This is a genomic window from Nautilia sp. PV-1, assembly GCF_004006315.1.
Lineage (GTDB): Bacteria > Campylobacterota > Campylobacteria > Campylobacterales > Nautiliaceae > Nautilia > Nautilia profundicola_A.
In genome coordinates, this window is the sequence record NZ_CP026530.1 from 260,357 (window position 1) to 488,586 (window position 228,230).

Consider the following 228,230-nt stretch of genomic DNA (forward strand, 5'->3'; position numbering starts at 1 on the left):
CCGACACAGGGATTTTCAGTCCCTTGCTCTACCGACTGAGCTACCTGGGCAAGGACTGAAATTATACTTAACTACTCTTAAAGTTCGCTTAAAATTAATAATATAAATGCTGTTCGTTGTAAACATCCGTAAAAGACAGATCAGATTGTATATATTGTTTGCAGATTTTCTGTTCTGTCTCGTTTTCAAATACGTTGCAGTTTATTCTAAATGTGATTTCTTTATTTGTTTTGTCAAGTACTATATATGCGTATGAGGCTGTAACGGCGCTGTTGGGATAATAATAATCCCCGTCCCGGTAAGCGGCGTTGTATTTCCAGCCTTTTCCCTGCAGGTGGATAAGGTCTTTTAATTTGAAACTGTCGTTATTTTCCATATATGCAAGGTTTGCCGCAGTTTCTACGGCTTCTTTGGCCCCGCTGACCGTAGTGTTGATGATTGTGATTACGAAGCTTCTTTGTTTTAGGTGGACAAATTTAGGTACCGCAACGGCTGCCAGCAGTCCTAAGATAACAATTACGAATATCAGTTCTATTAATGTGAACGCTTTTGCAGGTTTTTTATATAAAATTTGAATTTCTCCCCTCTTTCTTTATAGCCGCTGAACTGATCAAAACTTGCACAAGCAGGACTCAAAAGAGCGACCGATTTTTTATTGTGCAGTCTGTCTATCTGTCTGACGGCATTTTCTAAAGTATCGGATTTAAAACAGTTTATTTTATATTTTTTTGCAAGATTTGTGAAAATTTCCGTATTTTTGCCAATAATGAACAGTTCAATATTTAGGTTTTGCATATATTTAAAAAGAGGCGTAAAATCCTGACCTTTGTCGTCCCCTCCTAGTATCAGATAAATTTTTTTGTTTTTGTATCTTATAAGTGCATTAAGAGCCGCGTCAACGTTTGTGGCTTTTGAGTCGTCTATCCAGGTTCTGCCTTTTTTATCTGTAATTTTTTCAAGTTTATGGGGATCTATTTTGAAATTTTCAAGTTTTTTTTCTTTTAAAAACAGTATTTTATATACTGCTTTTGCCAGGATTTCGTCCAGTAAAAACGGAACTTCGAACTCAAGGTTTTCCAGTCCGAAATAGCTAACGAGGTCTTTTTCGTTTTCATATGTTATTTTAAATGCGGCTGTTTCCCTGTCCAGATTTTTAGGCATTATGACGATGTCTCTTTCGGTCATTCTTTCAAGAGGTGAAAGCTTGGCGTTTATATATTCTTCAAAACTGCCGTGCCATGAGGTATGGTCTTCATTAAGTGGCAGTATGATAAAAATATTCGGTTTTGCGTATTTTGTATAATGAAGCTGAAAACTGCTGGCTTCCACAACCCAAAAATTGGCGTTTTTTTTCATTTCAGCCAGGGGTATGCCTATGTTTCCTCCAATGTCAGCGCCTTTTTCTTTTAAAAGATGGTAGGTCATCTGTGTAGTTGTGGTTTTGCCGTTTGTGCCGGTTATCCATATCTGAAAGGGCGAATCTTCATAAAAATAATCAAATTCGCTTATTAAATTTTTAGCTTTTGTGATTAAAGGATGTGAAGGGGGAATGCCGGGAGATGTTATTTCAAGTGTTGATTTTTCCGGATTAAATTCGGAAGAAGGTAAAAGTTTGTTTCCGTATTTGTCATAAGTGATTTCTTTAAACGAATCGTCGAATATATGCCATCCGCCGCTTTTGGCAATGGCTTTTGCGGTTATTCCGTATCCGAAAAGAGATTTCATTGCTGAAGGTATCCTTTTAGCAACTGGCCTAAATCGGAATCGAGTTTAATGTTGAGATACGGAAATTTCTTTTTATCCAGGGAAATATTTACAAATACAATCTCTTTGCCCAATCTTTTTTTTATTTCGTTTTTAAGTTGTGTAAGAGTTGAAATTTTGTCAACCAGTATACCTTTTACTTTTGTAGCTATGAATATTTTTCCGTCGGCGTATTTTTTAAGTTTGTCAACAGGTATGTTTCTGTCTTCGGCGACCGTTTTTAGGAAGTTTTCATATGTCGGAAGGAGCAGGTTGTCCATAAGGTATTTTCTTTCTTCAGGCGTAGCTTTTTTAAAAAGCGAAATAGGTTTTTTGTATTTTCCGACTGTAATGTCGTCTTCTTCAACGCCTATTTTTTTAGCGAGTTTTCCTATTACGTAATGAGGCATTATAACCCCGATACTTCCCACTACCGCATTTTTATTCGCCACGATTGGTCTGATGGCGCTTATTATGTAATAACCGCCGCTTGCGGCCATGCTTTCTACGTATACGTTTACTTTTTTTGTTTTGTTCAGGAATTTAAGATATGCGTTAAATTCGTCGCTTGCGCTCGGGCTTCCTCCCGGAGTGTTAAACACAAGCAGGTATTCTTTGCAGTTTTTGTCTTTTTTCAGTCTGTTCATTTTATCCATCAGTTTGTTTATGTAATCAACGGTAATTGTTTTATTGATGTTAATTACCGCCACATAGGGTTTACCTATAGGAGTGGAAGGCGAGAGGGTTTTTTTCAAAAATACACCCAGGGCTATAAGTTCCGCCAGTATTAATATAAGAACTCCGAAAAGTACCGCTTTTTCTTTTAGCGCTCTTATTTTGAATATTTTAAGTTCCGCTTTTAATTTTTGGTTTTCGTCATACATTTATAACCTTTATCTGATTTTGATCGAAAGTATTGCTATTAAGTTCGTAATTAACGCTATTATCCAGAATCTTATCGTAATTTTGTTTTCTTTCCATCCCACTTTTTCAAAATGGTGGTGAATAGGGGCCATTTTAAAGACTCTTTTTCCTCTTGTTTTGTAACTTCCAACCTGTAATATTACCGAAAGTGTTTCCATAATAAATACAAAAGCTATAAATATAAGCAGTATTTCGCTTTTTGCCAAAATTGCCAGAAACCCTATTACGGCTCCTAACGGCAGACTTCCGCTGTCTCCCATGAACACTTCCGCCGGATTTGCGTTGTACCAAAGAAATCCTAAAAGAGATCCGATAAGGGCAAATACGATAATAGTAAGCTCTCCGACTCCAAGTTCGAACGGATAAAAAAGATATGTGCTGAATTTATAGTTTCCGACTATATATAAAAGAATTCCGAGTGTAAACAGGGAAAAAATGGAAGGAACGGTAGCCAGACCGTCAAGGCCGTCCGTCAGATTTACGGCGTTGCTCATGGCCACTATTACAAACGCCCAGAAAAGGATTGCAAAATATCCCATGTCAAAAAGCGGATGTTTGTAAAAAGGAACGTAAAGTTTGGTATCAAAACCTATTTTGATTAAAATATATGAAATTACTAATGCTCCTAGCCACTGTAGGGCGAATTTGGTTTTGGCGCTCAGTCCCGCCTGGTTTGACGAGCCTTTTATTTTGCCGTAATCGTCTATAAATCCCAAAAACGTAAAATAGACCAAAAGCAAAACGGTTAAAATTACGTATCTGTTAAGCTCCGTGGTAATTAAAATTGAAATTACGGCGCTTGACATATATATCAGTCCGCCCATTGTCGGAGTTGAGCTTTTTGCTTTGTGATTATCGGGTGCCAGGTCGAAAATAGGCTGAGTCGCTTTGGCTTTTGCCCATTTTATAAATTTAGGCATTAAAAAAATTGTCATAAGAAATGCCAGGAAAAATGCGAGAATTGCTCTAACTGTAATATAATGGAATAAATTAATATGATAATGTTCATACAGGTAATATAACATTATTTGCCTTTTTTAGATAAAATTTTAACATAATAACTGTAAATGAAATGTTAATAAAGGAGAGTATATGAATTTTAAAGGTAAAAACGTTTTAATAACGGGTGCAAGCAGGGGAATAGGCGCCGAAATCGCAAAAGTGCTTGCAGGATACGGGCTTAAGGTATGGATAAACTACAGAAGCGGAGCAGAAGCCGCCGACAAAGTAAAAGAGGAAATAGAAGCAAACGGAGGAGAAGCTGCGGTAATAGGATTTGACGTAAGCGACGAAAAAGCGTTTGTAGAAGCGGTAAAAACAATTGTAGACAGTGACGGAGAACTTAGCTATCTTGTAAACAATGCGGGTATCACAAACGATAAACTTGCAATGAGAATGAGTGTGGAAGATTTCAAAAAAGTAATTGACGCAAACCTGACTTCTACATTTGTAGGCTGCAGGGAAGCCGTAAAAGTTATGAGTAAAAAAAGATTCGGCGCAGTTGTAAACGTGGCAAGCGTAGTTGCGGAAGCCGGAAACATCGGCCAGGCAAACTATGTTGCAAGCAAAGGCGGGGTAATAGCTATGACTAAAACATTCGCACTTGAAGGCGCCGCCAGAAATATCAGATTTAACAGTGTTACTCCGGGATTTATAGATACGGATATGACAAAAGACCTTCCTGAAAAAGTGAAAGAAGAGATGCTTGGAAGAATTCCTCTTAAAAGATTTGCCTCTCCTAGGGAAGTGGCGAACGTGGTTGCGTTTTTATTAAGCGACGAGGCAAGTTACATTACGGGAGAAACGCTTAAAGTTAACGGCGGAATGTATATGTAAAGATTTTAAAAAGATGTTAAAAATCTTTGCATGCACAGCGGAATGAAAAATTATATTAATTTGCAAGTGCAACCAAAATTTTGATAAAATGCTGAAATAAAAAATTAAAGGAGACAGAATGGCACTATTTGATGAAGTAAAAGAAGTTATAGTTGAGCAGCTAAACGTTGCACCTGAAGAAGTAAAACCGGAAGCTAAATTCGTAGAAGATCTTGGAGCTGACAGTCTTGACGTAGTTGAAATGATTATGGCGCTTGAAGAAAAATTCGAAATCGAAATTCCTGACAGCGAAGCGGAAAAAATCCAGACTGTTCAAGACGTTATCGATTTTATCGAAAAAGCTAAGTCTTAATAATTTTTCCCTTCCGGGGATAATATTAACGGATATTTTATAAATATCTATTAATATTAACCTCAAATAAAGGAAATATATGAGAGTTGTTGTAACCGGAATAGGTATGATAAACGCTGTAGGTCTTAATAAAGACGAAGCTTTTGAAAATATAATTGCTGGAAAAACGGGAATTGATCGAATTTCTCATTTCGATCCTGAAGGATTCGGATCTCAAATAGCCGGAGAAGTTAAGGGGTTTGATCCTAAGACGGTTATGGATCCTAAAGAAGTAAAAAAAGCGGACAGATTTATTCATTTAGGAATTGCGGCTGCTAAAGAAGCAATGGCTGACAGCGGTCTTAAAGAAAACGACTATGACGGAAACAGATTCGGTATTTCTGCTGCTAGCGGAATAGGCGGACTTCCGAATATCCAAAAAAACTCAGTAATCTGTGAAACAAGAGGACCCAGAAGAATATCTCCGTTTTTTATCCCGAGCGCTCTTGTTAATATGCTTGGAGGATTTGTGTCTATTACTTACGGACTTAAAGGCCCTAACCTTTCAAGCGTAACTGCATGTGCGGCGGGAACCCACGCTATTACCGAAGCGTTCAAAACCATTAAAATGGGCATGGCGGATAAAATGATGGTAGTTGCCGGAGAAGCTGCGATTTGTGAAATCGGTGTAGGAGGGTTTGCGGCAATGAAAGCTCTTTCAACAAGAAATGACGACCCTGCTCACGCTTCAAGACCGTTTGACGCTAAAAGAGACGGGTTCGTAATGGGTGAAGGCGGAGCGTGCCTGATTTTAGAAAAATATGAAGACGCGGTAGCCAGAGGAGTAAAAATTTACGGAGAAATTATCGGAATAGGCGAAAGCGGAGACGCTAACCATATTACTACTCCGGCTCCGGGCGGAGAAGGTGCGTATAGAGCTATGAAAATGGCTTATGAGATGGCCGGAGAGCCAAAAATAGACTATGTAAACGCCCACGGAACATCAACAAAATATAACGATATGTATGAAACGATGGCGCTTAAAACTCTTTTCGGAAGCAAAGAAAACACTCCTCCTGTAAGCTCTACCAAAGGTGCTACAGGACACTGTTTAGGTGCTGCGGGAACCATCGAAGCGGTTATTACGTTAATGGCAATGGATAAAAACATTATGCCTCCTACTATTAACTATGAAGAGCCGGATCCTGATTGTGATTTGGATTATATTCCAAATAAAGCAAGAGAAGCGGAAATTAATATAGCTATGAGCAATTCATTTGGATTTGGCGGAACAAACGGAGTGGTTATATTTAAAAAAGTAAAATAAAAGGCTAACTTTGGCAGTACTTGATTTTGAAAAAAGAATAGAAGAATTAAAAGAGCAGATAGACGTCGCTAAGATAAAAGGCGACTCTCATGCCGCTTCTACCTTACAAAAAGAACTTGAAAAAGAGATTGAAAAAACATTTAAAAATTTAACTCCTTATCAAAAACTTCTTTTGGCGCGTCATCCAGACAGGCCTCACGCAATTGATATCATTAATTTAATTATGGATGAAAAAGTAGAAATCCACGGAGACAGAGAATTTCGCGACGACGCTTCTATAGTATGTTACATCGGTATGATAGGCGATACTAAATGTGTGGTAATCGGTGAGGAAAAAGGCAGAAACACTAAAGAAAAACTTGCGAGAAATTTCGGTATGCCGCATCCCGAAGGCTACAGAAAAGCGCTTAGAGTGGCAAAGCTAGCCGAAAAATTTGATTTGCCTATTCTTTTCCTTGTGGATACTCCGGGCGCGTTTCCGGGTATAGGAGCGGAAGAGAGAGGACAGAGCGAGGCTATTGCTAGAAATCTGTTTGAATTATCGAGAATTAAAACACCTACGGTTTCAATCGTAATAGGTGAAGGCGGAAGCGGTGGAGCACTTGCCATAGGTGTCGCCGATAAATTCGCAATGCTTAAATATTCGGTTTTCAGTGTTATTTCTCCGGAAGGCTGCGCGGCTATTTTATGGGGTGACAACACAAAAGCCGAAACGGCGACAAAAGCGCTTAAAATTTCAGCCGAAGAGCTTAAAGAATTAGGTCTTATCGATGATATTATTGACGAACCTTTAGAAGGTGCACACAGAGATTATGAAACTACGGCGAAAAATATTAAAGACTATTTTCTAAAACAGGTAAAAGAACTAAAAGAACTTTCAAAAGACGATCTGCTTCAAAAAAGATTCGAAAAATATTTAAACTACGGCAGTTTTAACGAAAAATAAATTATATTAGTAAACATAGGGAGTTTAATCCCCACTTTTAGAATTTATAATTATATTTAAATGCCGCTGCGTTTTCTTTTAACCCGTCGAAATTTGTTTTAAAGTAATAACCTAATGATAAAGAAGACTGTTCATTTAACATACTTTTGAAACCTGCATTTAATTTATACATTACCCTTTTTCTTTCAAGTCCGTCTGTTTGGAAATTAATATCGTCCGCACCAGCAAGAGCCGAAGTAATTGCAGGGGTTTTGTTTATGAAATTGTAACTTGCGAATATACCCACAAAAATCGAATTTTTTGTATTTAAGGTAACTTTTGAATTTGCTCCAGCACTTAATACCATATCATTTTCATTATAAGAGTTTACTTTTAAATCAAGCGCACCGGCACCGGTTTCGGTATAAGACGGTTGATAATAATATCTGTAAGTAAGTGCAATTGAAGGTATAATGTCCATATTGTCACTGAATTTCAAAGCGTTGCTTAAAGCGACGTTTGCGTTAAGCGCCCTGGAAGTATAGCTGCCGTTTGCCGTAATGTTTGTTGCGTAAATATTTCTTGAAGTAGTGTTTTTTTGAAGTGCGAATGTCAAATAATAACTTAAAGAGCTTTTATAATCTATAACCCGTCTTCCACCGTAAAACGTTAACGAATAGCTTTTAATGTCACTGCTGTCGTTTGTATTGTTTATATTTGTTGTTCCGTCAGCATAGAAAAAGGCCATTCCGCAGTAAGCGTCGTCCGCATCGTATTTTTTGTCCATTCCTATTCCGATTCCCCTGATATTTGCCGAATATCCGTTTACCCCGTTTTTGTCCGATTGTGAAATATGTTTGTAAAACGGTTTAAACCATATGTTTTTATCGAGCATAATATCACCGGAATTGAGTCCGTTTTGTCTGGAACTTATTACATTTCCTAGTGAAGACATTAAGATTGAATTTACGTTTGCGCCTTCGGCTGTACTTTGGGGTGTTAATGACTGAATTGTGAGTGTTTTGCCTTCATTGTTTTGTACTGCTAAAGTATTGAAAAGCGTAGCTTCTTCATTGCTTATTTTGTTTGAACTGAAAATATTGTCTAATATATGCAATAAAGAGGAACTTACTGATGAAACGGCCGGAATGGTTCTGCTTACCTCATTTGCCGGTTTGTAAACGGTTAAATAAAAGCTGTCTGTCACAGTGTCATGTTTAAGTGTAAAATTGAAGTATGAATTGCTTGTAAGGTTTTGTTCGGAAAGTCCTGTTACGTTTTGATAATAAATTACGGTGCCTAAAATTTTTTCATTGTCGGTGTTAGTTGTTAAACTGTTATACCATTGAACAATGTTTTTCTGGTTGGAAAACCCGATTTTGATTTTATTGTTGTATATCGCCAGATTGTTCGCTTTCAAAAATCCGTTAAACTGTTTTTGCGTGTCTATACTGAAATTAAGCGAACCTGTTACCTGCTCAAAAGAGTTTACTTTATCGTTTGTGTCGTTTTTAATGTATACGGTTCCATTGTTTAAAAATGTTAAATTTCCGGATTCGTCTTTAACGGAACCTGTTATGGTTCCAGTATTGTATAACTGAGCAGTATTCGTATTGTAATATTCCACTGCCGTTGATGCGTTGATTGTCCCCGTGTTGTTGATGTTAACCATTGAATTCGTATCAGAATCGGAAACGTAAATACCGGTTTTTGCATAAATGTTTCCGGAATTGTCTATATTTCCGCCGGCGGTGTATATACCGGTGTTTTCAGAAATGATGGTTCCTTTATTGATTACGGAATATGAAGTGTTTTGTATGTTTATACCTTTGTCGATTGCACTTAAGATTCCGTCGTTTTCTACGGTGCCGTTGTTGTCCGTAATGAAAATTGCGTTTTTAAATCCGGAAATAACGCCTTTGTTTTGTATTTTCATAGAGTTGGTGTTTAAATAGATTCCGTATGAATCTACCTGTGAGGTGTTCAAATCCGAATTAAAATAAATTTTACCGTTATTTAATATAAGTCCTTTGTTCGTATTTACGTAAATTCCGGTGCTTGAAGCGTTCATCGATTTATCTGTTGTTTCGTTTTCACTGATAAGAATGTTTCTGTCGTTTTGCAACATGTAACTGCTGCCGTTTACATCTATAGCGGTTATACGGTTGATGTAGTTTGAGTTTATCGCGATTGTGCCTTTATTTAATAAATAGTTGTTGTTTTTTAAATTTAATCCCGTTATGTTTATTATGTCAGAAGAGTATTTATCGGGGTTGTAATCGTATGTGTTTATTGAAATGTCACCTTTATTGACTATATTTCCGTTATTGTCCGCACCGACATTGATACCCGTTACGTTTTCTTCAAAATTATATGTTTGTTTGTAAGAAATGTTGATTTTTCCGTTATTGCTTAAATTTCCGTCATTGTCTCCGTTGATTAAAATGCCGTTAATATTTCCTTTATACGTAGTTTTCACAGGTGATATGGTTTTATTCGGGGACATGTTTAGGTTTATAAAACCGCTGTTGTTTACATCTCCGAAATTGTTGGCAAGGGAAATACCGTTTAATGTTTTTATTATTCCGGTCGTTGAAGCGGAAATCGAACCTTTATTGATAATTGTACCGTTGTTGTCAAAGTAATTATCGACATATCTTATTGCGATGCCTTCCATCGTTACGTCTTTAAAAAATATTCCTGCATCGTAGTTACTTGTGTAACTGAATGCTATGTTACCGTCGTTTATTATGTAATTATTCGGATTTGTGCGGCCGGTGGCAATACCTGCGAGTAACAGATTGTCCGATAAAAGTTCATAATTATTGAAATAAGATATGTTTATGTTTCCTTTGTTTTCAATCGTACCGTTCATATCCCATGTGAATATTCCGAAGAAATTAGTATAATGCTCATTTTTATTAATGTTGTATTTGTGTGTGATGTTTATGTTTATATCCCCGTAATTTCCGATATATCCGTCATTTTCGGTAGCGATTATCAAACAGGATGTACTATCTGATATTATATAAGAAAGATCCGCGTTTACTTCAATCAGTTTATTGTTTATTATTTTTCCGTTTTTGGTGTTGGTATCTACACCCATAGCCGCTATACCGTTTTTTGGCGTGATATTAAACGTCAACTTTCCGTTATTGATTAAAGAAGCGTTGTTGTCTCCGTTTACTATCATCGATATTCCCGAAACCGGGTTTTCGTAAGAGGTTGTAAGGTCTATTAGTCCGTTATTGACGATGTTTGTGTTTGAAGCGTTATTTGCGAGCATACCTACAAATATCCCTGAATCGGAAGTTCCCTCGATTGTGCCATAGTTGGTAAAGATGCCGTTGTTTGTGCCTACCGAAATGCCCGTGTTGTTCGTATAAATTTTTCCGTAATTTATAACCGTTCCGTTATTTTCTCCTATATAAATGTTTTCAAAATCTTGAAAATCCAAATCCGAAGGCTGCACATGATTTATCAGAGTGCCGTTATTGATAACGGTGCCGGTGTTTGTTTGTACCGAAATGTTTTTTATATATTCTCCTCCGACGGCGTTATTGGAAATAGTACCGGTATTTGATATCGTACCGTTGTTTGTGTTTACCAAAATGCCGTTTTGTATTTTGGAAACGTTCAAGTCGTTTATCGTTATTGTCCCGGTATTAGATATCGTTCCGTTGTTTTCTACAGCTCCTATACCGGCCGTCATATATAAGTTTTCATCCGATATTAAAATAGTTCCGCTGTTTGTAACGGAGGCGTTTTTCGCATTGCCGCCTGTATATATTCCTACTAACGGTCCGGTTGAATTTTCGTCATATTTCGTAAGTTTTATACTTCCGCTGTTTATCACATTGGAAAAGTTAGTTTTTCTTATGCTTATACCTTTGCCGTTTGTGTCGATGGTTCCGCTGTTTTGCACGCTTGCATTACTGTCGAAAAACACGCTTATACCGTTTAGTTCAAATTCCCCCGCATTATAAATATTATCTTCGTTTTCGTCAGAAGGGGGTGTGATGTCTGCATTGATATTTATGGTTCCGGTGTTGGATAATAAGCCGTCATTGTGAAGAACTACGATACCGTCGGATCTTTGCGTTTCTGAGGTGTTCACGGTTATCGTTCCGTTATTGACGATACTGCCTTTATTTAGGAACCCGTATATACCAAGTTCCAAAAAATATACTGGTGAATTAAATTCGATAATACCGTTATTTATTATATCTCCGTATACCGATACGTTATGCTCAGGATTGCCGAGTACTATTCCGACCGCTGTGTCAGGTTTGTAATTTATACTTTTAAATATGATAGATCCGTCGTTTTTAATGTAGTTTTGTTTCGGAAGATCTGTTTTATAAAGTAACATTACCGGTTGTGAAATTTTACTTTCGTTCATATCCGTTACGAATATACTTCCCTCCGGAGTGACATATACGTTTTGGGTTGTATTTATTTCCACAGGTGTATTTACTAAAGAGTTTATTTCCATTGAGCTTAATACTGATATGAGGGCTGCCGAGAGTATAAATCTTTTCATAAATACTCCTTTTATTAATTTATTATTAATTATAAATTTCAAAAAGCGGATTAGTCAATGACATTTCGGCTCATTTTTTAATGATAATTAAATAAAAATATTTCTATTAACCTTTCATTTACTTTTGTTGTTTATCTTTATAAAGCGTTGTTTACGCAAAATTTAAGCGTTAAAAGGAGGGAGGTATATGCAAGTTTCAAACAGTATGCAAATGCAACAGATGCATCAGATGAGAATGCAGGGCCAAGCCCAAGGCGGAGGCCATGGTAAAGGCATGGGCAGAATAATGCAAAGCCTTACACCTGATCAAAGACAGGATATTTCTTCACAATTGCAAAGTCTTTCTCAGGATGACAGAAAAAACATAGTTGATCAGATTAAATCACTTGATACTTCAAGTATGTCTCAGGATCAGCTATATCAATCAATTCTTGATATTCTAAATCCAGAAACTCAAACTAATACGATAACTGCAACCAGTATAGACACTTACGCCTGATGTTGCAGCTCTTGGGCTAAATATTTTGCGGTATATGAAATATCCGCATAGTTTTTAGCTATTTCTTTTACATTTCCGGTAGCAATGACTTTTCCACCGCCGCTACCGCCTTCAGGACCCATATCGATTATGTAATCGGCATTTTTTATGAAATCTAAATTATGTTCGATAACGATTACGCTGTTTCCAAGATCCACAAGATGCTGAAGTACCTGAACGAGCCTGTCTATATCAGCAAAATGAAGCCCCGTTGTAGGTTCGTCGAGAATATAAAGCGTGTTACCGGTGTCGCGGCGGCTAAGTTCTTTAGAAAGTTTGATTCTCTGTGCTTCCCCTCCGCTTAGGGTCGTGGCGTTTTGTCCGAGCGTGATGTATCCGAGTCCCACGTCTTTTAGGGTTTTTAGTTTCTGTTTTATTTTCGGTATTTTTTCAAAAAACTCATACGCTTCATCCACGCTCATTTCAAGCACGTCGGCGATTGATTTGCCTTTGTATTTAATTTCCAAGGTCTGTTCGTTGTATCTTTTTCCTCCGCACGCTTCGCATGTTACCATTACATCCGGCAGGAAGTGCATTTCGATTTTTATCTGTCCTTCACCCTTACACACCTCACATCTTCCGCCTTTTACATTGAAGCTGAATCTCCCTGGCGTATAGCCTCTAAGCTGTGCTTCGGGAGTCTGGGCGAATAGGTTTCTTATATCGTCGAACACTCCCGTGTAAGTTGCCGGGTTGGAGCGTGGTGTTCTTCCGATAGGGCTCTGGTCGAGATAAATTACTTTATCGAGCTGTTTTAGCCCCGTAATTTCCACGCCTTTTACTTTTTGTATTTTGTGTGCGTGGTTAAGGATTTCCCTTGCGGTAGGCAGCAGGGTTTGAAGAATCAGTGAGCTTTTACCGCTTCCGCTGACTCCCGTTACACATACGAGGTTTCTTAGCGGGATTTTTACGTTTAAATCTTTTATGTTGTGGATATTTACGTTTTTGATTTCTATCCATTCGTTTTGAGGTCTGACTTTTGCATAGTTTATGTCTTTTTCGCGTTTTATGTATTTTGCGGTTTCGGTGTCGCTTTTTAGAAGTGCGTCAACGTCTCCGCTAAATATCACCTCTCCTCCGAATTTCCCGGCACCAGGACCGATATCCACAATATGATCTGCATTAAGGATCGTTTCCCTGTCGTGTTCCACGACTATTACTGTGTTTCCTTTGTCTCTCAGGTTTTTGAGTGTGTTGATAAGTTTTAGCGTATCCCTTTCATGCAGTCCGATACTCGGCTCGTCAAGTACGTACATAACGCCCGTAAGCCCGCTTCCTATCTGGCTTGCGATTCTGATTCTCTGGCTCTCACCACCGCTTATAGTTCTTGCGTCCCTGTGAAGGGTGAGGTATCCGAGCCCCACGTCCACAAGGAAAAAGAGTCTTTCACGTATTTCTTTCAAAATAGGCTCGGCAATTCTTTTTTCCTGTTCGTTTAGGTGTGAGAAGTTTTCTTCGTTTTTGAAAAACTCATACGCATCGCTTATAGGCATCGATATTATTTCGCTGATTGTTTTACCCGCCACTTTTACGGCAAGGCTTTCGGGGCGCAGTCTGAAGCCTTTACACGAAGGACACACGCTCTCGCTCATTATTTCGCTCATATCTTCGTCTTTATACAAATCCAGTGCGATTTGTCTGAGTCCCGGCCATCTTTTTGAGATTTTGTGTTTTGCGTATTCGAATTCAATGTCATATGCCGTGCCGTTTAGGATGATTCTTTTTTGCAGGTCGTCAAGCTCGAAAAAGCTCTTGTTCATATCTATATCAAGCTCGCGGCAAAGAGCCTTGAAAAACTCCTGGTAATATTTTTTATTAAATCCCCAGATAAGCGGTATTGCGCCTTTATTCAGGGGTTTGTCTTTTATAACCTTTTCGATATCAAGTGTATAAGTTACGCCAAGCCCGTCACATTTCGGACAAGCGCCTTTTGGGGAGTTGAATGAAAAACTCACGGGTTCAAGCTCTTCAAAACTTATCTTACAGTCAAAACACGCAAGATGTTCGCTGTAATGGATAAAGTCCCTCTCAAGCCCCAAATCTTTTGCGTTTAATATTTCTATTTCAACCTCGCCGAAACTTTTATTAAGAGCTTTTTCAACAGCTTCTGCTATACGGGATTTGTTTTCTTCTTTTACGATAACCCTGTCGATTACGGCTTTAATGGTGTGTTTTTTAGTTTTTTTAAGTTCAATCTCCTCATCAAGCCTTACTATTACGCCGTCTATGTAGGCTCTTATGATTCCTTCTTTTCTTAGTTTTTCGATTAAATCGTGAAATTCACCCTTTTTCTCTTTTACAATCGGAGCATAAATGATAATTTTCGCGCCTTCAGGCAGTTTAAGAACCTCATTGATAATATCCTGAGGAGTCATCTGGGTAATCTGTTTGCCGCACAGGTGGCAGTGCTGGATACCGATTCTTGCGTACAGGAGTCTTAGATAATCGTATATTTCGGTAACCGTCCCCACGGTTGAACGAGGGTTTTTGGATGTTGTTTTCTGGTCAATCGCAATAGCCGGGGTAAGCCCGTCTATTTTATCCACTTCGGGCTTTCCGGTTTTTTGTAAAAACTGTCTTGCGTATGAACTGAGGCTTTCAATATATCTTCTCTGCCCCTCCGCATACAGCGTATCGAACGCAAGCGTGCTTTTGCCGCTTCCGGAAAGTCCCGTAAACACTATCAGTTTGTTTTTCGGTATTTCAAGGTTTATGTTTTTAAGATTGTTTTCCCTGGCTCCTATGATTTTTATTTTATCCATTTATGCTCCTGTTGTTTTTATAAAACACCTAAATGTGTTCAACAATAGTGCAAATTTCTTAACACTGCAAAAAACTAAAAAGTGCAAGCCGCTTTGCTTAAGAGCACTTTTTTTAACGCTTTTTTACATTAAAATTTGCAGTTGTTTCTATTTATTTAGGTTTATTTATTTAATAATATGCCGCTTTTTTATAAAAATTAATCGCGAATTATACCATAAATTTAAGGAAAGTTTAAGGAAAGAGTTTTTAGTGATAGTTATTTTTTATTTTAATCAGTTGTTTTAATTCTTGAGGAGTATATGCGGGTTTTTTTCTATGTAACATAGCATGACAATTTGGACATACCGGTATCATGTCTTTTATTGGATCAATTTTGTAATTTTTACCAATAGTAGCTAAATCTACAATATGATGAACATGAATAAAATTTTTACCAATTTCACCATATGTTTTTTTAAAATTAAAACCGCAAATTTGACACTCATATCCATAATGATCTATACAAATTTGTCTAGCTTTTGGATTTCTTTCATAAGAATTAACAATTATTTGTTTTTTTGTCCCTTCATATAAATTATTGCTTTCTTCAATTTCATCTGGAAAAATATTATTGTTTAAATGAGTTGAATTACGGTAATCAAGTAAAAATTCTATATATCTATCAAATGCACTACTATACATATAGTTACCACGTTTGTTTTTATCAAAATATTGATTGAATTTGAAGTAATTGTTTTTTATTTTTTTTGCTATTGTTGGATCAGTAATAGAATATAAGTCATAATCTTTATAATTTACTTTTTGTAAGTCATTAGAAATTGTTGTAATTGTATTGGCATATCTGTTTGGTTTATTGTTTTTAATAAGCCAATTTTTAAATAATTCTTTCAAATTTTTACTTTACTGAAATTCAATAGCCCATATAGCGAAGAAAAACACAAGCATTTCAGTGATGTACAGTTTCCATTTAGGCTGGATTTTATACAGTTCTCCCTTTATCTGCTGGTATTCGCTGTATGTAAGAGTACTAAACATTCTTTTGATAACTGTATCGATGTAGTCGTCTCTGTCGTCGGTTTTGAGAGCGATAAAAAGGTGTCTGTAAATCATAAAAAGCTCTATCATTGCTATAATAATCAGTGTTATATCTACAATTTTAAGAGCAATCATTTCGATAATTATTATTTCAAATATGTAAAAAATAATAGTGTAGCCTATAAGGGGATAGTGGTTTTTCAGGTAATAAAGTGCAAAAAGTTTATCAGCCGCGGAGCGGATACCGAACTTTTCAAGAGTGTATATTCTGAAACCTATCAGCATTATTATAATAAGTTCGGTTATTAGTTTTATATCCATTAATTTCCTTGAAAGTACAGTTTGTATGTTGTTGCGCAAAATACGAAAATATACCATACAAGCAGAAATTTTTTATGATGTTTTGGATGCATTGCGTGATAAAGTTTTATACCGAAATACGTTCCTATAAGAGAAGCCAGCCCGATTGTAAAGCCTTTGGAATAATCGATATGTCCGGCCAGGCTTTGTGAAATAAATCCGGAAATTGAAGAAAAAACGACAAAAAACAGGCTGAGGCTTACCGTTGTTTTAAGCCTGTAATGCAGGAATCCTACAAGGATCGGCGTTATTAAAATGGCTCCTCCCACACCGACGCTTATAGCAATCATTCCGACAAAAAGACCAATAAAAAAAAGTTTTTTATTATCGATAGGAGGTTCTTCTTTAGGTTCGGGCACTGTTATAAAAAATCTTACAATAGCTACAAAAACAAGTGTCAGGAATACGGCACCGAGTATTTCTTTTGAAGTGTGTTTTACGATATATCCGCTAAGAGCGGCACCGATGGCGCCACCTATGGCAAGGGAGAGACCGTTTTGGATTTTTAGCAGACCTTTTTTAAAATTAAGATAAGACCCGTACATTGAGCTTAACATCATCTGGGTGACGCTTATGCCTACCGCATCTTTGAATTCGAATCCGAGAAACAGAAGTATAGGCACTAATACGGTTCCTCCTCCTATTCCGAAAAAGCCGGAAGCGAAACCTACAAATATCCCAATAATTATGGCACTTATCAAATTAAGCCTTTTTTGATAAAATTATATCATAGTAAAATTTAGTAAATCTAAAGGATATGGATGTTTAATATTATAAAAGAGGCGGTAAAGAATTTTATGGACTCTATTGAAGCTAAAGCCGATGAATGTAACGAAGAGGTAAAAGAGGGGTTTGTAAGTAAAATATCAATAAGCGGTGATGAAAATTATGATATTTATATCGTAGTGCCTCATGAAAAACTTTCATATATAGCGAATTATTATTTTGGCGACGACAGCTACGATACTGAAGATTTAACTAAAGAAATAGCCAATCAGATAATCGGAAATGCTAAAATAGTGGCGCAAAAAAGAAACGTTTCTTTTGATATTGGTGTGCCTGAGTATCTCGGAGAATTTGATAAAAACATTGAATATGACGATATACTGTCGTTTAAATTTAACGGAGATAAATGCTTTTATATCCTGTTTAAGGGGAAATAATGGAAGAAAAAAATGTAATTGACGAAGAAATCGAAGAGTATATTCCCGATTATTCGAATCTGTTAGATACGGAAGTGCTGTTTGAAAGTGATCTTGGAAGGATTGATATTACTTTAAGGGAGATTCTCGCTCTTCAAAAAGGCAGCGTAATCGACCTTCAAAAGCCGGAAGGCGAGAGTGCCGAAGTTTATATAAACGGAAGGATTATAGGAAAAGGTGAGGTAATGGTGTATGAAAAAAACCTTGCAATCAGACTTAATGAAGTTCTTGATGCAAATCAGCTTATATATTATCTGACAAAAGAACATTAGGCAAGTTGTAAAGTAGATAAGTTATGAAGTTGTGAAGGGAATTTTAAAAGATAAAATACGATAACATTGCATATATGCCTTTCACAACTTACCTACTTAACAACTTATCTACTTAAAAAAGAAGGAGTATTTGTGAAAAAAATAATTTTAATTTGTCTCGGGGTATTACTGTTTGGAGCCAATCTTATAAACGTTAATTTTTTTGAGAGTAAAAACAAACTTGACATACTCTTTTCATTGGACGGCGTATTTAAAGGAAAAGTAAAACAGGTGTCAAAAAACTCTTATATTCTAACGGATATAAGCACGGATAAGGTAATTCAAAAAGAATTTACTAAAAATTTTATAAATTCTATTATAATTTCGCCTGATAAAAACGGAGTAAGAATTGATATTACGGCTAATAAGCCTATAAAAACGTCTGTTGCCCTAACGCCTGACGGATACGGTGTCAGATTTAGGATAATAAACGAAAAGCCTATAAAAGTCCAGAATGTGCAAAACAGTCTGCAAAATTTAAATGCAAATAAAGAAGGGCTCGATGCCGTTTCTTATATAGTCGGTATATCTATTCTTATTATACTTGCGTTGATTTTATGGTTTTTGAAAAGAAAAACGGCTTCGCTTCCGAGTCTTAGAGAAAACATGAAAGTTCTTGCGCAAAAACCGATAGACGCTAAGAATAAAATAGTTCTTTTTGAATATCAGGACAGAAAGTATCTAATGCTGATAGGAAATACAAACGTACTGCTTGATGTGTTTGCGGATGATGTAGCCGTTCCTAAAAATGAAGTGGAATTTGACGAGATGCTGAAACTGTCTAAGAAATATAACAATATAGACAAATATATACAAAATGCCGAAAAACTAAAGGAGTTTGATGAAAGAATTTGACGTAATTGTTGTCGGCGGAGGGCATGCGGGAATAGAAGCCGCTCTTGCGCCGGCGAGAATGGGTAAAAAAGTACTTCTGCTTACCATGCTTGTAGAACAGATAGGAGCAGCCAGCTGTAACCCTGCAATCGGGGGTCTTGCAAAAGGACATCTGGTTAAGGAAATAGACGCGCTCGGCGGTGAAATGGCGCTGGCGACCGACCATGCCGGTATTCAGTTCAGGGTTCTTAACGAAAACAGAGGTCCTGCTGTTAGAGGAAGCAGGGCTCAGATAGATATGGACAGATACAGAATATATATGAGAACGGTTTGTCTTAATACTCCGAACCTTACTGTAGCTCAGGAAATTGTTGATGAAATAATCGTAAAAAACGGCAGAATTGCAGGAGTTAAAACAAACCTTTTAAACGAATACAAAACAAAAGCCCTGATTCTGACAACCGGAACGTTTATGAGAGGAATTATGCATTTTGGGCCGGTTAAACTTGAAGGCGGAAGATTTCACGAGCTTCCGGCTAAAAAAATCAGCAAATCGCTTGAAGATTTAGGATTTAAACTTGAAAGACTCAAAACCGGAACGACTGCGAGGATTGACGCTAGAACGATTGATTTTTCAAAAATGGAAATTCAGCCGGGTGATGAAAACCCTAAACCTTTTTCTTTCAGAACAGATAAAAAAACATTTAACCCTACACAGCTTCCTTGTTACATAACATATACAAACGAAAATACGCATGATATTATTAAAAGCAACTTCCACAGAGCGCCGCTCTTTACGGGTCAGATTGAGGGTGTTGGGCCGAGATATTGTCCGAGTATCGAGGATAAACTTAATAAATTCCCTGATAAAGAACGCCATCACGTATTTGTTGAACCTCAGACGCTTGAAGCTACGGAATATTATCTAAACGGACTTTCGACTTCTCTTCCTATGGACGTTCAGGAAGACTTTATCCATTCTATTCCGGGGCTTGAAAATGCTAAAATAGTCAGATTCGGATATGCGATTGAGTATGATTTCATACAGCCTACGAATCTTAAGCATTCGCTTGAAACCAAAGAAATCGAAGGACTTTTCTTTGCCGGGCAGATTAACGGAACAACCGGATACGAAGAAGCGGCGGCGCAGGGTATAATGGCCGGAATTAATGCAGCTCTTAAGATTGACGGTAAAGAGCCAATTATTTTCAGAAGGGATGAAGCGTATATAGGGGTTCTTATTGACGATCTGGTTACAAAAGGAACGAATGAGCCGTACAGAATGTTTACAAGCAGAAGCGAATACAGACTGTTGCTTAGAGAAGATAACGCAATTTTAAGACTTGCTGATTACGGGCATGAACTTGGAATTTTGGATGATAAAACGTATGAGAAGGTGCAGAAGTTAAGGGAAGAGATAAATAAGGGAATGAAAATCCTCAATGAAACGTTTGTAACGCCAAACAAACAGATAAACGCAATGCTTGAAGAGATGGGCGAAGAAAAAATTCAAAGCAAAATGGAAATAAGAAAAATAGCCGGGAGACATACGTTCAACAGGGAAAAACTTTTAAAGCTCGCTCCCGAATTTAAAGATTTCAGCGAAGACGCGCTTGAGCAGATACTTATTGACGCAAGATATCACCACTATATTGAAAGACAAAAAGCACAGATTGACAAAATGAAAGAGATGCTGAATGTCAAAATTCCTGAAGATTTCGAATACAAAGGAATTCCGGGACTTAGCCGAGAAATCGTTGAAAAACTTGAAAAATTTAGACCGCCTACACTATTTGCGGCAAGTGAAATAAGCGGTGTAACGCCTGCGGCGATTGACATTATACATATGTATATCAATATGAGAAAAAAGAAAAGTTGACAAATTTTCTCTTTTTTTATATAAATGCCAAAAAAGGAATTTAATGACATATATTTATGTATACACCGCCGATAAAGAGAAATTTGAGAGAATTAAAAAAGCCGTTGAGGTAGCAAAGACTCTGGATGAAACTCCGGTCTTTTGCGTAAACGATCTTGAAGCGATAGATGAAGTCAGAAAAAACGGGTTTAAAGCCATGAACGTGGATGCCCTGCAGGATCTTTTTAACTTAAGCGACGGAAGCGATACGTTTTATATATCTACACCGGAAGATACGACGTATCTAAAAGCCGCATTTGCAAACGTAAAAGAAATTTAAAAAACGGAGAATTGAAAATGGAAAATAAAGAGTTAAATACTGAAAACAACAATCAGGAAGAAAAACCATTTAATTTCGGTAAATTTATATTAGGTATATTTTTAGGTCTTTTGATTTTAACGAGTATTATTATTCTTGTGCCTTACTTTTTAATGAAGTGATATCAAAATAAAATCTGCTTCCTTTTCCTTTTTGGCTCTCAATCTGAAGTTTGGTTTTGTGAATTTTGAGTATTTTTTCAACAATTGCCAGTCCTAATCCCAAAGAGTTGTCCCAGTCGTTTTTTGCTATACGGTAGAATTTTTGTTTAATGAGTTCTATTTCTTTTTCGTCTATACCTTTGCCTTTGTCTATAACTTCCAAATAAGTATCTGTAATATTCAGTGTTATTTTATCGTCAGAATATTTTATTGCATTTGAAAGCAGATTGTATATTACCGTTTCTATCAGGGTTTTATCACCGTAAACAGGTGTTTTTTGACAGTTTAGTTCAATTCTGTCGGTATTAAAACTTTCAATTATGTTTTTTGTGGCTGCACACAGATCGAATTTGGTAAATTTAATTTTTACTTTTTCGTTTTCTAGTCTTGTAATAAGATAAAGTCTGTCGATAAGTTCGCTGAGTCTAAGGGAGTTTCTCTGTATTTTGTTTAAAAACTTTCTGTTCATTTCATCCGGCAGTTCGTTGGTAAGTATCGTTTCAATATAGCCGTTTATAATGGATATAGGATTTTTGAATTCATGTGAAACGGCGGAAATTAGTTCGTCTTTTGAAGAGTTTAAAATATGAAGCTTTTTATTTTCTTTTTTGAGCTTTCTGTTTTCTTCTTTTAGTTTTTCAATCTCTTTTAACTCTTGTGAAAAAAAGATTTTTTTTAAAATATTCTTAACTCTCAATTCCCAGTTCTCCATTTCTATTTTAACTTTTCATTTTACACTTTTCACTTTAATTTGTATCCCACGCCTCTGACGCTTTGTATAATACCGTTAATTTTGTGGTTAAGCCTGTTTATGGCGACATTAACGCTTTTTTCATTGCTTATATCCAAAACTTCCATAATTTCTTCCCGGCTGAGTGTTCTTTTTTGATTTTTGAAAAATAGTTCTAATAGTCTGAATTCGGAAGGGGTCAGTGTTATATTTACGCTGTCGTGTGAGAGTGTTCTGTTTTGCAAATCGAGATGATAGTCTTTATACGAAATAACTTTAGCCGTAATATTGTGTCTTTTAAGCACCGCTTTGATTCTGGCAAGAAGTTCTTTCATATTAAACGGTTTGGTTATATAATCGTCGGCGCCTCTTTCAAAACCTTCAATAATGTCGTCTTCATCCGCTTTGGCGGTTAGAAATATTACAGGTATGTCGTAGCCTTCCTGTTTCAGCTCTTTTACAAACATGCTGCCTTCAACACCCGGAAGGTTTCTGTCTACTATAAGCAGGTCGGGATTTTCTTCTATTATGAAGTCTTTTACTTTTTTGGTATTGGTAAAGCCCACGGCGTCGTAGCCGTTTTGCTGAAGAGTAAATTCAAGGAGTTCTAAAAGATCCTCCTCGTCTTCAATAATCGCGATTGTTATCATTCTAAATTCTCCGTTCTCAGTTACAGTTCAAGTCCCTCTTTTGCAAAGAGCAGGTATGATGCGATTGTTTTTGCGCTGTCGCTGATTCTTTCAAGTTTTTTTGCTATGTTTAAAATTTTCAGGATTTCATCTACGTTTTCTTTCTGTTTTACTTCAAGCACAAGGTCTTTGTATATCTCATCAGCGATTTTTTCGTAACTTATAATAGTTGAATATGCGTCTTCTATGGTGTCGCCTTTTACGGCAAGTTTAAGCGTATCGATGGTTGAAAGGGCGTTTTGGTATAAAGCGTCGATTTTTTCGTCTTCGAAATCGTATTTTTTAATAAACGATTTTGTTGATTTTTTTATTTTTGCTAAAAAAGAGCTTATTTTAAGATACGCCACCACTTCTCTTAAATATTCTCCCTGCGGATGAAAAAGTGCAAGAAATTTAATTACTTCGTTGTCAAATTCTTTTAAATCAATAAGAAAAAACTCTTCAGTAAATTCTTTTTTTTGAAGTGATTCTTCAATAGCCGTAATATAATTTACAAATTTATTGTTAATCTGCTGGAGTGACTGCTCAAAAGTACTAAGCATTTGAATCCTTTTTTTGTGTTATTATACATTAAATATATATTTAGTTTGTTATCGTTGTGTTATTCAAAACTCTATTTTGTTACCAAAATGTTATTTTGTTTTTTTACAATTTTGAAAATCAAAAAAGGAGAACGAATGAAAAAATTAGTATTAGGTGCGTTAATCGCAGCAAGTTCATTTGCATATACTATAAACGGAACAGGTGCAAGTTTTCCATATCCTGTATATAAACAGTGGATTAAAAGTTATTATGATAAAACCGGCAACAGAGTAAACTATACCGCAACGGGAAGCGGAACGGGAATTAAAGAAGTTGCTTACAGACACGTAAATTTCGGAGGAAGCGACAAACCTTTGACTCCCAACATTTTAAGAAAAGCGAGACTTTATCAATTTCCTACAGTAGTCGGAGGTATTGTTTTCGGTTATAACGTACCCGGTATAAACAAACTTAAATTAAGTGAAGCGGCAATTAAAGGCATAGTTCTTGGCACTATTAAATACTGGGACAATCCTTTAATAGTAAAATATAATCCTGGAGAAAAATTTCCTCACAAAAAAATTATTTTCGTTCACAGAAGCGACAAATCGGGAACTACTTTTAACTTTACATATTATTTAAGCAAAATGTGCAATACATGGAGAACGCATTTCGGTGCAAGAAAACTTATCAACTGGCCTACAGACGCACAGGGCAGAGGTATCGCTGGTAAAGGAAACTTCGGTGTCAGCGCTGCTATTAAAACAAACAAATACTCTATCGGATATGTTGATTATGCGGATGCTAAGAAAAACGGTCTTAAAATGGCTATCGTTCAGGCGGCTGACGGAAAATTCGTAGCGCCTACCCCTGCAAACTTTGCCGAGGGTGCAAAATATGCGGGATTTGATCCTAAAAAAGATTTTTATAAAATAATCGCTTATCCGAGAAAAGGTTATCCGATTATCGCGTCTACATTTATTTTGATACCTCAGGAAAAAGTAAATACAGATAAAGAAGTGACAGCGTTTTTCAATTACGCATATAAACACGGAGACGCCGCTGCAAGCAGACTGGGATATATCCCTCTGCCTCAGAGCGTTAAAGACCAGATTATGAAATACTGGGCCGAAAAAGGTATTTCTCCTGCAAAATAAAAAAGGGCTTTAAATCCTTTTTTATTTTTTATACAATTACAAAAATTAAAGGCGGTGTATGGAAGCTCTTTTTAGAAAGTTATCCTCTCTCAGTGCTACGATTATCTTAATATTGCTTTCTGCTATATTTGTTGTGTTATTTATGTATGCAAAACCTGCTATTAAAGAATACGGACTGCATTTTATTATTGATCCGAGATGGGACGTAACCGTTCAGCTTCCGGCTAAAAACAAACCGGCAGACAATGCCTCGGCTCAGAGCGTTCAAAATAATACAACAAATAGTACAGCCTCAAACGCTGCAATTCCTCAGGACAGCGACGATATAGGAAATATTCCGACAGACAGCGATGATATAGGAAACATTCCTCAGGATAATGACAATATTGCAATTCCGGAAGATAATGATCTGGGAGGAATGGGCTCTTCAAATACGAAAACAATTTACGGCGGGCTTATTCCGATAGTCGGAACTATTCTTTCCACTGTGCTTGCGATGGTTTTTGCTGTTCCTATCGCAATGGGGATTTCAATATTTTTAGCCGAAATTGCACCGCCTTTTATATCAAAACCGGTCGGTATCGCAATAGAGCTGCTTGCCGCGATTCCGAGTATTATTTACGGTATGTGGGGACTTTTTTATTTCGGTCCGTTAATAGCGGACATATTCGGAGGACAGAGTGTTTCGTTGCTGGTAGCCGGAATGGTGCTGGCCGTTATGATTATTCCTTTTATGGCGTCTCTAACCAGAGACAGTATGAATACTACTCCAAATGTTCTTAAAGAATCCGCATATGCAATGGGGGCGACTAAATTTGAAGTAATTAAAGACGTTATTTTCCCTTATGCGAAAAAGGGAATAATCGGAAGTATCATTTTGGCGCTGGGAAGAGCTTTGGGTGAGACAATGGCTGTTGCTTTCGTAATCGGAGGGGTTTTCAGTTTCCCTCACAAACTGACTGATCCTACCGTTTCGATTCCGGTAGTTCTAGCCAACAACTTTGCGGAAAGCAGCGGAATGAGTTTAAGCGCTCTGTTTTATCTGGCGCTGATACTGTTTATTATTTCATTCGCTGTTATTTCATTTGCGAAGTTCTATTTTTTAAGGGATAAAAAATGAGACTTATAATAAATAAAATTGTTTTGCTTCTTTCTACGTTAAGTGCGTTAATAGGGCTCGGATTTCTGTTTTGGATACTGATAACTCTGACTATAAAAGGCATTGGTGCTATAGATCTTCACATATTTACGCACGATTTGGTAAACAACGGTCTTAGAAACCTGCTTGTAGGGCAGTTTATACTTGCTCTGATAGCTGTGATTATCGGTGTTCCTATAGGAATGGTGGCCGGTATATATCTTCAGGAATATTCGTTCGGAAACAAATACGCGCAGTTTATAAGAAACCTGAGCGACGTTATGATGTCGGCTCCGTCAATCGTAATAGGTACTTTCGTTTATGCTGTTGTAGTCAACCCTGTAGGACATCAAAGCGGATGGGCGGGAGCCATTGCGCTTGCCATTATGATGATTCCGATAGTCGTAAGAACTACGGACGATATGCTGGGACTCGTTCCGAAAGAGCTAAGAGAAGCCGGAGTCGCGATTGGCGCTCCTAAATATAAAGTGATTTTAAATATAATTATAAAAGCTGCAAAAGTGGGTATAATGACGGGAATTCTGCTGGCTTTCGCTAGAATAGTGGGAGAAACTGCTCCGCTGTTATTTACAAGCGGAAACAGCGAATATTTTACCGTTAACCTAAACCAGGTATTTCCTAGCTTAACTGTCGCCATTTATAACCTTGCTACAATGCCGGATGCGAATCTGGTAAGAATAGCATGGGCCGGAGCGTTTATATTAACGCTTTTCGTTTTGATTATAAACCTTCTCGGAAGATATTTAATAAAAGATAAAAAATAAAGGTTTGATATGAAAGTAATGGATATTAAAAATTTCAGTTTTACATATGCGGGTGCTCCAAAACCTTCTTTAAACAATATAAACTTGCCTATTTACGAAGGTAAAGTTACGGCATTAATAGGGCCTAGCGGATGCGGAAAATCAACGCTTTTAAGAAGTTTAAACAGAATACACGACCTGTATCCGGGAAATAAGTATGAAGGGGAAATCCTTCTCAAAAATTTTGATACGGGAGAGATGGAAAATATTCTTGAATTTAAAAAAGAAAACGAACTTATTAATCTCCGTCAGAGAGTAGGAATGATATTTCAAAAACCGACACCGTTTCCAATGAGTATATACGACAATATCGCATACGGACTTAGACTAAAAGGTATAAAAAGCAAAAGCGAACTTGACGGCAGGGTCGAAGATGCACTTAAAGGCGGAGCGCTGTGGAACGAAGTTAAAGACAGGCTTAAAGACGATGCAAGGGGTCTCAGCGGCGGTCAGCAGCAAAGACTGTGCATAGCAAGGGCCATTGCGGTAGAGCCGGAAGTGCTTTTAATGGACGAACCTACAAGTGCGCTTGACCCTATTTCAACTTTAGCGATTGAAGAGCTTGTAACCCAGCTGAAAGATAAAGTCACTATAGCAATAGTTACGCACAATATGCAGCAGGCAAGCCGTGTGAGCGACTATACGGCTTATATGTATTTAGGAGAGCTTATAGAATTCGGTGAAACAACTCAGATATTCCTTAATCCAAAAGAAAAACACACTGCAGATTATATTGCGGGTAAATTCGGCTAATTTTTAAAAATTTTTTAAGATAATATTAATCTTCATTTACAACTTCTTTTTCTTTTTGTAAAATTCCTATAAAAAAGAGGATGTAATGGAGCTGCAAACTGTCTCTAAAATTGAAAAAAAAGCAAGAAAATCCGCCGGTATAGATTTAATGCGCCTTGGTATTGCGCTTATTTTTATTGCCGTTGTGGTTATTTATACATATGCAAAAACAGGAAGCGTGCCAAACAGTCTGTTTTTGGTGATAGCTACGGTTTTCGGTGCTTATATGGCTATGAACATAGGTGCGAACGACGTTGCTAACAATGTAGGTCCGGCAGTCGGAAGCAGGGCTTTGAGTCTTGCGGGCGCTATCGTTATTGCCGCTATTTTCGAAGCTGCCGGGGCTTTGATTGCCGGTGCCGATGTTACGAACACCATCAGAAAAGGTATTATTGATTTAGGTGCTTTTCACGGAGATGTTAATGTGTTTATATGGGCGATGATGTCGGCTTTGCTGGCGGCTGCTCTCTGGCTTAATCTTGCTACTGCGTTTAAAGCGCCCGTTTCTACGACACACTCTATCGTAGGCGGTGTAATGGGAGCCGGAATAGCAGCTGCGGGATTTGGCATCGTTCACTGGGCTACAATGGGGAAAATTGCAGCTTCATGGGTTATATCTCCCGTTCTTGGAGGTATTATAGCCGCAGGATTTTTATATGCCATTAAAAAAACGGTCGTTTTTAAAGAAGATATGGCTTCAGCCGCGAAAAAATGGGTTCCGATATATGTATCAATTATGACGTGGGCTTTTGTAACATATCTGACAATGAAAGGTTTAAAGCACGTATGGGTTAATATTACGGATGTTTTAAGCTTTTTGCCTCATACTAAAAAACCTACATTCGGTGTTGCTGCCGTTTTCGGTCTGATTGCCGGTATTATCGTATATTTTGTAATGGCGGTTAAATTAAAAAAAGAAGCTATTTTAAATACCAGGGAAGGAATAAACAGATATTTTACCGTTCCTCTTATTTTTTCAGCAGCACTTCTTAGTTTTGCTCACGGTGCAAATGACGTTGCGAATGCGGTAGGTCCTCTGGCGGCTATCAGCGATGCCGTTTTAAACGGAGGAATCGCAAGCAAATCGGCGATACCTTTCTGGGTTATGGCTATCGGTGCACTGGGTATTTCTATAGGTCTTGCACTTTACGGTCCTAGACTGATTAAAACGGTTGGCGACGAAATCACAAAAATAGACCCGATAAGAGGTTTCTGTGTGGCTTTAGCAGCGGCTATTACCGTTATTGTGGCATCTCAGCTGGGACTTCCGGTAAGTTCTACACATATTGCGGTAGGAGCTATATTCGGAGTAGGGTTTTTAAGAGAATGGCTTCACCTGATTGAACAGAAAGAAGAAGAAATAGTAAAAGAAATAGATGACGCGGAAAAAAAATTAAAAGCATACGAGCTTGAACTTGAAGACCTGCAGCAAAGAACCGACAAAACTAAAGAAGATTATAAGAAAATAGTCGAACTTATAGAAATGATTGAAGATTTGGAAAAAACAGTTAAAAGATTCAAAAAAATTCTTAAAAAAGAAGAAAAAGTAAAATATGTCAAAAGGGATCTGTTTAATAAAATTATTTTGGCCTGGGTTATTACAGTTCCTGTAGCAGCGGTGCTTGCGGCAATGATTTTCTTTATGATTAAAGGAATGATGCTGTAATTAAAATGGAAAGTAGGCCGTTGGCCATTTTCCATATGTTTTTAATAAAACGTGCCAGACACCTAATATAAGAGTTTGATATAATTCCATAAATAAATATTTAAAGGATTCTAATGAGAATAGTTTTTATGGGAAGTCCCGATTATGCAGTGAAAATATTGGACGAACTAAATAAAAGATATGAAATCGCCGCTGTTTATACACAGCCAGACAAGCCGGTAGGCAGAAAAAAGGTTTTGACTCCGACGCCTGTAAAAAAATATGCTCTTGAAAAAAACCTGGAGGTGTATACGCCTGTAACATTAAAAGACGATAACACTATAGAAAATTTAAAACCTGATTTTATTGTAGTGGCGGCATACGGGCTTTTGCTTCCGGAGAAAATATTAAATATCGCTCCGTGTATAAATCTTCATGCGTCACTGCTGCCGAAATACAGAGGAGCAAGCCCTATTCAGAGTGCGATATTAAACGGGGACGAGTATACTGGTGTTACAGCCATGCTAATGGACAAAGGGCTTGATACGGGGGATATACTCTCATGGGATTACACAGAAGTGGGAAGAAAAACAAGTATCGATCTTTTTAATGAACTGGCTGTTATAGCAGCAAAGCAGACTCCTTTTGTTATAGATAATTTCAGTAAGATAAAACCGCTTAAACAGATTGACGCATTGGCTTCTTATTCTCCTAAAATAAAAAAAAGCGACGGATATGTGACTTTTGAAAGCGCTTTAATTATAGACAGAAAATACAGAGCGTTTCAGCCTTGGCCGGGAATATACTGCGAGCGGTTTAAAATTAACGAAATGGAGCTGATAGATACGGACTCTTCCAATAATGAAGGTGAAATTCTGGAAATAGGCGACGGTGTTGTTATTGGCTGCAAAAAAGGAAAAATCAGACTTATCAAAATCCAGGTGCCGGGTAAAAAGGAAATAAATGCCGTTGATTACGCAAACGGCAAACGTTTGAAAGTGGGAGATAATATTATAAGTAGTTAAGTTGTTAAGTAGGTAAGTAGTGAAGTAGGTATGTTGTGAAGGGTGGAAGAATAAAAAGTTAAAAGTGAAAAAGAAAGATAGGAAATGAAAAAAAAACAATTTAAAATCAATATAAACCAAAGAACTGTAAATTGTAAACTGAATATCGAAAACTACACACTACATACTACTTACTCTCCACTTAAATATATATATTTGGAAAAAATAGATTCAACTCAAAAATATCTGATTGAAAAAATAAAAAAACAAGAGCTTTTCCCTCCCGTATGCGTATGGACGGAACTGCAGACTGACGGCATAGGCAGCAGAGGAAATGTCTGGAAAGGTAAAAAAGGAAATCTCTTTTTTTCATTTGCGTTTGAAAAGGAAAAGTTTAAAGATGTGCCTTTACAGAGTCTGTCAATATATTTCGGCTGGATATTTAAAAAAACTTTAAATGAACTCGGAAGCAAAGCGGTAATGAAATGGCCAAACGATATTTATTTAATACGGAACGAACCGAAAAAAATAGGCGGAGTGATTACAAATATAATAAATAATTATATTATCTGCGGAATAGGGTTAAATACGCGCTTTGCTCCTGAAGATGAATTCGGAAGTTTGGATATTGAATTAAAAAATGATAAAATTCTTAAAAGATTTTTTTCTAACTTTGAAAAAATAAGAGGTTGGGATACTGTATTTATAGAATTCAAAAATGAGTTTGAAGAATATAAAAATATTTTTTCAATAGAAGGCGTTTTAGCCGAGGACGGAAGCATACAAAATAATAAAAAAAGGATATATTCAAAGCGATGATAGAAATAATATCTGTAGCTAATCAAAAGGGAGGGGTAGGTAAGACTACTACGGCTGTAAACTTAGCCGCTTCAATTGCGATTACCGAAAAAAAAGTTTTATTAATTGATGCAGATCCGCAGGCGAATGCGACTTCTTCACTAGGTTTTTTAAGAAGTGATTATGAATACAGTCTTTATCATGTCTTAATCGGAAGCAAAGATATAAACGACACTATATTAAACACGCTTATTCCGACTCTTGATCTGGTGCCTTCTAATATAGGTTTGGCCGGTATTGAGAAAGAGAGCGAATATCTTGATAAAAAAGAACTTACTCTTAAAGAAAGAATAAAAGAGCTTAAAGAAGATTACGATTACATAATAATAGACACTCCGCCGATGCTGGGGACTATAACGATTAACGCTTTAAGTGCCAGTGACAGCGTTATTATTCCTATACAGACGGAATTTTTTGCACTCGAAGGGCTTGCACAGCTGTTAAATACCATTAAACTCGTGCAAAGAACCAAAAATCCAAGACTAAAAATAAAAGGTCTGCTTCCTACAATGTTTAGCAAAAGCAACAACCTCTCAAAACAGGTTTTTCAGGATCTTATCAATCATTACTCAAGCAAACTTTTCAAAAATAAAAAAAGCGGAAAATATATTTATATACCAAGAAACGTCAGACTTGCCGAGGCGCCTAGTTTCGGAAAACCGGTTATTTTATACGATATTAAAAGCTCAGGCGCATTAGCTTACGAACTGCTTGCAAAAACCATAATAGAGGAATCCGAACAATGAAAAGATTAGGAAGAGGCTTAAGCTCGATTTTAGAAGATGCCGAAGCTGGTTATTTAAAAGAGCTGCCCGGCGGAGGCGTTCAAGAAATAGAAATTTCAAAAATCAAAACAAACCCTTATCAGCCGAGACGCGAATTTAATCAAGAGGCGATTGAGGAACTAGCCGATTCAATCAAAAAATACGGTCTTTTACAGCCGATAGTTCTCATAAAAGACGGAGACGGCTATATTCTGGTTGCCGGTGAAAGAAGACTCAGAGCCACTAAACTTCTAGGCGGAGAGCTTATTAAAGCAATAGTTGTAGATTATTCAAAAGATGATTTAAGGGAATATGCTCTTATAGAAAATATTCAAAGAGAAGATTTAAATCCTATTGAAGTGGCATATTCGCTGCAAAGCCTTATAGAAGAGCACGGCTATACTCATGAAGAGCTTGCTAACGCAATTTCTAAAAGCAGAAGTTATGTTACAAATTTACTCAGAATTTTAAATTTACCTGAATTTGTGCATGACAAGATTAAAAGAGGCGTTTTAAGCGTAGGGCACGCTAAAGTTTTATTAGGGCTTGATGACGAATTATTAAAAAAAGTTATAGATGAAATTGAAAAAAAATCATTAAACGTGCGCGATACCGAGAAACTTATTCAGAGACTTAAAAATCCTGCAAAAGAAAAAGAAGATTTCGAGCTGGATAAAAGAGTTGTCGTACTTGCGGAGAAATTTAAAAAAATCGGATTAAAAGTTGAAATTAACAAAGATTCGCTGAAAATTAGATTTAAAAATAACAAAGATTTGAAAAAATTAGAAAAACTTTTAAATCTAATCGGTTAAATTTATGTTAAAATTCCAAAAAAAGGAGAATTAATGCTTGACCTTAATATAGGTGTGATGCTTATTGAAGCCGGTATTTTCCTGGTAACGCTGATTTTACTGAAAATTTGGCTGTTTGAACCGTTGGTTAAATTTATGGATGAAAGAGAAGAAAAATTAAGAAAATCTCTTGAAATGATAAACGCCAATACTGAAGACACTAAAGAACTTGAAGAAGAGATTCAAAAAGTTCTTGCCAAAGCAAAAAAAGAGGCTAAAGAGATCAGAGATGAAGCAAGAGCCAAAGCTCAGGCTGAAGCGGCAGAAATGAAAGCAAAAAGATTAGCTGAAATTGAAGCTGCCAAAGAAGAGCTTGCAAAAGAAATTCAGGCTGAAAAAGAAAGAATTCTTTCAGAACTTGCTGGTTCTAAAGAAGAAATCAAAACATTGGTTGAAAACAAAATAAGGAATGCAGCATGAAAAAAGCGTTGTTTTTAGTTGCACTGTTAAGCAGTATGCTTTTTGCAAATGAAGCTGCTGCAGGAGGTACTGATATAGTTGCCAGAACGATTAACTTTTTAATCTTCGTTGCAATATTATGGTACTTGGTTGGAAACAAAGTTATTGCGTTTTTTAGAAACAGAAAAGAAGAAATCGCAAATAAATTCCAAGAAGTTGAAAACAAATTAAAAGAAGCTAAACAGAGAAAAGAAGAGCTTAAAGCAAAACTTGAAGAAGCAAAAATTAAAGCTACAGAAATAGTTGAAGATGCTAAAAAAGAAGCAGAATTAATTTACAGCAAAATTATTGAAGACACTAAAACTGAACTTGAAATAATGGAAAAACATTTTGAAGAAGCTAAGCTTGCCGAAATCAGAAAAGCTAAAAGAGAAGCAATTAAAGCTTTCCTTGAAGATGTTCTTAAAGACGTACATCTTTCAAGCGAAGACGCAGCTAAACTTGTATTAAAGGTAGCATAATGGTAGTTGAAAAATATACAAAGGCGTTTTTGGCATCTTTAAATGAAGACGAAATAGCACCCGCTTATGAAGCTGTTGCTAGAATCGCATCAGTTGCTAAAGATCCAAAATTTATTTTAATCGTTAAATCTCCTCTTTTAAGCATATATGAAAAAATTAATACTTTGGCAAAAATCGCCGAGTATGACAATCCGAAATTTTTAAATTTTTTAAGAATTATTCTTGAAAACAAAAGAGAAGACCTTTTTAAAGAGATACATACTTCTTTATATGAAAAAGTTTCCAGACATTTTAATACTTATGCAGGTGTAGTTGAGGGTAAAGTGAGCGAAAACACGTTAAAAGAAATTGAAGCTAAATTGTCTCAAAAATTCAATGCGACAATTAAACTTCAATTGGACGAAAAAGATATAAACGGAATAAAAGTTTTCGTAGATATCTTAAACGTTGAAGTTGCACTCAGTGAAGATAAAATCAAATCTGATTTAATAAACAATATTTTAAAAGCAATCTAAAAGAAAGGAGTATAAGTGGTACAAGAAATCACTTCGATAATCAAGGAAAGAATTGAAAACTACGACTTAAAAGTAGACGTAGAAGAAGTTGGTAAAGTAATTTACTCAGCTGACGGTATCGCTAAGGTATACGGTCTTACAAACGTAATGGCCGGTGAAATGGTTGAATTTGAAACTGGTGAAAAAGGTTTGGTATTTAACCTTGAAGCTGACAACGTTGGTGTGGTTGTACTTGGAAAAGGTACAGACATTACAGAAGGAAGTTCAGTTAAAAGACTTGGTAAACTAATCTCAGTACCTGTTGGTGAAGCGTTAATAGGAAGAGTTGTAAACGCGCTTGGTGAACCGATTGACGGTAAAGGACCTATTGAAGCTACTGAATACAGATATGTAGAAGAAAAAGCGCCTGGAATTATGGCAAGAAAATCTGTTCATGAACCTCTTCAAACTGGTCTTAAAGCAATCGATGCGCTTGTTCCTATCGGTAGAGGGCAAAGAGAGCTTATTATTGGGGACAGACAAACTGGTAAAACTACAGTTGCGCTTGATACTATTCTTAATCAGAAAAATGAAGATGTTATTTGTATTTATGTTGCAGTAGGTCAAAAACAGTCAACTGTTGCTAATATCGTTAGAATTCTTGAAGAGCACGGTGCAATGGATTACACAATCGTTGTAAACGCTTCTGCATCTGAAGCTGCTTCACTTAAATTCTTAGCGCCGTATGCCGGTGTTACAATGGGTGAATATTTCAGAGATAACGGAAGACATGCTCTTATCGTTTACGATGATTTATCTAAACACGCAGATGCGTACAGAGAAATGTCATTACTTCTAAGAAGACCTCCGGGAAGGGAAGCATATCCAGGTGACGTATTCTACCTACACAGTAGATTACTTGAAAGAGCAGCTAAACTTAACGATGAGCTTGGTGCGGGAAGTTTAACAGCTTTACCAATTATTGAAACTAAAGGTGGTGACGTTGCTGCTTATATTCCGACAAACGTAATTTCAATTACTGACGGTCAGATTTTCCTTGAAACTAACCTTTTCAACAAAGGTATCAGACCTGCGATTAACGTTGGTCTTTCAGTATCAAGGGTTGGTGGTGCCGCTCAGATTAAAGCAATGAAACAAGTTGCCGGAAACTTAAGACTTGACCTTGCGCAGTTCAGAGAACTTGAAGCGTTCTCACAATTCGCAAGTGACCTTGACGAAGCAAGTAGAAAACAGCTTGAAAGAGGTGAAAGACTTGTTGAAATTCTAAAACAGCCGGCATATTCGCCGCTGCCAGTTGAAAAACAAGTTGTAATTATTTATGCTGGTACAAGAGGATATTTAGATGATATCGAAACTAAATCAATCAGAAGATTTGAAGATGAGTTATATCCGTTCATTGAAACTAAATATCCACAGATTTTTGAAAGTATCAGAACTAAGAAAAAACTAGACGACGAAACTGAAGAACTACTTAAAAAAGCATTAGAAGAGTTTAAGGCTGGGTTCGAAGGATAATAAATGGCAACTTTAAAAGAGCTAAAACAAAAAATAAGCAGTGTTAAAAACACTCAAAAAACAACAAGGGCGATGAAACTTGTTTCTACCGCTAAACTTAAAAGAGCGGAAGAAGCAATTCTTCGCTCTAGAGAATATGCTAAAAAAATTGATGAAGTTATGCATGAGATCTCAGCAAAACTTGCAAGCGTTAAAGACTCTATTGAGTTAAGAGCGTTCGCTAAAATAGATAATGTTGAAAAAGTAGACGTACTTGTAATTACAGCTGACAAAGGTCTGTGCGGCGGATTTAATATACACACAATCAAAAAAACGATTGCGCTAATTGAAGAGCTTAAAGAAAAAAAAGTTAAAATAAGACTTAAAGTAATCGGTAAAAAAGCGATAGAATATTTCAAATTCGTCGGTATTGAAATGTATGAAGAAATTGTTGGACTAAGCGCTCAGCCTAATTACGAAAAAGCAGCTGAGCTGATTGAACAGAGTTATCAAGATTTCGTAAACGAAGAAATCGATAATATTATTACAATACACAACGGTTATGTAAATAAACTTACACAGCAGGTTTATGTAAAAGAACTTTTACCGATTGAAGTGGATGTTAATGATTCTCAAGACTTTTTAGAAGTTGAACCTGATAACGATTATGAAACAATTTTGGAAACTTTAGTTAAAAAATATATTGAGTATTCACTTTATTATGCGCTTTTAGATTCATTAGCAGCAGAGCACAGTGCGAGAATGCAGGCAATGGATGCTGCGACTAACAACGCAAAAGAAATGGTACATCAGTTGACACTGGAATTTAACAAAGCAAGACAAGAAGCTGTAACAAGAGAACTTATCGAAATCGTTACTGCAATAGAAGCAATGAAAAAGTAAAGGAGTAAAATGGAAGGTAAAGTATTACAAATTTTAGGTCCTGTAGTTGACGTAGAATTTGAAGGAGATATTCCGGCGATAAACGAAGCGCTTTATGTGGAATTTGAAGCAAATGGTGAGAAGAAAAAAGTTGTATTAGAGGTTGCTGCACAAATCGGTGATCATATCGTTAGAACAATTGCAATGGATTTGACTGACGGTCTTACAAGAGGAGAAAAAGTAGTAGCTACTGGAGCTCCTATTAAAGTACCTGTCGGTGAAGCTGTTCTTGGTAGAATTTTCAACGTAACAGGTGACGTAATCGATGGCGGTGAAGAAGTTCCTGCTGATACACCGAGATGGTCAATCCATAGAGACGCTCCTCCGTTTGAAGAGCAGTCAACTAAAATGGAAGTTTTCGAAACCGGTATTAAAGTTGTAGACCTTCTATGTCCTTACATGAAAGGTGGTAAAACTGGTCTATTCGGTGGTGCCGGAGTTGGTAAAACGGTTATTATTATGGAGCTAATCCACAACGTTGCGTATAAACACAGCGGTTACTCTGTATTTGCAGGGGTTGGTGAAAGAACAAGAGAAGGTAACGACCTTTACCATGAAATGAAAGAAAGTGGAGTTCTTGATAAAGTTGCACTGTGCTACGGTCAGATGAACGAACCTCCAGGATGTAGAAACAGAGTTGCGATGACAGGTCTTACAATGGCTGAATACTTCAGGGACGAAGAAGGAAGAGACGTACTTATGTTCATCGACAACATATTCAGATTTGCTCAGGCGGGTGCTGAAATGTCAGCGCTTCTCGGAAGAATTCCAAGTGCGGTTGGTTATCAGCCTACACTTGCTACTGAAATGGGTAAATTACAAGAAAGAATTACTTCTACTAAAAAAGGAAGTATTACGTCTATCCAGGCTGTTTACGTACCGGCTGACGACTTAACTGACCCAGCACCGGCAAGCGTATTCGCACACTTGGATTCAACAACAGTACTTAACAGAAAAATTGCTGAAAAAGGTATTTACCCGGCAGTTGACCCGCTTGATTCAACAAGTAGAATTCTTGATCCTCAAATCGTAGGTGAAGAGCACTACAAAGTAGCAAGGGGTGTTCAGGAAGTATTACAAAAATATAAAGATTTACAAGATATTATTGCGATCCTTGGTATGGACGAACTTAGCGAAGAAGATAAGTTAACTGTTGCAAGAGCAAGAAAAATCGAAAAATTCTTATCACAACCGTTCTTCGTTGCAAAAGTGTTTACCGGAGCAGACGGAAGATATGTAGAACTTAATAAAACAATTGCAGGATTTAAAGAAATTCTTGAAGGTAAAGTTGACGACTTACCGGAAAATGCATTCTACATGGTAGGTGATTTAGACGAAGCTAAAGAAAAAGCTGAAAAAATGAAGGCTCAAAGCTAAAGGAAGCAAATGAAACTTGATATTGTTACACCTCTTGGAAGAATATACGAGGGTGAAATAAAAGAAGCATATTTTCCGGGAATTGAAGGTGAATTTGGTGTCCTTGAAGGACACGCACCTTTAATGACTACTTTACAGCCGGGAGTAATTACTGTTAAAAAAGAAGACGGCAGTGAAGAAATTATTGCTATTAATACAGGTTACGTAGAAGTTACGCCTGATCACGTAAACGTATTAGTAGACGGCGCCCAGCCTGTTTCAGGTGAAAAAGCCGGAGATATTGCAGAAGCGATAGAGAAAGCTAAAAAACTTATTCGTGATGCGGCAAACAGCGATGTTCTTGTTGCATCTGTTGAGGCAAAGATAGAAAGTGCTGCCAGAAATATCTAAAATCTTAAGCAACCCTATAAACGTTGTTGTTTTAGGGTGGCTTGGGATTTATCTATTTTTTGTATTCTTCATATTTTTCTACAAATTTATAGGATTGTCTTCTTGGATAAAAAAAGAAAAAGAATCATTAAATGCTTTACTAATGAGCGGAAACATTTCCGGTGTTTCATCACTTAAAAGATGTATAGATAAAACTGAAAACATAAACTCACTTACATTTGATGCATGTATACAAGCTGCAAAAAGCAGTGCTGAGAGCGGAATAACGTTTTTAGGTATAGTTGCATCCACAGCACCGTTTATAGGTCTGTTCGGAACAGTTATAGGAATACTAACTGCGTTTTCTTCTATGCAGAGTGTGACCACTATTAATATGATTGCTCCTGCAATAGCGGATGCTTTAGTAGCAACTGCTGTAGGTATTATAGTAGCGGTGCCCGCATATTCGTTTCATCAGATACTAAGCAAAAAAGTTGAAGATTTGATAAGTGTATTAACAATGCAAAAGGATTTTTATTTAAGCAAATGAAAAAGCCAGAATTAAATATTACTCCTTTTGTAGATATTATGCTAGTACTGCTTGCTATACTTATGGTATCGGTGACGGTTAGCACTTATCAGGAAAAAACAGTTAATCTGCCAAAAGGCAGCGAAACAACACCTGCTGCAAAAAAACCGACAATTACAATTACCATAAATGCAAAAGGTATAGTAAAGGTAAATAAAGAAGAAATTCCACTTAAAAATTTTTTAGAGGAATTCAATCTTAAATACGGCAATTTCAATAAAAATTCTCTTGTTTATATAGCAGCGGACAAAAACATTAAATATAAAACTTTTATGAAAGTTTACGCTGCCGTTGTAAAAACAGGATTTACTCAAATAGGGCTGTTAACTAGATGAAAATAGCTGTTTCATTTATTCTGACCGTAATAATTTACGGACTGATAGTCGTTTTTTTTCTCTTTTTTCTTTTTCCAAAACCTAAGCCGGAAAAAAAAGTTTATATACATACTGCAATAATTGCCAAAAAGGCAAAAATTAACTCCAACGCTAAAAAACAGTCAAAAAAAATAAAGAAAAAAATTGTTTCTAAAATAAAGAAAACATCTAAAAAAGTTAAAAAATCAGGCTCTAAAACTAACATGACCCACGGGGGGCAGGACATAGGATTTAATGATATATTTAAAAATGTGGATTATAATGTTGAAACTAAAAAAATAGTTCAGAAAAAGCAGCTTGATATGAGCAGATTTAGAGGAATAGAAAGAAATCTTAAAAAAATTAAAAAAATTAGTGTTGAAGTTAATTTTGTGCAGAACAGTGGTAAAAAATTGACTAAAGACGAAATAAACGACATTATTTCACAAAAGCTTTATTCAATATGGTATGATATTTCTACAATTCCCAGCGAATATGCTAAAATTAACATACAGTCTATGAACGGGAATGTAGAAGTTAATATATTAGACAGCAATCTGCCTGTTTCAAAACAGACAATGCTTATAAATGAAATAAAAAAAGTAAAATTTGATAAAAGTTTTAATATAACGGTATTATTCCAGTCAAAGGTAAGCAATGATTAAAAAAATTATACTAAGTATTTTGTTGACAATTAGTGTTTTTGCGAACGAATTAGTAATAACAAAGTATTTTAACGAAAAACCGAAAATAGAAATTACATATACGGGCGATAAAAACGTTTTAAAAATTTTAAAAATGGATTTAACGGTTCTTGATCATTTTAATTATGTGATCAATCAAGACAATAACGCTACATACAGATTTGATTTCACTTATCAAAACAAGACGTTAAAAGTAAAATATTATGAAAAAAATGTTCTTAAAGTAGAAAAAATATATAAATCAAACAGTTACGCCTATTTTCCGTTTTTAGTTCATAAAGCTGTTTATGATATTAATGAATATTTTGGACTGCCTCACGCTAAGTTTTTAATCAGAAAAGTTATTTATTCTATGCTTGTGGCACCTAAACAGGCAAATATTTATCTTGCGGATTATACTCTTTCATATAAAAAGAGAATAATCAGCGGAGGGCTTAATATTTTCCCTAAATGGGCCGACGAAAAACAAAATATAATTTATTATACAAAACTCGGTAGACTTCCGACTTTATACAGACTTAATTTAAGAACGGGAAAAAGAGAAAAAATACTGACTTCCCAGGGAATGCTCATTGTTTCTGATGTAAAGGGAGATAAGCTGCTGCTGACTCTTGCGCCTGAAGGGCAGCCTGATGTATATGAATATGATATCGCCACAAAAAAACTTACGAAGCTAACTAATTATAACGGAATAGACGTAAACGGAAAGTTTTGGGGCAAAGATAAAATAGTATTTGTTTCCGACAGATACGGAATGCCTATGGTGTTTAGCAAAAACCTTGATAACGGAATAGTACAAAGGGTGCTTTATCACGGTAAAAACCAGGTAGGTGTAGATGCATATAAAAATTATCTTGTAATAAGTACAAGAGAAACCAGCAATGCGTTTTCAAAAAATACGTTTAACCTGTTTTTGATTAATAAACAGGATGATTCTTTAAAAAGACTTACTTTTAAAGGACAAAACAGTTTTCCTAATTTTTCTGTAGATGGAAATTCTATAATGTTTATAAAAAGAGAAAATTTTTATTCAAAAATTGGTATAATACGATTAAATGAAAACAAAGTTTTTTATTATCCACTGCCAAAAATATTACAATCGTTTGATTGGTAAAATAAAGGAGAAGAAATGAAGAAAAAATTACTAATCGCAACAGGAGTAGCAGCGTTACTCATGATCACAGGATGTTCAAAGCAGCCGAATCTTGAAAATGCAACTCAAACTGAACAGACTGCGCAAACAGCTAACACTCAGAATGCAAACCAAAACAGTGCAACTGCAACCGGCAATGAAACTGTAAATACTCAAAATGCAAACGTTGAAGAACAGACTATAGGCGAAGGTACTAAAATAACAGTAACAGCAAATCAAAAATTTGCTAAAAAACTTGCTAATATTGTTGTTTATTTTGACTTTGACAAATACAATATCAGACCTGACCAATGGCCGAAAGTTGAAGAACTTGCAAAACTTATTAAAAGCAATCCTGCAAATTACACTGTAAGAATTGAAGGTAACTGTGACGAGTGGGGTACAGAAGAATACAACTATGCTTTAGGTTTAAAAAGAGCCAACTCTGTTAAAAACGCTTTAATCAAATTAGGTGTAGACCCTAAAAAACTTACAATTATCAGTTATGGGGAATTAAATCCTGTATGTACCGCACATGCTAAATGGTGCTGGAGAAAAAACAGAAGAGATAATTTTACATATCTTCCATAAATAGTGTACAATTCCTTAAAAAAGGAATTGTATGAAAAAACTTTTTTTTCTTATCCCGGTATTGTTATTAGCCGATGTCAATCCATTTGGCGCAGGTAATTTAAACTCTCCAAATCCTTACGGGCTTACACCTCAGGAAAAAGCAATACTTCAAAATAAAAAGAACATTCAAAAAAACAGCAAATTAATCAGCAGTTTAAAAACTGAACTTGAAAATTTTAAATCTAAGCTTGCACAGAAATTTGTGGAATACGATCAGACTATTTCAGATTTGAGCAATAAACTTTCATCTTTTAATACCATACTAAGTGAAATAGATGCAGCTAAACTTTCTATAGAAAATATTAAAAAAGAATTGAACGATACCAATTTAACAGATATGAAAAATAAAATTTCAGATTTAGAACAGAGAGTTTCTAATCTGGAAGAGCAGAATAAAGCTATAAAAAAAACGATTGAAGAAATTACAAAAATACAAAATGAAAATTTTCAAAATTTAAGCAATTCCATACAGGTTATTCTAGACCAGCTGAAAAAATTAAATCAGCAGACTAAACAGCTGAATCCTAAAGAAGCTTTCGAAAAAGCAAAAAAACTTTACTTTAAAGGTGAACTGAATAAAGCAAAAGATCTGTTTTTATATTCTCTTCAAAAAAGACATCTGCCTGCCACTTCGTCTTATTATTTAGGTGAAATAGCCTATAAACAGGGACATTATAAAGAAGCTTTGGCATATTATAAAAAAAGCATTTCACTTTATCCGAAGAAAACATCATTTACTGACAGACTGTTATATCATACGGGAATATCATTCTTAAAACTTAAACAGACCAAAAACGCCAAACTTACATTTAAAAAGCTTGTTTTGGATTTTCCTAAATCAAAATATGCGGCTTTAGCCAAAAAAGAGTTGGAAAAATTATAAGATTATGTTATACTGCGTAAAATTTTAAAGGATTACAATGGCAAAAGTATACGGAATTGAATATACGGTTAAGAACTCAAAAGGTGAAGTAGTTGACTCTAATAAAGGACAGGCTCCTCTTGAATTTATAGCTGGACAAAATCAAATTATCCCGGGACTTGAAAAAGAAGTTGAAGGTATGGAAGTAGGAGAAGAAAAAACTGTAACTGTAAAAGCAGACGAAGCTTACGGTCAGAGAAATGAAGAGTGGGTTGAGACTCTTCCTAAAGAACAGTTCGAAGGGATTGATTTACAAAAAGGAATGACTCTTTACGGACAATCTCCTGACGGACAGACTATTGCAGTAACTGTTGTAGATTTTGACGATAAAAACGTAACTATCGATTATAATCATCCTCTAGCAGGTGAAGATTTAACATTTGATGTTAAAGTTGTCAGCAAAAGAGATGCAACATTAGAAGAGCTTGCAGGCGGAGAGCAAGGTCAGGGATGCGGATGCGGTACAGGATGCGGATGCCACTAATCCCTCTCTTTTTTCTTTTTTTGTTTTATATTGGTGTCTGGCGCTAAGTATCTTATTCTTCCATTATCTTAATTTTTATAATCTGTTTATTTAGTTTGATATCGGCACTTAATTATGATTTTATGTTTATATATTTTAAAATTAAAACCATTTCTATCCTATATGATATAATTTTAGTAAAAAAGGGTGATAATGAAAATAGGTTTATTGTTTCCGGGACAGGGAAGCCAGTTTGTCGGAATGGGTAAAGATTTTTATGAAAATTCGGCAGTTGCAAAAGAGATGTTTGAACTTGCAAGCGATTCGGTAAAAATTGATTTTAAAAAACTCATGTTTGAAGAAAACGAAGATTTAAATAAAACCGAATATACTCAGCCTGCAATTTTATTGTATTCAGCAATAGCATACGAATTGTTTAAAAACAGCGCAGATTTTGAGTATGCGTTTTCTTTAGGGCACTCTTTAGGGGAATTTAGCGCGCTTTATTCTGCCGGTGCGATTGATTTAGCAGATGCTGTAAAGCTTGTACATGAAAGAGGCAAACTTATGAACGCGGCTTTCAGGGATAAAGTCGGTTCTATGATGGTTGTATTGGGTCTGGATGACGAAACAATAGAAAATATATGTAAAGAATCCAATCTTCAAGTCTGGCCTGCAAATTACAACAGTGACGGTCAGCTAGTATTAGCCGGAATCAGAGAAGATTTGGAAAAACTTGAACCTGTACTAAAAGAAAAAGGCGCAAAAAGAGCAATGCTTTTAAATATGAGCGTGGCGAGTCACTGTCCTTTACTTGAGAGTGCGAGTGCTCCTTTAAAAGAGCTTTTGGCGGAAGCGCTGAAAGATGAATTTAAAGACGTAGTAAGCAATGTAACGGCTAAAGCGTATAATACAAAAGCTGAAGCTCTTGAAGTACTTCCTGTACAGCTTACAAAACCGGTATTGTATAAACAGTCAATTAAAAATTATGAAAATGACGCCGACGTGTTTGTAGAATTCGGAGGTAAAGTGTTAATGGGTATAAACAGAAAAATCACAAAGAAAAAGACTCTTCCGATAACTGACATGGCGAGTTTGGAAAAAGTAATTGGTTCATTAAGTAATTAAATTAACACTCAGGGAAAAAATATGAAAATAGCTCTTGCACAGATAGCTCCAAAGCTGTCTCCGAAAAATCTGGAAAAACATCTGGAGTATATCTCCGGAACAGATGCCGATCTTGTCGTTTTTCCGGAACTTTCAATGAACGGATATAAAATAAAAGACGCTTTATTGGAAGATTCTTTCAGTTTGGAATATTTTAAAAATTTAAAGTTTGATAAAGATGTGGTTTTAGGCGCGGCTATAAAAAAAGACGGAAAAATATTCAACAGCGCTTTATATTTAGGCAAAAATTTACATATTCACAATAAAGTGCATCTTCCTACTTACGGAGTTTTTGAAGAAGGGAGATTCTTTTTTTCCGGGGAAAGTTTTAGCGTATTTGACTCTAAAGCCGGTAAAACTGCTATGTTTGTTTGTGAAGATGTATTTAGCGGAGACGCTATGGATTTCGTATCGGAACACAAGCCTGATTTGATTATCGTAATAGCCGCTTCTCCCGCAAGAGAATTTAGTGAGGGTAAGCTGTTGATAGAAGAGCAGTGGGACGCTCTTTTAAAGTCAATGGCTATACTAAGCGGCGCTTATGTTGTTTTTTGCAACAGGGTAGGTTTTGAAGACGGTTTGGGATTCTGGGGAGGAAGCAGGATTGTCAATCCTAAAGGAGAGGTTGAAATAAAAGCTGATTATTTTGAAGAACAGATAATAGAATGTGAGCTTAACCATAGCCTGACAGTTACGCAAAAATATTTTTTAAGGAAAAGCTGATGATTGGAATAATGTGCGCAATGGTTGAGGAGCTTGAGCCTATTTTGGAGTATATGCATATTAAAGAAAAAAAAGAGCACGCAAACAATACTTATTATATTGCGGAATTTAACGGTAAAAATATTGTATTGGCATACAGTAAAATAGGTAAAGTGAACGCTTCGATTACGGCAACTGTGATGATAGAAAAATTCGGAGTAGACGTTTTGCTTTTCAGCGGCGTCGCCGGAGGTATAGACGAGGATTTGAAAATAGGAGATCTTATAACCGCAACGCATGTGTGTCAGCATGACGTTGATCTTACGGTATTCGGATATAAGCACGGATTTATACCTGAGAGTGAAATATATTTTGACTGTAATGCAAACCTGATAAATCTTGCTAAAAAAGTTGCGGATGAGATGGGTATAAAACTCAAAACGGGAATTATCGCAAGCGGCGATCAGTTTATCCATTCAAAAGAAAAAAAAGAGTGGATAAAAGAAGTATTCGGGGCAAGTGCAATTGAAATGGAAGGCGGTGCCGTAGGGTGTGTATGCTGGAACGAACAGGTGCCGTTTTTTATGCTAAGAGCCATCAGCGATACCGCTGAAGAAGGTGCGGGTGTGGATTTTGATGAATTTTTGGAAGAATCGAGCAAAGTCAGTGCAAAATTTTTAGTAAATATGTTAAAGGAAATTAAATGAATAAAAATAAATTAATAGTAATGTTCATAACGTTTGCCGTATTGATAGCGGCGACTCCGTTTATATTCGGCAAACTTATGAATTCAAGATACAACCAGATGCTTAATGATTTAAGATCGAAGGGCATAAGCATTAATGTGGTAAAAGACAAAAGTACTTATCTTCAAACAGACAAAGTTCTAGAAGTAAGCATACCTTCAAAACTTTTAAACGACAACGGAGTAATAAAAGAGATAAAACTGCATATCGAAACAAAATTCAAAAACCTGCCGGTAACGAATGTACTGTTTTTTGGAAAACTGGATCAGGTCGTTTTAAGCGACCAGTATAAAAATCTTGAAAGCAAAATAAACCCTTTCTTGCAAAAATATATTAAATTTGTCGTCACAACGCCTAATTTCAGGGATTATGCATATAAATTCGACGATATCGTCATAAAAGACAAAGCGGATATAGGTATCAAAAATATAAAAGGAACGTTTAAAAACGGAAAACTGATTAAAAACAGTCTGAATATAAAAGAAATATATATAAAAGACAAAAAAGGATATTTTGAAATTAAAAATTTCAAAAACCATTTCGAAGGCAATGAAAAAAGCACTTATTCAAAAACGAATTTTGATGTCGATGTGAATATAAACAGATTTAAACTTCAGGTTCAGAACGTTTATTCAACAACCAAAACGCTGCTTTCAAAAGAAGTTACCTTACATTCTTCATTAGGATTTGACAGTCTGGATGTTCCGAATATGGCAAATGCCCAGAATTTTGATGTAAAAGCCCAGATTAACGGTATTGAAACAAAAATTCTTGAGCAGCTGGCAAAAGCTCCTAAAGACGAACAGGAACAATATCTGGATAAAATTTTTGAAAAAGGTTTCAATATAAATGTTAACAGCAGACTAAAAGACGCAAAAGTTATGCAAAGAGACTTGGGCGGATACAATTTAGGGCTTAATATTAAATTTTTACCAACTAAAAACTTTAGAGCGAAAGTTAACAGTAAAAATATTGATTTTGTAGATATAAAACTTGATTTGACTACAACTCCTCAAATAGCGAATCTGATTATGAATATGGTTCCAAGAAGCGCATTTTTATTTGCTTTGGCTAAGAAAAAGAACGGAAAGGTTGTGTTAAATCTTGAATATAAAAAAGGACAGCTTTACAGTGACGGACAGCTTATAAAATAAATTAAAAAGATTAAAGAGTAATTGTTGGAAAAGGAAAAAAATAAAGAGAAAATGAAAAACCCTATAAAAGATATATATTTTTCAAAAAAAGTCACTAAATTTGCCGGGCGTGCGAATGGAGAGTTTGATCTGATAAAAGAAGGCGACCGTGTAATGGTCGCTTTCAGTGGCGGTAAAGACAGTTTCGTTTTACTTCATGTTCTTAAAAGAATGCAGTTAATCGCTCCTTTTAAATTTGATCTATTAGCCGTTACTATAGATTCGGGAACCGGAATAGATTATTCTCCTTTGGTTAAACACTGTAAAGAGTTCGGAATAGAATATATTATATATCAAACACCGATACTTGAAATTTTGGAAGAAAAGAAACGTCCCGGAAGCAGTGCGTGCGGATTTTGCGCCAGAATGAGAAGAGGCGCTCTTTATACCAAAGCGTTGGAACTCGGATACAATAAAATAGCGCTCGGGCATCATTTCGACGATGCGGTGGAAACTTTCTTTATGAGTATGTTTTATAACGGAATGATGCGCTCTATGCCTCCTAAATACAAAGCCTACAACGAAATAGAAGTTATAAGGCCTTTAATAAAGGTTAGGGAAAAATGGATACAGTATATGAGTGATCGAAACGATTTTCCTATAATAGACGGAGAATCAAGCTGTCTTGCATTTAACGAAGCCGATCAGGCTAAAACGCCTTATGTAAGAAATGAAATCAAACAGTGGCTTAAAGATATGGAAGAAAAAGAGCCTAAACTGTTTCAAAGACTTGACAGCGCTTTTGGAAATATAGACTGTTCTACGTTTTTTATGAAGGAGTTTTTTAAATAATGAAGAATGAGAAATTAAAAAATAAAAAAGTATTGGTGGGTGTCAGCGGGGGTGTTGACAGCGCAATGAGCGTATATCTTTTAAAACAGCAGGGATATGATGTTTTAGGTATATACATGAAAATGCACGAAGGTGTTAATCATTCCGAAAATCTTGCAAAAATAGAAAAACTTTCAAAAAAGCTGAATTTTGAATATGTCATTGAAGACGTGCAGGATGAATTTAAAAAAGAGGTATACGAATATTTTATTGAAAGTTACAAAAACGGTATTACGCCAAACCCGTGTGCAATGTGCAATATTAAAATAAAATTCGGTATTTTTATGAATTTTTTAGAAAAATACGGGTGTGATCTGGCGGCTACCGGCCATTATGTCAGAAACGACGGAGAGTTTTTATACCAGGCAAAAGACGAAAGCAAAGACCAGAGCTATTTTCTTTTCGGAATAAAAAAAGAGGTTCTTCCTAAAATCCTGTTTCCTTTAGGAGAATATACAAAAGATGAAATCAAAAAGCTGGCTTCGGAAATTGGGCTTGACGAATTTGCAAGCCAGAAAGAATCCCAGGATATATGTTTTATAGATACGAATTATACGGATGTACTCAAACTTCATTTTAATCCGGAGAGAAAAGGAAAAGTTGTAAACAAAAGAGGCCATAAAATAGGTCTCCACAAAGGGTATCCGTATTATACCGTGGGTCAGAGAAAAGGATTTACACTTTTTAAATCACATAAACCTCAGTATGTAATAGGCATAGACGCCAAAAGCAATACCCTTATTGTCGGAGATAAAAAGGATCTTGAAAAAAAACAGGTGTTTTTAAAAGGCGTAAATCTTTTTATTGATGAAAAAACATTTGAATGTGAAGCCAAAATAAGATACAGAGCACCGAAAATGCCGGCTGTTGTGAAAATGGAAAGCAAAAGTAAAGCTGTTGTGAACTTTTATGAACCGGTTTTAGGTGTTGCAAAAGGGCAAGCGTGTGTGTTTTACGATGGTGAAAGACTTCTCGGAGGCGGATGGATAAGAGGCGGAAGATAATATTTATAGTGAAAAATGAAAAAAATTAAAGAGAAAAACCAAAAGTTGGCAATGTAAAATTAAGGTAAATTTGTTACTATTTCATTAACAAAACAAAGGAGCGTGAAAAATGAAATTTAAACTATTCAGCGGTACGGCGAACCCTAAAGTGGCGGCGGATATTGCGGAGTATCTTGACAGACCTTTAAGTAAAATTACTGTTAACAGATTCAGCGACGGTGAGATTAACGTACAGATAGGCGAAAGTATCAGGGGAATTGACTGTTTTATTATTCAGCCTACCTGTGCACCGGCAAATGATAATTTAATGGAGCTTTTAATTATTACGGACGCAATGAGAAGAGCGAGTGCGAAAAGCATTACTGCAATCGTGCCTTATTTCGGATACGCAAGACAGGACAGAAAAGCGGCTCCGAGAGTTCCGATTACTGCAAAACTTGTAGCGAATATGATGGAAAAAGCCGGAATCGACAGGGTTGTGACAATCGACCTGCATGCGGGACAGATTCAGGGATTTTTTGATATTCCTGTTGACAATCTTTACGGAAGCATTCTATTTTTTGATTATTTTAAAGAATTAAATCTTAAAAATCCTATTATTGCAAGTCCTGATATCGGAGGGGTTGCAAGAGCCAGATATTTTGCCAGCAAACTCGGGCTTGATATGGTAATCGTTGATAAAAGAAGAGAAAAAGCAAATGTAAGCGAAGTTATGAATATAATAGGCGATGTTAAAGGCAAAGACGTTATTTTAATCGATGATATGGTTGATACTGCAGGCACTATGGTTAAAGCTGCCGCGGCGCTTAAAGCTAAAGGAGCCAATTCTGTAATGGCATACGCTACGCACGGTGTTTTAAGCGGACCGGCAATTGACAGAATTAAAGATTCGGTACTTGACGAGCTTGTTATAAGCGATACTATTCCTTTTAAAGGCAACTGTAAAAAAATAAAAGTGCTTTCAACTGCAAAGCTTTTTGCAGAAGTTATCAGAAGAATTATGTATAACGAAAGTATTAATAAACTTTTTGATTAATGAAAACCGTTAAAGCTCTTTCAGCGGCTACACTGGAAGTTAAAAAATCAAAATTTCACTCTTTTCTTGTTCCTTTTTCCTCTTTTGAAGAAAAACTGGAAGAACTTAAAAAACTTCATCCTAAAGCAAACCACCACGTTACCGCATTCAGATATCTTAACGAATACAATCAGATAGTAGAAGGTTCTTCCGACGACGGCGAGCCGAGAGGCAGCAGCGGACGGCCGACTCTTAAAGTATTGCAGGGAAATGATCTGATAAATGTGGGTATTATAACCGTCAGATATTTCGGAGGTATTCTTTTAGGTGTGGGAGGGCTTGTAAAAGCATACAGTGATACAGCGAATTTAGCTGTAAAAAATGCACAATTACTTGAATATAAAGATATTTTTGAGTATTCTTTTAGTGTTGATTATGAAAAAACGAGAGAAATCGAGTATATTCTCAAACAAAACTCAATATTCGTCGAAAACAGGGAATTCGGTATTGACGGTATCGAATATACCGTAAGAGACGATATTGAAAAAATAAATCTAATAAAAGGTGTGTTATGAAAAAGATCTTGTTGGCGTTAATGTTTCCTTTAATGCTTCTTGCGGTATCAAATGAAAATATTCTTGCTGTAAGCTGGCTGAACGGATATTGTAAAGCTTATCCGAACAAACCGGTATGTATTAACAGAAAACCGGGTGATTATTCTCTTACTCATTTTACTCTGCACGGGTTATGGCCTAAAAATAAAGAATACTGTTCTTATAAACCGATGAAACTTTCTAAAAGGTTTATGAAAATTCTTGAAAAATATATGCCTGGAGCAAAATACGGCTTGGCAAAACATGAGTGGAAAAAACACGGTACATGTTTCGGTACGGATGCGGAAACTTATTTTATTACAGCAATAAAATTTACACAGCAGTTTAACGAAACTCTTCTTTTACAGTTTTTTAGAATGCATATGGGTCAGACTGTAAGTCTTAAAAGAATGAGATGGACGTTCGGTCAGATATTCGGAAAAGGAAATGTAAGAAAATTCCAGATGGTTTGTAAAAAAGGTTATGTTACGGAAATCAGAATTAATTTAAAAGGTAATCCTGTAACGGGGGATTTTTATCAGCTTATAGACAATGCTGACGAAATGAAAGGTGTTAAACAATGCCCGATGGGCATTATAGCCACTCCTTAATTTCTTTTTTTCCCTAATTCTTCAGTAATACTTTTAATTTGTTTTTTAATAGTTCTTTTTGTGAACAATCTTAGCAGAAGTTCTAATATAAAGCTTATAATAAACGCCGCTATCATATAATATACGATTCTGATATCCTGTTTACAGTTGTAAATAATAGTTGTAACTGCAATTCCGAACATTGACAGGCACGCCAGTAAAACTAGTATTTTGTTTGCCTGAGTCTTTTTTATTATAAAAAGATGCCCCAAATGAACAAGCCCCTGTATAATTAAAACGCTAAGTGCGGCTATGGTGGTTATTTGAGAAAGATTGAAAAACAGAATTAAAGGCATTACAATAGCGGTACTTATAATAAGACCTTCAGTGGAATTAAAAACATTGTATTCATATATTTTAGGCAAATCACCTTTTTTTGCAAGCGTATAGCTGATTTCAGTTACCGAGTAAAGGGTGGCGTTAATAGCGCTTGCAGTGGCGATAAGGGCTGTAACAGCCATAATTTTAAATCCTACTGAACCAAAAATAGGCTCTGCAGCTTTTGCCAGAGCGTAATCTTTTGCCTTAATAACTTCACTTAAAGGAAGATTTCCAAGAACGGCTATGCTTGTGGCCACATATAAAACCATAACTACTGCGATAGCCAAAATCATGGCTTTTAACATTGTTTTTTTAGGGTTTTCCATATCTTCCACCGTATTTGTAATAACGCTGAAACCCTGATATGCAAAAAACGTAAGTCCTATTGCAAAGAACATATTTGAAATAGGCGGCATATCTTTTAAACTCAGATATTCTGGTTTAATAGTAAAAAGCGCGGCAATAGTAAAAAGTACTAAAACGGTAAGTTTGATTGATACGATCAGATTTTCAGATTTTGCCACCAGACTGGCTCCTATCAGATTAATAAACATAAATATCAATACAATTGAAAGTGCAAACGTATTTATGACAAACAGAGAAGAAAATCCGAACAGTCTTGCTCCGTATTCTCCGAAGCTTTTGGCAACCGCCGCAATGGCTATAAGCTGTGCGAGATAAAACATAATGCTTAATCCGCCGGAAAAAAAGCTTTCTTTGTATTCCTGTATAAGATATTCTATTATACCTCCCCGGCTGGGATATCTTAAAGCAAGTTTGGCAAGAGAATACCCGCTAAGAAGGGCTGCAATTCCTCCGAGCACGAAAGAGAGCCAGACTATATTTCCGGCTATACTCCCAGCTTGTCCTATAACAATGAATATTCCGGCCCCCACCATTGAACCTATTCCGAGCATTGCTGCGCTTAGCGTATTGAAAGCTTTCATTTTTCGGCCTTTTTATTTATTATACATCAAAAAGTTTAAATTAATTTCAAATATCCCATATAAACTATGCCTGCCAGTACGCCTCCGAATATTCCAGCCAGGATGTCGTCTCCCATAACGCCTATTCCTCCCGGAGCTTTTTTATCTATTTTTCCTATTATCGAAGGTTTCCAAATGTCTAAAAGTCTGAAAGCCAGAAAAGCCAGTAAAACTTTAATTAAAGTATCTTCTTTTAAATTGCCAAACAGACCTACCGCTATAAACATACCCGCAAATTCGTCTATTACTATTCTTTTGTCGTCGTGAATACCGCCTTTGCTTTCGTAATCGTTTACAAGTTTTATTCCGACTACGGAAAAAAATACGGCCAAAAGCCATATCGTTAAAACGGGATTCGGAAAATAAACTATTATTACGTAAGCCAGAACAGCTGCAACTATACTGCCCCATGTTCCAGGTGCTTTTGGTAATAGCCCGCTGAAAAATCCGGTTAATAAAAACCAGTTGAATTTACTGTAATTTTCCATTTTCAATACTCCGTTTTTTATTTTTTTCTCTAAACCTTAACTATCAACCATCAACAATTAACTATTAATCATCAACTATCAATCCAACTACGTAAGCGAACTTGTCTGATACAGTTTCATAAGAGAAATATAAAAGTCTTCTTCTTTGTTTTTTTCTATCAGGCCTTTATTAGGCGATATGTCGTAATAAAGTTTTTGAAGATTGGCAAATCTGTCAGGATACATTTTTGCCAGAAATTTAGCGCTTATCTCTTTTCTCATTAAAATGGTAGGAGGCATAAGGCCTGTTTTTAACAGTTCAAATATAGAATCACTGTGATAACTTATATGATGATGGCTCCCGTGAGGACATGAATTTACGCTTACAATGGTTTTGCACTGGTCACAGTATACATATTCGTTGATTGTTTCAATTTCGATATCTAAATCCATAGAGTCGAATATGCTTTTTAAATGATTGGCTTCATAATGAATTCCTAAGCCTTTATGCGTCTGTCCCATAATGAATTTGTTGCAACCGAAGTTTTTAGCGATCATTGCATCCAATATCGCTTCGTTTACGCCTGAGAAAATATATGTGTTTAAAAGCGGTACAATTATTATTTTGTCTTTTGGAAAATAGTTGTCCACTACATGGGAAAGAGCTTCATATCTGAGTTCGTAAGGCACTTCTTCGTTTTGCATGTTTTTTATAAGAAAAACGATTAAAAGGTCGTTTTTTTCAATAGCGCTTCGCATGATTTTTTCATGCACCCTGTGAATCGGTTTGGCGTGCATGGTCATTCCGACTACGTTATCGAGATTTTTCACTTTTTCTTTTATAAAATCTATTTTTTTCTTAATACCTGTGTCTTCAACCCAAAATTCACCGGCTATTGCATATTTTCCAAGTCTTTTTAATGTTTTTGCAACCTGAGGATAATTTTTTGCGTCTTTTGTTCCGTATATCGTTTCTACTCTTTTTAGGGGGTCTATTTTATATATTTCTTCTACTTCTACTTCGCCGATTTTGTGTTTTTCACAGTAAAGTTCTATTTTTTTGGGATTTGTTTTTAGTATTTCTTCATTTTTTCTGCCCGAAGGAGCCAATATAAATGAAAACGGCACAGCCTGGTTTTTATATCTTTTTTGGGTGTCTGCTATTTTTGCCTCTTCCTGGTTCATTAGTTTGTCTATAGGGTTTAACAGCCCGGCCTGAACCATAGCCAGGGTTATATATGCTTCTTTGTCTATGAATATTCTATTTTTGTTTAAAGATGCCATATTTTTTCCTTTTTTCCCATAAACTTTTTCTGCTGATTCCAAGTCTTTTGCTAAGTTCAGTATCAGGCAGTTTGTGCTGATGGTTTAATATTATGAATTTTATGTAGTCTTCTATTGAGAGTATTTCGTCATTTAAGAAACTTTTTTTGGAAATTTCTATTTCAAGCATATTAAAATGAGGATAGCTGTTTTCAAAATCTTTAGGCACTACTATTACGGAGTTGTATTTTGAGAGAGTATTGATAATTTCCGGATTGTCATAAAATTTTTTAGCATAGTAAATGGTGTCTTTATTTTTTAATTCTTTAACGTTTAAGTTTTGAATGTCAATAAGCTTTATGTCACACATGTTTTCTTTAGCGTAGTCAAATATTATTTTATCAACGGCTTTCGGATAATTTGTTTTTATAAAAAGAGGAAATTTTAAATCGTATGTATCGTCCAGTTCTATATCTTCAAGAATGTGCTCTATAAAATTTTCCATCTTCATAGTGCGTTTTTTTAAAGAATAATATTCTCTTAGATGAACGATTTTTCTTATCAGCTCTTCTATGGAAAAAGGCTTTTGTAGATAATCGTCAGCACCCATCTGGATAGGCTGTGTAACGCTTGTATAGGTCACGTAAGGAGCTAAAAGAATAATTATATTTTCTTTTTTTGCATCAATTAGTTTTTCTATATTGCCTTTTAAATTTGTATTAACTATATATACGTCTCCGTCCGTTTCAATCGCTTCGTCGTAAGAAGCGAATATTTCACATTTAGCATTCAGTTTTTCACTTAAATTGTTTTGAATGCTCTGTGCGAGATACAGTTCGTTTTCAACTATTATAATCTTCATGCCAATCCTTATATTTTAATGTTGCCGTAGAAATTACGGCTATTCCTTCGCCCCTCCCCACAAATCCCATTTTTTCGTTTGTTGTGGCTTTAACGTTTACCTGTGAGTTTAATATACGGCTTAAATTTCTCTGTATGGCCGTTTTATAAATTTTAAGTTTGGGTTTTTCGGCTATAATCGTAATGTCGGCATTTATAATTTCATATCCGGTGTATGTTAGAGTGTCGATAGTATGCTCTAGAAGTTTGATACTTGATATTCCTTTGTATTTTTCGTCCGTGTCAGGGAAAAACTCTCCTATGTCTCCGAATCCGGCAGCTCCTAGAAGAGCATCGATTAGGGAGTGTATTACAACGTCGCCGTCGCTGTGAGCTTTTAATCCGTAATCCGCTTCGATTTCAACACCGCCTAAGATCATTTTTTTGTTTTTCGTAAATGAATGTGTGTCGTAACCGTTTCCGAGTAGTATGTTTTGTGAAGGAGATTTAAGGCAAGGCAGGTTTAAATCCTTAAAATACGTTATTTTCCGGCTTTCTTCGCTGCCTTCGATGTATTTTATTTTGCCGCCCAAAGCTTCAACGGCCGCTCTTTCATCCGTAAAAAGTCTGTCTGTGTCAAGGGCTTTTTTTAAAATTTCTGTTCGGCTTAGCTGAGGAGTCTGTATCAGTTTAACTTCATCTCTGTTTATTGTTGAGTCTGCGTAAACAACTGTATCTACGGGTTTCAGATAAGGAACGGTGCAGTCAGCCGGATTTTGTATCAATTTTTCAATTATTTTTTTAGGAATGCAGGCTCTGGCGACATCCGTAACCATTACATATTCCGTAGAGACTTTGGCAAGAGCGTTTTTGAGGGAATACTGTCTTTCTTCTGCTCCTTCGACAATAGTGTAATCACAAAGTTTTTCGTAAAGTCTTACATCGTTTTTGTTTGCGGTTATTATCGTGTTTTTAAAACTGTAGAAGCCGTTTAGCCTGTTTGCGACATACAGCCATAAAGGTTTGTCTTTTATTCTCAGCCACTGTTTTTTTACCGGATAATTAAATCTTGTTGAATTTCCGGCGCTTAAAACTATCAATGTAACATCCAAACTGTTTCCTTTGGTAAAAGTGTTACAAAATTATACATAAAAATGTTACAATTTGTAAAATCTTTGTAAGGTGAATAATGAAGAAGTTTTTATTATCGGTTATTTTAATATTTTTTATTGGTTGCGGCGGCGGCAGTATTACAGAAGAATATACCCCTTCCGAAAATAACGTAACGGCAGTAGAGTCTTGCAGTGAAGTGTTAAGTTATCTTAATTATTTAAGAGAAGGTGCGGGTATGATTGATTTGTCTTGTAACGATGCATTAAAGATTGCCGCATATAATCATGCATATTATTTATATGTAAATAATGCAACCGGTCATGAAGAAGATGCGGATAAAGAAGGATATACCGGCGAATGGCCTTCTGACAGGGCTGTTTATGCAGGTTATCTCAGCAGATATATTTTGGAAAATGTTTCTGTTGGTCAGAAAGACTACAATGCTTCTATTGACGGGCTTTTTTCAGCAATATACCATAGGTTTGGATTTTTAAATACTACAATTGACAATATAGGTATAGGTATTAAAAATGTCGACTATGTATATGATATGGGAAATTCCGATTTAAATTCTTTATGCGGAGGAGAAAGTTATGACGGCAGCGGTTCATATTATATAGATGTATGTGCAGATGAAGATTTAAAAATCTATGAAGACGATTATAATAATGCTATAAATGATATAAAAAAGAAAAATCCTGATTTAATAATTTGGCCGTATAAAAATGCAATAGATATTCCTCCTGTTTTTTATAATGAAACTCCGGATCCTTTGCCGGATTATAATGTAAGCGGATATCCTGTAAGCATACAATTTAATGATTATTATTTTACAAGTGAGATTAATGTAACTTCTTTTAAGCTTTATGATGAAAACGGCAATGAAATAACAAATGTAAGACTTATGGATCAAGACAGTGATCCTAATGATGAATTTAATGCATATGAATTTGCTTTGTTTCCTTTAGACAGACTTGAATGGAATGAAACTTATAAAGCTGAAGTAAAATATACATATGAAGGTAATGATTATAATATTTCATGGCAGTTTACAACGAGAGCTTTACCATATCCGTATTACAGAATTGATACATCTGATGAAACAATATATATTGATAATAATAAAACATATGCTTATTATTTTGTACCTACTGATGGGAATGACTTGATTCATTCATATAAATATACTTATCCATCCGGAGACAGTGTAGAAACTGGAATGATAGATTATAATACCATTTGGGTTAAAGTTGAAGGGAACAGCGGAGACGAATTTGATTTTGAAATGGATAACGGTGATAAACTTACGTTAATTATTAAATAATTAAGCTAATTTTAAGCTTTTTTAGGTAAATTCCGAGCAAATATATCTTAAAGGACATAGATGAGGACTGAATGGATTAAAAAAAGAATGAAAGATACGACCAGAACTCAGATGTACTATGCCAAAAAAGGCATTATTACTGAAGAGATGGAATATGTCGCAAAAGAAGAAAACCTGGATCCAGAGCTTGTCAGAAGCGAGGTTGCCAGAGGAAGGCTGATAATCCCCGCAAATATAAATCATAAACATTTAAAGCCGATGGCAATCGGAAGGGTCAGCAGAACAAAAGTAAACTCAAACATAGGAGCAAGCGCTCTTGCGAGTGATATCGAAGAAGAAGTCAGAAAACTTGAAACTTCCGTAAAATACGGAGCCGATACGGTAATGGATCTGAGTGCCGGAGCCAAAAACATGGATGAAATAAGAGAGGCTATTATTGCTGCAAGTCCGGTTCCTATCGGAACTGTTCCCATGTATCAGATAATTGATGAAATAGGAGATGTTCTTGAACTTACATACGATGATATTTTAAGAGTTCTTGAAAAACAGGCTAAACAGGGCGTCAGCTATTTTACAATCCATGCTGGGCTTTTATTAAGACATATGCCGGAAATCGCAAAAAGAAAAATGGGAATAGTGAGCCGCGGGGGAAGTCTTACGGCAAGCTGGATGCTTAAACACCATAAAGAAAATCCTTTTTATACTATATTTGATGATATTTTGGATATATGCAAGGAATATGATGTATCGCTTTCACTAGGAGACAGCCTTAGACCTGGATGTTTGTATGACGCAAGCGACAAAGCGCAGCTTGATGAGCTAAAAACATTAGGAGAGCTGACTCTAAAAGCCTGGGATAAAGACGTTCAGGTAATGATAGAAGGCCCTGGACACGTTCCTATTAATGAAATAGAAAGAAACGTCAGGTTAGAGCAGATATACTGTCATGAAGCGCCGTTTTACGTATTGGGTCCTCTTGTACTTGATATCGGTGCGGGGTATGATCATATAGGAAGTGCTATCGGTGCTGCAATGGCCGCATGGTACGGAGTTAGTATGCTCTGCTACGTAACACCGAAAGAACACCTCGGACTTCCGAACGAAGAGGACGTAAGGGAAGGTATGCTTGCATATAAAATTGCAGCCCATTCTGCGGATATCGCAAGGAAAATCCCTGGTGCAAGAGATAAAGACGATGAAATGAGCGACGCAAGATACAGATTTGACTGGAAAAAACAGTTTGAACTGGCACTTGACCCCGAAAGGGCAAAAGAATACCATGACGAAACGCTTCCGCAGGAAGTTTTTAAAGAAGCGGAATTTTGCTCTATGTGCGGACCGAAGTTCTGCAGTTACAAGGTAACTCAGGATGCTATGGAGAACTTTGACTGGGATGAATTTAAAAAAGAAGCGGAAGCAAAAATGAAAGCTGAAGCAAATAATTGATATCGGTTATTGACAAAAGCAAAAAAAAGTATTATAAAGCAAAAAAACTTAAGGAGTTAGAGTGAAAGAAAAAATTAAAGAGATGCTCAAAAACGTAATTTATCCCGGATTTAAAAAATCTGTGGTGGATTTCGGTTTTTTAAAAGACGTAGAAGTCAGCGAAGACGGCAAACAGGCAATTATTACATATCAAATCCCTTCAACGGATGATGAGGTCGCTCAAAAACTAAACGATACAACAATCGACACATTAAAAGCCGAAGGCATTGAAGCAAGTGTAAACATTATAAGACCTAAAAAACCAAGGGAAACAAGCTCAAGAGGCGTAAATAAAATGCCTGGAGTAAAATCTTTCGTAATGGTTTCATCAGGTAAAGGGGGAGTGGGTAAAACTACTACTGCTGTAAACCTTGCTCTTGCACTTGCAAAAGAAGGTAAAAAAGTAGGTATCCTTGACGGTGATATTTACGGACCTAATGTAGCCAGAATGCTTGGAATGCAGGACAGAAAACCTGAAGTTGTAGGTAATAAAGTAAAACCTTTTGAAAATTACGGTGTTAAATTTATATCAATGGCAAATCTGCTTCCTGAAGGTAAAGCCCTTATGTGGAGAGGCGCTATGCTTGTAAAAGCGCTTCAGCAGTTTATGGAAGACGTAGAGTGGGGCGAACTTGATATATTGGTTATAGATATGCCTCCGGGAACGGGTGATGCGCAGATGACTATGGCTCAGCAGGTTCCAGTAACTGCAGGAGTTGCTGTCACTACTCCTCAGACTGTTGCGGTGGACGATGCAAAAAGAAGTTTTGATATGTTTAAACAACTGCATATTCCGATTGCGGGAGTAATTGAAAATATGAGCGGGTTTATATGTCCTAACTGCGGTGTCGAATATGATATTTTCGGAAAAGGCGCAGCTGCAACTTTGGCAAAAGAATATGATACTAAAGTACTTGCCCAGATTCCGATTGAGCCTGAAATCAGAGAAGGCGGAGATGCCGGAAGACCTATTCTTGTAAACAGACCTGATAGTGAAAGCGCTAAAAGATTTGCAAAAGCGGCAAAAGAGGTTATAGAATTTATCGATTACGTATTGGCTGAAGATCTTTCTGGAAATGAAATGATCCAGCCTGTATACGGAGTAAACGGAACGCCGAGTGCATGCAGTATGCAGTAATTAAGAACAGCTGGCCGGAACTTTTCCGGCAAGCACACCTTTTAAAAACACTTTTAAATCGTCTAATTTTCCTTTTTTAATTATTTTTTTAAGTCCTTCAACGGCATATTTTTGGTCAAGTTCGTTTAATGAGTTAATTAATAATTCGGCATTGTTTTTAAAATATCTGTCTAAATCTTCGGCTGTTTTTATATTAAGCATTTTTAAAAAATCCGTAACTTTAATTTTGCTGGTTTTAAAAATGTATTTTGTGTAATATTTATATCCTAGCGTATAATCGCCTTTTTTATGAAGTATAATTAAATATTCTCCTTTTTTTACAGGTTTTGTAACTGTAATTTTCAACTGTGTGCCTTTTGAAAGGTCATAATGTAAAGTTATGGTATAAGAAGAATTATTTTTAAGATTTTTAATAATTTGAGGCGCTATTACCGAATTAAACTGGTCTTTTACGGCTTTTTCTACAGTAATCTGAGAAGCGAATATTAACGGTGTTAAAGTGCCTAATATCAGAAGTTTTTTCATAAATCCCCCTTTTTTATCTATTATATGTTAAAAGGGGGAGAAAAATCAAATTTGGTATAAGTTTTTATTATTCGTAATGGGTAATTACTCTCTCCACCTCAGGAATAGCCTGTTTGATTTTTTCTTCCAATTGATGCACATATGCATGGGCTTCTTTAATTGAGTCTGTTTTTACGTCTATATCAAGATAGATAAATTTATAGCTTCCCGCGTTTCTTCCCCTGATATCGTTTATTTTCTCTATCATATCTTCTTTTTCAAGTATTTTTCTGATTTCATCAAGCGTTTCATGGTCGACTGATGCGTCTAAAAGCACTTTAATGGCATCAACTAAAATTTCCCATCCGCTGTGGAAAATAAAGTAAACGACTACCGCTACCGCTATTTTTTCTATAACCGGGTGGCCCATATACTGGCCTATAACACCTACTAAAACAACAAGAGCGGTAAAAAAGTCGCTTTTTACGTGTTCGGCATCCGCCATTAATGAAGGCGAATTAAGTTCAATCGCTTTTTTCTTTTCCCATCTTGAATACAAAAATGTTATCACAACCGTAAGACCTATTGCTATAACCGCTACAGGCAGGTTGGTTATTTTCATAGGTTCACCGAAAAACACGTCTCTGGCTATTTCATAACCTGCGAAAAATATTGCAAAAGCCGAAATCAACGCAACAAGATTTTCCACTTTGTAAAGTCCCATAGGAAAATCTTTTGCTTTTTTATTTGCAATTATAATTCCGGCCAATACGCTGAACGATGCCGCTAGGTCTGAAAGTGAATGTATACCGTCGGCCGTCAATGCAGCAGATCCAGATATCATACCACCTATAATTTTAATTAAAGCAAGGGTGGCATTAACCGTAACAGAAAACAGAGCTATTTTTTTCTTTTCTTTATAGATTTGAGTTCTATCCAATTTAGTTCCTTTTATTAATTTTAGAGTGGAATTATAACTATTTTATGAGCATATGTCAAATAAAGTATGTTTTTTTCATTAAATATGGTATGATAAACAAAACTTACTTAACGGTAAGTAAAAGGAGAGAAAGATGAATTATCCAAAATTTTTTGACGAAGTGGAAAAAATAATTACCTATGACGAACTGGCTCAGTTTTTAGGTGTAAATGATGACGGAATAATAGATTTTTCTTACGCAGACGTAGTTAAAACCGCCGGGCACAGCTGTGCAACCGTGGCAGGTGCGTATTTAACGGCTTTATACGGATTAAAAGCCCTGTATCCGAAAGGCTATCCAAAAAGAGGCGAAATAAAAGTTGAAATACAGAAAACTCCCACTCAAAACAATGCCGGAGTGGTCGGATGTGTGCTTTCGAATATAACGGGAGCTACTACGGATTACGGATTCGGAGGTATCCCTACCGGTAAATTTAATAGACGTGATCTTCTGTTTTACGGTGCCGATATTGAATGCGACGTAAAATTTACCAGGCTTGATACCAAAAGAAGCGTAGGCGTAAATTACAGACCCGGCAAAATAGTAAATCCTATGGCGATTTTAAAAAGTGCTATTTTTCCTGATGCAACCGAGGAAGATAAAAGATCTTTTCCGAAAAGATTTCAGGAAATGGTAAAAACGGTTCTTGAAAACGGAGATAAGGTAATAGAAGTTATTGAATACTAAACACTAGGCTTTTTAGAGTTGAATTTGTGTATTCTTCCGGGTTTTTAATCCGGTTTTGAAATTTAAAGGAGGTGTTGGATTCTATCATTTCGATAAGCTCCTCTTTTGAAAACTTGGGCGAATTGATACATGCCAAGAGGATAGTGTTTTTATGTGAAAGTCCGGGCAGTTTTTTTATGATTTTGATGTAATCTTTAGAAGCTATGAAACTTCCTTTTTGATGTGTAGGCGGGTCTATTATGATTATGTCGTAAGGGGCCTGTCTTTTCAGTTTCGGAAATGCTTTTAGGATATTATACGGCCAAAACGATATGTTTTTAATATCAAGTCCGTTTATCTGATGATTTGCCATTCCCGTGGCAAGGACCGATTTGCTCATATCCACGTTTGCTACGTATTCGGCGCCTCCTCTTCTGGCAAATAGCGAAAAGCCGCACGTATAGGCAAACAGATTGAGAATTTTTTTATCTTTGGCGATTGTTTCAATAAATCTGCGTGAATTTTTCATATCTCCGAAATAGCCTATATTTTGATTAAAAAAATTGAGTTTGAATTTTATACCGTTTTCAATTGCGAAATATTCTTCCGGTATCTCGCCTAAAACAGCAAAAGTTTCGTTGTTATAGCGTTTTTTTATGATTATTGTATGATGTCCGGTGTTTTGGATGAAGTTTTTAAGGGTGTCTGTTATATTTTTTTCCAAATCCGAACGCTCATAAAACTGAACAAAAAGAATTTCGTCTATGCTGTCTATTGTGAGAAATTTATATTCGTTTTCTCCCCGCCCGTGGTAAAGCCGTTTGAATTCACAGGTATCAGTATAATTTTCCGATATTTTTTTTAACCACAATTCCAAACCGTTTCCTTATTTTATACCTAATGAAATTATTTTACCAAGAGCCTCTTTTACGTTCGTATCGACTCTTTTCCATTCTCCCAGAGCCGTTATTTCGCCTTTGACTTCTTTGTCTTTGTCAAGCAGTATGACATATCCCGAAGTCGGGTTCGGAGCGGTTGGGACGAACGCTATGAATCTTTCTTTTTCCTCTTTTGTCAAAAACGCATAGGTTTTGTAGTTTGCAAACATAATCTCAACTACGCCTAAATAATTTTTATCGTTTGTAAACATATGAATAAGCTCTTTGAAAAAATTGTATATGCTTTTGATAACGGGCACTTTGGAAAAAATGTTTTCCGTGATGTAGAGAATTATACTTTTTTGTTTTTTGGTGATTATATACCCTATGTATGTGATAAGCAGAACCGTAGCGATTATAAGGATAATGCTGTATAAAGGATTGTTGATTTTTGAATAGAAAATTTTTATAAACTGGATTAATATCCCCGCTATGTAAGTAACCACCCAGATTGTAAAAACAACGGGCAATATGGCAAAAACACCTTTTATAAAATAACGCACAAACACTTTCATATGCTGCCTTTTTGAAATTGTAACATTTTAGGTAAAATTATATAAAAAAGGTATTTTATGCAAAGACTTCTCTCTCTTAAAGCCTCAGCCGGAAGCGGTAAGACGTTTTCGCTGGCTCTCAGGTATCTTGCGCTTCTTTTCAGGGGTGTAAACCCAAGCTCGATTCTGGCGGTTACGTTTACGAATAAAGCGGCGAATGAAATGAAAGAGAGAGTTATTAAATTTTTAAATTCTATACAAAACGATGAAGATTTGCTGGAAATTTTAAGCGAAACGTCAGGGATAGACAAAAAAGAGATTTTAAACAAAAAAGATTTTATTCTAAAAGAGTTTCTTACAAGCGATATACATATAACCACAATAGACGCGTTTATTCAGAAAATTATCAGAAAATTCGGTTATTACGCGGGAGTGGATGCGGATTTTGATATAAAAAGCGATAATTTGGAGAATATTTTTGAGCTTTTTATTGAAAAACTGGATAATAAAGAATTTAATTCACTTATAGAATTTGCCAAAATCGAAAATAAAAAATCAAAAAGCATAGTCGAGCTTTTTGAAATGCTGTATGAAAAAGAAAAAGAGCTCTCTGAATGGAGAATGGAGAATGGAGAATGGAGAATTAAAGATCTTTTAAAAGAGATTGAAGATATAAAATCTAAATTTATTATGGCGACCGAAGGGTGTACACAGATAAACAATTTCTTTAAAAAAGACCCTTTTGATATGCTCAAAGTTAAAACAATACCGAGCTTTTTGGAAAATGGGACTCTTGCCAAAGTCAGAGGTTTTAAAAAATGCTACGAAGAATGGATGGACGGTGAGTTTGAAAGGCTTATTTCACTTATAAAAGAGCTTTTGATTTCAAAAGAAAGGTATGTTCTAAATTCTCTTTTTTCACTGTATAAAAAATATCTGGAAATAAAAAACAGCGTTAAATCAAAAGAAAACTATCTTGATTTTAAAGATATTGAGCATAAGGTTTACGAACTTTTGGTTGAAGACGAACTTAACCGCGATTTTTTGTATTTCAGACTTGATTCGAAGATAGAGCATATTTTGATTGACGAATTTCAGGATACTTCTATAACGCAGTGGAAAATATTCGAGCCTCTTGTGGATGAGATTAAATCGGGTGAGGGCGTTAAGAATTTTAAAAGTTTCTTTTATGTGGGAGACACAAAGCAGGCTATTTACAGATTCAGAGGTGGCAGCAGCGATCTTTTCGATTATGTTTACGAACAGCTTAAACCTTTCGGAATGCAGCAGGTGGAACTTCCTAAAAATTACCGTTCGAAAGAAGTGATTGTAGAATTTGTAAACAGACTGTTTAATTTAAACCAGCAGGCGGAAAAAAAAGGCGGATATGTGGAAGTTAAAGAGGGAGATCTGTTTGAGGGGCTTGAAGATACTTTGAAGTTTTTATTTGAAAACGGCGTAAGGGAAAGGGATATTGCCGTTTTGGTATACACCAACGACGATATACTAAAAGTGGCCGATTTTATAAAGGAAAAATTTAATAAAGAAGTGGTCACCGCCACAAGGGCGAAAGTTTCTTCCCAGCCGTTTGCCAAAGCGCTGATAGATATACTTAAATACACTTTTTATACACTTGAAAACAAAAAGGCCGAAATATACAAACTTAATTTTTTAACGCTCATAGGCAGACCTTATACGTCCGAGCCTTTTTACGTTCCTGTAAAAAAACCTTCGGAAATGATCAGGGATCTGATGTTTGAATATAATCTGATAGACGAATCGAGCCTTAAACTTCTTGAACATTCACTAAAATACAAAGATCTGTATGATTTCGTATACGGAATAGACGAATACGATGAAGAGCTTCCTTTAAGCGAATTTGACGGTATTACGGTTATGACGGTGCATAAAAGCAAAGGTCTGGAATTTGAAAACGTAATCGTAATGGAAAAAATCGGCAGGGACAATAACAGAAGCAGCAATCTGCTGTTTGATTATGAAGGTATAGATTTAAAAGATATAAAATACAATATAGCCGGAAGGGAAATTCTTGATTATGAATACGCAAAAATTAAGGAAAAAGAAAAAACTCTGGAATTCAGGGATAAAAAAAACGTCGAATATGTAGCTTTCACCAGAGCCGTTAATTCCCTTTTTATATTAAAAAAAGAAAAATCTTCTTTTGTAAGTCCGCTGAGCGCTCAAAAAATCGGTAAATTCGAAACGGAAAGTGTGCCGGAAACCAAAAAAGAAAAAAGCAGATTCAGTCTGCACCTCAGACATCACGGTCTTCAGGATGTTAAAAAAGAGACGGAATACAAACCGAACGATTTTGGAGCCATATATTTCGGGCTTGCTCTGCATTACGCTTTTGAAATGGAAGATTACGATGCGGTCTTAAACAAATACGGAATTTATACCGATGTAGAAAAAGCATATGCCCTGTATGAGATGAGTAAAAAAGAATTGGAAATATTCGAAGGCAGAAAATACAAAGAAATTCCTTTTGTGTTTGAAAACGAAGAGGGAATTATGGATCTGATGATTGAAAACGAAGAGGAAGTAGTTATTATAGATTACAAATCAGCAAGGCCTGAAGACGAAAGCGGTTATATTTCACAGGTTGAAAAATATAAAACCGCGGCTGAGAAACTGACTGATAAAAAAGTAAGAGGTTTTATACTTTATGCAGATGAAAAGAGATTAAGGGAGGTTTAGGATGTGTATGCAGACAAATTTCGGATGCTGTTTAATAGACGGAAAAATCGTTGAAAGCAAAAGCGCAAAGTTAAAAGTGAAAAATGAGAAATTAAAATCTCAAAAAAGAAATGCCGGAAAATCAAAAAAAGTAATTAACCAGTCAAAGGTTGAATTTGAATAAACTGCTTGTAAGCGCTTTGGAGCCGAGCGCAAACCTGCATTTAAAAGAAATTTTGAATGAGTGTAAAGTAAAAGGTGAAAAGTGTGAAATTACGGGAGTGTTTGATAAAAGTCTTGGAAATCCTATAATAGACGGTAACGAGTTTAACGTGATGGGATTTTTGGATGTAATTCCTAAAATCAGACTTGCCAAAAAGGCTATAGAAAAATTAAGCGATATGGCCGGCGAAGCGGATAAAGTGCTTTTGATTGACGCGCCGAGTTTTAATTTAAGACTTGCCAAAAAAATAAAGCAAAAACATCCCGATAAAGAAATAATTTATTATATTTTGCCTAAAGTCTGGGCATGGAAAAAAGGCAGAATAAAAGACGTAAACAGATACGTGGACGTTAAGGCGTATATTTTTCCGTTCGAAAGAGAAATATGGAAAGACGGCGTATATGTGGGCAATCCTCTGCTTGATGAAATAAAATTTTACAGGGACAGTGAAAAATACGGAAATATAGCTTTTTTACCCGGCAGCAGAAAAAGTGAAATAAAATCTTTAATGCCGGTATTCAGAGAGCTTATCAAGCATCTGCCTGGCGGCAAACTTTTGGCCGTGCCTGAAATTTATAAAAATAATATAAATGAGATTTACGGGGATGTCAGCGGTTTTGAGATTGTTTATGATGCGCATAAGGCTTTGTTGAAAAGCGATTTTGCGTATATATGCAGCGGAACGGCTACGCTTGAAGCAGCGATTATAGGCACTCCTTTCGTTCTTATGTATAAAGCCCGTGAAATAGAATATATTATCGCCAAAACGTTTGTTAAGCTTAATTACGTAGGGCTGGCGAATATAATTTTTGAATGCGAAGGCCTTGGAGAGTTTCACAGTGAATATCTGCAGGATTTTGATATTGAGGATTTAATTAATGATTTTCAAAATAGCGATTTTGCGGAATTTCAAAGAAAATCAAAAAAACTTAGAGAAATATTGAAATACGGAAGTGCCGAAAACATGGTGAAATTATTAATAAAGTAAATACGGCTTTAAACCTACACAACTTAACGACTTTATAACTTTTTAGATATAATTATTAAAAAATATACGGTATAAAGGATAATAATGCATAAAGAACCGATGACTAAATACGGATATGAAAAATTAAGCAAAGAGCTTGAGTATTTGAAAACAAAAGCAAGACCCGAAGTGGCTAAAGAAATAGACAGCGCAAGAGAACTCGGGGATTTAAAAGAAAACGCGGAATATCACGCGGCGAAAGAAAAGCAGTCTCATATTGAAAGAAGAATAGCGGAGCTCAGCGATATATTAAGTAGAGCCGTTGTAGTGGATCCTAGTGAGCACGCCCATAACAGGGTGGCGTTCGGGAGCACCGTTTATCTTATAGACGTTGATACGGATGAAGAAGAAAAATACACTATAGTGGGAGCTCCGGAAGCAAACCCTGAAAAAGGGCTGATTTCTTATCATTCTCCTTTGGCGAAAGCGTTAATCGGAAAAGAAGTTGGAGATGAGGTGGAAGTAAATCTTCCGGGGGGCGTTAAAGTATATGAAATAGATAAAATCTGTTTTGAAAATATCTGTTTTAGCTAATAAAGGTTTTAGATGAAACTTAAAATTAAAAAATTAAATAAAAATGCGGTTATTCCCGCATATCAGACTAAAGAAGCAGCGGGGTTTGATCTGCATTCGATAGAAGACGTAATTATCAATCCCGGAGAGAGAAAACTTATCGGCACTGGTCTGGCTTTTGAGATCGAGTTCGGATACGAGGTGCAGATAAGACCGAGAAGCGGTTTGGCATACAAACACGGTATAACGGTATTAAACACTCCTGGCACAATTGACAGCGATTACAGGGGAGAGATAAAAGTGCTTTTAATCAATCACGGAAATGAGGCTTTTGAGATAAAAGAGGGAGAAAGAATAGCTCAGGCCGTAATAGCTCCTGTGGTACAGGCGGAAATAACAGAGGTTGAAGAATTAAGCGATACCGACAGAGGTGCCGGAGGATTCGGGAGCACAGGGAAATAATTTAGAATGGAGAATTGAGAATGAAAAAAATCAGTGTGGCAATAGTTGGGGCGAGCGGTTATACGGGGCTGGAACTTATAAAAATACTGTTAAACCATCCCCATTTTGAAATATCAGGGCTTTTCGGAAGCGAAGGAGGAGAGAGAATAGAAGAAATTTATCCTTCGCTTAAAAGTGTGTTTGAATGTGAAATACAAAAATCCGATACCGAAAAACTGGCAAAATATGATTTGGTTTTTCTTGCCGTTCCTCACAAAACAGCCATGGCGCTGGTAAAAGAGCTTTACGGCAAAACTAAAATAGTCGATTTTTCAGCGGATTACAGGCTTAATCAGAAAAATTACGAAGATTATTACTGTCCTCATACCGATCCTGCAAATCTTGAAAATTCGGCATACGGACTGCCTGAAATTTTCAGGGAGTATATTAAAAAAGCAAGTTTAATTGCAAATCCGGGATGTTATCCTACAGCCAGCATACTGGCTATTTATCCTTTTATAGAGTATATTGAAGACGGTGTTTTCGTAGATGCCAAAAGCGGAGTAAGCGGAGCAGGCAAGAAGCTCAGCTCGACTACTCATTTTGTAAAAGACAATGAGAATTTCTTTGCCTATAACCCTGTAAAACACCGCCATTCTGTTGAAATAAAAGAAAAAACAGGATTAAACGTCACTTTTGTTCCGCAGCTTCTGCCGATTACGAGGGGAATGCAGGTTAGCGTATATGCAAAACTGAAAAAAGAGATAGACCCGTTAGAAATTTTACAAGAAACCTACAAAAATGAAGAATTTATAAGAATAAGCGGCAAGCCGGTGGAAATTAAAAACGTTGCGGGTACGCACTACTGCGATATTTTTGCCGTTAAAAACGGCAATATGCTTTTTATTAACAGCGTAATCGACAATCTTTTAAGAGGGGCTTCCAGCCAGGCGGTTGCAAACGCAAATCTTATGTTCGGATTTGAAGAAGGGCTCGCACTGCCTAAAATAGCCTATGTTCCGTAAAAGTGAAAAGTGAAAAGTGAAAAGTGAAAAATTAAAAGTTAAAAAAATTGAACTGAAAGACAAAGCGGCCGTAATTGCCGACGTGCATTATAAAAAAGGGGATAAAAAGTTTTTAAATCTTTTAAAAAAATGGATTGAAAACCCGCCTCCTCAGGTGTTTTTTCTGGGGGATGTTTTTCATCTTCTTCTGCCTTTTGCCTATTTGAAAAATTATAATAAAGAAGCCGTAAACCTTATAAATGAACTCTCTAAAAAAACGGAAGTGTTTTATACTCCGGGAAACCATGATTTTAATATAGAAAAAATTTTTCCAAACGCGGTTTTTGCCGATGCTTTTTTTGACGATAAAAAAAATATTTTTTTAACGCACGGCGATTTAACCGATACCGATTCTTTGTACAGGATGTATGTAAAAATTATAAGAAACGAAACAGTTGAAAAAATATTGAATGTGATTTCCCTGAACTTCATAAACAACTGGATGTTTAAAAAAATTCTTTCTAAAAAAATAAGCTGTAAAAAGCTTGAAAATTTTGAAAAAAAAATTAAAGAAAAGTTAAAATTATACGATTATGGTATAATTATTGAAGGTCATTACCATCAAAACAGAATATTACATTTTCAAGACAGAGAGTATATAAATTTGCCGGCATTTATTTGCACTAAAAGCTATATTTTAATACAATTAGACAATAATCCGATAATAAAGGAAATAGGATATGATGGACGATAAAACGCTAAAAGTAGGCTCTAACGAATTAGAACTTGTCGATTTCAGACTTTATAAAAAAGAACCGAACGGCGGTATTTATGAAGGTGTTTACGGTATTAACGTTGCTAAAGTAAGAGAAATTATAAAAATGCCTGAACTCACTGAGCTGCCTGGAAGCGAAGATTATATTGAAGGGATTTTCGATTTAAGGGGAGTGGTTGTCCCTGTCGTTGATCTGGCAAAATGGATGGGAATTACGGTGCCGAGCGAAGATGAGGCTCCTATTAAAAAAAGAGTGATTATTACGGAATTTAATAATATCCTTATAGGTTTTATCGTTCATGACGCTAAAAGAATCAGAAGAATCAGCTGGGCGGATATCGAACCGGCTCAGTTCGGTGTCGGCCAGGGAAAACTGGACAGAAGTAAAATCACCGGTATTACAAGAATAGAAAACGGCGAAATTCTTTTAATACTTGATTTGGAAAGTATTGTTGAAGAAATGGGTCTTTTTGAAGCAAATCTTGAAGACGTTGATTTGGATTCTATTCAAAAATTCAGCGGTATGGTGTTGCTTGTGGACGACTCTGCTACGGCCAGAAGAATAGAAAGAGACGCGCTTGAAAAAATGGGATTTGAAGTTATTGAGGCAACAAACGGAGAGGAAGGCCTTCAAAAGCTTGAAGAGTTATATGCAGTATACAGGGATAATTTGAAAGACAAATTAAAACTTATCCTTAGCGACGTTGAAATGCCTAAAATGGACGGATATCATATGGCGGCTAAAATACATGCGGATGAAAGATTTAAAGATATTCCTCTTGTGTTCAGTTCGTCTATTTCCGACGCATTCAGCGATATAAGAGGTAAGGCCGTAGGTGCTGAAGGATATCTTGTTAAATTCGATTCAAATAAATTTTATCAGCAGATTGCGGATATTTTACAAAACCATAAAGAAAATAATTCTTAAGAAAGGTAGGCTATGGATGAAATTCAAGAATTATTAGAAGACTTCCTTGTAGAAGCTTTTGAAATGATAGAGGAGATGGACCAGGATCTTGTTGAGCTGGAGAACTCTCCCGATGATCTGGATCTTCTTAATAAAATATTCAGAGTCGCGCATACGATTAAAGGAAGCGGAAGTTTTTTAAATTTTGATAAGTTAACCAGACTTACGCATCACATGGAAGCAGTGCTGGATAAAGCAAGAAAAGGCGAGCTTACCATTACTCCTGAAATAATGGACGTCATTCTTGAGTCCGTAGACGCCATGAAAGGTATTTTGGAATACATAAGAGACAACGGCGATGATTCGGCTCCGGATATAGATATTGAGCCTATCGTAGTCAAACTTGACGCTATTGTAAACGGAGAAAATAAAAAAGAAGCCGAATCTGAAAGTCAGGAATCTTCTAATAAACCTAAAATTGTCGGAAACATTAATTTAGATGAAATCACTCTGGAAAACGCAGATGAAATAGATCTTGATTCTTTAGAGCCTGAAGAGCTTGATGCGGTGCTTGAGCATTTAGTTGAGCTTAGAAACAAAAAAGAAAAACCTAAAAAAATAGGCAATATCAATTTAGAAGACATAACTCTTGAAAATGCCGATGAAATAGATCTTGATTCGCTTTCTCCCGAAGAAGCCGATGCGGTGCTTGAACATTTAGTTGAGCTTAGAAACAAAGGCGGCAAAACCGAACCTAAAGAAGATAAAAAAGAACAAAGCCAAGAAGAAAAGAAATCTGAAGAGACAAAAGAAGAAAAAAAAGAAGAAAAAAAAGAAATAGCGCCTGCTAAAAAACAGGAACTTACACAAGAACAAAAGAAAAAAGAAGTTAGAAAAGCGATTTCATCCGTGGCCGAACAGACTATCAGGGTTGATGTAAAAAGACTTGACCAGTTAATGAACCTGATAGGTGAGCTTGTTCTTGCCAAAAACAGGCTTATTAAAATTTATAACGACGTAGAAGAAAGATATGAAGGCGAAAAATTCCTTGAAGAACTTAATCAGGTTGTGTCAAGTATCTCTATAGTGACTACAGACCTTCAAATTGCCGTTATGAAAACAAGAATGCTTCCTATCGGTAAAGTATTTAACAAATTCCCTCGTTTAGTCAGAGACCTTTCACGCGAATTAGGTAAAAAAGTTAAACTGATTATCGAAGGTGAAGATACTGAACTTGATAAATCAATTATCGAAGAAATAGGCGATCCTCTTGTGCATATGATCAGAAACTCCGTTGACCACGGTATTGAACCGCCGGAAGAGAGAAAAAAACTCGGAAAGCCGGAAGAAGGTACTGTATGGCTTAGGGCTTATAACGAAGGTAATATGATCGTTATCGAAATTAAAGACGACGGTAAAGGTATGGATCCTGAGGTCTTAAAAAGAAAAGCTATAGAAAAAGGAATCATTACCGAAAGCGAAGCAGCTAATATGAGCGATAAAGAAGCGTTTATGCTTATCTTTAAGCCGGGATTCTCAACAGCTGCTAAAGTTACAAGCGTATCAGGACGCGGAGTCGGAATGGACGTTGTTAAAACGAATATTGAAAAACTTAACGGTATTATTGAAGTTGACTCGGCTCCGGGTAAAGGAAGTACGTTCAAACTAAAAATCCCTCTAACACTTGCAATTATTCAGGCTCTGCTTGTGGCAAGTCAGGAAGATCTTTTTGCCGTGCCTCTTTCAAACGTTATAGAAACTGTAAGAATCGTAGAAGAAGATATCTATACAATTGAAGGAAAAAGCGTACTTAAACTCCGTGAGGAAGTGCTTCCTCTTGTAAATATGGCGGATATTTTTGAAATCGAAAAAGTACTCGAACCTGAAAAATATCTGTATGTCGTTATTTTAGGACTCGGTGCCACTAAAATAGGTCTTATTGTAGACAGATTTATAGGTCAGGAAGAGATTGTCATTAAATCACTGGGCGAATTTTTAAAAGGTATTCCTGGAATTGCCGGTGCTACTATCAGAGGCGACGGTAGGGTTACGCTTATTATAGACGTGGGTACTTTAATGAAACTGGCTAAAGAAACCCATAACAAAAAAATAGTAACCGAATCTCTAAACGAAGCTAAAAAGAAAAAAGAAAAACCTAGCGATTATACCGTTATGCTTGTAGATGACAGCGCAATGGACAGAAAAATCATGAGAAACGCGCTTGAAGAACTCGGAGTAAATCTTATAGAGGCAAAAGACGGCGTAGAAGCCCTTCAGATGCTTAAAAACAATGAAGTCGACGCAATGCTTATAGATATTGAAATGCCTAGAATGGACGGTTATACGTTAGCGCAGGAAATAAGAAAATATAACAAATACAGAAAACTGCCTTTAATAGCGGTTACGAGCAGAACTACAAAATCAGACAGGGTAAGAGGTGTTGAAGTGGGAATGAACGAATATATTACAAAACCGTATACTCCTGAATATTTACAAAACGTAGTTAGAAGAAATCTTGGATTATAAGGGTAAAAAATGGGAAGTTTAAACGAAATCGTAAAACAGCAGCAACAGTCTCTTACGCAGCCGGAAGAAAACGTTTCTGAAGAGATTGTACAGTTAGTGGGATTTATAGTGGGTGAAGAAGAATTTGCCGTTCCTATTTTATCCATTCAGGAAATTATTAAACCTATAGAATGGACAAGGGTTCCGTTTACTCCTGATTACGTATTAGGCGTGTTTAACTTAAGGGGTAACGTGCTTCCACTTATAGATTTAAGAATAAAATTCGGAGTTTCCGCAAACGATATTGATGAAAATACAAGATTTATCGTTATGAAAATAAAAGACGAGGATGTGGCGTTTATTATTGACAGACTTACTTCCGCCCTTAGAATCAAGAAAAAAAACATACTTCCTCCTCCGGATACTTATTCAAATGAAGATGATATAATTGAAGGCGTGGGAAGAATGGATGACGGAAGAATTATTACTATTTTAAAAGTGGATAATTTAATAAAAAGAGAAGACATAGTGCCTTCTCAGGAAAATAATCTTTAATCTTTCAGATAAACCATATCGTTAAGGAGTAGTAAAAGCTCTCCGAAAATCTCTTTTTGTTTTTCTTCGTTTTTAATGTTGTTTTCTATATTGTCTTTTAATCTCCATTCAAGTTCGTTTATATCATAATCAAGATCGATTAATATTTCCCTTATTTTTTGGGTCGGTTCAAGAAATTCTATTTGGTGGTTTCCTTCTTCGTCAAAACTTACGATAGCTTCATTTGTGAAGCTGAAAAGGTTGTGTTTCATACCCAAAATTTCCTGATAGGCTCCTACAAGGAAAAATCCTAAATAATATTTTTCTTTGTTCAGGTCAACGTCATGTAAATATATAGGGTTTTCTTTGTTAAAAGGTATTTCTCCGTCGCTGTCGCAGGTGATATCCCATATAGTCGCACTTCTGTTTGGGCTAATATTCAGTTTTGTTATAGGCATAACAGGAAATCTCTGTCCGAGTCCCCAAAAATCAGGCAGACTCTGAAAAATAGAAAAGTTTGCAAGGTATTTTTCCTGTATTTTTTCGTTAATTGATTTAAGCTCTTTATTTTTAAATCCTCTGGAAGTTGCGAATTTGAGAGCTTTTTTAATTATAAGATGTACAAGTATTTCGCTGTTGCTTCTGTCTATAAGGTCTATATATCCCAAATCAAAAAGTGTAAGCAGACTTTCAAAATGATCCAGAGCGTCATGAAAATATTCAATATAGTTGCTTTCGTTAAGTGTATCATAAAGATCAAACAGTTCTTCCACCAGATCGGGGTTTTTGTTTTTTAACCTTAAGGATTTTTCGGTATATTCCTGAGAAAAAAGTTCGATTACCGGTGCTATTAATATAGTGGAAGGCGATGCGATAAATCGTCCGCTTTCAGTGAAAATATCAGGCATAGGAACCTGTTTTTTGTTTGAAATTTCTTTTAAAAGATACACAACGTCGTTGCTGAATTCCTCAATTGAATAGTTTTTGTCACGTTTTTCCTCCCACTGTGAATACTCTACCGCAAGTCCTCCGCCAATATTGATGGCGCTCAGGTTTTTGGCTCCGAGCTTTCTTAAATCCGCATATATGTTACCGCTTTCACGGATAGCTTTTTTAAGCGGCGATATATCGTTTATCTGACTGCCGATATGGAAATGGATCATTTTAAGTTTGTCCAGTATGCCGTTTTGTTTGAGTATTTCAATGGCTTCTATAATTTCGGTAGAGCTTAGTCCGAATTTGCTCTCAATCCCCCCGCTTTTAGCCCATATCCCGACGCCGCTTGTATGAAGACGAATACGGATACCGATATTTACCGGCATTTTGTGGTATTCGGTACTGACTTCTATAATGGATTTGAGCTCATTTAGTCCTTCAATAGTAATAGTTACGTCAAATCCCATAAAACCGGCTATGAATGCCAGGCGTATCATGTCTTTGTCTTTAAATCCGTTAATAGTGATAGGGGCGTTTTTGTTGTTATAAGCCATTGCCAGGATAAGTTCCGCCTTGCTTCCGGCTTCCAGTCCGTAATTGTATTTATGCGCTATTTTAATGAGAGGTTTTAAAAAAGTAGGAAACTGGTTTACTTTAAGCGGGAATACCGCCTGGAATTTTCCTTTGTAATCAAACTCTTTAATAGCTTTATTGAATGATATGTATAATGAATTGATCTGTTTTCTGATGAGATGGGGAAATCTGAGAAGAATAGGCCCTTTTATTCCTTTTTCTTCTATTTCTTCTATTATGTCTATAAGAGCCGGCTGGTTTCCGTAGTTTATTTTCAGTTTGCCGTTTTCTATAAAGAAATTGTTGGCACCCCAGATATCTATTCCGTAGTTCATGTTAAGCCTTTGTTTAACTTAATTTAATTATAGCTCTTTTTCGAAAAATTTTCCTTCTTTTAGCTCTTCTTCACCTACTATAAGAGCTTTTTTGTATCCGCCTTTGTCTGCGGCTTTAAGATGCGCTTTTAAAGATTTTGTTTTTGTTTCTACGAACACTTTTTGGTTGTGTCTTAGTTTTTTTGCTTCTTTTTGTATAAAAGGCAAAGCTTCGTCAAGCATTGCACCCATATATATACCGTCTCTGATTTCGTCTGTTTTAACAAGTTCCAGAATTCTTTCCACTCCTATTGCGAATCCGACTCCCGGTGTGGATTTCCCTCCTAAAAACTCAACCAGCCTGTCATATCTTCCGCCTCCGCATATTGCGCTTTGGGCTCCGATTTCGGTTGATACGAATTCAAAAGTCGTTTTTGTGTAATAATCAAGACCTCTTACGAGGTTTTTGTCCACTTCGTAACTGATGCCGAGATTTTCAAGACCTTTTTTCAGTGTTTCGAAGTCTTTTTGGCAGTTTTCGCAGAGGTTGTCCGTAATTTTTGGGGCGTCTTTTAGAATCTCCTGACAGCTTTGCTGTTTACAGTCAAGTGTTCTTATAGGGTTTTGGGTGATTCTTCTTTGACAGTCTTCGCAGAGTTCTTCTTTGTGCGAATTTAAAAATTCAACCAGTTTGTTTCTGTATTCAGGCATGCATACGCTGCATCCCAAAGAGTTGATTTTAAGAGTGTAATCAATTCCTAAAGAATCGAAAATATCCGCCGCAAGGGCAATGATGTTTATATCTTCGTATATGCTAGGTTCTCCGAAGCTTTCAATTCCGAACTGGTGGAATTCCCTCAGTCTTCCTTTTTGCGGTCTTTCATATCTGAACATAGGTCCGAAATACCAAAATCTCTTAGGAGTCTGCTGTCTGTCGTATTTGTGCTCTATAAAGCTTCTGACAACTCCCGCCGTCCCTTCGGGTCTTAGGCAGACGTCGTTGCCCCCTTTGTCTATAAACTGATACATCTCTTTATTTACTATGTCGCTGCTTTCTCCCACGCTTCTTTTAAACAAAGACGTTTCTTCTAAAATAGGGGTTTCTATGTATGAATATCCGTAATTTTCGGCAATTTCCCTGGCGGTATCGAATATTTTTAAAAAACGAGGGTCCTCAATGTCTTTCATTCCTCTTAACGCTTTAATCATTAAAATACCTTTTTTTATGAAATTTTATCTAAAATTTGTAATTTAAACTTATATTTACCGCTTCTTTTAAGTGATAATCGTATGTTTTGGAATATAGAAGATAAGGCTCGAATTCTATATATATTCTTTTGGATCTGATAATATGCCTGAAAACAAGGTTCAGTTTATGAGAATAGCAAAAAGGAGCCCTGTCTGTATAGCCCGTAAAAGAGTATCCTAAAACATAAAGCCTTTTATTGTAAATAAACGATTTATAAATTCCAGAAGTGTATGTAAAAAACGAATCGTTTTTTGTTCTTGATACGGTGGTATTGAATGTGTAAGGTTTTTTTTTGATAATTACTATTGAATATTCTTCCCAGTAGTTATCAAAAGGATAATAATAAAACTGCTGGTTAAACGCATAAGTAAGATAATAAGTTTTTTGAATCAAAAAGCTGTTTTTTATAAAAAACTTGAGTTTGGAATCTCTTATTCTTAAATAGGGTCTTATTGTCAATGAGGTATATAAACTTTTGGTCTGCGGATTCTGCTTTTTTAAATTTTTTTGTTTTGTCGTTTTATTTTTAACAATAATGTGGGAAAATTTTAAACCCGGAAGTTTTAAATGCAGTGACAGAGAGGTTGAGACCTTGCTGTTTAGCGAATCATAGCTTATTTTAAAATGAAAAAACGACTCTTTAGGGTTTATTTTCAAATAATCGGGTATAAAAAAATTAACGTTGCTGATAAGCCCTTTTTTTATAGAAATAAGGGTTTCATATAAGGTGTTTTGTTCTGTTTTTGTTTTTTTGTATACAATGTTGTCCGTAGCAAACGATAAATTAATTATAATTATAAATAAAATAAACTTTTTCATTTTAGTATTTTACCAAAGGATTTTAATGAATATACTTTTTATAGGCGATATTGTAGGCAAACCGGGAAGAAAAATGGTTAAGAAATTTCTTCCCTCTTTAAAAAAAGAGTATCAGATTAATTACGTAATTGCTAATTACGAAAACGCGGCGCACGGTTTTGGTGTGACGGAAAAAGTGTATAAAGAATTGAAAACTGCGGGAGTGGATATTTTTACGGGAGGAAATCATACTTTTGATAAGAAAAAAGACGCTTTTACGCTGCTTGAAGAAAAAAAAATATTAAGACCGCTGAATTATTTTGAAGCTCCGGGAGAATGGTATTATGAAGACGATAATATTATCGTAATAAGTGCAATGGGGATATTTGCGATGCCTTACGGCAAAAACCCGTTTATAGAGCTCAATCAATTTGTAGAAGGAAAAGATAAGTTTATTTTTGTGGATTTCCACGCGGAAGCCACAGCAGAAAAAAGAGCCATGTATCTTATGCTAAAAGGCAGGGTGGGAGCCGTGGTAGGTACGCATACGCATATCGGTACCGATGATCTGGAAATAGAGGACGGAACCTGTTATCTGACGGATATAGGTCTTACGGGCTGCAGGGATAACGTAATTGGCATGGAAGCGAAAGCGCCTATTGCCCATATGCTGACAGGTCTTAAGCATAATTTTGACGTAAAAGAGAAATGCGAGGCTATTTTTCAGGCGCTGCTTATTAAAACCGACGAAAATAAGAGCGTATCGGCTAAAAAGTTTAAAGCCGTTGGTGAGGGCGAGTTGTATGTTTCCCAGGAGGTTGAAGTTGGAGTTTAGCAATTCTTACGAGCTTCTAAAAGAACTAAGAAGCAAAAATCTTTTAATAAACAAACCTAAATACTGGTGGCCGAATTACGGCACGTTTGAAGTGGTGGTCGGAGCCGTTTTGACACAAAACACAAAATGGGAAAACGTCGAAAAAGCCCTTAATAAATGGAAAATGGAAAATGGTGAATGGAGAATTGAAGATGTTGCAAGTTTAGACCCGGTATTTTTGTCTGAAATTATAAAACCGGCGGGTTTTTACAATCAAAAGTCAAAGCGCCTTATAGCTTTGAGCCGGAATATTCTAAGGGATTTCGGCAGTTTTGAAAGTTTCAGGGAAAATGTAAACAGAGAGTGGCTGCTTGAACAAAAAGGCATAGGGTTTGAGACGGCCGATTCTATTCTTTGCTATGCATGCGGACGTGATATAATGGTAGTAGACGCATATACCAGAAGGCTTCTTAAGAAAAAAGGATATGAATTTGAAACGTATGATGAAATGAGAGAGTGGTGCGAAAGAGGAATTGAAGAAAACTGGGATAAACTCTCTGATGTTTACGAGAATGATTTGAATTTGTGCTATGCAAGATTTCATGGTAAAATCGTTGAATTTATGAAGAAAAAATAAATGGACAGACTTTTTTTCAACGGGGCTGAAATAAGATATAAAATAGTTAAAAAACCTATTAAAAATCTGTATCTGGAAGTAAAAGAAGGATTTGTGGAAATAAGGTGCAACGGATTCGTGCCTAAAAGACATATAGAAAAATTTATTCTAAAACATGCAGAGCATATTATTCATAAACTTTCCGAAAAAGAGTTTTTTTATCTTTTCGGTAAAAAATATGATAAAAACGGAGCTGATGTAAAAGAGCTGTTTAAAGAAAAACTGCCTCCTGTCGTTTTGAAATATGTAAAAACATATTCGGAAAAAATGAATCTGTATCCAAGCAGGGTTTCTTTCAGATTTAATAAAACAAGATGGGGCAGCTGCAGCCCTAAAAACAGTATAAGTTTCAATTATTATCTCGCGCAGCTTCCGGAAGAGCTGATAGAGTATGTGGTAGTACACGAACTAGCTCACATAAAGCATAAAAACCATTCGAATAAATTCTGGGATGAGGTGGCGAGGTATCTTCCGGACGTAAAAAAAAGAAGAAAACTTCTAAAAGAATTTGAAAAGAAAATATAAAGGGGAGCAATGGAAAATATTTATTTAATAATCGGTATTTTAGGGGCTTTGGTTCTGTCTGTGGGATTTACGGCATTTGTTTTGAGAAAAAAAGCCGAAAAACTTTTGGAAGAGCTTTCAAAGAAAGAAGATGAACTGAATGAGATTAATGCAGCCCTGCAGTATGAAAAAACGCAAAATGCAATCTGTGAAGAACAGATTAAAAATTTAAACGAATACAAAAGCAGACATGAACTGCTTGAAAGCGAATATATAAAAAATAAAGAAATTTTAAAAGAAATTCAGACTAAATATGAAGAAGCGAAGAGTCAGTTAACGGAAAAAGAATTAAAAAATAGAAGTTTTGAAGAAGAAATAGAAAATTTAAGAAAAGAAAACTCCAACCTTAACATTCAGCTTCAGGAATTAAAAACCAAATATGAAGAAGCTCAAAAACAGCTCTTTGAAAAAACCGGAGAACTTGAAAATGTTTATGAGGAACTAAAGCGGTTAAGGGAGTTAAGCTCCAAACTTTCCGTAGAAAACCAGGAGTTGAAAACAAAACTTGAAGAGAGTGAAAAATCTTTTGAAGAAAAACTGGAGCTTCTCAAAAAAAGCGAGGAAAAATTGAAAGAATCGTTTGAAAACCTCGCAAACGAAATCTTGGAAAAAACAAATGAAAAAATGACAAAAACCTCAAAAGAAAGCCTCTCTCAAATATTGAACCCTTTACAAAACCAGATGAAAGAGTTTAAAGAAAAAATAGAATTTTTAAGTAAAGACGAAGCAGAAAAAATCAGCGCTCTGCAAAACGAACTGAAAAACTTAAAAGAACTAAGCCATAAACTCTCAACCGATGCGGAAAACCTGACAAAAGCGCTTAAGGGCGAGAGTAAAACACAGGGTAACTGGGGTGAGCTTGTTCTTGAGAGGGTGCTTGAGCTAAGCGGTCTGGAAGAGGGCAGAGAATTTGAAAGGGAAGTGAGTTTAAACGACGAGGACAATAAAAGATACCGTCCGGACGTAATCGTTCATCTTCCGAATAACAGAGATGTGATAATCGATGCCAAAACTTCTCTTAACGCATATCAGGAATATATAAAAACGGAAGATAAAGCGTATATCAAAGCACATATTCAGGCGCTTAAAAACCATATAGACTCGCTTGCCGAAAAAAAATACGAAAATCTTAAAGGCGTAAATTCCCTTGATTTTATTTTTATGTTCGTTCCTATCGAAAATGCGCTAATGCTGGCGCTTGAAAACGATTCTGGGCTTTTTGAGTATGCGTTTAAAAAAAGAGTGGTGCTCGTTTCTCCTACGACTCTTTTGGTATCGTTAAGAGCTATTGAGAGCAGCTGGAGATTTGAAAGACAGGCCAAAAATATTGATGAAGTGGTAAAAGCCGCCGAAAATCTTTATGATAAAGTAAGAGGCTTTACGGAAGATTTCGAAAAAGTCGGAAAGTCTCTTGAAAGCGCCCAAAAGTCATTTGACAATGCCAAAAACAGACTCACTTCCGGAAGAGGCAACGTAATAAGACAAATTGAAATACTTAAAGAAAAAGCCGGAATCAAACCTAAAAAGGAAATATCGAAAGATTTAAGCGACAGCGCTATGTTAGAATAAAAAACCTTCGCTTATTTTGCGAAGGCTTTGATGTAGTTGATTACCATTGCAAATGTGAACAGCCAGAATCCGCAAACCATTACTACGTCAATACATGTATGATATTCAGGTAATTGGCACATTTTCTCTCCTTTTTTTCTTTATTATAACAATTTTAACAAAATATATGAATATTTGTTCAAATATAAGATAATTTTATAGAAATATATTTAATAAACTATTAACTATGTATTAATATTGATTTAATATTTAATAAGAGCTATAATTAAAAAAAAGGCTCTGCAATGAAAACTATCGGCAAAATATTTATCTGTTTATCAATCGGAAGTTTGGGTTTGTCTGCTTTTAATCTGCCTCAAAGTATAGATAATTATGCAAATATTTCATCTCCAAAGACAAAGAGCGTTAAAAGGATAGAATTTAAAAATTATAAATTCGGCGATGTGATAAAAAGTAAAGAAATTTTATATCTTCCTTTTGCTCTAAAAGATGCGAATGCCACATTTACCGCTGATTTCGGTAGAAACGATAATGTTTTGTTTTTAGGTGAAAATTATCCAGAATTGGTAAAAAACTACAAAATAAGAAAAGAAAAACTGCTGATTTATAATCTCTTTAAAAATTATCAGCTGTTTGCTGAAAACAGCTATATTTCAGTGAACGGTTTAAAATATATTAGCAATAAATGGCTGGCAGTGATTTCTAGAGACGGTTCTTTTTATAATCTCCGTTTTGTTAACATTCAAAATCTATACAAACCGGAATTTAAAAACATTGTGAAAATAAGAAAGGTGGAATGTGCTTTAAGCGATGACGGAGTCGGTTATTTTTTTACTTATAATGTAATTAACGTTTTTAAAGACAATAAATTATATTACAAAAAAACGTTAAAAGGATATTCTGTTTCTAAATGCGAAGTTAAAATCAGTAGAAATAAAAAATATTTTTATGTTTTAACGCCTCAAAAATTCTATGTAATAGATAAAAAGTATCCAAATCATGAAAAAGTAACGGGAAGCTTGCCTTTAGGAGTGGCTTTAAGTATGTTAGTAGATGAAAACAGAAAAAGGGTTTATATTTCTGCAAAAGACATGTTTTATAACGTGGATATATCTGACCCTTCCGAACCAGATATTTCTTACGGGCTTGAATTTAAAGACAAAAGACTCAAAGGTACGGATTTATTAAGTTTAAGTAAAAACGGAAAATATTTTTATGCCTTGGATAAAAATAAAAAAATTCTTTATAAAGTGAGTATAGAAAAACGGAAAATCATACAGACTAAAAAACTCTTTGATAAAAAAATAAAAAAAGGAATTAACAGTTATTCAGAAGGTGAAATTGTTTATTTTAAAGTTTTTAATAAAAAACCGGAAGTGCTGTTTATAATAAAAAGAGATGTGAAATCTTTAAGTTTAAAAGGAAAAAACGGGAAAGTGTATGAAATAGATGAGGTAATGCTGCCTTGATTATTTCAGTTCTCCCCATCTTTTTCCGAAGCTGATTCCGACTTTTAGCGGAACTTCTAGTTTAAATACGTTTTGCATAATTTCTTTGTATTCGTATGCTTCATCGTGTGAGTCTATTTCGAAAATAAGTTCATCGTGTATTTGAAGAAGCATTTTGGATGACGGAAATTTTGTTTTTATTTCAAGCATCGCTTTTTTGATTATATCGGCCGCACTTCCTTGGAATATCGTATTGACCGCTTCTCTTTCAAAGTTTGCTATTGTTCTTGCGTTGGCGGCTGCAAAATCGAAAAATCTTCTTCTTTTTAGAAGCGTTTCAACGTATCCTTTTTCCCTTGCCTCGGTTTTGGTGTTTTCCAAAAACGTTTTAACGGTAGGGAATGAAGCAAAATATTTTTCTATGAATTCTTTAGCTTCTTTTGTGGAAACGTTTATTGTTTCACTGAGTTTTTTAGGGCCCATTCCGTATATAAGTCCGAAGTTGATTGATTTAGCCACCGGACGGTATTCTTTTGCTTTGTCTTCTCCAAATATTTTTACGGCGGTTTCAAGGTGAATATCTTTATCCTGTAAAAAGGCGTTTATGAGATGTTCGTCTTTAGAAAAATGAGCAAGAAGTCTAAGCTCTATCTGGGAATAATCCAGACTTACGAATTTTTTTTCGGCTATAAAAGCGTCGCGGATATTTATTTCCGTGGAAGTGGGAATGTTTTGAAGGTTCGGGTTTTTACTTGAAAGTCTCCCGGTGGCAGTTCCCGTCTGTAAAAAGTTGGTATATATTTTATGGTTTTCGTCTTTTTTTGCGTATTCCTGCAAAGGAATGATATATGTGCTTAAAAGTTTGTCCAGTTTTCTGTATTCGAGGAGTTTTTCCATAATAGGATGGGCGTGTTTAAGGGAATTTAGCACTTTTTCATCGGTTGAATAGCCTGTTTTGGTTTTTTTCTTTGCAGGAAGTTTTAATACTTCAAATAGAATATGTCCCAGCTGTTTGGGTGATTTGATGTTAAACTCGTGACCGGCTAGGGCGTATATTTCTTCTGTGAGGTTTTTTAATTTTTCGGTGATTTCTATTTGGAGTTTATGCATATATTCAATATCGAGTTTAATACCCTGCGATTCTATATCTATTAAAAGATTTACAAAAGGCATTTCTATATTTTCGAAATCCCATTTTACTTCTTCCCATAGTTTGTCTTTTAGGGTTTTATACAGTTTAAGTGAAATTATTGCGTCTTCAGCCGCGTATTTTGCGGCTTCTTTAATGTCCACTTCCGAGAAATTTTTTCGTTTTCCTATTATTTCTTTGAATTTTATATTTGTATGGTCAAGATATCTTTTTGCCGCGCTGTCGAGTCCTACCGAAGAATCCGGGTCTAAAATCCAGGCCATTATCATAGTATCGGCAAACGGAACCGGAATATCTAATCCGTATTTTTTAAGCATTTTGAAATCAAATTTCAGATTGTGTCCTATTACCTTTTTATTTAGTATTTTTTGTATGGCTTCAAGTGCTTTGTTTTGCGGTATCTGATCCGTAACTCCCAAATAGAAGTGGTTTATAGGTACATAATAAGCTTTTGATTCTTCAAAAGCGAAGCTGAAGCCTACGATATTAGGATTTTCCAGACCGTCGGTTTCAGTATCGAAAGCTACGATTCTGTCTCCTATTTTATCGATAATTTCAAAAAGCTCTTTTTCGTTTTCTATAAGTATTGCGTCGAACTTTACCTGATTGTCGGGCATTTTGGTTTTTACGTAAAGGCCTTCTTTTTTGACTCTCTCCAATATCGAGGTGATGTCTAAGTCTATAAGTCTGTCCGCTACTTTTAAAATAGGGTTTATTTCAGGATATTTGAATTCTTCAAGGTTTATACTGTCAAAAAGATCCGTTTTTAAAGTAACGAGTTTACGGCTTAAAAATGCGTTTTCTTTGTCTGCTATAAGTTTTTTTTGAAGCGCTCCTTTTATTTCGTCTATATGGTCGTAAAGGTTTTCAAGTGTTTTATACTGGTTGATAAGTTTTGCGGCGGTTTTTACTCCCACTCCTTTAACTCCCGGGATATTGTCGCTGGAATCTCCGACAAGAGCCTGAAAGTTTATAAAATCTTTAGGATGGACGCCGAATTTTTCTATGCATTTTGCTTCGTTTATTTCTACTTTTTTAATGGGGTCGAATATTACTATTTTGTCATCGTCTATTAGTTGATACATGTCTTTATCATGACTTACTATTTTAACTTTAATGCCTTTGCTTGCGGCAAGTTTGGCAAGGGACGCGATGATATCGTCGCTTTCGAATCCCGGGATTTCTATCATTTTAAATCCCATTTCGTTAATTAAATCTATTGCTACAGGAAGCTGCGCCTTTAAATCTTCCGGTGCTTCAGGACGGTTGGCCTTGTAATCTTTGAATATCTCTTTTCTGAAGGTTTCTTTTTCTTTTGAATCAATAGTAAATACAATATAATCCGTTTCAAAATCTTTTCCCAAAGAAGATACGAAGTTTAAAAATCCCGTAATCATACCTGTAGGAAACCCTTTTTTGCTTTTAAGAGGAGGAAGTGCGTAAAAGTTGCGAAATAAAAATCCGAAAGTGTCGATTATAGTTAAAGTCATAAAAAAAACCTTTTTTGATAAAATGTTAACATATTTTTAAAAGGAGAATTTTTGCAGCCTGTTAAAATAATAAATATAAGAGCGGCGGTAAGTAAAATTAAATATATAGGAAATAACCAGTTATGCATTATAGACGAAAACAATACGGTTAGAATATATGATACCGCAACTTATAAGCTGTTGGACGGTTTTAAAATAAAACTTCCAAAAAACAATCCTCATGAAAACAGTGTCGATATTTCCCAAAACGGAAAGTTTTTGGCTATTGCCGTAAGAAACAAGCATAAAACAACAGTATGGTCCCTTAAAGATAAAAAACTGATATACACACTTGGCTGGCATAAAGGAGATGTGCTTAGTGTCAGCTTTGACAGGGAAGAAAAATATCTCATGACCGGTGGAGAGGACGGAAGGGCATATATATGGTCTATGATGACGGGGAAAATGGTTTCTTCTCTTCCTCCTCATGCAGATTATATTACAGCTGTGGCATTTTCAAAAAACTGTCTTTGGGGAGCTACAGGAAGCTATGATAAATCCATAACGATTACAAACATATCTTCCATGGATATAAGCTATAGGAAAAAAGCACATAAAGGAGCGGTTACCGCACTAAGGTTTATGGACAAGCAGCAGCTTGTAAGCGGTGATAAAATAGGAGAGCTTATCGTATGGAATTATGCAAAAGGCAAGGTTCAAAAGCGTCTTGCCAATATGGTTGACAGAGTGTTTGATATAGTGTTTAACGGTGATGAAAGTTTTATGTTTGTTATATCGGACAATAATAAAAAAGTGTCTCTTTATTCTATGGACGACTATGAGCTCATAAGCGATGAATTTATAAAAATGTTGGAACTGCCCAGTTCTTTGGAATTTATAGATGATAAAAATATACTGATAGTCGGAACTGTAGACGGAGGTGTTTATTTTTATGATCTTTTTGAAGATGAAAGAAAACTTTCTGCAATTATTGATAAAAACGAATTTGAAAAAGCATATGAACTTATATCTAAAAATCCTTTTTTAAAAAGAACAAAAACATATGAAAATCTTGAAGATAAATGGAATAAACTTCTTGTTTTGGCACAGAAAAAGTTCGAAAAAGGCGAAACGGAACTTGCAAAGCAGATACTTGCCCCGTTTTTAAAAATACCTTCAAAAAGAAGCCTGGTTCAGTCTCTTTTTAATGATTTCAGTGAATTTGAAAAATTTAAAAAAGCCGTGCTCAGTTTAAAATACCCTCTTGCATATTCGCTTGTAACGAAATACCCATATTTGAAAAACACTGTTTATTACAAAAAAATGGAGGATGACTGGAAAAAGGTATTCAAAAAAGCAAAAGAGATTATCTTTCAAAAAGGAAAAGAAGACGAAGTCAGAGAGCTTTTAAAACCTTTTAGAGGGGTTACGGAAAAAACTCCTTTAATCCAGGCTCTGTTTAACGAAAAACAGCTGTTTCATCTGCTGCATCAGAAACTTCTGAAAAAAGAATTTTCCGAATTCTTTGCTATGATTAACAGGTTTCCGTTTTTAAGCGATTCGGAAGAATATGACAAAGCTCTCAGATACGGGGAAAGTCTTATTGAAAAAGCAAGGGATCTTTTAAAAAGAGGGGAATACAAAAAAGTTATCAATATAGTGGATCTTCTTGAACAGTTTCCTATGTTTAAAGAAGAAGCTGAAGAGTTGAAACAAAAAGCAAATATTTTACTGGAATTTCACAGAATTTTAGCTACTAACGATTTGAATCTTATTGAAAAATTTGTAAAAGAACATCCGTTTTTAGAAGATGTGATAGATTATAGAAATATAGAGAAACAATGGAGGGATAAATTTCAAAAATCAGAAATTTACGCGGCAAAAGGCCAGGTTTTGGATATTTTAGAAGAATTACAAGATTATATGAGTGTAAAAGACAAAAGAAACAAAATCGGTCAGATAGTAAAAAGCGCATATCTGCAGCAGATAATATCTCTTCTTTCAAAAGCGTTAAAAGGTCAGAATGTTTCAAGGTATTTTGAAAACGCAGTTAAAAACTATATAAGAATTTTCGGGTTTGATATGGAAATAAGCGATTTAATAGAAAAAGCCAAAAAACTGAAAATAAATGCAGATTTAAGCGGAATAGAAGAGGGCGATATTTCCAAGTGGCATTTATATAAACTTCCCGATAAAATATGGGAAGACCTCGGATAATGTATCTAACAGGAGAGTCTGTTTAGATCATCCAGAGTATTGATATTTACAAGTTCTTTTTTATTTATAACCGTTTTTCTTTTGTTTATATCGAATATTCTCATTTTGCCTTTCAGGTTTTCTCTTATTTTCGGAAGCATTGTGTAGTCGTAATATCCTATCAGAGGATTGTCGGAAGCCACTGATTTTTTTCTTAGCAGTTTTATTATGCTTTTTTCATTTATATTCGGAGTGTCAACGCTTAAAATAAATATTTTTTTATATTTTTTTACTATTTCTTCCAAAGCCGGAAGAGGCGCGTAAATATCTGATTTTTCTATAAAAAAAGGATAATTTCTGAATTTTTTGTATTTTGCTGCAAAATATACATTTTTGAAGATTTTTTTGCATTTATCGTATTGGAGTTTATAAAAAAGTAAGGCTTTGTCGTCTTTTTCGCTTCCGAATCTGCTGGATCTGCCTCCCACGAGAATAAAGCAGGGAACATCGAAGTGAAAGGTGTAAAGTGGAGAGTGAAAAGTGTTAAATTTCTTATATTTTAATTTTGCATTTTTCATTTTTAACTTTTAATTTCTTTCTCCATTCTTTTGAAAGTTCCGCTTTTCCCGCCGGATTTATATTCGAGTTTGATATCGCTTATCACCATTTCACGGTCAATTGCCTTTGCCATGTCGTAAATGGTAAGAAGACCGACGCTTACAGCTGTAAGAGCTTCCATTTCTATTCCGGTTTTTGAGGTTGTTTTAGCCGTTGCGGTTATTTTAAATCCGTCTTCGGTTTCTTCCACGTCTACGTCAACGCCGTCAATTAAAATATTATGACACATAGGAATCAGCTCGCTTGTTTTTTTGCTTCCCATAATAGCTGCTATTATTGCCGTTTGTAAAACGGCGCCTTTTTTTGTTTTTTCTTTTAAAATTGCTTCTTTTGTTTCTTTTTTCATATGAATGGTGCCGCTTGCCGTTGCTATTCTTTTTGTGATTTCTTTATCTCCGACGTCTACCATTTTAGGATTGTGTTTTTCGTTAATATGCGTTAGATCCATACCAGGCCTTTTTTTCATAATAATATCAAAAAGGAGAGAGAAAAAGGAGTAAATTAGAATTTATAATTAATCTGTGTTTTAATAGCGGTAGAATCGTCAGTGCTTATATCGCTGCTGTATTTATCCAGGCATAATTCTGCTGAAAAATTATCATTAAACGCATAATCCGTATAAAAATCTATTTCGTTTGCTTTTTTGTCCTGGAATTTTATGTGTCCCAGATTAATGGTAAAAGAGAGTTTGTCATTCACATTTAGGGTTGAACTTGCATATACGGTTTTAGCGTCTTTTTCGAATATATGGTTACCTTCTTCCAGAGGATTCATATTGTCATAAACGTTTCTTGCTATAGTCATTGAGCTGAGTCCGCCGTTTTTATCTGTCTGGATATATCCTAATGTCAAAGAAGCAGGATCGGCGCTGTAAGAGCCTTCAATATTAAAATAGCTTCCGTTTGGTTTATTTGTAAGCTCGTTGCTTTTTGAATAAACCGCTTTTAAAGAACAGCTGTTTTGCTGTATATTTATTGTGGTACCGTACCAGTTTGCCAGATCAGGGGCGTTGTAAAAATACACCTGTCCTTTTATGTTTCCTGATTTTGCTTCTAATGTAATTACGTTTAAACCGTCGTTTCCGTTGATTTGTTTAAACTGTTTTAACGGAGCATGGTTATTTGCCCTTGCGTGTCTGTATGTATGTAATACTTCCAGATTTGTATTTGCCGTCGGTTTCATATTAAGTTTGATTTCTTCCTGATATCCGTGTATCCACTGCAGAACTTCTTTTTTTCTTCCGAGTACTATATTGAAATTGTTTCCGAAAAACGTAAGGTTAGCCGTACTCAGAATGGCTTTTGTAGTATTGTCGTAATCGCCGTTGTAGAGCTCATAAAACCTGTCATTCGCTCTGAAACCTAAATTCAGCTGAATATTGTTTTCTTTTTTGCTTTTAAAGTTTAAACCCACTGAATACATTCCAAATCCGCTGTCTTGTGCGTTTTTGAAATTGTATCTTTCATAATGAATTGCAAAACTTCCTTTATACGTACCCTGTTTGAAGGCGGTATCTATAGGATTTGCAAAAAGAAATGATGAAATTAAAGCAATGCTTAAGTATTTGTTCATTGTGTCTCCTTCGTTATATATTTTCTTATATAGCGAATGGTATATATTTATTTTTAATAATAAATTAAGAAAAAAAGTTCTTGTATAAATTCAGAATAGGAAGTTGAGTTTTATTATAAAATCTTTTTTAAATTGAAGTGTAAAACGCTCCAGAGAATGGAGCCTACAATAAAACCTACAAGAGGAGGGAACTTGACAATGTTCAGCACTATCATTGTTATAAGAAGCGATATTATTAATGCAAGTATGTCTTTTTTCAAAGCTCGCCTTCTAAAAATTTATTTATATAATGAACAGACAGATACCATACTGCAGTGCCTGCGATAATATTCCAAACGATATTTTTAATCCATGCCGTGGCAAAATACGAAATAACCCCGGCAATTATCCATACGGATAATGTTTTCATTTTATTAAACTCCATATCATTTTAAATGCTATTATATATAAAAGTATACCGATTATTTTTTTAATCTGCTGCTGGTTCAGTTTAAAATGCATAAAATAATTGCCTATGTATCCTCCAAGAACGGCTCCTAATGCCGCTACAGTTAATATACCCCAATCGAATTTGACGAAACTCATATATGTTAAAAATGCCGCAAACGTTGAAAAAGGAATTACAAAGCTCATAGTGACGGCCAGTTTTTTGGCGTCAAATCCTAAAAGTATCATAATAGGCATCAGTAAAGCGCCGCCTCCTATACCTAAAAGTCCGCTTATAAAGCCTACTACGGCTCCTATCAGCACCATTACCCACTGTTTGTCGTATTGAAATTTCTGCTCTTTTTTCCCAAATAAAATCATACTGCCGCTGAATAGCAAAAAAACAGCAAACAGCCATTTTACCTCATGTACGGGTATATGTTTTGAATACATTGCTCCAAGAGGGGCGAAAGCTGCAAGAGACACTGCCAAAGGAAGAGCGAATTTAATGTCAAGTACTTTTCTTTTTATATTCATAATTGTGGCGGTAATGGTGGTGGAGGTGTTTACGAAAAGACCTATTGCTTTTGCAAAATTAAATTCAATTCCCATCCAGTGCATTACAGGCACCATCGCCGTTGCGCTTCCGACTCCGCCGAGTGCAAAAAAAGCGCTTAAAACGGTTGAAATCAGAAAAATTTCTAAATAAAACATTTTAAACCTTTTGATTAATTTATGGAAAATAAAAGAAAAGACAACCGGAAAATTTTAATTTTCCAGAAATTTTTTGGCTTCACCGCCTTTTAACTTAGCCATAAGCTCAAGCAGACCTTCTTCTAAAAATTTTGCATTAAAACCATTTTCTTTAAGAAAGGCTGCTGCAAAAGGTGAACGCCCTTTGCCGGGGCATGCCGTTACTATCAGTTTGTCTTTTGGAAGTTTGTCAAGGTTTGATTCCAATTCTTCCGGCGTCATTTCCGTTGTAAATTTAAGACCCCAAACTTTTTTTTCAAAAGGCATTCTTATATCTATCAATACAGCTTTATTTTCTTTATAAAGCTTTAAAAATTCTTCTATATTAGTTCTTAATTCATTATATCCGGCAGGTGTTGCGTATTTGAGCATATATTCTCCTTTAATTATTTATTTTTTATCTTCAATTTTTTCAAAAACATTTGTTTTTTTATTTTTAGGATCTGTTGAATAAGCTATCATTGGAACATATACAAGTGTTAATAATGTACCGATTAATAATCCACCTACGGCTACATCTGCAATAGGTGAAAGTCTTTCAAGCCCTATGGCTTGTTCAAGGGCAATAGGAATCATTCCGGCTATTGTTCCGAAAGCAGTCATCATTACAGGTCTGAATCTTACTTTGATAGCCGTAATAGCGCTTTCAAACGGAGTTTTACCTTCTTTTTCGAATTCTTTATAAAAGTCTATTAAAAGTACTGCGTTTTTGATAATAATACCGAAAAGCAGCAGCAAACCTACCATACTAGGCATACAGGAAGGTTTGTGTGCAATTAACAGTGCCCAGCTTCCCCCAATCATTGAAAGCGGAAGCACTATTATCATAATAAGCGATAATCTCAATGACTGATATACGACCATCAGTGTCATTATAAGGATAATTACACCGATAGCAACTGCTTTTATCAGTCTTGAAAATGCGTCGTTAAGCTCTTTCATATCACCCTGCTGAGAATAGTGGGTAATACCGTGTTTATGCAGTAATTTATCGGCATCGGTGGTAATTTTACTGATAGGTCTTTTAACCCTGTAAGCCTGTGCTTCAATTGCGTACTGTAAATCAAATCTGTCGATTTTATTGTATGTGAAATGAGTTTTTATTTTCGCTACGGCGCTAAGAGGAATTACTCCTTTTGGCGTATCAATAGGAAGGAGTTTAAGCGTTTGTATGTTTTTGCCGAAATCTCCCGCAAATCTTACCCTTACAAACTGTACGTTCATAGAGCTTAATTTACTTGAAATTGCCGCCGGCTGATCTTTAAGGGCTATTTGGTAAACAATTGCTCCAGGAGTCAGACCGTAGCTTAAGGCTTTGTTTTTATCAATTTCTATAACTGCTTCTTTATAGTCTTTATCCCAACTTATCTGGGTTGTTGTAAGCCCCTTAATGTTTTGTATGATTTTTTCTGCTTCATGTGCAAGTTTAGGCAGATCTTGATAATTGTCGCTTCTAAATTGTACGGCTAAAGGAGCTGAAATTGTAGAAAGCGCAGTTGCACCGAAATCGAATACGTTTAGGTATTTGATTCCTTCGATTTTGGCAAGCTGATTTCTTACTTCGTTTTCAAGCTGCCATATAGTTTTTTTTCTGTGAAATCTGTCTACGGCTATAATTGTCATCATTACACTGTTTCCGCTTCCGCCTCCCCCTATTGAAAGGACTCCTTTTTCTGTACCGATGGCAACAGAACTTTGTACCAGCCAAGGCTGTTTATTAAGCCATTTGAAAAACGGTTTAAGTCTGTTTTCACTTTCGTTTGCGTTTAAATTACTTGAAAATTCCACTTTTGCTTTCATAATACCTGTATCCATAGGAGGCATTACATCTCTTCCGATAAGAGGCATAACAGTTTTCATACTGATCATTAAAACTATCATTGCTCCGGCGATTAATACCATTCTTCTTAATACGTAGAATTTTCCGTTAGTCCATTTAATGATTCCTACGTATGGGATAATAAGTTTACCTATTGTGTTTTGATACATTCTTTCAAAGAATTTTTCTATTTTGCTTTTTTCGAATCCGTTTTTATACAGATAATTTGACAGTATAGGAATAAACGTTACGGATAAAAACCAGCTTATAAGAAGTGAAACTATAAGTGTTTCGATTAGCGGACGGAATATTTTTTGAGGATATCCTCCTACGAACATTAACGGGAACACGATTGCGATGGTTGAGATTGTCCCTGCGAAAATAGGAAGAAGAACTTCTTTGGTTCCGTTATAAATGGCGTTTTTAAGCTCATCTCCCTCTTCGAGATGCCTTTCAATGTTTTCAAGTACGACCACGGCGTCGTCTGTAAGCATTCCGAGTGCCAGGATAATGGCGGTGTAAATAACGATATTTAGACCTTGTCCGGTTAGATATAAAAACGCCAATACTCCGAAAAATACCATTGGAATGGATAAAGAAGCCGCAATCAAAGCTCTGAAGTTTCCTAAGAAAATCATAAGTACAAGCAGTGTATAAAAGATTGCATCCCTGAGAGCTTCAAGCATGTTTGTATTCGAAGTTTCTACAAGTGTTCTTTGAGTATCAGAAATGCTTACTTTAATATTAGGATAATTTTTTTCTATTTTTTTCATAATTTCCCTGGCGGCGTCACTGGTTCCCAGAACACTTCCCCCCGGGGCTCTTTCTACGGAAATTGCTATAGCGGGAGTATCGTTTCCTATATATGTACTGTTGTTTGTTTTATAATTCCATGAAATATTTGCTACGTCGCTTAATTTAACGTTAGGTTTTATAAACATGTTTTTTAGTTTTTTAACATCGCTTTCGTCTCCGTAAAATGAAAGCGTAATAAAGTTGTTTTTGTTTTTTATAAACCCTATAGGGAAATCTCTGTCAGTAGTCTGCAGAACTTTTAAAAGATTATCAAAGGAAATTTTATATTTCTGCAGTTTAAGCGGGTCTATTTTGATCATTATTGCGCTTTGATAACCGCCGAAAACTTCCACGTTTCCGATATCTTTACTGTTAAGAAGTCTAGGTTTTATAAAACTGTCGGCTATTTTTCGTATTTCCGGCAGTGTAATTGAGCTGTTTTTAGGACTCAGTGCAAAAACGTCCACAGGAGCGGTGAAGTCTCCCACAAGATACAGTGCGGGGGTAGAGCCCTGAGGCAGTTTGTCTTTTATACGGTTTAGCGCGTTGCTGACGTCAACCGCAGATGCCTGAAGTGTTTTGGTGTAGTCGAATACTACGTGTACTATAGAAAAGTTGGCCACGTTAGTGGATTTTATTTCATACACATGACTTAATGTGGCCATTTCTTCTTCAATAGGTTTTGAAACAGTAGTGGCAACAACGTTTGCGGGTGCTCCCGGAACCTGGGTAAATATAACCACTTCCGGTCTGTTTGCGTCCGGAAAGAGGTTTTTAGGCATTTTAAAAAGACCTATAAGTCCGAAAACGAACATAACCGCAATGATTGCAAAGAGGAAATGTCTTCGTTTATAAAAATATTCAAACATTTTTATCCTTTAAATTGATGGATTCGTTTATTGACATATATATTTTCATTTTTAATTCTCTATTTTTATCGTATGTCCGGCTTTTATTTTTAAAAGCAGATCAGGCTCTGCAAGAATCACCGGCGTATTTATTTTTTCTTTTATCGCAACTACTTTTTTGCCCTGGGCGATAATATGAACCGGTTTTACCTCGGCTTTGTTGCCGTCAGGTATAAATACATAATTTTTATTTCCTATTGTCAATACCGCTTTATAAGGAAGCGCAGTGGCTTTTCCTTTGAATTCCACTACATCTATATCAACTCTTTCTCCAGGTAAAAGAGTGTTGTCTTTAACTTCGGCTTTGAATGTTTTAAGTCCTTCAAACGTTGAATTTAGAGGAATTAAAGAATATTCTTTGTTTTTGTAAATTATCTCTTTTCTGTCTTGAGGGAGAGCTATGAACAGATAGTTTCCTTTATTTGACGTAATTTTAAGAATAGGTTTTCCAGGAAACGCATTATCGTCTTTATTTAGAAATTTTGCGCTTATTACACCGTTAATAGGCGATTTTAACGTTGTGTATGTCAGGTTTTGCAAAATAGCGTTTTTATTGGCTTTGGCAGCTTTCAAAGAGTTTTTAGTAGCATTTATAGATGCTTTTAGCTCAGCTATTTTATTTTCTTCGCTTTGATACTGCTCAATTGAAGCCATTTTTACAGCAAGCAGTTTTTTTGTTCTTTCATGCGTTAAAAGAAGATTGTCAAGTGATATTTTCTGGGCTCTTAGTTTGTCTTTTAACGATTTGATGTTTTCATCTATTTCTTTTAGTTTTGCTTTTAAGTCGCTGCTGTCTATTCTGGCAACTATATCGCCTTTTTTTACTTTGTCACCGAGATTTTTAACATAAGTGATTCTTCCCGCAAATTTCGAATTTACGATAACTTCGTTTGAATTCTTCACCGTAGCAAGATACGGCAGCGAAAGTGTCAGGTTTTTTTCCTGAGGCTGGTATGTTTTAACAATTATAGGATATACCAGAGCTTTGTGCATTTTGGCTTCTTCGGCCTTTCTTACTTTTACAAGTTTAACGGCTCCTCCTATAAGAACCGCCGCTATTACGATTGGTACGATTATTTTTAATGCTTTCATTTGAACACCTTTTTAAGATTTTTTCCGTATATAAACGCTTTTTGAGCTATTAATGAATTTTTTAATGCGATTAGGCTTGCATAATCGGCTCTGGCTTTTGCCAGATCGTTTTCATATCCTAAATATTCGTCTACAGTCATTCTGTTTAATTTAAACGCCACTTTTGCTCCTTTTAACAGTTCTTCTTTCAGAGAAATAGACTCTTTTGTTAAAAGAAGCTGTTTTTTTATCTGTTTTAGGTTTTTGTTTATGTTTATAATCTGGGAAGTCAGTTCGTTTAAGGTTTTTTGTATCTGAAGCTGTGTTTTTGTCTGTGAAATTTTTGCTTTTTGAACTTCCGAATTGTTTTTTCTATTGAATATATCCCAGCTTACATATATTCCGGCACTGGCATAATTTAAAGCTAAATTGTCGTCATTGTTGTATGCTTTGGCAAACGCACGGTTTCCCTGTATTTTAAGAGATACTTTAGGAAGGTATGCGTCTTTTTTTGATTTTATTTCGTAATATGTGGCTTTTAAATTTTCTTTAAGAGGTTTAAGAGCAAAAAATTCGCCTTTTTTTACTTTAAAACTTATGAAATTTACAGGTTTGTTTACATATATGTCGGTCAGTACGTATATTTTGGCTTTTATGTCTTCTATTTTCGTATCGACTTCGCTTATTTTTGTTTTTATCTGATTTAAAGAATCTTTAAGTCTAAGCAGTTTAAATTCCGGTATTCTTCCCACGTTTACGCCTACTTTTATTGCGTTGTATGTGGTTTGTATTGAATTTTGCTGTATTTTCAGCGCTTTTTTTAGATCAAACAGATAATTAAGGTTGCTGATTAAAGTTATAAGAGATGCTTCCCTTTTTAAAAGATTCAGTTTGGCCTGATATTTTGTGGCTTTTAATAAGAAGTCCATTCTTTTTTTATTATCGTATATTTCTTTGATAAAAATCGGCATTGAAATATTAAAACCGATGCGGTAAATGTTTTTTGAAAACGGCAAAGTTCCGTTTGTTTTGAGAAGCATTGCGCTTTCAGTAGGAGGCAGAGGCCTCATGCTTGTAGGTACGTTGAAATGTTCGGCACTGGCGAAAAGAGAAACTTTCGGGTATAAAGAGTTTATAAGCTCTTTTTTGTTCGTTTTCATTTCTTTAATCATAATATTGTCCAGTTTAGTATCCGGCGTTTTTTGTATCGCATCCAGAAGTTTGGTGATTTCTGATGCGTTTAACGTCAGTATCAGTGATGTTAACAGTAGCGTTTTTTTCATTTATGCGCCTTTATGTATTGGATTAGTGTCTGATATATCTCTTCCGTTATATCAAAATCTTTGATTAAATTTTCGGCTTTTACAATACCGGTCATTTTTTCTCTTAGTTTCAGCGTATTGGCGTATGTCGTAAACGTTGAAACTATAACGGTTTGGACGTAAAACGGATTTAAGTCCGTTTCTTTGAGTATTACCGTTAAATGTTTAAGAGTTTTTGAGATGATTTTTAAGGTTTCGTCTTCAAGATGTACGGCTTCGCTTGTAATTTCTTTTGCGAAAAGTTTTGCCATACAAGGATTTTTGATAAAAAACTCACCCAGCGTATAGATATAGTTTTTTATATTCTCTTCCAATGTCGACTTAAATTCAAAAGATAGTTTTTTGAATTTTTCTACAAAAATTTCATTGTATAGCTTTTTTTTGTTTTTAAAATGATAATAAATAGCCGGTTTGGTAATTCCGGCTTCTTTGGCTATCTCTTCCAAAGAAGTGTTTTCATAGCCGTTGTTTGCGAACAGTTTAATGGATACTTTTAAAATTTCGTCTTTTGTGGCCATTTTTTTCCTTACTTACTAGTCAGTAAATACAATTATAATACTTTTTTGATAAAATAGCAAGAAAAAAAGGGTAAGAATGAAAAAGTTACTGTTAATAGGGTTAAGCGCGGCTGTTTTGTTTGCGGCTTCTAATGAAGATATTAATAAAAAACTGGACCTACTGCTTCAAAAAATTGAACAGCTTGAGAAAAAAGTTGATAAAAAAGACGCTGAAATAAATCAGTTAAAACAAGAAATCCAGACACAGCAAAAAGAGATTAAAAAAAGCAATGAAGAAGTGAAAAAAGAGGTTAAAACCCAGCTTGCCACAAAAAGCTGCAAAAAAATCAAAGTTGTAAACCTAAAATATAAATATCATGACGAAGTGTTGCCTTATTATGATTTAACTGTAACATTAAAAAACACATATCCTAAAAAGATAGTATATCTTTCAGGGAATCTTTTCGTTGAAGATAAAGACGGTGTAAAAATTTTGCAGGATTACATAAAAAGAAAAGTAGATCTTCCTGTCGGAGCGGAAATTACCATACATAAAACACATCAGTTAAATTCTGATTTGGAAAAATATTTGGCAACTGAAAATCCTAAAAATCTGAAAATATATTTTGAAGTAATAAAAGCCAAATTTGCAGACGGAACAAACGTAGAGTGCGGAATATTCTAGCACTCTGTTTTTTCATTTAATATTTTAAGCTCTTTGCATGTAAAGCCGGCTTTGAGTCTGGCCGCTACATTTAAATCTTTTTTCTTCCAGTCTTTAAAAAAACTGTCGACTATTTTAAAATACGTTTCTACCGGTTCGAGATTTTGGCGTTTGCACTCGAATTTAAACCATTTGTCTCCTTTTTTGACATGAGGGATTTCTTCTTTAAGTATTACAAGCAGAGCTTCGATTAGCTCATTTGCAAACGGATCGTTTGTTTTTTGAAGTTTTTTTATTATTTTTTCATTGGCGTCAAGTCCTCCGGCTTCGTACCATCTCGGTATTATTGCCATTCTGCTTAAAAGGTCCTGTGTTTTTTGACTGGCTTCGAATAAAGAGTTATGAACGGGGAAATCTCCGTATTTATAACCGGTTTTTTGTAAAAGTGAATTTATCATCTGAAAATGTCTAATTTCATCTTCCGCCACTTCGAGCCAGTCGAAGTAAAATTCTTCCGGCAGATTTCTGAATCTGTAGCAGGCGTCAAGCGCCAGATCGATTGCGCTGTATTCTATATGAACAATTGCATGTAAAAGCACGGCTTTTTTTTCATTTGTTTCAAATCCTCTTCTTCTAGGCACTCTTGAGGGATGGACTATTTCGCAAAAATCCGCATAGCTCGGTTTTGTAAATGTTTCAGGCTGTTTGTCTGATGTGAAATTTAAATTTTCTTTATTATTCCAAAGCTCGTAAAACATTTCGAATTTTTTATTTATATCGCTGCACTTTATAATTTTTTCTAAATTTTCATAAAAAAACATTCATTTATCCTTTTTTGTGCTACAATTTTCAAAAGCGTTATATTTTGTTATATATAACCAAAAACGTTATTTTATTATAACATTAAAGGCAGGGAATGTTAATTGATAAATTCGACAGAAAAATAGACTATATCAGGGTTTCGGTTACAAGCAGATGTAATTTCAGGTGTCTTTACTGTATGCCTAACACTCCGTTTGAATGGGAACCTCACGAAAACATACTCAGATACGAAGAGATGTTTGAATTTCTGAAACTCGCGATTGACGAAGGAATCAAAAAAATAAGAATTACAGGCGGAGAACCGCTTCTAAGAAAAGATTTGGACGTATTCGTAAAAATGCTTCACGATTATAAACCTGATCTGGATCTGGCTCTTACAACAAACGGCTATTATCTTAAAGAATACGCAAAGGTGTTAAAAGACGCAGGGCTTAAAAGGGTCAATATGTCCCTTGATTCCCTAAAGCCGGAAGTAGCGGCTAGAATAGCTCAGAAAGATATGTTAAAAAGAGTTATGGAAGGGCTGGACGAAGCTTTGGACGCGGGGCTTAAAGTAAAGCTCAATACGGTTGTAATGAACGGAATAAACGACGGTGAAATTGTTGATTTGTTAGATTTTGCCAAAAGTAAGAACGTAATAATCAGATTTATTGAATTTATGGAAAACGAAAGAGCTTATCCCGGAATCAAAAGAGTGGATTCAAAAATAATTCTAGATAAAATAAAAGAAAAGTATTCATTTAAAGAACTGCCTAAAGATAACAGCGCAAGCAGATATTTCGAAATGGAAGACGGTTATGTTTTCGGTATAATCGAACCGCACAACGAAGATTTTTGTAAAAGCTGCAACAGAATCCGTCTGACTGCCGAAGGGTATCTGATTCCGTGTCTTTTCTTTACGGAAAGCTACAATATAAAAGAAGCGTTAAGAGCGGGGGATATTAATAAAGCGGCGCATATATTAAAAGAAGTTGTTGCAAACAAACCCGAAAAAAACGACTGGCAGGATGAAGAAGTGTCAACACGAGCGTTTTGGGAAACCGGAGGATAATTATTCAATGGAAAATGTAAAATGGAAAGTTAAAAATGTAAAATGTAGGTAATATTGAAAATAAATTAGAAGACTACAATCATATAAATCCAAATAACTAGTATACTAATACACTGATAACAAATAACTAATACACCAATATTTAAAAGGAGGGGAATGGAAGAGATTAAAAAAGCGGCAAGAGCCATCAGGGAAGCTAAATATATGCTTATAACCGCGGGAGCCGGAATGGGCGTTGACAGCGGGCTTCCTGATTTCAGGGGGAATGAAGGCTTTTGGAAAGCATATCCTATTGCCGAAAAACTAGGTCTTAGTTTTCAGGCCCTAGCGAATCCCAGATGGTTTGATATAAACCCGCGCCTTGCCTGGGCTTTTTACGGACACAGGCTTAATATGTATAGAAATACCGAACCTCATGAAGGTTTTAAAATACTTTTAACCATGCCTCACAGTAAATTTGTTTTTACTTCCAATGTTGACGGACATTTTCAAAAAGCGGGTTTCAGCGAGCTTAAAGTGGTTGAAATACATGGAAGTATACATTATCTGCAGTGCAGCGAGCCGTGCAGCGATTCAATATGGGAAAACAGGGAGAATATTGAGATTGACGAAGAAAAGTTCGAAGCGCTTAATTTCCCTCTTTGTAAAAACTGTAAAAATATCGCTAGACCTAATATTCTGATGTTCAGCGATTTAAGGTTTGTAGATAAAAGAGTGGATTTGCAGCTTGCAAGATTTGAATACTGGCTTTCTCAAATTGACGATAAACTTGTTATAATTGAAATCGGTGCAGGCAAAGCAGTGCCTACAGTCAGAATGATGAGTGAAAAAGTTAAAAGAAATTTTGACGCCACGCTCATAAGAATAAATCCTTTAGAAGCCGAAGGCGCCGATATACAGATAAAAAAAGGCGCATTGGACGCTTTGAGGGAAATCAGAAAGTATATGTAAAGGACAAGAATGAAAAAAATCGCATTAATCGGTCTGGTATCTTTGGCTTTTGCGTTTAACCTTAATCAGGTATATAAATGCGAAACTTTAGGAATCAGTTTTAAAGACAATAACAAAACATACAACGTGCCAAACAACGAAAAAACCAAAAAACAGCTTCAAAACAGTCTAAAAGAACTATACAGTGTTCAAATTAAACCGGAAAAAAGTTCTTTGGTTGTTTACGTAGGTAAAAAAAGCGATACTTTGAGTTATGTTAAAACAATAGATAAAAAAGTAAAACTGTATAAAACAAAAGCTTCAGATCTTTTTATTTTGACTGATCCCAAATCTTCACAGATAGGTTTAAGCATACCTTCTCAAAAAATGATTATTTACTATCAGTGTAAATGACAGTTTTTGTTTACGGCAGTTTAAAACAAAATAAAAAACTTCACGACTTTCTCAAAAACGCCGAGTTTTTGGGAAAAGCCGTAACATGTAAAAAATATCCTCTTATTTTAAGCCCTTCCGGATGGTATCCATATCTGCTTAATATTCCTAATACCGGTTTTAATATCAAAGGCGAAGTGTATAAAATAAATTATAATCTGTTAAAAAAACTGGACAGGCTTGAAGAAGTGCCTTTTTATTACAAAAGAAAACGTATTTGTGTTAAAATTAACAGTAAAAGCATATCGGCATGGGTGTATTTTTATGCCGGTAATAAAAAGTTTCTTGTTAAAGACCTTATTGAAGAGTTTTAGTTTAAGTACGGTTGAGGTTGTAGTTTTACAATAAAAGAAAAAAAGGCCGTTATGAAAAGAAGAATATTAATAGTGGAAGACGATATCACGTTAAATGAAACGCTTAAAGAGTTTTTAGAATATAACAACTTTAAAACAATCAGCGTATATGACGGAGACAGTGCAGTAAGCGAAGCGTATGAGAACCTTTACGATTTGATTTTGCTTGATATTAAACTTCCAGGAATGAACGGTTTTGACGCGGCTAAAGAGATTAGAAAATTTTCTGACGCTCCCATTATTTTTATAACATCCCTTGACAGTGAAAAAGACGTTGAAAAAGGCTTCATAAGCGGAGGAGACGATTATATAAGAAAACCTTTTTCGTTAAAAGAGCTGAAACTCAGGATAGACGCCGTGTTTAGAAGAATCTACGGCAACAGCGAGAAAGTTGATTTAGGAGACAGGTTTGAGTTTGATGTTATAAATATGGAACTTTTAAAAAATTCCGAACCCGTACATCTCAAAACCAAAGTCGTCAAATTATTAAATCTATTTATAAAACACAAGGGTGAGGTGTTGAGCAAAGAGCAGATATTCAACGAAATATACGATTACAACGAAACTCCTAACGAAGCGTCTTTAAGAACTTTTGTTAAAACTTTAAGATCCGTTTTGGGCAATGATAAAATACAAACGGTAAAAGAAGTGGGGTATAAATTTGTCGGCTGAGAAAAAAAGTTTAAGAAGGTTTTTGTTTATATATATTATATCTACACTGCTGCTTGCCGGGATAGGCGAGTGGTTTTATTTCAAATCCAAATACCATGCGCAGATAGATTCCCAGATTTTACAGCTTAGTAATGAACTTAAGCTTTTTTTGGCGGAAAACAAGGGAATGCTTAGAAAATTAAGATTTTCTAATTTAAAAAAAATTCCTGAAATAAAAAATTTAGATATTGCGGTATATAAAGACGGCAGTTATATGTTCGGTAATTTTAAACCGTCAAAAATACATTGGAATAAAGAATACTGGATGGATAGCAACAAAATTTATTATCTTTATACAATGCCTAAAAGATGGGGGAAAGTGGATATTCTGGTTTCCAAGCCTGTCGATAAAAGGCAGATAAAGGAGCTGAAAAATCAGATTATTGTTTTTAACGCTTTTTTACTTATATTTGTGATTTTCGTTGCTTATATGCTTGGAAAGATATTTTTAAAACCTCTTAAAAGCAGCGTTGAAATGCTTGAAGACTTCATACGCGACGCCACACATGAGATGAATACGCCGATAAGCGTTATTCTGACCAATATAGAAATGCTTAAAATGAAAGATATCGAGTCCAAAGAGCTTAGCAGGATAGAGTTTTCGGCTAAAAGACTTGAAAAGATATTTAAAGATCTCGCTTTTGTGAGGCTTAATCACAGACAAAAAAAAGATATCGGCAAAATGAATTTAAAAGAGCTGTTGCAAAACAGAATTACAATATTTAACACCCTTCTTGAAAATAAAAACATAAGACTTCAGAAAAACTGCGAAGACGTGTATGTGGAAGCGGACAGGGAAGATATTATCAGGCTTGTAGACAATCTGCTTTCAAATGCGATTAAATATTCTCCTTCCAATGAAATAGTGATTATCTCCTTAAAAGACGGTGTTTTACAGATGTTCAATAAAGGGAAAATACAAAATATTTCAAAAATTACCAGAAAATTTTACAGGGAAAATAATAATGAAGGCGGTTTTGGGCTGGGACTTTATATTATTAAAAAAATTTGCGACTACTACGGTTTTGAGTTCAGTATCAAAAATGAAAACGGTTTTGTAAAAACACAAGTTTCTTTTAAAACCGGATGAGTTTATATTCAGTTCATTTCATCCTTTTATAATTAGTTAAAACCTATAAGGAGGATGGAATGAAAAAACTAATTATTCCAGTTATTGCAGCGGTTTTCGGAATGCCTCTTATTGCTTCTACATCTTTTTCGCCTATAGAAAAAACTGTTCTTAATATTAAAAAATCGGCTTTAAGTATCAGAGAGAAAAAAGATCTTATTCATATGAGAGAAGAAGAAAAACTGACACACGATGTATATCTGACACTGTATAAAAAATGGAAACTTCCTGTATTTAAAAACATAGCAAAAGCCGAGCAGTGGCATATGCATATGATTAAACTTCTGCTTGATAAATATAACCACCTTCCGGATCCTGTATTTAAAACAGGAGACAGAATAGGAGTATTTAAAAACAGAAAACTTCAAAGACTTTACGACAAACTGGTTGCCAAAGGGTCAAAGAGCCTTATTGACGCTTTAAAAGTCGGAGCCACTATAGAGGATGTGGATATTTATGACCTTAAAAAAGCTATTGAAGATACGGACAATAAAGACATAGCTGTTGTATATAGAAATCTTGAAAAAGGAAGCCGTAACCATATGAGGGCTTTTGTAGGTATTTTAAGAAAATACGGAAGCGATTATACTCCTCAGTATATTTCGTCAAAAGAATTCAGACGTATTTTAAATATGAAACACGAAGCCGGTATGATCGGAAGCGTTCAATACGGTTCGGGAGAGATTTACGGAAAAGTATTGAAAGTATATAAAACTCCCGGAATTAAAAACAGAAAAATAAACTGGTGGATTGTTGAGGTTAAAACCCCAAAAGGTATTTTAAAAGCGGCGGTTACTACGGATTTCGTTTATAAAAAACTGAACGTTAAACCGGGTGATAGAGTTGAATTGAAAGGTTATAACGGAATATACGGTTTCGTAACATGCGAAATAGAGGATAAAACAAGCGGATTTGAGCATAAAAACAGCTTTAAAAGGTGTAGAAAATGAAAAGAAAATGGATAGACCTGCTGCTGTTTTACGTAATGGTTATGATTATTGTAAGCGGTATAGTTTTATATATTATGCCGCACGGCCGGGTGGCTTATTTTACCGGCTGGAAATTTTTGGGTGTTGACAAGGACGGATGGGATAATATTCACGTTATTTTCGGCTTTTTAATGGTTGTAGTTGCCGTATGGCATATTATTGTAAACTGGAAAGTTATGAAAAAATACCTTTTGCAAAAAGAGTCTGTTTTTGCCCTGCTTATTACTGCGGTTATTACAATAGGCACCGTTGCGAATATTCAGCTGTTTAAGAGCGTGAGCGATTTGGAAGAAACGATTAAAAATTCATGGGATGTGAATAAAAAAGCGATTCCAATTTCGCACGGTGAACTGCTTAGTCTTAAAGATTTTTGCGAAAGACTTAATATTAATCTGAATAAAGCCGTGCAGAAACTTAAATCTAAAAGATACAGTTTTAATATAAACGATACGTTAAAAACCATTGCCAAAAACAACAATACAACACCGGCAGACATTTATGAAGTTATTAAAAACGCAAAAACCGTTTCACTTCTGCAGGGAAGCGGTTTTGGAAGAATGACTTTAAAAGAAGTGTGTCAAAAAGAGGGTGTCGATGTTAACGTATGTGTTAAAAAACTAGAATCCAAAGGCATAAAAGCTTCAGCTGACAAAACACTTAGAGAAATTGCTTTTCCTAACGTAATTACACCTATGGATATTATAGATATGATTAAAAATTAGAGTTTATATACAGTTTACGTTATGTAAATAAAATTGCGAAAAACAATATCTATAAAAGGGTTGATATGAAAATAAAAATACTTGCTTTTTTGATGCTGGCGGTGAATCTTTTTGCTCTTACGCCTAAAGAAAAACACGCTTTGAATTATATGTATCAGGAAGAAAAACTTGCACGCGACGTATATTTTGAACTTGGAAAAATGTATCCGGATTTGAGGGTGTTTAATATATACCGTTCTGAGATTATGCATGAAAACAGTGTCGCTAACGTAATGAAACATTACGGGCTGCCTCTTCCTGTAAGAGGAGACAAAGTCGGTAAATTTGTAAATCCTGAGCTTCAGAAACTTTATGACGAACTGATTGCAAAAGGGAAAAAATCTCTCAAAGACGCACTTGAAGTGGGAATTATGGTTGAGGTTACGGATGTTAACGATTTAAACAAATATTTATATAATGCCGTGTCTCCGGATGTGATAGCTCTATTTAAATTTTTAAGAGCCGGAAGCTATAATCATTATAATGCATTTAACAGGACTCTTATTTCTGTAACAGGCAAAAGCGCATGTCAGTTAATGAGTAAAGAATGGTGTAAACATTATCCGTTTCAAAGAGGTGTCGGAAGAAAATATATCAATTATTACTGGTTTGCTGGCAAAGGTATGATGAGAAGATAAGGGCTGAATTATATAGCCCTTTTGAATTCAGGATAACTTTCAATCCCGCATTCACTGACGTCTAATCCTTCAACCTCATCTTCTTCATTTGCCCTGAAGGCAACTATTTTATTTATAATATAAATAACTACAAAAGAAGCAACAAAAGCAAAAACTCCGACTACAACAATACCTTTTATCTGAGCTGCAAGACTTACGCCTTTACCCCAGATACCTGTACCGATTGTTCCCCAGATACCGTTTACAAGGTGAACGGAAAGCGCACCGACCGGATCGTCTATTCTTAATTTGTCAAAGAAAGGAACTGCGTAAAATACAAGTGCTCCACCGATTGCTCCGATTGCCAAAGCGGCATAAGGACTGACTACGTCTGCTCCCGCAGTAATGGCTACCAGTCCTCCCAGTGCGCCGTTTAAGATCATAGTAATATCAAGCTTTTTATATGTTAAATAACCCAAAATCATTACCACAAGACCGCCTATTAAACCGGCGTTGTTTGTATTCATTACAACCAATGCCACTGTATCCGCAGCTTCTTTGCTTGAAATGCTTCCAACGCTTCCGCCGTTGAATCCGAACCATCCGATCCAAAGCAGCAGCGCACCAAGCACGACTAACGGAATGTTGCTGGCAGGAATAACTCTTACTTTACCGTCTTTTGAATATCTGCCTTTTCTCGGCCCTATAATTAAAATCGCCGCTAAAAGCGCCCATGCGCCTGTTGAGTGAATTACCGTACTTCCCGCTAAATCATGCATAGCGGAAATATCAAGAAGAGTGCCTTTTAACATGTCCGCACCCCATGTCCAGTTAACGATAAGCGGATAAATAAGCCCGGCCATAAACAGTGTGAATATCGCAAGAGGAACTATTTTAGTTCTTTCACTTACACCGCCGCTCATAATATTGACCGTTTTACCGACGAATGCCATCTGGAATAAAAATGCGGCGTACATACTCATACTTTCTCCGCTCCATCCTCCAAAAGCCAGCGTATATCCCCATAGGAAGAACACAAGGCTTGCCACTATGTAAATCATGGTGTTTACCGTTAAAACGGCAGTTACGTTTTTAGTTCTTACAAGTCCAGCTTCAAGCATTGCGAAGCCGGGAACCATTAAAATAATCAGCGTAAACGCAAACAGCGCAAAAAAGGTATCAATTACCATGCTAAATCCATTTTTTCTCCTTTATATTTTTCTTATCAGCTTTACAACTTAACCTCTTCTCAACTTCACAACTTAACTACTTACTATATCGCTTCTTCGTCTTCTTCGCCCGTTCTGATTCTGATAACTTTTTCCACAGGGCTTACGAATATTTTACCGTCGCCTATTTTGCCGGTTCTTGCAGATTCGCTTATAGTTTCTATTACTTTTTCTACGTCTTCGTCCGCAACAACCAGTTCAAGTTTTACTTTCGGCAGGAAATCTACAATGTATTCCGCACCTCTATAGAGTTCAGCATGTCCCTGCTGTCTTCCGTGACCTTTTACTTCACTTATTGTCATACCGTGAATACCGATATCAAGCAAAGCCTCTTTAACATCATCAAGTTTAAACGGCTTGATAATTGCTTCGATTTTTTTCATAAACACTCCTTTTTTTGGTATATTGTAATTGTATTAAACAACGTTCATTAAAAAAATATTAAAAGTGATTAAATTTTATACAAAAGAGCGGAAATGGATAAAAAAGAATTTTTTTTAGCGGTAAAAAATATAATTGATAAGACCGATCCCTCCAGACTTCTTCAGTATAGTGAAGATGAATATTTCGGCGAGGCCGCAATGATATGCGACAGTATATACCGGAAAAATTTAAATGAAAAAGAGATAACGGAGGTGATTTTGGATACGTTTTATTATATGTTCGGCGATAAAAGCTACTGCAGTAAAAAAGACGCCGAAAAAATGGCGAAAGAGATCAGAGAGAAACTTTTTGAATAAGAAGCTGTGCCTGTTTTAAAGCCTCTTTTGCCTCTTTGTCGCTTACAAGCAGCACTCCCATCCTTCTTCCCGGATGGGCTTCCGGCTTTCCGAATACCACGAATCTTGAATTGATTCTGAAAATAGAAGGGTCGATTTTAAATTCAGGGGTATATGTGTCTTTATCGGCTTTAAACGCCGCGCTGGCTCCCGGAGTTAAAAATTCAAATCCCAAAGGCAGATTTAATACCGCTCTTACGTGAAGGGCAAATTCGCTTTGAGACTGTGTTATAAGCGTAACAAGTCCCGTATCGTGAGGTCTTGGAGAAACTTCTGAAAAATACACTTCATCGCCCTCAACGAACAGTTCAACTCCGAATATACCTCTTCCTCCCAGACCTTCAACGATTTTTCGGGCGATATCTTTTGCTTTGTTTAAAGCCGTTTCGCTCATTTCCATTTCCTGCCATGAGAAAATATAATCCCCTCCGCTTTGAATATGTCCTATAGGCGGACAGAAAACTATTTCACTGTCGTTTTTGGCTGTTAAAAGCGTAATTTCATAATCAAAATGAATAAATTCCTCCACTATAAGCTCATCCGCGCTTCCTCTTGCGTCTTCTTTTGCAAACTCCCATGCTTCTATTACTTCTTCGGGGCTTTTTACTATGCTCTGTCCGTGTCCGGATGAACTCATAATCGGTTTTACGACTACGGGATATCCTAAAGCGTCGCATGCTTTTTGCAGATCTTCCAGGGTTGATACGAATTCGTATTTGGAAGTTTTGAGCCCGAGCGTTTCCGCTGCGAAAACCCTTATATTTTTTCTGTTCATTGTCTTGTTTACGGCTTCTGCGTTGGGAATAACGTGAAACCCTTCTTTTTCGGCTTCAAAAAGAGCTTCTATATTGATAGCTTCAATTTCGGGAAGAATATATGTAGGTTTTTCCCTTTTTATTACATCAAGAACCTGCTCTTTGTTTTTCATATCTATTACATACGATTTTTGGGCAACTAAACTTGCCGGCGCATTCGGATATCTGTCAACGGCTATTACTTCGCATCCGAGCCTGTTTGCTTCTATCGCGACTTCTTTCCCCAGCTCGCCGCTTCCTAAAAGCATTATTTTGACTGAGTTAGACTTAAGAGGAGTAGTGAGTTTCATAAACGTCCTTTTTTAAAGCGATTATAACATTTTTGATATTTATCAAGAAATAAATTATAAAGTATTGATATGATACGGAAAAATATTTACATGCCAAAGGACGGATATGAGATTAAACGAATTAACTATAGGAGATGAGGCTACAGTTAAAAAAGTACATGCCAAAGAACCTTTAAAAAGCCGTCTTTTTGCCTTTGGAATAGCTAAAGGACAGAAAGTTAAAGTCCTCAAACACACACTTGCAAAAAATACTTTTGAAATAGAAATAGGAAACACCAAAGTGGCCCTTCGCGATGAAGAGGCCGCCGATGTGGAAGTGGAAAAAGATGTTAAGTGAAAAATTAAAAATTAAAAATGAAAAGTTATGGAGTTGATATGAAAGAAATAGTTGTAGCGTTAGTCGGGCAGCCGAATGTCGGAAAGAGCCATCTTATCAATTCGATTTCGGGTGCGCAGCTTCATGTCGGGAATTTCAGCGGCGTAACCGTTGAAAAAAAAGAAGTTGTTTTTGAAAGAAACGGATATAAAATAAAACTTATAGACCTTCCGGGAACATATTCCCTTCATACGTACACTCCCGAAGAGCAGGTAACTAAAGACTTTTTGTTTAAAGAAGAGTATGATCTGATTTTAAATGTTTTGGATTCCAACCAGCTTGAAAAAAACCTGACTCTTACATGGCAGCTAAGCGACCTTCAAAGACCTATGGCCCTTGCGTTTAACATGTATGACGAATTTGCCAGGGAAGGCGGGGAGATTGATACGGATAAATTTTACAGACTTACCAATATAAAAGCGCAAAACGTTTCCGCAAAAGAAAATTTCGGACTTGAGGAGCTGTTTGAAAAGGTAATTCAGACATATGAAGAACAAAATATTCCGAAAGTATATTACAGCGAAATCGTTGAAGAAGAAATAGAAAATCTTAAAAGAAAAATAAAATCATGCAGATTTTCAAAAAGATTCGTAGCCGTCAGACTTCTTGAAGACGATGAGGATATGTATAAAGCCGTTCACGAAAAGCCTTGGTTTGTGGATATTATGAATACGCTAAAAAGCGCTAAAGAGAGACTTAGAATCGAATTCGACGAAGATGACACCAAAACGGTGCTTTTTGAAGAGAGGCTGGCACTTGCAAAAGGTATAGTGACACAGGTGGCCAAAAAGGCCAAAAAAGAAACATTAACGGAAAAAGTGGATAAAATTCTGATTCATCCTATTTTGGGACTGCCTCTGTTTTTGCTGATTATGTGGGCGATATTTCAGGCGACGTTTTCACTCGGCGCCGTTCCTATGGAATATATAGACAAGGCGTTTAGCGCATTTGGAGCGAATCTTGCGCATTTTCTTCCTAAAGGAATCGTAAGCGAAGCGATAATCAACGGAGTTATTCCGGCAGTGGGCGCTGTTGTGATGTTTTTGCCTAATATCCTTATTCTGTTTTTGGGAATAAACCTGCTCGAACAGACCGGATATATGGCAAGGGCGGCGTATATTATGGACGGTGTTCTTAAAAGGTTCGGACTGCAGGGAAGGGCGTTTATTCCGCTTGTTTCCGGGTTCGGATGTTCTGTACCCGCTTATATGGCGGCAAGAACGCTTAAAAATCCTAAAGACAGACTTATAACAATGCTGGTAATTGGGTTTATGAGCTGTGGGGCGAGGCTTCCTGTTTATGTTCTTTTGGTGAGTGCGTTTTTCAGACCTGAAATTCAGGGTAACGTACTTTTTGCCATTTATATCGGAGGAGCATTGACAGGCCTGATAGTAGCCAAAATTTTAAGGCATGTATTGTTCAAAGGAGAGCCTGAGCCGTTTGTTATGGAGCTTCCGAAATACAGATTTCCGAAACTTAAAGGTATTTTGTTTGATTTGTGGATAAAAAGCAAGCTTTACCTTAAAAAAGCCGGGACTTTTATCGCTACGGCGAGTCTGATAGTGTGGGTTTTAAGTTCATTCCCGAGAGCCGGAATAGAACAAAAATACCAACATCTGATTGCTCAGAATCCAGCTAAAAAAGCTGAGCTTGTTCAGCAGATGAACAGAGAAATTCTGCAAAATTCATATCTGGCCGATATAGGCAAATTTATAGCACCCGTGTTTAAACCGCTCGGTCTTACCTGGAGGGAGGACGTTTCTTTAATAGCCGGGCTTGCGGCTAAAGAGGTTGTCGTTTCAACCCTTACGGTGCTTTACGGCGGCAATAACAAATCAAAAGAAACGGTAAACGTTATTAAAAACAATATGACGTTTACAGCGGCGGTGGCCATGATAATTATCATAATGTTTTATTCGCCTTGTCTTGCCGCGATGGGTACTTTCTGGGCTGAGGTGCCTCAGTGGCAGTGGAGAATATTTTATACGGTATATCCTAACGTATTCGCCTATATTGCGGCTTTTATAGGAGTGAGTCTCATTAAACTTTTCTCCTGATTTTCTTTTCGTATTATTTTTAATTATAGCTTTTATCAAACTTTAAATTTATTGTGTTATTATTACGATTATTTAAAATTTCAATAGACTTGCGTCTTAAAATCACTAACAATATTTTGTTTTAACAAAAAGGAGAATAATGTATCCGGGGATTACAGTTATTAAAAGAAACGGCAGAAGAGAACCGCTAGATATTTCCAAAATCAGAAAATATACAAAAGCGGCCTGCGAAGGTTTAGAGGGGGTGGATTATACGGAACTTGAACTTGATGCGAAACTTCAGTTCAGAGACGGTATTACAACTGCTGAAATTCAAGATACTCTTATTAAAACGGCGGTTGATAAAATAGACATAGATAGACCGAACTGGAATTATGTTGCGGCAAGGCTGTTTTTGTATGATTTGTATCACAGGGTGACAGGGTTTACCGGATATAATCATTTAAAAGATTATTTCCAAAAAGGAGAGGAAGCCGGGAGAATTCTGCTCGGTCTAAAAGAAAAATTCGATCTTGAAGACTTAAACGCATACATTAAGCCTGAAAGAGATCTTCAGTTTACGTATCTCGGAATTAAAACTCTTTATGACAGATATATTATTAAAAACAGAAACGGCGAGCCGATTGAGCTTCCGCAGCAGCTTTTTATGGGTGTTGCGATGTTTTTGGCACAGAATGAGACAAATTACGAATCTATTCCGGAATATGAAAGAGCCGGTATTCCGAACGATCCGAAAGCCGTAAGAGGATACTGGGCTAAAAAATTTTACGATGTGATAAGCAAATTCGAAGTAATGGTGGCGACTCCTACGCTCAGCAACGCCAGAACCACAAGACATCAGCTCAGCAGCTGCTATGTCGGAAGCATGAACGACAATATCGAAGGTATTTTCGACGATTTTAAAGAGATGGCTCTTTTAAGCAAATTCGGCGGCGGTATCGGATGGGACGTAAGCAGAATCAGGGCTCTGGGAAGCTTTATCGATAACCACAAAAATGCGGCCGGAGGAGTTATTCCTTGGCTTAAAATTACAAACGACATCGCTATTGCGGTTGACCAGCTGGGAACCCGTAAAGGTGCGATTGCCGTATATCTCGAGCCTTGGCATATGGATATATTGGACTTTCTTGATCTTAAGAAAAACAGCGGAGAAGAAAGAAGAAGAGCGCATGACCTTTTCCCTGCTTTATGGATAAGCGATCTGTTTATGAAAAGAGTTGAAAAAGATGAACTCTGGACGCTTTTTGACCCTTATGAAGTAAAAGATCTGACGGATCTTTACGGTGAAGAGTTTGAAAAAAAATATATAGAATACGAAAACGATCCTAATATTTCAAAAGAAACGATAAAAGCCAAAGAACTTTGGAAAAAAATACTTCTTGAATATTACGAAACGGGAAATCCTTTCCTTTGTTTTAAAGACAATGCCAACAGAAGAAACCAAAACGACCACGCAGGAATTATCAGAAGCTCAAATCTTTGTACGGAAATTTTCCAAAACACGGAGCCTAACCATTATAAAGTGAAAGTTACGTTTGAAGACGGAAGTTTTAATATGTATGACGAGGAAGAAGACGTAACAGTAGAACACGGGGACGTAAAACTTACTAAAAAAGCTAAAAAAATTACGTCAATCGACGCAATCAACGGCAAACAGGTATATATTGTAGAAAAAGTGCCGGTAGAAGGCAAAACGGCTGTTTGTAACCTTGCAAGCGTAAATTTGAGCAAAGTAAACACGCCTGAAAAAATCAAAGAGGTCGTTCCTATTGCTATAAGAATGCTTGATAACGTAATAGACCTTAACTATTATCCTGTAAGAAAAACGAAAGATACGAACCTTAAAAACAGAGCAATAGGGCTCGGTGCCATGGGTGAAGCGCAGATGCTGGCGGAAAAACAGATTTTCTGGGGAAGCGACGAACATCTCAAACTGATTGACGAAGTGTTTGAAGGCATCAGCTACTGGGCTATTAAAACCAGCGCGGAGCTTTCCGAAGAAAAAGGCATTTATCCTGAATTTGAAGGAAGCAGATGGTCAAAAGGGCTTCTTCCGATAGACAGTGCCAGCGAAGAGGCTAAAAGACTTGTCGAAAGAGATCTGTTCAGCGCAATGCAGTATGACTGGGAAGGGTTGAGAGAACAGGTTAAAAAAGGAATGAGAAACGGATACCTGATGGCTATTGCGCCTACAAGTTCTATTTCAATTTTAACCGGAACGACTCAGACGATAGAGCCTGTATATAAAAGAAAATGGTACGAAGAAAACTTGAGCGGTCTTATTCCGGTGGTTGTGCCGAATTTATCTGCAGAGACGTATATGTTCTATACGCCGGCGTATGAACTTGAACAGACGGTATTGGTTAAAGCAGCGGCTATCAGACAGAAATGGATAGACCAGGGGCAGAGTCTTAATATATTCATTACAACGGATAGGGCGAGCGGAAGATATCTCAATGAAATCTATACGCTGGGATGGAAACTGGGTCTAAAGAGTTTTTATTATTTAAGAAGCCAGTCTCCTGAAGTTAAAGAGGAGGTTATGGACAGAAGTATAGAATGCTTCGGCTGTCAGTAATCTTATTTTTTTTATTTTCTTTTTCCTTTTCTTATTCTCCTAAAGATTATCAAAAAAAGCTCGGTGTCGGAATTAACGTAAACTGGGCGCTTTTTAAAAAAATAGAAAAACGTTTTTGTTTAAGCGATATAGACTCTTTTAAAAAAAGAGGGTTTAACAGTGTCAGAATCAGATTTGACGATAACGTCGATTTGAAAAGACTTGATAAAATCATAAACAGATGTTTAAAAGACGGGCTTATTCCCGTTTTGTCATACAGCGGCAGAAATTTCAGATTAAATCCTCAAAAATACGAAAATCAGGCTGTTCATATCTGGGAGATAATAGCCAAAAGATATAAAAACGAGCCTTATGAATTGAGCTACGATCTGCTGATAGAACCGAATAAAAAAATAAAAAAACATAATAATATACTTAACGGTTTTTATAAAAAAGCAGTAAAAAACATCAGAAGAATAGATAAAAAAAGGATTCTGTTTTTAGCACCCAACCATATCAGCAATCCTTACTGGCTCAACAGACTTTATATTCCGAAAAATGACGGATATATAATGATCGAATGGCATTTTTATGCGGCGGGCCCTAAAAGGGCTTTGGACGATGCCATGAAAAGAGATATTTTAAATAAAATAAAATATGCAAAAAACTGGTGTGAATCCCACGGACTGTATTCATGGGTCGGAGCATGGATGCCGGGCAATTACAACCACGGCAATACGGTTGAGATAAAGGAACAGATAAAATTTGCCGAATTTCTCAGCTGTGCTCTTAGAAAAAACTCTATTCCTTATGCCGTTAATGCCGGAGCTAAATTTTATGATTATAAAACACATATGTGGATTAAGAAATATCAAAAAGTGCTAAACGCATTCTTGTTTCCTGAGTGTAAATAGAATATAATACAAAAAAAATGTAAAGGAAAGATATGCAAATTAAAAAGCTTTTCAATTACGACTGCCCTTTACATAAAGGTTCTACTACATCGATAATTAACGGATGTACGGAAGGGATAATTAATCTTAATAAACTTAGTTATCCGTGGGCGTATAATTTATGGGAAATGATGCTTGCAAACACATGGTTTCCGAGAGAAGTGGATTTAACCGAAGACGCAAGACAGTACAGACAGCTTTTGCCGGCTGAGAAAAGAATGTATGATAAGGCTTTAAGCCAGCTTATTTTTATGGATTCTATCCAGACAAATAATACTCCGGACCACGTAAATCCATGGATTACGGCGCCGGAAGTAAATATGTGCATAGTAAGACAGGCGTATGAAGAGGCTCTTCATTCACAAAGCTACGCAGTTATGGTTGACAGTATTTCTCTTAATACGGATGAAATTTATGAAATGTGGAGAGTCGACAATAATCTAAGAAAGAAAAACGAATTTATCGGAAATGTTTATGAAGAGTGGGGCACAAAAGCGCTTAACGGAGATGATGAAGCTAAAGTTTATATGATTGTGGCTAACCAGTGCCTTGAAGGTGTTTATTTTTATAACGGTTTTGCGGCGTTTTACGTGCTTGCAAGAGCCGGTAAAATGCTTGGAAGCGCACAGATGATCAGATTTATTCAAAGAGATGAAGTGACTCATACGCTTTTATTTGCAAACATCTTTAAAGAAATTAAAAAAGAATTTCCGGATCTTTTCACTCCTGAAGTTATAAAAAACATTAAAGATATGCTTTTTGCAGCGTACGAACTTGAAAGAGACTGGGGATGGTATATCACAAATGACGAGATTTTGGGTATGAGCAAAGAACTTATTGACAGATTTACACAATATCTGGCAAATAAAAGGGCACAGGCTATGGGGCTTGATCTGCTGTTCCCTGAAGTGGGACTTAAAAATCCTATCAGCTGGTTTGACGGATTCTCAAGTTTTAACGAGCAAAAAACAAACTTCTTCGAAGGAAATGTGGTTAACTACTCCAAAGGAAGCCTTAACCTTGATGATTTTTAAGCAAAAAGAGATTACTGTAAAAGCTCCGAAAAGGGGCTTTTTCGTAATTACAGACAAAATTCTCTCTTCAATCAATATTTCGGATATAAATGTCGGAATGATGAATCTTTTTTTAAAACACACTTCAGCTTCCCTTACAATAAATGAAAATGTTTCACCCGATGTCAGGGTGGATATGGAAAATATATCCAATAATTTAATTCCCGACGGATATCATTACGAACACTCCCTTGAAGGGAAAGACGATATGCCGGCACATTTTAAATCTTCAATGTTCGGAGTCAGTCTGAACATTCCGATTACAGACGGAAAACTTAATCTAGGGACCTGGCAGGGAATATATCTTAACGAACACAGGGACTATCCAAGCAGCAGAAAAATAGTAATTACGGTATACGGTCAGTAACACTCTATTTTATAATCTGCTTTTATTGATATTTTTTTGTTCTGTTTAGGTACCGGAAGTGCGGAATAGGCTTTCATGGTATAAAATCCGGCTGACTTTTGATAAGGTGTGAATATTTTTACATCCGTTACAAAACATTTTTGATTCAGTTTTTTTGAAAGATTTTTTGTTTCTTTTTGAATATCCGTATAAGCTTTTGTTTTTAAAGTATTGATTATAGATTTTCTTTCATTGTCGGTCACTGTGAAATTCAGAGATGTAAGTTTTACTTTTGCTTTTTGCAGATTGTTCATGAGTGCTGAGAATTTTTTAATTTCGGATGTTTTGAACAGACACTCGGCATTTATATAGGCTTTATAATCTACGAAGACTTCTTTTTTATTAATGTATTTATACACCGGATTAAAAGAATATACAGTATTTTGACATAAGGTTTTAAGTCTGTTAACGTTTTTATGAAGTAGGTTTATTAAACCGTTTAAGCTTTTGTGTGTGATTATCACTTCCAGATTTGCTTTCAGTGTTGAAGGTTGTATGTTCTGATAATATGTTTTGGTGTTTGTAATTGTGTATGCGAACAATATACCGCTTAAGAAAATAATCAGCTTTTTCATAATAAGCCTTTTTTTCTTAATTATAATATAATTTCAAAAAAAGGTCAGAGATGATTTTGGATTTTACTAAAACCGACAGCAAAGAAATATACAAACTTATGGCCGGAAATATCATCCCAAGACCGGTTGCCTGGATTGTGACTGAGAATAAAGGTAAAATAAACGTAGCTCCTTTTAGCTATTTTACGGGTATTTCAAGCAAACCTCCTCTTTTGATGGTAAGTATTGGAAGAAAAAAGCCTGATATTGACGAGCCGAAAGATACATACAAAAACATAAGAGAAACAAAAAAAGCGACTGTTTGTCTTGTGCCTGTCGAACTGTATGAAAAAATGGACAAAACCGGAGAAGTTCTGCCGTTCGGTGTAAATGAAGCGGAGAAATTCGAAATTATGCTTGAAAGAATAGATGAAAACTTTCCTCCTATTGTGAAGGGCTGTAAGAGGGCATTTTTGACAGAACTTTACGGAACTTTTGAAAATGAAGAAATGGCTACAGTTCCTTTCTTTTTAAAAATTCACAAAATGTACATAGACGGAGATTTTGAACCGGTTGCGAGAGTCGGAAGAGGATATGCGAAACTAACAGAAATTAAAAATTAAAAATGAAAAGTGTAAAGTTAAATGGAGTATATTATGAATAATAAAATCGTATGTGTGGGAAGAAATTACGTAGAACATGTGAAAGAGCTTAATAACGAAATGCCGAGTGAGCCTGTATATTTTATGAAACCTTTTAGCAGTATCAGTAATGAAATTAAACTTCCTGAATATTCTTCTATGCATTATGAGGGTGAAATATGTTTTTTAATTGGCGATACGCTTAAAGTCGGATTCGGGTTTGATTTCACTCTTCGTGAAGTGCAGAGTGAACTCAAGAAAAAAGGACTGCCTTGGGAGAGAGCTAAAGCTTTTAAAGGCGCGGCTGTTTTCAGCGATTTTGTAGAATTTGAAAATATAGATGATTTAGGGCTTGAAGTTTATAAAAACGGAGAACTTATACAAAAAGCAGGTGTGGAGCTTATGATGTACAAGCCGGAATTTTTGTTTGAGGATATTGAGAGGATTTTTGGATTAAACGAGGGAGATATCGTAATGACAGGAACTCCTAAAGGTGTAGGAATTGTAAATGCAGGGGATGAGTTTGAAGGTAAGATATTGGAAGACGGCAAAGTGCTTGTTTCTAAAAAATGGACAGTTAAATAATGGAGAATTGAGAATTGAGAATTGAGAACGAAACAAAAAAAAATCAAGGGGTCCCCACAAAATCGTCAGATTTTATGGGGCATATACCCATAAGCGAAATCTTCTATTCCATTCAGGGAGAAGGTAAATACGCAGGGCATCCGAGTGTTTTTGTAAGAGTCGGGGGATGTAACCTCAAATGTCCCGGATTTGGAGAAAAAGGGTGTGACAGTTACTATGCCGTTGATAAATCGTACAAAAGCGAATGGAAACTTATGAATGTGGAAGAAATAAAATCCGAAGTTTCCAAATATCTTAATAAAAATACTCATCTTGTAATAACCGGAGGCGAGCCTACACTTTTTTATAAACAGCTGTATCCGCTGGTAGAATGGTTTAAAGGGCAGATTACGATAGAAACAAACACTACGGTTGATATAAATTTTGAAAAATATCCGGCATATAAAAAAGCGGCGTTTGCCATGAGCGTAAAACTCTCAAACAGCGGTGAAGAATATACTAAAAGAGTGAAAAAGGGAATAATTGCGTCATATGTCAAAAACGCTCCGAAAAGTTTTTTTAAATTTGTAATTGACAGAGATTTGAACGATGAAATAAAAGAAATTACCGGTGAGACAAATGCAGCGGTTTACTGTATGCCTCTTGGTGCTGACAGGGAAGAACTTGAAAAAAACGCTCCATTTGTATTTGGGTTTTGCTTAAAACACGGGTATTGTTACAGCGACAGAATACATATAAGGCTTTTTGGCAAAAAAAAGGGTGTTTAAAATTAAATATAGATAAAAACATATCGCGCTAGTTATAGTGACAGACACTTATAGAAAGCTAAAAATGTGATAAAATTAAATAAAAATAACTATGTAAAGTATAATTTTATATTAATAATAAAAAGGAAATAAGTGATAATAAGGAAACTTTTTAAATTCGAAAATGCCCATATAGTCAGAAACTGCACAAGCAGAAGATGCAGCCGTTCAATTCACGGGCACAGTTACAAAGTAGAGGTAAAGCTAAGTTCAAATTATCTCGATAATGGTGAAATGGTATACGATTTCGGGCTTATGAAGGTTACGATAAAAGATCTTATCGACAGTTTTGACCATGCGATTACATTATGGGCTAAAGATGATGATGAATATATAAAGTATGCCAAGAAGTTTAGCGAAAGATGGATTGTACTGCCTGTAAACCCGTCTGCCGAGCAGTTTAGCAGGGTGTTTTTTATAATAATTGACAGGGTTTTAAATTTGATGGAGTTTAATAACGGGGAAAAGGAAGTAAAACTTCACTCAATTACAGTGCATGAAACAGATACGGGATATGCCGAATGTTTCAGGGAAGATGCGTATAATTTTAAAGGAATGGGCGAAATAAAATTTGAAGATATTATTTTTAGTGATAGAATTAAACAAGAGTGGAACGATTCAAGGTTATGGGATAAACTTCTAAAACAAGAAAAACTTACTCCTCCAAAAGAAATTTAATCAAAATTTTCTTTTGTTTTTTTTAATTGAATAAAAAAAAGGTGTTTTGTATTTAAACTTGACATAAAATGACTAAAGTATTATAATTATAAAAAACTAAAGGAGATTAAATTGATTACTGAACTTAGAGTGATCCAGCTTCTAAATACATTAGTGTTTGAAACATTGGGACAGCCTGAAAAAGAGAGGGAATTTAAGATTAAATCACTTAAAAAATGGGGATTTGATTTGCTTTTTGGAAAAAAAGACGGAGAAGAAACCTTTTTTGCCGCAGCCGATAAAAAAGAAGGTGACAAATATACCGAAAACGATATAGAACATGAAGTAATTGAAGTGCTAAAAGAACTTCCTAAAAACAAGAAACTGTTTGCAAAAATAGAAATGATTGAAGGCAGGGCATATTTATACGTATATTTAAGAGAAGATGATATTGATACGCCTGTACTTCACGTGCCGGCCGGAGAGCTTTTAATTACGTTTTTGAAAAAACACAAATTTGTACATATTATTGAAGCGTTAAGAAATATAGGAAGCGCCGCAAGTCTTGTAAAAAAACACGGTGATGAAGGTAAACCGCTTCCGTTTGAAGAACTGCCGCCGGTTCCGAGAAGATTTTTGAGAGATGCTAAAAAAATAGAAAAAGAGATGGGGTTCGGAAGAATCGCTCTTGCGTATTTCGGTGAGAATAAAAGCGGTGATGCGAGATACTGGATGGAATGGATGGTTCCGACAATTGCATTGTTTGATGAGAAAATCAGCGAAAAAATAGATAAAGCCCTGGCTGAATTCAAATAAGGAGTCGGTATGCTAATATTCTGGAGCGGTACGTCTTTTGAAAAAAACGGATTTTTAGAAGATGAGAAGGGTAAGTTTTTACCAAGAAACGCAATACTTGAAGCACTTGAGAGTGCCGTGGTGTTTTATTACATTAAAAAAGACAAAGAAATTGAAAACCTTGTTAAAAAATATTTGACAACAAAGCCTAAAATAAAAGAAATAAGCAGGGAAATTAAAAAAATAGTATTTAAAAAATACCCTGTAATGGAAGGAATTGAAATACCTGAAAAGATCTATCTTCCAAAAGAGAATATCTCAAAAGAGCTTGTAAAAGTTTATGATTTAGAAAAGAAAGAATTTACTAACAGCTTTAAAATGGAAATATTCAAAGGTGTTTTGGAAAATGTGCATGTAAAAAGCGAAAATATTGAAAAAATAAAAACGGCATGCAAATCGTACGCAAGGGCACTGGCAGAATATGAACATAAAGAGCTTAAAAATACGGAATTTGAAGATTTAATTGTAGATATTCAAAACAGCATCGCAAATGAATGGGAAATACCAATCAGGGTAGGGTATTGGACGAATACTCCTTATAAAGGAGACTTGCTGTTTTTCTGGAGAATTAAAGAGGTTAGGGAATATTTAATTAAAGAACTTGATATTGACATAAGACCGAAAGATGTGCTATATTTACCGCGTACAAATGAATTCCTCGGTTGGGGAGAAATAAAGGATTAATATGTCTATAAAAATAGCAGTGCCTGTAGAAGGTGAAAATTTGGTAATAGTGACAAGAACAGGGAGAGCTCCGTATTTCGCAATATATGAATTTGACGGAAATGAATTTAAACTTGTAGGACTTAATGAAAACACTCATGCCGGTGAACACGAGCATGAGCACGAACACGGACACGATCACAAAGAAGAACATACGGCAGATGAGGTTGAACATCATCATCAGCATGTAAAAGCCAGTAAAGTGGACGGTTGTGATTACATCGTAGTAAGAGCACTCGGTCCAAATATGAAAGATGCTCTTGAAATGGCTGGTGTAAAAACTATAAAAGTCAGTAAAAAAGACGGAAATACAGCACCGGAAGTGCTTGAAAAAATCAAAGAGGAGTTAAAATGAGAGTAGTGATTCCTACTTCAACTCCTGACGGACTTCTTGCAAAAAGAGGAGCGCATTTCGGGAAGGCTCCTTTTTATATTATTGTAGATATTGAAGACGGAGAAATAAAAGAAGTAAGCGCTGTGGAAAATCCGGGACATGCGGGAGGTGCCTGCGGTAACGCTGTAACTAATATTCAAAGTCTCGGAACAGACGCATTAATCGTAGCCGGAATAGGCGGCAGACCTCTTGAAGGATTTAAACAGGTTGGTATTAAAGTCTATTTTGACAATATGTCTCCTACCGTAGAAGAAGCGGTAGATAAATTTATAAAAGGCGAAATTGAAGAGATCAGACCTGAAAATGCGTGTGGAGCGCACTAAAAAGTCTTTTTTTTATCTCTTCTTTTGTTTTTAAAAACTCTTCATAATCTTTTCCGTCAGGGTCTTCAAACGGGATATGTATTGTTTTTGTCCCTGGAATCACAGGACATTCTTTTGCGGCATTGTCGCATACTGTTATTGCCAGATCAAAGGGTGACTTATTCATAATTTCCTGAATGCTTTTTGAATGATATTCGTCTTTCCATGCGTTTTCTTCAATTAATACTTTTTTTGCGTTCGGGTTTACCCTGCCGCTTGGCTTGCTGCCCGCACTGTATGCTTTAATATTTGGAAAATATTTGTTTATTAATCCTTCCGCCATAATAGAACGGCAGCTGTTGCCGGTACATAATATTAAAACTTTTTTCATTTTTTTCCTTAGATTATAAAATATATGTGAATATTAATAAAATTTTTGGAAAATTAAAAATTAGTCTTGTGTTTTGGTTGAAATTAAAATTTTTTTTGATATAATTTCAATCCACACACATGGAGAGGTGGGTGAGTGGCTGAAACCGGCGCCCTGCTAAGGCGTTGTACCCACATCGGGTACCGCGGGTTCGAATCCCGCCCTCTCCGCCATTACTTCAAAAACTCCGTAAATTCGGTATCTTTCAAAAATCAAAGAGGTAAGTGTCAGTCGTTTTTGGCGGATTTTTACTGACAATTTAACTGACAGTTTATATATCATCTATTTTTACCAAATAATAATTTTTCTTTAGTTTCTTCATCTATCTCGATATCCCACCTATCAGATAAAAAGTCTAATAATTTCATTCCTCTTTCATAAATTTCTTTAGGTGTCCATTTTTCATATCGAGCAACTTCTATTTCTGAATAACTACCGTTTTTATATCTTTCTTTTTTATCTTCAAAACATTTTTTTCCTAAACTTGCATTTTTAGAAATACTCAAGAGTAATAAATTTCCTAATGAATGTAAATATTTTCTGTTTTTACCTTTAAAAATCTTTTTCCAACACTCTAAATTTGAAGTTTCAGGATAAATATGTTCTATACTATCTTTATTAATATCATCCCATTTAACTTTTTGAGTTTCTTCTTTAAATTTTTCCTTTTGAAGATATATTTCATACTCATAAAGAAAATAATTCAAATATTTCCAACTATACCATCCATCATAATTTTTAAATAAATTATCAATTTCATCTATAAAATTATTTATAGCTACCCACCTATAAGTATTTTCATCTTCATATAATTCATTTTTAATTTTCTCAATAAGTTTATCTACATCTTTATTCTTATGAAAGTCATTAGCGTATCTATAAAATCTGCTATTTCCAGTATATCCCCTTCTCTTTGAAATAATAAAAACTAAAAAAATATACAATTCTGCTAATTTTAAAACTTCTAAAATTTTATCTTTTTCTAAATTATCATACTTCATTAAAACTGCCATTATCAATGGCTTAAATGCTCTAAAACCTATTATATTTAGTTTTTTTAACCATTCTTTTATTTCATTTGAATAATTAGACTTTTCTGGATTTAGCATATAAAAATATACTTTTACCGCTTTTTTTATATTTTTGACATTATAAAATCCCCAAACATAGCCTCTTTGGTAATCTGAAATTCTAAAAATTTTAAATAAAGTTTTGAGATTATTATTTTCCATTATTCATCCTTCTCTTTATTTATATTTTATAAAACATCTGCAAATCCGTTTTTATTTCACTCCATACATTTAATTTTGCTTCTACTATCCTTATTCCGAATTTATCAATCAGTCCCCACAATAATCTGCTTATTTCAACATTTATTCCCCAAAATTTCAAATCATATATTTGCCTTTCAAAAGTAACCTCTGAACATGTGTTAAAATGAATATCATTTCCGGCAATATCGAAAAAAGTGATTATAATTTCAATGTTTTTGTCGCATATATTCATAGATTTCAAAAACTCTTTAGTTTTAAAATATTTTTTTATACTGTCCTTTTGAACTGCTCTGTAAATTTTATCTTTCTTTTTTATTAGAGGAATTAAACTTTTCTTATATTCCTCTTCTAATTGAAACACATCATTTGTGGTAATTTCGGTATTGTTTTTTATGATTTTATAATCCTCAGTAATCCATATATCTAAATAACTGATATAAAACGGAAATAGTTTAGGTTGTCTATAAAAAACTTCCCTACCTTGCTCGATAGCTTTAAAATCCAAAATAAAATGCTTTGCAAACTTATCCTGAAATAAAAAATGCTCATCCAAATCTCTCAAATATCTAAAACAAAAATCTTCTCCTAAGGTTTTTAAAGCTCTTTTAGAAATTTTATAATTTAAAGCAAAACACAAATTATAAATATAATCTCTTTTTTCAACGTTACTTAAATTCTTCCAAAAACTAAAATATTTCTCAAACACCTCTTTTTTTGGTGTTTCAAATTCTGCTACTTTACCGTTTTCAAATCTGAATGTGTTTATAAATACTCCATATCTATCATCTAAATTTAGCAGGTAATAAATGTTTTCTTTATCAACGAATACAAATGTTTCATTCATTGCTTCCTCCATTTATATTACAAAGATTTCTATTTCCATCTTTTGTAAGTTTTGCAGTTTGTTTATAAATTTCTCTTTTGAAATTATTTCACTGTTACCGTTTGGTTTTAAATGCCATATTTCAATATAGTCTTCTCCAATAAAAATTTCAAAATTTTCATCTTTTCCGCTTATAAAAATATAATCCTCCCAATAAATAAATAGAAACAAATTTTTTAACAAAGTCTGCTTTATCGTTAAAATGCTTTCTTAAAAATTTTTTTAAATTGCTTTTCAAAAATTTCCTTCATTTCATTTTTATTTCAATATTTTTCCCATTTATTTTAAGAAAAGCTTTTGAAGGATTAAATTCATCCATTTGATTTATCACATTACCGTCTTTATCGATTACCAAATATTTATCAAACCACTCGCTTTTATAGATGTAGTTTTGAATATTACCCCAAAGTTCCAATTTGCCATTATTTTCTTTATAATGTTTTTTCACATATTTTCTAATATACGCCAGTTCCTCTTCTTTATTTTCAAAACTTGCCCTGTCAATTAAAATATTTCTAAGTCCTTCCATAAACGCCAAAACAAATATCGGCTGAGAAACTCTTTTAAAATTTGTATTCACAAATAAATGTCCGGATTTTCTGCTTAATTTTTCTCTTGTTTTTTCAAAAATTTTCATATCCTCATCATTTCCGTACAATTCAATAACTTTTTTCAAAAACAACTCACTGCCTAATACAAAATCATATTTGAAATTAGTCTTTAAAAACGCTTCGATTCCGTTTTTCTCCAAAAATTTAAGTTTTTCCAGACATGGTTTTAAATTGTTATAGCCGAGTTTTTTACATAGAGAGTTTTTATCTTTAAAACTAATCATAGGAAGCCTTTGAAGTTTTAAGGAATTATAAAAGATTGAGTAGTTATATTGTGTCGTCTTTTAAGATATTAAATTCAACTAAATCTTTATCGAGTTCAAACTGTCTGATAATTCTATATTTTAATAAATCACTTTTTAAAATATTCTCGTTTGCATTAATAATATAACTTCCGGTTTTTTCGTTATAAACCACTTCACCTCTTGGAAGTTCATAATATTCAAAACAATCAAACAGATAATTTTCATTTTTTAATTTTTCCCACGATCCTTTAAAGGAAGAGTTTAATTTATATACATCGTTTATTTTTACGGCTTTTTCAATTTCATCTTTTATTACATAAACTTTATTTTCATAAATCCAAAAATGCCCCACAAATTTTTGCATATACTCCCATAAAATTCGTTTTCTTCCGTTTATTTCATAAATCTCCGTTTTTTCGTAACTGTTTTCAACTATTCCGTTTTTTACTTCCAAAATAAGGACTTTTCTTTTTCTTTGTGGGAAAATATAAGGCTCTTTTGAAATAAAAAGTTTCAAATCTTCATTTACCCAATCTGCAAATAACTCATTTTGGATAATGTCTTTTGTGATGTCTCTGTTTTCAAGTATCAAATAAATTTTGCATAAATAAAGTTTATTGTTTTTTACCGTCCATACGAAATCCCTTGCAATCCAAGGTGCCGAACAGGAACCTTTCTTTACTTGATTATATTTTTTCATTATCTCATCATTTACAGGATTGTTAAACATCCTGTAAATTTTGTTTTGATATTTTATACTCGCCCGAGTCGTTTCGTTATCTGGAAAGCTCATTTTGCTTTCCTAACAATTTATCTTTTAATGTATTTAATTCATTAGCTAATTTTCTAATTTTACTATTAAATTCTCTATCATTAAAAAGTTCAAAAGACAAACTATTGTTTGGATAAAATCTTAATTCTATATCACTAAACATCCAATAACTTTCAGTATCTTTATCAAATTTAAAATTATTCAATTTTTCATTAAACCCTTTATACCATAGACAACAATTTTTATAATTATTGCCATATTCAACCCCTATATATATACATTTTTTATTTATTATTTTTTTCAAACATATTCCTCTTACTTTTGCTTTTTTTAACTCCTCCAAAGATTTTTCATATGGAATTCTATTTTCATTTTCGTCATACCAAATATTATAAATATCTTTATCTCCATTTTCCCAACCATCTTCTTTTTTAAAATAATTATCCACTAAAAAATTAAATAAATTCATCCAAAGTTCATGCTCTTTTTCATACCAAACATCAGGATAGTTTCTGACAATTTCATCTGCAGCTTTTACACTTTCAACATCTTTTCCGATTATTTCTTTCACTTCTACCTCCTTTTGGGTATTTTTATTTGTCAGTTTTTCAAGCAACAATTTATATTGATAAAGTCCTTCCCTGATAATTGGAACATCACTCACTTCTTTTATACACTCGTTCAGCCAATTATAAATTTCGTTTTCAAAAGACAGTAAAAACACTTCTTCATCAATTTTTAAATCCTGTAAGCTTTTATCATCCGGCAAGTGTCTATCCAATGTAAGATAATATAATTTAAATTCTTTTTTATTTTTGTTCTTTAGGAACTCAAAATAATCTTTTAATTGTTTATTTCCATCATTCGCATAAACTTTTGCTTCAATTCCGATTATAAAATCCTCATCTTCAATTAAAATATCAATTCTTCTGTTGTTATCAATTACAAATTCCGCATAACTTTTAGGATTAATTAATTTCAAATTTTTTAATCCAATTGTTTCTAAAAATAATCTTAAGAATTTATCTTTTTGATTGTGACTCCCATCTGGTGAAAGCAACTCTGCAATTAACTGAGTGTGAAAAGTTTCAAGATGCCCTATATTCCCTGCTTCAAAAACATTAAAGTTTCTACCTGTGATTTTATCTATTTCATCATATTTTTTGTTAATTGTTTCTACTTGTTTTAATAAAGATTCAATTTTTATTTTTTCCATAATATCCCCTTTGTGTTATTATATACTTTTTACACCTCAATCCCAATAAAGGAAAAATTATCTATCTTTTCACTCAAACAGCTTTTAAAAATGATTTCGTATCTGTTTTTTTTACTAAAAATATCAGATAAATTCACGCTTTCATATACCCCGTCCGTGCATACAAAAAACACATCGTTTTTTTGAACTTTTATTGTTTTTGTTTCAAGTAAAAAATCACTTTTTTCCACAATATCGCAGACAAAATACCCTTCAAGCATATTGTAAATGGATGAAAGGTTTTCTCTTCCTTCAAAAAAACAGTTTTTAACATTGTGGTCTTTGGTTAGTAAGATTAATTTATTATCTCTAAACAAATAAACCCTGCTGTCGCCTAAATGAAATATTTTCGCATAATCTTCAAAAAAATACACACCGGCTAACGTTGAAGCCGCTCCGGTTAGTTCCCGGTTATGCAGTCTTAAAATTTCAAGTTCTTCCTGAATTGAGTAAAATCTGAAATTGTTTATATTTTTATTTTTCAATAACTCTAAAACTTTACATGAAATTATTCCGCTGTCTTTATGAATGCTCAAACCGTCGGCAACAGCAAACAAGTTTTTATCTGTATTTTCACTTTTCACTTCATTAAACGAAATATTGCAAAATGTTTTATCTCCGATTAAAACTGAATCCTGATTTGAAGAAAATTTTTCGTTTCCTATATTGGTCGTATAAAATACTTTCATTATTTCATTCCACCCCATAAATAGCCGTAAAATTTATCGCTTTTAAGTTTTCTTACTTTTGTTTTGTCAATATTTAGTAACTTAAACATTTTATTCAAAATATTAAAATAATCATTATTTATATTACCAAGATAAAACATTTTATCTTTCATTCCCATTGCTGCCCATACGCCGGGAAAAGGATAAATATACGAAATTTCTTTGTTAAAAGGTTTCAATATTTGAATTTTAAATAACTCTTTGTGAAAAAAATGAGTTGCCTTTCCTTCATTGTAAAACAGTAATAGTTCATAATTTTCCTTTTCATAAACAAATATTATTCTTGCTCTTTTCATGGAAACTCTTAAATATATCCTTCATCTAAAAACACTTCACTCACATTCAAAATTGCATCAAAAACAAACATCCTTATATCATAAGAGAATATTTCATTTTTCTTTATTTCAATCATGTCAGAATATTTGGTTAAATTTTTATCTTTTGTAAAGTTAGCCATTTTTCTTAAAACCGATTTGTCTTTATCAACAAACACTTTTAGCGCTTTTAAACTTTGATTTTTCAATTCTACTACTATTCCGATAAAACCATTGTTTTTTACTTTTGTATTTTTCATATACAACCAAAGGATTTCGTTTTCAATGAAAGCAGTGTTGTATAATTCAACATAATTGATAAATCTTTTTATGATTTTAAAAATCATAGTTTGAGTTTTATTTTCTATTGATTTATTAATATTGACGGTTATTTTCCAGTTTTTATATTTTTTTGTAATTACCATATTTGAAGATAAAGTTTTCATTTACTTTCCTTTTTAGAAATTATATAATTCACCATATTCATATTGTGTCGTTTTTGATACAATTATCAAAAAGGCTTTAAATGAAAGCGAAAGAATACACAAAGACCCTCTCAATATTGCTTGATTTGATAAACAGGTTTTATGCGGGTGAAAATCTCAGCACGACAGATATTGAGAACATATACGGAATTTCAAAACGCTCCGCCCAAAGATACATAAATTATCTCAAAGACGCAGGGTTTAACATAAAAAGCAAAAGCAGAAAATATTATCTTGAAAATATTATTGACGAAGAAAAAGAGATGATATTTGAAGCAATAGAATCTATTGCCAAAAATGCAGGTATTGAAAAAGAACTTTTGCCTCTTCTTAAACAGCTTAAACTGATAAGCGAAGAAAACGTTTTTTATTCAAAGCTTGATATCGAAAAAATAGAACCTTTTACTTTTAGAAAAATTGAAGAAGCCATAAAAAATAAAAAAATTCTTAAAATCAAATACTTAATGGATGGGGAAATTTACGATTTTGAAATAAAACCCCTTAAAATTTCAAATTTTGATGGCTATTGGTATGTAAATGCACTGAATCACAAAGATGAATACAGAACTTATCATATCAAAAGTATCAAACACCTTGAAATTACGGATGAATCTTTTGAAGTTGAAAAAGATATTTTAAAAAATCTCGATAAAGCCGTAAACATTTGGTTCGACCCGACTGCCGAGCCTTTTACGGTGGAGCTATTCGCCGATGAATACGCTACGAAATATCTTAAAAGAATCCCAATTTCCAAAACTCAGAAAATTATTAAAAACAGTGATGAAACTTCAACGATTTACCTGGAAATAACTCATGAAAACGAAATTATCCGTAAACTCCTCATGTGGATTCCAAATCTGAGGGTTATAAGTCCTAAATGGTTGAAAGAAGAGGTTGATGATTATATTAAAACTTATCTTGCTTAATATTGAATTGATTTGTTTTCTTTATTTTTGTATTAGATTTGTTTTTATTAGAAGGTTGATTACCAATGCTTTCAGGTTCATTTTCAATTTCCTCATAACCCCTTTCAATTTTAAGTTTAGCATTTTCATCTTCTAACTCTTTGATTTGTTCTTTTAAGGATTTATTTTTCTCTTTTTCTTCTTTTAGTTCTTTTTGAAGCTGTTTGACTCTGAAAACGGCTTCGATGAATTCTTTTCCGTAGTCTTTTGTAGGGGAAGTAGTAGATTTGATTATCGTTTTAGCCGTATCTGTTTTAACAACTTTTTCTTTATTGAGAATACCCGTTTCTGTTGAGTGTTTCTCGATAAGTTTAAGCTGTCTTTTTTGGATTTTCTCTTTGATTGAATTTTCAAACTCGTTTAGCATATGGTTTATGTCTTTAAGGCTTGAAACTTTTAAAAGTTTTTTGATTTGGGATAAGGTCTGGTAATCTTCTTTGGTGAAAATTTTGTATTGTTTGTTTTCTTCTTGAAGTTTGTTATAGTCTTTCATCTGGTTTCTTAATTTTTGAATTCTTTTTTCAAGTCCTTTTTTGGTAAGTTCAAGTTTTCTGATTTCTGCGTCTTTAAGCAATAAATCTTTTTTAAGTTTTTTGTTTTCCTCTTCAGTTTGTTTTCTTAAATTTTTTTCTTTTTCAAGCTCTTTTTTTAATTTTAAAACTTCATCGTTTTTAATTTTCATGGCTCTTTTGTATTCGTAGGTATTAAGTCTTTTTGGTCTTTTTTTCTTTTCTTGCGTATAGTTTATACCTCTTGGCATGTTTAAGAGTTTTGCGATTTCATCCTGAAGGGTTATTAAATCTTTTCTGTCCATTTTTCTTCTGACACTCACTCCCTCGTTGTCTATTCCCATAAAGAGTATATGAGCGTGATAATTGATTATGGGATTTTCGTTTTCGTCTATGTGTCCTTCGTCTTTGTGGATTGAGTATTGGATTACTTTGGTGTTGTATCTTTTTTCTATAAATCTTACAACTTTTTCCAAATCCTCTTTTGTGTGTTTTTCGTTAAGGTTGATTATGGCACTGAAAAGAGTTATCGTTTTTTTATGAAGTTTTTTACCCGTTCTTCTTTGGTAAAGCTCCGTTCTTTTTTTAAGTTCATTGAAATATAATTCCATGGCTTCGTTTGCTTTTATATTGCAGTAATTATCATCTTTACTGAATATTGAATTGTTTGTATCCTTTTCCCTGCTGTTGTGATAGAATTCACCGATATTCGCTTTTTCAATATGGATTGAGGATTTTCTAATCATTACGTAACTCCTTTACGCACTTGCGATTGTGAGCTTGCCGAACAATTGCGTAGTGCGTACGCACTACACGTTTTCGTAAACTCAAACGCTTGTGCTTTTTAATCTATTTATATGAGTTTGAATTTTTTTAATGGGTTACAAGAAAAAAGAAGAAGAAATTAGGAAAGATAAAATTGTGAGTCAGTTATTAGTTTATTGTAGAAGATGTTTGAGGTTGTTGAATGTTATTGTTTGGAAGTGAGAGAAGTCTGTTTAATTCAGATTGAGTGATATTAATCTGTTCTTTTATCTTTTTTATTTTAGATTCAAGCAGGGCTTCTTCTTTTTGCAGTTTTTCTAATTTGTTGATTAGCTGTTTTATTTTTCTGTAATCCATGGGATAACTCCTTTTCTGATTAATTATAATAAAGAAGTGATATTTGAATCGTTTTAGTGAAAAAAATAAAAAAATTTAAGAAATTTTCAAAAATTTTTTCAATTTCGAGTTTTTTTGAAATTCTTTATTATAATTAAGTAACAAAAAGGATAAGCCTATGAAGCCTTTTTGTTACTCTACCTCTAAAATGGCAAATTATCTCGGTGTAAGCAAAGACTTTCTTTTAAAAAACAAAAACAGACTTTTCAAAAAAGGAATCCACTATTACGAACCATACGGAATAAAGAAAACGTTATGGAACGTTACCCAGATGGAAAAATGGATAACGGGTAAAGAGGAAAATCCTTTTAAAGAGATTTTAAATGAGCTATAATTGTATTACGATTGACACTTACCTCATAGGAGGTAAGAGATGATAGAAAATCCAAAAGTCAGTTTGTTTAATAGAAAAGGGAAATTATACGTTCAGTATTACATAAACGGCAGATGTGTTCAAAAATCACTCAAAAGGGAATACACCAAAGAAAATATTAAACTTGCTAAAAAATACGTTATCCCCGAAATCGAGAGGAAAATACTTTTAGGTGAGATTCAGAATAAGAAGGTTAAACCAAAAGAGTTTGAATATTACGCCACTATTTACTTAAGACAAAAAGAAAACTTAAAAAGCTACTATGAATACGAAAACATTGTGGTAAACCAACTTTTTCCGCTTTTTAAACACAAAAAGGTAAACGAAATCACCAAAGGTGAAATAAAAGAGTGGATAGATAAAAGACTTAACGAGGTAACGTCTAAAAGGTTAAGGAATATCCTTAATATATTAATCGCCGTTTTAGATATAGCCGTAGAGTATGAGCATATACAAATCAATCACGCTAAAAACATTAAACTGCCTTCACACGTTAAAGTAAGGGAAATGAAACCTTTTAACGAAGAAGAGGTTAAACTCTTAATAAACAATGCGGAAGGTCAGTTTAAGTGTTATTTGGCAATAGCTTTTTACACGGGAATGCGTCCCGGTGAGATTATAGCTCTAACCATAAGCGATATTAATCTTAAAGAGATGTATATAAACGTAAACAAAAGAATAAGAAAAGGCGAAATCGATACACCCAAAACAAAAAACTCTATAAGAAAAGTTCCTGTATTTCAAAACCTTAAACCTTACCTTGAAGAGCTGATTAAAAAAGCCAAAGAAAATAAAACTTTTAATCTTTTCACAACCAAAACGGGTAAAAGGTATTATTCATCGGATAAACTTCATCCTCAATGGTATGCTTTACTTGAAAAGTGTAATATAGAAAAAAGGGTGATGTATAACACAAGACACACGTTTGCCACACTTGCCATTAAAAGAGGTGTTCCGATTTTCAACGTATCACAGATACTCGAACACAGAAACACTCAGGAAACGCTTGAGACTTACGCCAAATTTATCAACAACGAACACCTGCAGCTTGACAGAAACTTGGAACTTTTCACTGACAATTCCACTGACAGTATGTCGAAAAAGGCGTAATTTCGGTATTGTCAACATGTCCCGCCCTCTCCGCCATTTAAATTCTTTATATTGGTGTCTGTCACTTTATTTTATCAAAAACAAAAAAAGAGAAAATTAATAAATATAGATTATTGCTGATTATAAACTTCTTTGTTTTTATTAAGATATTTTTTAAATATTTTTAATGTTTTTATGATTGACGTTTTGGCTTCAATACGGTAGTCTTTAATCAGTTTTTGCTCTGTTTTCGGATTGAAGTTTTTTAACAGAGGAACATTTAAGTGATTTATATTGTTTACATAGGTGTTAAACAAAAGATTAAAATTATTAATAATTTCTTTTACATTGTTTTTATTGATGTTATTTAGTAATTGTTCTGTTTTTTTTGCTATAGAAATGAAATCTGAAGAATTTATGGAGTTTAAAATATTGTTTTTAGCTTTTTGAGGCAGATTAAAAAGTTGAGAGTCAATATAGTCTTTTAAAATTCCTTTAATTCCGGCAATATTGCCGGAATTGTCAAATTCAGTATTTGAATATGCTTTTTCTCCTTCTAAAAAATTTAAAAGTTTCTCTAACAAAAGAGATGTGTTTGCCTGTACTTTTGCGGTTTCCATAAGATTGCTGAGGCGAATAAATTTTTGATTGTTTAACATTTTTCTTATTAAATGTATTAATGTTTCCGTTTGGATATATGCATTTTCAAGATTGTAATATTTATCAGCAGTTTTTGTATTAATGTATATTCCGTTTTGAGGTACGAATTTCGTATTTGCGAATAATGAAATTACGATAAAAGTAATAAAAATCATTTTTTTCATTTTGCTGCCTTTTTAAAGTGTTTTTCTTAATTATAATAAATCATTTTGATTAATTAAAGATTTAATTAATATGTTATAGTTACATAAAAAAGGCGAAAAATGTTCAGGGAAATTTTATTTGACACCATATCGATACTTACTATATTAAATCCTGTTGCTGCAGCTGCTATTATGCTGTCGTTAGTTAAATATTCGGAAATTAAACACGTGTCTGCCAAAGCTTCGTTTGCCGTATTTGTAGCCTCGGTGGTAACAATGCTGGCAGGAGGTATGATTTTGAAATTTTTTGGGATAAATATCCCTTCTATTAAAGCGATAGGCGGTGTTGTTCTTTTGATTATAGCTTTAAACATGATTCAGGGTAAGGAAATAGCTCCGACCAATACTACAAAAGACGAGCACAACGCTGCTGAAGAAAAAGAAGATGTGGCTATTATTCCTATGGCCATTCCTATTCTGTTCGGTCCAGGAGTTATTACTACGATAATAGTATTAAGTGAAAAACATTCTTCCCTGCAGGGGAAAATACTGCTGTTTGTAGCAATAACGTTTTCATCGCTGTTGACGTATTTAATTTTGAGGAACGGGGCTTTTATTTCAAGGTTTTTGGGTGTAAACGGTTTAAAAATAGTTACCAGGATTATGGGTCTTATAATAGGAGCAATTTCGTTTTTGTTTTTGGTCGGAGGAATTAAAGCTCTTTGGTACTCTTAAATCATTTATATGTCATTTTGGACAAGTATAATTTTGCTCAGGGGGGAAGTGGCCATGCCGGCCACTTTGAATTAAAAAAGGAGATCGAATGAAAAAAATAATAGTGGGAATGTCAATGACTGCTGCTGTTCTTTTAGCTTCCAATCAATATGAAGTAGGTGTTGGAGCCGGAAGAAACTATGTAAGCAATTCACCTATAGAGAATTATAATTTTTTAAATATAAGAGTAGGGAAATATCTTCAAAAAAACCATATTTTAAGATTTGAATTGGAAAGAAGCGAAAAAATACTTGGAAATAAAGAAAACTTAACAAGAGCTTTATTAAATGTCGAACATTATTTTCCTTTGGAAAACTGTAAATTAACGCCTTATGCGTTTGTAGGTGCCGGTTATCAGTGGGTAAGCGGCAATTATGAAGACAATATCGTAGCTGATTTGGGATTAGGAGCTAAATATCCTATCAATGATAAATTTGATGCATTTGCAGAACTTAGGGGATTAAGAGATTTTGGAAACAATGATAATCATTACGGTTTGATTTTCGGAATAGTCTATAATTTCGGTGCAGAGCAGAAAGTTGTAAAACAAGAACCTGTTAAAAAAGTTTTAGACAGTGACGGTGACGGAGTAGTTGATTCAATGGATAAATGTCCAAATACGCCTAAAGGAGTTGAGGTTGATAAAAACGGATGCCAAATTGACAGTGATAACGACGGTGTTTATGATAATGTTGATAAATGTCCAAACACTCCTGCAGGTGTTGAAGTTGACGTAAACGGCTGTCCGATTGACAGCGATCATGACGGAGTTCCTAATTATCTTGATAAATGTTCGTATACTCCTAAAGGCGTTGTAGTAGACAAAAACGGATGTCCTATGACATATAATTTTGATATAACGTTTGATAACAACAGCGCAGTAATTAAACCTCAGTTTATGGACAGAATAAATAAATTTGCTGAATTTTTAAAGAAAAACCCTGCATATAAAGCTGAAATTCAGGGATATACAGATTCTAAAGGTTCAGCGGCTTATAACAAAAAACTTTCTGAAAAAAGAGCAAAAGCCGTTTATGAAGCATTAATAAATGAAGGTATAAGCAAAGACAGACTGACATATAAAGGATATGGTGAAGAAAATCCTGTTGCTTCGAACGATACTGCTGAAGGAAGAGCTAAAAACAGAAGAGTAGTGGCAAAATTATATTTTTAATCTCTTCCTCTTCTTTATTCAATCTAATCAATAATTTCACACTAAATTCATAAGTAATGATATAATAATATAAAAGCATTTTGTTAAAGGCTTGGATATTATGAAAAAAATTATTTTTCTTTTAATGGTTATAATGTTTTCTTTTGCAAAAGATAGCAGTGTGGATACTCAGATTAACCAGATAATAAGTAAGGTTGCTAAAAATTCGCCTAATTATTCTTTAGATGTGGCGTTGGCAAATAAAATAAAAGAACTGAAATTTAATAAATCCGTAATTAATCTTGATTTCAAAAATCAATATGATTATCTGAAATCATTTTATAATTTAATCGAACTGCAGATAGAATTAAACGATTTACCTCGTAAGATTAATGAAATTAACGATAAACTGTCTATTTTACAAAATCTAACTGATCCAACTTCTAAACTTCAATATCTTTATTATGAGAAGCTTTTACAAATTTATAATAAAACTTTTAAATATTTAACGGAAAATATGGGGAAAATGGAAAAATCTCTTCAAAAAAGAATTTTTTCCGTAAAATTTGATACTAAACAGGCCAAAGTGAATATTCAGTATTGGCGTAAATTTTTGCTGCAAAAACAAAAAGAGTTCGAAAAACTTAATATTGACTTGCAAAAATGGCAGGTTTTAAACAATGAAGAAAATATACAGAATGTAAAAAGACTGATAAAAATTAATTTAGAAAAGCAAAGAGAGATTTATAAACATCTGTTTGATAATCAGCTGATAATTTGGTTTTCCGATTTGAAAAATAAAAATAAAAACGCATTTAAAGACGATGATGACCTTTTAAAATATTCTAAACATAGCGGAAAAGAATTTTATAATGCGGTTAACCAGATTATAACCGATTTTGAGAATTATACATTTGGAACAAAAGCGCTTGTATACGGAGCGAAAAAAGAAGCGGAACTTACTTTGCATAAAATAATTTCACTGTTTAATTATCCGCTTTTTAATGTCGGAAACAGGATTATTACTCCTTTGAATTTTGCACTTTTTGTTTTAATTTTAATTTTTGGATGGTTTATCGGTAAATATTATAAACACATCATTTATAAATTAAGACACAGTAAAAATATTTCTTATGCAACAGCCACCCTGCTGGCTAATATGGGATATTATACTATTTTAACGCTTTCATTTTTAATTGCACTGAAAGTAGTGGGGCTTGATTTAAGCTCTCTTGCAATAATCGCAGGTGCTTTGTCTGTCGGTATAGGTTTTGGTTTGCAAAATGTCGTCAGCAACTTTGTAAGCGGTATTATCCTTATGTTTGAAAGAAGTATAAAAGTAGGAGATTATATTCAGATTGATCAGGATACCAGAGGTGAAGTTGTTGATATATCTATGCGTTCAACCGTGATAAGAACCAATGATAATATCAACCTTATTATTCCGAATCAAAGTTTTATTCAAAACAATGTGATAAACTGGACTTTGGGAGATGATATTGTCAGATTTAGGGTTCCTTTTGGCGTTGCTTACGGCAGTGATGTTGATGAAGTTGAAAAAGTGGTTCTTAATGCTTTGAAAAATTCCAATCTTCATTATATTAAAAAATATAAAGACAGAAATGTCGAACCTCATATAGTGTTTTTGGAGCTTGGAGACAGCAGTTTGAATTTTGAACTGTTTATATGGGTAAGAGGGGAATATGCCAGAAGACCGAGAAGAACGAGAAGCGAGTTTTTGAAAATGATTTATAAAGCGTTAAACGAAGCCGGAATTAGCATTCCATTCCCTCAGCAGGATCTGCATATTAAAGAATCGGTACCGTTTGAAATTAAAATTAAAAAGGATTAATATGGAATTTTTATATTCATTGTCTCTTGCGTTTAAAAGTCTTTTAAATAAGGAATTGACGACTGTCTCGGTTATAAACGGAATATTCTGGGCTATAGTATGGTTTGGACTCTCTTTTTTATTGTGGGATCCTTTTTTAATAGTAACGTCAGTTTTGATTAATATTCTGCCGTTTAAATTTTTGCAGGTTGCCGGAGCTGAATTTATATTAATGATTTTCTGGCTTCAGATGATACTTATAACGCTTGGAGTGATTTTTTCACTCTTTAACCAGCTGCTGTCTAAAAAAATACTGCCCGTATTTATTTCTTTGATAGTCGCTCTGTTTTGGAGTTTTGTTTTTATGCATTATTATGACGGAATGATAGAGTATATTCAGCATTTAATCAGGATTTTTCCATTTACTACGATAGAAAAAGCGGTGTCGGTTATATTTAATATATTCGTATTTTATTCTTTTTATATTGCAAGTTTATATTTGGGATTTTTGTTTATTAGTATAAAAAAAGTTAATAATATTATTAAAAACGAATATCCTGATATAGAAATACCTCACAAGTTTTCAAGAGTTAAAATTTTTTATATTTTAATCAGAGATCTTTTTTTCTTTTTAGTTTTATTGTTTCTAACATATCCTTTGCTGTTTATACCTGTGCTAAATATATTTGTAATAATATTTTTATGGAGTTTTTTAATTAAAAACGCTTTAAGCGAAAGTGTAAAAATGGAATTCGGATGTGATTTTGAAAATAAAAAACTTGTATGGTTTTATTCCATATTCAGTGTATTGTTTAATTTTATTCCGGTAGTAAATTTATTTGCTCCGGCAATCGGAATTTTGAGTTTTTCATATTATTGTATGGAACAAAAACTTGATAAAGAAATATAATATGGTATAATTCCACATCCTCAGCCCTGTGCAAGGGTGGTAGGAGGCAACGCTTCAGGCCCGGAAGGGAGCAGAGCACCTCCTATCATCTTGTGCCGCAGGTGTCTGGGGACCTTAAAAATACGACATTAGTGTCTGGCACTTATATAATTTATCGTGGTTGCTTTCATGTTTTGTTTGATTGTGGATAAATATAGCAGTGTTGAAATTAACAGTGTCTGGCGCTATTTGTAAAATAAAAATCCCGGAAAGGGAAAAGATTATAGAGCAGCTTTTGCTTTTTCAACGATTGAAGCAAACACTTCCGGCTCGTTCATTGCTAAATCAGCAAGAACTTTTCTGTCTAAATCAATGTTTGCTTTTTTAAGACCGTTGATAAATCTTGAATAGCTTATATCGTTTAATCTACAAGCTGCGTTAATTCTCATAATCCATAATTTTCTGAATTCTCTTTTTTTCTGTTTTCTGTCTCTGAAAGCGTATACTAAACTTCTTTCAACTTGTTCTTTAGCTTTTCTAAAATGTTTTCTTCTACCGCTGTAGAAGCCTTTTGCCATTTTTAATATTTTTTTATGTCTTTTTCTTCTAACTGTTCCAGTTTTTACTCTCATTTTATCTCCTTGTCATTTTGGCGTGCATCTATGCAACTTAACGCTACAACAGCGTGAGGCTTTTGCGCCTTCTTTGCCGCTTCTTCACTTAAATTAAATACCTAGTAAGTCTCTTACCGCTTTGATGTTAGTGCTATCTACGTATTTTGGGGCTCTTAAGTTTCTTTTTCTTTTTTGTGATTTTTTAGTCAGGATATGGCTTCTGTATGCCGCACCTCTTTTGATTTTACCACTTTTTTTAACTTTGAATCTTTTAGCTGCCCCTCTGTTTGTTTTCATTTTAGGCATAGCTTCTCCTTTTACGAATTGAGATGAAATTATAGCATAAAGTTTAAAACTATGCTACAATAAAAAGATACTTAGCTGTAAAAACATATCAAAGGCAAAATATGACGCTTAAAAATTATCTGGAAAAAGTATGTTATAAAGAACTGAGTGACATAAAAGATAAAACGTTAGCAGATTTGATTGCTTATATGTATAAATGCGATACTTCGACTTTTTATATAGTAGATAACAATAAGCCGATTTTTATATTTACAAGTACAGATATGTTAGAAATATTTATGAAAAACATATTGACTGTTAAAATAATAGATTATATAGAACAAAATCCTAAAGAACTGAAGAAACTGCCTATAACCACAAATATTCTTGATGCGTATTATTTTATGAGAAGCAATAAATTAAAGCATATTCCTATAGTAGACGAAGACAATAATTTAATCGGTGAGATTTCTTTTAAAACGCTCAGTCTTAAAATTGCGGATATAGTAATAAAAGACCCTTTAACCGGACTTTTTAATCAAAAATATTTTGATGTTTTACTGGAAGAGTATAATGAATTTAACAAACCTTTGGGAATTATATACATTGATCTAAAAAATATGAATATACTGGAAGGTTTTTACGGGGCTGATAAAATTAATGAAATAATTAAAACATATGCCGAGGCTATAAAAAAATCAGTCAGAGATATAGATTTTGTATTTAGAATGGGGCACAGATTTAAAATACTTACTTTTAATAATTTGGAAATAACAGATAAAATCGTTAAAAGAATTAAAAACAGACTTGAAAATACAGATTATGAAGGTATAAAAGTGGCTTTTGATATAGCTTTTTCACATGTGCCTGAACTGGAAGACAATGTTTTATCCGCTTTAGAGAGCTGTGAAAAAAAATTAATTGAAAGGGACTAAAGCGCTTCCCCAAGTAAATCCTCCTCCGAATGCATCAAGAAGCATTATATCGCCTTTTTTGATTTTACCTGCTTTATACATGTCGTTAATTGCCATAGGTATTGACGCTGAAGAAGTGTTTCCGTATTTATGGACTGTTAAAACTGATTTTTCTTCAGGCATTTTTATGGCTCTTGCAACTGCGTCAATTATTCTGTAATTAGCCTGATGAGGTACGAACCAGTCTATGTCGTCGCTTGTCATGTTGTTTCTTTTTAAAATGTCTCTGACGGACTGTGAAAGTGTTTTTACTGCTACTTTAAATGTTTCGTTCCCTTTCATTTCAAGCCATATTCTGTCCGTGTCGCATCCCAGTTTTACGCCTCTTCCGGGAGTGATTAAGAAATCTTGAAATTTACCGTCTGCATTGATGTCTATATCAATAATTGCTTCTTCTTTTTTATCTGTTGCACTTATAATGGCTGCACCGGCTCCGTCTCCAAAAAGAACGCAAGTGGTTCTGTCTTTCCAGTTTACGATTTTGCTGAGCGTTTCAGCACCTATAATAAGTACGTTTTTATACATTCCGCTTTCAATAAACGCTTTTGCATGGGCTAAAGCATAAATAAAACCGGTACAGGCGGCACTGATATCCACGGCCGGTCTGACGATACCTAATTTTTCGGCAACAACACATGCCGTAGATGGCATTGTGAAATAATCGGGAGTAATTGTGGCTACAATGATCATATCAATGTCTTCTGGTTTCATAGATGCATTTTTAAGAGCATCGAGAGCCGCTTTATATGCTAAATCGCTTGTTACTTCTTCTTGGGCAATATGTCTGGTTTTTATACCGGTTCTTTTTGTGATCCATTCATCATTGGTATCAACTATTTTTTCCAAATCTTTGTTAGTTAATATTTTTTCAGGGACATATGCACCAATACTGGTAAATTTTGCAAACATTAATGAACCTTTAATGACTCTTGTATTTTATTTGTTACATCATTTTCAATATATTTAACTGCTTGAAAAATAGCGTTTTTTATTGCTTTTGAATTACTTTTTCCGTGGCTAATTATAACACAGCCGTTTACGCCTAAAAGAGGGGCTCCTCCATATTCCGCATAATCCGTTGCTTTTTTCAGTCCTTTAAATACCGGTCTGAGTAACAATGCGCCGATTTTTTGTAAAATTCCTGAGTTTCTAATTTCTTCTTTTATCAGTTTTCCTATCGTATCGGCCACACCTTCGCTTGTTTTAAGCACAATATTTCCAATAAAACCGTCAGTGACAATCACGTCCGTATCGCCTTTAAAGATATCTCCGCCTTCTACGTTTCCGATGAAACTTTCAAAATCTTTAAGCAGTTCGTAAGCTTCTTTGGTGATAGAATTGCCTTTGCTTTTTTCTTCACCGTTGCTTAAAAGACCTATTTTAGGATTTTGGGTGTTTAAAACCACTTTAGCGTAAACTTCGCCCATTAATGCGAACTGATATAAATTATATGCGTCGCAGTCTACATTTGCGCCTACGTCTAGCACTAAAGAGTATTTTTTCTTTATTGTAGGCATAAATGTTACTATGGCAGGTCTTTTTATACCTTTGATTCTTCCGAGTCTCAGTGTTGCTAAACTCATGGTCGCACCGCTGTGGCCTGCTGATACAACACCGTCAACTTCTCCTGCTTTTAACAGGTCGATAGACTTATAAATAGTGGATTCTTTTCTTTTTAATGCTTCAGTAGCACTCTCTCCCATATGAATAACGTCGTCACTATTTATAAATCTAACACGGGAGTGGTATTTTTTTGGCAACAGCTGCTTTAATTCTTCTTCTTTACCTACTAAATAAGGTGTAAAGTCTTTTTTTTCAAGAGCTTTTGCTACCCCTTCAATTATTGGAGCAGGACCGAAGTCCCCACCCATTGCATCAATTGCTATTTTCATTAATACTCACCGCAGCTTGGGCATACTCTATGAGGTCTTTTATAAGCGCCACAGTTTGAACATTTAATTACAGAACTTAATTTAATTTTGTAATGAGTTCTTCTTTTAGCTGCTCTTGTTTTTGAGTGTCTTCTCTTTGGAACTGCCATTGTTTCTCCTTAAAATTCTTTGTTAAATTCTTGTTTTTTACAATCTTCGCATACGTTATAATCGTTTTTAATCAGTTCTGTTTCACTTTTTAACAGCTCTACAGGGTCGAATGTTTCCATTTCAATTATATCATACTCTTCGTCAAAGCCTTTATACGGAGGTTTGACGACTTTAAATTTAACATCTTCGTTTACTTCTTTGTTAAATGTCTTCAAACATTTAATACATTCAACTTCTACACTTCCTTGAAGCTTTCCTTCAATAATAAAAGTGCCGTCTTTTTGTTTTGTACTTTCGGCTTTAAGCTCAAGGTTTTGGAAATTTTTATTTATTTCCAATTAAACAATCTCTCTTTCAGCAAAGAAAAATGCGATTTCTTTTTTAGCGTTTTCAAGCGAATCGCTTCCGTGAACAGCGTTTGCTTCGATACTTTCCGCAAAATCAGCTCTGATTGTTCCAGGAGCCGCTTCTTTAGGGTTTGTTGCACCCATTAATTTTCTGTTTTTAGCAATAGCGTTTTCACCTTCTAATACCATTACTACAACAGGTCCGCTGCTCATGTATTCGCATAAGTCGTTGAAAAACGGTCTTTCTTTATGTACTTCATAAAATTTACCGGCATCTTCTTTTGTTAGTTTGATTTTTTTCATTGCAGCTATTCTAAGTCCGTTGCTTTCGAATCTGTCAATGATTTTTCCTATAACATTTTTAGCTACCGCGTCCGGTTTAATAATTGAAAGAGTTTTTTCCATATTTTCTCTCCTTGAGTTTTTAGAGAGGAATTATATCAAATTTTGAAGAAAAAAGAAGAGGGTGAAAGGATTAATCGATTACAGGTTCTCCTGGTTCACCTCTGTTTTCTGAGCAAGTTTGTCCTTCTTTGCATTCATCCCAAACGATGCATCCCTCTGTAGGACAAGCTGCTGCACATGCTGGTTCGTCGTAGTAACCAACGCACTCAACACATTTATCAGGATTTACGTAATAAATTTCTTCTCCAGTTGGATTTTCGCTATCGTCAACGATTGCTTCTACTGGACATTCATCAAGACATGCCCCACAGTTAATACAAGTATCAGTAATTTTTACTGCCATACTAGCTCCTTTTTTAATATTTGTAATTAGAAATATATCATTTATTCCTTAAAAATTGCTTAAATTAAGACATTACAGATATTATATAAATTTTATTAATAAGATGTGTTACTTTTCGGAAAAGGTTAATTAAAAGTGACAGACACTAAGCAATGGGAAGTGTTAAATGGCGGAGCCGACGGGACTCGAACCCGCGACCTCCGGCGTGACAGGCCGGCATTCTAACCAGCTAAACTACGGCTCCTCATTTAATGGTGGTCGCTGCAGGGCTCGAACCTGCGACCCCCAGCTTGTAAGGCTGGTGCTCTCCCAACTGAGCTAAGCGACCGGTCTAGGAATTATGGCGTCCCCTAGGGGATTTGAACCCCTGTCGCCGCCGTGAAAGGGCGGTGTCCTAGACCCCTAGACGAAGGGGACATGGTGACCCGTGTTGGATTCGAACCAACGGCCCTCTGCTTAAAAGGCAGATGCTCTACCGACTGAGCTAACGGGTCAGCTTTTCTTTCACAACTTGTCGTTGTGGACTGAAATTATACGCAATAACTTTTTTGATGTCAAGGGATTTTTGAGAGAAAAAAGAAAAAAATTATTTCTTTATTATTGATTTAATAATTTTGATAATTTTCTTTTTGTCTATTTTATTTTTCTTATTGTTGTAAATGTTTTCTTCAAGGTCTTTTAAGACTTTTTCGATTTCAGGATAATATGAATATTCTAAAAGCAGATTAAACAGCTCTTTTTCATCAGCTTTTTTTATCTGCTTTATTAAATCATTATTTGAGGATGATTTTAAATTAATTAAATATATGCTTAAAATACCCACTATTATTCCTATAACAAATACAAGGCCAAGAAGAATGTAGTTTGTTTTTGTTTTATATATTATTTTTTGATTTGTATGTGTTGATATTGTGTGCACAGGGGGATTGTTTTTAGAGTTTTTAACTGTAATAAGGAGTTTATTGGTTTTGACCGTTTTTAGTTTTCCGTCGAAGGCTTTAAATTCGATAGGAGGTATTGATACGCTTTGATTGGATACCAGAGTAAACTCTTTAGTATAAGTGCCGCATAAACTGTCGTTTTTTATAAAAGTTTTAATTACCGGAGAGTTTTCATAAACCGTAGCGTTAGGAATGTTCAGTTTAAAATCCGGTAAATCGTAAAAATCTCCGCATCCGCTGATATTGAGGGTTATTTTTACCGGTTCGTTTGCGCTTACTTCTGTTTTATCGGCACTGAAATATGCTTTAAAGTTTCCGTAAACGCTGTTGGCCGGGATTGAAGATACGTTAATATCTACCTGATTAGAAAAAATATTTGTATATTTTAGGGTAGAGGTCATCAGATTGAAAAAAGGATCTTGGAAAGGCGTCTGTTTGCTTAAATATCCGACTTTTGCAAGAATAGGTCCTATTTTGTAATCTCCTGCTTTTTGAGGAATTATTAAAAACGAATATTCGGTAATGTCAAAACCTTTTTTAATATATTCTTTTTTTGAAATCTGTTTTGTATAAAAGTTGTTGAAATTCGGCTTTTGTATTTCTATACTTTGAGGGGAAGTACCTTCTTTTTGAAAAAATTTGATTTTAAATACTAAAGGTTCTCCTATATAAGCTTTTGTTTTATTTACGGAGAGTTTAAGTTTGAAATTGCCGTTTTTGCTTTCTTTAGGCTTTGTTACCGTTATTTTAATTGATTTTGTTTTGAAATCTTTTCCGTCTACATTTACCGTAAATGACGGAATAGTAACACTTTTTGTCGGAAAGAATATATAGCTTTTGGAAACGCTTTTTTGCATGTTTCCGTTTAATATGGTTATATTTTGCGTAACCGCCGTACCCTGGACCGGAAAACCGTCTATATTTTTTATGGCTGGAAACTTTATATTGTTTCCGGTGGCTTCGATTGTAAAAATTACCTCTTCACCGGGGTAAATTGTTTTTTTGTTTACGCTTACATTGACATACGCAAACATCAAAATAGGTATTAAAAATAACAGTATTTTTTTCATTCGTTTCCTTTTAATGGTATCAGTAATGTATTAAACTGCAGAGATTTTAACTGTTTTTCATAAAATTTCATTCTGATATCGCTTGTATTTGTTTCTTTTGTTTTCACAATTCGCTGTTTTTGCATTTTTTCCTGTTTTTTATTTTGCTGTTTTGCTGTTTTTTTATTCTGTTTTTCTTTATTATTGTTTTGCTGTCTGTTTTTTTGAGTGTTTTTATTATTTTTATTTTGTTTTTTGTTTTTTGTTTTATTTCCGTTTTTATTTTTATTGTTTTTACTGTTTTTGCCGTTTTGTTTATTTTGACTGCCGTTTTTTTTCTTTTTATTTTTATTATTATTGTTTTTTTTGTTGTTTTTCTTTTGCTGGTGTTTGTGTTTTAGCAGTTTCTCTATCAGTTTTAGATTATATTCCGCATCTTTGTCTTTTTTTATTTTTAATGCTTTTTTGTATGCTTCTATGGCTTTTTTATATTGATGTAAAAGAGCATAAGCGTTACCCGTATTATAATATTTTTGAAATTTTAAATCTTTTTCATTAATTTTACTGTAAAGAGAAATCGCTTTTTTGTAATCTCCGGCTTTATAGTAACTGTTTGCCGCATTATAAAGGGCTTTTTGCGAATGTATTTTTTCATATTCTTTTGCCGCTGAAAGATATTGTCCTTTTTTATAATATTCATCCGCTTTTTTTATAGTGAAAAAATCGAAAGCGAAAAGATTTACTGCTATAAGTAAAAAGAGTATTTTTTTCATCTTATTCTCCTAAGAGGAAAAAATATTACAAAGAAAAACAGAATTATTCCAAGTCCGAGAGGAAAATAAAACAGTTCCGTTTTGTCTTTTATTTTTATATCTTTATGTTTTGACGAATTAAGAAGTTTTGCCAGCGTTTTTATATTGTTGTTGGAGTATTCCGCCTGAAAAACGCTGTTTGCTCTGATATCCGCTTTTTTACACAGATATACGAAAATATTGTCTTTTTTAGGAATGTATATATTCGAAGTAAAAATAACTATTTTAGGATTTTTTACGAGTTTTTTTGCTGAAGAAATCATGTTGTTTATATCGCTTGTCTGAGTTCTTTGCATGTCTTTGATATCAGTATGGTCAAGCAGATATATCAGAGATTCGTAATCTTTTGTAGGGGCTGAAATAAGATATGCGTTTTTGTCGAACAGTATCAGAGCCGCATTTTGGGAGTTAAGATGTTTTAAGAGGACTTTTATTTTAGAAATAGAGAATTTGTATCTATTCGGATAAAGATCCGTTTTGTCCATTTCGTGACTTATATCAAGGGCTATTACAAGGTTTTGAACAGGAGCTTTTATTGCTATGTATCCGTTGTCGATAACGGGCCTGCTTAATGCTGTTACAAACAGAGCGAAACTTGCAAGCAGAATGTAAAATTTTAATTTTTTAGGTATTTTGCCTTTTAGTGTTATTTTTTGTGCGACTTCTTTTGAAAAAGGAAGCTTTTTGTCTTTTATCAAAAACAACGCAGGTATAATAAGCAGCAACAATAAAAAATAACCGTTTAGAAACTCCATATGTTCTTCCTGTATTGGTATAAGTAAAATAAAAACAGTAAAATAGCTATAAAAAGCAGATACTGGTAATAATATGTGTTTAATATCTGGATATTGGATTTTATTTTGCTTTTTGTAAGTTTGTCTATGTCTTTATATATCTGCTGAAGGTCTTCCAAAGAAGATGCAAGATAAAATTTACCGCCTGTCGAATTGGCTATTTTTTGTAAAACGCTAACGTCGGCATCGCTTCCTATACCGATTGCGAATACTTTAATATGTTCTTTTTTCAGTTTTTTAATAACCACATCCAGAGGCGTTATACTTGCATTGTCCATACCGTCTGTCAGAAGTATTATAATTCTTGAGCCTTTCGTGTTTTTAAAAAGGTTTGACGATAAAAAAAGCGCATCGTAAATAGCTGTTTTATTTCCTGCGATTGATACGTATATTCTTTTTAAAATATCATTAAACGTTTTCTTGTCAAAAGTAAGAGGCGAGGCTATATAAGCTATGTTTCCGAATACCACAAGTCCCAAAGCGTCGTTTTTTCTTTTTTTTGCAAAATCCAGGCTTACCGCCTTTGCGGCTCCTAATTTATTAAATTCCTCCATAGAACCGCTTGTGTCGAGGTCTATTACGATATTATATCCTTTTTTGTATGTGTTTGTTATGATTTTGCTTTTTACAGGAGAAGCCAGTGCGACAGATAAAAAAAGAATTATTAAAAATTCCGGCAGAGAAAATCTGCTTACCGATTTTGCGAAAAGCTGCGTATTAGGAAATATTATTCTGTCATCGGCGGATGTAAAAAAATATTTCATTAAAAGATAAACAACCGGGATTAATAAAAATACGGGATATTCAAAACTCATTGTGCTATGTCCTCTATAAACTGTTTTATTTTCTGTTTGGTCTGTTCGTCAAGTTTTTCTACTTTAGGCTTGTATTTGTATTTTTCGAGCTCTTTAGCCAGTTCTTCATAAATTTTTCTGTTTTCGTCATTCAGAAAATATCTTGCGTATTCGCAAAATTCATATGCCGTTTTTTTTGAATCGCCAAAGTCTAAATTCTGAAGTTTCAGCAAATAAGGGTTTGGTTTTTTCTTTTTGAAAAATTTATATATTAAATATAAAACAAGCATTACTGCAATAATGCAGCAAATAACGAATATATAAAACTGATAGTCGATTATATGAGCGTTAGGCTTTATGTCTTTTAACTGTTTTAACAGATCCATAGTTACCTCACCAGCTTTATGAGTTTATATATAGGCTCTTCATCCGTGTATATTTTTGTAAAAGGTATTTTGCTTTTTTTACACTGCAAGGCGATTTTTGCGTCAAGCCGTTTTATATGTTTTTGCAGTCTGTTTATAGACGATTTGTTGAAATATACGTTTACCGAATTTAGGCTTACGGGATCTACTATTTCCGTATAGCCGCTGAACTGTGGCGATTCTTCGAATTTGTCTCTTACGGATATTACATAAGTTTCATGTTTCAGGTTTCTCAGTTCTACAGGTTTAAAAAAATCCCCTATAATAAACAGAAGGGATTTTTTAAAGCTGTTGAGAAAATCGATGTCGCTTTGAGTGTAGTCTTCTTGTAAATAGTCTGTTTTAAGCGTGTAGTTTACGAAAGAGTAAACGCTTTTTTTATTTTTTGTAGGTTTGAATATTTTTTTATTTTTACCCAAAAACACAAGCTGTATTTTATTATCTTCTTCCAAGGCGGCCAATCCCAAAGAAGCTATAATTTCGGCTATAAGTTCCGTTTTAAGTCTTTTGCTTCCGAAAAACAGCGTGCCGCTTTTAAGAACGGCTATAATAATTCTCAGCTCCCTTTCTTCGTCATATTCTTTTACTAAGGGTTTATTTATTTTTGCGGATACTTTCCAGTCTATTTTTTTGGAGTCTTCTCCATAGTTGTATTCCCTGAATTCCCTGAAATCAAGTCCGTTACCTTTAAATTTGGAGAGATTTCTTCCAAGCAACGCTCCGAAAATTCTCTTTTTGGTTTTTAAAACCAGTGCTTTTGTTTTCATTTAGTTTCAGCCTTTTAAGGAATCGGAATAGCTTTTATTACGTCGTTTATTACGTCTTCAATGCTTATTTCGTCTATTTCCGCTTTATAATTTAAAATAATTCTGTGTCTTAATACGTCTTTTGCTACTTTTACAATGTCCAGAGGAGTGACATAGTCTTTGTTTTGGATCATTGCATACGCTTTTGAACAGTTATACATAGCTATTGTAGCTCTCGGGCTTACGCCGTATTCGATGTATTCAGCTGTTTCAAGACCGTATTTCTGAGGATTTCTGGTCGCATCCGTTATTTTTGCTATATATTTTAAAAGTTCTTCGTCCATATGTATTTCGTCAAGTTTTTTTTGCAGGTTCAAAATATCGTCTATTGTCGCTACCTGAGACGGCTCTTTGGCGCTTTGAGATTTGACTATAAGGATCTCTTCATCTAAAGAGTTGTATGTTACGTTGATTTTCATAATAAATCTGTCAAGCTGTGCTTCGGGAAGAGGGTAGGTTCCTTCCTGCTCAATAGGGTTTTGAGTCGCTATTACTAAAAAAGGAGGGGAAAGTTTAAACGTTTCTTTTGCAATGGTTACCTGTTTTTCCTGCATAACTTCCAACAGGGCGCTTTGGACTTTTGCAGGAGCTCTGTTGATTTCATCCGCAAGTAAAAGATTTGTAAAAATAGGCCCTTTTTTTATTTCAAACTCATTGGTTTTAGGATTGTATATTTCAATTCCCGTGATGTCGCTCGGAAGCAGGTCCGGCGTAAACTGAACCCTTTTAAAATCAAGACCGATTGTTTTTGCCAGAGTTAAAACGCTTTTTGTTTTGGCAATACCCGGAACCCCTTCCACAAGAAGATGGCCTCCTGTAATCAGTCCTATAAGCATTGAGTCTATTAAATGCTCGTGTCCTATAATAACTTTTGAAATTTCACTTTTAATATCTTGTATTACCTGCATTGCGAACCTCTTTTTTTCTTTAATAATACATTATATGAGTTAAAAATAAGTGAAACTAATTTTCAGGAATTTAATTTAATTTAATTGCAATAATGTATAATACTAATAAAAAAAGGACGGTTATGAAAAAAATGATTATGGCGCTTGGACTGGGTGCCGTTTTATTTACTGGATGTACTCAGATGTATAATTCAAATGAAGTTGCGTTAAGCGATGTGAATGTAATGTATACCTATAAAACAGGAGTTGTTACAAGTGTAAAAAAAGTTATTATCAAAGATAACGGAACCGGAGTAATGACGGGAGCCATAGCCGGAACGGTAATAGGCAGTCTTTTTGGAAACGGAAAAGGAAACGTATTGACTACACTTTTAGGAGGCCTTGGAGGAGCTTATGCAGGATATGAAGCCGATAAGGCAAACGGCGAGGAACTGTATATAAAACTTGACGACGGCAGAAATATCGTAGCTATTGTCAAAGGCGTAAACATTCAGGCCGGAGATAAAGTAAGAGTGGTTATTGACGGCAACAGAATTATCAGAGTCGAAAAAATATGATATTAAAGGTTTTCAGCACCAAAAGGGAGATAAGAGAGTTTGTAAAAAGCCAAAACGACTCATTTCTTCCTAAACTTATTACTATAGGCGAATTTTTAGATAAATGTATAATTGTAAAAAACGCTTCTTTAATAGACGGCGATTTTAAAAAAATTTATTTATATAAAGCTCTGGAAAATATTGATATAGAAAAACTGGGTTTAAAAAAAGATTTTTTAAATTTTTTTAAGAATGCTGAATTTATTATCTCGTTTTTTAACGAGATTTATCTTGAGAAAAGATCCATTGAAGATATTGAACTGGCAGACACCTACCTGGAATATGAAGAGCATCTGTCTGTGCTTAAAGAGATTTATTATGAATATAAAAAACTGCTTAAAGAAAATTCCCTGTATGATAAAACCGTTTTGGAAGAATACGAAATAAACAGAAACTTTTTTGAGAATATAGATAAAACGGAAATATATTTAAGCGGATATCTGCCCAAAACGGATCTGGAAATTATAAAAAACATACCCGTGCCTGTGGAAATGGTTTTCAGGGTTACTCCGTATAATAGAAATCTTATACGAAAAATGTTCGGAGAATTTAAATTAGGAGAATACAGGTTTGATATACATCAAAACATAGTTTTGGATTATAAGCCCCTGCCTGATATGGCGGATGTTGAAGTTGAGCATTTTTCAAGCAGAATAGCTCAGACTTCATATATTTTTGCCAGTATAGAAGAAATGGTCGCTAAAGGTGTTAAACCAGAAAAAATAGCAGTAATTCTGCCGGATGAGACATACAGCAGGTATTTGAAACTGCTGGATACGAAAAACAATCTCAATTTTGCCATGGGGGAAAGTTTTACACATTCGCAGATTTATATTATGCTGGAGGCTGTTTATAATTATACTGTGCAAAAAGATGAGGTTTCTTATCTGAAGGCAAAAGAAAAAATTGAAGAATTTGAAAAACTGAACACTTTTGACGAAATACTGCAGTTTGTGCTTAAGCATGCAACGTTAAAAGAAAGAAAGCTTCTTGATGAAGAGATTTATAAAATTTCAAAGCTGGATGCGTTAAAACATTATTCCAAAGAAGAAATACTGCATTTTCTTTTGGAAAGATTTAAAAACCTTACTTTTGACGACGTTAAAGGCGGAAAAGTTACTGTTATGGGCGTGCTTGAAAGCAGAGGTATGAAATTTGACGGAGTAATTATAGCCGATTTTAACGATGAATTTGTGCCTAACGTGGGAGATAAAGATTTCTTTTTAAATTCTGCAATAAGAAAAAAAGCAAAACTGCCTACCAGAAAAGACAAAGAGGCTCTGCAGAAAAACTATTATTATAATATTTTGCTTAATGCCAAATTTGCCAAAATTTCATATGTGAAAAACGAAGAAAAGGAACCCAGCAGATTTTTATACGAACTGGGTCTGGATTTTGGGGAAAACAGGGATGAGTATTATTCCCAGGCCGTTTATAAAACAAGCAAACCTGAATTTTATGAATATAAAGGAGCGTTTGAGCTTCCGGAAACAATCACCCCTACCAAGCTCAAAACGCTGCTTGAGTGTCCTATGAAATATTATTTTTCGTATGTATTAAACATTAAAAACGATGAGGATAAAGATTATTTCGGAAGCAGACTGCATAACGCACTGCAGATTGTTTTAAAAACACAGCCCGGTTCTGCGGAAGAGTATTTCTCACGTATAATGTCGGAACTTTTGAAAAACTGTTCTAAAAGAGAGTATTTTGAAATTAAATCGGAGTGGGAGGATAAAATAAAAAAATTCGCCTATATAGATTTTGAAGAACTGACAAAACCTGCGCAGTGCGAAATACAGCTTCCTTCCGGAAAATATAAAAATTTCATCATTCAGGCAAGGGCCGACAGGGTCATAGGAAATAAAATTTATGATTATAAAACTTCTAAAAAACAGGATTATTTGAAAGATTTAACGCAGGCAGAAGTATATAAATATCTGATGCCTGAGAGCGAAATATATTATTGGGACATATACAACGTAAAACTCATAAAAGTGGATCCGGATATTAAAAGTCTTGAAAAAAAGCTTGATTCTATATCAGGAGAGATTAAAAGAAGCGAAGAGAAAGATATGTGTAAATTCTGTGATTACAGATTTGCCTGTTTACACTTTGAATCTTGACACTTCTTTATAAAGTTTGCTGAATGCGGATTTTAGCATATCCGTAATTTTTGAAATCGATTTTGCTATTGAAACGTTTTGTGTGGAAATATCGGTAAGTTTTTCAGTGTGGGTCATGAGCTGTTTTGCTTCAAACGCCATGATGGTAACGTTCTTAGTAGCGTCTTTGGCATATAATATATTATCTTTATTCATCTGCAGGATTTGCTCCAGCTGTGTGGTGATTTCGTTAGTATGAGAGGCTAAAACATTCATTTTTTCAGAGTTATTGTTGATTTCATTTGAGGTTAAATCAATGGTTTGAGTAATGTTTTTGATAATGGTTTCTATATTTACCAGAGAATTAGCGCTTTCTTCCGCCAGTTTTCTGACTTCATCCGCAACTACCGCAAACCCTCTTCCGTGTTCTCCCGCTCTGGCAGCCTCTATAGCCGCATTTAGCGCAAGAAGCTCGGTCTGTTCGGTAATACTTGAAATTATCTGTAAAACGTTTTTTATTTCTTCGGTTTGAGAGTTCAGATTGTGAAGGAGGTTGTTTAGTTCCTGCTCTTTTGAATTTATTTTCATAATTTCATCTGTTGTTTTGATTAAAGAATTGCTGAAATTTTCTAAAAAGTCGGCTGTTTTTATTAACGTATCTGTAGTTGAAGCTACTGATGCTTCCGTTTTGTCAAGATGCTGTGCCAGCGTATTGGATATTTTTGAAATTTCGCTTGCTTCCACGTCTGTCTGGTGTATTGTGCTTTTTAGCTGTTTTACAATATTTTCCAGTTCTTTTGTATTATTTGACACAATAGAACTTGTGTTTTTTATGTCGATAATCACTTCTCTTACGTTTGAAATAAATTTGTTTATATAATCGGCGGCCTGTTTGATTTCATTGTGCTGTTTAATACTGATCTGTTTTGTTAAATCACCGTCCCCTTCGCTTAGTTCTTTTGAAATAGAAATGTATTCCTGGATAGGGTTTATTACGTAATATTTTAAAAGATAATATGCAGCCACCTGAATAACTATGGCGATTATAAGATGTTCAAAAGCCGTGGAGATGAAATCGCCGGGATATTCGAAATATGTGTACAATAAAAGAATAAAACTCGTTAAGAGGTTGATTCCAAGCAGTTTTAGGTTAAAGTCTTTGACGATAGAATGCATCAGATCTTCCTTATTTTAAATTTTTGTGTAAGTTTTAAAGCGTCTAAAAGTTCATAAAGCGTATTATCGTAAACATTTATCATAATTGCAACCCCTTTGTCGTGAAGTCTTAAAAGTTCCCCTATAATACTTGAAGGAAGTGAAAAAGATTTAATATTTAATATGATTTGAGGTTCGTTTTCTTTGGAAGTCAGAATCTGTAACAGTTTCTCAACGTCAGAAATTGTTACTACAGGAGAATTTATATTTATTTCGTTTCCGTTTATTTCTATTTTCATTGTTTAACCTTTAAGAAGATTTTAATTGCCGTTCCGTTTTCGTTAAAAAACAGTCCGTAGGAGAGGTGCTTTATGATTTTAATCCCCCTCCCGTGATATTTTTTGTAAAATGCGTCTTTTATTGTCTGAACATCGAACCCTTTTGTTGTGTCTTCGTATTCGATTTTCAGCCAATTTTCATTTTTGCTTAATTTAATTTTAGCGAAAAATTTTTTGTTTTCATCATTTTTAAGCTTCTTTTTTTTATGTTTCGGAATATCTTTGTTTTCAATATTTAAGATACCGTATTCGTATGTATTAGTGAGTATTTCGTGTAATATCAGATGAATCTGTTCAATCAGCGGGATATTTTGGGATATCAGTTTTTCAAGAAAATGATCGATTGCATTTTTATTTAATTCCAGCGTATCTTCAAAAAGAGTTTGAAATCCGTTTTTCTCTTTCGTAATATAAACGAGGCAGGTATCGTCAATCTGATGGGATTTGGCGTAAAAGTCCTCCATGAGCTCTTTTAAAAAAGTGATTTTGGGAAATATTGATTTAAGCCTTTTATAATAAATAGTTTCTTCGTAAGGTGACTCAAAAATACCGTCGCTTGATATCAGCAGTTTGTTTTCTGTTTGAATGCTGTCGATGTGTGTTTGTTGCGTGTTTACTGTTATTGGATAATTGTTTGCCGGAATTATGTTTTTGGAAGAAAGTATCGGAGGATTCCCGAAATTGGAATAATAAATTTTGTCATCTTTTATATATACAAGCGTAGCGCACAGTATTTCATTGTCTAACAGGATGTTTTTAATATAGTTTACGAAATCGTTAACCAGTTTTTCGAAGTTAAAATCATTATATTCAATGGCTTTTTTTATTGAATGTTTTAAAAAGGACAATGCGTTAAATGATGTCAAAGAGGCACCTAACCCTTTACCCATGGCATCGATTACACCTATAAAATATTCGTTTTTTGAAAGTTTTTTGGTATGAATAGTATCACCCGTGAGCATATCTTTCGGAGCAAAAAAAGTTTCAAACAGGAAATTCTCGTCAAAAAACATTTCAAGTTCATTTTGCATTATTTTGTTCTGTTTTCTGTGTATTATCTGTTCCTGTTTTTCTTTATAGCTTAGAAGTTTTTTCAGCTCTTCTTTTTTTTGAAGCTCCTTTTTGACGAATTTTCTTATGGTCGTAATCATATTTAAAAGCGCTTTTAAATCTATAAGAGAAATATCTTTTGTAAAGAAGTTGTCATAACCGGTTTCGAGAGCTTGTTCTTTAAGATTCGGATCATTGTCGCCGGTAATCATTATTTTATATGTATATGGCAGATGATGGTTTATTTTTTCCAGGACTTTGAGTCCGTCTGTTTCTTTTAAATGATAATCTATAAAAACCACATCGGTATCAGTGTTTCCGTTTTCAAAAAAAGTGTAAAAAGAAGAAGGTTCGTTAAAAGTATATATATCAATATAGCCGAGTTTTTGCAGCTGTTTTTTGATATACGACAAGAAAACTTTGCTGTCGTCAAGTATTACGATTTTCATAGCGGCTCCAATTTAAAGGTGACATATTTTACCAAAGAATATTAATATGTTATAATTTCGATATCAAGTGTCTGGCACTGAAAATAAAAAAGTGACAGTCGGTTTTTATTACATAAGGAGAGATAATGGCAAGAAAACCAAGAGTTAACGATCCCGGATTTTATCATATAGTAAACAGAGGTGTTAACGGTGCAGAAATTTTTAACGAAAAAGAAGATTTTTTTAAATTTATGGAACTGATGCTTAAAACTAAATATGATTACAAAGTCGTTTTTCACGCTTTTACCATTCTTCCGAATCATTACCATATATTATTAGAAACGACGCTTCCGAATCTCAGTGAAGCTATGAGGTTTTTAAATTCGGCATATGCGGCCTGGTATAACTATAAAACAGGAAGAGTAGGGCATTTGTGGAAAGGAAGATTTGAAAGTTATATGATGTTTGACGACAACCACAGCTGGAAAGTTATAAAATATATAGAAAGAAACGCTTTGGTGTTAGGGCTTGTAGACGATATTAAAGATTACGAATACCAGTCACTTGCTCTTAGATTGAAAAAAAACAAATTCAATGAGATTATCGAAGGCAGTATGATTTTCCAAAAACCTCTTGAAGAATATATAGAATGGCTTAATAAACCTCTTGAAAAATTTGAACTTGAAGAGATATATAATGAGCCTAAGATTATTAAAGTGGACGGAGAGCTAAAAGTAATACGCAAAAAAATAAGCGACTTTTTTGAAGAGTATGAAGAAAAAAAAGATGCAATTATGGCTGCAAAAGAAGCCGGATACAAATATACCGAAATAGCCAGATTTCTAGGTGTAAGCAACGGATATATAAATAAAATATTAAAATCTGAAAATTAAAAAAGGGATAAAAAGCCGTCCCTTTTTTATAGTTTTTCTGCTACCATTTGAGCCAGTTCCAAAACTCTTCCGGCATAACCGAATTCATTATCGTACCATGTAAGTATTTTTGCTTTGTTACCTTCAACTACGGCGGTTGAAAGGGCGTCAATAGTGCTTGAATGTGGATTGCTTATCATGTCGGTAGATACAACTTCTTCGTAAGTTATTCCTAAAATACCTTTCATTTTACCGTTTGCGTATTTTTCAAATGTTTTGTTTAAATCTTCAGTGGTAGTTTCTTTTTTAAGTGTTACAGAAATATCTGTAATAGCCACATCGGCAACAGGAACTCTAAGAGCCATTGCGTGCATTTTGCCTGCTAAATTCGGAATAACTTCTATTGTCGCTTTTGCCGCGCCTGTAGTGGTCGGGATGATATTTACGGCCGCAGCTCTTCCTCTTCTGTGTTTGCCCGGTTTTTTTCTGTCTATTGTAACCTGGCTTGAGGTATAAGCGTGCACCGTGGTTACAAGAGCGCTTTCCACTCCGAATTCGTCTTCAAGAATTTTCATAACAGGCGCAAGCGAATTTGTAGTACATGACGCATTTGAAATTACGTGATGGTTTTGAGGATCGTATTCGTCATGATTTACGCCCAGAACGATTGTTTTGTCCACTTGTTTTCCCGGAGCTGTAATAATTACTTTTTTAGCTCCCGCAGTAATATGTTTTGCCGCATCGTCTCTTTTTGTAAATTTACCGGTTGCTTCAAGAACGATATCAATATTCATCTCTTTCCAAGGTAATTTTTCAGGGTCTCTTTCGCTGACGATTGCTATTTCTTTTCCGTCAATAATAAGAGAATTGTCTGTGTATTCTACATTTACTGGAAATCTGCCGTGAACTGAGTCGAATTTCAGCATATAAGCCAAATCTTCAGGAGTTCCGCTGCCCCCGTTTGCCACTACAATTTCAATATTTTCAGGTTTTTGTGTTACATAATGCCATAAAACCATTTTTCCGATTCTGCCAAGTCCGTTTATAGCCACTCTTTTTTTAGACATAATGTATCCTTTTTTATTGTAATTATAGCATATACGGGATTGAAATTTATTTGTTAAAATTAGACAAAAATTATCTTTTATGTTATAAGGAGAGCTGTGAAAATATTTATAATTTTTTTAATAGGAGTATTAACAATGGCAAATCATTTACAACACAGCGATAGCCCTTATCTTCTTCAGCATGCTGATAATCCGGTGGACTGGTATCCTTGGAGTAATGAAGCGTTTGAAAAAGCAAAAAAAGAAAACAGACTTATATTTTTATCTATAGGATATTCCACATGCCACTGGTGTCATGTGATGGAGAGGGAGAGTTTTGAAAACAGAGAAATAGCCTATGTTTTAAATAAAAATTTCGTAAGTATAAAAGTCGACAGGGAAGAAATGCCCGACATTGATAAAAAGTATCAAAAAATATATCAGATAATGCATAACCGTGCCGGAGGGTGGCCTCTTACTGTTATAATGACTCCAAGCGGAGATGTGTTTTATTCGGCTACGTATATTCCTCCGCATTTTTCTCAAATGGGTCCCGGACTTAAAGAAATTCTTACATCTATTGCTGATGACTGGAAAAACAATCCGGAAAAAATAGAAAAAATCGCTTCAAATTTAAAAGAGTATTTAAAAAGCGGCGGAGTTGTTAAGAAAATGGAAATTTCAGACAATATAACTGAAAAAATTCAAACGGAGGCGTTAAACGCTTTTGATTTTAAATACGGAGGCATGAAAGGAGCTCCTAAATTTCCTATGGAGAGCACGCTTGATCTGTTAATAGATATATATGAGCTTAAAGGTGATGAAAAAATTTTTGAAATACTGAATGTCACTCTTAAAAAAATGGCGCAGGGAGGAATTTTCGATCAGATTGAAGGCGGCTTTTACAGATATTCTACCGATGCGAAATGGGAAATTCCACATTTTGAAAAAATGCTTTATAACAATGCAAATCTGCCTTTTGTATATCTTAGGATGTATGATATTACAAAAAACGAACTGTATAAAACGGCTGCATTTAGAAGTCTAGATGAAATGCTAAACAGATACCGTGACCAAAATGGTCTGTTTTACAGCGCAAGCAGTGCTGAAAGCGAAGGAAAAGAAGGTGCTTATTTCGTATATTCTTATGATGAAATAAAAAACGCTTTTAATGTTTTTGATAACGCATCAGAGCTTATGGAATATTTCGGTATTAAAAAATACGGAAATTTCAATTCAAGAAACAATCCGGTAATACAAGGGGAAAAACCTGATAATTACAGACATGCTCTTAAAATTCTGCAGGATATCAGAAGTAAAAGAGAGTTTCCTTTTATAGATACCAAAAAAATAACCGCATGGAACTCAATGATTGTTTCTGCGCTTTTAAAAGCCGGATGTATAGAAGAAAAATATAAAAAAGAAGGTTTGAAAACGTTGGATACTCTTTTAAAAACAATGTATTCAGGCAAAACACTGTATCATTCATACAATAAAAACGAAAAGGCAAAAACAAATGCTCTTTTAGAAGATTATGCTTATCTTATAAAAGCGCTGATAGACGCTTATGAAGCCACTTTTAATGAAGAATATATAAAAACAGCAGATAAACTTGCAAAAGAAGTTTTTGTTTTTAAAAAAAACGTTTGGTATATGAATTATGAAAATGATATTGAAGCTGATTTTAGCGACAGTGCTTACGCTTCGTCTCTTTCTGTTTTGGCACAGGACTTTTTAAGGCTTGCTATTTTGAATTATGATTATAATTTATGGAAGGAGGGTACGGAGATAATAAAAACGGGAGGTTATTATATAAACAGATATCCTCTTTATTATCCTTCAATAACCAAAGCCTATTTGATGAAACATTACGGAGTGTATGTTTTAAGTGTTGAAAAACCGGAATGTATTTATACGGGGTATCCTTATCTGGAGTTAAAACAAGGGGAAAGCTACGAACTCTGTACGATTGAAAAATGCTTAATAAAAAGCGGTAATCTGGAAAAAATAAAAGAGATTCTCAAACACAGATAATCTCTTTTTAAATTTTCTTTAAATAATCAAAAATCAAAATGTTTATTTATTTAATATCATATCATAGATATGTGTATTTTAGAGCCAGACACTTATATGTTTAAGAAAAACAGAGAAGGGAATTACAGTGTAATTGTATATTCCCAGATTCCGTGTTTATTACATCCTTCTCTGGCTGTAAGTTTTTTAACACCGTCAAGTTTTACTTTATATGCCGCATATCCCATAGCTTTGCCCGGTTCGAAAAGTGTTCTTGCAACGAGTTTCCCGTCTGCGTCAAGTTCGATAAAATCAATCCAGTGGCTCTCGCTGCTTGGATGTATTATACCTTCCTGGCCTATTGTAATTTCTACTAAGGTATATCCGTTAGCATCTTTTTTGCCTATTTTTATTTCAGGTGTGTGTTTTAGTTCGCCTTTTGTAGGGTTTTTTGAATCTTTTTCATATCTGTTTCTGTTGTAAATTTTTTCTCTGTATTTTTTGTACGGGCTTTCTTCGTACTCATCTTTACTTGCCATTGCCGGTGTTACAGCTGCCGCCATTAATCCTAGCGCTCCGATTTTTAGTGCTTCTCTTCTTTTCATATTGATCCTTTGAGATAATTTTTATCTCATTTTAACATAAATAAGACAAAACTTCTCTTTTTTAATCAAGTATTACAAAAACTAATAGATAAGATAAGATAAAATACGGTATGGAGTATTTGTGAAAATCAACATAAGCTTTTGAGGAGTTAAGAAACCTGAGAGCTATTATATTTGCCAGTGACGCAATAATAAATCCGTTTCCGGCTACATTTACGCCGTAAGCTATCGCCTGATAATCGTGAGAAAATTTGCTTACGAAAATAGCGGCAGGAACGTTGCTCATAAACTGGCTTGCCGCGACACTAAGGTTAAAGACATTTAATGAATTTAGATTAATGGAGCTTATTATATTCTTTACAAAATCAATATTGCTGATAATGTTAAAATCAATAAACATAAGTATAAATGTAAAAATTAAAAAATAGTCGAATTTTAAAAAAACCTCTTTTTTTATTATTAAAAACCACATTATAACCGCCGGTATTAAAATTTTGACGAAATGCATTTCTAATGCAAAAATAAAAACAATAAAAAACACAATTGTCGTAAAAAATAAAAATTTATCGGGTTTAGGTGTTTTAATGTCGGTTATTTCCAAAGGTTTTTTCGGAAACACTGTTAATGTAAATAAAAAAAGCAAAACGGCGCTTATTACAAATACAGGGCTCATAATACGTAAAAAATCGTAAAAACCGACTCCCCATTCTCTGAATAAAAACAGGTTTTGGGGATTGCCTATAGGTGTAAGCAAAGACCCCACGTTTACTGCAATTGCTTCAAAAATAACCAGTTTTGTTATATCGTTTTTGATAATATGTTTTAACGATATGGTAATAGGAACTACTACAAAAAGAGTTATGTCGTTTGTAAGAAACATAGACAGAAACATACTCAGCATTACAAAAAACAATGCCAATGTTTTTTCGGTATGCAGGAAAGTTACGAATTTTGCCGAAATATAATCAAATATATTCGAAAGTTTCAAAGCCGTAGTTAATAAAAGCAGCACGCTTAATGCTCTTATGGTGCTCCAACCTATATAATCATATATATAATTTATTTCTTTTGGGTATACGGTTATAAAAATCAAAAACAAAAAAAGAAAAATAAAAAAAAGAAATTCTTTTTTTATTAGTTTCATTTGCCTAAAATTTTAACCTTTGAAACATCAACGTTGCAATCGTTTGGAATATTCTCTGGATTTAAAGCCAGGGCTTCGTTATCCATAATTACGATCTTATTGTCCAAAATGTGTTTAGCCACTTTTTTAGCACCGTCGAGTGAATGCATATAACAGCTTCCGCACTGGTAAACGTTTGCTTCCGGAATTGTATCCGTTTCAAGCACGTTTTGCATAGATTTTTTCCATGCATTTATTACTTCTTCATTTTCAGGTTCGCCTATGACGCTCATATAAAACCCTGTGCGGCATCCCATAGGCGATATATCGATTATTTCGTAATTTTGCAGATTGTCTCTCATATATCCCGCAAAAAGATGTTCAAGCGTATGCATGGCTCTTTCGTCGATAATTTCTTTGTTTGGTTTTGCAAATCTGACGTCATAAACCGTAATAATATCGCCGCTCGGCGTTTTTACGTGTTTGGCAATTCTTAGTCCCGGACTTGGCATTTTTACGTGGTCTACCAAAAAACTGTCTAACATCGGCATATTTACTCCTTGAATTTGGTGTGTTTGTTATTAGTATATTAGTATGTTAGTGATGGAAAATGGTTGTTAATAATATATGTTTCAACATCCAAATAACCAATATACCAGTAACTAATATACAAGTTAACTATTATGTTTGCAATTATACATTATTTTTGATAAAATTCCGTTTCTAGTTCTCACCTCTTTATTCCTTGGTAGGGTTGCACCGGATTTTGGTGTTAAAGAAGAGGGAGGCTAAACCCGAACCAAAAACAAAATAATTCAAGGAGAAACAATGCCGTGTAATGTAACAATGAAAGACCTTTTAGAGTGTGGTGTACACTTCGGTCACCAAAAGAGAAGATGGAACCCAAAAATGAAAAAATACATTTTTGGCGTAAGAAAAAACATTTATATTATCGACCTTCAAAAAACACTAAGACATATCAAATATGCATACAATGTAGTTAAAAACGCTGCAGAAGAAGGTAAAACTATTCTTTTCGTAGGTACTAAAAAACAGGCTGTTGACGCTATTAAAGAACATGCTGAGAGATGTGGTATGCCGTATGTAAACCACAGATGGCTAGGCGGTATGCTTACAAACTTCAAAACAATTCAAAAATCAATCAGAAAATTAGAAATTATTGAAAAAATGGAAGAAAGCGGACAAATCAATCTTTTAACTAAAAAAGAAAGATTAATCCTTGCCAGAAGAAAAGCAAAACTAGAAAAATTCATCGGCGGTATCAGACATATGAAAACTGTTCCTGATATGCTGTTTATCGTTGATACTGTAAAAGAAAAAATCGCAGTTGGTGAAGCTAACAAACTTGGTCTTCCAATCGTTGCGCCTGTAGATACAAACTGTGACCCTGATTTAATCGATGTTCCAATCCCAGGAAACGACGATGCGATCAGAAGTGTAAACCTTTTCTGTAAAACAATTGCTGATGCTATTATCGAAGGAAAAGAATTAGCGGCTAAAGAAGAAGAAGGTGAAGTAGAACCAATTTCTCAAGAAGAAATCGCTGAAGAAGTAAAAGAAATTAAAGAAGAAGCTAAAGCAGAAGAAAAAACTGAAGAAGAAATCAAAGCTGAAACTGAAGAAATCAAAGCTGAGGAGGCGTAATATGGCTAACATTACTGCAGCAATGGTAAAGGCGCTTAGAGAAAAAACAGGCGCCGGAATGATGGATTGTAAAAAAGCTCTTGTAGAAGCTGAAGGTAACGAAGAAAAAGCGGTTGAGATCCTAAGAAAAAAAGGTCTTGCTAAAGCTGCTAAAAAAGCTGACAGAAACGCTGCTGAAGGTAGAGTTGAAATTTATATTACTGATGATTACAAAAAAGGAAGTATCGCAGAAGTTAACTGTGAAACTGACTTCGTAGCGAAAACTGACGAATTTGTTGAATTTGTAGCTGAAACTGTTAAAACTGTAAATGTTAACGACATCGCTGATACTGAAGCTCTAAACAAAGCTCCGTTCGGTAACGGAACTTTTGAAGAAGAACTTAAAGTTAAAATCGCTAAAATCGGTGAAAACATCGTAGTTAGAAGAATCGGAACTATTAAAGCTCCTGAAAACGGAATCGTAAACGGATACATCCACGCCGGCGGAAAAGTTGGTGTGCTTGTAGCTGCTGCATGTGACAGCGAAAAAACTTGCGAAGCAATCAAAGATACTTTAAGAGATATCGCAATGCACATTGCTGCAATGAAACCTCAGTACCTAAATCCTGAAGCGGTACCGGCTGACGTTATCGAAAAAGAAAAAGAAATCGCAAAAGCTCAGCTTCTTAAAGAAGGTAAGCCTGAGCAGGTAATTGATAAAATTATCCCTGGTAAAATCAAAAGATTCTACAGCGACGTATGTGTTACAGAACAAGAATACGTAAAAGCTGAGAAAAAAGAAACTGTAGCAGAAGCTCTTAGCAAAGCTGCTAAAGCTGCTGGCGGAGAAGCTAAACTTGTTGACTTCATCAGATTTGAAGTTGGTGAAGGTTTGGTTAAAAACGCATGCAACATGGCGGATGAAGTAGCGGCGGCTCTTTCTTAATCCCCGCTTCTTTTTATTTTTAATTAATAGTGTCTGGCACTATACTTGAAGCGCAAAGTATATAATTTAATATTAAAATGTAGAATGTAAATGAAGAATGAAGAATTGAGAATTTAAGACGTGAAGTTGAGAATAAAAAATTGAAATATGGAATTGAGAATATAAGATGGGAATATAAATTCAGCAGTGATTAGTATATAAATTATTACTATTTTTTGTCAGACACTGTGTAGATCGATATTTTTAATATAAGAAAATGTGTGTTTTACATACCGGCTGTATTCCGGATTACGCTTGACATTATGAAAAATATAATTAAATTTTTTATCAACTATCAACTATTGACCATTGACTGATCCTAAGTTCATCATGTGACTAATAACAAATATACCAGTAACCAGTCCGCAATAATTAATAACAGCTTTGAACTTTTGCTATAATTCTCAAAAAAAGGCAGTTATGCTTAAAGCGGTTAATTTAACACATTCATTTGATTATTTATTGTTTGAAGATGTTAATATTCAAATCAAAAAAGGTGAAAAAGTCGCCATAGTCGGAAGCAGCGGCAGCGGAAAATCTACTTTTTTACATATACTTTCAACGTTTTTATCTCCTCAAAAAGGCGAAGTTTATATAAACGGCAAAAATATATACTCTTTAAAAGAAAAAGATTTAATACAAATAAGAAAAAAAGAGATTGGTATTATTTTTCAGTTTCATTATCTGTTTAATACTTTTACGGCATTGGAAAATCTGGAAGCTGCGGCTCTGATAAGCGGTGAGGATATTGATTTTGAATTACTGGAAAGACTGAATATTAAAGACGTTATACATCAAAACATTCAAACATTAAGCGGAGGACAGCAGCAAAGAGTCTCTATAGCAAGAGTGTTAACAAAAAAACCTAAAATTATTTTTGCTGACGAACCTACCGGAAATCTTGATAAAAAAAACGCATATGAGGTGATAGATGTATTAAAAGAGTACTGTGATAATCATAACGCGTCGCTTATTACCGTAACTCACGATATGGACGTTGCGGACAAATTTGATAAAGTATATGAACTGAAAGAAAAAAAACTGGTACTGTTAGATGGAGATTCTTAATTATTTAACGCCCGTAAATGTAGTTACGTATCTTTTACTGTTTGTAAGGCTTAGTTCTTTTTTGGCTTTTATACCGTTTTTTAATTATTCTGCTATTCCGATGAATGTTAAAGCCGCTTTTGCTTTTTGGCTCAGCATACTGCTTTATCCTCTTACTCCGAAATTTGCATACGATATAAACATTGCTACTATTACACTTAGTATATTAAACGAAATAGCTTTTGCTTTTTTCGTAGGAGCGGCTTTGCAGCTTATATTTGATGTTTTGAAATATGCGGGAGAGCAGATAAGCTTCGTTATGGGATTTACGCTTGCAAATGTTATAGATCCTAACGCAGGTACACAGACTACGATTATTTCTCAGTTTTTTACATGGGTTGCCATTTTGGTGTTTATAAGCTTCGGGGGTGACCATCTTGAAATTCTGTTTTTGAGTAAAACCCTTTCCATGCTGCCTTTCGGGGAGTTTTTCAGTTATCATAACGTATACGAATATTTTCTTATTTATATGGGTAAGTATTTTCTTCTGGGTGTAGCAATGGCGTTTCCGATTATAGCTATATCTCTTTTGGGAGATATAATATTCGGAATGATTATGAAAACAATGCCTCAGTTTAACCTGCTGGTAGTCGGGTTTCCTATAAAAATAACTATCTCTTTTATGGTGCTTATTGCAATTATTTCCTCATTAATGAGGCTGTTTTCAAACGAAATGCTTCAGGCCTTTGCCGCTGTTATGCATTTTATCGGCTGAGCCTGTATGATGTGGCTAAAATTTTCAGATGATGAAAAAACGAATCGAATTCTTTAATCAAATATTTGTCGGTGTCAATTATAATGTATTCGTAATTTTTATAAAAAGCGCTGTATGAATAATTTGCACTACCCGTTACTATATATTTATCATCAATAATGGAAAGTTTAACGTGCATTTTTGCTTTTTGGCCGTCTTTGTATTTTTTGCCTGAAAGCAGATAAACATGGAAATTTCTTAAAGTTGCAAGTCTCGGAATTACAGAATATTTATATTTTGATTCTTTTTTATCTGCGATAATTGTAATCTTTACGCCTTTTTTTGCTGCTATTTTTAATGCACGGGCAAGTTTTCTGTTTGTAAAAGTGTACATGGTGATTTTTATTTCTTTTTTTGCGTGTGTAAACAGGTAATACAGTCTGTTTTCGGCTCTTTTTCCGTCATGAGGCATAAAGTATACTTCCGATGCGAAAAGCAGCGAGGCAAACAGTAAAAATATAATTTTTTTCAAAATCCGTCCTTTTTTACTATAATTATAATAAAAAACGGGGTTGGCCATGAAAATTCTTCTAATTACTTCAAATGCGACTATAGAAAAACTTTTTGTTTTAAGTGCGGAAAAGAAAGGCGATGAGGTAAGTATTGGCACGGCGGACAATATTCCGGAAGGAAACTTTGAAGCTGTTTTTGTAGATAAAGACCAGTTTACTCAGGAACTGTTTGACAAGCTTATTGAAAATTATCCAAATGCTAAATTTGTACTTATTGTTGCGAAAAACGATGAAAAAATAGTCGGTTTTGACGAATATCTTACAAAACCTTTTTTGCCTACGGACTTAATGGAACTGCTGGAAAAACTTCCAAATATGACAAAGACTTCGCATACGGAAGAAAGCGGAGATATAGATATTGAAAGTTTTGAGGATTTGAAAGATCTTGATTTTGAAGATGATCTTGATACAGATTTAGACGGATTGGATGAACTTGATGATGATCTAAATATTGATTTGGAAGATGATTTCAGCCTGGACGGTGAAAACGAAGAAAGCGAAGTAGAACCTCTTGATGATATAATTACGGAAGAAAATGAGAAAACGGGAGATAAAGAGGAAAATCTTGATATTGATGATATGTTCGAAGATATAGAAAGCGAAGAAGATCTTAAAGATTTGGATGCAAAGGATGAATTTACAGCCGGTGATGAAGAAGATTTTGAAATCAGTGAAGAAGAACTAGAAGGCGAAGCTCCGGATGATGATATAGAAGAAAGTTTTGAAATAGACGAAACAGAACTTGCCGAGGAAGAGCCTGAAGAATTAAAAGAACTTTCTGAAGAGACCCAGGAGCTTGATGATGAACTAAACGAAGATATTTTAAGCGAAGAAAATGAACTGGCGGAAGAAAATAATATAGAAGAACATAATGAGCTTGATATTGACGAACTTGCAGAAGAAATGAAATCAGAAAGTGAACAGGAACAGACACAAGAAGACGAATTACAAGAAGAAAATGAAGAAAGTGAAGAAAGTGAAGAAAAACCGGAAGAAATTTTAGATACGGTTCAAGAAAATAAAGAAGTTCCTGATGAGCAGAATGAAGAATTTGATTTAGACGAACTTGTAGAAGAAAATGTAAATATTAACGAGCCTCAAACAGAAGAACCGGAAGAAGAGGCTGAATCATTGGAGGATATTACGGAATTAAGCTCTGATGAAGAAAATGAAGAAGAAAATATTGAAGAAAATCCGGAGGAAATAGAAGATCTGAAAGATCTTGACGAACATGATCTGGCTGAAGTGCTTGGAGAAGAACTTCCTGAAGAGGAAAAATCTCAGGAAAATGAAGAAATAAACGAAAATGATATTGAAGAAATAAATATAGATGATAAAATTCCGGAAATAAAAGAAGCTCATGAATTGGAAAATATTGTAAATAAAGAGCAGACTGCGGAAGAAAAAACTCTTGGCAGTATTTTAAATATAAATTGGGAAGAGCTTAAAAAAGCAAAAGCAAAAGTTACAATTACCATAGATTTTGGAGATTAATATGAATGGAAAAAACGGCAGTATTTTAGTTATTTCAGGGCCTAGCGGCAGCGGTAAGACAAGTTTGGCGAGAGTTGTATGCGAAGAGCTTGGTGATAAAGCTTATTTTAGTATATCAAGTACGACCAGACCGATAAGAGAAGGTGAGCAAGACGGTGTGGATTATTTTTTTTTAACAAAAGACGAATTTATTAAAGACATTGAAGACGGATATTTTCTGGAATGGGCCGAGGTGCACGGGAACTTTTACGGTACCAGTAAAAGACAGATTGACGCCGCTTTGCAAAAAGGGCAGATTGTGTTTTTGGATATAGACGTTCAGGGATATGAACTGGTTAAAAAATCTTATCCAGATATTACTACGGGGATTTTCGTAACTACGCCCAATCAGGAAGTGCTTAAGGAAAGACTTCTTAAAAGAGGGACCGAAACGGAAGAGAGCCTCAGGCTTAGAATGTTTAATGCGATAAGAGAAATGCAAAAAATAGACGAATACGATTTTCTTTTGATAAACGATGATTTTGACGAAGCGAAAGAGCTTTTAAGAAGTGTTGCAATTGCGAGTTTAATCAAAAGAACGAAATATAATATAGAAGAATTTATAAAAGAATGGAAAGGAAGTTAATGAAACAAAAAGTTGCCGGGAAGTTTAAAGACCATTTAGGAGAAATTCCTCCGTTATCCAAACCGAAAAACAAAGATTTCGGACATTTTGCGGTTCCTATTTTCAAATACGCAAAAATGAACAAACAAAACCCTCAGGAGTTTGCGGCTGCTTTATGCGACGCACTCGGAAACTGTGAGGAATTTGAAAAAGTTGAAGCGGTAAGCGGATTTGTAAACATTACACTTAGTGACAGCTTTTTAAACGAATTTGCAAACAAAGTATTAAGTGAAAAAGAAAATTTTGCCAAAGGAAGCGGCAAAGAGAGAATACTGCTTGAATATATTTCGGCAAACCCTACGGGCCCACTTCATATAGGACACGCAAGGGGAGCGGTATTCGGTGATGCGATCGCAAGAATCGGAAGACATATCGGATATGACGTAGTGACCGAATATTACGTAAACGACGCCGGACGCCAGATTACGCTTCTCGGACTCTCCGTATATCTTGCGGCAAGAGAGATTCTTGGACTTGACGTTAAATGGCCTGAAGAGTACTACAGAGGGGAATATATAAAAGACCTGGCCGTAGAAGCCATAAAAGAATTCGGCGAGGATTACTTCAAAGCTGAAATAGATGCGGAAAACTTTAATGACGACAAGCTCAACATGTGGGCAAAAGATAAAATGCTAAACCTTATAAAAGAGGATATTAAAGTCCTAAACGTTACGCCTTTTGATAACTGGGTGAGCGAAAAAGAACTTTATAAACACTGGGATGAGGTAAGGGCGATACTTGAAAAAAACGGAGCACTTTATGAAAAAGACGGTAAAGTATGGCTCAAATCCAGTGAATACAAAGACGAAAAAGACAGAGTCGTAGTAAGAGAAGACGGAAGACCTACATACCTTGCTGGGGATATAATTTACCACTGGGATAAATTCAAAAGAAATTACGACAGATACATAAATATCTGGGGAGCCGACCATCACGGTTATATCGCAAGGGTAAAAGCGGCTATTAAATTTTTGGGATTTGATCCTGAAAGACTTGAAATACTGCTTTCACAAATGGTAAAACTCCTAAAAGGCGGAGAGCCTTATAAAATGAGCAAAAGGGCCGGTAACTTCATACTCGTAAGCGATGTGGTAAAAGATGTGGGAGCGGATGCTCTTAGATTCGTATTTTTAACCAAAAAAGCGGATACTCACCTTGAATTTGACGTGGATGAGCTTAACCGTCAGGATTCGAGCAATCCGGCATATTACATAAACTACGCACATGCGAGAATTAAGTCGATTTTCAGAAACAAAGAGATGAACCTTGAAGATACTGCAAATACCGAATTTAAAGACTTAAGCAAAGATGAAAAAGATTTAGTATTTTTAGCGCTTCAGTTTCCGTATGTATTGGAAGATGCTTTTACAAACAGAGAGCCTCACAGACTTACAAACTATCTGTATGAACTTGCAAGCGAGTTTCACAGTTTCTATAACAAAAACAAAGTAATCGGAAGTGAAAAAGAAGAAGTGAGACTAAAAATTTTAGCGGTTGTTGCAAGTATTATTAAACTCGGACTCTCACTTTTAGGAATTGAAGCAAAAGAGAGAATGTAAAATTAATGGAAAATTTAAAATGGAAAATGAAAAATTACTTTTCTTTTTAAAAGAGTTTTTTAAAGAGGCCGACGGTATTTGGCTTTTCGGCTCTTATGCAGACGGTACATATAATGAAAACAGTGATATAGATATTGCCGTTTTATTCAAAAATAAAATCTCACCAGTAGATCTTTTCAAAATGAAAGAAAATCTTGAACTTATATTAAAAAAAGATATTGATTTAATTGATTTAACGGCAGTTAATGATGTTTTTGCTTATGAAATCGTTACAAAAGGAAAAAATATAAAAAAAACAAAATTTGCTGATGATTATGAATACAGAATATGGCTGAGATATTTAGATTTGCAGGATGATAGAAAAGAAATAATCAAGGAATTTTTAAATGGATGAGGTAATAATTAATAAATGTGAGTCAATAAAAAGATGTCTTGCAAGGATTGAAGAAGATTATGACGACGAGTTTGAGAAAAGCTATACAAAGCAGGATGCCGTAATTTTAAATATTCAAAGAGCCATTCAGCAGGCAATCGATTTAGGTTCTTATATTGTTAAAAAACATAAGCTGGCTATACCTAAAAGTTCAAAAGAGATTTTTGAGATACTTCAAAAAAGCGGTGTGATTGATAAAAATTTAAGTGAAAACCTGCAAAAAATGACCGGTTTTAGAAATATTGCAATTCATGAATATACCAAACTTCAGCTTGACGTAATTAAATATATTATTGAAGAGAGATTAAAAGATCTTATTGATTTTGAAAGGGCTGTTATAAACTATGAAAGCGATGATTAGCGAGTGTATGCTGGGAAGACCCTGCAGATATGACGGCAACTCGAAACCTCTTCCCGATGAAGTTATAAACAGACTAAAAGAAAAATATGAGCTTATACCTTTTTGTCCGGAGGCGTTTTCACTTCCGACTCCGCGTCCCCCGGCAAGGTTTGTCGGAGATAAAATAATAGACATAAACGGAGTGGATAAAACGGAAGCTTTTTTTAAAGGTGCGAATGAAGCGCTTAGAATCTGTAAGGAACTAAATATTAAAATATTCATAGGAAAAGAAAAATCTCCGAGCTGCGGGGTTAACAAAACAAGCGCTTACGTAAACGGATGTGAGTGTAAGTGTGATGCACCTGGGCTTACGAGTAAAATATTAAAAGAAAATTCAATAGAGTTACTTAGTGAATGGGAGATCTGATTTTGTGTAATTTTTTATACATTTATCTTTTGGTTTTACATATTCTAAAGTATAATCACTAATCCAATATTTTTTATTATCAATTTCAATCTGCACATCTCTTGTTTTTGGAACAAATAATTTATCAAGTAAAAAAGGTGTTGTAATAACATATTTACCTGTTAATTTAAAGTGATGGTTTTTTATTTCGGTTATTTTCCAGCCTTGATAATAAAAGCCTTTAAACTTATTGTCACATATTTTTTTATTATCATTACAAACATACAAAAAGTATTCATCTTTTGGAAAATTAGTGTCGGAATAATGGTTTAATGCAGTCTTATCATCAATTTTATATAAATAAACATTATTTGCAAAAGTATATTTACCGTTACAGTTACTGTTGTGATAAGTGTCGATTTTACAACCGGTAAAGAAAAGAGAAATAAAAAGTAAAAAAAATTTAGTCATTTCTCAGTCTGTTTTTGATCTGATCCAAGAATTTATCCATCTGATATTTTGCTCTGTATTCTTCACTCATTAGATGTATTAGCATATCTCCTAAATCTATTACCGTCCAGTCGTCGCTGGAATCAACGCCTAAAAATGTTTCACCCATAGGTTTTAGTGTTTTTTTAAGATGGTCAAGCAGTGCCTGAGCGTGTTTGTCTGCCATGGTAGTAGCAACTATTACATAATCTACAAAATAGTCTTTGTCTTTTAAATCGTAGTCGATAACGTCAAGCGCTTTTTTCTCTTCAAGTAATTCTTTAATTTTTGCAATTCTTTCCATAAAACTCCTTTATTTCGTTTTCTATAATTTCAGGCAGATATTCGAACTTACATTTTCTGATTTGGGTAGAACTTATAGGTATGTCGATATCCAAAACTTTTTTGATATTATATTTACTTAAAAGTTTTTTATCAACTGTGCCTCTTTTTGCAACAATAAGCTCTACTTTTTTTAAAATGTCATTAATTCTGTGCCATTTATCAAGTGTATGCAGATTGTCGCTGCCTATTATAAAATAGTCGGGTTTGAAATGTTCTATAGTTTCAATTGAATAAACCGGCCGGTTTTTAGAAATTTCAAAATCGCTGATTTCTACGTTTTTAAAATTTTTAAAAATTTTTTCAAGCCATTTCAGTCTGAGTTCAGGCGGTGCGGAAAAAGAGTTTTTAAGAGGATTTAGAAAATTAGGCATTATTATAAGTCTGTCAATATCCACATTTTCAAAAGCTTTTTTAACTATTTCAACATGTCCTAGATGAGGCGGGTCAAAACTTCCTCCGAAAATTGCACTCTTCACTTATAACCTTTTTTCAAATTGTACTATAATTACGAAAATTTTTATTTAAAGGCTTGTAATGAAAATAGCTATTAACGGGCTTGGAAGAATAGGAAGAAATATATTAAGAGTCGCCGTAAACAGAAATATAGAAATTGTTGCGGTTAATGATATTATGGATATTAACACGGCTGCTTATTTATTAAAATTTGATACCGTAAGAGGTTCTATGGATGTAGAGGTTATAGGAGAAGATATTATAAAAATAGGGGATAACTTTATAACTTATACTACTTTTCCGTCTCCTAAAGATACACAGTTTCATGAAGCGGATGTCGTATTTGAATGCAGCGGCAAGTTTTTAACAAGCGATGAAGTGAGGCACCATATCAAAGGCAATGTAAAAAAAGTAATTATTTCAGCGCCTGCTGCAGATGATACTTCGACTTATGTTTTAGGCGTTAATCATAAAGATTACAAAGGAGAGAGTATTATTTCAAACGCTTCGTGTACTACAAACTGTCTTGCGCCCGTAGCTAAAATAATAGATGAAAAATACGGGATTGAAAAAGGGTTTATGACTACAATTCACAGCTATACGATGGATCAGAAACTGCTTGACGCGCCAAATTACAGGGATATAAGACGCTCGCGTGCGGCGGCTGAGAATATAATTCCGACTTTTACAGGGGCTGCAAAAGCAGTATATAAAGTGCTTCCGGGGCTAAAAGGCAAACTCGACGGCAGAAGCGTAAGAGTGCCTGTTGCCAATGTCTCACTTATGGATTTAGTTTTGGAGCTTAAATCTGATGTAACTGCTGATGAAATTAACGAGCTTTTAGAGTTTCATGCCAAAACGGATTTAAAAGGAATTTTAGAAATTGACAAAGAATACAGAGTCAGCAGCGACATCAATTCAAATCCTGCAAGCAGTATAGTTGCATATGATTTAACACAGGCAAACGGAAATCTCGTAAAAATATTTTCATGGTATGACAATGAGTGGGGATATTCCAACAGAATGATTGAAATGGCCGAATTTATATTGAAGTAAAAAACTGGCTGAAGGAGGATTGTTAATGGTATATTGACAATGATATTCAAAAATTAAAGAAATCATTATCTATATTTTTCTGAGCACCAATATACCAGCAACCAAGACACAAATAAGAAAAAAACAAATATGCTATAATTTTGACAAAAAGGAGAAGTATGAAGATTAACTCGCCAAAAGATTTGGATTTTAAACCCGGAAGCTCTGTTTTCTTAAGATGCGATTTTAACGTTCCTCTTGATGAGTTCGGTAATATTACCGATGACAGACGTATAAGAATGGCGCTTCCTACTATTAAATACCTTCTTGATAACGAATGTAAAATAGTTATAGCGTCTCATTTAGGACGTCCAAAAGGTAAATTTGATGAAAAATATTCATTAAAGCCTGTTGCAAAAAGACTTTCACACCTGTTAAAACAAGACATCATAATGGCTAATGACGTTGTAGGCCCGGATGCTAAGGAAAAAGCTTCAAAACTTAAAAATGCAGAAATACTTTTACTGGAAAATGTCAGATTTGACAGCAGAGAAACAAAAAATGACGAAGGCTTTGCAAAGGAGCTCAGCGAATTCGGAGAATTTTATATTAATGATGCTTTTGGAGTTTCCCACAGGGCTCACGCAAGTGTAGAAGCAATTACGAGATTTTATGATAATGAGCATAAAGCCGCAGGGTTTTTGCTTCTTAAAGAAATCAATTTCTTTTATAAACTTCTTGAGAATCCGGTACGTCCTTTTGTAGCGGTAGTAGGAGGAAGCAAAGTAAGTGGAAAGCTTCAGGCTCTTATTAACCTTCTTCCTAAGGTAGATAAAATTATTATAGGCGGGGGAATGGCTTTTACATTTCTAAAAGCTCAGGGATATAATGTCGGAAATTCTCTTGTAGAAGACGACTTGATTGATGAGGCTTTAAAAATAATGGCTGAAGCGAAAAGACTTGGCGTAAAATTTTATCTTCCGGTTGATATTGTTATAGCCGACAAGTTTGCGGAAGACGCTATGGTTAAATATGTAACTTCTCAGGAAATTCCTGACGGCTGGATGGGACTTGATATAGGACCTGCAAGTGTGAGACTTTTTGGAGAGGTTTTATGGGATGCCCAGACAATTTTATGGAACGGTCCTATGGGTGTATTTGAAATGGATAAATTCAGCAGAGGTACATTTAAAATTTCACATGAAATAGCAAGAAGCCACGGTATTAAAGTTGTAGGGGGTGGAGATACGGCCGATGCTGTTCAAAGAGCCGGAGATGATGAAGAAATGACGTTTATTTCAACAGGTGGGGGAGCAAGTCTTGAACTTCTTGAAGGCAAAAAACTTCCTGGAATTGCCGCATTGGAGATATCATGATAGTTGCAGCCAATTTTAAAATGAATAAAACGAGGAAAGAGGTTGAAGAATATTTAAAAGTTTTAGACGTTGTCAATTTCGCAGGAATTACAGTCAGAGTGTATCCTCCGTGTACCGCTTTAACTAAAAAGGATTATTTAGGAGTACAAAACGCATATCCTGCAGTAAACGGGGCTTTTACGGGCGAGATAGGACTTGAACAGATAAAAGAGTTTGACATTGATAAAATTTTAATCGGCCACAGTGAAAGAAGGCATATATTAAAAGAAAGCCAAAAATTTATAGTTGAAAAATTTGATTTTTATAAAAAACATAACTTTGAAATAACTTACTGTATAGGCGAGCCTTTGGAAATAAGGGAAAAAGGTATCAAAGAAGTTATCGAGTATCTTAAAGCGCAGTTTGTAGGAATTGATCTTAATTATGAAAAACTTATTATCGCATATGAGCCTGTTTGGGCAATAGGCACCGGTGTAAGCGCTAAAATAGAACAGATCAAAGAAACTCATGAGGAAATAAGAAAACTTACCAATAAACCGATTTTATACGGAGGAAGTGTAAAACCTGAAAATATTAAAGAAATTCTTTTAATTCCTAATGTTGACGGTGTTTTAATAGGAAGCGCAAGTCTTGATGTAAGCAAATTTATAAAAATGATTGAAATAGCCAAAGAAGTGAAAAAGTAAATTTCAATAGGAAAAAGTATAAAATTAAAGGAGAAAAAATGGTAATGAAAGGCAAAAAAGGTTTAATAATCGGAGTTGCAAACAACAGGTCTATTGCGTACGGAATTGCAAAAGCATGTAAAGAGCAGGGTGCGGATATTATTCTTACCTATCAGAATGAAAAAATGCAAAAAAGAGTTCAAAAAGTAGCCGACGAGCTCGGTGTAAACAATATTTATCCTTTAGATGTAAGCAAACCTGAAGAAATCGAAACTTTGAAAGAAGCAATTGAAAAAGATTACGGTAATATAGATTTTTTAGTTCATTCAGTTGCTTTTGCACCTAGAGAAGCTCTTGACGGAAAATTTATAGACACTACAAAAGAAGCGTTTAATATAGCGATGGAAATTAGCGTATTTTCATTAATAGAAGTAGTACAAAAACTTGAACCTATTATGAATGACGGAGCATCTGTGCTTACGCTGACTTATCTTGGAAGTACTAGATATATCCCTCATTATAACGTTATGGGTGTGGCAAAAGCCGCTTTGGAAGCAAGTGTAAGATATCTGGCGGTTGATCTGGGTGAGAGAAAAATAAGAATCAATGCACTGAGTGCAGGACCTATCAAAACATTAGCGGCAAGTGGTATAGGAGATTTCAGTGAAATACTTAAATACAACGAAAAAAATTCACCGCTTATGAAAAATGTTACTATTGAAGAAGTAGGTAATAGCGGTATGTATCTTTTAAGCGATCTTGCAAGCGGTGTAACAGGAGAAGTACACTTCGTAGACAGCGGATATAATATTATGGGAATGCCAAGATACGAAAAATAATCGGGCTTTTTAAGCCCTTTAGTAACAATTAGTGTCTGTCACTACAGTTGTAATGAATATACAGATTTTACTATATAAGCGATATAAATTAATCAATGTAAAATTTATGAAAGATTTGTTGTGTTTAAATAATATGCCATATCTTGTATATAGGTTTTTAATACAAAAAGTTACATGAAAGTGAATTTTTTTAAAAAAAAGCACAAAAATAACACTAATTTATTTGATTTTTAAAAATTTTGTCGATATAATTGTGAGACAAAACAACAAAACAAAGGAGAGAGAATGCTAAAAAAACTATCTTTAGCAGCTTTAATAGCAATGGGTTCAATGAGCGTAGCAAGTGCTACACCTCTAACAGAAGCAATCAAAGGTGTTGATTTAAATGGTATGTTAAGAGTAAGATATTACCATGAAATGCCAAAAGACCAAAACTCTTACAACAGATGGAGAACAAACGCGATTTTAATTTTCAGCGTACCTGTAAGCGAAGAATTAAAATTAGTAGTAAGAAACTCTGTTCAAACAAATGTTTATACCGATGACGATACTTTAAATCCTAACGGAACATCTTCAAGTGCAATTGATGATAGTATTGCTAACAACTTACTATTCTTAAAATATTCAAGCAACGGAGTTAATGCGATCTTAGGTAAAATTCCAGTAAAAACTTCAATTACAAGTGCTGATCCAGCAACTCCAGGGCATGGTGCAGGTGCTGTTGCAACTTACACAGTAAACAAAAACTTAACTGTTGGTGCAGCATATGTAGATGCGCTTAAAACTGGTGGTGATAAATTAGCTAACGATATTTATGCTGGTGTTGCAGTGTTTGATGCTGGTGTTGTAAAAGGTAACTTCTGGGCATACCACATTACAAATTACTCAAAAGCAATTTATACTTTAAGTTTAAGTGCTAATCCTGTTGAAGGAGTAAGTGTTCAAGCTGATTACGGACATGGTAAAAATGACACTGATCATTTTGCAAATGTAAAATCTTCTTCATACTTTGATGTGGTTGCAAGTGCTAAACAAGATGCATTCTGTGCAACACTAGGTTATGCTTACCACAATGATGGAAACAGTGTAATTGTAACATCTGCTGACGCACCATTTGGTAATGTAATTCCAACAGCAAATAATTACAATATTGCTGGTGCGGATTATAAAGTTAGTTCAGTTTTTGCTAAACTTGGATACAATGTTGATGCTAAAACAAGCGTATTCGCAGCTTATCAGCATCAAAATGATAAATCAACAGACAATAATGACTTGAATGAATATACTGTTGGTGGAAGCTATGCTTACACTAAAAAAATGTCATTCTCTGCTTATTATGACTATGCTGATTTCAAAGTTAACACTGATGATAACGGAGAATTCAGATTCCAAGCTCTATACAAATTCTAATTCAACTTCCCCTTTCGGGGTTTTTGTTTTATAAACTAAAGTGCCTGACACTTATTATTTTTGATAGTGTTTAACTTTCATTTAGTTTACTTTTTAATTTCTCAAAATCATTTACTTTTATCGATTTTTCACAATAGCATATAATTTCTTCATTTTTTAACTTACTGAGTATTCTGCTGAGTGTTTCAGCGCTCATTCCCAGTTCTTTAGCAAGCATGTATTTCTTCTTTCTGACGAATTTTTGCGGGAAATTAAGAAGTGTATATATGACTCTTTTCGTTGCGTCAAACTTTTGCAGTTTGTTAAATTCCAGCTCCTGCATAAGCTGATTACTGAGCATTTTAATGATTCTGTCGCTAAAGGGTGGATTTGAGATATATTTTTGGAATTTGGAATAATCTATTTTGATTATTTCGCTTTCATTTTCACTGACGGCGCTAAGACAGTAGGGCCTGTTTTGTATTTGCGAGATTAACCCGAATATGTCACCGCATCCGAACTGGTTTTTAGGAATGATGTTGCCTTTAAGGTCTACGTCATACATTAGCACCTGTCCGTATACAATTCCGTAAAAATAGTTTTCTTTTTCACCTTCATAAAATATTATCTGGTCTTTACTGTAATGTTTTATGGTTGAAAAAGAAGAAATTTCTTTTAAAAGAGATTCTTCTATATTGAAAAAAAGAGAAATTTTTTTAAGTTTATTAATCACTAGTCTTCTATCCTAATGTAGTTAATAGGTTTAATTACGAAATCAAGATTTTCTATTTCTTTTATTGCTTTTTTTATTTCTTCTTCTACACATTTGTGTGTTGAAAACAGCAGTTTTACATATCCGTTTTTCGGTTTTTGAAGAAAACTTTCTATTGAAATATTGTTTTTGGCAAGTATATTTGCGATTTTTTCAAGAACGCCTAGTTTGTCGTTTACCGCAATTCTTAAATAATATTTCGTTTCTATTTTATTTGACGGTTTGAGTGTTACTTTTTCGTTTTCAAGAGGTTTTTTATAGCCCAGCATTGGATTTACATTTCCTCTTGCTATTTCTATAATATCGCTAATAACAGCGCTTGCCGTAGCGTCTCCTCCGGCACCGGGACCGTAATACATTGTTTCTCCCACAACATCTCCGATTACGCTTACGGCATTCATTACTCCGTCGACTTTTGCAATCATCTGAGTGTTTTTAATTAAAGTCGGATGTACTCTGAGTTCAACCTGATTTTCTATTTTTTTTGCAATACCAAGAAGTTTTATTTCGTATCCGAATTCTTTTGCAAATTCTATGTCGGTAAGATTTATGTTTTCAATGCCTTCTATTAAAATATCTTCGGGTTTTGCATCTATGTTATAAGCAATACTTGCCAATATCAGCAGTTTGTGTGCAGCATCAAAACCGCCTACGTCAAATGTCGGGTCTGCTTCTGCATAACCGAGATCCTGCGCTTCTTTTAGCACTTCTTCGTAATTTCTTCCGTTTTTCATTTCAGTAAGAATATAGTTGCAGGTACCGTTTATAATACCTTTTATTTCTTCAATATGGTTTGCGCTAAGGCCGTCTCTCAGAGCTTTTATAATAGGTATGCCTCCTGCGACGCTTGCTTCGTATTCAAACGGTGTAGAAGCAATGCTTTGAAGTTCAAATCTGTGATAAGCCAAAAGAGCCTTGTTTGCGGTTACTACTGCTTTGTTGTGTTTAAGGGCGTCTTTCACCACTTCATATGCTTCGTTAATTCCGCCCATAAGTTCCACTACTATATCTATTTCCGGGTCCTGTGTAACTTCTTTATAGTTGTCGGTGAGCTGAATATCAATATCTCTTTTTTTGTTTAGGTTTCTTACTACACCGGTTTTGACGATAATTTCTTTTCCGGCTCTGGCTTTAATAAGGTCTTTGTTTTTTTGAATGTTTTTAACAACGCTTTGTCCTACTGTTCCGACTCCGACAATTCCTATTTTAACCATCAAAATCCTTTAAAAATTGTTTAATGTTTTTAGCCGCCTGGCGGATTCTTTTTTCATTTTCTATTAATGCTATTCTTACATAGTCATCACCGTATGCACCGAATCCTATACCGGGACTTACCGCAATGTGCGCTTCGGTTAACAGTCTTTTAGAAAATTCAAGGCTTCCGAGATGTCTTACTTTTTCAGGAATTTTTGCCCATACGAACATACTTGCATTAGGCTTTTCTATTTCCCATCCTGCGTTTGCAAAACTTTCTATAAGCACGTCTCTTCTTTGTCTGTATGTTTCAACTATGTCTTTTACTAAATGCTGATAATCCCTGAGTGCTACAGTAGCCGCCACCTGTATAGGTGTAAACATTCCGTAATCAATCCATGATTTGTATTTTTGAAGCGCTCCTACCAAAACAGGGTTTCCTACAATAAATCCTACTCTCCATCCTGCCATGTTATAGCTTTTGCTGAGTGTAAAACTTTCAACCGCCACTTCTTTAGCGCCTTTTGCTTCGAAAATACTTGGAGTTTTATAGCCGTCAAAAGTAATATCCGCATATGCTATATCGCTTATGATATAAAGTCCTTCTTCTTTTGCGAAATCTACAGCGTGCTGATAAAATTCTTTAGTAACAGTAACCGTTGTAGGGTTATGCGGGAAGTTTAATACTAAAAATTTAGGTTTCGGTACCGCTTCAATCATAGCGAGTTTAAGCTGTTCGAAAAATTCGTCTTCTTTCAGTTCGTATTTTTCATTGTATTTAAGTTCTACTTTTCTTACACTTGCACCTGCAAGCATAAAAGCGTATGAATGGATAGGATAGGTTGGATCCGGGACAATCGCCACATCACCCACATTTGTAATCGCCTGGGTTAAATGTACGTAGCCTTCTTTGCTTCCCATCGTAACAACTGCTTCGGTTTCCGGGTTTAGCGATACATTATATCTTCTTGCGTACCAGTTACAGATAGCTTCTCTTAATTTATATATACCTTTACTTACAGAGTATCTGTGGTTTTTAGGCTTCTGTGCTGCTTCAATCAGTTTATCTACAATAGGTTTGGGAGTAGGGCCGTCTGGATTTCCCATAGAAAAATCTATAATGTCTTCTCCCGCTCTTCTTGCCTGAAGTTTGAGTTCGTTAATTACTGCAAAAATATAATTAGGAAGTCTTTCTATTCTTTCAAAATGGTTCATTTAATTCCTTTTATATAAATTCCTCTTTTAAAGTTTTCTTTCGAAAATGTGTCTGTAATTTTAATATAACTGCATTCTGCCGGTATATTTATATAAATGCTTCTTTGAGGGTTTTGTTTTGAAATTATATTTAAAATATTCAGATTTCTGTCATAAAATACAATATAAGGATACCATTTGTCAAACTTTGAAGATACAATAAGCATTTTTCTAAAACCGTTAGGATTTAACCAGTAAACGCCTTTTGCGTTTAAAAGTTTTGTTTTTTTGCCAATAACTTTTAAATCATCCAGTCTCTCGTTTGTGCAGTCTAGTGTGTATTTGTAATTTTTATCTTTTTTTATACCTATGATTTTACATCCGTACTGTGAAATAGTATTTGTAAATAAAAGAGGGTCTATATAATGTGTTGATTTCATTTCAAGGGTTAATGAATAAGTATCAGATTTTTTAGTTATCTGTACCGGATAGAAATAATAATAGCCCAGTGAATCCAGTGTTTTGTATAAGATTTTTGTATTAAAAACCGGATCGCTGTTTTTGAATACAAAAGTCGGATGAATCAGTTTCGGTTTATTGAAAAAAATCTCTAAAAGACCGTTGTTTTGCAGATATTTTAATGTTTTTTCCAGCGACGGTTCGTTTAAAACCGGTTTTAGCAGTTCATAATAAGTATTAAACTTTTCTTCGCCTATCAAGTCTTTTATCAGTTTTGCATTGTTTGCGTATAAAAATAGAACACTTATAAATACAAAAATCAGTTTTTTCATTTTTCATACCTGTTTGGATATTTTAAATATTCCACTTTTCCGTTTTTTAACAGCAGTCTTACTATTTTTTTTGTCTGAGGAGTTATGGTTTTGTCTCCGTAATCTATTGTAATATTACCGTGGCCGAATTTTATATACCAGTTTGGTCCTATCAGTGTTTTTGGATTGCTTGTCAGATATTCCACAGTTTTATTGTTGTCTAAATTTACAGCTTTAAACCATACTTTTTCGTTTGGGAAAATTTTGACCGTTTTTGGTATAGCCGTTTGCTGAGAGTGCTGTATTTGTGTTTTTGTCGTTTTTTCCGCTTTGGCCGCCTGTTTTGAAATATTGTTTTCTTGTGTTTTTTGTGTTGTAATATTGTTTTCGGAAGATAGGTTTTCTTCATTATTCGGCATATAGGCAGTTTTATTTATTGTGTCTGATCCGCTTTTTGAATTGTAAGTTTTGTAAAGAAGATAAGCACCCAATGAAAATAATATCAGCGCAAGTATAAATAACAGCAGCGTATTATGCTTTTTTGGCTCTTTTAATTCCGTTTCTTTTTTATCGGAAGTCTGAGTAGGAGTATGGTTTGTGGCCTGATTGTATTCTTCTATAAGTTCGCTTAAATCTACATCAAATTCTTTTTCAATTATTCTTACGAATCCTAAAAATTTAACTCTCGGTATTTTTTCAAACTCTTTATTTTTTATAAATCTTAATGATATGGGAGATATTCTTGTCCGTTTGTTTATTACCTCAATCGAGTACTGTTCAAAAAAGTCTTTAGCATTCATTTGTGATCCTATCTATTAGTATTCCGGCAGCGACTGATACATTTAAAGAGTCAAATTCGTTTTTCATATCTATTGTTAAAATTTTATCAAGTTTTTCTTTGACTTTTTTCTTAATTCCTTCACCCTCATTGCCTAAAATCAGGGCTGATTTTTCTGCTTTTACTTTACATTCTCCGTTCATATCGGCCCCAATAAGCGTATATCCTTTGGTTTTTAAAATATTAATAAGCTCAAGTATGTTTTGATAAGAGATGATTTTCATATCAAGTGCGGCTCCGGCGCTCATTCTTATAATCTGAGGCCATTTAAGATCTTTAATTCCTGTAATTATCAGCAGATCAATTCCCAGTGCATAAGAAGTTCTTGTAATTGCCCCTATATTTCCCATATCCGTTACACCGTCTAAAACGACAATTTTTTTACCGCTTATTTCCCATTCCTGCGGAGTGAAGTCTATCTTTGCAAAATAACCCTGATGATTTCCGTTTCTGCTTATTTTTTGTGCAGTTTTATTATCAATAAAATTTATTTTAAATTTCTTCAGTCTGTTTAATTCTTTTTTATCAAGTTTTTTTGCTATTAAAAGTTCTTTAACAATATCGCCGTGTTTTTGAATTATATATTCTACTACTCTTTTTCCGTAAACTATCATAGTCGTATTTTACCATAATTAAGAATTGAAAAGTTAATAATAAAAAGTTAAAAATGAAAGAAAGTTATTAAAGTTATTGAAGTTATTAAAGGTTAAAATACATAAACTTAAACAACATTAAAAACTTCAAAACTTAATAACTTTAAATTTCTATTTAAGTCCTAAAAAATCTTTAATTTCTTCAACTTTATTCAGCTGTTCCCAAGAAAATTCTTCTCTTCCGAAATGTCCGTAAGCAGCAGTTTTTCTGTAAATAGGTCTTAACAGATCAAGTGAATCTATAATTCCTTTTGGTGTAAGGTTGAATATCTTTCTTACCGCGTCTTCTATTTTTCTTTCATCCACTTTCGCAGTACCGTGAGAGTCTACATAAATACTTACGGGTTCTACCACACCGATTGCATATGCGATTTGCACTGTTATTTTTTCTGCTGCTCCTGCCGCTACTAGGTTTTTGGCCACCCATCTAGCTGCGTAAGCTCCGCTTCTGTCAACTTTAGTAGGGTCTTTTCCGCTGAATGCCCCTCCGCCGTGAGGTGCCGCTCCTCCGTATGTATCAACTATGATTTTTCTCCCTGTAAGTCCGGCGTCTCCCTGAGGTCCGCCTATTACGAATTTACCTGTAGGGTTAATGAAATATTCTACGTTTTTGCTTAACATATTAGCCGGGATTATTTTTTTTATTACCTCTTCTATTACCGCTTCTTTTATTTCAGAATAGTTAATATCCTCTTCGTGTTGAGTGGAAACTACAATTTTTTCTACGCTTACAGGTTTGCCGTCGACGTATTTTACGCTTACCTGTGCTTTTCCGTCAGGTCTCAGCCATGGAATAATAGCTTCTTTTCTGGCAACTGAGAGTCTTTTTGTGAGTTTATGTGCAAGCATAATCGGAAGCGGCATAAGTTCAGGTGTTTCAGTACAAGCATAACCGAACATCATTCCCTGGTCGCCGGCTCCTATTTCTTCTCCTCTTTCAACCCCCTGTCTGATATCAGGACTTTGTTCTCCGATTCCGTTAAGAACTCCCGCAGTTCTGTAATCAAAACCGTATCTTGCATCGGTATATCCTATCTCTCTTACCACCTCTCTTGCGATTTCCTGCATTGGAGCGTAAGTTATTGTTTTAAGCTCTCCCGCTATAACACAAAAACCGTTGCTAAGAAGCGTTTCACAGGCTACTTTTGCATTTTTGTCTCTTTCTATAATATAGTCTAATATTGCATCACTGATCTGGTCTGCCATTTTATCCGGGTGGCCTTCAGTTACAGATTCACTTGAAAAAAGATATTCTCTCATAATAAAATCTCCTTGAGAATTTTTAATTAGAAGTATAGCATAAAATGAGTTGTTAAGTTGATAAGTGGATAAGTTGTTAAGGGAAAAGTTAGAAGTGAAAAATTACAGCTAAATAAATCATTTTAAATTTTTCATTTTACACTTTTCATTTTTATGAGGCATTCTTTAGAGGCTTTTCTTATAAAATTCAATACTTCCGGAGATGCAGTGTTGTATGAAAAAAACTGATAAGTAAAACGGTTTGTTATTTTATTATAAACACATTCGCAGTATTGATATTTATTAGGCAGGGAGGATGTCTGCATGCAGTTATGTATAAATTGGAATTTGAAATTCAGAGGATAATAAAAAGAAAAAGCAAAAAGGGGTAAAAAAAGCAGGAGCTTTTTCATTATTTGAGTTTAGCTCTTACTTCTTTTGCAGCTTTTACCATGTTTTCTAAGCTTGGTTTAACTTCTTCCCATTTTCTTGTTTTAAGACCGCAGTCAGGGTTAACCCATACTTTTTGGGCAGGTAACACTTCAAGAATAGCTTCGATCTGTTCTACCATCTCTTCAGTACTTGGGATTCTTGGGCTGTGGATATCGTAAACACCAGGTCCGATTTCACCTTTATATCCTCTTTCTTTAAAGATTTTAAGAAGGCTGTTATCGCTTCTTGCGTTTTCGATTGAGATAACGTCCGCGTCCATATCTTCAATAGCGTCCATAATGTCGCTGAATTCAGAATAACACATGTGAGTGTGGATCTGAGTTTCAGGTTTTACGCTTGAAGTTGTAATTCTAAAGCTTGTAATAGCCCAGTCTTCATATTCAGCTCTTTTTTCAGCTCTAAGAGGATAACCTTCTCTAAGTGCAGCTTCGTCAACCTGGATAACTTTTATTCCTGCGGCTTCAAGAGCTTCAACTTCGTCTCTGATTGCTATAGCCATTTGATATGCAGTTGTTCTTTTTGGCTGATCGTCTCTAACAAATGACCAGTTAAGCATTGTAACAGGACCTGTCAGCATACCTTTCATCGGTCTGTCTGTAAGGCTTTGAGCGTATACAGTCCATTCAACTGTCATATCTTTTGGTCTAGAAACGTCTCCGAAAATTAGAGGTGGTTTAACACATCTACTACCATATGACTGAACCCATCCGTTTTGTGAGAATGCAACACCTTTAAGCTGCTCACCGAAGTATTCAACCATGTCGTTTCTTTCAAACTCACCGTGAACAAGTACGTCGATGTCGATTGCTTCTTGATATTCAACAAGGTCTTTAATCATTGCTTTGATTTGAGTTTTGTATTCTTCTTCGCTAATTACACCGTTTTTATAGTCTCTTCTTAGTTTTCTTAGTTCAGGTGTCTGTGGGAAGCTTCCGATTGTTGTTGTCGGAAGGATAGGGTATTTTAGGTTTTCATGCTGAAGTTTGATTCTTTCTTCAAACGGAACGCTTCTGTGTTTGTCTTTGTCAGTAAGGTTAGAAACTCTATCTTTAACTACAGGATCGTGGATTTTGTCGCTTGTTTTTCTTGTAGCGATTGCGATTTTGTTGCCTTCAAGAACTTCTTTTTCGTATTCGCTAAGCTCTTCATTTCTGAAAAGTTTGTCTATTACTCTGATTTCGTCAAGTTTTTCAAGTGCGTATGAAATCCAAGATTTAATATCTTCATCCATTTTTGTTTCGTATTTAAGAGTGTAAGGTACGTGAAGTAAACTACAGCTGCTTCCTACCATAATTTTGTCAGCGTCGTATGTTTCAGCGATGCCTTTTAGGAATTCAACAGATTTTTCGATGTCGTTAACCCATACGTTTCTTCCGTTAACGATACCTATACCTACGATTTTACCTGCATCAGCAAGTGCTTTGATGCTGTTTTCATTTCCTGCAACGAAATCTAAAAACATACCTTTAATAGGAGTAGTCGCAAGCACTTCGTTTGCTTCGTTTGAATGTTCGAAATAAGTAGCTACGAAAATATTGGCAAGGCTTCCTAATTTGTCGTAAACTTTTTTAAGTGTCTGAAGGTCTTTTTCGCTAGGGTTGGTTACGAAATAAGGCTCGTCAAACTGGATAGTGATGTTTTCGTCAAGTGATTTGATTTGAGCGATTAAATCTTCGTAAACAGGAAGCAGTTTTTCAATTATTTCATCTTCGCTGCCGTTAACGATTTTAGAAAGTTTTACGAATGTAATTGGTCCTACGAAGTTGACTTTTACGTTAATACCTAATTCTTTTGCTTCATTGTATTCGATTTTGATTTTTTCGATACTTGCTTTGAAATCCATATTAACGTCAAGTTCAGGAACGATGTAATGGTAGTTTGTATTGAACCATTTAGTCATTTCCATTGCTTTGTGATTTGCATCGCCTCTTGCTACCGCAAAGTTTTTGTCCATACAGTTTTTAACATCGTTGTATCTTTCAGGAATAGCGTTTAGCATTGTCATTGCATCAATCATATTGTCATAAAAACTGAAATCGTTAATACTTATCAGATCGATACCCGCGTTTTTTTGATAAGTCCAGTGTCTTTTTCTAAGTTCGCTTGCAGTTTTTTGAAGTTCCTGTGCAGAAATTTTGCCAGCCCAATATGCCTCTAGTGCCTTTTTAAGTTCTCTTTGCTCACCGATTCTTGGGAACCCTATAACGTAAGTTGCCATTAGTGTCCTTTTTTAAGCGGAATTATATCATAAAAAAAGTGGTTAAGTTGTGAAGAGGAGAAGTTGTGAAGAGGATAATTGTTTTTTTATGTTTTTCACAACATAAATTATTCAACCTGTTTAAAAGCTCCGTCTATTATTCTGTAAAGTTTTGTTTTATAGTTTATCTGATTGTTAAATATATATATGTTAAAGTCGTTCATATAAAACTGGTCTTCTGAATTTTGTTTGTTGTATATTTTGTTGGCAAAAATACAGGCCGCGTAATTCATCCAGTTGTATCTTATATCTGAATTAAGCAAAGAAGCATCTTCATTGATAATCAAAGGAGGATGAATTATGGAATTGGCAATAAGCAGTTTTTGAATATCCGCCGGCTGGGTCAGTACAATCATTAAAGGGTTATATCCCAGCTGCGGTGTCAGAGTAAGTTTGGTCTGGATTTCTTTTTGCGTAATGGTTGAAAGAACCTGGGCCGTTTTTCCTGCGCTTGTATTGAATATTACAAAAGAGTTGTTAAGATCCTGATAATAAATATTCGGAAATTGATATACGGTATGAATATACGTCAGATTTTTTTCGTAATTTAGCAGTTTGTCTGATAAAAGAGTATGGTCAGCTATTACATCCGTTTTATCGTCAATAAACGAAGTAAGTTTTTGTATCTGGTCTTTGAAATCGATTGAGCCGAAATAGATATTTTTAGCCGTTATGTTGGTTTCGTTTTTATTGATTAACGGCAGGTAAAACGTTTTGTTATAGTCTTTTAATTTGGACAGCTGGTTTACGTCTGTTGTAAAATAAATAATGTCTTTGCTTTTTATTTTTGAAAGATTTGTGTCTATATTATAAAGGGTAATATTGTAATCTATCCCTTTTTGGGCGTAATATGCATTCAGGGCGTTCATTAAAGAAGGAATAAATTTAAAAAATCTCTGTTTGTTAATAACCACTGTAAAAGAGGCTTTTGAATTAAAAGAGACATAAGTGTCGTTGAAATCTTCTACGTCTACAATAGCGGTATTGTTGGTTTCGTTTATTTCCGCGCTTGTGTTTGTTTCTGCAGTTATATTCGTGTCTGATACATTTGTTTTATTACTCTCGGCAATTACGGCGGTTTTGTTTGTTTCAGCCGAAGTTGTGTTTATATCGTTTGGAAGTTCGAAATTTAACTGCTGTGCGTTTAAAAATACCGCACATACTATTATTAACAGTTTTTTCATCATAACATACTCTTTATTAGCAGGAAGTCTTTATAAGCCTCTTTTTTAGCTGACGGGTTTCTTAAAAGGAAACTCGGATGAAATGTAGGTATCACTTTTTTCTCCTTAAATTCGAATATCTGGCCTCTTACTTTGCTTATAGGCATATCGCTGTTCATTAAATACATAAAAGCGGTTTTTCCCAGACAAACCAAAATTTTAGGATTTATTATATCAATTTGTTTTAAAAGATACGGTTTGCACGTTTGGGCTTCTTCTATACTCGGCACTCTGTTGTTCGGCGGCCGGCATTTTACTATATTTGCTATATAAACGTCTTCTCTCGTTAATTCTAGCACATTTAAAATTATTTTGGTAAGCAGCTTGCCGGCTCTTCCGACAAATGGTCTTCCGGTTTTGTCTTCTTCGGCTCCAGGACCTTCACCGATAAACATTAAATCGGCATTTGGGTTGCCTTCGCCGAATACAACGTTCGTGCGGGTTTTGCTTAAATCACACAGTGTGCAATTAAGACATATTTTTTTAAGCTCGTCAAGCTGTTTAGGCATTTGGACTTCCGTTTCTTTTGAATGAAAACCTTCAAAATATTCCTCTCCGGCGGCTTTTAGATCATACAGGTGTTTCAGTTTTATCAGGTTCTTCATGTTCTCCTCTTTTTACTATTGTGTATGTAGGGTATGCTATCGTTATATCTTCTTCGTTATTGAAAGCTTCGATTATTTCCGCAGAAATGTTGCTTCTAAGATTAAGAGGCGTATAATTGTTAAGATACCAGCAGCTGATTCTGATACCGTTGTCTTCTATAAATGTATAAATTCTGGGCTCAACGTTTGCGTTTTTAATATGGTATTCCGATTTTAGCTTTTGAAGTCTTCTTTTGGTTATGTCGGTATAACCTTTTGAATATTTGCTTACTATTTCTTTTGCAAGATATACGGCTTTTTTATGGTTTGAATCAAACGTAATGGTAATATCTATACCGTCCCATACCGTTGACATTCCGTGATGGGTGTAGTTAAAAACCGGGTTTGTAAATATTATATTGTTAGGAATAAAAACGATTCTTCCGGCTCTTCTGTTATACAGGTAAGTTGTAAGAGTTACGTCTTCGTAAATTACGATTCTGGTCATGGTAATGTCTATAACATCTCCCACTATTCTTACCTGGCCGTTTTGAAGATATATTTTTATTCTGTCTCCGACTTTAAAGTTTCCGCTGGTCATAATCACAAACCAGCCAAAGATATTCATAAACCAGTCTTTCATAGCGATGGCAATACCTGCTGAAGCAAATCCCACAATGGTAATCAGATAAGTTGCGTTATTGATATAGAAAAATGAAATTATAATAAGGATGACTGTAGCGTTTATGAAGTTTAATATTTTATTAGTTAAATAAAAAGACTCCTCTTTTACGTATTTTCTCACGGCTAATTTTATAAGCATGAAAATAAATATACTGATTGCTATTGAAATTACAAGGGATATGAGCTTATTGATTTCTTTATTGATCTCTTTTTTTACTTTCTGTTTGTATATTTTGGATTCGGCTTCGAGGGTTTTAAGTTTAGTTTTATATATGTTGTTTATTACTATAAAATCCTGAATCGTCTGTTTAAGCTCGCTGTCTTTTATGTTCAGTTTTTTATTTAGTTTATCAAGCTGCAGCAGCATATTTAAAGTCTGTTTGAAATACTCATATGTTTTAAAGTTTTCGTTTATTACGTTGTCTACTTCTTTTTCATAGTTTAATGCGTTAAATATCTGAAAAGGGTTGTTTACGACGGGAGGTTTCGGCAACTCTTTTATTTTTATAAGCGTTGTAAATATATTTCTGTTTTTACTCAGCAGTTCAAGCTCTGTTTTTAGCTGGTCAAGTTTATTTTTATATTTAGTGGGGTTTTTTCTTGCAAGTTTTTCAAGCGTATATATTTTGTTTTGAAGTTTTTTGTAATTTAAATAAGACTGATAGTTAATAAAAAATTCGTCTTTTTTTAACAGTTCGTAAATATTCTGCTTTTTGGTTTTCATAGCCGTAATGTTGGTATCGTTTGTATTTGCAAACAGGGATAAAAAGAATAATAAAAAAACTATTATTCTCATTTAGCGAACTTTTCCAGTACTTCTAATATAATCTGTCTGTCTATGTTTTCTACTATTTTGTATTTTCCGATTTTTTCGGGAATTATGAATTTTATTTTATTGTCAAGCGTTTTTTTGTCTGCAAAAAAATGCTCGTAAAATTCGTTAATGTCTTTTATCTGATATGAAGTCGGAAGCGAATGTTTTTCAAGCAGTTTTTTAATTCTTAACGCCTCTTCTTCGCTTAACAGGCCTAATTTTACCGAAAGCTCGTTTGCCATTACCATACCTATAGCCACTGCTTCACCGTGCAGGTATGTTTTGTAGTTTGTCAGATTTTCTATAACATGTCCGAATGTGTGTCCGTAATTAAGGACGCTTCTTATGCCTTTTTCTTTTTCGTCCTGGTTAACGACCCATGCTTTGATTTCTACCGACCTTTTTATTATTTCTTCTATCTTAAGAGTCTCTTTTTCAAGATTTTCGAAAAAGTCTTTATCAAACATTACCGCCATTTTAATAACTTCTGCCATACCTGCCGCAAATTCTCTTTTCGGCAGTGTTGATAGGAAATGCGTGTCGATGTATACGACTTCAGGCTGGTAAAACGCACCTATGAGGTTTTTGCCGTATTTGTTGTTGATTCCGGTTTTTCCGCCTACAGAACTGTCAACCATTGAAAGCAGGGTGGTAGGGATTTGAATAAAATCTATTCCTCTTAAAAATATCGAAGCTGCAAAACCGCTCATATCTCCTATAACTCCGCCTCCGAACGCTATAACAATACTGTTTCTGTCATATTTTGCGTCGAACATCCTGTCAAGAGCATATGTAATATATTCCATTGTTTTATATTCTTCACCGTCCGGGATAGTGATGATTTTAAGCTCTTTTGCCTTTAACCTGTTTAAAAGATAGTTTAAATGATAACCGGCTACCGTAGGATTTGTTATTACGGCTACTTTTTTATCCAAAGTTATTTCCGGAAGCTGCTGTATCAGTATGTCGTATGATTTATTTGGTGTTTTGATGTTTACTTTCATTGCTGTCCTTATTTTACTGGTATTAAAAATTGATTGAATTTATTTAAAAACAGGTATGAATATTCCATTTTAGGATTTAAAACCTGCCACAGTTTAGGCACCGGTTTTGTAGTGAACGGCGAAATAATACACTGATTATCTATATTGTTCAGTTCAAATATCGGGTTGTCTTTTGTTTTTTCAATGTGTACGTCTTTGAAATTAAACAGTTTTGCAAAATTCGTAAGATATTCTATTAGTTCGGTGTGTGTATTTTCCGGGTCGCCGTCTATAAACGTTAACGGTTTTTCAAGCTGAAACGAAAGATCGAATATTACCGATGCAATAGATTTAATTTCGTTTTCCTGCAGCAGTACTTTAATTCCTTTGCATTTTTTTATTGATTCTTCGCCTTTTTTGAAAATAGGAAGTTTAATGTCGTAGAAAAATGTTGAATATTTAAAGAAAAATTCGTTGTTTGTTATGATAAGACCGATATTATACGTATCTGCGTCTTTTTTAAGGCATTCTTTGTATGATGTTTCGTAATAATCGGAAAGAATTTCTATATTGTTGAATTTGTAGAGTTTATAAATCTGATTATTGATGGAAGGATTGATTATTTTTATAATAAGTTTTTTGTTTTTAAGTTTTCTGTGTAAAAACAGAGCTGATTTTAAAAGAGCCGATATCTCTTTTTGTTCCATGTTTTTCATATCAAGCAGCAGGTATATATTTTGTCCGTAAGGCTGCGGAAAAGCGCCTATGTTTTTTTTGATTTTATTAAAAAGGTCTTTAAGGGCTTCAGGTTCTCCTACAAGCAGCAGCTTGTCGTTTGGCAGTATCATAGTGTTTTCGTTTATTAGTCTCAGTTCGTTGTTTCTGTAAATGGCGGCGATTTTTGCCTCTTTGTTTTCTAGTTTGCTTGGATGCAGGTATACAAATGGAGAGTGGGGAGGCACTTCAACTTCCAGTATTTCTCCTATTCCCAGCCCTATATCCCTGGCAAAAAGTGGAACGCCGGGAAGGAAATCGATAACTTTATTTGTCAGAAGTTCAGGTATGTCGATAATTTCTATATTGTTTTGCTGAGGTATTTCAAAATCCAGCCAGAATTTTACGAATAAAATAGGAACTTTTTTATCAAGGGAGTTTTTCAGTATAAATTCGGCTTCTTTTTTATTTTTAACGAGTATAACTATTTTATTGAGGTTTTCTTTATGAAGCAGATTTTTATAAAGTTCGTATGCATAAAAATTTATCTTATAAAAAAAGAGGTTTTCTTTTTCGTTAAATCCGTTTTTGATTTCGTCTTCTTCGTATATTATGTGAAATTCGCCCAGATTTAAATAATTATCCGAAATTTTTTTAATAAGCAGAGTCGCTTCCTGACAGCCTGCAAATACTAATATTTTATTCAAGCAGTTCCTTTTGATAAAATTTCATAAAATTATATCATACGTCGATTGAATTGAGAATTAAGAATGGAGAGTGCATAATATGGAATTTAAAATAGATAAAACAGACGGCAACGCAAGGGCCTGTACGATAAAAACAGCCCACAGTGAAATAAAAACACCGATTTTTATGCCTGTGGGAACCGCGGCAGCCGTAAAAAGCCTTGATGCCGTAGATATGACGGAAATACTTGATGCGCCGATAATACTCGGAAACACATATCATCTTTATCTCCGTCCGGGGGATGAAACCGTCGCAAAACTCGGAGGGCTTCACGGATTCAGCGGTTATAAAAGAAGTTTTTTAACAGACAGCGGGGGGTTTCAGGCGTTCAGTCTAGGAGATAACGTAAAATTTACGGATGAGGGAATATGGTTTAAAAGCCATATAGACGGAAGCAGACATTTTTTTTCACCTGAAAAGGTTATAGATATAGAATACAACCTCGGCAGCGACATTATGATGGTCTTGGATGATTTGATAGCTCTTCCGAATACTAAAGAGAGAATTAAAAAATCAATCGAAAGAACAACTCAGTGGGCCTACAGAAGTCTTGTGCATCATGTAAAAAAAGGCAAAAAAAACAATCTTTTTGCAATTATACAGGGAGGTACGGATTTTGAATTCAGGCGTATAAGCGCCGAGAGTCTTGTCTCTTTAGAGTATGAAGGACATACTTTTGACGGATTTGCCATAGGAGGGCTCAGTGTAGGGGAAGAAAATCAGTTGATGTACGATACGATTGAAGCCACGACTCCATATATGCCGCAGGACAAACCAAGATACCTCATGGGTGTCGGAACGCCGGAGGATATCATAGAAGCGGTTGAGAGAGGGGTGGATATGTTTGACTGCGTAATGCCTACACGTAACGCCAGAAACGGTTATTTGTTTACAACATTCGGAACGTTAAGAATTAAAAACGCAAAATACAAACTTGACGATTCACCTATTGATCCGAAATGTAACTGTTATACGTGCAGAAATTTCAGCAGGGCATACCTTAATCATCTGTTTAAGGCAAAAGAGCTTACGTATTTCAGGCTTGCAAGTATTCACAATCTACATTATTATTTGAATCTCGTAAGAGAAATCAGGGAGGCTATTCTTGAGGGAAGGTTTAAAGAATACAAAAAAGAGTTTTATTCGTTAAGAGCGATAAATTCTTTTGAAATATAGGCGTTAAGCTCTTTTACAATCTCTTTTTCCCTTTTTGTAATATATTTTGAGAGAATATATTCATAATGAGTCGGAAGTTCGAAATGTATGTGATATCTGTATGTTTTTGAATCAAGTTTGGTAATTGATTTGATTTCTCCTTCCGTTGCGATGAGATAAGGCTTGTCCATATGGAGTATAAATTCCAAAGTGACAATATCAGATACCTTCAGTATAGACATAGGTCCTAAAACGCATAAGCCTCTTAAAGAAATATCATACAGTTCTGTTTTGAGCTTTTTATCGCCGTATTTCAGAACAACTTCTATTTTTTCTTTTGGCTGAACTCTTATGAAGCTTCTTTTAGGTGCGTTTCTGTGTACTTTTTCTATATTGTTCAGATACATCTGTTTTTTATGTACGACAAAATGTTTGATATTGGCTCTGAAACTGTATTCTTTATCGTTTTCAAGAAGAAATATTTCTTTATGAAATTTTGCCGCTACGATTTGGTAATTGTTTGCCGTTACTTTAATAATGCCTTCTTCTTCGTCAAGAGAAAGAATATGTGTTTTATGAGCTATAGGGATACCTTTGTAAATAGTAAACAGGTTTAGAGGTTTTTTGTTGATGTAAATTTCTTTTATTTCTTTTGGAATTTTTGTAGTTATGTCCTCTTCAATGTTTTTGTGAAGTTCGATGTATTTTATGTAAAAATCCAGCAGCATAGTCATTTTTTTAAGTTCTGAGACTGAATTTTTCTTTTTTATTAAATACTTAATATAACTGTTGCTTAAAATAAGAAACATTTTATTTAAAATAAAAGAAGAATCTATATCGTAGTCGTTTAATTTGTATATTAAAGCCATGTCTTTAGAGGGATTAACGGTATTTTTACTGAAAAACGGAGAAATAAACAGCATGTCGTAAAAGTGCTCTATTTCTTCCGTTGTAAATCTGCTGTTGGTAAGTCTGTTTAAATATTCACTAAGTATGCCGGCGAATTTTTCCCTGTAACTTTTAAAAAAAGGTCTGTTTTCTAAAACGAAAGAAGAAAAATTATGGGCGTAAAATTCCTGTTTCAGGTTCATTTACGTCCTATACTTAACAGGCAGCTGTTTAAATTCTATACCTTTTTTTACACTTTTTACTTTTCCGTTTTCGTCAATAATGAATGTGACTTCTTTTTCTGCACCCATATGGTCGGTAGAAAGGATTTTTAAGATTATTTCATTGTTTTTTATTTCTATGCTTTCCGGTTTTTCATCCATTCCCAGGTCTATTGATTCGGCCCATACTGTTTTATTGTCAAGTGTTTTATAAGCAATAATCACGTCTTGAGAAGTGTTTTGTGTTGTGCCTATGATTAAAATGCCTTTTTTATAAGGTTTTATAAATGTTACGTCATCCATATTCGGTGTTGAAAGTGTTATGTCTTTATTGTTTTGGGAATAAATTACAATGTCTGAACTGCTGTTTGGCGAGTATTGTGTAACGGCTACATATGTTTTGCCGTTTATCATTATAAAGTCTCTTGCAAGATCGTATTTTTTCCCGTAATAAGTTATTTTATCAAGTTTTCCGTTTAAATCGTATTCTAAAAATGCGACTCTGTTTTTGTTCTGGTCATATCCGAGTATGTAGAGTTTGCCGTCTTTTACTTCCGATTTAACGGCATCTAAAAGTATCGGAGTGACTTTTTTCCATATCAGATTGTAATTTTTGTCAATTTTATATATTGCCGTACCGTTAGGATCCGGAATAATAAAAATATATGCGTTTTTGCCCGCTTTCATTAAAGCATTTTCATTTACGCCGTATTTGTCAAGAAGACTTATGCTTTTAAAGCTTATCGGTTTTACGTTTTGCTGCTGTGCAGTAGTTGCACATCCAGTAAAAAACACAATCCCCGCTAACGGTATCCATAATAATTTATTCATAATTTTCCTTTACTCATAATAAGTTACGGAACTTTTTCCGAATTTTCTTGTTTTGATTTTTTTATATAATCCCAGTTCTTCAGGGAAATCATAATCGCTTTGATGTTCTATTAAGATTTTTTCAACATTGATTTTTGGAAGCTGTTTTATCAGCTGTTTAACTTTTTCGTAAATATCTTCATAGCCTTCTCTTATTGCAAAAGGAGGGTCGAAATAGAAAAACGCTTTATCCCTGTCTCTTTTTAGTTTTTCAATTACATCCCATACAGTTTCAAAACTGTCTCCCAAAATAATTTCACATTTTTCAGGATCCATTGAATCGATGTTTTTTTTCAAAACTTTTGCAGCTTCCGGATCTTTTTCCAGGAAATATGCTTTTTTTGCACCTCTGCTTACGGCTTCCAGGCCTATGCTTCCGACACCGCTGAACATTTCAACCCATGTGGAATCCGGCACTTCCCACTGCAGGGTGTTAAAAACGCTTTCTTTAAGTATGTTTTTGGTGCTTCTTGTGACTTCTTTGTTTCCCATATAAAGTTTTTTGCCTCTGTATTTGCCGCCGATAATTTTTATGTTACTTTTTTCCATCGTACTCCTTTAATATTTCTAAAAGCTCTTCCCTGAATTTTTCAAACGCTTTGTTTATTTTTTCTTCCAGGCTTTCTGTTTTTACAGGTATCTGTTTTTCCAACTGCATGTAAAGTGTTGTTTTGGTAAAAGGCTTTTTAATGTCTTTTCCGATTAGTATTCCGTCAATATCCGGATTGTCGGTAATAATTATACCTTTTTCGCTTAAACTGTCTTTTAAAAAATATTCAAGTGTATGTTGTAAAAGCGGAGAATTGCATTTTATTTTATACTGCATTTGAAACCTTCGGGAATAGTTTTAAGAAATTCTATCAAAAAATTAAATTATTTTATATTTTTGACGATATTGTTACAGATTAAAAAAGGGGTTTGTTATGGACGTTTTTAGCAATATAAAAAACGTAGCACAAAAAACGCAGAATTTAGATAATATTACAAATCAGAACAGTACGAAACACGTGCAGGTTGAAAAGGTAAATAAATTATCTAACGAACAGCATGATATTATAGAATCGCAGGATAAAAACAAATTAAAAAAAGAATTGCAAAAGCTTACAGAGGAGCTGAATAAGGCGTTAAACCCTCTTAATACGACGCTTAAGTTTCATTTTAACGATAAAATTGACGAACTGACTGTAAAAGTTGTGGATACTAAAAATGATAAAGTTATAAGAGAATATCCTCCAAAAGAAGCGTTGGAATTAATGGAAAAAATGAGGGAAGTAGTAGGATTGCTATTTGATAAGAAAGGATAAGCGATGGCAGATTTAGGTATTTTAAGTTCATTAGGAGCCGGAAGTAACGGCGTATTAAGTTACGACGTTATTGATAAATTAAAAAAAGCCGATGAGGATATGATGGTAAAACCTCTTGAAGATAAACTTGATTTGTTAAAGAAAAAAGAGAGCGCTTTATCACAGTTTATTACAATAGGGTCTACCGTTAAAACGGATATTTTGGATTTAGCGGACGGCACCCTGTTTGCAAAGGTAAATACTACTGTAAACGGAAGCAGCGTAAGCGTAACCGCTAATGACGGGGTTGAGCCTCAGAGTTTTGATATTAATGTTTCTCAGCTTGCGCAAAACGACGTATATCAGTCTAAAGGTTATGCGTCAACTGATTCTCTAATAAACGGCTCAGGAACTTCACAGGATATTACTATCGGTACAGGAGGTACACAGACAACAATATCAATACCTGCCGGTGCAACGCTTCAAGACCTCAAAGATGCTATTAATAATGCAAATGCTGGAGTTACCGCTTCTATTATCGATACAGGTATAGGAGACGATCCTTATAAACTTGTTTTAAAAGCTAATGAAACCGGTAAAGATAATTATATTGAGTTTAATTATTCCGGAATTGACGATTTGGGATTAAACGCCACTAATTATACTTCTGCTACATATTCTTCGGATACCGATTTGGTTAACAACAGCGGAAGCGATCAGACGTTCAATATTGATGTAAACGGAACAACTTATTCAATGAACGTAGCTGACGGGACAACCGTAAGCGATTTTATAAATGCTCTAAACAGCGGAGATTTAAAAGATAGTGAAGGAAATTCTTTAAAAGTAAACGCATCATATAACTCAGATACGGGTGCTATAAATTTCGGTCTTCAGGCAATAGGCGATATCAGTATTACCGATACGGGACTTACTACAAACTTTAACGACAATACTGATTTTACAAATTCAAACAGACTGCAAACCGCGCAGGATTCTGTGTTTACGTATAACGGTGTACAGGTTGAAAGATCTTCAAACACAGTGGATGATTTGATTACGGGTGTTACGATTAATCTTGAAAGCGAAGGAGATTCTACCGTTGATATTACATCAAACGTAGACGATATGACTAAGGCTATTCAAAAATTTGTTGCTGATTACAATCAGATGATTTCAAATCTTCAGAGTCTTACAGCGTATGATAAAGATACCGGAAATGTGGGTCTTTTCCAAGGTGACAGTGATTTTACAATGCTTGAAAACAGATTTAGCAACGATATTTTCGGTGTTGTAATGTCTAATCAAACGACTGCCACAGATTTAAACGGAAATCAGTATACCACTACATCAGTTTTTACGGCTGCGGATGTAGGGTTCAGTATGGATAAAACCGGAATGATAAGTTTTGATGCAGATAAATTTAAAGAAGCATATAATAAAGACCCTGATCTTACAAACAGACTTTTTGGAGATATGTTTACGAGATTAAAAACCGATTTTGATACTAATATCACTGGAGATAAATCGAATCTTAACCTTCTTGATCAGGAAATTAAAGGGGAAGAAGATAGATATCATGACAGAATTGATGCTATGAATAAATATCTTGAAACTAAATATAATATTATGGCCAAACAGTTTGCTGCATATGATGAAATGATTAATAAACTAAATGTTCAGAGTCAAACTTTACAGCAGACAATAGAACAGGCAATAGCGGCTAAAAAATAAAGGATGGTAAATGACATATAATAAAGCTCTTAATAGTTATAATCAAATGAACGTAAATATAGACAGACCTGAAAAATTAATACTTATGCTTTATGAAGGAGCTTTAAGATTTGCTAATTTTGCAAAAAAAGCCATAGATGAAGGAAATATTGAAGATAAAGTAAAATATATTATTAAAACTTCAAATATTTTTATCGAGCTTATCAACTCTCTTGATTTTGAAAAAGGCGGAGATATTGCTTATTATTTAAACGGATTATACGGATATCAGCTAGAACTTTTGGCAAAAGCCAATCTGGAAAACGACACTAAATATTTAGACGACGTTATAAGGGTTTTAAAAGGGCTGATTGAAGCTTGGAAAGAAGAGACGGGTATCAGTTGAAATGAAAAGTTATTTAAATGAACTGAAAGTAGCCGTAATTAATCAGGACTTAAAACTTTTAGAAAAGATTATACAAAACGATCCTGAATTTGAGAGTATAGAAGAAGCAATGGAAATACAGGCATATATAAAAGAAGCCGTTAAACTTTTACAAAAAGAAAAAGACAGGCTGTCTTTGGAAATGCAGAAAATACAGAATTTAAAAAAATTTAACAATCAGCAAAAAGAAAACGAAACGTTTGATTTTAAAGCTTAAAAGGCTTAAAGCCTTTTAAAAAATAGAATATCTGAAGTGGACGAATCCTAAAATACTCTGAATGTCTCTTACTACATGTTCCATAATTTTCGCTTCTTTTGTTCCGCTTAACAGTCTTGTAAGAAGATAACCGTTCATAAGAGATATTTTTACTACGCCTTTACTGTTTTCATATACGGCTATGCTGAGAGGCATTTTTACCGCCATAAACTTAGTATCGTCGTCGCTCAGCATTTTGCCTGCGTATTTAGCGTTACAGAATTTGATAATGGCTACTTTACCGACATCCGGACCGCCGTATTTTTTAATTTCTTCTTCCTGGTTAATAACGGTAACAACATGCCATCCGGGCTGTTTTGATATTCTTTGGGTAATAAGGTTGACCGTTTTTTCAAAAGAATACGGGCTTACAACCTGCTTGAAAAGCATAGTTTGAGCCGAAAATTTAATTAACAGCGGAACTATGAACAACGCGGCTACAGCTCCTATTATTAATCCTCCAATAAAACTTCTTTTATTCATTTTATTCCTCCTCAGGTATACAGATTTTTTGATTTATTATTGCAATATATGTTTTGTATGTTACATGCGCTACGAGTAGGGCTGTTATTATAAGAAGCAGCAGCCCTCCGTAATATGTAAGATTGTTATTGTAAGCCGAATTCATTAATATTGTGGCTATTGTAATAGCTGCCATAGGGAATGTGTATGCCCACCATGAAATGAAAAATTTAAGTTTGATAAAACTTTTAATCATTGTAAGCAGTAGTACGAAAATAAACAGCGCAATAAAATATAAAAACAGGCTGTCAGTATCTACCAGACCGAAAGTTATTCTAAAATAACTTATAAAACCTACCGCCGGAGGCGCAATAAGTATAAAAAACGTAGGAACAAGTCTCTGTCCTATAGGATGGTGGAAAATCATTCTGTAAATTACTATGGTAAAGAGCACAAGCCAGAAAAATATTCCTATCGCGTAAAAGAAAATGTTTACCATTTCCGGCTGGGCGTCAACTCCTACAACAGGTATCAGCACGTTACCTACGATCGGTATGAACCATGCAGGGTTGATTTGTCCCACTTCGAATTTGTGTTCTATCCAGAATTTCATTACTTTATAAGTAAAAAAGAGATGTAAAGGCGCACCGATATACCAAAATACTATGGATACGGTAGGAGCATAGTCGTAATATGCTATGGAAATAAGCAGAAAGCTTATGGATATTGCCGCGGCAAAAGAGCTTTTAATAGGATGGTTGAACTCTTTTGCAACCGCTTCCGGATATTTGATCCATTTAATGATGTAAGTGAAAAATACTACAAAAAACAGTATTGTGTCAATTACAAGCAGAGCTTCGTATATTGGATGAAAAGCGTCTATTTTTAGAAAATGCCAGGCTTTTGCAAATGCAATTGTAAGTCCGGAAAGACCCATAATTACCGCAAACAGCTGTACAGGAAAATATTTTAGGCTTCTTTGCATTTTAAACCTCCGATTGAATTTCGCGCAAGTATATTCCTATAATATTAATTTATTATTAATATAAGATAAAATTATATTTAGGAGAGGGTTAATTTCTTATTTTGAAAAAACTGCTGCCGCTGCCTGTAAAGAAGCCTTTGTCCATATATTTATATAAATCAGGATATAAATTTAGGGCAGGCTTTAGAAGGTCGTTTAATTCGGAAGGAGTGTGATTGTTTAAAAGTTCGGCTGAATCTTTTTTATCAAAATCGGTATTTGAAGGGTTGAAGAATCTTTCTTTATACGTTTTGTATACATCAGGCGTAGAACATTCTATAGGAGGAGTAAATACTTCAATATCAAGAAGATTTTCGTCATATTTTTCTACTACATCTCCTCTTCCGTATACGTTTGCACTGTCATAGTCATAAATAAAAAACGCCACGTCGCTGCCTATTTTATTACCTATTTTTACAAGTTCCTCTTTTGAGAGATTAAGACCCGATTCTTTGTTTACCAGTCTTAAAAAAGCCGCTGCGTCGCTGCTTCCCCCTCCAAGTCCGGCCATTTCAGGAATGTTTTTATGTATTCTTATCTCTTTTCCTATAAACCAGGGTTTAATATCCGGATACTCCTGTGTAAGTTCTACATAAGCTTTAAATACGCTGTTTTCCCTAAGGGCGCAGTTTATGTCTCCTACGATATTAAATTTTTCGGCTTCAACTATTTCTATTTCGTCATATAAATTTGCAACTTTCATAAATCTTGATTTAATAAGATGGTAAAAGCCGTCATGACCGACTATTTTTAAAAATATATTTACTTTTGCATGCGCTTTTATTTTCACTGTTATCCTTTAAAAATATCGGAAATATTTTTTAATGTGTCTATATCGACTTCCTGTACTGCTTTTTTGTTTTCGGCGGTAATCTGCTCAATAAGCTCTGCTCTTAAAATAGGCACGTCTTTTGGCGCTTCTATACCAATTTTTACCTGATTTTTGTCGATTGATATTATCGTTATTTCAATATCGTCGCCTATTTTGATTTTTTCGTTTATCTTCCTTGATATTACTAGCATAGTTCAATCCTGTTCAAAATATAAGATACTTTATCTGATTCTATTTCTATAATAGCAAAAAATTTATCAAATTTTACATAATATTTGCCGTTTTTTTTAATTTTAAAATCATTTATGTTTAATTTTCTTCCGAGTATTAAATTTTCAATATCGTTTTCATAACTGTTTTCTTCCAGATCAAGATATTCGATAGGATTTAAAGGTTTTTCGCATTCATAATGAAATTTTCCTTCGTTTAACCTTTCAAGATATGTCAAAGCTCCGTTTACGCCCAGTTTTTTTGCAATGTCAAAACCCAGGCTTCTTATGTAGGTTCCTTCGCTTACGCTGGCTTTAAACGTAATAAAAGGATGGGAATAATTAATAAGTTCTATGTCAAATATCTCTATATCAACTTTTTTTTCCAAATATACGTTTTGAGATATATTGTTCTCAATTCTCAATTCTCCATTCTCAATTAAATTGTAAGCTCTTTGTCCGTTTATTCTTTTGGCACTGTATTTAGGGGGCAGCTGTTTTTGAATTCCTTTAAATGAATTTAACGTTTCGATGATTTTTTCTTTTTCAAAAGGTTCGATATTTTCAATTTTTTCAATTTTTTCTATGTCTAAACTTTGAGAGTAAGCTCCAAGCATTAATGTAGCCAGATAAGTTTTCGGTGTTTTTTTTAAAAATCTGAAAAGTTTTGTGTACTGTCCGCTGGCTATAATAAGACATCCGCATGCAAAAGGATCGAGTGTTCCCGAAAATCCCATTTTTTTAATACCGTATTTTCTTTTTAGCCGGTTTAAAAATTTATTTGAACTTACGAACATCGGTTTGTTTGCTACAAACATAATATTGCGTTGTGAAGTGGACAAGTTGTTATGTTGTGAAGCGGAAGAGATATTTTTATGTTGATTATGCATATCTTTTCCTGTTTAATATAAGCGAATTAATCATTTTTTCAATTTCATTCAATAGATTTTCAATTTTAATATATTCACCATTAAAATTGAGCATTTTAGCTATTTCAATTTGTGTCTGAAGTTCATAAGTGGAACCTAAAGCAATTTGTAAGAACTGGATAAATTCTTTTTTGGTACCTCTTCCTCTGCCTTCTGCTATATTACTAGGAATAGATACTGCACTTCTTTTAATTTGAGATGTCAATCCGTAAATTTCTGTCTGTGGAAAATTTTTGCAAAGATTATAAATCTCTTTGACTAATTGCATAGATTTTTGCCAAACTATTAAATTTTTATATGTTGCCATTATATTCCTTTTCTCCTACTCCACTTATTCACTTCACAACTTATCCACTTATCTACTTATCTACTTATCTACTTATCTACTTATTTCACGCTTTTTCTACAAAATCGCTTAGTATTTCTCTTATATTGTGTCCGAAATCTATTTTAAGTTTTGTTTTGTTTCCGGCTTTGTTTATACCAAGAATTCTGCCGGTTCCGAATACTTTGTGTTTAACAAGCCCTCCTACTTTGAATGCTCCTCCGCTTGGAGCTTCTTTTAGATTTACCCTCTCGCCTTTAATAAGGCCGGCTTCCGTTAAAAAGCGGCTTTTCGAAACCCTGCTTCTCTGGCCTCTGATATATCTGCTCTGCACATAAGAAAGGGTGAGTTCTTTTTTGGCTCTTGTAATCGCCACATATGCAAGACGCCTTTCTTCTTCTATATCCGCTTCGTTTAAAGGGAAAAAGCCTTCTTCCATTCCTATTACAAAAAGATGTTCAAATTCAAGGCCTTTGCTTGCATGTATTGTCATAACGTTTATCATTTCATCTGTTATTTTGTCCTGATCGCTTTCAAGGGAGAGCTCATTTAGAAATTCTCTGAGGTTTAAATCTTTTCTTTCATGCATCATACCGTAAAACTCTTCAACGTTTCTTCTTTTGTCTTCGTCTTTGTAGCTTGTGCTGAGTTCCAGGGTTTTTTCAATGGCTTCAGGAAGCTCTTCTATTGACAGGGAGCTTAAAAACTGGATTGTTTTTTCAAAATCTTTTAATGTTTTTGCGGCTTTTTTGCTTAAAAATGAAAGATCGTTTTCTTTAATAAATTCAAGAAACGATTTTTCCCCTTTTGCTTCTTCGAGTTTTAATATGGTGGTTTTTCCTATTCCTCTTTTAGGTTTGTTAACTATTCTTTTAAACGAATAATCATCGTTTGGATTGACAAACACTCTCAAATAGCTTATTAAATCCTTAATTTCTTCTCTTTCGTAAAATCTCATGCCGCCTACGAGTTTATAGGTAATACCGTATGTTCTGAGTCCGTCTTCTATGGAACGTGAGAGGGCGTTTATTCTGTAAAGGATAGCTATGTCTTTTGGATTTACGCCTCTATTTATAAGGTTTTTAATCCGTTTTGCTATTGCTTCTGATTCGGCCATTTCATTATAATTTGACAGCAGTTCGATGGCTCTGCCGTCACCGATGGCCGATTTGAGTTTTTTGTCGTATCTTTGTTTATTGAAACTGATAAGGGAATTCGCCGCGTTTAAGATCTGATTTGTTGATCTGTAATTTGTTTCCAGTTTTATTACTTTTGCGTCAAAATCTTTTTCGAAATTCAGAATGTTTTTGTGGTTTGCGCCTCTGAATCCGTAAATTGATTGGTCGTCGTCTCCGACAACGCATATGTTGTTGTGTGTTCTGCAGAGTTTTTTTAATAAAAGAAGCTGTATTTCGTTGGTATCCTGATATTCGTCAACCATAATATATTTGTATTTATCCGAAATTTCTCTGCACAGATCGTCGTTTTCATTTAATATGGTGTATGTTAAAAGAAGAAGGTCGTCAAAGTCGACTAAATTGTTTTCAAGCAGATATTTTTGGTATTTGTCGTAAATATGGGCGAGTTTTTTATAAGTCGTGTCTTTTGCAAGGGAATAAACTTCATCGGCATTTAAAAAAGAGTTTTTATATTTACTTATCTCTTTGCTTACAAACGAAAGAGGAAGATCTGTGGAGATAGATTTTAGTATCTTTTTTTGATCGTCACTGTCTATTATTACGAATGTGTTTTTTCTTCCGATTAAATGTATGTAAAGCTTTAAAAACATAAGTCCGAATTTATGAAAAGTGCTTAAAAGAGGAGGGTGCACCGCTCCGCCTTGTATCATTCTAAGCGCACGTTCTCGCATTTCGCTTGCCGCTTTATTTGTAAATGTTAGAGTAAGGGTGTTTGCAGGGTCGATACCGAGACTTAAAAGATAGGCAAGTCTTGTCGTAATAGTCTTTGTTTTCCCGCTTCCGGCTCCGGCTAATATTAATAAGGCTCCGTCTATATGTGTGGCCGCTTCTTTCTGTTCGTCGTTAAGTTCGTTTAAAAAGTCCATTTTCCCGCTTTTTTATATTAATTATACCAAAAGAATATTTTTTTAAAAAGCAAAAATTAATAATTGTTTAACGGAAAATTTATTTTGAAACATATTCCTTTTTAAGTGGAAATATTCTTTTTTTTCTTTTTTAACTATTGTATTTGCATAATTATAATTTTTAGTTATAATTCTCATTAATAAAATTGAAGAGGAGAATTATGGTAATTAAATACCTTGATAAAATTTATACTTTTTTAGTTATAAACAGAGAAAGCAGTTTTCCCAAAGCGAGTAAGGCGCTTGGTATTTCACAGCCGGCGGTAACCCAGCAGATAAGAATACTTGAAGATTTTCTAGGCGTAAGTCTTTTCGAACGTAAAAAAAACGGTGTTATTCTTACCAAAGAAGGCCAGACGTTTTTAATATATGCCAAAGAGTTTGAAAAATTTTTGAGTGGATTCGAAAAAAAGCTTGAAGAATTCAGAAATGCTGATACGCCGTTTTTAATAGGCGCTTCTCCTACCGTGGGTAATTACAATCTGCCGGAATGCATTAAGTATTTTAAAAGTCTGATAAACAGAGAAATAAATCTTGTAATCAAGAATAATGACGCTTTGTTTGAAGATGTTGAAAAAAAAGCCGTGGATATGGCGTTTGTAACCAAAAAGAAAGACAACGGACTTGAATACGTGGAATGGATAGACGACGAACTTGTGGTTTTTTCGAATAAACCTCTGCCGCCTAGTATTGAGCTTTCGGATTTGAAAAATTATAAAATGATATGCCGGGAGCCTAACTCTTCTACCAGGGATTTTATAAAAAATGTTTTTGAAGAGCATGAGTTTGAATGCGATACACTGAATGTCATCAGTGTAGTGCACAATTCTACCGCTTTGAAATATACCGTTATGAGTTCAAGTGAGCAGGTTGTTTCTATAATTTCCAAAATGGTTATTAAAGACGAGTTGAGAGATAAAAAACTGTTTATGGCAAAAATTAAAGGTATGAATTTAAAAAGAAAAACGTATATCGTTTACAAAGAAAAAACAAAAGATATTGAAGCTATATTAAACTTCGTAAAAAATTAGTCTTTTATAAATTTTTTGTTTCGCGGATTGGCCGCAAAAGGATTTTTTGGTTTTTCTTCTTTCGGCAAAGTCGCAGCGGCATTTACAAAAAGAGGCACTTCATCCTGCGTAATCTGTATAATGTTTGAAATAGGCACAGTTACTACGCTTCCTATGTTTTCTTCTCCAAACCCGGCTTCAAATACGAAATTATCATCAGAAATATGTGCACTTTGCAATGTATAGTTTGCAATAGCAAATATGATTACGTCAGTGAACTGTTCTGTTATGTTTTTAGGAAGTTCCGGATCGAATTTTATCGCAGGAGTATGAGCCAGAACGGAAAAGGACTCGTCCCTTTCCAAAAGTATCATTAAAATATCTTTTGCGTGCTGTTCTTTTATTTCTCTAAAATAGGGTAGGTTCACTATCATTTTTATCCTTTAATACTTTAAATTCATTTAGTATTTTTCTAACGGCTCCCATACCTTTTCTCCAGAAGTTCTCGTCTTCTATGTCTAGTCCGAAAATTTCAAGCTGTTTTTTAGGCGGCACGCTGCCTCCCTGTGATAAAAACTCAATATATTTTTCTTCGAAATTTTCAAAGCCGTTTTTATAAAGGTTATAGAGCGTAAGTACCAGAAGCTGTGCGTATGAGTATGAATAACAGTAAAACGGAGAGTGTATAAAATGAGGAATATAACTCCACCATATTTCATAATTCTGAGTAAGAATTACGCTTTGACCGAACATTTTTTGATTTTCTTCCATCCATATTTTATTATAGTCCTGAGGTTTAAGTTCGTCTTCGCTGTGGACTCTTCTTTCAAAATTTGTAAATACAATCTGTCTGAAAAGAGTAGCAAAAATATCTTCCAGTTTTCCTGCATATATTTCTAAAAGTTCATCTTTAGGAAGAGATTTTTTAAGCTCTTCAAAAAGAAGCATTTCCGCAAAAATACTGGCGGTTTCTGCAGTTGTCAGAGGCGTGTCCTGATTAAGATATCCTACGTCTTTTGCCAGATACTGATGTATTGCGTGGCCCAGTTCGTGTGCAAGGGTAAATATATCTCTTCTTTGGTTTGTATAATTCAAAAGTACGTAAGGATGCACTTTCGGTGTTGCTGAATGAGAAAAAGCCCCTCCTCTTTTCCCTTCTTTAGGGTATACGTCGATCCATTTTTCCTCAAACGCTTTTTTTGCAATTTCGTAAAATGTATGTGAAAAGTTTTTAAATGCGTTTAGCACCGTCTGTTTTGCTTCTTCAAACGGGATTTCAGGTGTTTTGTCGGTAAGTTTTATAGGGGCGTATCTGTCGTAGTCATATAGGTTTTCATATCCTAAAAGCTCTTTTTTTATATTGTAGTATTCTTCCACCAGTACCGTGTTTTCATTTACGGTACTGATAAGCGCGTCGACGCTTTTTTTGGTTACTTTATTGCTTAAATGTCTCGGTTCTTCTACGTTGTCGTAGCCTCTGATTTCACAAAAATCTATTTTCCAGTCTTTTTTAACCTGGTTGTAAATATATGCAAAAAGTTCCTGATGAGGTTTAAGTCCGAGTGTAAGAGAGATTTGCGCTTTTTTTCTTTCGTTTCTGTCAGGGGAATATAGTCTGCTTAATACTTCTTCTTCGCTTAATTTCTCACCATTAAAGAAAAATTTGAGTCTGCTTATATGTTCGTCAAACAGTCTGCTGAATGCGCTGCCGCTTGTAAGGTCTTTTTTCATAAGAATTTTTTCTTCTTTTTCGCTCAGTTTATAAGGAGCTTCTTCCTGGAGATGTAGAAGATAATATTTGTAAATACTCGCATTGTCGATGAATTTCTGCTGTTTGTCTATAGGAAGATATATAAATTCTAGTTCGAACCAAATCAAATGCTCTTCGGCTTTGTTCGCAATTTCCTGAAATTTTGCAAGAAACTGTCCTTTGCTTGTGTCTGTAGCAAATTCTAAATATATATAAGTCAGCGCTCTTCCGATATTTTCCAGAATATCTTCATATTCTTTTAAACAGTCCAGAAATTCGTCCGGAGTTAACGTATAAAGTCTGTTTTTATAATTTTTTTCGAAATCGATAGCTCTGAATTCCGCTTCTTTTAAAAAAGCTTCCGCTTCGTTTACCGAACCGAAAAGAGGTGTTAAATCCCAGTTCATCAGTTTCCTTTTTTTGTTTAATTTTAACACAAATCAGCCGGTTTTAATACAGTTTATGTCAATTTCCATAAATCCTATTATCGCATTTAGCATGGCGAATTTATGATATTTTTTAATCTCTTCAGGGCGAATGTCTTTTAAAAGCAAAAAGCCTTTTTGAAGCAGTTCTTCCCTTTTTGTCCCTTTAAGCAGAGGAGTTTTGGGAGTGTACCATTTACCGCCGTCGAAAAATGCTAGATTAGAAATGGTTGTGTCGGTAACAAGCCCGTTTTTAACAATAATTATTTCATCATAACGTTCGTCTTTTAAGGCGTTTAGTTTTGTTCTGTCCGCATATTTGTAGGAATATTCGATGTCCGATTCTATTAATTTGAATGTATTAAATTCTCTTTTTTGCAAATCAAAATATTCTATTTTTTCGATGTTTTTAGAATAAGTAACCCTTACTCTTTTGTTTTTTCGTATTTCTATGAAGTCTTTTAAATTCAGAGGAGTGGCTTTAAAAAAATCATATCTTGTTTTATTCATTCTTTTATTGTGAAACTCAATATTTTCTATTTTTTCTGTTATAAGTACTGTTTCGATAAACCTCATTTTTTCTCCATTGATTAAAATTTATACAATATTTTTTGATTTTAATATTTTAACTTGGTTATAATTATTTCAAATTTTTAAAAGGAGAGCAAATGAGCGCAAAAAAATTCTTACAAGAATGTAGAGAAAAAGAGATCGAATTTATTGATTTTAGATTTACTGATATTAAAGGTGTATGGCATCACGTAACTTACGACATTGATGCTATTGATGAGGAAGTTTTACAAAACGGAATTCCTTTTGACGGAAGTTCAATTCCTGCATGGCAGCCTATTAACGAATCTGACATGATTTTAAAACCTGATTTGGAAATAGGAACTCACTTCGTAGATCCTTTCACAGCTGATCCTACAATGGTAGTATTCTGCGACGTACACAATACTGACGGGACTCCTTATGAAAAATGTCCTAGAAGTATCGCTAAAAAAGCGCTTAAATATATGGAAGAGCAAAATATCGGAGACGTTGCTTACTTCGGACCTGAAAATGAATTTTTCGTATTTGACAATATTGTAATCAGAGATGAAGTGAACTCTCAGTGTTATGAAGTAGATTCAAGCGAAGGTGTTTGGAATGATTACGCTGAGTGGGGTGATGAACTGAACATCGGTCACAGACCTAGAACTAAAGGCGGATATTTCCCTGTACCACCGACTGATTCTATGATGGATTTAAGAGCTGAAATGGTTAAAGTTCTTAAAGAAGTAGGTCTTGAAACATTCGTTGTTCACCACGAAGTTGCACAGGCTCAAGGTGAAATCGGTGTTAAATTCGGAACTCTTGTAGAAGCGGCCGACAACGTTCAAAAACTAAAATATGTAGTTAAAATGGTGGCTCACCTAAACGGCAAAACTGCTACATTTATGCCAAAACCTCTATACGGAGACAACGGAAACGGTATGCATACTCACCAGTCAATCTGGAAAGACGGTAAAAACTTATTCTATCAAGAAGGCGCTTACGCTAACTTAAGCGATGTAGCTAAAAAATATATTGCAGGTGTATTTGCTCACGCTGACGCTGTAGCTGCATTTACAAACGCATCAATGAACTCATATAAAAGACTTCAGCCAGGATTTGAAGCTCCGAATATTTTAGCTTACAGTGCCAAAAACAGAAGTGCTAGCTGTAGAATTCCTTTTGGTGCGGGTGAAAAATCTGTAAGAACAGAGTTCAGATTCCCTGATTCAACTGCTAACCCTTATTTAGCGTTTACTGTAATGCTTCTTGCCGGACTTGACGGAATCAAAAACAATCTTGAAATTTATGAAGCGGCAAGAGAACCTCTAAATGAAGATCTTTTCGAGCTTACTCTTGATGAAATTAAAGAAAGAGGAATCAGAACTCTTCCTGCAACTTTAAGAGAAGCTATTTACGCTGTTGAAGACGAACTAAAAGATCCTAACAGCTTCTTAAAACCTGTTATGACAGACGATTTTATTAAAACATATATCGATTATAAATATGAAACTGAAATTATCCCAGTAGAAGGAAGACCGCATCCGTATGAATTCATCACTTCATACTCTTGCTAATTCCCTTCTCTTTTTTCTTTTATTTTTCTTCAATTAAATTTATATTAAAATTAATAGTAAATTAATGTTTAGTTAGTAAAATTGATTTTCATATATAAGTTTTGTTTAATTTTGAAAAAGGGGAAGGATGAAAGTTATATACTTTCTAAAAAACTGCCAGTCAATAAATAGTTATGAAAATCTTAATTCTTGAACACAGTCTTATTTACAAGAAACTCTTAAAACAATATTTGGAAAAGCATCTTTTATTTGCCGAATGTAAATGTGTGAATACGTTTGCCGAACTGAAAGAATTAAAAGAAGATTTTGATTTATATCTTGTAGATACGGTTTTACCGGATGCTCAGGGAGAACAGATTGAATATCTGGTTAAAAAGAAAAAAGATATAATCGTTTTAACTCAGTGTGAAGATAATTTTTTACAGCAGCCATATATTGAATATATTATTGATTATATAATTAAAGATGACTATCATACAATAGATTATCTTGTTAAATTCGTAAAAAGTTTATACAAAAACAGAAAAAGAAACGTGCTGATTATTAATGATAATAAAAAAGACAGAACTTTTCAGAAGAAAATATTAAAAAAAATAAAGCTTAATATAACCGAAGCTTCAAGTGTAGAAGAAGCAGTTTCAAAAATGGAAAATAAAAAATTCGACACTATAATCACCAAGCTTAATCTTCCTGCACTTAACGGAGAGGATTTAATTAAAAAAGTCAGGGAAAAAAATGATATAAACGATCTTCCGATTATTGTAATTTCTGAAAACAAAGATGAAAAACATTTAATCAAATGTTTAAAAATCGGAGCAAATGATTATATAAAAAAACCTTTTACAAGAGAAGAGTTGAAAATCAGGGTAAATAATATTTTTGATATTTACGATAATTTCAGGAGTATTTTAGAGTCTTCTCAGATTGACAAACTGACACAGGTTTATAACAGAAACTATCTTGAAACCAGTTTTGAAAACCTTTTTAATTCGTTTAAAACAAAATGTATAGTTATGCTTGATATTGACCATTTTAAACAGATAAATGATACATACGGACATTTAATAGGCGACGAAATTTTAAAACATTTTGCGGAAATATTAAAAAAGAACGTAAGAAAGAGTGACAAAATAATAAGATACGGGGGAGAGGAATTTTTACTTTTTATGCCTAGTACTTCAAAACAGGAAGCTATAATCATTCTTAACAAAATAAAAAATTCTTTAAAAGCGTATAAAGATATTAATTATACTTTTTCCGCCGGTGTGGCTGATGAAGGTGAAACGTTGGCAGAGATGATAAGAATTGCTGACGAACGGCTATACGCCGCTAAAAAAAGCGGTAGAAATAAAATAGTTTTTAATTAGGAATATATACTTTTTTTATAAGCTCTTCATATTCTTCTTGCATATTGCTGTCTATAGTTATGCCGCCTCCGCTTTTGTAAATATAGCTGTGAGGTGCATGAGGTGTTAAATTGTCAAATTGTGAATGAGTATTGTCGGGATTTTCAATATATCTGATTATTACAGCGCTGTCCAGAAATGTTTTCTCGTCTGTTATTCCGAATATACCTGTATAAAATCCTCTTTCATAATTTTCCGCCTTTTTAATTATTTCTACGGTTTTTTTCTTAGGTGTGCCGGTTATTGATCCTGCCGGAAGCATTTTTTTAAGCATATCCAGCCAGTTGTACTGCCAGTTTTCAGGAAGCGTGGCTTCTATTTCGCTGCTTACCTGCAGCAGTTCTTTTTCTCCGGCTTTAATTTTATCTATAAATCTAAAAGAGTTCACTTTGACTTTTGTTCCTATTATGCCCAGGTCGTTTCTTAAAAGATCTACAACCATAGTGTGTTCTGCCATTTCTTTGATGTTTGATAGTATTTTTTTGTCCGCTTCCGGTATGGAAGCGTCAATAGTGCCTTTCATGGGAAAAGTGTAAATTTTGTTTTTTTCTATGCGTACGAATCTTTCCGGAGAAAAACAGACGAATCTGTCTTTAAAATATAGTTTAAAAGGCGCTTGCGACGATTTGAAAATATCTAGTAAATTACAGTCTGTTTTGATAAGCGTCGGAAATGTCAAATTTAAAAGATACGTGTTTCCGTGTTTTATTTCGTCTATTACATATTCGAAAGCCTTGGAATATCTTTTCAAACTTATAGGAGATTTGTTTTTGATTTTACATTTTTTTTCCGAATGAAAATTATGGTTTTTATAATAAGGAAAAGAAAAAAATACATCCCTAAGGTTTTTAACCTCTTCGATATAAGAATTTCCTTCGAAATCAATTAGAAAAAACTTCAGATCCACTTTTATCTTTTCGTTAAAAGATGTTTTAATATAGCCATTCTTACGGCAACGCCGTTTTTAACCTGTTCTAATACCAGGCATCTTTCGTCATCCATTATATCGTCGTCCAGATCAATGTTTCTGTGTACCGGTCCGGGATGCATTACAAATATATCTTTGTCTCCCAGAAGTTTTTTAGAAACTTTAAAGTTTTGAGCATAATCCTTAAGTGATGAAAAAGTAGGGTTTTTGTGTCTTTCGGTCTGTGTTCTGAGACTGATTAACGCATCTGCGAATTCAACAGCCTCTTTTAAAGAATTGGTTGTCGGAAGATGCGTTTTTGGTAAAAACTGGGGAGGACCTACCAGCAGAACCTTTGCACCGAATCTTGTGAAAAGTTCTATATCGCTGTTTGCCACTCTGCTGTTTCTGATATCTCCTATTATGGCAATTTTTTTACCTTCCAGGCTTTTCCATTTCTGCATAAGAGTAAACAGATCCAAAAGTCCCTGGGTAGGATGCTGGTGAGCTCCGTCACCTGCGTTTATAATAGAGCATTTAACGTATTTTGAAAGGATTTTCGGCACACCTGCCCTGTTATGTCTTACTACGATTGCATCCGGACCCATTGCGTCAAGATTTGCGGCCGTATCAAAAAGGGTTTCGCCTTTGCTTGTGGAACTTCTGGCAACATCAAGGTTGACAACATCGGCTCCAAGTCTTTTGGCGGCTATTTCAAAACTGCTTCTGGTTCTTGTGGAGTTTTCGAAAAAAATGTTAATAATCAGTTTGCCGTTTAAGTCGTCTCTTTTTTTAAAATCAAGGAAATTTTGGGCATATGAGAATATTTGTAATATTTCTTCTTTGCTTAAATCCGCGGTATGGGTTAAATGTTTTGACATTTATTTCCTTTTTTGTATAATTTTACTATATTTCAAAAAAAAGGAGAAAAAATGGGATTCGGAACAATCTTAGCTAGTGCATTTATTACAACATTCGCATTTATTATCTTGGTATATTATTTTATGATGAAAGCGGGAAGCGAAGCTTAATTTTTCAGCTTTAAATATACCCTAAGCGGCGGAGGGTATCCCTCTATCGTTTTACTCAAATCTTCAGTCAGAAAATTGTTCAGACTTTCACCTTCAATCCATTCTGTTTTGCGCTGTTCTTCAAGGTCGGTATATTTTTTGCCTATAAATTCTATATCTTTGAATTTTGCTTTTTCTATCCAGTTGTAAAGAGCTTTTAGGGTAGGTATGAAATAGACGTTTTTCATTTTTTGATATCTTACGGGACAAAGGGCGGTTTCTTCTTCTCCTTCTATTATGAGAGTGTCGAGTATCACTTCCGAGTTTGGATTGAGCCCGGCTTTCAGCTCTTTTAGCATTGTAACCGGGTCAGGTCTGTGATAAAGAACTCCGAGACAGAAGATTGTGTCAAATTTTTTTTCGTAAAAAGGTATATGCTCAACGCCTAAAAGTTTATATTCAATATTACTTTTTATAAACTTGTTGATAAATTCAAACTGAAGGTTAAAAAGCGCACTCGGGTCAAATCCCGTAATACTTTTAGGATTCATTTCAAGCATTCTGAACATATAATATCCGTTGTTGCATCCCACATCTAGAACGTCTTTGTTTTCAAGGTTCAGATACGGTTTTATTATATTCCATTTTATATAACTTCTCCATTCGGTGTCTATAAAAAGATCGTTTATTTTAAAAGGCCCTTTTCTCCAAGGCTTCATCATTTTGGCTATTTCTTCTATTTCATTAAGTTTTTCCTGGTTTTCTTCAATTAATATCTCTATGACATCATCTATCTTTATATTCTTTACTTTTAAGTTTTCATTTTTAAACTTCTCAAGTTTAAGGTGTATAGGTTTGATGTTTTTCCATTCGAACCATTTTTGACGCTCTTTTAAAACTGCGTTTATATCCATTTTTTCCCTTTATAAAATATATCCAGCCTAAACTTCTCCACTTATACCGGCTTTTTTATTTGTATGCTTATTTCAGTTGCAGTCTAAACACACAGGCGGCAGTTCCTGCTTCTTTTTAGTTTTGAAATTATATATATTATTGTTGCATTTTTCATGATATACACCGTAATAATCGTAATATTCATGACATTCCGGATAATATTTTAAAGAAATGCCCTGTTTGTCTACACAAGCGATAAAAAAAAGTGGTATCATAATTAATAAGAAAAATTTTACCAGTTTCATAAAAAGGCCTTTTTTTAAATTATATCATAAAGAAACAATGATACTGTTTCGTTTTAAGGAGCTTAAATGATAGAAATATTTGATATTTTTTACGAAATAGTAAAAATACCTCACTGCAGCGGGAATACTGAAAAACTGAAAGAATTTATAATAAATTGGGCCGAATCCTGCGGCTACAGCTGCGAAACGGATAAAGCAGGCAATATCAGAGCGTATAAAAATCAACCTCTTTTTGCCCTTCAGAGCCATTATGACATGGTATGTGTGGGAGAAGCGCCGAATATTGAAATAATAGAACAGGACGGATGGCTGAAGGCCAAAAACTCAACACTCGGAGCTGATAACGGAATAGGTGTCGCCATAATGCTGTATCTTATGAAAAGATACGACAATCTGGAGCTGTTATTTACAAATGATGAAGAAATAGGTCTTATAGGAGCTTTTAATTTAGACCTAGAGATTAAAAGCGGATTTTTATTAAATCTTGACAGCGAAGATGAAAATATCTATATAGGATGTGCCGGCGGTGTGGATGTAAAAGTAAAATATCCTTTAAATTATGAAAAGTGCAGGGGATACTGTGCAAGAGTGAGTATAAACGCTCTTCCGGGAGGTCACAGCGGAGTAGATATCGATAAAGATATTCCAAATGCAATTGTAGAACTGTTAAAGAAAATAAAAAATATCTGCAGTTTCAAAGGAGGGGAGAGAAGAAACTCCATTCCTGCGAACGCCCAGGCCAAAGTTTGTTTCGTAAGTGAAAAAGGAGATGAAATTAAGATAATTTCCAATGATTATCTGGAATTTTTAAAAAAACTTCCCCACGGCGTGCTTGAATATGATTTTGAGTTCCAGGTGGTGAGTAAATCAGTAAATCTCGCAATTGTCGATGATGAAAATATAATACTCTCCCTTAGGGCAAACTCAAATGAAAAGCTGCATGAGCTTAAAGAATATATTAAACAGAAATGTTATGGAACCGAAATAGAATTTGAAGGCGAATATCCGGCTTGGAAGCCTGAAATAAGCGAGCTTGCAAAAATATTAAAAGAAATTATGAACACAGAATATAAAGTCATACACGCCGGGCTTGAATGTGCGGTGCTTAAAAACAAATTTCCTAATGTTTCAATGGCTTCAATAGGTCCTTTAATAGAAAATCCTCATTCCTTAAATGAAAGGGTTAATATTGAATCCGTTAAAAAAATTGCCGATGCCGTAATTCGACTGATAGAAAGGATGAAAAATGAGTGAAAAACTTTTTTCGGGGGTTTTAAATTTCAAAAAAGAAGATTTCGAGGTGCATAAAGATCTTTTTGAGGAATTAAAAGAAGGTCAAAAACCTCACACATTTTATGTAGGTTGCAGCGACAGCAGGATTGTTCCGAATCTTATAACCAAGACAATGCCGGGGGAAGTGTTTGTTGTCAGAAATATTGCGAATATAGTGCCGCCTCAGGAAATTAACGACGGTACTTACAAATGTACGGCCTCGATACTGGAGTATGCCGTTAAATATTTGGAAGTTGATAATATACTTGTCTGCGGACACAGTAACTGCGGGGGGTTAAAAGCTCTTTTTTATCCTCCTGAAAAATTAGAAGCTTTGCCTAACGTAAAAAAATGGCTTGAAATTATAGATGACGTAAAAGAAGCGGTAATAGATATAGAAGATTCAAAACTCAGAGAATGGGAAGTAGAACAGCTAAATATTATCAAGCAGCTTGATAATTTAATGACGTATCCGTTTGTAAAAGAAAGAGTCGAAAGCGGAAAACTTAATCTTATAGGGTGGTATTACATAATCGAAACGGGTGAAGTGTATAATTACAATAAAGAAAAAAATGAATTCGAGCTTATAAATTAAGGGTTTTTTCTAAAATAGTTACTGATACCCTGAGCAATACCGTATGCTAGTTTTTTCTGATAGGCGGGGCTGAAAAGCCTTTTGGCTTCCAAAGGATTGGTGAGATAACCGGTTTCTATAAGAATGGCCGGCATCTGTGTTCCGACCAGTACCCAAAACGGAGCCGGCCTTACACCTCCGTCTTTTACATATTTGTATCTGCTTCTAAGAGAGCTCAGCATTCCCTGCTGTATATCAATAGCCAGTTTGTTGGAGTCTATCATTCTGTCTCGGTTTAGAAAATTCAGGATAACTCTCTGGTCAAGATAGTTTAACCCTTTTACTTCTTTGTTTTCCAGTCTTGCCACCCTTATCGCCCTTTCGCTTCTGGTAGGGGAAAGGAAGTACGTTTCTATTCCGTGAATGCGTTTAATATGTTTAGGAGCGATATTGCAATGCAGGGAAATAAAAAGATCAGCTTTTTTAAGATTTGCAAAATGTGTTCTTTGTTTCAAAGGTATAAAATAATCACCTTTTCTTGTCAAATATACGGTATATCCTTTCTGCTGGAGATAGTTTTTGAGATATTTGGCTATCTGAAGCACGGCAATTTTTTCCATTCTGCGGCCGACCCCTATACCGCCCGGGTCTTTGCCTCCGTGTCCTGGGTCAATTACGATTATTTTATTATTTTGCCTGTATACTTTCGGTTTTTCAAGCACGCTTTGAATTTTTCTTTTTTTTGCCGTTTTGGAAGTTGTATTGATTGTTAAAATGTGATTGTTTATAGTGTATTTAAATGGAAAACTTTTTTTTGAATAATAAACTATTCTGACGGTTTTTTTATTAAACTGGGCTATTTTTAGCGTTACAGAGCCTGGAAGTCTTTTGAATACCGGCTTTGCGATTATTGCGTTTGGAAGGTCGATAACTTTTTTGTAAAGTTTTGATTTTATCGTAAAGTATTTAATGTTCTTATCGGGAATTCTGATTTTAAGAGGATTATATGAATAAATTTTTACGTATTTTGAAAATTTCGTTTTATTGTTCGGAGTGTTTGATTGAATTTTAGATTTTTTGTTTAGATTCAGTTTGCTTTTAATTTTATTTTTAGAAAGTTTTTGAAGTTTTTTTTCATAATCGCTTATATTGAACTTTAAAAACCTGCCGCAGTCTATGAGCCCTTTTAAGGCTTTAATTTCATCTTGATTGTTGTTGTCGAGTATGGCAGAAATATACTGCTGCTGGTATTTATAATACTCTTTATAGGCGGTGTTTATAGACTGTGTATTGCATGCTCCGAACAGATATGTAAAAAAAAGAATAAAGAAAAATTTTTTCATTATTCTCCGGTAAGCTCTTTCATAAGTTCTTCAACACTTAAAAGCCTGTCCGCTTTATATGCGTAAGCTCCGCTGAAATAAAGTCCTAATTCTTCGTCGCCCTCATAGGCGTCCGCAAGTCTGTCGGCGATACAGTATCCGACTTTTTTCGCTTCTTCGCCTCTGTTACAAGGAAAAACGCAGTTTGAAATACATTTAATTGCAGGACCTTCTTTTTTTTCTACTTTTTCTATAAGTTTTGTTTTGATTCCTCTGGCCGGATATCCGACAGGGGACTTCATAAGTACTATGTCTTCTTTTTTTGCGTTAAGAAGAATCTGTTTAAATTCGTCGCTTGCATCACATTCATGGGTTAGTGCGAATCTTGTTCCAAGCTGGACTCCGTTAGCACCGAGTTTTATGAATTTTATAATATCTTCGTGTGTCCATATCCCTCCGGCGGCAATAACCGGGATGTTTGGATCCCATTTGTCAACTTCTTCTCTTACGTCAGGAACTAAATATTCAAGCTGATTTTCCTCTTTATAACAGTCTTCGTATTTAAATCCCTGGTGTCCTCCGCTAAGCGGCCCTTCAACTATTACGGCGTCAGGAATTCTTCCGTATCTTTTTTCCCATCTTTTAGCAATCAGTTTAAATGCTCTTCCCGTAGAGACGATAGGCACCAATGCAACATCAGGGAAATCTTTTGTATATTCAGGCATGTCCATAGGAAGTCCTGCACCGGTAATAATTACGTCTGCTCCGGCTTCGCATGCGTCTCTTACAACTCTTCCGTAATCGTTGATAGCGTATAATACGTTACATCCTAAAGGTGCATTGCCGCATATTTTTCTTGCGTTTTCAACTATTTTAAAAAGTGCATCTCTGTTATAAAACTCTTTTTCCAAAAGAGGTCTGCCTTCTACCAGTTTTTTTGCATATTTTTTATTTTCATAATATCCGGTTCCGACTGCGCTTATTACTCCAAGACCGCCGTGTTTGCTTACGGTCCCTGCAAGTCTGTCCCAGCTGATTCCAAGGCCCATCCCGCCTTGAATTATAGGGTGTTCTATTGTGTGTTTACCTATTTTTAGAGGCTTCATTATTTAACCTTTACTTTTGCAAATTTTCTTTTTCCGATTTGAAGAATATATTCTTCTCCGCTTTTCAGTTCTATATTCTGATCGCTTATTTTTTCCTGGTTTATTTTAACTGCTCCGCCTTTTATATGGCGTCTCGCTTCGCTTTTTGAGCTTGCGAGTTTGGTATTTACCAATGCGTCTACGATATTTTGGGCATCAAGTTCAAATTCAGGAATATTGTCAGGAATCTTTCCTTGTTTGTGTACTTTGTCAAAATGTTCTTTGGCTTTAACGCCTTCGCCTTTTCCATGAAATTTGTCTACGATTTCAATCGCAAGGGCTTCTTTTGCTATTTTAGGGTTAAGTCCGTTTTTGACTTCTTCTTTCAGTTTATTGATTTCTTCAATTGATTTGTCGCTTAAGAGTTCATACCAATCCCACATAAGTTCGTCGCTTATAGAAAGAACTTTGGCAAATATAGTATTAGGATCTTCCGTAATACCAATATAGTTTCCTAATGATTTACTCATTTTGTTTATACCGTCAAGACCCACTAAAAGAGGCATCATAATAACGCTTTGCTCTTTTCCTACTCCGTATGTTTTTTGAAGCTGTCTTCCCATTAAAAGGTTGAATTTTTGGTCAGTCCCTCCGATTTCGATATCACATTTAAGCGCTACGCTGTCATATCCCTGAAGAAGAGGATATATAAATTCGCTTATTGCTATAGGAGTCTGCGCTTTGTATCTTTTTTCAAAATCGTCACGTTCAAGCATTCTGGCAACCGTATAAGTTGTTGTAAGCTCTACTATTCCCGCCGCGCCAAGAGCATTCAGCCATTCGGAATTGAAAACCACCTCAGTGTTGTCTTTGTCCAGAATTTTAAAAACCTGTTCTTTATATGTTTCCGCATTTTGTGCGACTTCTTCGGGAGTTAACATTTTACGTGTTGCGCTTTTGCCGGTAGGGTCTCCGATCTGAGCGGTAAAATCTCCTATTAAAAATTGGACGGTTGCACCGTATTTTTGGAATGTTTTAAGTTTCTGAAGCAAAACGGTGTGCCCTAAATGCAAGTCAGGAGCCGTAGGGTCAAATCCTGCTTTTATAGTAAATCTTTCACCTGTGTTTAAATATCTGTTTACAAGGTTTTCTATATAATCAAGACCTATTATTTCGTTTGATCCTCTTTGTATTTCAGCCATCGCTTCGTTTAATTTAGGATGTTTGTCCATCTTAATTTCTCCGTTTTTTGTGTTCTGTACTTCATTACCCATTATACGCGTCCTTTGTCGATATAAATTCTATTATGTTGTATTCGTTTGCTATTTTTTGTTTGATATTGTTAAACTCTTTTGAATCAAATTCTATTTCCATTTTACAGTTGTTTGATTCTTTGCCTAAATTGATTGAATGAATAAAAATACCCAGACGGCTTAAAAAACTTATAAATTTAGCAAGCTCGCCTTTTTTATTCTGCAGGGTTACTACGAGAAAATATCTGTTTTGGGTGTTCCTTATCCATTCTACAAAAACGGCTTTGTCTATTTTTTTTTCGGCATTATTACAAAATCTATGATGAATTTCAACTTCTCTTTTTTTAAGAAGCCCCAATATTTTATCTCCGAATTTCGGATGGCAGCAGTAATTGAAGCTGATATCGCTTATCTGTTTGTTTGTGAGTATTCTAATGTTTCCGAATTCATGCTCTTTTATGTTGATGTTTTTAAAATATAAAAGATTTCTTTTTCTCATAGTTTTATAAAGTCTTTTTACAACGTCTTTTAAGAAATTTTTATCTTCTACTATTTTGCTTATGGAATCGCATAAATAGTTTGCTTTAATTAGGGCTCTCAGTTTTATTTCGTTAATGTCGAATATGCCTTTTAAAATGGCAAGGGCTAATTTTTTGTTTATCTCTTTTTCTTTTTGACGGCATAGTTTTTTCTGTTCGTATTTGGCCTTGCTTGTTTTTAAAGATTCTATCCAGCTACATCTCGGAATAACTTCGTTTCCGGTTACTATTCTGACGATGTCTCCGGTTTTAAGCGTAGTAAGAAGGGTGGCTTTTTCTTTATTTATGTATGCGCCTATAGCTTTGTTGCCAATATCGGTATGAATCATATATGCAAAATCGAGAGCAGTCGCTCCGCGCGGAAGTGTAAAAGTTTCGAATTTAGGAGAGTAAACGACTATGTCTTCGCTGAAAAGATCGTTTTTAGCAAGTTCGTAAAAATCTTCAATATCTTCGTCAAATTTCATATCTTCAAGCCATTTTACATTCGGAAGAGCGGTGTTGAGTTTATATTTCCAGTGGGCGGCAATACCGAATTCGGCATTTTTATCCATGTCAAACGTTCTTATCTGTACTTCTATAATCGAGTTTCCGTCGTAAACGGTGGTATGAAGCGTCTGGTATCCGTTTTCTTTCGGAATTGCGATATAGTCTTTAAATCTTGATATTAACGGCCTGAAATTGAGATGTATCACACCCAGAGATTCATAACATTCTATAGGTTCGTTTACAATGATTCTGACTGCGAGAAGATCCAGTATTTCTTCTATGGATATTCCTTTTCTCTGCATTTTCAGAAATATTGAATAATAATGTTTAATTCTGCTTTTAACTTCAAAGTCTTTAAGCCCTTCTTTTAAAAGAAGCTTTTGGATTTTTTGAGTAAATTCGTTGAGTCTGAGTCTGAATTCTTCTTTGTGTTTTTTCAGATAGACGTCTATTTTTTTGTATTCTTCCGGAAGAAGATATTTAAAAGCCAGATCCTCCAGACAGTTTTTAAGCGTAGATATCCCCAGTCTGTGGGCTATCGGCGTATAAACTACAAGCGTTTCTTCCGCTATTCTTTTTTGTTTGTGAGGAGGCAGTGCGTCGAGGGTGAGCATATTGTGCAGTCTGTCGCAGAGTTTGATAACCAGCACCCTTATATCCGCAATCGACGCAAGAAGCATTTTTCTGAACGTCATTGCCGATTTGGTAAGTTTTTCGTTTGATGTTGAAGGAACTAAAGAGCTCTGTCTGATTTCAACTATTTTAGTAAGTCCTTCAACCAGGTTTGCGACGTTTTCACCGAATTTGTCTTTAATATAATATATTGTATAGTTGGTGTCTTCCACCACGTCATGAAGAATTGCTGCGGTGATAACATTTTCGTCGTCGCTGAAATAACTGGTTATCGTTGCAACAAGTATAGGGTGTATTACATAGTCTTCGCCGCTTTTTCTTTTTTGCCCTTGATGTGCCTTTATAGCAAATTCTATGGCTTCATTGATTAAAGGCGTGTTAATTCTTAGAAGCAGAAGCCTGACGGCTTCGTCGGTAGATTTTATATGTTTTATTGTTTCTAACAGATGAAGGAAATCTTCTCTCAAATTTCTTTAACCTTTACAAGCCCTTCGGCTATTTCAAGAGTCGCTATTTCAGTAAGCTGCATGTTCGGTTTTGGAAGTTCAATTAAAGGTTTTGCCCCGTTTATTAATTCGTTTACTCTTTTTGCTATTGCCTGGCTTAACAGATATCTGTCGTAATTTGCTTTTTCGAGCGCTTTTGCGTTGATTTGTTCTATTCTCATGATTCTCCTTTTATTTAACTATTGAATATTTGGCATCAGGTTCGTTTTTTAATATTTTTAATAAATTACCTTTTTTAAACATATTGCAAACGATTATAGGCAGCTTGTTTTCACGAGCCAGCGCTATTGCCGTATCGTCCATTACTTTTATGTTTTCTTTAAGAGCGTCGTCGTAACTTAATTCTTTGATTAAAACGGCGTCATCGTATTTTTCCGGGTCTTTGTCGTAAATACCGTCTACTTTAGTCGCTTTAATTATCGCATGCGCGCCTATTTCGCTTCCTCTTAACACTCCGGCCGTATCTGTCGTAAAAAACGGGTTTCCGGTTCCCGCCGCAAAAATTACGACTCTGCCTTTTTCTAAATGTCTTATTGCACGTCTTACTATGAAGTTTTCGGCTATTTCTTCCATTTTTATAGCGCTTTGCACCCTTACTCCGACTCCGTCGTTTTCGAGTGCTTCTTGCATAGCTACGGCGTTTATTACTGTTGCCAGCATCCCCATATAATCTCCGGAAGTTCTTTTTATTATTCCGTCTTTAGCCGCGCTTACGCCTCTGATGAAGTTTCCTCCGCCTATGACGATAGCAACTTCAAAGCCCTCTTTTATTACAGACTTTATTTCGTCTGCCAGATATTTTAATATTTTTGTGTTGATTCCAAAGCCGTCGTCACCGGCTAATGCTTCACCTGAAAATTTAATTAAAATTCTTTTTGGATTTCTTTTCATTGAAGGCCTTTTTAAAATGGTATTATATCATAAGAATACAGAATTTAAAATGGAGAATCGACACTGGAAATGGAAAATATTTGATTGTTAACTGTTGATAGTTAATGGTAAATTGCTGACGGTTGATTGTTTGTTGAGAGTTTAAAACTCATGTCCGGTTTATGGTTTTGTCTATGCTTTAGCTGGGTTGGCTTATTACCGTGTCTGTTATATCAATGCATAAATATACAAATAATCAACGGCAGAGATTATTTGATATAATTTTTAAAAAAGGAAACGGTTGATTAAAAGGTTTATTTCCGAAAAAAACGAAAGAGTTGATAAGTTTTTGGCTCAAAAACTTAATGTATCAAGAAATCAGATTGAAAACCTTATAAAACACTCTTTAGTAAAATTAAACGGCAGTGATGTAAAAAAAGGCGGTGTTAAGTTAAAAAAAAACGATGTTGTAGAAGTCGAATTTAAAAATGCCGAAAGTTCCGAACAGGAATATGAAGTGGATTTTGACATCCCCGTTTTATATGAGGATGAAGATCTTTTAGTAATAAACAAACCTCCCGGGATTGTAGTACATCCGGCACCTTCGGTTAAAGAAGCGACGCTTGTCGACTGGCTGAAAAGTAAAAATATCAGACTTTCCACCATAGCAGGGGAAGAGCGTTTCGGAATAGTGCACAGAATCGACAAAGAAACCAGCGGTGCTCTTGTTATTGCCAAAAACAATAAAACACACGAGTTTTTAAGCGCCCAGCTTAAAGACAAGTCAATGGGCAGGTATTATCTGATGCTGTTGAACGAGCCGTTAAAAGATGCTGTGTGTGTAGACAAACCGATAGCCAGAAACCCTAAAAACCGGCTTAAAATGGCGTATGTAAAAAACGGCAGGGAAGCCAAAACGCTTTTTGTCCCTATTTTTGAAAAGCTGGCGGCCGCTAAACTTTTTACAGGAAGAACCCATCAGATAAGGGTTCATTTGGGAACTATAGGCCGCTATATTTTAGGCGACAGGCTTTACGGTAAAAAAGAACAGAAAATACCTAGAGTAATGCTGCATGCCAGGGAGATATACTTTATGCACCCAAGAGGTGAAAAACTTAGTATAATTGCACCAATGTTTGATGATTTTAAAAAATATTTGCCAAAAGGATACGAAAATGAAAAAAATGGCTCTTTATCTGATAGGTTTGCTCCTTATTACGGGTTGTGCGGTAAATAATAAGCCGGCTCCTAAATCCAATCCCAACCTTCCTACCGTTCAGAAGTTTAACGCTTATCCTGACAGAAACGCTATGGCGCTTAAATGGAGCGCGGTAAAAGGTATGAGCGGATATTATATTCAAAAATACGACAATAAAACACATAAGTGGACAATGCTTGCGACAATTAATGATCCGTACAGAACTTTATACGTAGATACGGGACTGAAACCTTCTACGACTTATACTTACAGAATTGCAACGTTTAACAAAGCTAAAATCCCTTCTTTGGCAAAAGAAGTTACTCAAAAAACTCTTCCTACGGTAGCTCCGGTGATTCCACTTGAAATCAAACCTCTTCAAAAGGGAATGGTAAAAATAATTTTCAGGCCTCATCCAAATGAAAGGGTTGAAGGATATATAATTCAAAGATTTAATGACAAAAACGCTAAATGGGAAGATTTGGCTAATTTAACTCCGAGATATAATGTTGAATATATTGACAAAAACCTTGCAGACGGTAAAATTTATAAATACAGAATAATAGCTTATACGTTTGACGGTTTGAAATCACTGCCTTCTCAGACTATAAGCGTATCTACTTATCCTAAACCTCCGGTTGTGGAAAACATTACGGCTACAAACAATCTGCCAAGAAAAATAGTATTAACCTGGTCGCCGGTACAGGGTGCAAAATATTATAAAATTTATACAAGGAATTTTTTAGGTTTCGGATATACGCCTATAGCAAAAACAACTCAGACAACTTATACTGATAAAATAAATAAAGACGGCGTAACCAAATATTATAAAGTAACCGCAGTAAGCGTTCACGATACGGAATCTCTTCTTAGCAAAACGCCTGAAGTAATGGGACAGACTCTTCCCGCACCTGCTAAACCGCTTGTTTCTACGAATATCCTGCCTGACGGGGTTCAGTTTATAATGTCAAGTCCTGACGACAGAGCGGTAAAATATCTGATAGTAAAAAAAGAAGGCGGGCTGTTTAATGCGAAAGAACATAAATATATCGTAAACGGCAACAGGTTCTTTGATAAAAACATTGTGCATAAACATTCTTATACGTATGATATATATGCCGTGGATAAATACGGACTGATTTCAAAAGCCAACAGCGTGGAGGTAGATTTTTAATGCCTCATATCGTTGTAGACAGTTTAAAAGATGTTAAATACCCTGTAAAAATTGAGGGTGTAGAGTTTTTGTTTAAAGCCGAAAATCTTATAGGTGTTAAAACTGAGCGTGCAAAGTTTTTACTTAAGGTGCTGCAAAAAGAAAACGGCACTCTTGTTAAATACGACAAAATAACAAGACCGATTGTCAGTGAAATAAAAAAAGCCTACAAGGCTTTTGTTAAACTGCATGAAGCCGAAATTTTATTTGAAAACATAGAAGGCATTAAAGAAAAAATTCCTGATAAAAATTTTTTGGACATCACTTCCGATTTAAGCGGTATAGATATTGTGGAAGTCGGATTCGGAAGCGGAAGGCATTTAATACATCTTGCTAAAAAATATCCGGAAAAAACGATACTTGGAATTGAAATTCACAAACCGTCAATTGAGCAGGTTTTGAAAAGATGTATTCATGAAAAAATAGACAATATCAGAATTATAAACCATGACGCCAGAATAATTCTGAGCAAAATAAATTCAAATCAGCTGCATTCCATATATGTGCACTTTCCGGTCCCGTGGGATAAAAAGCCGCATAGAAGGGTTATAAACGAAGATTTTATAAACGAATCAAAAAGAGTGCTGCAAAAAGACGGTTTTTTACATTTAAGAACGGACAGCGATAACTATTTTGAATATTCTTTTAACGAATTTATGAAATTTAAAGAAATGGATCTGAAAGTCAAAAAAAACATTCCTTATGAAGTATCAAGCAAATATGAAGACAGATGGAGAAGACAGCAAAAAGACATATATGATATTTACATGATTAATCATGAAATATCGGAAGAAATTAATGACGATTTTGATTTTTCTTTTGACTGCAGGCTTGAAAATCTTGATTTCAAACCTAAAATTTACGATAAATTTGTAATACATATAGAAAAAGTATTTAAAATCGATGATAATAACGAACTTATCAGAGCTACGATAGGAAATTTCAACAGGCCCGAACATATTTATATTTTAAATAAAGACAAACCGGAATATTTTAAGCTTCCGGCTCATATAAAAGAAAATTATCTAGCTCACAAAGAACTTAAAAGGCTGTTTAATGGGTGTACTGGTAGAAGCTAAAAATTTATATGTTGGTTATAAAGGCGAGCCGATAATAAAAAACGCAAATTTTAAAATATATACCAAGGATTTCGTTTTTTTAACGGGTGTCAGCGGAAGCGGAAAAACTACTATAATCAAATCCCTATACGGAGAAGTTCCTGTTTTTAACGGTTCTTTAAACGTTGGCGGAATAGAGCTTAACAATATTAAAAAATCGAAACTTTCATATCTTAGAAAATATCTGGGAGTGGTGTTTCAGGATTATAAGCTTATACCGGAATGGACGATTCTAAAAAACGTTATGCTTCCTATGCTGATAGCCGGAATAGATAAAAAAACGGCCGAAGAAGAGGCTATTAAACTTTTAAATAAAGTAAAGCTTTCGCATAAACTGGATAAATATCCGGCTGAACTGAGCGGAGGCGAGCAGCAAAGGGCTGCGATTGCAAGAGCTATAATACACGATCCTGTTATGATTTTGGCGGATGAGCCTATTTCCGGGCTTGATGAATATTCGGCGAATCTTGTAATGGAGCTGTTTATAATGGCAAACAGGGAAAAAGACATAACTATTATGATAGCTTCGCATTCGCTTCCTCAGACATTTGATATTAACTACAGACAAATACACCTTGAAAAAGGAACTCTTTATGAACTCTCTTAAAAGCCATTTTGCCCTTATCCTGGCACTTGTGTCTATACTTTTAAGTATATTTTTATTTAGACTGTTTAATGATATACTTCATCAGTACCAGCAGAATATTTTAAACAATTATTCAATTGTTGTAGTAAGCGACAAAGAAATAACCCATCTGGATATAAAAGATATAGGAAAAATTGAAAAAATAGATATATCCAGGCAGCTCAATTATATGAAAAGGAAGTTTAAAAACATTAATCTTGATGAAATTAAAATGCCTTATTTTTACAGACTTAAATTAAAAACACTTCCTTCTCCTAAAAAACTCAGCGATATAGAAGATACGCTTAAAAGCTATCCTTATATTAAAAGAGTTTTGACATACCGTTCTTCACAGACGAAAATTTACAATTTGTTAATGCTTTTGAAAATAACAAGTAACGTGTT

247 protein-coding genes, 6 tRNA genes and 1 other RNA gene (2 of these 254 running past the window's edge) are annotated in these 228,230 nt (G+C 34.7%); 132 read left to right on the top strand and 122 right to left on the bottom strand.

Annotation, left to right across the window (positions count from 1 at the left end; all coding sequences use genetic code 11):
* The 5 genes from C3L23_RS01460 to mraY all read right to left on the bottom strand — a co-directional run.
* Positions 1-50, bottom strand: a tRNA-Phe gene (locus C3L23_RS01460) (it extends 26 nt beyond the left edge of the window).
* A 44-nt stretch (positions 51-94) separates the two neighbouring features.
* Positions 95-376 (bottom strand): hypothetical protein, encoded by a 282-nt coding sequence (locus tag C3L23_RS09530; protein ID WP_210402420.1) that lies wholly within the window; start codon positions 374-376, stop codon positions 95-97.
* A gap of 158 nt (positions 377-534) precedes the next feature.
* Positions 535-1,725 (bottom strand): UDP-N-acetylmuramoyl-L-alanine--D-glutamate ligase, encoded by a 1,191-nt coding sequence (gene murD / locus C3L23_RS01470; protein ID WP_127679389.1) that lies wholly within the window; start codon positions 1,723-1,725, stop codon positions 535-537.
* Positions 1,722-2,627 carry a signal peptide peptidase SppA gene (gene sppA, locus C3L23_RS01475; protein ID WP_127679390.1) on the bottom strand — a complete coding sequence of 302 codons (906 nt, stop codon included), beginning with the start codon at positions 2,625-2,627 and terminating at the stop codon, positions 1,722-1,724. Before sppA ends, murD begins: the two co-directional genes overlap by 4 nt.
* A 9-nt stretch (positions 2,628-2,636) precedes the next feature.
* A complete protein-coding gene (gene mraY, locus C3L23_RS01480; RefSeq protein WP_127679391.1) occupies positions 2,637-3,692 on the bottom strand; it encodes a phospho-N-acetylmuramoyl-pentapeptide-transferase in 1,056 nt (351 codons plus the stop codon).
* 67 nt (positions 3,693-3,759) lie between these two features.
* Between mraY and fabG the strand changes: the two genes are divergently transcribed.
* The 4 genes from fabG (at position 3,760) to accA (ending at position 7,107) form a co-directional block, all read left to right on the top strand.
* Entirely contained in the window at positions 3,760-4,503 is a 744-nt protein-coding gene (gene fabG / locus C3L23_RS01485; RefSeq protein ID WP_127679392.1) for a 3-oxoacyl-ACP reductase FabG, read from the top strand.
* Between the two features lie 118 nt (positions 4,504-4,621).
* Positions 4,622-4,855, top strand: a complete 234-nt coding sequence (acpP, locus tag C3L23_RS01490) for an acyl carrier protein (protein ID WP_127679393.1) — start codon at positions 4,622-4,624, stop codon at positions 4,853-4,855.
* Positions 4,856-4,934: 79 nt separating this feature from the next.
* Complete coding sequence (locus C3L23_RS01495; RefSeq protein ID WP_127679394.1) at positions 4,935-6,161, top strand: beta-ketoacyl-ACP synthase II; 1,227 nt, start codon at positions 4,935-4,937, stop codon at positions 6,159-6,161.
* Positions 6,162-6,171: 10 nt separating this feature from the next.
* Positions 6,172-7,107 (top strand): acetyl-CoA carboxylase carboxyl transferase subunit alpha, encoded by a 936-nt coding sequence (gene accA / locus C3L23_RS01500; protein WP_127679395.1) that lies wholly within the window; start codon positions 6,172-6,174, stop codon positions 7,105-7,107.
* Positions 7,108-7,144: 37 nt separating this feature from the next.
* Here the strand turns inward: accA and C3L23_RS01505 are convergent, their stop codons facing one another.
* Complete coding sequence (locus C3L23_RS01505; RefSeq protein ID WP_127679396.1) at positions 7,145-11,629, bottom strand: autotransporter outer membrane beta-barrel domain-containing protein; 4,485 nt, start codon at positions 11,627-11,629, stop codon at positions 7,145-7,147.
* Positions 11,630-11,903: 274 nt separating this feature from the next.
* On the opposite strand from C3L23_RS01505, the gene C3L23_RS01510 reads away from it, so the two are divergent.
* Entirely contained in the window at positions 11,904-12,128 is a 225-nt protein-coding gene (locus C3L23_RS01510; protein ID WP_127679397.1) for a hypothetical protein, read from the top strand.
* Here C3L23_RS01510 and uvrA read toward each other — a convergent pair.
* From uvrA to C3L23_RS01530, 4 genes are all read right to left on the bottom strand, one after another.
* Positions 12,119-14,929 (bottom strand): excinuclease ABC subunit UvrA, encoded by a 2,811-nt coding sequence (gene uvrA, locus C3L23_RS01515; RefSeq protein WP_127679398.1) that lies wholly within the window; start codon positions 14,927-14,929, stop codon positions 12,119-12,121. The two genes, C3L23_RS01510 and uvrA, sit on opposite strands and share 10 nt — an antisense overlap.
* 247 nt (positions 14,930-15,176) lie before the next feature.
* Entirely contained in the window at positions 15,177-15,821 is a 645-nt protein-coding gene (locus C3L23_RS01520) for an HNH endonuclease (protein WP_210402421.1), read from the bottom strand.
* Between the two features lie 9 nt (positions 15,822-15,830).
* Positions 15,831-16,286 (bottom strand): excinuclease ABC subunit A, encoded by a 456-nt coding sequence (locus C3L23_RS01525; protein ID WP_127679399.1) that lies wholly within the window; start codon positions 16,284-16,286, stop codon positions 15,831-15,833.
* Positions 16,286-17,026: a sulfite exporter TauE/SafE family protein gene (locus tag C3L23_RS01530; protein WP_127679400.1), complete on the bottom strand. Its 741-nt coding sequence runs from the start codon at positions 17,024-17,026 to the stop codon at positions 16,286-16,288. Before C3L23_RS01530 ends, C3L23_RS01525 begins: the two co-directional genes overlap by 1 nt.
* Positions 17,027-17,086: 60 nt before the next feature.
* Here C3L23_RS01530 and C3L23_RS01535 point away from each other — a divergent pair, with 60 nt between their 5' ends.
* The 6 genes from C3L23_RS01535 to C3L23_RS01560 all read left to right on the top strand — a co-directional run bounded on the left by C3L23_RS01535 (position 17,087) and on the right by C3L23_RS01560 (position 21,031).
* The gene (locus tag C3L23_RS01535; RefSeq protein WP_127679401.1) at positions 17,087-17,488 is read left to right on the top strand and encodes a hypothetical protein; all 402 of its coding nucleotides are present in this window, start codon (positions 17,087-17,089) and stop codon (positions 17,486-17,488) included.
* On the top strand, positions 17,488-17,799 hold the full coding sequence (fliN, locus tag C3L23_RS01540; RefSeq protein ID WP_127679402.1) for a flagellar motor switch protein FliN: 312 nt from the start codon (positions 17,488-17,490) through the stop codon (positions 17,797-17,799). Before C3L23_RS01535 ends, fliN begins: the two co-directional genes overlap by 1 nt.
* A gap of 132 nt (positions 17,800-17,931) precedes the next feature.
* Positions 17,932-18,693: a flagellar biosynthetic protein FliO gene (locus C3L23_RS01545; protein WP_127679403.1), complete on the top strand. Its 762-nt coding sequence runs from the start codon at positions 17,932-17,934 to the stop codon at positions 18,691-18,693.
* A complete protein-coding gene (gene mnmG / locus C3L23_RS01550; RefSeq protein ID WP_127679404.1) occupies positions 18,680-20,551 on the top strand; it encodes a tRNA uridine-5-carboxymethylaminomethyl(34) synthesis enzyme MnmG in 1,872 nt (623 codons plus the stop codon). Before C3L23_RS01545 ends, mnmG begins: the two co-directional genes overlap by 14 nt.
* Before the next feature lie 43 nt (positions 20,552-20,594).
* A complete protein-coding gene (locus C3L23_RS01555; RefSeq protein ID WP_127679405.1) occupies positions 20,595-20,870 on the top strand; it encodes a hypothetical protein in 276 nt (91 codons plus the stop codon).
* Between the two features lie 17 nt (positions 20,871-20,887).
* The gene (locus tag C3L23_RS01560) at positions 20,888-21,031 is read left to right on the top strand and encodes a tRNA uridine 5-carboxymethylaminomethyl modification protein (RefSeq protein ID WP_127679406.1); all 144 of its coding nucleotides are present in this window, start codon (positions 20,888-20,890) and stop codon (positions 21,029-21,031) included.
* Here C3L23_RS01560 and C3L23_RS01565 read toward each other — a convergent pair.
* The 3 genes from C3L23_RS01565 to C3L23_RS01575 are packed head-to-tail and all read right to left on the bottom strand — an operon-like array spanning position 21,000 to position 23,031.
* Positions 21,000-21,767 (bottom strand): sensor histidine kinase KdpD, encoded by a 768-nt coding sequence (locus C3L23_RS01565; RefSeq protein ID WP_127679407.1) that lies wholly within the window; start codon positions 21,765-21,767, stop codon positions 21,000-21,002. The genes C3L23_RS01560 and C3L23_RS01565 overlap by 32 nt on opposite strands.
* 44 nt (positions 21,768-21,811) lie before the next feature.
* Positions 21,812-22,450, bottom strand: a complete 639-nt coding sequence (locus C3L23_RS01570) for a response regulator transcription factor (RefSeq protein ID WP_127679408.1) — start codon at positions 22,448-22,450, stop codon at positions 21,812-21,814.
* A 20-nt stretch (positions 22,451-22,470) separates the two neighbouring features.
* On the bottom strand, positions 22,471-23,031 hold the full coding sequence (locus C3L23_RS01575) for a PhoU domain-containing protein (protein WP_127679409.1): 561 nt from the start codon (positions 23,029-23,031) through the stop codon (positions 22,471-22,473).
* A gap of 135 nt (positions 23,032-23,166) precedes the next feature.
* Here C3L23_RS01575 and pstS point away from each other — a divergent pair, with 135 nt between their 5' ends.
* The 32 genes from pstS to C3L23_RS01735 all read left to right on the top strand — a co-directional run bounded on the left by pstS (position 23,167) and on the right by C3L23_RS01735 (position 50,319).
* Entirely contained in the window at positions 23,167-24,168 is a 1,002-nt protein-coding gene (pstS, locus tag C3L23_RS01580; RefSeq protein WP_127679410.1) for a phosphate ABC transporter substrate-binding protein PstS, read from the top strand.
* A gap of 58 nt (positions 24,169-24,226) precedes the next feature.
* Positions 24,227-25,288, top strand: coding sequence for a phosphate ABC transporter permease subunit PstC (gene pstC, locus C3L23_RS01585; protein ID WP_127679411.1), 1,062 nt, complete (start codon positions 24,227-24,229; stop codon positions 25,286-25,288).
* A complete protein-coding gene (gene pstA, locus C3L23_RS01590) occupies positions 25,285-26,091 on the top strand; it encodes a phosphate ABC transporter permease PstA (RefSeq protein ID WP_127679412.1) in 807 nt (268 codons plus the stop codon). The genes pstC and pstA overlap by 4 nt, the downstream gene beginning before the upstream one ends.
* 9 nt (positions 26,092-26,100) lie before the next feature.
* Complete coding sequence (gene pstB / locus C3L23_RS01595) at positions 26,101-26,883, top strand: phosphate ABC transporter ATP-binding protein PstB (protein ID WP_127679413.1); 783 nt, start codon at positions 26,101-26,103, stop codon at positions 26,881-26,883.
* A gap of 85 nt (positions 26,884-26,968) precedes the next feature.
* Entirely contained in the window at positions 26,969-28,588 is a 1,620-nt protein-coding gene (locus C3L23_RS01600; protein ID WP_127679414.1) for an inorganic phosphate transporter, read from the top strand.
* A gap of 113 nt (positions 28,589-28,701) precedes the next feature.
* The gene (gene fmt / locus C3L23_RS01605) at positions 28,702-29,592 is read left to right on the top strand and encodes a methionyl-tRNA formyltransferase (protein ID WP_127679415.1); all 891 of its coding nucleotides are present in this window, start codon (positions 28,702-28,704) and stop codon (positions 29,590-29,592) included.
* An 84-nt stretch (positions 29,593-29,676) separates the two neighbouring features.
* Positions 29,677-30,390 (top strand): biotin--[acetyl-CoA-carboxylase] ligase, encoded by a 714-nt coding sequence (locus tag C3L23_RS01610; RefSeq protein ID WP_127679416.1) that lies wholly within the window; start codon positions 29,677-29,679, stop codon positions 30,388-30,390.
* A complete protein-coding gene (locus C3L23_RS01615) occupies positions 30,387-31,175 on the top strand; it encodes a ParA family protein (RefSeq protein WP_127679417.1) in 789 nt (262 codons plus the stop codon). Before C3L23_RS01610 ends, C3L23_RS01615 begins: the two co-directional genes overlap by 4 nt.
* The gene (locus tag C3L23_RS01620) at positions 31,172-32,005 is read left to right on the top strand and encodes a ParB/RepB/Spo0J family partition protein (RefSeq protein ID WP_127679418.1); all 834 of its coding nucleotides are present in this window, start codon (positions 31,172-31,174) and stop codon (positions 32,003-32,005) included. The genes C3L23_RS01615 and C3L23_RS01620 overlap by 4 nt, the downstream gene beginning before the upstream one ends.
* A gap of 33 nt (positions 32,006-32,038) precedes the next feature.
* Positions 32,039-32,464 carry an ATPase gene (locus tag C3L23_RS01625; protein WP_127679419.1) on the top strand — a complete coding sequence of 142 codons (426 nt, stop codon included), beginning with the start codon at positions 32,039-32,041 and terminating at the stop codon, positions 32,462-32,464.
* Complete coding sequence (locus tag C3L23_RS01630) at positions 32,461-32,964, top strand: F0F1 ATP synthase subunit B (protein WP_127679420.1); 504 nt, start codon at positions 32,461-32,463, stop codon at positions 32,962-32,964. The genes C3L23_RS01625 and C3L23_RS01630 overlap by 4 nt, the downstream gene beginning before the upstream one ends.
* Complete coding sequence (locus tag C3L23_RS01635) at positions 32,964-33,479, top strand: F0F1 ATP synthase subunit delta (RefSeq protein WP_127679421.1); 516 nt, start codon at positions 32,964-32,966, stop codon at positions 33,477-33,479. Before C3L23_RS01630 ends, C3L23_RS01635 begins: the two co-directional genes overlap by 1 nt.
* Before the next feature lie 15 nt (positions 33,480-33,494).
* Complete coding sequence (gene atpA, locus C3L23_RS01640; protein ID WP_127679422.1) at positions 33,495-34,994, top strand: F0F1 ATP synthase subunit alpha; 1,500 nt, start codon at positions 33,495-33,497, stop codon at positions 34,992-34,994.
* A gap of 3 nt (positions 34,995-34,997) precedes the next feature.
* Positions 34,998-35,876, top strand: a complete 879-nt coding sequence (gene atpG / locus C3L23_RS01645; RefSeq protein WP_127679423.1) for an ATP synthase F1 subunit gamma — start codon at positions 34,998-35,000, stop codon at positions 35,874-35,876.
* Between the two features lie 9 nt (positions 35,877-35,885).
* A complete protein-coding gene (gene atpD / locus C3L23_RS01650; RefSeq protein ID WP_127679424.1) occupies positions 35,886-37,292 on the top strand; it encodes a F0F1 ATP synthase subunit beta in 1,407 nt (468 codons plus the stop codon).
* 9 nt (positions 37,293-37,301) lie between these two features.
* On the top strand, positions 37,302-37,682 hold the full coding sequence (atpC, locus tag C3L23_RS01655; protein ID WP_127679425.1) for an ATP synthase F1 subunit epsilon: 381 nt from the start codon (positions 37,302-37,304) through the stop codon (positions 37,680-37,682).
* A complete protein-coding gene (locus C3L23_RS01660) occupies positions 37,663-38,211 on the top strand; it encodes a MotA/TolQ/ExbB proton channel family protein (RefSeq protein ID WP_127679426.1) in 549 nt (182 codons plus the stop codon). Before atpC ends, C3L23_RS01660 begins: the two co-directional genes overlap by 20 nt.
* Entirely contained in the window at positions 38,208-38,585 is a 378-nt protein-coding gene (locus C3L23_RS01665; RefSeq protein WP_127679427.1) for a biopolymer transporter ExbD, read from the top strand. The genes C3L23_RS01660 and C3L23_RS01665 overlap by 4 nt, the downstream gene beginning before the upstream one ends.
* The gene (locus C3L23_RS01670; RefSeq protein ID WP_127679428.1) at positions 38,582-39,268 is read left to right on the top strand and encodes a hypothetical protein; all 687 of its coding nucleotides are present in this window, start codon (positions 38,582-38,584) and stop codon (positions 39,266-39,268) included. Before C3L23_RS01665 ends, C3L23_RS01670 begins: the two co-directional genes overlap by 4 nt.
* The gene (gene tolB, locus C3L23_RS01675; protein WP_127679429.1) at positions 39,261-40,421 is read left to right on the top strand and encodes a Tol-Pal system protein TolB; all 1,161 of its coding nucleotides are present in this window, start codon (positions 39,261-39,263) and stop codon (positions 40,419-40,421) included. The genes C3L23_RS01670 and tolB overlap by 8 nt, the downstream gene beginning before the upstream one ends.
* A 15-nt stretch (positions 40,422-40,436) precedes the next feature.
* The gene (locus C3L23_RS01680) at positions 40,437-41,030 is read left to right on the top strand and encodes an OmpA family protein (protein ID WP_127679430.1); all 594 of its coding nucleotides are present in this window, start codon (positions 40,437-40,439) and stop codon (positions 41,028-41,030) included.
* A gap of 31 nt (positions 41,031-41,061) precedes the next feature.
* Positions 41,062-41,955 (top strand): tetratricopeptide repeat protein, encoded by an 894-nt coding sequence (locus tag C3L23_RS01685; protein WP_127679431.1) that lies wholly within the window; start codon positions 41,062-41,064, stop codon positions 41,953-41,955.
* A gap of 37 nt (positions 41,956-41,992) precedes the next feature.
* Positions 41,993-42,478 (top strand): peptidylprolyl isomerase, encoded by a 486-nt coding sequence (locus C3L23_RS01690; RefSeq protein WP_127679432.1) that lies wholly within the window; start codon positions 41,993-41,995, stop codon positions 42,476-42,478.
* Between the two features lie 192 nt (positions 42,479-42,670).
* The gene (gene fabD, locus C3L23_RS01695) at positions 42,671-43,585 is read left to right on the top strand and encodes an ACP S-malonyltransferase (protein WP_210402422.1); all 915 of its coding nucleotides are present in this window, start codon (positions 42,671-42,673) and stop codon (positions 43,583-43,585) included.
* 21 nt (positions 43,586-43,606) lie between these two features.
* Entirely contained in the window at positions 43,607-44,347 is a 741-nt protein-coding gene (locus C3L23_RS01700) for a nitrilase-related carbon-nitrogen hydrolase (RefSeq protein WP_127679433.1), read from the top strand.
* Positions 44,347-45,033, top strand: coding sequence for a 5'-methylthioadenosine/adenosylhomocysteine nucleosidase (locus tag C3L23_RS01705; protein ID WP_127679434.1), 687 nt, complete (start codon positions 44,347-44,349; stop codon positions 45,031-45,033). The genes C3L23_RS01700 and C3L23_RS01705 overlap by 1 nt, the downstream gene beginning before the upstream one ends.
* Positions 45,030-46,226, top strand: coding sequence for a hypothetical protein (locus tag C3L23_RS01710; protein ID WP_127679435.1), 1,197 nt, complete (start codon positions 45,030-45,032; stop codon positions 46,224-46,226). The genes C3L23_RS01705 and C3L23_RS01710 overlap by 4 nt, the downstream gene beginning before the upstream one ends.
* 24 nt (positions 46,227-46,250) lie before the next feature.
* Positions 46,251-47,057, top strand: coding sequence for an ATP-binding protein (locus C3L23_RS01715; protein ID WP_246831081.1), 807 nt, complete (start codon positions 46,251-46,253; stop codon positions 47,055-47,057).
* A complete protein-coding gene (gene mnmA / locus C3L23_RS01720; protein WP_127679437.1) occupies positions 47,057-48,100 on the top strand; it encodes a tRNA 2-thiouridine(34) synthase MnmA in 1,044 nt (347 codons plus the stop codon). Before C3L23_RS01715 ends, mnmA begins: the two co-directional genes overlap by 1 nt.
* Before the next feature lie 109 nt (positions 48,101-48,209).
* Positions 48,210-49,136 (top strand): ribose-phosphate pyrophosphokinase, encoded by a 927-nt coding sequence (locus C3L23_RS01725; RefSeq protein ID WP_127679438.1) that lies wholly within the window; start codon positions 48,210-48,212, stop codon positions 49,134-49,136.
* Positions 49,136-49,690, top strand: coding sequence for a YigZ family protein (locus C3L23_RS01730; RefSeq protein ID WP_127679439.1), 555 nt, complete (start codon positions 49,136-49,138; stop codon positions 49,688-49,690). The genes C3L23_RS01725 and C3L23_RS01730 overlap by 1 nt, the downstream gene beginning before the upstream one ends.
* Positions 49,687-50,319, top strand: a complete 633-nt coding sequence (locus C3L23_RS01735) for a ribonuclease T (protein WP_127679440.1) — start codon at positions 49,687-49,689, stop codon at positions 50,317-50,319. Before C3L23_RS01730 ends, C3L23_RS01735 begins: the two co-directional genes overlap by 4 nt.
* On the opposite strand, the gene C3L23_RS01740 is transcribed toward C3L23_RS01735, so the two are convergent.
* From C3L23_RS01740 to C3L23_RS01760, 5 genes are all read right to left on the bottom strand, one after another.
* The gene (locus C3L23_RS01740; protein WP_127679441.1) at positions 50,316-51,626 is read right to left on the bottom strand and encodes an APC family permease; all 1,311 of its coding nucleotides are present in this window, start codon (positions 51,624-51,626) and stop codon (positions 50,316-50,318) included. The genes C3L23_RS01735 and C3L23_RS01740 overlap by 4 nt on opposite strands.
* 35 nt (positions 51,627-51,661) lie before the next feature.
* Positions 51,662-52,153, bottom strand: a complete 492-nt coding sequence (locus C3L23_RS01745) for a phosphatidylglycerophosphatase A (protein WP_127679442.1) — start codon at positions 52,151-52,153, stop codon at positions 51,662-51,664.
* A gap of 87 nt (positions 52,154-52,240) precedes the next feature.
* Positions 52,241-53,416, bottom strand: a complete 1,176-nt coding sequence (locus C3L23_RS01750) for a sulfate adenylyltransferase (protein ID WP_127679443.1) — start codon at positions 53,414-53,416, stop codon at positions 52,241-52,243.
* Entirely contained in the window at positions 53,394-54,257 is an 864-nt protein-coding gene (locus C3L23_RS01755; RefSeq protein WP_127679444.1) for a response regulator, read from the bottom strand. The genes C3L23_RS01750 and C3L23_RS01755 overlap by 23 nt, the downstream gene beginning before the upstream one ends.
* Positions 54,238-55,347, bottom strand: a complete 1,110-nt coding sequence (locus tag C3L23_RS01760; RefSeq protein ID WP_127679445.1) for a bifunctional 2-C-methyl-D-erythritol 4-phosphate cytidylyltransferase/2-C-methyl-D-erythritol 2,4-cyclodiphosphate synthase — start codon at positions 55,345-55,347, stop codon at positions 54,238-54,240. Before C3L23_RS01760 ends, C3L23_RS01755 begins: the two co-directional genes overlap by 20 nt.
* Before the next feature lie 77 nt (positions 55,348-55,424).
* Here C3L23_RS01760 and C3L23_RS01765 point away from each other — a divergent pair, with 77 nt between their 5' ends.
* From C3L23_RS01765 to C3L23_RS01775, 3 genes are all read left to right on the top strand, one after another.
* Positions 55,425-56,672 (top strand): CAP domain-containing protein, encoded by a 1,248-nt coding sequence (locus tag C3L23_RS01765; protein ID WP_127679446.1) that lies wholly within the window; start codon positions 55,425-55,427, stop codon positions 56,670-56,672.
* Between the two features lie 60 nt (positions 56,673-56,732).
* Positions 56,733-58,118, top strand: a complete 1,386-nt coding sequence (gene thiC / locus C3L23_RS01770; protein ID WP_127679447.1) for a phosphomethylpyrimidine synthase ThiC — start codon at positions 56,733-56,735, stop codon at positions 58,116-58,118.
* Positions 58,119-58,179: 61 nt separating this feature from the next.
* Positions 58,180-59,295, top strand: coding sequence for an Mrp/NBP35 family ATP-binding protein (locus C3L23_RS01775; RefSeq protein ID WP_127679448.1), 1,116 nt, complete (start codon positions 58,180-58,182; stop codon positions 59,293-59,295).
* Here the strand turns inward: C3L23_RS01775 and C3L23_RS01780 are convergent, their stop codons facing one another.
* Together C3L23_RS01780 and C3L23_RS01785 are read right to left on the bottom strand one after the other, a co-directional pair.
* Complete coding sequence (locus C3L23_RS01780) at positions 59,296-59,820, bottom strand: hypothetical protein (RefSeq protein WP_127679449.1); 525 nt, start codon at positions 59,818-59,820, stop codon at positions 59,296-59,298.
* 67 nt (positions 59,821-59,887) lie between these two features.
* Entirely contained in the window at positions 59,888-60,739 is an 852-nt protein-coding gene (locus tag C3L23_RS01785) for a cation diffusion facilitator family transporter (protein ID WP_168175688.1), read from the bottom strand.
* 133 nt (positions 60,740-60,872) lie between these two features.
* Between C3L23_RS01785 and C3L23_RS01790 the strand changes: the two genes are divergently transcribed.
* Positions 60,873-61,466 (top strand): hypothetical protein, encoded by a 594-nt coding sequence (locus C3L23_RS01790; RefSeq protein ID WP_127679451.1) that lies wholly within the window; start codon positions 60,873-60,875, stop codon positions 61,464-61,466.
* Here the strand turns inward: C3L23_RS01790 and C3L23_RS01795 are convergent.
* The gene (locus C3L23_RS01795) at positions 61,453-62,322 is read right to left on the bottom strand and encodes a class I SAM-dependent methyltransferase (protein WP_127679452.1); all 870 of its coding nucleotides are present in this window, start codon (positions 62,320-62,322) and stop codon (positions 61,453-61,455) included. The genes C3L23_RS01790 and C3L23_RS01795 overlap by 14 nt on opposite strands.
* Before the next feature lie 9 nt (positions 62,323-62,331).
* The gene (locus C3L23_RS01800) at positions 62,332-62,898 is read right to left on the bottom strand and encodes a DUF502 domain-containing protein (protein ID WP_127679453.1); all 567 of its coding nucleotides are present in this window, start codon (positions 62,896-62,898) and stop codon (positions 62,332-62,334) included.
* A gap of 57 nt (positions 62,899-62,955) precedes the next feature.
* Between C3L23_RS01800 and C3L23_RS01805 the strand changes: the two genes are divergently transcribed.
* The 10 genes from C3L23_RS01805 to C3L23_RS01850 all read left to right on the top strand — a co-directional run bounded on the left by C3L23_RS01805 (position 62,956) and on the right by C3L23_RS01850 (position 73,524).
* On the top strand, positions 62,956-65,595 hold the full coding sequence (locus C3L23_RS01805) for a RecB-like helicase (RefSeq protein WP_127679454.1): 2,640 nt from the start codon (positions 62,956-62,958) through the stop codon (positions 65,593-65,595).
* A 7-nt stretch (positions 65,596-65,602) separates the two neighbouring features.
* Positions 65,603-65,758 carry a lipid-A-disaccharide synthase gene (locus tag C3L23_RS01810; RefSeq protein WP_246831082.1) on the top strand — a complete coding sequence of 52 codons (156 nt, stop codon included), beginning with the start codon at positions 65,603-65,605 and terminating at the stop codon, positions 65,756-65,758.
* Positions 65,751-66,785, top strand: a complete 1,035-nt coding sequence (lpxB, locus tag C3L23_RS01815; protein WP_127679456.1) for a lipid-A-disaccharide synthase — start codon at positions 65,751-65,753, stop codon at positions 66,783-66,785. The genes C3L23_RS01810 and lpxB overlap by 8 nt, the downstream gene beginning before the upstream one ends.
* Before the next feature lie 84 nt (positions 66,786-66,869).
* Positions 66,870-67,358, top strand: coding sequence for a transcription elongation factor GreA (gene greA / locus C3L23_RS01820; protein ID WP_127679457.1), 489 nt, complete (start codon positions 66,870-66,872; stop codon positions 67,356-67,358).
* Between the two features lie 12 nt (positions 67,359-67,370).
* Entirely contained in the window at positions 67,371-67,799 is a 429-nt protein-coding gene (dut, locus tag C3L23_RS01825) for a dUTP diphosphatase (protein WP_127679458.1), read from the top strand.
* 20 nt (positions 67,800-67,819) lie between these two features.
* A complete protein-coding gene (argC, locus tag C3L23_RS01830) occupies positions 67,820-68,803 on the top strand; it encodes an N-acetyl-gamma-glutamyl-phosphate reductase (protein ID WP_127679459.1) in 984 nt (327 codons plus the stop codon).
* 16 nt (positions 68,804-68,819) lie between these two features.
* On the top strand, positions 68,820-69,536 hold the full coding sequence (locus C3L23_RS01835; RefSeq protein ID WP_127679460.1) for a UDP-2,3-diacylglucosamine diphosphatase: 717 nt from the start codon (positions 68,820-68,822) through the stop codon (positions 69,534-69,536).
* Entirely contained in the window at positions 69,523-70,485 is a 963-nt protein-coding gene (locus tag C3L23_RS01840) for a chemotaxis protein (RefSeq protein ID WP_127679461.1), read from the top strand. Before C3L23_RS01835 ends, C3L23_RS01840 begins: the two co-directional genes overlap by 14 nt.
* 12 nt (positions 70,486-70,497) lie before the next feature.
* Positions 70,498-72,990, top strand: coding sequence for a response regulator (locus tag C3L23_RS01845; protein ID WP_127679462.1), 2,493 nt, complete (start codon positions 70,498-70,500; stop codon positions 72,988-72,990).
* A gap of 9 nt (positions 72,991-72,999) precedes the next feature.
* Positions 73,000-73,524: a chemotaxis protein CheW gene (locus tag C3L23_RS01850; RefSeq protein ID WP_127679463.1), complete on the top strand. Its 525-nt coding sequence runs from the start codon at positions 73,000-73,002 to the stop codon at positions 73,522-73,524.
* Here C3L23_RS01850 and speA read toward each other — a convergent pair.
* From speA to C3L23_RS01865, 3 genes are read right to left on the bottom strand one after another with little or no spacing between them, the layout of a single operon-like run.
* Complete coding sequence (gene speA / locus C3L23_RS01855; protein WP_127679464.1) at positions 73,521-75,347, bottom strand: biosynthetic arginine decarboxylase; 1,827 nt, start codon at positions 75,345-75,347, stop codon at positions 73,521-73,523. The two genes, C3L23_RS01850 and speA, sit on opposite strands and share 4 nt — an antisense overlap.
* Positions 75,348-75,374: 27 nt before the next feature.
* Entirely contained in the window at positions 75,375-76,535 is a 1,161-nt protein-coding gene (gene hisS, locus C3L23_RS01860; RefSeq protein WP_127679465.1) for a histidine--tRNA ligase, read from the bottom strand.
* A gap of 28 nt (positions 76,536-76,563) precedes the next feature.
* Positions 76,564-77,394, bottom strand: a complete 831-nt coding sequence (locus C3L23_RS01865; RefSeq protein ID WP_127679466.1) for a hypothetical protein — start codon at positions 77,392-77,394, stop codon at positions 76,564-76,566.
* A gap of 25 nt (positions 77,395-77,419) precedes the next feature.
* On the opposite strand from C3L23_RS01865, the gene C3L23_RS01870 reads away from it, so the two are divergent.
* The 5 genes from C3L23_RS01870 to C3L23_RS01890 all read left to right on the top strand — a co-directional run bounded on the left by C3L23_RS01870 (position 77,420) and on the right by C3L23_RS01890 (position 82,465).
* Positions 77,420-78,208, top strand: coding sequence for a TIGR00282 family metallophosphoesterase (locus tag C3L23_RS01870; protein WP_127679467.1), 789 nt, complete (start codon positions 77,420-77,422; stop codon positions 78,206-78,208).
* Complete coding sequence (locus tag C3L23_RS01875; protein ID WP_127679468.1) at positions 78,198-78,824, top strand: 3-methyladenine DNA glycosylase; 627 nt, start codon at positions 78,198-78,200, stop codon at positions 78,822-78,824. The genes C3L23_RS01870 and C3L23_RS01875 overlap by 11 nt, the downstream gene beginning before the upstream one ends.
* On the top strand, positions 78,825-79,388 hold the full coding sequence (locus tag C3L23_RS01880) for a M48 family metallopeptidase (RefSeq protein WP_127679469.1): 564 nt from the start codon (positions 78,825-78,827) through the stop codon (positions 79,386-79,388).
* A gap of 9 nt (positions 79,389-79,397) precedes the next feature.
* On the top strand, positions 79,398-80,996 hold the full coding sequence (gene rmuC, locus C3L23_RS01885; RefSeq protein WP_127679470.1) for a DNA recombination protein RmuC: 1,599 nt from the start codon (positions 79,398-79,400) through the stop codon (positions 80,994-80,996).
* Between the two features lie 284 nt (positions 80,997-81,280).
* The gene (locus C3L23_RS01890) at positions 81,281-82,465 is read left to right on the top strand and encodes a hypothetical protein (RefSeq protein WP_127679471.1); all 1,185 of its coding nucleotides are present in this window, start codon (positions 81,281-81,283) and stop codon (positions 82,463-82,465) included.
* Here the strand turns inward: C3L23_RS01890 and polA are convergent, their stop codons facing one another.
* On the bottom strand, positions 82,466-85,084 hold the full coding sequence (gene polA / locus C3L23_RS01895) for a DNA polymerase I (protein ID WP_127679472.1): 2,619 nt from the start codon (positions 85,082-85,084) through the stop codon (positions 82,466-82,468).
* A 51-nt stretch (positions 85,085-85,135) separates the two neighbouring features.
* On the opposite strand from polA, the gene C3L23_RS01900 reads away from it, so the two are divergent.
* Complete coding sequence (locus C3L23_RS01900) at positions 85,136-87,280, top strand: WD40 repeat domain-containing protein (protein ID WP_127679473.1); 2,145 nt, start codon at positions 85,136-85,138, stop codon at positions 87,278-87,280.
* 5 nt (positions 87,281-87,285) lie between these two features.
* Here the strand turns inward: C3L23_RS01900 and C3L23_RS01905 are convergent, their stop codons facing one another.
* From C3L23_RS01905 to C3L23_RS01945, 11 genes are all read right to left on the bottom strand, one after another.
* The gene (locus C3L23_RS01905; protein WP_246831083.1) at positions 87,286-87,747 is read right to left on the bottom strand and encodes a molybdenum cofactor biosynthesis protein MoaC; all 462 of its coding nucleotides are present in this window, start codon (positions 87,745-87,747) and stop codon (positions 87,286-87,288) included.
* Between the two features lie 92 nt (positions 87,748-87,839).
* Entirely contained in the window at positions 87,840-88,325 is a 486-nt protein-coding gene (moaC, locus tag C3L23_RS01910; RefSeq protein ID WP_127679475.1) for a cyclic pyranopterin monophosphate synthase MoaC, read from the bottom strand.
* 53 nt (positions 88,326-88,378) lie between these two features.
* Positions 88,379-89,449, bottom strand: a complete 1,071-nt coding sequence (locus tag C3L23_RS01915; protein WP_127679476.1) for an Opr family porin — start codon at positions 89,447-89,449, stop codon at positions 88,379-88,381.
* Positions 89,450-89,562: 113 nt separating this feature from the next.
* The gene (locus C3L23_RS09460; protein ID WP_168175690.1) at positions 89,563-89,709 is read right to left on the bottom strand and encodes a hypothetical protein; all 147 of its coding nucleotides are present in this window, start codon (positions 89,707-89,709) and stop codon (positions 89,563-89,565) included.
* The gene (locus tag C3L23_RS09465; protein ID WP_168175691.1) at positions 89,706-89,858 is read right to left on the bottom strand and encodes a hypothetical protein; all 153 of its coding nucleotides are present in this window, start codon (positions 89,856-89,858) and stop codon (positions 89,706-89,708) included. The genes C3L23_RS09460 and C3L23_RS09465 overlap by 4 nt, the downstream gene beginning before the upstream one ends.
* Positions 89,855-90,589 (bottom strand): sulfite exporter TauE/SafE family protein, encoded by a 735-nt coding sequence (locus tag C3L23_RS01920; RefSeq protein ID WP_127679477.1) that lies wholly within the window; start codon positions 90,587-90,589, stop codon positions 89,855-89,857. Before C3L23_RS01920 ends, C3L23_RS09465 begins: the two co-directional genes overlap by 4 nt.
* A gap of 54 nt (positions 90,590-90,643) precedes the next feature.
* Positions 90,644-91,000: a rhodanese-like domain-containing protein gene (locus C3L23_RS01925; RefSeq protein ID WP_127679478.1), complete on the bottom strand. Its 357-nt coding sequence runs from the start codon at positions 90,998-91,000 to the stop codon at positions 90,644-90,646.
* A gap of 18 nt (positions 91,001-91,018) precedes the next feature.
* On the bottom strand, positions 91,019-94,111 hold the full coding sequence (locus C3L23_RS01930; protein WP_127679479.1) for an efflux RND transporter permease subunit: 3,093 nt from the start codon (positions 94,109-94,111) through the stop codon (positions 91,019-91,021).
* Positions 94,112-94,162: 51 nt separating this feature from the next.
* Positions 94,163-95,242 carry an efflux RND transporter periplasmic adaptor subunit gene (locus tag C3L23_RS01935; RefSeq protein ID WP_127679480.1) on the bottom strand — a complete coding sequence of 360 codons (1,080 nt, stop codon included), beginning with the start codon at positions 95,240-95,242 and terminating at the stop codon, positions 94,163-94,165.
* Complete coding sequence (locus tag C3L23_RS01940; RefSeq protein ID WP_127679481.1) at positions 95,239-96,504, bottom strand: TolC family protein; 1,266 nt, start codon at positions 96,502-96,504, stop codon at positions 95,239-95,241. The genes C3L23_RS01935 and C3L23_RS01940 overlap by 4 nt, the downstream gene beginning before the upstream one ends.
* Positions 96,501-97,061 carry a TetR/AcrR family transcriptional regulator gene (locus C3L23_RS01945; protein WP_127679482.1) on the bottom strand — a complete coding sequence of 187 codons (561 nt, stop codon included), beginning with the start codon at positions 97,059-97,061 and terminating at the stop codon, positions 96,501-96,503. Before C3L23_RS01945 ends, C3L23_RS01940 begins: the two co-directional genes overlap by 4 nt.
* 76 nt (positions 97,062-97,137) lie before the next feature.
* On the opposite strand from C3L23_RS01945, the gene C3L23_RS01950 reads away from it, so the two are divergent.
* Positions 97,138-97,725 (top strand): hypothetical protein, encoded by a 588-nt coding sequence (locus C3L23_RS01950; protein WP_127679483.1) that lies wholly within the window; start codon positions 97,138-97,140, stop codon positions 97,723-97,725.
* Here C3L23_RS01950 and C3L23_RS01955 read toward each other — a convergent pair.
* On the bottom strand, positions 97,722-98,525 hold the full coding sequence (locus C3L23_RS01955) for a ferritin-like domain-containing protein (protein WP_127679484.1): 804 nt from the start codon (positions 98,523-98,525) through the stop codon (positions 97,722-97,724). The genes C3L23_RS01950 and C3L23_RS01955 overlap by 4 nt on opposite strands.
* A 95-nt stretch (positions 98,526-98,620) precedes the next feature.
* Here C3L23_RS01955 and moaA point away from each other — a divergent pair, with 95 nt between their 5' ends.
* The 9 genes from moaA to C3L23_RS02000 all read left to right on the top strand — a co-directional run bounded on the left by moaA (position 98,621) and on the right by C3L23_RS02000 (position 105,541).
* A complete protein-coding gene (moaA, locus tag C3L23_RS01960) occupies positions 98,621-99,577 on the top strand; it encodes a GTP 3',8-cyclase MoaA (protein WP_127679485.1) in 957 nt (318 codons plus the stop codon).
* A 156-nt stretch (positions 99,578-99,733) separates the two neighbouring features.
* The gene (locus C3L23_RS01965) at positions 99,734-100,528 is read left to right on the top strand and encodes a Sir2 family NAD-dependent protein deacetylase (protein ID WP_127679486.1); all 795 of its coding nucleotides are present in this window, start codon (positions 99,734-99,736) and stop codon (positions 100,526-100,528) included.
* A 9-nt stretch (positions 100,529-100,537) separates the two neighbouring features.
* Complete coding sequence (locus C3L23_RS01970) at positions 100,538-100,921, top strand: hypothetical protein (protein WP_127679487.1); 384 nt, start codon at positions 100,538-100,540, stop codon at positions 100,919-100,921.
* Complete coding sequence (locus C3L23_RS01975) at positions 100,918-101,274, top strand: gamma-glutamylcyclotransferase (protein ID WP_127679488.1); 357 nt, start codon at positions 100,918-100,920, stop codon at positions 101,272-101,274. The genes C3L23_RS01970 and C3L23_RS01975 overlap by 4 nt, the downstream gene beginning before the upstream one ends.
* A gap of 51 nt (positions 101,275-101,325) precedes the next feature.
* Positions 101,326-101,985, top strand: a complete 660-nt coding sequence (locus C3L23_RS01980; RefSeq protein ID WP_127679489.1) for a response regulator transcription factor — start codon at positions 101,326-101,328, stop codon at positions 101,983-101,985.
* Between the two features lie 22 nt (positions 101,986-102,007).
* Positions 102,008-103,114, top strand: a complete 1,107-nt coding sequence (locus C3L23_RS01985) for a HAMP domain-containing sensor histidine kinase (protein WP_127679490.1) — start codon at positions 102,008-102,010, stop codon at positions 103,112-103,114.
* 59 nt (positions 103,115-103,173) lie between these two features.
* Positions 103,174-104,103: a DUF2202 domain-containing protein gene (locus tag C3L23_RS01990; protein ID WP_127679491.1), complete on the top strand. Its 930-nt coding sequence runs from the start codon at positions 103,174-103,176 to the stop codon at positions 104,101-104,103.
* The gene (locus C3L23_RS01995; RefSeq protein WP_127679492.1) at positions 104,100-104,864 is read left to right on the top strand and encodes a DUF4405 domain-containing protein; all 765 of its coding nucleotides are present in this window, start codon (positions 104,100-104,102) and stop codon (positions 104,862-104,864) included. Before C3L23_RS01990 ends, C3L23_RS01995 begins: the two co-directional genes overlap by 4 nt.
* 65 nt (positions 104,865-104,929) lie before the next feature.
* A complete protein-coding gene (locus tag C3L23_RS02000) occupies positions 104,930-105,541 on the top strand; it encodes a DUF2202 domain-containing protein (RefSeq protein ID WP_127679493.1) in 612 nt (203 codons plus the stop codon).
* An 8-nt stretch (positions 105,542-105,549) separates the two neighbouring features.
* Here the strand turns inward: C3L23_RS02000 and C3L23_RS02005 are convergent, their stop codons facing one another.
* Together C3L23_RS02005 and C3L23_RS02010 are read right to left on the bottom strand one after the other, a co-directional pair.
* Complete coding sequence (locus C3L23_RS02005; protein ID WP_127679494.1) at positions 105,550-106,710, bottom strand: ammonium transporter; 1,161 nt, start codon at positions 106,708-106,710, stop codon at positions 105,550-105,552.
* 83 nt (positions 106,711-106,793) lie between these two features.
* Positions 106,794-107,132 (bottom strand): P-II family nitrogen regulator, encoded by a 339-nt coding sequence (locus tag C3L23_RS02010; protein ID WP_127679495.1) that lies wholly within the window; start codon positions 107,130-107,132, stop codon positions 106,794-106,796.
* 93 nt (positions 107,133-107,225) lie between these two features.
* Between C3L23_RS02010 and C3L23_RS02015 the strand changes: the two genes are divergently transcribed.
* Positions 107,226-107,489: a hypothetical protein gene (locus C3L23_RS02015; RefSeq protein WP_127679496.1), complete on the top strand. Its 264-nt coding sequence runs from the start codon at positions 107,226-107,228 to the stop codon at positions 107,487-107,489.
* Here C3L23_RS02015 and purT read toward each other — a convergent pair.
* Entirely contained in the window at positions 107,467-108,633 is a 1,167-nt protein-coding gene (purT, locus tag C3L23_RS02020; RefSeq protein WP_127679497.1) for a formate-dependent phosphoribosylglycinamide formyltransferase, read from the bottom strand. The two genes, C3L23_RS02015 and purT, sit on opposite strands and share 23 nt — an antisense overlap.
* Before the next feature lie 106 nt (positions 108,634-108,739).
* Here purT and C3L23_RS02025 point away from each other — a divergent pair, with 106 nt between their 5' ends.
* From C3L23_RS02025 to C3L23_RS02050, 6 genes are all read left to right on the top strand, one after another.
* A complete protein-coding gene (locus tag C3L23_RS02025; RefSeq protein WP_127679498.1) occupies positions 108,740-108,970 on the top strand; it encodes a FeoA family protein in 231 nt (76 codons plus the stop codon).
* Positions 108,971-109,008: 38 nt separating this feature from the next.
* Entirely contained in the window at positions 109,009-111,066 is a 2,058-nt protein-coding gene (gene feoB / locus C3L23_RS02030) for a ferrous iron transport protein B (RefSeq protein WP_127679499.1), read from the top strand.
* A gap of 151 nt (positions 111,067-111,217) precedes the next feature.
* The gene (locus tag C3L23_RS02035; protein ID WP_127682111.1) at positions 111,218-113,644 is read left to right on the top strand and encodes a ribonucleoside-diphosphate reductase subunit alpha; all 2,427 of its coding nucleotides are present in this window, start codon (positions 111,218-111,220) and stop codon (positions 113,642-113,644) included.
* A complete protein-coding gene (locus C3L23_RS02040) occupies positions 113,626-114,537 on the top strand; it encodes a glycoside hydrolase family 5 protein (RefSeq protein ID WP_127679500.1) in 912 nt (303 codons plus the stop codon). Before C3L23_RS02035 ends, C3L23_RS02040 begins: the two co-directional genes overlap by 19 nt.
* 32 nt (positions 114,538-114,569) lie before the next feature.
* Positions 114,570-115,610 (top strand): ribonucleotide-diphosphate reductase subunit beta, encoded by a 1,041-nt coding sequence (locus C3L23_RS02045; protein ID WP_127679501.1) that lies wholly within the window; start codon positions 114,570-114,572, stop codon positions 115,608-115,610.
* On the top strand, positions 115,600-116,016 hold the full coding sequence (locus tag C3L23_RS02050; RefSeq protein WP_127679502.1) for a secondary thiamine-phosphate synthase enzyme YjbQ: 417 nt from the start codon (positions 115,600-115,602) through the stop codon (positions 116,014-116,016). The genes C3L23_RS02045 and C3L23_RS02050 overlap by 11 nt, the downstream gene beginning before the upstream one ends.
* Here the strand turns inward: C3L23_RS02050 and C3L23_RS02055 are convergent.
* Positions 116,010-116,630, bottom strand: a complete 621-nt coding sequence (locus tag C3L23_RS02055; protein ID WP_127679503.1) for an SIMPL domain-containing protein — start codon at positions 116,628-116,630, stop codon at positions 116,010-116,012. The genes C3L23_RS02050 and C3L23_RS02055 overlap by 7 nt on opposite strands.
* A 50-nt stretch (positions 116,631-116,680) precedes the next feature.
* Between C3L23_RS02055 and C3L23_RS02060 the strand changes: the two genes are divergently transcribed.
* From C3L23_RS02060 to C3L23_RS02095, 8 genes are all read left to right on the top strand, one after another.
* Complete coding sequence (locus C3L23_RS02060; protein ID WP_127679504.1) at positions 116,681-117,232, top strand: flavin reductase family protein; 552 nt, start codon at positions 116,681-116,683, stop codon at positions 117,230-117,232.
* A gap of 33 nt (positions 117,233-117,265) precedes the next feature.
* Positions 117,266-117,835 carry a fumarylacetoacetate hydrolase family protein gene (locus C3L23_RS02065; protein ID WP_127679505.1) on the top strand — a complete coding sequence of 190 codons (570 nt, stop codon included), beginning with the start codon at positions 117,266-117,268 and terminating at the stop codon, positions 117,833-117,835.
* A gap of 14 nt (positions 117,836-117,849) precedes the next feature.
* A complete protein-coding gene (locus tag C3L23_RS02070; RefSeq protein WP_246831085.1) occupies positions 117,850-118,602 on the top strand; it encodes a 7-carboxy-7-deazaguanine synthase QueE in 753 nt (250 codons plus the stop codon).
* 132 nt (positions 118,603-118,734) lie between these two features.
* Positions 118,735-119,319, top strand: a complete 585-nt coding sequence (locus tag C3L23_RS02075; RefSeq protein WP_127679506.1) for a 6-carboxytetrahydropterin synthase — start codon at positions 118,735-118,737, stop codon at positions 119,317-119,319.
* Between the two features lie 111 nt (positions 119,320-119,430).
* Positions 119,431-120,114 (top strand): TIGR00703 family protein, encoded by a 684-nt coding sequence (locus tag C3L23_RS02080; RefSeq protein ID WP_127679507.1) that lies wholly within the window; start codon positions 119,431-119,433, stop codon positions 120,112-120,114.
* 9 nt (positions 120,115-120,123) lie between these two features.
* Positions 120,124-120,837 carry a hypothetical protein gene (locus tag C3L23_RS02085; RefSeq protein ID WP_127679508.1) on the top strand — a complete coding sequence of 238 codons (714 nt, stop codon included), beginning with the start codon at positions 120,124-120,126 and terminating at the stop codon, positions 120,835-120,837.
* Between the two features lies 1 nt (position 120,838).
* Positions 120,839-121,231, top strand: a complete 393-nt coding sequence (locus C3L23_RS02090; protein ID WP_127679509.1) for a NifB/NifX family molybdenum-iron cluster-binding protein — start codon at positions 120,839-120,841, stop codon at positions 121,229-121,231.
* Positions 121,228-121,593: a NifB/NifX family molybdenum-iron cluster-binding protein gene (locus C3L23_RS02095; protein WP_127679510.1), complete on the top strand. Its 366-nt coding sequence runs from the start codon at positions 121,228-121,230 to the stop codon at positions 121,591-121,593. Before C3L23_RS02090 ends, C3L23_RS02095 begins: the two co-directional genes overlap by 4 nt.
* On the opposite strand, the gene C3L23_RS02100 is transcribed toward C3L23_RS02095, so the two are convergent.
* Positions 121,562-121,963, bottom strand: a complete 402-nt coding sequence (locus C3L23_RS02100; RefSeq protein WP_127679511.1) for an arsenate reductase ArsC — start codon at positions 121,961-121,963, stop codon at positions 121,562-121,564. The genes C3L23_RS02095 and C3L23_RS02100 overlap by 32 nt on opposite strands.
* Before the next feature lie 121 nt (positions 121,964-122,084).
* On the opposite strand from C3L23_RS02100, the gene C3L23_RS02105 reads away from it, so the two are divergent.
* Positions 122,085-122,175 (top strand) — tRNA-Ser (locus tag C3L23_RS02105).
* Between the two features lie 105 nt (positions 122,176-122,280).
* On the opposite strand, the gene C3L23_RS02110 is transcribed toward C3L23_RS02105, so the two are convergent.
* The 9 genes from C3L23_RS02110 to C3L23_RS02150 form a co-directional block, all read right to left on the bottom strand.
* A complete protein-coding gene (locus C3L23_RS02110) occupies positions 122,281-123,234 on the bottom strand; it encodes a DUF1524 domain-containing protein (RefSeq protein ID WP_127679512.1) in 954 nt (317 codons plus the stop codon).
* 19 nt (positions 123,235-123,253) lie between these two features.
* Entirely contained in the window at positions 123,254-124,120 is an 867-nt protein-coding gene (locus C3L23_RS02115) for a hypothetical protein (protein ID WP_127679513.1), read from the bottom strand.
* Between the two features lie 12 nt (positions 124,121-124,132).
* Positions 124,133-124,330, bottom strand: coding sequence for a hypothetical protein (locus tag C3L23_RS02120; RefSeq protein ID WP_168175693.1), 198 nt, complete (start codon positions 124,328-124,330; stop codon positions 124,133-124,135).
* 76 nt (positions 124,331-124,406) lie between these two features.
* The gene (locus C3L23_RS02125) at positions 124,407-124,994 is read right to left on the bottom strand and encodes a hypothetical protein (protein ID WP_127679515.1); all 588 of its coding nucleotides are present in this window, start codon (positions 124,992-124,994) and stop codon (positions 124,407-124,409) included.
* 43 nt (positions 124,995-125,037) lie between these two features.
* Entirely contained in the window at positions 125,038-125,808 is a 771-nt protein-coding gene (locus C3L23_RS02130) for a hypothetical protein (RefSeq protein WP_127679516.1), read from the bottom strand.
* Complete coding sequence (locus C3L23_RS02135; protein WP_127679517.1) at positions 125,792-127,003, bottom strand: PD-(D/E)XK nuclease family protein; 1,212 nt, start codon at positions 127,001-127,003, stop codon at positions 125,792-125,794. The genes C3L23_RS02130 and C3L23_RS02135 overlap by 17 nt, the downstream gene beginning before the upstream one ends.
* Before the next feature lie 29 nt (positions 127,004-127,032).
* Positions 127,033-127,749 (bottom strand): PP2C family serine/threonine-protein phosphatase, encoded by a 717-nt coding sequence (locus C3L23_RS02140; protein ID WP_127679518.1) that lies wholly within the window; start codon positions 127,747-127,749, stop codon positions 127,033-127,035.
* On the bottom strand, positions 127,731-127,949 hold the full coding sequence (locus C3L23_RS02145; protein WP_168175694.1) for a hypothetical protein: 219 nt from the start codon (positions 127,947-127,949) through the stop codon (positions 127,731-127,733). Before C3L23_RS02145 ends, C3L23_RS02140 begins: the two co-directional genes overlap by 19 nt.
* 125 nt (positions 127,950-128,074) lie before the next feature.
* Positions 128,075-128,530: a hypothetical protein gene (locus C3L23_RS02150; RefSeq protein ID WP_127679520.1), complete on the bottom strand. Its 456-nt coding sequence runs from the start codon at positions 128,528-128,530 to the stop codon at positions 128,075-128,077.
* Positions 128,531-128,610: 80 nt separating this feature from the next.
* On the opposite strand from C3L23_RS02150, the gene C3L23_RS02155 reads away from it, so the two are divergent.
* The gene (locus C3L23_RS02155; protein WP_127679521.1) at positions 128,611-129,495 is read left to right on the top strand and encodes a YafY family protein; all 885 of its coding nucleotides are present in this window, start codon (positions 128,611-128,613) and stop codon (positions 129,493-129,495) included.
* Here C3L23_RS02155 and C3L23_RS02160 read toward each other — a convergent pair.
* Positions 129,476-130,789, bottom strand: coding sequence for a hypothetical protein (locus C3L23_RS02160; protein ID WP_127679522.1), 1,314 nt, complete (start codon positions 130,787-130,789; stop codon positions 129,476-129,478). The two genes, C3L23_RS02155 and C3L23_RS02160, sit on opposite strands and share 20 nt — an antisense overlap.
* 187 nt (positions 130,790-130,976) lie before the next feature.
* Entirely contained in the window at positions 130,977-131,165 is a 189-nt protein-coding gene (locus tag C3L23_RS02165; protein WP_127679523.1) for a hypothetical protein, read from the bottom strand.
* Positions 131,166-131,352: 187 nt separating this feature from the next.
* Here C3L23_RS02165 and C3L23_RS02170 point away from each other — a divergent pair, with 187 nt between their 5' ends.
* Together C3L23_RS02170 and C3L23_RS02175 are read left to right on the top strand one after the other, a co-directional pair.
* Positions 131,353-131,538, top strand: a complete 186-nt coding sequence (locus C3L23_RS02170; protein WP_168175695.1) for a hypothetical protein — start codon at positions 131,353-131,355, stop codon at positions 131,536-131,538.
* A gap of 39 nt (positions 131,539-131,577) precedes the next feature.
* Positions 131,578-132,687: a site-specific integrase gene (locus C3L23_RS02175; RefSeq protein WP_127679525.1), complete on the top strand. Its 1,110-nt coding sequence runs from the start codon at positions 131,578-131,580 to the stop codon at positions 132,685-132,687.
* A gap of 110 nt (positions 132,688-132,797) precedes the next feature.
* Here C3L23_RS02175 and C3L23_RS02180 read toward each other — a convergent pair whose 3' ends face one another.
* Complete coding sequence (locus C3L23_RS02180; protein ID WP_127679526.1) at positions 132,798-133,490, bottom strand: hypothetical protein; 693 nt, start codon at positions 133,488-133,490, stop codon at positions 132,798-132,800.
* Positions 133,491-133,589: 99 nt separating this feature from the next.
* On the opposite strand from C3L23_RS02180, the gene C3L23_RS02185 reads away from it, so the two are divergent.
* From C3L23_RS02185 to ffs, 5 genes are all read left to right on the top strand, one after another.
* Positions 133,590-134,204 carry a MarC family protein gene (locus tag C3L23_RS02185; protein WP_127679527.1) on the top strand — a complete coding sequence of 205 codons (615 nt, stop codon included), beginning with the start codon at positions 133,590-133,592 and terminating at the stop codon, positions 134,202-134,204.
* A gap of 88 nt (positions 134,205-134,292) precedes the next feature.
* Complete coding sequence (locus C3L23_RS02190; protein ID WP_127679528.1) at positions 134,293-135,417, top strand: OmpA family protein; 1,125 nt, start codon at positions 134,293-134,295, stop codon at positions 135,415-135,417.
* A gap of 100 nt (positions 135,418-135,517) precedes the next feature.
* Positions 135,518-137,248: a mechanosensitive ion channel family protein gene (locus C3L23_RS02195; RefSeq protein ID WP_127679529.1), complete on the top strand. Its 1,731-nt coding sequence runs from the start codon at positions 135,518-135,520 to the stop codon at positions 137,246-137,248.
* A gap of 1 nt (position 137,249) precedes the next feature.
* Complete coding sequence (locus tag C3L23_RS02200) at positions 137,250-138,137, top strand: hypothetical protein (RefSeq protein ID WP_127679530.1); 888 nt, start codon at positions 137,250-137,252, stop codon at positions 138,135-138,137.
* A gap of 17 nt (positions 138,138-138,154) precedes the next feature.
* Positions 138,155-138,252, top strand: an RNA gene (ffs, locus tag C3L23_RS02205) — signal recognition particle sRNA small type.
* Between the two features lie 145 nt (positions 138,253-138,397).
* Here ffs and rplT read toward each other — a convergent pair.
* Positions 138,398-138,748, bottom strand: a complete 351-nt coding sequence (rplT, locus tag C3L23_RS02210) for a 50S ribosomal protein L20 (RefSeq protein ID WP_127679531.1) — start codon at positions 138,746-138,748, stop codon at positions 138,398-138,400.
* A gap of 93 nt (positions 138,749-138,841) precedes the next feature.
* The gene (rpmI, locus tag C3L23_RS02215; protein WP_127679532.1) at positions 138,842-139,036 is read right to left on the bottom strand and encodes a 50S ribosomal protein L35; all 195 of its coding nucleotides are present in this window, start codon (positions 139,034-139,036) and stop codon (positions 138,842-138,844) included.
* A gap of 101 nt (positions 139,037-139,137) precedes the next feature.
* Here rpmI and C3L23_RS02220 point away from each other — a divergent pair, with 101 nt between their 5' ends.
* On the top strand, positions 139,138-139,950 hold the full coding sequence (locus C3L23_RS02220) for a diguanylate cyclase (RefSeq protein ID WP_127679533.1): 813 nt from the start codon (positions 139,138-139,140) through the stop codon (positions 139,948-139,950).
* Here the strand turns inward: C3L23_RS02220 and C3L23_RS02225 are convergent.
* From C3L23_RS02225 to C3L23_RS02305, 17 genes are all read right to left on the bottom strand, one after another.
* Positions 139,933-140,898, bottom strand: a complete 966-nt coding sequence (locus C3L23_RS02225; protein ID WP_127679534.1) for a beta-ketoacyl-ACP synthase III — start codon at positions 140,896-140,898, stop codon at positions 139,933-139,935. The genes C3L23_RS02220 and C3L23_RS02225 overlap by 18 nt on opposite strands.
* The gene (gene plsX, locus C3L23_RS02230) at positions 140,898-141,881 is read right to left on the bottom strand and encodes a phosphate acyltransferase PlsX (protein ID WP_127679535.1); all 984 of its coding nucleotides are present in this window, start codon (positions 141,879-141,881) and stop codon (positions 140,898-140,900) included. Before plsX ends, C3L23_RS02225 begins: the two co-directional genes overlap by 1 nt.
* Positions 141,881-142,030 carry a 50S ribosomal protein L32 gene (gene rpmF / locus C3L23_RS02235; RefSeq protein WP_127679536.1) on the bottom strand — a complete coding sequence of 50 codons (150 nt, stop codon included), beginning with the start codon at positions 142,028-142,030 and terminating at the stop codon, positions 141,881-141,883. Before rpmF ends, plsX begins: the two co-directional genes overlap by 1 nt.
* Before the next feature lie 9 nt (positions 142,031-142,039).
* Complete coding sequence (locus C3L23_RS02240) at positions 142,040-142,369, bottom strand: hypothetical protein (protein WP_127679537.1); 330 nt, start codon at positions 142,367-142,369, stop codon at positions 142,040-142,042.
* Positions 142,370-142,783, bottom strand: a complete 414-nt coding sequence (gene ndk / locus C3L23_RS02245) for a nucleoside-diphosphate kinase (RefSeq protein WP_127679538.1) — start codon at positions 142,781-142,783, stop codon at positions 142,370-142,372. It abuts the gene before it with no gap.
* A 70-nt stretch (positions 142,784-142,853) separates the two neighbouring features.
* Positions 142,854-143,126 (bottom strand): 4Fe-4S dicluster domain-containing protein, encoded by a 273-nt coding sequence (locus C3L23_RS02250; protein ID WP_127679539.1) that lies wholly within the window; start codon positions 143,124-143,126, stop codon positions 142,854-142,856.
* A gap of 167 nt (positions 143,127-143,293) precedes the next feature.
* Positions 143,294-143,370: transfer RNA gene (locus tag C3L23_RS02255), tRNA-Asp, on the bottom strand.
* A gap of 8 nt (positions 143,371-143,378) precedes the next feature.
* A tRNA-Val gene (locus tag C3L23_RS02260) sits at positions 143,379-143,454 on the bottom strand.
* 13 nt (positions 143,455-143,467) lie between these two features.
* A tRNA-Glu gene (locus C3L23_RS02265) sits at positions 143,468-143,543 on the bottom strand.
* 1 nt (position 143,544) lies between these two features.
* Positions 143,545-143,620 (bottom strand) — tRNA-Lys (locus C3L23_RS02270).
* Positions 143,621-143,712: 92 nt separating this feature from the next.
* The gene (locus C3L23_RS02275) at positions 143,713-145,137 is read right to left on the bottom strand and encodes a BatD family protein (protein ID WP_127679540.1); all 1,425 of its coding nucleotides are present in this window, start codon (positions 145,135-145,137) and stop codon (positions 143,713-143,715) included.
* Complete coding sequence (locus tag C3L23_RS02280; protein ID WP_127679541.1) at positions 145,134-145,889, bottom strand: tetratricopeptide repeat protein; 756 nt, start codon at positions 145,887-145,889, stop codon at positions 145,134-145,136. Before C3L23_RS02280 ends, C3L23_RS02275 begins: the two co-directional genes overlap by 4 nt.
* The gene (locus tag C3L23_RS02285) at positions 145,886-146,683 is read right to left on the bottom strand and encodes a VWA domain-containing protein (RefSeq protein WP_127679542.1); all 798 of its coding nucleotides are present in this window, start codon (positions 146,681-146,683) and stop codon (positions 145,886-145,888) included. Before C3L23_RS02285 ends, C3L23_RS02280 begins: the two co-directional genes overlap by 4 nt.
* Positions 146,671-147,486, bottom strand: coding sequence for a VWA domain-containing protein (locus C3L23_RS02290; protein ID WP_168175696.1), 816 nt, complete (start codon positions 147,484-147,486; stop codon positions 146,671-146,673). The genes C3L23_RS02285 and C3L23_RS02290 overlap by 13 nt, the downstream gene beginning before the upstream one ends.
* 47 nt (positions 147,487-147,533) lie before the next feature.
* Positions 147,534-147,902, bottom strand: coding sequence for a hypothetical protein (locus C3L23_RS02295; RefSeq protein WP_127679544.1), 369 nt, complete (start codon positions 147,900-147,902; stop codon positions 147,534-147,536).
* Positions 147,903-147,904: 2 nt separating this feature from the next.
* Positions 147,905-148,708 (bottom strand): DUF58 domain-containing protein, encoded by an 804-nt coding sequence (locus C3L23_RS02300; RefSeq protein WP_127679545.1) that lies wholly within the window; start codon positions 148,706-148,708, stop codon positions 147,905-147,907.
* 14 nt (positions 148,709-148,722) lie between these two features.
* Entirely contained in the window at positions 148,723-149,655 is a 933-nt protein-coding gene (locus tag C3L23_RS02305; RefSeq protein WP_127679546.1) for a MoxR family ATPase, read from the bottom strand.
* A gap of 122 nt (positions 149,656-149,777) precedes the next feature.
* On the opposite strand from C3L23_RS02305, the gene C3L23_RS02310 reads away from it, so the two are divergent.
* Entirely contained in the window at positions 149,778-150,212 is a 435-nt protein-coding gene (locus C3L23_RS02310) for a glycine zipper 2TM domain-containing protein (protein WP_127679547.1), read from the top strand.
* Entirely contained in the window at positions 150,209-152,377 is a 2,169-nt protein-coding gene (locus C3L23_RS02315) for a PD-(D/E)XK nuclease family protein (RefSeq protein ID WP_127679548.1), read from the top strand. The genes C3L23_RS02310 and C3L23_RS02315 overlap by 4 nt, the downstream gene beginning before the upstream one ends.
* On the opposite strand, the gene C3L23_RS02320 is transcribed toward C3L23_RS02315, so the two are convergent.
* Genes C3L23_RS02320 through C3L23_RS02330 form a run of 3 tightly spaced genes read right to left on the bottom strand, consistent with a single transcriptional unit; the run spans position 152,360 to position 155,348 of the window.
* Positions 152,360-153,532, bottom strand: a complete 1,173-nt coding sequence (locus C3L23_RS02320) for a methyl-accepting chemotaxis protein (RefSeq protein WP_127679549.1) — start codon at positions 153,530-153,532, stop codon at positions 152,360-152,362. The genes C3L23_RS02315 and C3L23_RS02320 overlap by 18 nt on opposite strands.
* A complete protein-coding gene (locus C3L23_RS02325) occupies positions 153,532-153,810 on the bottom strand; it encodes a hypothetical protein (RefSeq protein ID WP_127679550.1) in 279 nt (92 codons plus the stop codon). The genes C3L23_RS02320 and C3L23_RS02325 overlap by 1 nt, the downstream gene beginning before the upstream one ends.
* The gene (locus C3L23_RS02330) at positions 153,807-155,348 is read right to left on the bottom strand and encodes a response regulator (protein ID WP_127679551.1); all 1,542 of its coding nucleotides are present in this window, start codon (positions 155,346-155,348) and stop codon (positions 153,807-153,809) included. The genes C3L23_RS02325 and C3L23_RS02330 overlap by 4 nt, the downstream gene beginning before the upstream one ends.
* Positions 155,349-155,473: 125 nt before the next feature.
* On the opposite strand from C3L23_RS02330, the gene C3L23_RS02335 reads away from it, so the two are divergent.
* Complete coding sequence (locus C3L23_RS02335; protein WP_127679552.1) at positions 155,474-156,220, top strand: transposase; 747 nt, start codon at positions 155,474-155,476, stop codon at positions 156,218-156,220.
* Positions 156,221-156,246: 26 nt separating this feature from the next.
* On the opposite strand, the gene gap (C3L23_RS02340) is transcribed toward C3L23_RS02335, so the two are convergent.
* On the bottom strand, positions 156,247-157,266 hold the full coding sequence (gene gap, locus C3L23_RS02340; protein ID WP_127679553.1) for a type I glyceraldehyde-3-phosphate dehydrogenase: 1,020 nt from the start codon (positions 157,264-157,266) through the stop codon (positions 156,247-156,249).
* A gap of 96 nt (positions 157,267-157,362) precedes the next feature.
* Between gap (C3L23_RS02340) and C3L23_RS02345 the strand changes: the two genes are divergently transcribed.
* Positions 157,363-159,279 carry a thioredoxin domain-containing protein gene (locus C3L23_RS02345; protein WP_127679554.1) on the top strand — a complete coding sequence of 639 codons (1,917 nt, stop codon included), beginning with the start codon at positions 157,363-157,365 and terminating at the stop codon, positions 159,277-159,279.
* A 122-nt stretch (positions 159,280-159,401) separates the two neighbouring features.
* Here the strand turns inward: C3L23_RS02345 and C3L23_RS02350 are convergent, their stop codons facing one another.
* The 3 genes from C3L23_RS02350 to luxS form a co-directional block, all read right to left on the bottom strand.
* Entirely contained in the window at positions 159,402-159,863 is a 462-nt protein-coding gene (locus C3L23_RS02350; protein WP_127679555.1) for a desulfoferrodoxin family protein, read from the bottom strand.
* 61 nt (positions 159,864-159,924) lie between these two features.
* Positions 159,925-161,007: an SLC13 family permease gene (locus tag C3L23_RS02355; protein ID WP_127679556.1), complete on the bottom strand. Its 1,083-nt coding sequence runs from the start codon at positions 161,005-161,007 to the stop codon at positions 159,925-159,927.
* The gene (gene luxS / locus C3L23_RS02360) at positions 161,004-161,537 is read right to left on the bottom strand and encodes an S-ribosylhomocysteine lyase (protein WP_127679557.1); all 534 of its coding nucleotides are present in this window, start codon (positions 161,535-161,537) and stop codon (positions 161,004-161,006) included. Before luxS ends, C3L23_RS02355 begins: the two co-directional genes overlap by 4 nt.
* A gap of 277 nt (positions 161,538-161,814) precedes the next feature.
* Here luxS and rpsB point away from each other — a divergent pair, with 277 nt between their 5' ends.
* The 4 genes from rpsB to fliR all read left to right on the top strand — a co-directional run bounded on the left by rpsB (position 161,815) and on the right by fliR (position 165,437).
* Positions 161,815-162,651: a 30S ribosomal protein S2 gene (rpsB, locus tag C3L23_RS02365; protein ID WP_127679558.1), complete on the top strand. Its 837-nt coding sequence runs from the start codon at positions 161,815-161,817 to the stop codon at positions 162,649-162,651.
* Position 162,652: 1 nt separating this feature from the next.
* Positions 162,653-163,576: a translation elongation factor Ts gene (tsf, locus tag C3L23_RS02370; protein ID WP_127679559.1), complete on the top strand. Its 924-nt coding sequence runs from the start codon at positions 162,653-162,655 to the stop codon at positions 163,574-163,576.
* Positions 163,577-164,035: 459 nt separating this feature from the next.
* Complete coding sequence (locus C3L23_RS02375) at positions 164,036-164,683, top strand: ABC transporter ATP-binding protein (RefSeq protein ID WP_127679560.1); 648 nt, start codon at positions 164,036-164,038, stop codon at positions 164,681-164,683.
* On the top strand, positions 164,670-165,437 hold the full coding sequence (fliR, locus tag C3L23_RS02380; protein ID WP_127679561.1) for a flagellar biosynthetic protein FliR: 768 nt from the start codon (positions 164,670-164,672) through the stop codon (positions 165,435-165,437). Before C3L23_RS02375 ends, fliR begins: the two co-directional genes overlap by 14 nt.
* Here the strand turns inward: fliR and C3L23_RS02385 are convergent.
* Positions 165,427-165,948, bottom strand: a complete 522-nt coding sequence (locus C3L23_RS02385; protein ID WP_246831086.1) for a phospholipase D-like domain-containing protein — start codon at positions 165,946-165,948, stop codon at positions 165,427-165,429. The two genes, fliR and C3L23_RS02385, sit on opposite strands and share 11 nt — an antisense overlap.
* A gap of 46 nt (positions 165,949-165,994) precedes the next feature.
* On the opposite strand from C3L23_RS02385, the gene C3L23_RS09470 reads away from it, so the two are divergent.
* The 6 genes from C3L23_RS09470 to C3L23_RS02415 are packed head-to-tail and all read left to right on the top strand — an operon-like array spanning position 165,995 to position 170,905.
* Positions 165,995-167,482 carry a hypothetical protein gene (locus C3L23_RS09470; RefSeq protein WP_168175697.1) on the top strand — a complete coding sequence of 496 codons (1,488 nt, stop codon included), beginning with the start codon at positions 165,995-165,997 and terminating at the stop codon, positions 167,480-167,482.
* Position 167,483: 1 nt separating this feature from the next.
* The gene (gmk, locus tag C3L23_RS02395) at positions 167,484-168,107 is read left to right on the top strand and encodes a guanylate kinase (protein WP_127679563.1); all 624 of its coding nucleotides are present in this window, start codon (positions 167,484-167,486) and stop codon (positions 168,105-168,107) included.
* Positions 168,107-169,705 (top strand): arginine--tRNA ligase, encoded by a 1,599-nt coding sequence (argS, locus tag C3L23_RS02400; RefSeq protein WP_127679564.1) that lies wholly within the window; start codon positions 168,107-168,109, stop codon positions 169,703-169,705. The genes gmk and argS overlap by 1 nt, the downstream gene beginning before the upstream one ends.
* 19 nt (positions 169,706-169,724) lie before the next feature.
* Complete coding sequence (locus tag C3L23_RS02405) at positions 169,725-170,099, top strand: nucleotidyltransferase family protein (protein WP_127679565.1); 375 nt, start codon at positions 169,725-169,727, stop codon at positions 170,097-170,099.
* Positions 170,092-170,499, top strand: coding sequence for a DUF86 domain-containing protein (locus C3L23_RS02410; protein WP_127679566.1), 408 nt, complete (start codon positions 170,092-170,094; stop codon positions 170,497-170,499). The genes C3L23_RS02405 and C3L23_RS02410 overlap by 8 nt, the downstream gene beginning before the upstream one ends.
* The gene (locus C3L23_RS02415; protein WP_127679567.1) at positions 170,483-170,905 is read left to right on the top strand and encodes a DUF523 domain-containing protein; all 423 of its coding nucleotides are present in this window, start codon (positions 170,483-170,485) and stop codon (positions 170,903-170,905) included. The genes C3L23_RS02410 and C3L23_RS02415 overlap by 17 nt, the downstream gene beginning before the upstream one ends.
* Here the strand turns inward: C3L23_RS02415 and C3L23_RS02420 are convergent.
* The 3 genes from C3L23_RS02420 to nadD are packed head-to-tail and all read right to left on the bottom strand — an operon-like array spanning position 170,882 to position 172,194.
* Positions 170,882-171,355 (bottom strand): hypothetical protein, encoded by a 474-nt coding sequence (locus C3L23_RS02420; protein ID WP_127679568.1) that lies wholly within the window; start codon positions 171,353-171,355, stop codon positions 170,882-170,884. The genes C3L23_RS02415 and C3L23_RS02420 overlap by 24 nt on opposite strands.
* On the bottom strand, positions 171,348-171,677 hold the full coding sequence (gene rsfS, locus C3L23_RS02425) for a ribosome silencing factor (protein ID WP_127679569.1): 330 nt from the start codon (positions 171,675-171,677) through the stop codon (positions 171,348-171,350). The genes C3L23_RS02420 and rsfS overlap by 8 nt, the downstream gene beginning before the upstream one ends.
* On the bottom strand, positions 171,655-172,194 hold the full coding sequence (gene nadD / locus C3L23_RS02430; protein ID WP_127679570.1) for a nicotinate (nicotinamide) nucleotide adenylyltransferase: 540 nt from the start codon (positions 172,192-172,194) through the stop codon (positions 171,655-171,657). The genes rsfS and nadD overlap by 23 nt, the downstream gene beginning before the upstream one ends.
* 58 nt (positions 172,195-172,252) lie before the next feature.
* Here nadD and gap (C3L23_RS02435) point away from each other — a divergent pair, with 58 nt between their 5' ends.
* From gap (C3L23_RS02435) to C3L23_RS02455, 5 genes are all read left to right on the top strand, one after another.
* Positions 172,253-173,227, top strand: a complete 975-nt coding sequence (gap, locus tag C3L23_RS02435; protein WP_127679571.1) for a type I glyceraldehyde-3-phosphate dehydrogenase — start codon at positions 172,253-172,255, stop codon at positions 173,225-173,227.
* A 158-nt stretch (positions 173,228-173,385) separates the two neighbouring features.
* On the top strand, positions 173,386-174,582 hold the full coding sequence (pgk, locus tag C3L23_RS02440) for a phosphoglycerate kinase (protein WP_127679572.1): 1,197 nt from the start codon (positions 173,386-173,388) through the stop codon (positions 174,580-174,582).
* Entirely contained in the window at positions 174,579-175,268 is a 690-nt protein-coding gene (locus C3L23_RS02445) for a triose-phosphate isomerase (protein WP_127679573.1), read from the top strand. Before pgk ends, C3L23_RS02445 begins: the two co-directional genes overlap by 4 nt.
* Before the next feature lie 38 nt (positions 175,269-175,306).
* On the top strand, positions 175,307-176,086 hold the full coding sequence (fabI, locus tag C3L23_RS02450; protein WP_127679574.1) for an enoyl-ACP reductase FabI: 780 nt from the start codon (positions 175,307-175,309) through the stop codon (positions 176,084-176,086).
* Between the two features lie 285 nt (positions 176,087-176,371).
* A complete protein-coding gene (locus tag C3L23_RS02455) occupies positions 176,372-177,496 on the top strand; it encodes a porin (protein ID WP_127679575.1) in 1,125 nt (374 codons plus the stop codon).
* A gap of 70 nt (positions 177,497-177,566) precedes the next feature.
* Here the strand turns inward: C3L23_RS02455 and C3L23_RS02460 are convergent, their stop codons facing one another.
* The 13 genes from C3L23_RS02460 to C3L23_RS02520 form a co-directional block, all read right to left on the bottom strand.
* Positions 177,567-178,208 carry a Crp/Fnr family transcriptional regulator gene (locus C3L23_RS02460; RefSeq protein ID WP_127679576.1) on the bottom strand — a complete coding sequence of 214 codons (642 nt, stop codon included), beginning with the start codon at positions 178,206-178,208 and terminating at the stop codon, positions 177,567-177,569.
* Positions 178,208-179,461, bottom strand: coding sequence for a homoserine dehydrogenase (locus tag C3L23_RS02465; RefSeq protein WP_127679577.1), 1,254 nt, complete (start codon positions 179,459-179,461; stop codon positions 178,208-178,210). The genes C3L23_RS02460 and C3L23_RS02465 overlap by 1 nt, the downstream gene beginning before the upstream one ends.
* The gene (locus tag C3L23_RS02470; protein ID WP_127679578.1) at positions 179,454-180,656 is read right to left on the bottom strand and encodes an LL-diaminopimelate aminotransferase; all 1,203 of its coding nucleotides are present in this window, start codon (positions 180,654-180,656) and stop codon (positions 179,454-179,456) included. Before C3L23_RS02470 ends, C3L23_RS02465 begins: the two co-directional genes overlap by 8 nt.
* Positions 180,653-181,426: a hypothetical protein gene (locus C3L23_RS02475; RefSeq protein ID WP_127679579.1), complete on the bottom strand. Its 774-nt coding sequence runs from the start codon at positions 181,424-181,426 to the stop codon at positions 180,653-180,655. Before C3L23_RS02475 ends, C3L23_RS02470 begins: the two co-directional genes overlap by 4 nt.
* The gene (locus C3L23_RS02480) at positions 181,423-182,205 is read right to left on the bottom strand and encodes a RodZ family helix-turn-helix domain-containing protein (RefSeq protein WP_127679580.1); all 783 of its coding nucleotides are present in this window, start codon (positions 182,203-182,205) and stop codon (positions 181,423-181,425) included. Before C3L23_RS02480 ends, C3L23_RS02475 begins: the two co-directional genes overlap by 4 nt.
* Positions 182,195-182,857 (bottom strand): RNA methyltransferase, encoded by a 663-nt coding sequence (locus C3L23_RS02485; RefSeq protein WP_127679581.1) that lies wholly within the window; start codon positions 182,855-182,857, stop codon positions 182,195-182,197. The genes C3L23_RS02480 and C3L23_RS02485 overlap by 11 nt, the downstream gene beginning before the upstream one ends.
* 150 nt (positions 182,858-183,007) lie before the next feature.
* The gene (gene metK, locus C3L23_RS02490; RefSeq protein WP_127679582.1) at positions 183,008-184,159 is read right to left on the bottom strand and encodes a methionine adenosyltransferase; all 1,152 of its coding nucleotides are present in this window, start codon (positions 184,157-184,159) and stop codon (positions 183,008-183,010) included.
* Between the two features lie 388 nt (positions 184,160-184,547).
* Entirely contained in the window at positions 184,548-186,806 is a 2,259-nt protein-coding gene (gene metE, locus C3L23_RS02495; RefSeq protein ID WP_127679583.1) for a 5-methyltetrahydropteroyltriglutamate--homocysteine S-methyltransferase, read from the bottom strand.
* A gap of 107 nt (positions 186,807-186,913) precedes the next feature.
* Complete coding sequence (locus C3L23_RS02500; RefSeq protein WP_127679584.1) at positions 186,914-188,029, bottom strand: hypothetical protein; 1,116 nt, start codon at positions 188,027-188,029, stop codon at positions 186,914-186,916.
* Complete coding sequence (locus tag C3L23_RS02505) at positions 188,029-188,673, bottom strand: uracil-DNA glycosylase (protein WP_127679585.1); 645 nt, start codon at positions 188,671-188,673, stop codon at positions 188,029-188,031. The genes C3L23_RS02500 and C3L23_RS02505 overlap by 1 nt, the downstream gene beginning before the upstream one ends.
* Entirely contained in the window at positions 188,639-190,132 is a 1,494-nt protein-coding gene (locus tag C3L23_RS02510; RefSeq protein WP_127679586.1) for a mechanosensitive ion channel family protein, read from the bottom strand. The genes C3L23_RS02505 and C3L23_RS02510 overlap by 35 nt, the downstream gene beginning before the upstream one ends.
* Entirely contained in the window at positions 190,129-191,154 is a 1,026-nt protein-coding gene (aroB, locus tag C3L23_RS02515; protein ID WP_127679587.1) for a 3-dehydroquinate synthase, read from the bottom strand. The genes C3L23_RS02510 and aroB overlap by 4 nt, the downstream gene beginning before the upstream one ends.
* An 8-nt stretch (positions 191,155-191,162) precedes the next feature.
* Positions 191,163-192,554, bottom strand: coding sequence for a COG3400 family protein (locus C3L23_RS02520; protein ID WP_127679588.1), 1,392 nt, complete (start codon positions 192,552-192,554; stop codon positions 191,163-191,165).
* 79 nt (positions 192,555-192,633) lie between these two features.
* Between C3L23_RS02520 and tgt the strand changes: the two genes are divergently transcribed.
* Positions 192,634-193,770, top strand: a complete 1,137-nt coding sequence (tgt, locus tag C3L23_RS02525) for a tRNA guanosine(34) transglycosylase Tgt (RefSeq protein WP_127679589.1) — start codon at positions 192,634-192,636, stop codon at positions 193,768-193,770.
* On the opposite strand, the gene C3L23_RS02530 is transcribed toward tgt, so the two are convergent.
* Genes C3L23_RS02530 through C3L23_RS02545 form a run of 4 tightly spaced genes read right to left on the bottom strand, consistent with a single transcriptional unit; the run spans position 193,734 to position 196,554 of the window.
* Positions 193,734-194,840: a PilZ domain-containing protein gene (locus C3L23_RS02530; protein WP_127679590.1), complete on the bottom strand. Its 1,107-nt coding sequence runs from the start codon at positions 194,838-194,840 to the stop codon at positions 193,734-193,736. The genes tgt and C3L23_RS02530 overlap by 37 nt on opposite strands.
* Positions 194,841-195,689: a hypothetical protein gene (locus C3L23_RS02535; protein WP_127679591.1), complete on the bottom strand. Its 849-nt coding sequence runs from the start codon at positions 195,687-195,689 to the stop codon at positions 194,841-194,843. It lies immediately after the preceding gene.
* Positions 195,690-195,698: 9 nt separating this feature from the next.
* Positions 195,699-196,277 carry a 16S rRNA (guanine(966)-N(2))-methyltransferase RsmD gene (gene rsmD / locus C3L23_RS02540; protein ID WP_127679592.1) on the bottom strand — a complete coding sequence of 193 codons (579 nt, stop codon included), beginning with the start codon at positions 196,275-196,277 and terminating at the stop codon, positions 195,699-195,701.
* Positions 196,264-196,554: a hypothetical protein gene (locus C3L23_RS02545; RefSeq protein WP_127679593.1), complete on the bottom strand. Its 291-nt coding sequence runs from the start codon at positions 196,552-196,554 to the stop codon at positions 196,264-196,266. The genes rsmD and C3L23_RS02545 overlap by 14 nt, the downstream gene beginning before the upstream one ends.
* Positions 196,555-196,651: 97 nt before the next feature.
* Between C3L23_RS02545 and C3L23_RS02550 the strand changes: the two genes are divergently transcribed.
* The 4 genes from C3L23_RS02550 to C3L23_RS02565 are packed head-to-tail and all read left to right on the top strand — an operon-like array spanning position 196,652 to position 199,386.
* The gene (locus C3L23_RS02550; protein ID WP_127679594.1) at positions 196,652-197,032 is read left to right on the top strand and encodes a flagellar protein FlaG; all 381 of its coding nucleotides are present in this window, start codon (positions 196,652-196,654) and stop codon (positions 197,030-197,032) included.
* Between the two features lie 3 nt (positions 197,033-197,035).
* Positions 197,036-198,745, top strand: coding sequence for a flagellar filament capping protein FliD (gene fliD / locus C3L23_RS02555; protein WP_127679595.1), 1,710 nt, complete (start codon positions 197,036-197,038; stop codon positions 198,743-198,745).
* A gap of 10 nt (positions 198,746-198,755) precedes the next feature.
* On the top strand, positions 198,756-199,130 hold the full coding sequence (fliS, locus tag C3L23_RS02560) for a flagellar export chaperone FliS (protein ID WP_127679596.1): 375 nt from the start codon (positions 198,756-198,758) through the stop codon (positions 199,128-199,130).
* 1 nt (position 199,131) lies between these two features.
* Entirely contained in the window at positions 199,132-199,386 is a 255-nt protein-coding gene (locus tag C3L23_RS02565) for a hypothetical protein (RefSeq protein ID WP_127679597.1), read from the top strand.
* A gap of 15 nt (positions 199,387-199,401) precedes the next feature.
* On the opposite strand, the gene C3L23_RS02570 is transcribed toward C3L23_RS02565, so the two are convergent.
* The 7 genes from C3L23_RS02570 to C3L23_RS02600 all read right to left on the bottom strand — a co-directional run bounded on the left by C3L23_RS02570 (position 199,402) and on the right by C3L23_RS02600 (position 205,271).
* Entirely contained in the window at positions 199,402-199,908 is a 507-nt protein-coding gene (locus tag C3L23_RS02570; protein ID WP_127679598.1) for a DUF302 domain-containing protein, read from the bottom strand.
* Between the two features lies 1 nt (position 199,909).
* Complete coding sequence (locus C3L23_RS02575; protein WP_127679599.1) at positions 199,910-200,872, bottom strand: SLAC1 anion channel family protein; 963 nt, start codon at positions 200,870-200,872, stop codon at positions 199,910-199,912.
* An 88-nt stretch (positions 200,873-200,960) separates the two neighbouring features.
* The gene (locus tag C3L23_RS02580) at positions 200,961-201,701 is read right to left on the bottom strand and encodes a 4-(cytidine 5'-diphospho)-2-C-methyl-D-erythritol kinase (protein ID WP_127679600.1); all 741 of its coding nucleotides are present in this window, start codon (positions 201,699-201,701) and stop codon (positions 200,961-200,963) included.
* 2 nt (positions 201,702-201,703) lie between these two features.
* Positions 201,704-201,934 (bottom strand): carbon storage regulator CsrA, encoded by a 231-nt coding sequence (csrA, locus tag C3L23_RS02585; RefSeq protein ID WP_127679601.1) that lies wholly within the window; start codon positions 201,932-201,934, stop codon positions 201,704-201,706.
* Positions 201,928-202,770, bottom strand: a complete 843-nt coding sequence (gene truB, locus C3L23_RS02590) for a tRNA pseudouridine(55) synthase TruB (RefSeq protein WP_246831088.1) — start codon at positions 202,768-202,770, stop codon at positions 201,928-201,930. The genes csrA and truB overlap by 7 nt, the downstream gene beginning before the upstream one ends.
* Before the next feature lie 64 nt (positions 202,771-202,834).
* Positions 202,835-203,188: a four helix bundle protein gene (locus C3L23_RS02595; protein WP_127679603.1), complete on the bottom strand. Its 354-nt coding sequence runs from the start codon at positions 203,186-203,188 to the stop codon at positions 202,835-202,837.
* Between the two features lie 85 nt (positions 203,189-203,273).
* Entirely contained in the window at positions 203,274-205,271 is a 1,998-nt protein-coding gene (locus C3L23_RS02600) for an ATP-dependent helicase (protein ID WP_127679604.1), read from the bottom strand.
* A 200-nt stretch (positions 205,272-205,471) separates the two neighbouring features.
* Between C3L23_RS02600 and C3L23_RS02605 the strand changes: the two genes are divergently transcribed.
* On the top strand, positions 205,472-206,341 hold the full coding sequence (locus tag C3L23_RS02605) for a LysR family transcriptional regulator (protein ID WP_127679605.1): 870 nt from the start codon (positions 205,472-205,474) through the stop codon (positions 206,339-206,341).
* On the opposite strand, the gene C3L23_RS02610 is transcribed toward C3L23_RS02605, so the two are convergent.
* Genes C3L23_RS02610 through C3L23_RS02620 form a run of 3 tightly spaced genes read right to left on the bottom strand, consistent with a single transcriptional unit; the run spans position 206,338 to position 209,071 of the window.
* Entirely contained in the window at positions 206,338-206,754 is a 417-nt protein-coding gene (locus tag C3L23_RS02610) for a hypothetical protein (RefSeq protein WP_127679606.1), read from the bottom strand. The two genes, C3L23_RS02605 and C3L23_RS02610, sit on opposite strands and share 4 nt — an antisense overlap.
* Positions 206,729-208,477, bottom strand: a complete 1,749-nt coding sequence (locus C3L23_RS02615) for a M3 family oligoendopeptidase (protein WP_127679607.1) — start codon at positions 208,475-208,477, stop codon at positions 206,729-206,731. The genes C3L23_RS02610 and C3L23_RS02615 overlap by 26 nt, the downstream gene beginning before the upstream one ends.
* Positions 208,478-208,510: 33 nt before the next feature.
* Positions 208,511-209,071 carry an aminotransferase class IV gene (locus tag C3L23_RS02620; protein ID WP_127679608.1) on the bottom strand — a complete coding sequence of 187 codons (561 nt, stop codon included), beginning with the start codon at positions 209,069-209,071 and terminating at the stop codon, positions 208,511-208,513.
* Positions 209,072-209,163: 92 nt separating this feature from the next.
* Here C3L23_RS02620 and glnA point away from each other — a divergent pair, with 92 nt between their 5' ends.
* Entirely contained in the window at positions 209,164-210,606 is a 1,443-nt protein-coding gene (glnA, locus tag C3L23_RS02625; RefSeq protein ID WP_127679609.1) for a type I glutamate--ammonia ligase, read from the top strand.
* A gap of 173 nt (positions 210,607-210,779) precedes the next feature.
* Positions 210,780-211,973, top strand: a complete 1,194-nt coding sequence (locus tag C3L23_RS02630; RefSeq protein WP_127679610.1) for a diguanylate cyclase — start codon at positions 210,780-210,782, stop codon at positions 211,971-211,973.
* Here C3L23_RS02630 and C3L23_RS02635 read toward each other — a convergent pair.
* The 4 genes from C3L23_RS02635 to C3L23_RS02650 form a co-directional block, all read right to left on the bottom strand.
* Entirely contained in the window at positions 211,966-212,919 is a 954-nt protein-coding gene (locus C3L23_RS02635; protein ID WP_246831089.1) for an aminodeoxychorismate synthase component I, read from the bottom strand. The two genes, C3L23_RS02630 and C3L23_RS02635, sit on opposite strands and share 8 nt — an antisense overlap.
* A 2-nt stretch (positions 212,920-212,921) precedes the next feature.
* Positions 212,922-213,800, bottom strand: coding sequence for an aspartate carbamoyltransferase catalytic subunit (locus C3L23_RS02640; protein ID WP_127679612.1), 879 nt, complete (start codon positions 213,798-213,800; stop codon positions 212,922-212,924).
* A gap of 146 nt (positions 213,801-213,946) precedes the next feature.
* Positions 213,947-214,843 carry a tRNA 5-methoxyuridine(34)/uridine 5-oxyacetic acid(34) synthase CmoB gene (cmoB, locus tag C3L23_RS02645; RefSeq protein WP_127679613.1) on the bottom strand — a complete coding sequence of 299 codons (897 nt, stop codon included), beginning with the start codon at positions 214,841-214,843 and terminating at the stop codon, positions 213,947-213,949.
* Positions 214,844-214,915: 72 nt separating this feature from the next.
* Positions 214,916-215,128: a hypothetical protein gene (locus tag C3L23_RS02650; protein WP_127679614.1), complete on the bottom strand. Its 213-nt coding sequence runs from the start codon at positions 215,126-215,128 to the stop codon at positions 214,916-214,918.
* Positions 215,129-215,194: 66 nt separating this feature from the next.
* Here C3L23_RS02650 and C3L23_RS02655 point away from each other — a divergent pair, with 66 nt between their 5' ends.
* Positions 215,195-216,382, top strand: a complete 1,188-nt coding sequence (locus C3L23_RS02655) for a M20/M25/M40 family metallo-hydrolase (RefSeq protein WP_127679615.1) — start codon at positions 215,195-215,197, stop codon at positions 216,380-216,382.
* On the top strand, positions 216,375-216,995 hold the full coding sequence (locus C3L23_RS02660; RefSeq protein ID WP_127679616.1) for a carbonic anhydrase: 621 nt from the start codon (positions 216,375-216,377) through the stop codon (positions 216,993-216,995). Before C3L23_RS02655 ends, C3L23_RS02660 begins: the two co-directional genes overlap by 8 nt.
* Here C3L23_RS02660 and C3L23_RS02665 read toward each other — a convergent pair.
* Genes C3L23_RS02665 through pyrH form a run of 6 tightly spaced genes read right to left on the bottom strand, consistent with a single transcriptional unit; the run spans position 216,992 to position 223,692 of the window.
* Entirely contained in the window at positions 216,992-218,317 is a 1,326-nt protein-coding gene (locus C3L23_RS02665) for an N-acetylmuramoyl-L-alanine amidase (protein WP_127679617.1), read from the bottom strand. The two genes, C3L23_RS02660 and C3L23_RS02665, sit on opposite strands and share 4 nt — an antisense overlap.
* Positions 218,317-219,402 carry a nitronate monooxygenase gene (locus tag C3L23_RS02670; protein WP_127679618.1) on the bottom strand — a complete coding sequence of 362 codons (1,086 nt, stop codon included), beginning with the start codon at positions 219,400-219,402 and terminating at the stop codon, positions 218,317-218,319. Before C3L23_RS02670 ends, C3L23_RS02665 begins: the two co-directional genes overlap by 1 nt.
* Positions 219,402-220,655 (bottom strand): tyrosine--tRNA ligase, encoded by a 1,254-nt coding sequence (gene tyrS, locus C3L23_RS02675; RefSeq protein WP_210402425.1) that lies wholly within the window; start codon positions 220,653-220,655, stop codon positions 219,402-219,404. Before tyrS ends, C3L23_RS02670 begins: the two co-directional genes overlap by 1 nt.
* Positions 220,648-222,762, bottom strand: coding sequence for a bifunctional (p)ppGpp synthetase/guanosine-3',5'-bis(diphosphate) 3'-pyrophosphohydrolase (locus C3L23_RS02680; protein WP_127679619.1), 2,115 nt, complete (start codon positions 222,760-222,762; stop codon positions 220,648-220,650). The genes tyrS and C3L23_RS02680 overlap by 8 nt, the downstream gene beginning before the upstream one ends.
* On the bottom strand, positions 222,759-222,962 hold the full coding sequence (locus C3L23_RS02685; protein ID WP_127679620.1) for a DNA-directed RNA polymerase subunit omega: 204 nt from the start codon (positions 222,960-222,962) through the stop codon (positions 222,759-222,761). Before C3L23_RS02685 ends, C3L23_RS02680 begins: the two co-directional genes overlap by 4 nt.
* 10 nt (positions 222,963-222,972) lie before the next feature.
* Positions 222,973-223,692: a UMP kinase gene (pyrH, locus tag C3L23_RS02690; protein ID WP_127679621.1), complete on the bottom strand. Its 720-nt coding sequence runs from the start codon at positions 223,690-223,692 to the stop codon at positions 222,973-222,975.
* A 280-nt stretch (positions 223,693-223,972) separates the two neighbouring features.
* Here pyrH and C3L23_RS02695 point away from each other — a divergent pair, with 280 nt between their 5' ends.
* The 5 genes in view from C3L23_RS02695 to C3L23_RS02715 are tightly spaced (each overlapping or abutting the next) and all read left to right on the top strand, a layout consistent with a single transcriptional unit that may run on beyond the window.
* Positions 223,973-224,908: an RluA family pseudouridine synthase gene (locus C3L23_RS02695; protein WP_127679622.1), complete on the top strand. Its 936-nt coding sequence runs from the start codon at positions 223,973-223,975 to the stop codon at positions 224,906-224,908.
* A complete protein-coding gene (locus C3L23_RS02700; protein ID WP_127679623.1) occupies positions 224,847-226,043 on the top strand; it encodes a fibronectin type III domain-containing protein in 1,197 nt (398 codons plus the stop codon). Before C3L23_RS02695 ends, C3L23_RS02700 begins: the two co-directional genes overlap by 62 nt.
* The gene (gene trmB, locus C3L23_RS02705; protein ID WP_127679624.1) at positions 226,043-227,161 is read left to right on the top strand and encodes a tRNA (guanosine(46)-N7)-methyltransferase TrmB; all 1,119 of its coding nucleotides are present in this window, start codon (positions 226,043-226,045) and stop codon (positions 227,159-227,161) included. Before C3L23_RS02700 ends, trmB begins: the two co-directional genes overlap by 1 nt.
* Positions 227,139-227,807 (top strand): cell division ATP-binding protein FtsE, encoded by a 669-nt coding sequence (locus C3L23_RS02710; RefSeq protein WP_127679625.1) that lies wholly within the window; start codon positions 227,139-227,141, stop codon positions 227,805-227,807. The genes trmB and C3L23_RS02710 overlap by 23 nt, the downstream gene beginning before the upstream one ends.
* Positions 227,794-228,230 carry the 5' portion of an FtsX-like permease family protein gene (locus tag C3L23_RS02715; protein ID WP_127679626.1) on the top strand. Its footprint extends 349 nt past the window's final position, so the window shows 437 of its 786 coding nt (coding positions 1-437); it begins with the start codon at positions 227,794-227,796; its stop codon lies beyond the right edge, outside the window. The genes C3L23_RS02710 and C3L23_RS02715 overlap by 14 nt, the downstream gene beginning before the upstream one ends.

What these genes read in the sequence shown, in the direction of transcription:
- C3L23_RS09530 (WP_210402420.1), bottom strand. Translation starts at nt 376, where the DNA reads ATGGAAAATAACGACAGTTTCAAATTAAAAGACCTTATCCACCTGCAG.
- murD (WP_127679389.1), bottom strand. Translation starts at nt 1,725, where the DNA reads ATGAAATCTCTTTTCGGATACGGAATAACCGCAAAAGCCATTGCCAAA.
- sppA (WP_127679390.1), bottom strand. Translation starts at nt 2,627, where the DNA reads ATGTATGACGAAAACCAAAAATTAAAAGCGGAACTTAAAATATTCAAA.
- mraY (WP_127679391.1), bottom strand. Translation starts at nt 3,692, where the DNA reads ATGTTATATTACCTGTATGAACATTATCATATTAATTTATTCCATTAT.
- fabG (WP_127679392.1), top strand. Translation starts at nt 3,760, where the DNA reads ATGAATTTTAAAGGTAAAAACGTTTTAATAACGGGTGCAAGCAGGGGA.
- acpP (WP_127679393.1), top strand. Translation starts at nt 4,622, where the DNA reads ATGGCACTATTTGATGAAGTAAAAGAAGTTATAGTTGAGCAGCTAAAC.
- C3L23_RS01495 (WP_127679394.1), top strand. Translation starts at nt 4,935, where the DNA reads ATGAGAGTTGTTGTAACCGGAATAGGTATGATAAACGCTGTAGGTCTT.
- C3L23_RS01505 (WP_127679396.1), bottom strand. Translation starts at nt 11,629, where the DNA reads ATGAAAAGATTTATACTCTCGGCAGCCCTCATATCAGTATTAAGCTCA.
- C3L23_RS01510 (WP_127679397.1), top strand. Translation starts at nt 11,904, where the DNA reads ATGGGCAGAATAATGCAAAGCCTTACACCTGATCAAAGACAGGATATT.
- uvrA (WP_127679398.1), bottom strand. Translation starts at nt 14,929, where the DNA reads ATGGATAAAATAAAAATCATAGGAGCCAGGGAAAACAATCTTAAAAAC.
- C3L23_RS01525 (WP_127679399.1), bottom strand. Translation starts at nt 16,286, where the DNA reads ATGGATATAAAACTAATAACCGAACTTATTATAATAATGCTGATAGGT.
- C3L23_RS01535 (WP_127679401.1), top strand. Translation starts at nt 17,087, where the DNA reads ATGTTTAATATTATAAAAGAGGCGGTAAAGAATTTTATGGACTCTATT.
- fliN (WP_127679402.1), top strand. Translation starts at nt 17,488, where the DNA reads ATGGAAGAAAAAAATGTAATTGACGAAGAAATCGAAGAGTATATTCCC.
- mnmG (WP_127679404.1), top strand. Translation starts at nt 18,680, where the DNA reads ATGAAAGAATTTGACGTAATTGTTGTCGGCGGAGGGCATGCGGGAATA.
- C3L23_RS01555 (WP_127679405.1), top strand. Translation starts at nt 20,595, where the DNA reads ATGACATATATTTATGTATACACCGCCGATAAAGAGAAATTTGAGAGA.
- C3L23_RS01560 (WP_127679406.1), top strand. Translation starts at nt 20,888, where the DNA reads ATGGAAAATAAAGAGTTAAATACTGAAAACAACAATCAGGAAGAAAAA.
- C3L23_RS01570 (WP_127679408.1), bottom strand. Translation starts at nt 22,450, where the DNA reads ATGATAACAATCGCGATTATTGAAGACGAGGAGGATCTTTTAGAACTC.
- C3L23_RS01575 (WP_127679409.1), bottom strand. Translation starts at nt 23,031, where the DNA reads ATGCTTAGTACTTTTGAGCAGTCACTCCAGCAGATTAACAATAAATTT.
- pstS (WP_127679410.1), top strand. Translation starts at nt 23,167, where the DNA reads ATGAAAAAATTAGTATTAGGTGCGTTAATCGCAGCAAGTTCATTTGCA.
- pstC (WP_127679411.1), top strand. Translation starts at nt 24,227, where the DNA reads ATGGAAGCTCTTTTTAGAAAGTTATCCTCTCTCAGTGCTACGATTATC.
- pstA (WP_127679412.1), top strand. Translation starts at nt 25,285, where the DNA reads ATGAGACTTATAATAAATAAAATTGTTTTGCTTCTTTCTACGTTAAGT.
- pstB (WP_127679413.1), top strand. Translation starts at nt 26,101, where the DNA reads ATGAAAGTAATGGATATTAAAAATTTCAGTTTTACATATGCGGGTGCT.
- C3L23_RS01600 (WP_127679414.1), top strand. Translation starts at nt 26,969, where the DNA reads ATGGAGCTGCAAACTGTCTCTAAAATTGAAAAAAAAGCAAGAAAATCC.
- fmt (WP_127679415.1), top strand. Translation starts at nt 28,702, where the DNA reads ATGAGAATAGTTTTTATGGGAAGTCCCGATTATGCAGTGAAAATATTG.
- C3L23_RS01610 (WP_127679416.1), top strand. Translation starts at nt 29,677, where the DNA reads ATGAAAAAAAAACAATTTAAAATCAATATAAACCAAAGAACTGTAAAT.
- C3L23_RS01615 (WP_127679417.1), top strand. Translation starts at nt 30,387, where the DNA reads ATGATAGAAATAATATCTGTAGCTAATCAAAAGGGAGGGGTAGGTAAG.
- C3L23_RS01620 (WP_127679418.1), top strand. Translation starts at nt 31,172, where the DNA reads ATGAAAAGATTAGGAAGAGGCTTAAGCTCGATTTTAGAAGATGCCGAA.
- C3L23_RS01625 (WP_127679419.1), top strand. Translation starts at nt 32,039, where the DNA reads ATGCTTGACCTTAATATAGGTGTGATGCTTATTGAAGCCGGTATTTTC.
- C3L23_RS01630 (WP_127679420.1), top strand. Translation starts at nt 32,461, where the DNA reads ATGAAAAAAGCGTTGTTTTTAGTTGCACTGTTAAGCAGTATGCTTTTT.
- C3L23_RS01635 (WP_127679421.1), top strand. Translation starts at nt 32,964, where the DNA reads ATGGTAGTTGAAAAATATACAAAGGCGTTTTTGGCATCTTTAAATGAA.
- atpG (WP_127679423.1), top strand. Translation starts at nt 34,998, where the DNA reads ATGGCAACTTTAAAAGAGCTAAAACAAAAAATAAGCAGTGTTAAAAAC.
- atpD (WP_127679424.1), top strand. Translation starts at nt 35,886, where the DNA reads ATGGAAGGTAAAGTATTACAAATTTTAGGTCCTGTAGTTGACGTAGAA.
- atpC (WP_127679425.1), top strand. Translation starts at nt 37,302, where the DNA reads ATGAAACTTGATATTGTTACACCTCTTGGAAGAATATACGAGGGTGAA.
- C3L23_RS01665 (WP_127679427.1), top strand. Translation starts at nt 38,208, where the DNA reads ATGAAAAAGCCAGAATTAAATATTACTCCTTTTGTAGATATTATGCTA.
- C3L23_RS01670 (WP_127679428.1), top strand. Translation starts at nt 38,582, where the DNA reads ATGAAAATAGCTGTTTCATTTATTCTGACCGTAATAATTTACGGACTG.
- tolB (WP_127679429.1), top strand. Translation starts at nt 39,261, where the DNA reads ATGATTAAAAAAATTATACTAAGTATTTTGTTGACAATTAGTGTTTTT.
- C3L23_RS01680 (WP_127679430.1), top strand. Translation starts at nt 40,437, where the DNA reads ATGAAGAAAAAATTACTAATCGCAACAGGAGTAGCAGCGTTACTCATG.
- C3L23_RS01685 (WP_127679431.1), top strand. Translation starts at nt 41,062, where the DNA reads ATGAAAAAACTTTTTTTTCTTATCCCGGTATTGTTATTAGCCGATGTC.
- C3L23_RS01690 (WP_127679432.1), top strand. Translation starts at nt 41,993, where the DNA reads ATGGCAAAAGTATACGGAATTGAATATACGGTTAAGAACTCAAAAGGT.
- fabD (WP_210402422.1), top strand. Translation starts at nt 42,671, where the DNA reads ATGAAAATAGGTTTATTGTTTCCGGGACAGGGAAGCCAGTTTGTCGGA.
- C3L23_RS01700 (WP_127679433.1), top strand. Translation starts at nt 43,607, where the DNA reads ATGAAAATAGCTCTTGCACAGATAGCTCCAAAGCTGTCTCCGAAAAAT.
- C3L23_RS01705 (WP_127679434.1), top strand. Translation starts at nt 44,347, where the DNA reads ATGATTGGAATAATGTGCGCAATGGTTGAGGAGCTTGAGCCTATTTTG.
- C3L23_RS01710 (WP_127679435.1), top strand. Translation starts at nt 45,030, where the DNA reads ATGAATAAAAATAAATTAATAGTAATGTTCATAACGTTTGCCGTATTG.
- mnmA (WP_127679437.1), top strand. Translation starts at nt 47,057, where the DNA reads ATGAAGAATGAGAAATTAAAAAATAAAAAAGTATTGGTGGGTGTCAGC.
- C3L23_RS01725 (WP_127679438.1), top strand. Translation starts at nt 48,210, where the DNA reads ATGAAATTTAAACTATTCAGCGGTACGGCGAACCCTAAAGTGGCGGCG.
- C3L23_RS01730 (WP_127679439.1), top strand. Translation starts at nt 49,136, where the DNA reads ATGAAAACCGTTAAAGCTCTTTCAGCGGCTACACTGGAAGTTAAAAAA.
- C3L23_RS01735 (WP_127679440.1), top strand. Translation starts at nt 49,687, where the DNA reads ATGAAAAAGATCTTGTTGGCGTTAATGTTTCCTTTAATGCTTCTTGCG.
- C3L23_RS01740 (WP_127679441.1), bottom strand. Translation starts at nt 51,626, where the DNA reads ATGAAAGCTTTCAATACGCTAAGCGCAGCAATGCTCGGAATAGGTTCA.
- C3L23_RS01745 (WP_127679442.1), bottom strand. Translation starts at nt 52,153, where the DNA reads ATGGAAAATTACAGTAAATTCAACTGGTTTTTATTAACCGGATTTTTC.
- C3L23_RS01750 (WP_127679443.1), bottom strand. Translation starts at nt 53,416, where the DNA reads ATGGCATCTTTAAACAAAAATAGAATATTCATAGACAAAGAAGCATAT.
- C3L23_RS01755 (WP_127679444.1), bottom strand. Translation starts at nt 54,257, where the DNA reads ATGAAGATTATAATAGTTGAAAACGAACTGTATCTCGCACAGAGCATT.
- C3L23_RS01765 (WP_127679446.1), top strand. Translation starts at nt 55,425, where the DNA reads ATGAAGAAGTTTTTATTATCGGTTATTTTAATATTTTTTATTGGTTGC.
- thiC (WP_127679447.1), top strand. Translation starts at nt 56,733, where the DNA reads ATGAGGACTGAATGGATTAAAAAAAGAATGAAAGATACGACCAGAACT.
- C3L23_RS01780 (WP_127679449.1), bottom strand. Translation starts at nt 59,820, where the DNA reads ATGAAAAAACTTCTGATATTAGGCACTTTAACACCGTTAATATTCGCT.
- C3L23_RS01790 (WP_127679451.1), top strand. Translation starts at nt 60,873, where the DNA reads ATGAATTATCCAAAATTTTTTGACGAAGTGGAAAAAATAATTACCTAT.
- C3L23_RS01800 (WP_127679453.1), bottom strand. Translation starts at nt 62,898, where the DNA reads ATGAAAGTGTTTGTGCGTTATTTTATAAAAGGTGTTTTTGCCATATTG.
- C3L23_RS01805 (WP_127679454.1), top strand. Translation starts at nt 62,956, where the DNA reads ATGCAAAGACTTCTCTCTCTTAAAGCCTCAGCCGGAAGCGGTAAGACG.
- C3L23_RS01810 (WP_246831082.1), top strand. Translation starts at nt 65,603, where the DNA reads ATGCAGACAAATTTCGGATGCTGTTTAATAGACGGAAAAATCGTTGAA.
- greA (WP_127679457.1), top strand. Translation starts at nt 66,870, where the DNA reads ATGCATAAAGAACCGATGACTAAATACGGATATGAAAAATTAAGCAAA.
- dut (WP_127679458.1), top strand. Translation starts at nt 67,371, where the DNA reads ATGAAACTTAAAATTAAAAAATTAAATAAAAATGCGGTTATTCCCGCA.
- argC (WP_127679459.1), top strand. Translation starts at nt 67,820, where the DNA reads ATGAAAAAAATCAGTGTGGCAATAGTTGGGGCGAGCGGTTATACGGGG.
- C3L23_RS01840 (WP_127679461.1), top strand. Translation starts at nt 69,523, where the DNA reads ATGATGGACGATAAAACGCTAAAAGTAGGCTCTAACGAATTAGAACTT.
- C3L23_RS01845 (WP_127679462.1), top strand. Translation starts at nt 70,498, where the DNA reads ATGGATGAAATTCAAGAATTATTAGAAGACTTCCTTGTAGAAGCTTTT.
- C3L23_RS01850 (WP_127679463.1), top strand. Translation starts at nt 73,000, where the DNA reads ATGGGAAGTTTAAACGAAATCGTAAAACAGCAGCAACAGTCTCTTACG.
- speA (WP_127679464.1), bottom strand. Translation starts at nt 75,347, where the DNA reads ATGAACTACGGAATAGATATCTGGGGTGCCAACAATTTCTTTATAGAA.
- hisS (WP_127679465.1), bottom strand. Translation starts at nt 76,535, where the DNA reads ATGATTAAAGCGTTAAGAGGAATGAAAGACATTGAGGACCCTCGTTTT.
- C3L23_RS01865 (WP_127679466.1), bottom strand. Translation starts at nt 77,394, where the DNA reads ATGAAAAAGTTTATTTTATTTATAATTATAATTAATTTATCGTTTGCT.
- C3L23_RS01870 (WP_127679467.1), top strand. Translation starts at nt 77,420, where the DNA reads ATGAATATACTTTTTATAGGCGATATTGTAGGCAAACCGGGAAGAAAA.
- C3L23_RS01880 (WP_127679469.1), top strand. Translation starts at nt 78,825, where the DNA reads ATGGACAGACTTTTTTTCAACGGGGCTGAAATAAGATATAAAATAGTT.
- rmuC (WP_127679470.1), top strand. Translation starts at nt 79,398, where the DNA reads ATGGAAAATATTTATTTAATAATCGGTATTTTAGGGGCTTTGGTTCTG.
- C3L23_RS01890 (WP_127679471.1), top strand. Translation starts at nt 81,281, where the DNA reads ATGAAAACTATCGGCAAAATATTTATCTGTTTATCAATCGGAAGTTTG.
- polA (WP_127679472.1), bottom strand. Translation starts at nt 85,084, where the DNA reads ATGACTTTAACTATAATCGACACTTTCGGATTTTTATTTCGCAACTTT.
- moaC (WP_127679475.1), bottom strand. Translation starts at nt 88,325, where the DNA reads ATGGATCTAACGCATATTAACGAAAAACACAATCCTAAAATGGTAGAC.
- C3L23_RS01915 (WP_127679476.1), bottom strand. Translation starts at nt 89,449, where the DNA reads ATGAACAAATACTTAAGCATTGCTTTAATTTCATCATTTCTTTTTGCA.
- C3L23_RS09465 (WP_168175691.1), bottom strand. Translation starts at nt 89,858, where the DNA reads ATGAAAACATTATCCGTATGGATAATTGCCGGGGTTATTTCGTATTTT.
- C3L23_RS01920 (WP_127679477.1), bottom strand. Translation starts at nt 90,589, where the DNA reads ATGTTTTATTTAGAAATTTTTCTGATTTCAACCGTTTTAAGCGCTTTT.
- C3L23_RS01925 (WP_127679478.1), bottom strand. Translation starts at nt 91,000, where the DNA reads ATGCTCAAATACGCAACACCTGCCGGATATAATGAATTAAGAACTAAT.
- C3L23_RS01930 (WP_127679479.1), bottom strand. Translation starts at nt 94,111, where the DNA reads ATGTTTGAATATTTTTATAAACGAAGACATTTCCTCTTTGCAATCATT.
- C3L23_RS01935 (WP_127679480.1), bottom strand. Translation starts at nt 95,242, where the DNA reads ATGAAAGCATTAAAAATAATCGTACCAATCGTAATAGCGGCGGTTCTT.
- C3L23_RS01940 (WP_127679481.1), bottom strand. Translation starts at nt 96,504, where the DNA reads ATGAAAAAAACGCTACTGTTAACATCACTGATACTGACGTTAAACGCA.
- C3L23_RS01945 (WP_127679482.1), bottom strand. Translation starts at nt 97,061, where the DNA reads ATGGCCACAAAAGACGAAATTTTAAAAGTATCCATTAAACTGTTCGCA.
- C3L23_RS01950 (WP_127679483.1), top strand. Translation starts at nt 97,138, where the DNA reads ATGAAAAAGTTACTGTTAATAGGGTTAAGCGCGGCTGTTTTGTTTGCG.
- C3L23_RS01955 (WP_127679484.1), bottom strand. Translation starts at nt 98,525, where the DNA reads ATGTTTTTTTATGAAAATTTAGAAAAAATTATAAAGTGCAGCGATATA.
- moaA (WP_127679485.1), top strand. Translation starts at nt 98,621, where the DNA reads ATGTTAATTGATAAATTCGACAGAAAAATAGACTATATCAGGGTTTCG.
- C3L23_RS01965 (WP_127679486.1), top strand. Translation starts at nt 99,734, where the DNA reads ATGGAAGAGATTAAAAAAGCGGCAAGAGCCATCAGGGAAGCTAAATAT.
- C3L23_RS01970 (WP_127679487.1), top strand. Translation starts at nt 100,538, where the DNA reads ATGAAAAAAATCGCATTAATCGGTCTGGTATCTTTGGCTTTTGCGTTT.
- C3L23_RS01975 (WP_127679488.1), top strand. Translation starts at nt 100,918, where the DNA reads ATGACAGTTTTTGTTTACGGCAGTTTAAAACAAAATAAAAAACTTCAC.
- C3L23_RS01980 (WP_127679489.1), top strand. Translation starts at nt 101,326, where the DNA reads ATGAAAAGAAGAATATTAATAGTGGAAGACGATATCACGTTAAATGAA.
- C3L23_RS01990 (WP_127679491.1), top strand. Translation starts at nt 103,174, where the DNA reads ATGAAAAAACTAATTATTCCAGTTATTGCAGCGGTTTTCGGAATGCCT.
- C3L23_RS01995 (WP_127679492.1), top strand. Translation starts at nt 104,100, where the DNA reads ATGAAAAGAAAATGGATAGACCTGCTGCTGTTTTACGTAATGGTTATG.
- C3L23_RS02000 (WP_127679493.1), top strand. Translation starts at nt 104,930, where the DNA reads ATGAAAATAAAAATACTTGCTTTTTTGATGCTGGCGGTGAATCTTTTT.
- C3L23_RS02005 (WP_127679494.1), bottom strand. Translation starts at nt 106,710, where the DNA reads ATGGTAATTGATACCTTTTTTGCGCTGTTTGCGTTTACGCTGATTATT.
- C3L23_RS02010 (WP_127679495.1), bottom strand. Translation starts at nt 107,132, where the DNA reads ATGAAAAAAATCGAAGCAATTATCAAGCCGTTTAAACTTGATGATGTT.
- C3L23_RS02015 (WP_127679496.1), top strand. Translation starts at nt 107,226, where the DNA reads ATGGATAAAAAAGAATTTTTTTTAGCGGTAAAAAATATAATTGATAAG.
- purT (WP_127679497.1), bottom strand. Translation starts at nt 108,633, where the DNA reads ATGAAACTCACTACTCCTCTTAAGTCTAACTCAGTCAAAATAATGCTT.
- C3L23_RS02025 (WP_127679498.1), top strand. Translation starts at nt 108,740, where the DNA reads ATGAGATTAAACGAATTAACTATAGGAGATGAGGCTACAGTTAAAAAA.
- feoB (WP_127679499.1), top strand. Translation starts at nt 109,009, where the DNA reads ATGAAAGAAATAGTTGTAGCGTTAGTCGGGCAGCCGAATGTCGGAAAG.
- C3L23_RS02040 (WP_127679500.1), top strand. Translation starts at nt 113,626, where the DNA reads ATGCTTCGGCTGTCAGTAATCTTATTTTTTTTATTTTCTTTTTCCTTT.
- C3L23_RS02045 (WP_127679501.1), top strand. Translation starts at nt 114,570, where the DNA reads ATGCAAATTAAAAAGCTTTTCAATTACGACTGCCCTTTACATAAAGGT.
- C3L23_RS02050 (WP_127679502.1), top strand. Translation starts at nt 115,600, where the DNA reads ATGATTTTTAAGCAAAAAGAGATTACTGTAAAAGCTCCGAAAAGGGGC.
- C3L23_RS02055 (WP_127679503.1), bottom strand. Translation starts at nt 116,630, where the DNA reads ATGAAAAAGCTGATTATTTTCTTAAGCGGTATATTGTTCGCATACACA.
- C3L23_RS02060 (WP_127679504.1), top strand. Translation starts at nt 116,681, where the DNA reads ATGATTTTGGATTTTACTAAAACCGACAGCAAAGAAATATACAAACTT.
- C3L23_RS02065 (WP_127679505.1), top strand. Translation starts at nt 117,266, where the DNA reads ATGAATAATAAAATCGTATGTGTGGGAAGAAATTACGTAGAACATGTG.
- C3L23_RS02085 (WP_127679508.1), top strand. Translation starts at nt 120,124, where the DNA reads ATGCTAATATTCTGGAGCGGTACGTCTTTTGAAAAAAACGGATTTTTA.
- C3L23_RS02090 (WP_127679509.1), top strand. Translation starts at nt 120,839, where the DNA reads ATGTCTATAAAAATAGCAGTGCCTGTAGAAGGTGAAAATTTGGTAATA.
- C3L23_RS02095 (WP_127679510.1), top strand. Translation starts at nt 121,228, where the DNA reads ATGAGAGTAGTGATTCCTACTTCAACTCCTGACGGACTTCTTGCAAAA.
- C3L23_RS02100 (WP_127679511.1), bottom strand. Translation starts at nt 121,963, where the DNA reads ATGAAAAAAGTTTTAATATTATGTACCGGCAACAGCTGCCGTTCTATT.
- C3L23_RS02110 (WP_127679512.1), bottom strand. Translation starts at nt 123,234, where the DNA reads ATGGAAAATAATAATCTCAAAACTTTATTTAAAATTTTTAGAATTTCA.
- C3L23_RS02115 (WP_127679513.1), bottom strand. Translation starts at nt 124,120, where the DNA reads ATGAATGAAACATTTGTATTCGTTGATAAAGAAAACATTTATTACCTG.
- C3L23_RS02125 (WP_127679515.1), bottom strand. Translation starts at nt 124,994, where the DNA reads ATGATTAGTTTTAAAGATAAAAACTCTCTATGTAAAAAACTCGGCTAT.
- C3L23_RS02130 (WP_127679516.1), bottom strand. Translation starts at nt 125,808, where the DNA reads ATGAGCTTTCCAGATAACGAAACGACTCGGGCGAGTATAAAATATCAA.
- C3L23_RS02135 (WP_127679517.1), bottom strand. Translation starts at nt 127,003, where the DNA reads ATGGAAAAAATAAAAATTGAATCTTTATTAAAACAAGTAGAAACAATT.
- C3L23_RS02140 (WP_127679518.1), bottom strand. Translation starts at nt 127,749, where the DNA reads ATGGGGTGGAATGAAATAATGAAAGTATTTTATACGACCAATATAGGA.
- C3L23_RS02150 (WP_127679520.1), bottom strand. Translation starts at nt 128,530, where the DNA reads ATGAAAACTTTATCTTCAAATATGGTAATTACAAAAAAATATAAAAAC.
- C3L23_RS02155 (WP_127679521.1), top strand. Translation starts at nt 128,611, where the DNA reads ATGAAAGCGAAAGAATACACAAAGACCCTCTCAATATTGCTTGATTTG.
- C3L23_RS02160 (WP_127679522.1), bottom strand. Translation starts at nt 130,789, where the DNA reads ATGATTAGAAAATCCTCAATCCATATTGAAAAAGCGAATATCGGTGAA.
- C3L23_RS02165 (WP_127679523.1), bottom strand. Translation starts at nt 131,165, where the DNA reads ATGGATTACAGAAAAATAAAACAGCTAATCAACAAATTAGAAAAACTG.
- C3L23_RS02170 (WP_168175695.1), top strand. Translation starts at nt 131,353, where the DNA reads ATGGCAAATTATCTCGGTGTAAGCAAAGACTTTCTTTTAAAAAACAAA.
- C3L23_RS02175 (WP_127679525.1), top strand. Translation starts at nt 131,578, where the DNA reads ATGATAGAAAATCCAAAAGTCAGTTTGTTTAATAGAAAAGGGAAATTA.
- C3L23_RS02180 (WP_127679526.1), bottom strand. Translation starts at nt 133,490, where the DNA reads ATGAAAAAAATGATTTTTATTACTTTTATCGTAATTTCATTATTCGCA.
- C3L23_RS02185 (WP_127679527.1), top strand. Translation starts at nt 133,590, where the DNA reads ATGTTCAGGGAAATTTTATTTGACACCATATCGATACTTACTATATTA.
- C3L23_RS02190 (WP_127679528.1), top strand. Translation starts at nt 134,293, where the DNA reads ATGAAAAAAATAATAGTGGGAATGTCAATGACTGCTGCTGTTCTTTTA.
- C3L23_RS02195 (WP_127679529.1), top strand. Translation starts at nt 135,518, where the DNA reads ATGAAAAAAATTATTTTTCTTTTAATGGTTATAATGTTTTCTTTTGCA.
- C3L23_RS02200 (WP_127679530.1), top strand. Translation starts at nt 137,250, where the DNA reads ATGGAATTTTTATATTCATTGTCTCTTGCGTTTAAAAGTCTTTTAAAT.
- rplT (WP_127679531.1), bottom strand. Translation starts at nt 138,748, where the DNA reads ATGAGAGTAAAAACTGGAACAGTTAGAAGAAAAAGACATAAAAAAATA.
- rpmI (WP_127679532.1), bottom strand. Translation starts at nt 139,036, where the DNA reads ATGCCTAAAATGAAAACAAACAGAGGGGCAGCTAAAAGATTCAAAGTT.
- C3L23_RS02220 (WP_127679533.1), top strand. Translation starts at nt 139,138, where the DNA reads ATGACGCTTAAAAATTATCTGGAAAAAGTATGTTATAAAGAACTGAGT.
- C3L23_RS02225 (WP_127679534.1), bottom strand. Translation starts at nt 140,898, where the DNA reads ATGTTTGCAAAATTTACCAGTATTGGTGCATATGTCCCTGAAAAAATA.
- plsX (WP_127679535.1), bottom strand. Translation starts at nt 141,881, where the DNA reads ATGAAAATAGCAATTGATGCAATGGGTGGGGACTTCGGTCCTGCTCCA.
- rpmF (WP_127679536.1), bottom strand. Translation starts at nt 142,030, where the DNA reads ATGGCAGTTCCAAAGAGAAGACACTCAAAAACAAGAGCAGCTAAAAGA.
- ndk (WP_127679538.1), bottom strand. Translation starts at nt 142,783, where the DNA reads ATGGAAAAAACTCTTTCAATTATTAAACCGGACGCGGTAGCTAAAAAT.
- C3L23_RS02250 (WP_127679539.1), bottom strand. Translation starts at nt 143,126, where the DNA reads ATGGCAGTAAAAATTACTGATACTTGTATTAACTGTGGGGCATGTCTT.
- C3L23_RS02275 (WP_127679540.1), bottom strand. Translation starts at nt 145,137, where the DNA reads ATGAAAAAAATACTGTTATTTTTAATACCTATTTTGATGTTTGCGTAT.
- C3L23_RS02280 (WP_127679541.1), bottom strand. Translation starts at nt 145,889, where the DNA reads ATGAAAAAAATACTCTTTTTACTTATAGCAGTAAATCTTTTCGCTTTC.
- C3L23_RS02285 (WP_127679542.1), bottom strand. Translation starts at nt 146,683, where the DNA reads ATGGAGTTTCTAAACGGTTATTTTTTATTGTTGCTGCTTATTATACCT.
- C3L23_RS02290 (WP_168175696.1), bottom strand. Translation starts at nt 147,486, where the DNA reads ATGAAATATTTTTTTACATCCGCCGATGACAGAATAATATTTCCTAAT.
- C3L23_RS02295 (WP_127679544.1), bottom strand. Translation starts at nt 147,902, where the DNA reads ATGGATCTGTTAAAACAGTTAAAAGACATAAAGCCTAACGCTCATATA.
- C3L23_RS02300 (WP_127679545.1), bottom strand. Translation starts at nt 148,708, where the DNA reads ATGAAAACAAAAGCACTGGTTTTAAAAACCAAAAAGAGAATTTTCGGA.
- C3L23_RS02305 (WP_127679546.1), bottom strand. Translation starts at nt 149,655, where the DNA reads ATGCAGGTAATACAAGATATTAAAAGTGAAATTTCAAAAGTTATTATA.
- C3L23_RS02310 (WP_127679547.1), top strand. Translation starts at nt 149,778, where the DNA reads ATGAAAAAAATGATTATGGCGCTTGGACTGGGTGCCGTTTTATTTACT.
- C3L23_RS02315 (WP_127679548.1), top strand. Translation starts at nt 150,209, where the DNA reads ATGATATTAAAGGTTTTCAGCACCAAAAGGGAGATAAGAGAGTTTGTA.
- C3L23_RS02320 (WP_127679549.1), bottom strand. Translation starts at nt 153,532, where the DNA reads ATGCATTCTATCGTCAAAGACTTTAACCTAAAACTGCTTGGAATCAAC.
- C3L23_RS02325 (WP_127679550.1), bottom strand. Translation starts at nt 153,810, where the DNA reads ATGAAAATAGAAATAAACGGAAACGAAATAAATATAAATTCTCCTGTA.
- C3L23_RS02330 (WP_127679551.1), bottom strand. Translation starts at nt 155,348, where the DNA reads ATGAAAATCGTAATACTTGACGACAGCAAAGTTTTCTTGTCGTATATC.
- C3L23_RS02335 (WP_127679552.1), top strand. Translation starts at nt 155,474, where the DNA reads ATGGCAAGAAAACCAAGAGTTAACGATCCCGGATTTTATCATATAGTA.
- gap (WP_127679553.1), bottom strand. Translation starts at nt 157,266, where the DNA reads ATGTCTAAAAAAAGAGTGGCTATAAACGGACTTGGCAGAATCGGAAAA.
- C3L23_RS02350 (WP_127679555.1), bottom strand. Translation starts at nt 159,863, where the DNA reads ATGAAAAGAAGAGAAGCACTAAAAATCGGAGCGCTAGGATTAATGGCG.
- C3L23_RS02355 (WP_127679556.1), bottom strand. Translation starts at nt 161,007, where the DNA reads ATGAAACTAATAAAAAAAGAATTTCTTTTTTTTATTTTTCTTTTTTTG.
- luxS (WP_127679557.1), bottom strand. Translation starts at nt 161,537, where the DNA reads ATGCCGATGTTAGACAGTTTTTTGGTAGACCACGTAAAAATGCCAAGT.
- rpsB (WP_127679558.1), top strand. Translation starts at nt 161,815, where the DNA reads ATGCCGTGTAATGTAACAATGAAAGACCTTTTAGAGTGTGGTGTACAC.
- tsf (WP_127679559.1), top strand. Translation starts at nt 162,653, where the DNA reads ATGGCTAACATTACTGCAGCAATGGTAAAGGCGCTTAGAGAAAAAACA.
- C3L23_RS02375 (WP_127679560.1), top strand. Translation starts at nt 164,036, where the DNA reads ATGCTTAAAGCGGTTAATTTAACACATTCATTTGATTATTTATTGTTT.
- fliR (WP_127679561.1), top strand. Translation starts at nt 164,670, where the DNA reads ATGGAGATTCTTAATTATTTAACGCCCGTAAATGTAGTTACGTATCTT.
- C3L23_RS09470 (WP_168175697.1), top strand. Translation starts at nt 165,995, where the DNA reads ATGAAAATTCTTCTAATTACTTCAAATGCGACTATAGAAAAACTTTTT.
- gmk (WP_127679563.1), top strand. Translation starts at nt 167,484, where the DNA reads ATGAATGGAAAAAACGGCAGTATTTTAGTTATTTCAGGGCCTAGCGGC.
- argS (WP_127679564.1), top strand. Translation starts at nt 168,107, where the DNA reads ATGAAACAAAAAGTTGCCGGGAAGTTTAAAGACCATTTAGGAGAAATT.
- C3L23_RS02405 (WP_127679565.1), top strand. Translation starts at nt 169,725, where the DNA reads ATGGAAAATGAAAAATTACTTTTCTTTTTAAAAGAGTTTTTTAAAGAG.
- C3L23_RS02410 (WP_127679566.1), top strand. Translation starts at nt 170,092, where the DNA reads ATGGATGAGGTAATAATTAATAAATGTGAGTCAATAAAAAGATGTCTT.
- C3L23_RS02415 (WP_127679567.1), top strand. Translation starts at nt 170,483, where the DNA reads ATGAAAGCGATGATTAGCGAGTGTATGCTGGGAAGACCCTGCAGATAT.
- C3L23_RS02420 (WP_127679568.1), bottom strand. Translation starts at nt 171,355, where the DNA reads ATGACTAAATTTTTTTTACTTTTTATTTCTCTTTTCTTTACCGGTTGT.
- rsfS (WP_127679569.1), bottom strand. Translation starts at nt 171,677, where the DNA reads ATGGAAAGAATTGCAAAAATTAAAGAATTACTTGAAGAGAAAAAAGCG.
- gap (WP_127679571.1), top strand. Translation starts at nt 172,253, where the DNA reads ATGAAAATAGCTATTAACGGGCTTGGAAGAATAGGAAGAAATATATTA.
- pgk (WP_127679572.1), top strand. Translation starts at nt 173,386, where the DNA reads ATGAAGATTAACTCGCCAAAAGATTTGGATTTTAAACCCGGAAGCTCT.
- C3L23_RS02445 (WP_127679573.1), top strand. Translation starts at nt 174,579, where the DNA reads ATGATAGTTGCAGCCAATTTTAAAATGAATAAAACGAGGAAAGAGGTT.
- fabI (WP_127679574.1), top strand. Translation starts at nt 175,307, where the DNA reads ATGGTAATGAAAGGCAAAAAAGGTTTAATAATCGGAGTTGCAAACAAC.
- C3L23_RS02455 (WP_127679575.1), top strand. Translation starts at nt 176,372, where the DNA reads ATGCTAAAAAAACTATCTTTAGCAGCTTTAATAGCAATGGGTTCAATG.
- C3L23_RS02465 (WP_127679577.1), bottom strand. Translation starts at nt 179,461, where the DNA reads ATGGTTAAAATAGGAATTGTCGGAGTCGGAACAGTAGGACAAAGCGTT.
- C3L23_RS02470 (WP_127679578.1), bottom strand. Translation starts at nt 180,656, where the DNA reads ATGAACCATTTTGAAAGAATAGAAAGACTTCCTAATTATATTTTTGCA.
- C3L23_RS02475 (WP_127679579.1), bottom strand. Translation starts at nt 181,426, where the DNA reads ATGAAAAAACTGATTTTTGTATTTATAAGTGTTCTATTTTTATACGCA.
- C3L23_RS02480 (WP_127679580.1), bottom strand. Translation starts at nt 182,205, where the DNA reads ATGAATGCTAAAGACTTTTTTGAACAGTACTCGATTGAGGTAATAAAC.
- C3L23_RS02485 (WP_127679581.1), bottom strand. Translation starts at nt 182,857, where the DNA reads ATGATAGTTTACGGAAAAAGAGTAGTAGAATATATAATTCAAAAACAC.
- metE (WP_127679583.1), bottom strand. Translation starts at nt 186,806, where the DNA reads ATGGCAACTTACGTTATAGGGTTCCCAAGAATCGGTGAGCAAAGAGAA.
- C3L23_RS02500 (WP_127679584.1), bottom strand. Translation starts at nt 188,029, where the DNA reads ATGAAAAAACTGTTAATAATAGTATGTGCGGTATTTTTAAACGCACAG.
- C3L23_RS02505 (WP_127679585.1), bottom strand. Translation starts at nt 188,673, where the DNA reads ATGAAGAACCTGATAAAACTGAAACACCTGTATGATCTAAAAGCCGCC.
- C3L23_RS02510 (WP_127679586.1), bottom strand. Translation starts at nt 190,132, where the DNA reads ATGAGAATAATAGTTTTTTTATTATTCTTTTTATCCCTGTTTGCAAAT.
- aroB (WP_127679587.1), bottom strand. Translation starts at nt 191,154, where the DNA reads ATGAAAGTAAACATCAAAACACCAAATAAATCATACGACATACTGATA.
- tgt (WP_127679589.1), top strand. Translation starts at nt 192,634, where the DNA reads ATGGAATTTAAAATAGATAAAACAGACGGCAACGCAAGGGCCTGTACG.
- C3L23_RS02530 (WP_127679590.1), bottom strand. Translation starts at nt 194,840, where the DNA reads ATGAACCTGAAACAGGAATTTTACGCCCATAATTTTTCTTCTTTCGTT.
- C3L23_RS02535 (WP_127679591.1), bottom strand. Translation starts at nt 195,689, where the DNA reads ATGAATAAATTATTATGGATACCGTTAGCGGGGATTGTGTTTTTTACT.
- rsmD (WP_127679592.1), bottom strand. Translation starts at nt 196,277, where the DNA reads ATGGAAAAAAGTAACATAAAAATTATCGGCGGCAAATACAGAGGCAAA.
- C3L23_RS02545 (WP_127679593.1), bottom strand. Translation starts at nt 196,554, where the DNA reads ATGCAGTATAAAATAAAATGCAATTCTCCGCTTTTACAACATACACTT.
- C3L23_RS02550 (WP_127679594.1), top strand. Translation starts at nt 196,652, where the DNA reads ATGGACGTTTTTAGCAATATAAAAAACGTAGCACAAAAAACGCAGAAT.
- fliD (WP_127679595.1), top strand. Translation starts at nt 197,036, where the DNA reads ATGGCAGATTTAGGTATTTTAAGTTCATTAGGAGCCGGAAGTAACGGC.
- fliS (WP_127679596.1), top strand. Translation starts at nt 198,756, where the DNA reads ATGACATATAATAAAGCTCTTAATAGTTATAATCAAATGAACGTAAAT.
- C3L23_RS02565 (WP_127679597.1), top strand. Translation starts at nt 199,132, where the DNA reads ATGAAAAGTTATTTAAATGAACTGAAAGTAGCCGTAATTAATCAGGAC.
- C3L23_RS02570 (WP_127679598.1), bottom strand. Translation starts at nt 199,908, where the DNA reads ATGAATAAAAGAAGTTTTATTGGAGGATTAATAATAGGAGCTGTAGCC.
- C3L23_RS02575 (WP_127679599.1), bottom strand. Translation starts at nt 200,872, where the DNA reads ATGCAAAGAAGCCTAAAATATTTTCCTGTACAGCTGTTTGCGGTAATT.
- csrA (WP_127679601.1), bottom strand. Translation starts at nt 201,934, where the DNA reads ATGCTAGTAATATCAAGGAAGATAAACGAAAAAATCAAAATAGGCGAC.
- truB (WP_246831088.1), bottom strand. Translation starts at nt 202,770, where the DNA reads ATGTTTGTAGCAAACAAACCGATGTTCGTAAGTTCAAATAAATTTTTA.
- C3L23_RS02595 (WP_127679603.1), bottom strand. Translation starts at nt 203,188, where the DNA reads ATGGCAACATATAAAAATTTAATAGTTTGGCAAAAATCTATGCAATTA.
- C3L23_RS02600 (WP_127679604.1), bottom strand. Translation starts at nt 205,271, where the DNA reads ATGGACTTTTTAAACGAACTTAACGACGAACAGAAAGAAGCGGCCACA.
- C3L23_RS02605 (WP_127679605.1), top strand. Translation starts at nt 205,472, where the DNA reads ATGGTAATTAAATACCTTGATAAAATTTATACTTTTTTAGTTATAAAC.
- C3L23_RS02610 (WP_127679606.1), bottom strand. Translation starts at nt 206,754, where the DNA reads ATGATAGTGAACCTACCCTATTTTAGAGAAATAAAAGAACAGCACGCA.
- C3L23_RS02615 (WP_127679607.1), bottom strand. Translation starts at nt 208,477, where the DNA reads ATGAACTGGGATTTAACACCTCTTTTCGGTTCGGTAAACGAAGCGGAA.
- C3L23_RS02620 (WP_127679608.1), bottom strand. Translation starts at nt 209,071, where the DNA reads ATGAGGTTTATCGAAACAGTACTTATAACAGAAAAAATAGAAAATATT.
- glnA (WP_127679609.1), top strand. Translation starts at nt 209,164, where the DNA reads ATGAGCGCAAAAAAATTCTTACAAGAATGTAGAGAAAAAGAGATCGAA.
- C3L23_RS02630 (WP_127679610.1), top strand. Translation starts at nt 210,780, where the DNA reads ATGAAAATCTTAATTCTTGAACACAGTCTTATTTACAAGAAACTCTTA.
- C3L23_RS02640 (WP_127679612.1), bottom strand. Translation starts at nt 213,800, where the DNA reads ATGTCAAAACATTTAACCCATACCGCGGATTTAAGCAAAGAAGAAATA.
- cmoB (WP_127679613.1), bottom strand. Translation starts at nt 214,843, where the DNA reads ATGGATATAAACGCAGTTTTAAAAGAGCGTCAAAAATGGTTCGAATGG.
- C3L23_RS02650 (WP_127679614.1), bottom strand. Translation starts at nt 215,128, where the DNA reads ATGAAACTGGTAAAATTTTTCTTATTAATTATGATACCACTTTTTTTT.
- C3L23_RS02655 (WP_127679615.1), top strand. Translation starts at nt 215,195, where the DNA reads ATGATAGAAATATTTGATATTTTTTACGAAATAGTAAAAATACCTCAC.
- C3L23_RS02660 (WP_127679616.1), top strand. Translation starts at nt 216,375, where the DNA reads ATGAGTGAAAAACTTTTTTCGGGGGTTTTAAATTTCAAAAAAGAAGAT.
- C3L23_RS02665 (WP_127679617.1), bottom strand. Translation starts at nt 218,317, where the DNA reads ATGAAAAAATTTTTCTTTATTCTTTTTTTTACATATCTGTTCGGAGCA.
- C3L23_RS02670 (WP_127679618.1), bottom strand. Translation starts at nt 219,402, where the DNA reads ATGAAGCCTCTAAAAATAGGTAAACACACAATAGAACACCCTATAATT.
- tyrS (WP_210402425.1), bottom strand. Translation starts at nt 220,655, where the DNA reads ATGGGTAATGAAGTACAGAACACAAAAAACGGAGAAATTAAGATGGAC.
- C3L23_RS02685 (WP_127679620.1), bottom strand. Translation starts at nt 222,962, where the DNA reads ATGAGAATAGAACAAATCAACGCAAAAGCGCTCGAAAAAGCAAATTAC.
- pyrH (WP_127679621.1), bottom strand. Translation starts at nt 223,692, where the DNA reads ATGAAAAGAAATCCAAAAAGAATTTTAATTAAATTTTCAGGTGAAGCA.
- C3L23_RS02700 (WP_127679623.1), top strand. Translation starts at nt 224,847, where the DNA reads ATGAAAAAAATGGCTCTTTATCTGATAGGTTTGCTCCTTATTACGGGT.
- trmB (WP_127679624.1), top strand. Translation starts at nt 226,043, where the DNA reads ATGCCTCATATCGTTGTAGACAGTTTAAAAGATGTTAAATACCCTGTA.
- C3L23_RS02710 (WP_127679625.1), top strand. Translation starts at nt 227,139, where the DNA reads ATGGGTGTACTGGTAGAAGCTAAAAATTTATATGTTGGTTATAAAGGC.